The 185,178-nt window shown below is 67.3% G+C and carries 154 protein-coding genes, 2 tRNA genes, 1 other RNA gene and 1 riboswitch; of the genes, 60 read left to right on the forward strand and 97 right to left on the reverse strand.

Features of this window, described 5'->3' with window-relative positions; genetic code table 11:
• Nucleotides 1-75: 75 nt before the first annotated feature.
• The gene (locus G6035_RS01935; protein ID WP_176615392.1) at nt 76-1,083 is read right to left on the reverse strand and encodes a Gfo/Idh/MocA family protein; all 1,008 of its coding nucleotides are present in this window, start codon (nt 1,081-1,083) and stop codon (nt 76-78) included.
• A 68-nt stretch (nt 1,084-1,151) separates the two neighbouring features.
• Nucleotides 1,152-1,997, reverse strand: coding sequence for a sugar phosphate isomerase/epimerase (locus G6035_RS01940; protein ID WP_176615393.1), 846 nt, complete (start codon nt 1,995-1,997; stop codon nt 1,152-1,154).
• Nucleotides 1,998-2,287: 290 nt separating this feature from the next.
• On the opposite strand from G6035_RS01940, the gene G6035_RS01945 reads away from it, so the two are divergent.
• Entirely contained in the window at nt 2,288-3,313 is a 1,026-nt protein-coding gene (locus G6035_RS01945; RefSeq protein WP_176615394.1) for a LacI family DNA-binding transcriptional regulator, read from the forward strand.
• A gap of 30 nt (nt 3,314-3,343) precedes the next feature.
• Here G6035_RS01945 and G6035_RS01950 read toward each other — a convergent pair whose 3' ends face one another.
• Nucleotides 3,344-4,843 carry a GuaB1 family IMP dehydrogenase-related protein gene (locus G6035_RS01950; RefSeq protein WP_176615395.1) on the reverse strand — a complete coding sequence of 500 codons (1,500 nt, stop codon included), beginning with the start codon at nt 4,841-4,843 and terminating at the stop codon, nt 3,344-3,346.
• Nucleotides 4,844-5,175: 332 nt separating this feature from the next.
• Here G6035_RS01950 and G6035_RS01955 point away from each other — a divergent pair, with 332 nt between their 5' ends.
• The 5 genes from G6035_RS01955 to G6035_RS01970 all read left to right on the forward strand — a co-directional run bounded on the left by G6035_RS01955 (nt 5,176) and on the right by G6035_RS01970 (nt 11,093).
• Complete coding sequence (locus tag G6035_RS01955; protein WP_176615396.1) at nt 5,176-9,015, forward strand: multifunctional oxoglutarate decarboxylase/oxoglutarate dehydrogenase thiamine pyrophosphate-binding subunit/dihydrolipoyllysine-residue succinyltransferase subunit; 3,840 nt, start codon at nt 5,176-5,178, stop codon at nt 9,013-9,015.
• A gap of 72 nt (nt 9,016-9,087) precedes the next feature.
• Nucleotides 9,088-9,687 (forward strand): GDSL-type esterase/lipase family protein, encoded by a 600-nt coding sequence (locus G6035_RS01960; RefSeq protein WP_176615397.1) that lies wholly within the window; start codon nt 9,088-9,090, stop codon nt 9,685-9,687.
• Between the two features lie 140 nt (nt 9,688-9,827).
• Nucleotides 9,828-9,902 carry a 50S ribosomal protein bL37 gene (locus G6035_RS20430; protein WP_371130803.1) on the forward strand — a complete coding sequence of 25 codons (75 nt, stop codon included), beginning with the start codon at nt 9,828-9,830 and terminating at the stop codon, nt 9,900-9,902.
• A gap of 183 nt (nt 9,903-10,085) precedes the next feature.
• Complete coding sequence (locus G6035_RS01965) at nt 10,086-10,553, forward strand: hypothetical protein (protein ID WP_176615398.1); 468 nt, start codon at nt 10,086-10,088, stop codon at nt 10,551-10,553.
• A gap of 6 nt (nt 10,554-10,559) precedes the next feature.
• Complete coding sequence (locus tag G6035_RS01970) at nt 10,560-11,093, forward strand: group III truncated hemoglobin (protein WP_218062898.1); 534 nt, start codon at nt 10,560-10,562, stop codon at nt 11,091-11,093.
• Between the two features lie 28 nt (nt 11,094-11,121).
• Here G6035_RS01970 and rsrA read toward each other — a convergent pair whose 3' ends face one another.
• Both rsrA and G6035_RS01980 read right to left on the reverse strand, forming a co-directional pair.
• A complete protein-coding gene (rsrA, locus tag G6035_RS01975; RefSeq protein ID WP_176615399.1) occupies nt 11,122-11,382 on the reverse strand; it encodes a mycothiol system anti-sigma-R factor in 261 nt (86 codons plus the stop codon).
• A gap of 2 nt (nt 11,383-11,384) precedes the next feature.
• Nucleotides 11,385-12,131: a sigma-70 family RNA polymerase sigma factor gene (locus tag G6035_RS01980; RefSeq protein WP_256127674.1), complete on the reverse strand. Its 747-nt coding sequence runs from the start codon at nt 12,129-12,131 to the stop codon at nt 11,385-11,387.
• A 174-nt stretch (nt 12,132-12,305) separates the two neighbouring features.
• On the opposite strand from G6035_RS01980, the gene G6035_RS01985 reads away from it, so the two are divergent.
• The 8 genes from G6035_RS01985 (at nt 12,306) to G6035_RS02020 (ending at nt 21,059) form a co-directional block, all read left to right on the forward strand.
• Nucleotides 12,306-12,821 (forward strand): DoxX family protein, encoded by a 516-nt coding sequence (locus G6035_RS01985; protein ID WP_176615400.1) that lies wholly within the window; start codon nt 12,306-12,308, stop codon nt 12,819-12,821.
• 6 nt (nt 12,822-12,827) lie between these two features.
• The gene (aroA, locus tag G6035_RS01990; RefSeq protein ID WP_176615401.1) at nt 12,828-14,144 is read left to right on the forward strand and encodes a 3-phosphoshikimate 1-carboxyvinyltransferase; all 1,317 of its coding nucleotides are present in this window, start codon (nt 12,828-12,830) and stop codon (nt 14,142-14,144) included.
• On the forward strand, nt 14,137-15,267 hold the full coding sequence (locus G6035_RS01995) for a ribosome small subunit-dependent GTPase A (protein WP_176615402.1): 1,131 nt from the start codon (nt 14,137-14,139) through the stop codon (nt 15,265-15,267). The genes aroA and G6035_RS01995 overlap by 8 nt, the downstream gene beginning before the upstream one ends.
• Before the next feature lie 63 nt (nt 15,268-15,330).
• Nucleotides 15,331-16,146: a histidinol-phosphatase gene (gene hisN, locus G6035_RS02000; RefSeq protein WP_176615403.1), complete on the forward strand. Its 816-nt coding sequence runs from the start codon at nt 15,331-15,333 to the stop codon at nt 16,144-16,146.
• 347 nt (nt 16,147-16,493) lie between these two features.
• A riboswitch (SAM riboswitch) is annotated at nt 16,494-16,607 on the forward strand.
• A gap of 59 nt (nt 16,608-16,666) precedes the next feature.
• A complete protein-coding gene (locus G6035_RS02005; RefSeq protein WP_176615404.1) occupies nt 16,667-18,079 on the forward strand; it encodes an aminotransferase class V-fold PLP-dependent enzyme in 1,413 nt (470 codons plus the stop codon).
• A 72-nt stretch (nt 18,080-18,151) separates the two neighbouring features.
• The gene (locus G6035_RS02010; protein ID WP_176615405.1) at nt 18,152-18,961 is read left to right on the forward strand and encodes a class I SAM-dependent methyltransferase; all 810 of its coding nucleotides are present in this window, start codon (nt 18,152-18,154) and stop codon (nt 18,959-18,961) included.
• Between the two features lie 50 nt (nt 18,962-19,011).
• On the forward strand, nt 19,012-20,268 hold the full coding sequence (locus G6035_RS02015) for an Nramp family divalent metal transporter (RefSeq protein ID WP_371130796.1): 1,257 nt from the start codon (nt 19,012-19,014) through the stop codon (nt 20,266-20,268).
• 17 nt (nt 20,269-20,285) lie between these two features.
• Nucleotides 20,286-21,059, forward strand: a complete 774-nt coding sequence (locus G6035_RS02020) for a metal-dependent transcriptional regulator (RefSeq protein ID WP_176615406.1) — start codon at nt 20,286-20,288, stop codon at nt 21,057-21,059.
• A gap of 217 nt (nt 21,060-21,276) precedes the next feature.
• On the opposite strand, the gene G6035_RS02025 is transcribed toward G6035_RS02020, so the two are convergent.
• The 3 genes from G6035_RS02025 to G6035_RS02035 are packed head-to-tail and all read right to left on the reverse strand — an operon-like array spanning nt 21,277 to nt 23,643.
• Entirely contained in the window at nt 21,277-21,663 is a 387-nt protein-coding gene (locus tag G6035_RS02025) for a YrdB family protein (RefSeq protein ID WP_176615407.1), read from the reverse strand.
• Nucleotides 21,664-21,677: 14 nt separating this feature from the next.
• Nucleotides 21,678-23,336: an AMP-binding protein gene (locus G6035_RS02030; protein WP_176615408.1), complete on the reverse strand. Its 1,659-nt coding sequence runs from the start codon at nt 23,334-23,336 to the stop codon at nt 21,678-21,680.
• Between the two features lie 7 nt (nt 23,337-23,343).
• Complete coding sequence (locus G6035_RS02035) at nt 23,344-23,643, reverse strand: DUF4193 domain-containing protein (RefSeq protein WP_176615409.1); 300 nt, start codon at nt 23,641-23,643, stop codon at nt 23,344-23,346.
• A gap of 414 nt (nt 23,644-24,057) precedes the next feature.
• Here G6035_RS02035 and G6035_RS02040 point away from each other — a divergent pair, with 414 nt between their 5' ends.
• The 3 genes from G6035_RS02040 to G6035_RS02050 all read left to right on the forward strand — a co-directional run bounded on the left by G6035_RS02040 (nt 24,058) and on the right by G6035_RS02050 (nt 25,872).
• Nucleotides 24,058-24,378, forward strand: a complete 321-nt coding sequence (locus G6035_RS02040; protein WP_256127675.1) for a hypothetical protein — start codon at nt 24,058-24,060, stop codon at nt 24,376-24,378.
• A gap of 67 nt (nt 24,379-24,445) precedes the next feature.
• Nucleotides 24,446-25,180 carry a hypothetical protein gene (locus G6035_RS02045; protein ID WP_176615411.1) on the forward strand — a complete coding sequence of 245 codons (735 nt, stop codon included), beginning with the start codon at nt 24,446-24,448 and terminating at the stop codon, nt 25,178-25,180.
• Nucleotides 25,177-25,872 carry a hypothetical protein gene (locus G6035_RS02050; RefSeq protein WP_176615412.1) on the forward strand — a complete coding sequence of 232 codons (696 nt, stop codon included), beginning with the start codon at nt 25,177-25,179 and terminating at the stop codon, nt 25,870-25,872. Before G6035_RS02045 ends, G6035_RS02050 begins: the two co-directional genes overlap by 4 nt.
• A 303-nt stretch (nt 25,873-26,175) precedes the next feature.
• Here G6035_RS02050 and ssrA read toward each other — a convergent pair.
• The 15 genes from ssrA to G6035_RS02125 form a co-directional block, all read right to left on the reverse strand.
• Nucleotides 26,176-26,542: a transfer-messenger RNA gene (ssrA, locus tag G6035_RS02055) on the reverse strand.
• Nucleotides 26,543-26,616: 74 nt separating this feature from the next.
• On the reverse strand, nt 26,617-27,936 hold the full coding sequence (locus G6035_RS02060; RefSeq protein ID WP_256127676.1) for a glycoside hydrolase family 3 N-terminal domain-containing protein: 1,320 nt from the start codon (nt 27,934-27,936) through the stop codon (nt 26,617-26,619).
• 4 nt (nt 27,937-27,940) lie between these two features.
• Nucleotides 27,941-28,822, reverse strand: coding sequence for a cytochrome c oxidase assembly protein (locus tag G6035_RS02065; protein WP_256127677.1), 882 nt, complete (start codon nt 28,820-28,822; stop codon nt 27,941-27,943).
• 3 nt (nt 28,823-28,825) lie between these two features.
• Nucleotides 28,826-29,296: an SsrA-binding protein SmpB gene (smpB, locus tag G6035_RS02070; protein ID WP_176615413.1), complete on the reverse strand. Its 471-nt coding sequence runs from the start codon at nt 29,294-29,296 to the stop codon at nt 28,826-28,828.
• Between the two features lie 119 nt (nt 29,297-29,415).
• Entirely contained in the window at nt 29,416-30,858 is a 1,443-nt protein-coding gene (locus G6035_RS02075; protein ID WP_176615414.1) for a M23 family metallopeptidase, read from the reverse strand.
• 76 nt (nt 30,859-30,934) lie between these two features.
• On the reverse strand, nt 30,935-31,849 hold the full coding sequence (ftsX, locus tag G6035_RS02080; RefSeq protein ID WP_176615415.1) for a permease-like cell division protein FtsX: 915 nt from the start codon (nt 31,847-31,849) through the stop codon (nt 30,935-30,937).
• On the reverse strand, nt 31,846-32,760 hold the full coding sequence (ftsE, locus tag G6035_RS02085) for a cell division ATP-binding protein FtsE (protein WP_176615416.1): 915 nt from the start codon (nt 32,758-32,760) through the stop codon (nt 31,846-31,848). Before ftsE ends, ftsX begins: the two co-directional genes overlap by 4 nt.
• 174 nt (nt 32,761-32,934) lie before the next feature.
• Nucleotides 32,935-34,053 carry a peptide chain release factor 2 gene (gene prfB, locus G6035_RS02090; RefSeq protein WP_176615417.1) on the reverse strand — a complete coding sequence of 373 codons (1,119 nt, stop codon included), beginning with the start codon at nt 34,051-34,053 and terminating at the stop codon, nt 32,935-32,937.
• A gap of 56 nt (nt 34,054-34,109) precedes the next feature.
• Nucleotides 34,110-34,607, reverse strand: coding sequence for a pilus assembly protein TadG-related protein (locus tag G6035_RS02095; RefSeq protein WP_256882425.1), 498 nt, complete (start codon nt 34,605-34,607; stop codon nt 34,110-34,112).
• Complete coding sequence (locus G6035_RS02100) at nt 34,604-35,056, reverse strand: hypothetical protein (RefSeq protein ID WP_256127678.1); 453 nt, start codon at nt 35,054-35,056, stop codon at nt 34,604-34,606. The genes G6035_RS02095 and G6035_RS02100 overlap by 4 nt, the downstream gene beginning before the upstream one ends.
• The gene (locus tag G6035_RS02105) at nt 35,037-35,354 is read right to left on the reverse strand and encodes a TadE/TadG family type IV pilus assembly protein (RefSeq protein ID WP_371130797.1); all 318 of its coding nucleotides are present in this window, start codon (nt 35,352-35,354) and stop codon (nt 35,037-35,039) included. The genes G6035_RS02100 and G6035_RS02105 overlap by 20 nt, the downstream gene beginning before the upstream one ends.
• Before the next feature lie 80 nt (nt 35,355-35,434).
• Complete coding sequence (locus G6035_RS02110) at nt 35,435-35,698, reverse strand: hypothetical protein (protein WP_176615419.1); 264 nt, start codon at nt 35,696-35,698, stop codon at nt 35,435-35,437.
• A 159-nt stretch (nt 35,699-35,857) separates the two neighbouring features.
• Nucleotides 35,858-36,796, reverse strand: coding sequence for a type II secretion system F family protein (locus G6035_RS02115; RefSeq protein ID WP_176615420.1), 939 nt, complete (start codon nt 36,794-36,796; stop codon nt 35,858-35,860).
• A complete protein-coding gene (locus tag G6035_RS02120; RefSeq protein ID WP_176615421.1) occupies nt 36,793-37,647 on the reverse strand; it encodes a type II secretion system F family protein in 855 nt (284 codons plus the stop codon). Before G6035_RS02120 ends, G6035_RS02115 begins: the two co-directional genes overlap by 4 nt.
• Nucleotides 37,647-38,870: a CpaF family protein gene (locus tag G6035_RS02125; protein ID WP_176615422.1), complete on the reverse strand. Its 1,224-nt coding sequence runs from the start codon at nt 38,868-38,870 to the stop codon at nt 37,647-37,649. Before G6035_RS02125 ends, G6035_RS02120 begins: the two co-directional genes overlap by 1 nt.
• Before the next feature lie 180 nt (nt 38,871-39,050).
• On the opposite strand from G6035_RS02125, the gene G6035_RS20435 reads away from it, so the two are divergent.
• Complete coding sequence (locus G6035_RS20435) at nt 39,051-40,367, forward strand: alpha/beta hydrolase family protein (RefSeq protein WP_176615423.1); 1,317 nt, start codon at nt 39,051-39,053, stop codon at nt 40,365-40,367.
• Nucleotides 40,368-40,451: 84 nt separating this feature from the next.
• Entirely contained in the window at nt 40,452-42,455 is a 2,004-nt protein-coding gene (locus G6035_RS02135; protein WP_371130798.1) for a DUF6541 family protein, read from the forward strand.
• Nucleotides 42,456-42,547: 92 nt separating this feature from the next.
• Here the strand turns inward: G6035_RS02135 and galE are convergent, their stop codons facing one another.
• Entirely contained in the window at nt 42,548-43,561 is a 1,014-nt protein-coding gene (gene galE, locus G6035_RS02140) for a UDP-glucose 4-epimerase GalE (RefSeq protein ID WP_176615425.1), read from the reverse strand.
• Between the two features lie 191 nt (nt 43,562-43,752).
• Between galE and G6035_RS02145 the strand changes: the two genes are divergently transcribed.
• Complete coding sequence (locus tag G6035_RS02145) at nt 43,753-44,625, forward strand: glycosyltransferase family A protein (protein WP_176615426.1); 873 nt, start codon at nt 43,753-43,755, stop codon at nt 44,623-44,625.
• A gap of 163 nt (nt 44,626-44,788) precedes the next feature.
• Here the strand turns inward: G6035_RS02145 and G6035_RS02150 are convergent, their stop codons facing one another.
• A complete protein-coding gene (locus G6035_RS02150; protein WP_176615427.1) occupies nt 44,789-45,187 on the reverse strand; it encodes a hypothetical protein in 399 nt (132 codons plus the stop codon).
• On the opposite strand from G6035_RS02150, the gene G6035_RS02155 reads away from it, so the two are divergent.
• On the forward strand, nt 45,165-48,248 hold the full coding sequence (locus G6035_RS02155; RefSeq protein WP_176615428.1) for a GH25 family lysozyme: 3,084 nt from the start codon (nt 45,165-45,167) through the stop codon (nt 48,246-48,248). The two genes, G6035_RS02150 and G6035_RS02155, sit on opposite strands and share 23 nt — an antisense overlap.
• Nucleotides 48,249-48,277: 29 nt before the next feature.
• Here G6035_RS02155 and G6035_RS02160 read toward each other — a convergent pair whose 3' ends face one another.
• The 7 genes from G6035_RS02160 to G6035_RS02190 all read right to left on the reverse strand — a co-directional run bounded on the left by G6035_RS02160 (nt 48,278) and on the right by G6035_RS02190 (nt 54,505).
• Nucleotides 48,278-49,408: a glycosyltransferase family 1 protein gene (locus G6035_RS02160; protein WP_176615429.1), complete on the reverse strand. Its 1,131-nt coding sequence runs from the start codon at nt 49,406-49,408 to the stop codon at nt 48,278-48,280.
• A 57-nt stretch (nt 49,409-49,465) separates the two neighbouring features.
• Nucleotides 49,466-50,575, reverse strand: coding sequence for an acyltransferase (locus tag G6035_RS02165; protein ID WP_176615430.1), 1,110 nt, complete (start codon nt 50,573-50,575; stop codon nt 49,466-49,468).
• The gene (locus G6035_RS02170; protein ID WP_176615431.1) at nt 50,572-50,988 is read right to left on the reverse strand and encodes a DUF2304 domain-containing protein; all 417 of its coding nucleotides are present in this window, start codon (nt 50,986-50,988) and stop codon (nt 50,572-50,574) included. Before G6035_RS02170 ends, G6035_RS02165 begins: the two co-directional genes overlap by 4 nt.
• A 4-nt stretch (nt 50,989-50,992) precedes the next feature.
• On the reverse strand, nt 50,993-51,631 hold the full coding sequence (locus tag G6035_RS02175) for a glycosyltransferase family 2 protein (protein ID WP_176615432.1): 639 nt from the start codon (nt 51,629-51,631) through the stop codon (nt 50,993-50,995).
• 83 nt (nt 51,632-51,714) lie between these two features.
• A complete protein-coding gene (locus G6035_RS02180; protein ID WP_176615433.1) occupies nt 51,715-52,053 on the reverse strand; it encodes a hypothetical protein in 339 nt (112 codons plus the stop codon).
• Nucleotides 52,054-52,199: 146 nt separating this feature from the next.
• Nucleotides 52,200-53,543, reverse strand: a complete 1,344-nt coding sequence (locus tag G6035_RS02185; RefSeq protein WP_176615434.1) for a glycosyltransferase — start codon at nt 53,541-53,543, stop codon at nt 52,200-52,202.
• Nucleotides 53,540-54,505, reverse strand: coding sequence for a hypothetical protein (locus G6035_RS02190; protein WP_176615435.1), 966 nt, complete (start codon nt 54,503-54,505; stop codon nt 53,540-53,542). The genes G6035_RS02185 and G6035_RS02190 overlap by 4 nt, the downstream gene beginning before the upstream one ends.
• Nucleotides 54,506-54,670: 165 nt before the next feature.
• Here G6035_RS02190 and G6035_RS02195 point away from each other — a divergent pair, with 165 nt between their 5' ends.
• Nucleotides 54,671-56,494, forward strand: a complete 1,824-nt coding sequence (locus G6035_RS02195) for an ABC transporter ATP-binding protein (protein ID WP_176615436.1) — start codon at nt 54,671-54,673, stop codon at nt 56,492-56,494.
• A 12-nt stretch (nt 56,495-56,506) separates the two neighbouring features.
• Here the strand turns inward: G6035_RS02195 and G6035_RS02200 are convergent, their stop codons facing one another.
• The 3 genes from G6035_RS02200 to G6035_RS02210 form a co-directional block, all read right to left on the reverse strand.
• Complete coding sequence (locus tag G6035_RS02200) at nt 56,507-57,730, reverse strand: glycosyltransferase (protein ID WP_256127686.1); 1,224 nt, start codon at nt 57,728-57,730, stop codon at nt 56,507-56,509.
• Between the two features lie 72 nt (nt 57,731-57,802).
• A complete protein-coding gene (locus G6035_RS02205; RefSeq protein ID WP_176615438.1) occupies nt 57,803-58,924 on the reverse strand; it encodes a glycosyltransferase in 1,122 nt (373 codons plus the stop codon).
• A gap of 46 nt (nt 58,925-58,970) precedes the next feature.
• A complete protein-coding gene (locus G6035_RS02210; protein WP_176615439.1) occupies nt 58,971-60,080 on the reverse strand; it encodes a glycosyltransferase family 2 protein in 1,110 nt (369 codons plus the stop codon).
• A 55-nt stretch (nt 60,081-60,135) separates the two neighbouring features.
• Between G6035_RS02210 and G6035_RS02215 the strand changes: the two genes are divergently transcribed.
• Together G6035_RS02215 and wecB are read left to right on the forward strand one after the other, a co-directional pair.
• The gene (locus tag G6035_RS02215) at nt 60,136-61,272 is read left to right on the forward strand and encodes a glycosyltransferase family 2 protein (RefSeq protein WP_176615440.1); all 1,137 of its coding nucleotides are present in this window, start codon (nt 60,136-60,138) and stop codon (nt 61,270-61,272) included.
• A gap of 9 nt (nt 61,273-61,281) precedes the next feature.
• Nucleotides 61,282-62,346: a non-hydrolyzing UDP-N-acetylglucosamine 2-epimerase gene (wecB, locus tag G6035_RS02220; RefSeq protein ID WP_176615441.1), complete on the forward strand. Its 1,065-nt coding sequence runs from the start codon at nt 61,282-61,284 to the stop codon at nt 62,344-62,346.
• 97 nt (nt 62,347-62,443) lie between these two features.
• On the opposite strand, the gene G6035_RS02225 is transcribed toward wecB, so the two are convergent.
• The 11 genes from G6035_RS02225 to glf all read right to left on the reverse strand — a co-directional run bounded on the left by G6035_RS02225 (nt 62,444) and on the right by glf (nt 75,777).
• Nucleotides 62,444-63,487: a D-glucuronyl C5-epimerase family protein gene (locus G6035_RS02225; RefSeq protein ID WP_176615442.1), complete on the reverse strand. Its 1,044-nt coding sequence runs from the start codon at nt 63,485-63,487 to the stop codon at nt 62,444-62,446.
• A 1-nt stretch (nt 63,488) separates the two neighbouring features.
• Nucleotides 63,489-64,655 (reverse strand): glycosyltransferase family 4 protein, encoded by a 1,167-nt coding sequence (locus tag G6035_RS02230; protein ID WP_176615443.1) that lies wholly within the window; start codon nt 64,653-64,655, stop codon nt 63,489-63,491.
• Entirely contained in the window at nt 64,655-65,647 is a 993-nt protein-coding gene (locus tag G6035_RS02235; RefSeq protein WP_176615444.1) for a Gfo/Idh/MocA family protein, read from the reverse strand. Before G6035_RS02235 ends, G6035_RS02230 begins: the two co-directional genes overlap by 1 nt.
• A gap of 3 nt (nt 65,648-65,650) precedes the next feature.
• The gene (locus G6035_RS02240) at nt 65,651-66,742 is read right to left on the reverse strand and encodes a DegT/DnrJ/EryC1/StrS aminotransferase family protein (protein WP_176615445.1); all 1,092 of its coding nucleotides are present in this window, start codon (nt 66,740-66,742) and stop codon (nt 65,651-65,653) included.
• Nucleotides 66,739-67,335, reverse strand: coding sequence for an acyltransferase (locus G6035_RS02245; RefSeq protein ID WP_176615446.1), 597 nt, complete (start codon nt 67,333-67,335; stop codon nt 66,739-66,741). The genes G6035_RS02240 and G6035_RS02245 overlap by 4 nt, the downstream gene beginning before the upstream one ends.
• Before the next feature lie 45 nt (nt 67,336-67,380).
• Nucleotides 67,381-68,670, reverse strand: a complete 1,290-nt coding sequence (locus tag G6035_RS02250) for a nucleotide sugar dehydrogenase (protein WP_176615447.1) — start codon at nt 68,668-68,670, stop codon at nt 67,381-67,383.
• A 152-nt stretch (nt 68,671-68,822) separates the two neighbouring features.
• The gene (locus G6035_RS02255; protein ID WP_176615448.1) at nt 68,823-70,922 is read right to left on the reverse strand and encodes an acyltransferase family protein; all 2,100 of its coding nucleotides are present in this window, start codon (nt 70,920-70,922) and stop codon (nt 68,823-68,825) included.
• A gap of 9 nt (nt 70,923-70,931) precedes the next feature.
• Entirely contained in the window at nt 70,932-71,660 is a 729-nt protein-coding gene (locus G6035_RS02260) for an ABC transporter ATP-binding protein (RefSeq protein ID WP_176615449.1), read from the reverse strand.
• A gap of 1 nt (nt 71,661) precedes the next feature.
• Complete coding sequence (locus G6035_RS02265) at nt 71,662-72,540, reverse strand: ABC transporter permease (protein ID WP_176615450.1); 879 nt, start codon at nt 72,538-72,540, stop codon at nt 71,662-71,664.
• A gap of 4 nt (nt 72,541-72,544) precedes the next feature.
• The gene (locus G6035_RS02270; protein WP_176615451.1) at nt 72,545-74,557 is read right to left on the reverse strand and encodes a glycosyltransferase; all 2,013 of its coding nucleotides are present in this window, start codon (nt 74,555-74,557) and stop codon (nt 72,545-72,547) included.
• Nucleotides 74,554-75,777 (reverse strand): UDP-galactopyranose mutase, encoded by a 1,224-nt coding sequence (glf, locus tag G6035_RS02275; RefSeq protein ID WP_256882526.1) that lies wholly within the window; start codon nt 75,775-75,777, stop codon nt 74,554-74,556. Before glf ends, G6035_RS02270 begins: the two co-directional genes overlap by 4 nt.
• A 226-nt stretch (nt 75,778-76,003) precedes the next feature.
• Between glf and G6035_RS02280 the strand changes: the two genes are divergently transcribed.
• A complete protein-coding gene (locus G6035_RS02280; RefSeq protein WP_176615453.1) occupies nt 76,004-80,527 on the forward strand; it encodes an FtsK/SpoIIIE domain-containing protein in 4,524 nt (1,507 codons plus the stop codon).
• Between the two features lie 8 nt (nt 80,528-80,535).
• Here G6035_RS02280 and G6035_RS02285 read toward each other — a convergent pair whose 3' ends face one another.
• On the reverse strand, nt 80,536-81,015 hold the full coding sequence (locus tag G6035_RS02285; protein WP_176615454.1) for a hypothetical protein: 480 nt from the start codon (nt 81,013-81,015) through the stop codon (nt 80,536-80,538).
• A 244-nt stretch (nt 81,016-81,259) separates the two neighbouring features.
• On the opposite strand from G6035_RS02285, the gene G6035_RS02290 reads away from it, so the two are divergent.
• Complete coding sequence (locus tag G6035_RS02290; RefSeq protein ID WP_038469266.1) at nt 81,260-81,508, forward strand: WhiB family transcriptional regulator; 249 nt, start codon at nt 81,260-81,262, stop codon at nt 81,506-81,508.
• A 223-nt stretch (nt 81,509-81,731) separates the two neighbouring features.
• On the opposite strand, the gene G6035_RS02295 is transcribed toward G6035_RS02290, so the two are convergent.
• The 4 genes from G6035_RS02295 to G6035_RS02310 all read right to left on the reverse strand — a co-directional run bounded on the left by G6035_RS02295 (nt 81,732) and on the right by G6035_RS02310 (nt 90,687).
• The gene (locus tag G6035_RS02295) at nt 81,732-83,207 is read right to left on the reverse strand and encodes a sensor histidine kinase (RefSeq protein WP_176615455.1); all 1,476 of its coding nucleotides are present in this window, start codon (nt 83,205-83,207) and stop codon (nt 81,732-81,734) included.
• Nucleotides 83,208-83,276: 69 nt separating this feature from the next.
• Nucleotides 83,277-88,157: an NAD-glutamate dehydrogenase gene (locus G6035_RS02300; protein ID WP_176615456.1), complete on the reverse strand. Its 4,881-nt coding sequence runs from the start codon at nt 88,155-88,157 to the stop codon at nt 83,277-83,279.
• A gap of 59 nt (nt 88,158-88,216) precedes the next feature.
• Nucleotides 88,217-90,049, reverse strand: a complete 1,833-nt coding sequence (locus G6035_RS20440; RefSeq protein ID WP_371130799.1) for a CpaE family protein — start codon at nt 90,047-90,049, stop codon at nt 88,217-88,219.
• A complete protein-coding gene (locus tag G6035_RS02310) occupies nt 90,046-90,687 on the reverse strand; it encodes a hypothetical protein (protein ID WP_176615457.1) in 642 nt (213 codons plus the stop codon). Before G6035_RS02310 ends, G6035_RS20440 begins: the two co-directional genes overlap by 4 nt.
• 198 nt (nt 90,688-90,885) lie before the next feature.
• On the opposite strand from G6035_RS02310, the gene G6035_RS02315 reads away from it, so the two are divergent.
• Complete coding sequence (locus G6035_RS02315) at nt 90,886-91,122, forward strand: helix-turn-helix domain-containing protein (protein ID WP_176615458.1); 237 nt, start codon at nt 90,886-90,888, stop codon at nt 91,120-91,122.
• Here the strand turns inward: G6035_RS02315 and G6035_RS02320 are convergent.
• On the reverse strand, nt 91,119-91,679 hold the full coding sequence (locus G6035_RS02320; RefSeq protein ID WP_176615459.1) for a hypothetical protein: 561 nt from the start codon (nt 91,677-91,679) through the stop codon (nt 91,119-91,121). The two genes, G6035_RS02315 and G6035_RS02320, sit on opposite strands and share 4 nt — an antisense overlap.
• 241 nt (nt 91,680-91,920) lie before the next feature.
• Here G6035_RS02320 and G6035_RS02325 point away from each other — a divergent pair, with 241 nt between their 5' ends.
• On the forward strand, nt 91,921-92,724 hold the full coding sequence (locus G6035_RS02325; RefSeq protein ID WP_176615460.1) for a LysM peptidoglycan-binding domain-containing protein: 804 nt from the start codon (nt 91,921-91,923) through the stop codon (nt 92,722-92,724).
• A gap of 71 nt (nt 92,725-92,795) precedes the next feature.
• On the forward strand, nt 92,796-93,395 hold the full coding sequence (locus G6035_RS02330; protein WP_176615461.1) for an Rv3235 family protein: 600 nt from the start codon (nt 92,796-92,798) through the stop codon (nt 93,393-93,395).
• Here G6035_RS02330 and secA read toward each other — a convergent pair.
• The 8 genes from secA to mtrA form a co-directional block, all read right to left on the reverse strand.
• The gene (secA, locus tag G6035_RS02335) at nt 93,392-96,232 is read right to left on the reverse strand and encodes a preprotein translocase subunit SecA (RefSeq protein ID WP_176615462.1); all 2,841 of its coding nucleotides are present in this window, start codon (nt 96,230-96,232) and stop codon (nt 93,392-93,394) included. The genes G6035_RS02330 and secA overlap by 4 nt on opposite strands.
• Nucleotides 96,233-96,362: 130 nt before the next feature.
• Nucleotides 96,363-97,613: a winged helix-turn-helix domain-containing protein gene (locus G6035_RS02340; RefSeq protein WP_176615463.1), complete on the reverse strand. Its 1,251-nt coding sequence runs from the start codon at nt 97,611-97,613 to the stop codon at nt 96,363-96,365.
• Nucleotides 97,614-97,681: 68 nt separating this feature from the next.
• Nucleotides 97,682-98,386: a ribosome hibernation-promoting factor, HPF/YfiA family gene (gene hpf, locus G6035_RS02345; protein WP_176615464.1), complete on the reverse strand. Its 705-nt coding sequence runs from the start codon at nt 98,384-98,386 to the stop codon at nt 97,682-97,684.
• A 154-nt stretch (nt 98,387-98,540) separates the two neighbouring features.
• On the reverse strand, nt 98,541-99,410 hold the full coding sequence (locus G6035_RS02350; protein WP_176615465.1) for a ComF family protein: 870 nt from the start codon (nt 99,408-99,410) through the stop codon (nt 98,541-98,543).
• A 96-nt stretch (nt 99,411-99,506) separates the two neighbouring features.
• Nucleotides 99,507-101,261 (reverse strand): LpqB family beta-propeller domain-containing protein, encoded by a 1,755-nt coding sequence (locus G6035_RS02355; protein WP_176615466.1) that lies wholly within the window; start codon nt 101,259-101,261, stop codon nt 99,507-99,509.
• Nucleotides 101,258-102,370: an MtrAB system histidine kinase MtrB gene (mtrB, locus tag G6035_RS20445; RefSeq protein WP_371130804.1), complete on the reverse strand. Its 1,113-nt coding sequence runs from the start codon at nt 102,368-102,370 to the stop codon at nt 101,258-101,260. The genes G6035_RS02355 and mtrB overlap by 4 nt, the downstream gene beginning before the upstream one ends.
• On the reverse strand, nt 102,255-103,268 hold the full coding sequence (locus G6035_RS20450) for a hypothetical protein (protein ID WP_371130800.1): 1,014 nt from the start codon (nt 103,266-103,268) through the stop codon (nt 102,255-102,257). Before G6035_RS20450 ends, mtrB begins: the two co-directional genes overlap by 116 nt.
• A 37-nt stretch (nt 103,269-103,305) precedes the next feature.
• On the reverse strand, nt 103,306-103,980 hold the full coding sequence (mtrA, locus tag G6035_RS02365; protein WP_176615467.1) for an MtrAB system response regulator MtrA: 675 nt from the start codon (nt 103,978-103,980) through the stop codon (nt 103,306-103,308).
• A 300-nt stretch (nt 103,981-104,280) separates the two neighbouring features.
• Between mtrA and G6035_RS02370 the strand changes: the two genes are divergently transcribed.
• Genes G6035_RS02370 through G6035_RS02390 form a run of 5 tightly spaced genes read left to right on the forward strand, consistent with a single transcriptional unit; the run spans nt 104,281 to nt 110,119 of the window.
• Nucleotides 104,281-105,738, forward strand: a complete 1,458-nt coding sequence (locus G6035_RS02370) for a hypothetical protein (RefSeq protein WP_176615468.1) — start codon at nt 104,281-104,283, stop codon at nt 105,736-105,738.
• A 15-nt stretch (nt 105,739-105,753) separates the two neighbouring features.
• Nucleotides 105,754-106,464: a DUF4129 domain-containing protein gene (locus tag G6035_RS02375; RefSeq protein ID WP_176615469.1), complete on the forward strand. Its 711-nt coding sequence runs from the start codon at nt 105,754-105,756 to the stop codon at nt 106,462-106,464.
• Nucleotides 106,461-107,735 carry a DUF4350 domain-containing protein gene (locus tag G6035_RS02380; RefSeq protein WP_176615470.1) on the forward strand — a complete coding sequence of 425 codons (1,275 nt, stop codon included), beginning with the start codon at nt 106,461-106,463 and terminating at the stop codon, nt 107,733-107,735. Before G6035_RS02375 ends, G6035_RS02380 begins: the two co-directional genes overlap by 4 nt.
• Entirely contained in the window at nt 107,732-108,814 is a 1,083-nt protein-coding gene (locus tag G6035_RS02385; protein WP_176615471.1) for a MoxR family ATPase, read from the forward strand. Before G6035_RS02380 ends, G6035_RS02385 begins: the two co-directional genes overlap by 4 nt.
• Before the next feature lie 12 nt (nt 108,815-108,826).
• Complete coding sequence (locus G6035_RS02390; RefSeq protein ID WP_176615472.1) at nt 108,827-110,119, forward strand: DUF58 domain-containing protein; 1,293 nt, start codon at nt 108,827-108,829, stop codon at nt 110,117-110,119.
• A gap of 316 nt (nt 110,120-110,435) precedes the next feature.
• Here the strand turns inward: G6035_RS02390 and G6035_RS02395 are convergent, their stop codons facing one another.
• From G6035_RS02395 to G6035_RS02435, 9 genes are all read right to left on the reverse strand, one after another.
• Nucleotides 110,436-111,494 (reverse strand): hypothetical protein, encoded by a 1,059-nt coding sequence (locus G6035_RS02395; RefSeq protein WP_176615473.1) that lies wholly within the window; start codon nt 111,492-111,494, stop codon nt 110,436-110,438.
• 122 nt (nt 111,495-111,616) lie between these two features.
• Complete coding sequence (locus G6035_RS02400) at nt 111,617-112,105, reverse strand: chorismate mutase (protein ID WP_176615474.1); 489 nt, start codon at nt 112,103-112,105, stop codon at nt 111,617-111,619.
• Between the two features lie 77 nt (nt 112,106-112,182).
• Nucleotides 112,183-113,892, reverse strand: coding sequence for an ABC transporter ATP-binding protein (locus tag G6035_RS02405; protein WP_176615475.1), 1,710 nt, complete (start codon nt 113,890-113,892; stop codon nt 112,183-112,185).
• Nucleotides 113,889-114,845: an ABC transporter permease gene (locus G6035_RS02410; protein ID WP_176615476.1), complete on the reverse strand. Its 957-nt coding sequence runs from the start codon at nt 114,843-114,845 to the stop codon at nt 113,889-113,891. The genes G6035_RS02405 and G6035_RS02410 overlap by 4 nt, the downstream gene beginning before the upstream one ends.
• A 3-nt stretch (nt 114,846-114,848) precedes the next feature.
• A complete protein-coding gene (locus G6035_RS02415) occupies nt 114,849-115,931 on the reverse strand; it encodes an ABC transporter permease (protein ID WP_371130805.1) in 1,083 nt (360 codons plus the stop codon).
• Nucleotides 115,932-116,067: 136 nt separating this feature from the next.
• Nucleotides 116,068-117,711, reverse strand: a complete 1,644-nt coding sequence (locus G6035_RS02420; RefSeq protein ID WP_176615478.1) for an ABC transporter substrate-binding protein — start codon at nt 117,709-117,711, stop codon at nt 116,068-116,070.
• A 136-nt stretch (nt 117,712-117,847) separates the two neighbouring features.
• Nucleotides 117,848-118,465 carry a TIGR03086 family metal-binding protein gene (locus tag G6035_RS02425; protein ID WP_176615479.1) on the reverse strand — a complete coding sequence of 206 codons (618 nt, stop codon included), beginning with the start codon at nt 118,463-118,465 and terminating at the stop codon, nt 117,848-117,850.
• Nucleotides 118,466-118,534: 69 nt separating this feature from the next.
• Nucleotides 118,535-119,674 carry a tRNA 2-thiouridine(34) synthase MnmA gene (mnmA, locus tag G6035_RS02430; RefSeq protein WP_176615480.1) on the reverse strand — a complete coding sequence of 380 codons (1,140 nt, stop codon included), beginning with the start codon at nt 119,672-119,674 and terminating at the stop codon, nt 118,535-118,537.
• Between the two features lie 96 nt (nt 119,675-119,770).
• Nucleotides 119,771-120,994 carry a cysteine desulfurase family protein gene (locus G6035_RS02435; protein WP_176615481.1) on the reverse strand — a complete coding sequence of 408 codons (1,224 nt, stop codon included), beginning with the start codon at nt 120,992-120,994 and terminating at the stop codon, nt 119,771-119,773.
• 156 nt (nt 120,995-121,150) lie between these two features.
• Here G6035_RS02435 and G6035_RS02440 point away from each other — a divergent pair, with 156 nt between their 5' ends.
• Nucleotides 121,151-122,662 carry a S8 family serine peptidase gene (locus G6035_RS02440; RefSeq protein WP_176615482.1) on the forward strand — a complete coding sequence of 504 codons (1,512 nt, stop codon included), beginning with the start codon at nt 121,151-121,153 and terminating at the stop codon, nt 122,660-122,662.
• 42 nt (nt 122,663-122,704) lie between these two features.
• Here G6035_RS02440 and G6035_RS02445 read toward each other — a convergent pair whose 3' ends face one another.
• Nucleotides 122,705-123,391 carry a metalloregulator ArsR/SmtB family transcription factor gene (locus tag G6035_RS02445; RefSeq protein WP_176615483.1) on the reverse strand — a complete coding sequence of 229 codons (687 nt, stop codon included), beginning with the start codon at nt 123,389-123,391 and terminating at the stop codon, nt 122,705-122,707.
• Between the two features lie 115 nt (nt 123,392-123,506).
• Between G6035_RS02445 and folE the strand changes: the two genes are divergently transcribed.
• From folE to G6035_RS02465, 4 genes are read left to right on the forward strand one after another with little or no spacing between them, the layout of a single operon-like run.
• Nucleotides 123,507-124,127, forward strand: a complete 621-nt coding sequence (gene folE / locus G6035_RS02450) for a GTP cyclohydrolase I (RefSeq protein WP_176615484.1) — start codon at nt 123,507-123,509, stop codon at nt 124,125-124,127.
• Nucleotides 124,128-124,187: 60 nt separating this feature from the next.
• The gene (locus G6035_RS02455; protein ID WP_256127679.1) at nt 124,188-125,438 is read left to right on the forward strand and encodes an NAD(P)/FAD-dependent oxidoreductase; all 1,251 of its coding nucleotides are present in this window, start codon (nt 124,188-124,190) and stop codon (nt 125,436-125,438) included.
• Between the two features lie 8 nt (nt 125,439-125,446).
• Entirely contained in the window at nt 125,447-126,436 is a 990-nt protein-coding gene (gene folP / locus G6035_RS02460; RefSeq protein WP_176615485.1) for a dihydropteroate synthase, read from the forward strand.
• A complete protein-coding gene (locus G6035_RS02465; RefSeq protein ID WP_218062900.1) occupies nt 126,429-127,193 on the forward strand; it encodes a pyrimidine reductase family protein in 765 nt (254 codons plus the stop codon). The genes folP and G6035_RS02465 overlap by 8 nt, the downstream gene beginning before the upstream one ends.
• 83 nt (nt 127,194-127,276) lie before the next feature.
• Here the strand turns inward: G6035_RS02465 and G6035_RS02470 are convergent, their stop codons facing one another.
• Entirely contained in the window at nt 127,277-127,999 is a 723-nt protein-coding gene (locus G6035_RS02470; RefSeq protein WP_176615486.1) for a hypothetical protein, read from the reverse strand.
• Between the two features lie 123 nt (nt 128,000-128,122).
• Here G6035_RS02470 and G6035_RS02475 point away from each other — a divergent pair, with 123 nt between their 5' ends.
• From G6035_RS02475 to G6035_RS02490, 4 genes are all read left to right on the forward strand, one after another.
• Nucleotides 128,123-129,127: a J domain-containing protein gene (locus G6035_RS02475; RefSeq protein ID WP_176615487.1), complete on the forward strand. Its 1,005-nt coding sequence runs from the start codon at nt 128,123-128,125 to the stop codon at nt 129,125-129,127.
• 17 nt (nt 129,128-129,144) lie between these two features.
• Entirely contained in the window at nt 129,145-129,612 is a 468-nt protein-coding gene (locus tag G6035_RS02480; RefSeq protein WP_176615488.1) for a tRNA (cytidine(34)-2'-O)-methyltransferase, read from the forward strand.
• Nucleotides 129,613-129,664: 52 nt separating this feature from the next.
• Nucleotides 129,665-130,468 carry a class I SAM-dependent methyltransferase gene (locus G6035_RS02485; RefSeq protein WP_176615489.1) on the forward strand — a complete coding sequence of 268 codons (804 nt, stop codon included), beginning with the start codon at nt 129,665-129,667 and terminating at the stop codon, nt 130,466-130,468.
• Nucleotides 130,469-130,628: 160 nt separating this feature from the next.
• Nucleotides 130,629-131,825, forward strand: coding sequence for a peptidase S8 (locus G6035_RS02490; RefSeq protein WP_176615490.1), 1,197 nt, complete (start codon nt 130,629-130,631; stop codon nt 131,823-131,825).
• A 62-nt stretch (nt 131,826-131,887) separates the two neighbouring features.
• Here the strand turns inward: G6035_RS02490 and G6035_RS02495 are convergent, their stop codons facing one another.
• From G6035_RS02495 to G6035_RS02505, 3 genes are all read right to left on the reverse strand, one after another.
• A complete protein-coding gene (locus G6035_RS02495; protein ID WP_176615491.1) occupies nt 131,888-132,856 on the reverse strand; it encodes an electron transfer flavoprotein subunit alpha/FixB family protein in 969 nt (322 codons plus the stop codon).
• A 10-nt stretch (nt 132,857-132,866) separates the two neighbouring features.
• Nucleotides 132,867-133,658, reverse strand: coding sequence for an electron transfer flavoprotein subunit beta/FixA family protein (locus tag G6035_RS02500; RefSeq protein ID WP_176615532.1), 792 nt, complete (start codon nt 133,656-133,658; stop codon nt 132,867-132,869).
• Nucleotides 133,659-133,919: 261 nt separating this feature from the next.
• Nucleotides 133,920-135,668: a S1C family serine protease gene (locus G6035_RS02505; protein WP_256127680.1), complete on the reverse strand. Its 1,749-nt coding sequence runs from the start codon at nt 135,666-135,668 to the stop codon at nt 133,920-133,922.
• A gap of 315 nt (nt 135,669-135,983) precedes the next feature.
• On the opposite strand from G6035_RS02505, the gene G6035_RS02510 reads away from it, so the two are divergent.
• Nucleotides 135,984-138,095 carry a TPM domain-containing protein gene (locus tag G6035_RS02510; RefSeq protein WP_256882552.1) on the forward strand — a complete coding sequence of 704 codons (2,112 nt, stop codon included), beginning with the start codon at nt 135,984-135,986 and terminating at the stop codon, nt 138,093-138,095.
• Between the two features lie 156 nt (nt 138,096-138,251).
• Nucleotides 138,252-139,049: a PspA/IM30 family protein gene (locus tag G6035_RS02515; protein WP_176615492.1), complete on the forward strand. Its 798-nt coding sequence runs from the start codon at nt 138,252-138,254 to the stop codon at nt 139,047-139,049.
• A 40-nt stretch (nt 139,050-139,089) separates the two neighbouring features.
• Here G6035_RS02515 and G6035_RS02520 read toward each other — a convergent pair whose 3' ends face one another.
• Nucleotides 139,090-139,941, reverse strand: coding sequence for an aldo/keto reductase (locus G6035_RS02520; RefSeq protein WP_176615493.1), 852 nt, complete (start codon nt 139,939-139,941; stop codon nt 139,090-139,092).
• Nucleotides 139,942-140,169: 228 nt separating this feature from the next.
• On the opposite strand from G6035_RS02520, the gene G6035_RS02525 reads away from it, so the two are divergent.
• The 6 genes from G6035_RS02525 to G6035_RS02550 all read left to right on the forward strand — a co-directional run bounded on the left by G6035_RS02525 (nt 140,170) and on the right by G6035_RS02550 (nt 145,421).
• Complete coding sequence (locus G6035_RS02525) at nt 140,170-141,141, forward strand: aldo/keto reductase (RefSeq protein ID WP_176615494.1); 972 nt, start codon at nt 140,170-140,172, stop codon at nt 141,139-141,141.
• A 26-nt stretch (nt 141,142-141,167) separates the two neighbouring features.
• Nucleotides 141,168-142,187: an NAD-dependent epimerase/dehydratase family protein gene (locus tag G6035_RS02530; RefSeq protein WP_371130806.1), complete on the forward strand. Its 1,020-nt coding sequence runs from the start codon at nt 141,168-141,170 to the stop codon at nt 142,185-142,187.
• Nucleotides 142,188-142,272: 85 nt separating this feature from the next.
• On the forward strand, nt 142,273-142,680 hold the full coding sequence (locus G6035_RS02535; RefSeq protein ID WP_176615495.1) for a molybdopterin-binding protein: 408 nt from the start codon (nt 142,273-142,275) through the stop codon (nt 142,678-142,680).
• Complete coding sequence (gene modA / locus G6035_RS02540; protein WP_176615496.1) at nt 142,677-143,477, forward strand: molybdate ABC transporter substrate-binding protein; 801 nt, start codon at nt 142,677-142,679, stop codon at nt 143,475-143,477. The genes G6035_RS02535 and modA overlap by 4 nt, the downstream gene beginning before the upstream one ends.
• Entirely contained in the window at nt 143,455-144,300 is an 846-nt protein-coding gene (locus G6035_RS02545; protein WP_176615497.1) for an ABC transporter permease, read from the forward strand. The genes modA and G6035_RS02545 overlap by 23 nt, the downstream gene beginning before the upstream one ends.
• Nucleotides 144,297-145,421 (forward strand): sulfate/molybdate ABC transporter ATP-binding protein, encoded by a 1,125-nt coding sequence (locus G6035_RS02550; RefSeq protein ID WP_176615498.1) that lies wholly within the window; start codon nt 144,297-144,299, stop codon nt 145,419-145,421. The genes G6035_RS02545 and G6035_RS02550 overlap by 4 nt, the downstream gene beginning before the upstream one ends.
• 76 nt (nt 145,422-145,497) lie before the next feature.
• Here the strand turns inward: G6035_RS02550 and G6035_RS02555 are convergent.
• From G6035_RS02555 to G6035_RS02590, 8 genes are all read right to left on the reverse strand, one after another.
• A tRNA-Met gene (locus G6035_RS02555) sits at nt 145,498-145,574 on the reverse strand.
• A 127-nt stretch (nt 145,575-145,701) separates the two neighbouring features.
• Nucleotides 145,702-146,478: an enoyl-CoA hydratase gene (locus tag G6035_RS02560; RefSeq protein ID WP_176615499.1), complete on the reverse strand. Its 777-nt coding sequence runs from the start codon at nt 146,476-146,478 to the stop codon at nt 145,702-145,704.
• A 42-nt stretch (nt 146,479-146,520) separates the two neighbouring features.
• A complete protein-coding gene (gene mmsB / locus G6035_RS02565; protein WP_176615500.1) occupies nt 146,521-147,468 on the reverse strand; it encodes a 3-hydroxyisobutyrate dehydrogenase in 948 nt (315 codons plus the stop codon).
• Entirely contained in the window at nt 147,465-148,547 is a 1,083-nt protein-coding gene (locus G6035_RS02570; protein WP_176615501.1) for an enoyl-CoA hydratase/isomerase family protein, read from the reverse strand. Before G6035_RS02570 ends, mmsB begins: the two co-directional genes overlap by 4 nt.
• A 17-nt stretch (nt 148,548-148,564) precedes the next feature.
• Nucleotides 148,565-149,701: an acyl-CoA dehydrogenase family protein gene (locus G6035_RS02575; protein ID WP_176615502.1), complete on the reverse strand. Its 1,137-nt coding sequence runs from the start codon at nt 149,699-149,701 to the stop codon at nt 148,565-148,567.
• 81 nt (nt 149,702-149,782) lie between these two features.
• A complete protein-coding gene (locus G6035_RS02580) occupies nt 149,783-150,709 on the reverse strand; it encodes a cytochrome b/b6 domain-containing protein (protein ID WP_176615503.1) in 927 nt (308 codons plus the stop codon).
• A 130-nt stretch (nt 150,710-150,839) separates the two neighbouring features.
• Nucleotides 150,840-151,805 carry an electron transfer flavoprotein subunit alpha/FixB family protein gene (locus tag G6035_RS02585; RefSeq protein WP_176615504.1) on the reverse strand — a complete coding sequence of 322 codons (966 nt, stop codon included), beginning with the start codon at nt 151,803-151,805 and terminating at the stop codon, nt 150,840-150,842.
• A 12-nt stretch (nt 151,806-151,817) separates the two neighbouring features.
• The gene (locus G6035_RS02590) at nt 151,818-152,585 is read right to left on the reverse strand and encodes an electron transfer flavoprotein subunit beta/FixA family protein (protein ID WP_176615505.1); all 768 of its coding nucleotides are present in this window, start codon (nt 152,583-152,585) and stop codon (nt 151,818-151,820) included.
• Between the two features lie 132 nt (nt 152,586-152,717).
• Between G6035_RS02590 and G6035_RS02595 the strand changes: the two genes are divergently transcribed.
• Nucleotides 152,718-153,254, forward strand: coding sequence for a MarR family winged helix-turn-helix transcriptional regulator (locus tag G6035_RS02595; RefSeq protein ID WP_176615506.1), 537 nt, complete (start codon nt 152,718-152,720; stop codon nt 153,252-153,254).
• 19 nt (nt 153,255-153,273) lie between these two features.
• Here G6035_RS02595 and G6035_RS02600 read toward each other — a convergent pair whose 3' ends face one another.
• The 3 genes from G6035_RS02600 to G6035_RS02610 are packed head-to-tail and all read right to left on the reverse strand — an operon-like array spanning nt 153,274 to nt 157,533.
• Nucleotides 153,274-154,137 (reverse strand): crotonase/enoyl-CoA hydratase family protein, encoded by an 864-nt coding sequence (locus G6035_RS02600; RefSeq protein WP_176615507.1) that lies wholly within the window; start codon nt 154,135-154,137, stop codon nt 153,274-153,276.
• On the reverse strand, nt 154,137-156,305 hold the full coding sequence (locus G6035_RS02605) for a 3-hydroxyacyl-CoA dehydrogenase NAD-binding domain-containing protein (protein WP_176615508.1): 2,169 nt from the start codon (nt 156,303-156,305) through the stop codon (nt 154,137-154,139). The genes G6035_RS02600 and G6035_RS02605 overlap by 1 nt, the downstream gene beginning before the upstream one ends.
• Before the next feature lie 4 nt (nt 156,306-156,309).
• Nucleotides 156,310-157,533 (reverse strand): acetyl-CoA C-acetyltransferase, encoded by a 1,224-nt coding sequence (locus G6035_RS02610; protein ID WP_176615509.1) that lies wholly within the window; start codon nt 157,531-157,533, stop codon nt 156,310-156,312.
• Between the two features lie 226 nt (nt 157,534-157,759).
• Here G6035_RS02610 and G6035_RS02615 point away from each other — a divergent pair, with 226 nt between their 5' ends.
• Nucleotides 157,760-158,446 (forward strand): TetR/AcrR family transcriptional regulator, encoded by a 687-nt coding sequence (locus G6035_RS02615; RefSeq protein ID WP_176615510.1) that lies wholly within the window; start codon nt 157,760-157,762, stop codon nt 158,444-158,446.
• Nucleotides 158,447-158,488: 42 nt separating this feature from the next.
• On the opposite strand, the gene G6035_RS02620 is transcribed toward G6035_RS02615, so the two are convergent.
• The 4 genes from G6035_RS02620 to G6035_RS02635 form a co-directional block, all read right to left on the reverse strand.
• On the reverse strand, nt 158,489-159,346 hold the full coding sequence (locus tag G6035_RS02620; RefSeq protein ID WP_176615511.1) for an NAD(P)-dependent oxidoreductase: 858 nt from the start codon (nt 159,344-159,346) through the stop codon (nt 158,489-158,491).
• A 150-nt stretch (nt 159,347-159,496) separates the two neighbouring features.
• Nucleotides 159,497-159,570: transfer RNA gene (locus tag G6035_RS02625), tRNA-Met, on the reverse strand.
• A gap of 81 nt (nt 159,571-159,651) precedes the next feature.
• Nucleotides 159,652-162,654 (reverse strand): UPF0182 family protein, encoded by a 3,003-nt coding sequence (locus tag G6035_RS02630; RefSeq protein ID WP_371130801.1) that lies wholly within the window; start codon nt 162,652-162,654, stop codon nt 159,652-159,654.
• Between the two features lie 127 nt (nt 162,655-162,781).
• Nucleotides 162,782-163,885, reverse strand: coding sequence for a PDZ domain-containing protein (locus G6035_RS02635; protein WP_256127682.1), 1,104 nt, complete (start codon nt 163,883-163,885; stop codon nt 162,782-162,784).
• A gap of 272 nt (nt 163,886-164,157) precedes the next feature.
• Between G6035_RS02635 and G6035_RS02640 the strand changes: the two genes are divergently transcribed.
• Entirely contained in the window at nt 164,158-165,639 is a 1,482-nt protein-coding gene (locus G6035_RS02640; protein WP_176615512.1) for a zinc-dependent metalloprotease, read from the forward strand.
• A gap of 49 nt (nt 165,640-165,688) precedes the next feature.
• Here the strand turns inward: G6035_RS02640 and G6035_RS02645 are convergent, their stop codons facing one another.
• On the reverse strand, nt 165,689-166,405 hold the full coding sequence (locus G6035_RS02645; protein WP_176615513.1) for a M48 family metallopeptidase: 717 nt from the start codon (nt 166,403-166,405) through the stop codon (nt 165,689-165,691).
• A gap of 168 nt (nt 166,406-166,573) precedes the next feature.
• Between G6035_RS02645 and G6035_RS02650 the strand changes: the two genes are divergently transcribed.
• Nucleotides 166,574-167,674: a TOMM precursor leader peptide-binding protein gene (locus G6035_RS02650; protein WP_176615514.1), complete on the forward strand. Its 1,101-nt coding sequence runs from the start codon at nt 166,574-166,576 to the stop codon at nt 167,672-167,674.
• On the opposite strand, the gene G6035_RS02655 is transcribed toward G6035_RS02650, so the two are convergent.
• The gene (locus G6035_RS02655) at nt 167,635-169,746 is read right to left on the reverse strand and encodes an ATP-dependent DNA helicase UvrD2 (RefSeq protein ID WP_176615538.1); all 2,112 of its coding nucleotides are present in this window, start codon (nt 169,744-169,746) and stop codon (nt 167,635-167,637) included. The genes G6035_RS02650 and G6035_RS02655 overlap by 40 nt on opposite strands.
• A gap of 32 nt (nt 169,747-169,778) precedes the next feature.
• The gene (gene nudC / locus G6035_RS02660) at nt 169,779-170,771 is read right to left on the reverse strand and encodes an NAD(+) diphosphatase (RefSeq protein WP_176615515.1); all 993 of its coding nucleotides are present in this window, start codon (nt 170,769-170,771) and stop codon (nt 169,779-169,781) included.
• A 143-nt stretch (nt 170,772-170,914) separates the two neighbouring features.
• Between nudC and G6035_RS02665 the strand changes: the two genes are divergently transcribed.
• A complete protein-coding gene (locus tag G6035_RS02665; RefSeq protein ID WP_176615516.1) occupies nt 170,915-172,234 on the forward strand; it encodes a macrolide 2'-phosphotransferase in 1,320 nt (439 codons plus the stop codon).
• 341 nt (nt 172,235-172,575) lie between these two features.
• On the opposite strand, the gene G6035_RS02670 is transcribed toward G6035_RS02665, so the two are convergent.
• The 3 genes from G6035_RS02670 to G6035_RS02680 are packed head-to-tail and all read right to left on the reverse strand — an operon-like array spanning nt 172,576 to nt 179,821.
• Nucleotides 172,576-176,076 carry an ATP-dependent DNA helicase gene (locus tag G6035_RS02670; RefSeq protein WP_176615517.1) on the reverse strand — a complete coding sequence of 1,167 codons (3,501 nt, stop codon included), beginning with the start codon at nt 176,074-176,076 and terminating at the stop codon, nt 172,576-172,578.
• Nucleotides 176,073-179,399 (reverse strand): ATP-dependent DNA helicase, encoded by a 3,327-nt coding sequence (locus tag G6035_RS02675; protein ID WP_176615518.1) that lies wholly within the window; start codon nt 179,397-179,399, stop codon nt 176,073-176,075. The genes G6035_RS02670 and G6035_RS02675 overlap by 4 nt, the downstream gene beginning before the upstream one ends.
• Nucleotides 179,396-179,821, reverse strand: coding sequence for an MGMT family protein (locus G6035_RS02680; RefSeq protein ID WP_176615519.1), 426 nt, complete (start codon nt 179,819-179,821; stop codon nt 179,396-179,398). The genes G6035_RS02675 and G6035_RS02680 overlap by 4 nt, the downstream gene beginning before the upstream one ends.
• 84 nt (nt 179,822-179,905) lie before the next feature.
• Between G6035_RS02680 and G6035_RS02685 the strand changes: the two genes are divergently transcribed.
• The 4 genes from G6035_RS02685 to G6035_RS02700 all read left to right on the forward strand — a co-directional run bounded on the left by G6035_RS02685 (nt 179,906) and on the right by G6035_RS02700 (nt 183,392).
• The gene (locus G6035_RS02685) at nt 179,906-180,628 is read left to right on the forward strand and encodes a 3'-5' exonuclease (protein WP_176615520.1); all 723 of its coding nucleotides are present in this window, start codon (nt 179,906-179,908) and stop codon (nt 180,626-180,628) included.
• A gap of 319 nt (nt 180,629-180,947) precedes the next feature.
• On the forward strand, nt 180,948-181,880 hold the full coding sequence (locus tag G6035_RS02690) for an ABC transporter substrate-binding protein (protein WP_176615539.1): 933 nt from the start codon (nt 180,948-180,950) through the stop codon (nt 181,878-181,880).
• 11 nt (nt 181,881-181,891) lie between these two features.
• Nucleotides 181,892-182,650, forward strand: a complete 759-nt coding sequence (locus G6035_RS02695) for an amino acid ABC transporter permease (protein WP_371130802.1) — start codon at nt 181,892-181,894, stop codon at nt 182,648-182,650.
• Nucleotides 182,651-182,654: 4 nt separating this feature from the next.
• Nucleotides 182,655-183,392: an amino acid ABC transporter ATP-binding protein gene (locus G6035_RS02700; RefSeq protein WP_176615521.1), complete on the forward strand. Its 738-nt coding sequence runs from the start codon at nt 182,655-182,657 to the stop codon at nt 183,390-183,392.
• A 43-nt stretch (nt 183,393-183,435) separates the two neighbouring features.
• On the opposite strand, the gene G6035_RS02705 is transcribed toward G6035_RS02700, so the two are convergent.
• Entirely contained in the window at nt 183,436-185,061 is a 1,626-nt protein-coding gene (locus G6035_RS02705; protein ID WP_176615522.1) for a molybdopterin-dependent oxidoreductase, read from the reverse strand.
• Nucleotides 185,062-185,178 lie beyond the last annotated feature (117 nt).

Genomic DNA, 185,178 nt, shown 5'->3' on the forward strand with positions numbered 1-185,178 from the left:
GGCTGGGTGGCTGGGTGGTACTGGGCGGGGGGCCCTGCCGCGCGGCAGGGCCCGCCACAACAGGGAACCGCGGGGTCAGGCGACCTCTGCCGGCCGGTCCGGATAGCTCTGCGCGTACACATCCTTGATGATGCGCAGGGTCTTCAACGCTTCCTGCGGGTCGATCCAAAAGGGCCCGTCCTGGCCCAGTTGCGCGTAAAAGTCGGCAATGTAGAGCTGGTGTGAGACGCCCCAGTAGTCCCGGCCGCCGGATGCTGCCCGGCGTTCCCGGACAACCTCCACCCGGCCGTCGCCATGCGTGATGGTCAGGTCCCCGCGGAGGTGGAAGTCCGCCTTCTCGGTAACAATGTCCACCGTGACGGGGGCGTTGACCGTGTTGGCCAGGGTCGCGTAGAAAACGCTGCGTGCCCCGCCCGTGTGGGTCAGGACCAGCTCGGCCGTGTCCTCCACCTCGATGGCGTCCGCGAGGGCATGGGTGGCCGCGTGCCCGGCGACGCCCGCCACTTCCCCCATCAGCCACTGCAGGAGGTCCAGCGTGTGGATGGCCTGGTTCATCAGCAGCCCCCCGCCGCCACCGGCCCAGGTGCCGCGCCAGGGCCGGCTGGCGTAGTAGGCGGCGTCACGGTGCCACATCACCGTCCCCGAACCGCCGAGGACGGCGCCAAACTCTCCGCTGGAGAGCCGCCCGTGCAGGGCCTGGACGGCCGCGTTGTAGCGGTTTTGGAAACAGATGCCGATCCGCGCCGGGCTGGCGGCCGCCGCGGCTGCCAGCCGCAAGGCATCCGCCAGGGTGCTGGCCAGCGGCTTCTCACTGATCACGTTGATCCCGCGCCCCAGCGCCGCAATGGCCGGGTCGGCGTGCTGGTGGTGGGGCGTGCAGACGTGCACGACGTCGGGACGCACCTCCTCGAGCATGCGCACGTGGTCGCTGTAGCCGGGCACCCCGTGCGCACCTTCGGCCAGGGCGAGCCGCTCCGGATCGCTGTCACACACGGCCACCAGCTCCGCGTCCCCCAGCGCGGCAATCGCCTCGAAGTGGACGGTTGCTACGTCCCCGCAACCAATGACGGCAACTCTTGGCATGGTGTGGCTCCTTTGACGGGTGATGCGGGGCTGGTGATCCGGTGCTGGTGGTGCGGGGCGGGCGGGGGCTAGGCCAGCGTCACGCCGATGGCGTCGGTGGCCGAGCGGAAGGCCCGCGCCGCCTCGCCAAACGCGGTGGGGCCCGAGAAGCCGCCAAGTTCATGCTGGGCGGCCAGGTGCGGTTCCAGCGAGGCGAAGCCGGCGTAGCCGTCATCGCGCAGCGCCGTCAGTGTTTCCACGAGCTGTCCGTCGCCCTTGCCGGTGGGCACCACCTCGCCGCTTCCTGCGATGGCGTCCTTGACCTGCAGGTATTCCAGGTACGGGCGCAGCATGGCGTAGGCGTCGGTGTGGGGCTTCACGCCCACCTGGACAAAGTTGGCGTTGTCCCATGCCGCACGCAGGGCCGGGGAGTTGACGGTCTGCAGGATGTCCAGGACCCGTTCGGGGGTGTCGCCGTAGATGTCCTTTTCGTTTTCATGGATCAGGACCACGCCGGCCTGCTCGGCCTCGGCAGCCAACAGCGCGAGCCGCTCCATGACGGCGTCGCGGATTTCTTCAGGGGTCTGCTCCGGGGCACGGAAGAAGGAGAACATGCGGATGTACTTCGTCTCCAGCGCCTTGGCCACCTCAATGATGCGGCGCAGCCGTTCCACCTCGAGGGTGGCCGGAAGGCTGATGTCCACCTTGCCGATGGGGCTTGCCACGGCGGACACCTTCAGCCCGGCGCCGTCAAGGATGGACTTGAGCTCAGCGACCTGGGCATCATCCAGTTCCACCACGTTGGTCCCCCACGCGCTGCGCACCTCAATGTACTGCGCGCCCAGGGCCAGCATGACGGCCGCCTGGATCTTGGGGTCCGGGTCGATTTCATCGCCGAACCCGGAAAGGGTCCACGTCGGGTTGATGGTGGGCATTGGTCCTCCAGAATAGGCACTACGGGGTGGTTCGGCACCGAACCCGGCCGCCCCGGGGGACCCGCGTTCGGTGACCTGATTCACAGGTCATCTCTCACTACAGAAGCCTAACGCCAATGCAAACTCTTGACAACCGATTGCCAAAATTCTCCGCAGACCGTAGTCTGGCATCGACGGACAGTGTTGTCAGTCACAAACATGCCCCTGCCCGCAGGCGCGTCTCCGCGCCGAACTGCCCGCAGCCCCAGCCATCGGCCCGACGGGCCAGTTTCCCACAAGGATGTGTCCGAATGACGGCTCCCCCAGGCGTTTCGCCACAGCGTCCAGCAACAATCCACGACGTCGCAGCACTCTCGGGCGTTGCCGCGTCAACGGTCTCACGGGCCTTGTCCACGCCCGGCCGCGTCAACTTCCGCACCCGTGCCCGCATCGAGGCGGCCGCAGCGCAACTGAAATACATTCCCAATGCCCAGGCGAAGGCGCTCAGCTCGGGGCGCACCAAGGCCGTGGCCGTGCTCGTTGCGGACATCACCAACCCGTTTTACTTTGACATCATCCGCGGCACGCAGCTTCAGTTGAAGGCGGCCGGATACACCCAGCTGCTGGTGGACACCGAGGAATCCGACGAAGTCGAGGTCAACACGGTGGAGCAGTTGCGCCAGACGGCCGACGGCGTCATCCTGACCGCGTCCCGCCTCAGCGACGCCGCCCTTGCCGCCGTGGCGGCGAAGATGCCCGTGGTCACCATCAACCGCGACATTGACGGCGTGCCGTCCGTCCTGCTGGACACCCCGACGGCCACCAACCAGGCCCTTGACCACCTCATCTCCCTGGGCCACTCCCACGTTGCCTACCTGGGGGGTCCGGAGACGTCGAGTTCAAACACGCGCCGTTGGGCTGCGCTGTCCGAGGCCGCGAAGGAACGCGGCGTGAAGGTGGTGCGGCTTGGCCCGTTTGCCCCGCGCACCCACTCCGGTGCCGCGGCCGCCGATGCGCTGGTCCATTCCGGCGCCACGGCCGGAATCGCGTTCAACGACTTGGTGGCGATCGGCATGTTGCAGCGTCTCCGGGAGCGCGGGGTCCGGGTGCCCGAGGACGTCAGCATCGTCGGCTGCGACGACATTTTTGGGGCCGACTTCTGCAGCCCCCCGCTGACCACGGTGACGGCGCCGGTGGAACAGGCAGGCCGGGTGGCCGTTGCCATGCTCCTGGGCAAGCTCGATGCCGCCCAGGGAAACCTCCCGCGCACCCAGACCATCCTCCCCACCTACCTGACCATCCGCGGTTCCACCGGGCCGGCCCCCGCGGCCCGGTAGCCGGCCAGGAACCGCCCGCCGGCCCTGCGGCTACCAGCTGTGCGCCAGCGGGCGCCCTTCCTCGTAGCCGGCGGCGGACTGCACGCCCACCACGGTGCGTTCCCGGAACTCGGCCAGGGAGGCTGCGCCGGCGTAGGTGAACGAGCTGCGCAGGCCGGCCGTGATCATGTCCAGCAGGTCCTCCACGCCCGGCCGGGCCGGGTCCAGGTACATCTTGGAGGTGGAAATGCCCTCCTCAAACAGGCCCTTGCGGGCACGCTCAAAGGCGAGGTCGCCGGAGGTGCGGTTTTGCACGGCACGCGCCGAGGCCATGCCAAAGCTTTCCTTGTAGCGGCGCCCGCCCGCGTCCACCTGCAGGTCCCCCGGGCTCTCGTAGGTGCCGGCGAACCAGGAGCCGATCATGACCTGGCTCGCACCGGCGGCCAGTGCCAGGGCAACGTCGCGCGGGTACCGCACCCCGCCGTCGGCCCAGACGTGGGCACCCACGGCCGCGGCCGCCGTCGCGCATTCCAGCACGGCGGAGAACTGCGGGCGCCCCACGGCGGTCATCATGCGGGTGGTGCACATGGCTCCCGGGCCCACACCCACCTTGAGGATGTCGGCGCCGGCCTCCACCAGGTCGCGGACGCCGTCGGCGCTCACCACGTTGCCGGCCGCCACGGGCACGGAGGGGGAAAGTGCACGGACGGCCCGCAGCGCCTCGAGCATCTTGTTCTGGTGGCCGTGGGCGGTGTCCACCACCAGGGCGTCCACCCCGTAGTCCAGCAGCGCCTGCGCCTTGCCCGCCACATCGCCGTTGATGCCCACGGCCACCCCGACGCGCAGGCGGCCCGAGGTGTCGACGGCAGGCCGGTAGATGGTGGAGCGCAGGGCGCCGGTGCGGGTCAGGGCACCCACCACGACGCCGGACCTCAGCACGGGGGCAAAGTCCGTCCCGGCCGCATCGAGGACGGCGAAGGCCTCGCGCAGCGCCGCCACCGTGGCCTCGCGGGCGTCGGCGGCGGACAGTGTGCCATCGTCGGCCCGGGCGCGGATGTCGTCAAAGGGCTCCGCGTCAAGGGTGAGGACGTTGCTGCGCATCACCGAGGCCAGCGAGGCAAAGCGGTCCACGCCCTCGCAGTCCGAGCCGCGCACCACACCGGCAAAGCGGCCGTCGGCCACCACCACCACGGCATTGTGGGCCCGTTTGGGCAGCAGGTGCACGGCGTCCACCACAATGTCCGCCGGCCCCATGATGAGCGGGGTCTCAAACAGCGTGTCGCGCATCTTGACCCACCCGGTGACGGCGCCCAGGACCTCCAGGGGAACATCCTGGGGCAGGATGGCCAGGCCGCCGCGCCGGGCCACGGTTTCCGCCATGCGCTTGCCGGAGACGGCAGTCATGTTGGAAACCACCAGCGGGATGGTGGTCCCCGTGCCGTCACCGCTGGAGAGGTCCACATCCAACCGGGAGGTGACGGTGGAGTGCGAAGGAACCAGGAAAACGTCGGAATAAGTCAGGTCGGTGGTGGGCTGGGTGAGAAAACGCACGGGCACTCCCAATATGAAGGAAACTGTCGGGCAGAACGGCTGTCCGGGTCTAGGTTCGGGCCGCCACGGAGCAGTCTAGCCAGCCAAACGATGCGCCCGCGCCATAAACGTTCCCAAAATCACATCCCGGACCGGGCGCGCCGCCGCACAGATTGGCCTGCATGCAGATTTGATCACTAGACTTACAGGCGGCAAGGGTTTGAAGAAACCCATCCATCGATCAAATAGGTCTTGCGGTCCGTGCACCGTTCGCACCCGTCCAGGCGGGTGGAAACGCACCGTGCGGCCTATGCACAGCGGGCAATCAAACTCATGGAAGAGGCGTATTACACGTGCCAGAGCAATCCATCCACCGTCTACCCGAGGAATTTGGCGGAAACGAGTGGCTCGTCGATGAACTCTACGAGCGGTACCAGGCCGACAAGAACTCAGTGGACACAAAGTGGTGGCCGCTCTTCAAGTCGTTCGACGCCGAAGAATCCGCCGCCACCAACGGACGCCACACAGCCCCCAACGCCAGCCCGGTAACGGCGCAGATCCCCGTGGTTCCGGTCCCCGCCGCTCGCCCGGCGGCACCCGCCGCAGCCGCCCCGGCCGCACCTGCGCCGGCCCCCAGCGCAGCCCCCGCCCCCAGCGCAGCGGCCCCGGCTGCAGCCGCCCCTGCCGCGGCACCCGCCAAGGCACCTGCCGCCCCGCCGCGCCCGCCGGCCCCCGCCAAGGACGCCGCCCGCACCGGCACCACGCCCATCCCGGCGCAGCTGCCCAAGACCGCCAAGGACACCTCGATCCCCGACGAGGCCGTGAACACGATCCTGCGCGGACCGGCCAAGGCCATCGCCACGAACATGATCACCAGCCTCGAGGTGCCCACCGCCACCAGCGTGCGCGCCATCCCGGCCAAGCTGCTCATTGACAACCGAGTGGTCATCAACTCCAACCTTGCCCGCGCCCGCGGCGGCAAGGTCTCCTTCACGCACCTGATTGGCTACGCCGTCATCCGTGCGCTGAGCCAGTTCCCTTCCATGAACGTCTACTACGACGTGGTGGACGGCAAGCCCGTTGCCGTCCAGCCCCCGCACGTGAACTTCGGCATCGCGATCGACATGCCCAAGCCGGACGGCAGCCGCCTGCTCATGGTGCCGAACATCAAGAAGGCCGAGACCCTCAGCTTTGCCGAGTTCTGGCACACCTACGAGGACCTGATCAAGCGTGCCCGCGCCGGCAAGCTCACCGCCGACGACCACGCCGGCACCACCGTCTCCCTGACCAACCCCGGCGGCATCGGCACCGTGCACTCCGTGCCCCGCCTGTCCAAGGGCCAGGCGGCCATCATCGGCGTCGGCGCGCTGGACTACCCGGCCGAGTTCCAGGGCGCCAGCGCCAAGATCATCGCCAAGAACGCCGTGTCCAAGATCCTGACGCTGACCTCCACCTATGACCACCGCGTCATCCAGGGTGCCGGGTCCGGGGAGTTCCTGAAGAAGGTCCACCAGCTGCTGCTCGGCGCCGAGAACTTCTATGACGACATCTTCGAAGACCTGCGCATCCCCTACGAGCCCATCCGCTGGAGCCTGGACCTCCAGGTGGACCCGGCCGATGAGATCAACAAGGTCGCCCGGATCCAGCAGCTGATCCACTCCTACCGTGTGCGCGGCCACCTCATGGCCGACACCGACCCGCTGGAATTCCGCCAGCGCAAGCACCCCGACCTGGACGTGCTCACCTACGGCCTGACCCTGTGGGACCTGGACCGCGAGTGGCCCACCGGCGGCTTCGGCGGCAAGCCCAAGCTGCTGCTGCGTGACATCCTCGGCGTACTGCGTGACGCCTACTGCCGCACCACCGGCATCGAATACATGCACATCCAGGAACCCGAGCAGCGCAAGTGGTTCCAGGACGAGCTGGAGCACCCCTATTCCAAGCCGAGCCGGGAAGAGCAGATCCGCATCGTCTCCAAGCTGAACTCTGCCGAGGCGTTTGAGACGTTCCTGCAGACCAAGTTCGTTGGCCAGAAGCGCTTCTCCCTGGAAGGCGGCGAGTCCCTGATCCCGCTGCTGGACTCCATCATCTCCGACGCCGCCGACGACGGCCTGGACGAAGTGGCCATCGGCATGGCCCACCGCGGCCGCCTGAACGTGCTGACCAACATCGCCGGCAAGACCTACGCCCAGGTGTTCCGTGAGTTCGAGGGCACGCTGGATTCCCGCAGCGTGCAGGGCTCCGGCGACGTGAAGTACCACCTCGGCACAGAGGGCACCTTCACCTCCGACGCCGGCAACGAGACGAAGGTCTACCTGGCCGCCAACCCCTCGCACCTGGAAGCCGTCGACGCCGTGCTTGAGGGAATTGTCCGGGCCAAGCAGGACCGCCTCGACCAGGGCGAGAACTTCCCCGTGCTGCCCATCATGGTCCACGGCGACGCCGCCTTTGCCGGCCAGGGCGTGGTGGCGGAAACGCTGAACCTGTCCCAGCTGCGTGGCTACCGCACCGGCGGCACCATCCACGTGGTGGTCAACAACCAGGTCGGCTTCACGACGGCGCCGTCCTCCTCGCGCTCTTCGGTGTACTCCACCGACGTGGCCAAGATGATCCAGGCACCGGTCTTCCATGTCAACGGCGACGACCCCGAAGCCGTGGTGCGTGTGGCCCAGCTGGCCTACCAGTTCCAGCAGCGCTTCCGCAAGGACGTAGTCATCGACATGGTCTGCTACCGCCGCCGCGGGCACAACGAGGGCGACGACCCCTCGATGACCCAGCCGCTGATGTACAACCTGATCGAGGCCAAGCGTTCCGTGCGCCGCCTGTACACCGAGGCCCTGATCGGCCGCGGGGACATCACCGAGGATGAGGCCTCGCAGCTGCTGCGCGACTACCAGGAACGCCTGGAGCGCGTCTTCGCCGAGACCCACGCGGCCCAGACCTCGCCCATCCCGATCATCACCAAGGACACGCACGCCGTCTCCGACCTGGAACGCCCCATGGCGCAGCAGGCCGATTCCGGCGTCAACGACCCCAAGAACACGGCCATCACCGCGGACACGCTGGCACGCATCGGCGCCATCCACACCGCGGTCCCGGAAGGCTTTACGGTCCACCAGAAGCTGAAGTCCCTGCTGGAAAAGCGCGAGGCCATGTCCCGCAACGGCGGCATCGACTGGGGCTTTGGCGAACTCGCCGCGTTTGGTTCGCTCCTGCTGGAAGGCGTCCCGATCCGCATGGCCGGACAGGACTCGCGCCGCGGCACGTTCGTCCAGCGCCACGCCGTGTTCCACGACCGTGCCACGGGCAAGGTCTGGACCCCCATCGCGGGCCTCAGCGAGGACCAGGCCAAGCTGTGGATCTATGATTCCCTGCTGAGCGAATACGCGGCCATGGGATTTGAGTACGGCTACTCGGTGGAACGCCCGGACGCGCTGGTCATCTGGGAAGCCCAATTTGGTGACTTCGCCAACGGCGCCCAGACAGTCATGGATGAGTTCATCTCCTCCGCCGAGCAGAAGTGGGGCCAGCGTTCCTCGCTGGTGCTGATGCTGCCGCACGGCTACGAGGGCCAGGGCCCGGACCATTCCTCGGCCCGGATCGAACGCTACCTGCAGATGTGCGCGGAACAGAACATGGTGGTGGCCAACCCGACCACGCCGGCGTCGCACTTCCACCTGCTGCGCCGCCAGGCATACAGTCGCCCACGCAAGCCACTGATCATCTTCACGCCCAAGCAGCTGCTGCGCCTGAAGGCCGCCGCGTCCGCCGTGGAGGACTTCACCACGGGCGGCTTCCGCCCGGTCATCGGTGAGCATGCCGCCCAGGACGCCAACGCCGTCGACCGCGTGCTGCTGGTCTCCGGCCGGCTGTACTACGACCTCCTCGCCGCCCGCGACAAGGCCGGGGACTCCAGGACCGCCATCGTGCGCGTCGAGCAGCTGTACCCGCTGCCTGAGGCGGAAATCAAGGCGGAACTGGCCAAGTACCCGAACGCGGAAGTCATCTGGGCGCAGGACGAGCCGGCCAACCAGGGTCCGTGGCCGTTCATGGCCCTGAACCTGGCACCGGTGCTGGAGAAGCGGCTGGGCCGGGTGTCGCGCCCCGCCTCCGCGGCAACGTCCACCGGTTCGGCGAAGATCCACGCCGTGGAGCAGACACTGCTCGTCAAGCAAGCCTTCGAACGCAACTAAGGCGCCTTGGATGCCCGGCCTGCCCAACAGGCCGGGCATCCTTCATTTGATGTGAGAAACGAAAGGGGCACCGTGGACAAGCGGGAGCTGCGAATTGTGGCCATCGGGGACGAACTGGTGGCGGGGGTCGGTGATCCCCGCGCGCTGGGCTGGCTGGGCCGCGTACTGGCCAGGACCCCCCAGGAGAACGTCTCGGTGGCGCCGTTTGTGCTCGCCACGCCCCACGAGGGCACCGAGGCACTGGCGGGGCGGTGGCTGCAGGAGGCGGGCCGGCGCTTTGACGACTTCCACGAAAACCGGCTGGTGGTGGGCCTGTCCGGACGGGACATCGAGTTTGGCCTGACCACGGCGCGCAGCCGGCTCAACCTGGCCAACATCCTCGACGGCGCCACCCAGCTGAACATTCCGGTGTTCGTGGTGGGCCCTCCGCCGTCGCTGGACCCGGCCCTGAACCGCAAGCTGGCGGAACTGAACACTGCCTTCGCCGACGTCACCACGCGCCGCAAGCACCACTACGTTGACACGTTCTCGCCGCTGCAAAACCATGAGCAGTGGCGCAACGACGTCGCGGCGAATGCCGGCTCCCCGGGCCAGGCCGGCTACGGGCTGATGGCCTGGCTGGTGCTGCACCGCGGCTGGTACCAGTGGCTGGACCTTCCCGAGGCTGCCTGACCCCGGGCCGGCGGCCGTGCTGCCGCCGCTTCCGCCACGGGCGGCGGCCTGCCCGCCGCCCGGTTAGGTTCGCAAGTGCCGTTTATGGGAGACTAGAGGGCAGATCTTATTCGGATCTTTGTGAAAGATTGGAGGCAGCTATGTCAAAGCGTTCACGCAAGCGTCGGGACCGCAAGAATGGCGGCGCAAACCACGGTAAGCGCCCCAACACCTGAGTCTTGACCGACCCACGCACGGACCCGTCCCACCTCCATGGTGGGGCGGGTCCTTGCGTTGTGGCGCCGGTCCCTGCAGCCACGGACATTAAGCACGGAAAGAGTTGTGTTTATTGATATGCTGGAGGCGCTCCCCGCACCGGACCGTTGTGACAAGAAAAGTCGTGACAAGAAAGCCGTTCCATGCCCGCCGTCGTTTTACTCACCATGCTTCCCTTCACCTGGTTTGGCATGGTGGCCGCCATTTCCTTCCTGGAGACCCCGTTGAAGTTCCGGGCCCCCGGCATGACCCACGCCCTGGGAGTAGGGATCGGCCGGCTGGTCTTCAAGGCCCTGAACTCGATTGAGGCGGTGCTCGCGCTGGCGGTCCTGGCCGCATGGCTGCTGTCCCCCGCCACGGTCACCCCGGCGGCGGGCGTGCTGCTCGTGGTCGCCATGGCCGCCCTGGCCCTGCAGCTGCTGGTCCTGCGCCCCGCCATGGCCAAGCGCACCGCGGCCCTGTCCCGCACGGCCCTCACGCACGACGGCGGCACGGCCGTCAAGGCGAAGGTCGGTACGTCCACGCACATCGCCTACATCAGCTCGGAGGCGGTCAAGGTGCTGGCCCTGCCGGTTGCCGGCATCCTCATCGTCCTCGGCGTGGCAGGGTAGGCACCGGTGGACACCCCGCGACCCGTGCGCCGGCACGCGAACTCCGGCAGGACGGCGTCGAACCTGGATGCCTACACGCCCATGGCCCCCGGCAACGGGGAGCTGGCGGACATTGCGGGCCGGGAGGACATCCTGCACCTGGTCCGCACCTTTTACACCCGGGCCTTTGCGGACCGGCTGATCGGGCCGATCTTCACCGAGGTGGTGCACATGGACCTGGCACGGCACATGCCCATCATGGCTGACTTCTGGCAGACCGTGTTGTTCAAGGCCAGCCTCTACAGCCGCAACGCCCTGGCGATCCACTTTGACATCCATGCCAAGGCACCCCTCGGGCTGGAGCACTTCAACCGGTGGCTGCAGCTGTGGACCAACACGGTGGACGAGCTGTTCGCCGGAGAGAAGGCGGAGATGGCCAAGGTGCAGGCGCACCTGATTGCCGGTTCGCTGCACCGGCGCGTGACGGGCCGCCCGGCCAGCCAATACAGCACCATTTCGATGCGTCCGCCGGAATCCGGCACCGCAGCGGGGCGGGGCTAGACTTCGGCGGGACTGAACTTCGCCGGGACTAGACCCCGGCGGGACGGCCTTCATGCAGGCGGGCCAGGATCGCGCTTTTAAGCGTCTCGGGGGCGGCTTCCTTGCAGGAGCGCTTCACCACCGAGCGGATCACGCACTCAAGGTCGTACTCATGGGCGCAGTCGGTGCACCCGTCCAGGTGGGCCTTGATCTCCACGAGGTCCTCGCGGGACAGCGCGCCGTCGAGGTACTCGTAAATACGGGCAATCCGTTTGTCGTCGCAGTCACCCAGGCTCTGGCAATCGCCCATGGTCAGTTCTCCGTTTCCTTAAGTTCATTCCCGGCTTCCTTGAGGTAGCCGCGGTCCACTGCATAGTCCGAGAGCATGTCCCGGAGCAGCTTTCTCCCCCGGTGCAGCCGTGACATCACGGTGCCGATGGGGGTGTTCATGATTTCTGATATTTCCTTGTACGCAAAGCCTTCAACGTCGGCGAAGTACACCGCCAGCCGGAACTCCTCCGGAATGGCCTGCAACGCGCTCTTCACATCCGAGTCCGGCAGGTGGTCCAGCGCGTCGGCCTCGGCCGAGCGCAGACCGCGGGAAGTGTGCGATTCCGCCCGGGCCAGCTGCCAATCCTCAATCACATCCGCATTGGACTGCAGGGGTTCGCGCTGGCGCTTGCGGTACAGGTTGATGTAGGTGTTCGTCAGGATCCGGTACAGCCACGCCTTCAGGTTGGTGCCGGGCTTGTACTGGTGGAACGCCGAAAACGCCTTGGTGTACGCCTCCTGGACCAGGTCCTCGGCATCGCTGGGATTGCGTGCCATGCGCATGGCCGCCGAGTACAGCTGGTCCACGTATTGCATGGCGTCCCGCTCAAACCGGGCACGGCGTGCCTCGACACTTTCCGTGGCGACGTCAACCGTGGCGACGTCGGTGTTTTCCACCGCCGCCTTGCGCTCCGCCGTCACAGCGGTGGAGGGCCGTGCAGCGGTGTCATGGGCTTGCTCAGGCTCGGAAATGTTCATCACAGACGAGTCTACTGTCAGTGCCTGCATTGCCGCCTTTCCGAGGGTGTGCCAGTCCGTTCCATACCAATGCAAACCCGGCCCCGCCGCGGTATATTCCGCAATGCTGCGCCAAAGTGCGAGACTTGTTGAAAGCAGGAACACCCCCGTCCGCGGCCTGCGCTGCGGGAAGGGACGTTTACGGCACAAAATCAGGAGGCCTCCTTGACCATCGTTCGCGCACTCGCCCGCCCCATGCTCGCCTCGTCCTTCATCCTTTCCGGCCTGGACAGCCTGCGGAATGTGGACCGGACCACCCGGCAGTTGGACCCCGTCCTTGACCGCGTCTCGGCGGCACTGCCCTTTGACGCCAGCGAAAAGACGCTGGCACGCGCCATCGCCGGGGCCCAGGTGGGTGCCGGCGTCCTGCTGGCCACCGGCAAGTTCGCCCGCCCGGCCGCGCTGCTGCTGACCGCCACCGCTGCCGTCACCACCTTTGTCGAGTACCGCAGCTCCGCCACGGACACCAAGGAGGCCAAGGCCCACCGCCGCAGCCAGCTGGCCAGGAACATCGGCCTCCTCGGAGGGGCCCTCCTGGCCAGCGTTGACACGGCCGGCCGCCCCGGCCTGGCCTGGCGGGCCGGGAAACTGATCGAATCCGGCAGGAAGGGCACCAACCGGCGCATCAAGGCCGCCGACAGGAACGCCCGGGCCCTCGCCCACGACGTGACGGGACAATAAGCACCGATGACCGCCGCCTCCTGGCCCGCACCGTTTGCCGCAACACCCCTTGACGCCACCGTCACCATCCCCGCCTCCAAGTCGCTGACCAACCGGTATCTGGTCCTGGCCGCCCTGGCCGCGGGCCCCTCCCGGCTCCGGGCGCCGCTGCAGTCCCGCGACTCCGACCTCATGGTCGGTGCGCTGCGCGCCCTGGGCTCCGGCATCGAGGAGGTGCCCGGCACAGGGTCCGTGCCGGACCTGGCGGTCACCCCGATCCCCGCCGGACACGCCGTCCACACCGCCGTTGATTGCGGCCTGGCCGGCACCGTCATGCGTTTTGTGCCGCCGATCGCCGCGCTCCTGCGGGGTGCCGTGGCGTTCGACGGCGACCCCGCCGCCCGCGTGCGGCCAATGGCGCCGGTCCTGGCAGCCCTCCGGGGCCTCGGCGTCCGCGTCGAGGGCGGCACGGACGGCTTCATGCCGTTCACGGTCCACGGCACCGGCACCGTGGCCGGCGGACACGTGGCCATCGACGCCGGCGGCTCCTCGCAGTTCATCTCGGCACTCCTGCTGGCCGCCGCCCGCTTCGAGGGCGGACTGCACCTGGAACACACCGGCACGTCGGTGCCCAGCATCGACCACATTTCGATGACGGTCAAGGTCCTGCGCTCCCTGGGCGTCAGGGTGGACGATTCCACCCCCAACCACTGGATCGTGGAACCCGGACCCATCACCGCGTTTGACGTGCAGCTGGAACAGGACCTCTCCAACGCCGGGCCGTTCCTGGCGGCAGCCCTGGCCACCCGCGGCACGGTGCGCATCCCCCACTGGCCGGCGGACACCACCCAGGTGGGTGACAAGTGGCGGACCATCCTCCCGCAACTGGGCGCCACCGTCACGCTGGAGGACGGCGTGCTCACCGTGACCGGCGGGCCGCAGATCCTTGGTGCCGAGCTTTCCGACACCAGCGAGCTGGCACCGTCGGTGGCCGCCCTGTGCGCACTGGCGTCCACGCCGTCGCGCCTGCGCGGGATCGCCCACCTGCGCGGCCACGAGACCGACCGGCTCGCCGCCCTGGTGGCCGAGATCAACGCCCTCGGCGGGGACGCCGTCGAAACGGAGGACGGGCTCATCATCAACCCGGCCCCGCTGCACGGCGGGCTGTTCCACAGTTACGAGGACCACCGCATGGCCACTGCCGGCGCCATCATCGGGCTGGCCGTGCCCGGCGTCGAGGTTGAAAACATCGCCACCACGGCCAAGACCATGCCAGACTTCCCGCACATGTGGGCGGACATGCTTGCCCAGACGGCCGCGGTGGGGACTGCCGGGCGTGGCTAGGGACTACAGCAACTGGGACGAATCCGATGTGCGCGTCCGCGCCAACAAAAAGGGCAGCCGGCCGCGCACCAAGGACCGGCCCGCCCACGAGGACGCCGTGATCGGGCGCATCACCACCGTGGACCGCGGCCGGTACACGGCCATCGTGGACGAGGACACGCCGGCCGAACGGGTGGTCATTGCCGCACGCGCCCGCGAGCTGCGCCGCTCCCCCGTGGTGGCCGGGGACTTTGTGGCGCTGGTGGGCGACACCACGGGCACGCCGGACACCCTGGCCCGCCTGGTGCGCGTGGAGAAACGCCGCACCCTGTTGCGCCGCAGCGCGGACGACACCGACCCCGTGGAGCGCGTGGTGGTGGCCAACGCCGACCAGCTGGTCATCGTCGTGGCGGCGGCGAACCCGGAACCTCGCACTGGCTTCATCGACCGCGCCCTGGTGGCCGCCTACGACGCCGGCATTGCCCCCATCCTGCTGATCACCAAGGCGGACATCAAGGACCCGTCCGGGCTGCTCGCCAATTATGACAACCTGGACATGACGGTCATCATCAGCCGCACGGCCTCCGCCGGTGCGCCCGACGCCGCCTCCGCCATTGACGCCCGCAGCGACGACGGCGACTCCGCCCTCCTGGCGGGGGGTGCCGTCGAACAACTGCGCGGGCACCTGGACGGCAGGGTCAGCGTGCTGGTGGGCCACTCCGGCGTCGGCAAATCCACCATGGTCAACGCCCTGACCGGTTCGCAACGGGCCACGGGGGGCGTCAACGCGGTCACGGGGCGCGGCCGGCACACTTCTTCCTCCGCCCTGGCGCTGCGGCTGCAGGACGGCGAGGCCGGCTCGTGGATCATCGACACCCCCGGCATCCGCTCCTTCGGGCTGGCCCACGTGGACGCGGACCGGATCCTGCATGCCTTCCCGGACCTGGAGCCCGGCACCGACGACTGCGAACGCGGCTGCAAGCACGACGACGCCGCCGTCAACTGCGGGCTGGACGCCTGGGTGGCCGGCGGCCATGCCGGGGATGCGGGCCCGGCCCGGCTCGCGTCCCTCCGCCGTCTGCTGGGCACCAGCACCCGCACCGAGGGCCGCGCCGAGGCCAAGGAGCTTGGCACCCTGGCGTAGCGCACATGCGGGTGGAGGGCGTCATCCCGCACTTTGGCCCCATCTACCGATAGCGTGTTGCCTATGACTGTCCAACCCCAGACGTACAATGACGACCTCCGCCTGGCCCACGTCCTGGCTGACACCGTCGACTCCCTGACGATGTCACGCTTCAAGGCCCTTGACCTGAAGATTGAAACCAAGCCGGACCTGACCCCGGTCACGGACGCGGACAAGGCGGCCGAGGAATCCATCCGCAGCCAGCTGTCCCGGGTGCGCCCGCGCGATGCCGTGCTGGGCGAGGAGTTTGGCAGCAGCGGCCACGGCTCGCGCCGGTGGATCATCGACCCGATCGACGGGACCAAGAACTTTGTGCGCGGCGTGCCGGTCTGGGCCACGCTGATTGCGCTGGTGGACGAGGGCCGGCCCGTGGTGGGCGTGGTCAGCGCCCCCGCCCTGGGCAAGCGCTGGTGGGCGGCCGAGGGCACGGGCGCGTATACGGGCAAGTCGCTCGCGTCCGCCACGCGCATCCGCGTCTCCAACGTCTCCGAGCTGGCCGACGCGTCCCTGTCCTACTCCTCGCTGACCGGCTGGGCGGCCCGCGGCAACCGGGAGGAGTTCCTGGGCCTGACCGACGACGTCTGGCGAACCCGGGCCTACGGCGATTTCTGGTCCTACTGCCTCGTCGCGGAAGGGTCCGTGGACATTGCCTGCGAGCCCGAACTGAACCTGTACGACATGGCCGCCCTGGTGCCCATCGTGACCGAAGCCGGCGGCCGCTTCACCTCCCTGGACGGAGTGGACGGCCCCTTCGGTGGCAACGCCCTGGCCACCAACTCCATCCTGCACACCGAGGTGCTGCGCCGGTTAAACCCCGGCTGGGACGACCTCCTCTCCTAAGCGGCCCGGCACCCGCGCAGGTTGTTGCACAGCGGCCGGTCGCGGGCCCGGCCCGAACCGGTGGTGCAGCAAATGCGGGTTGGAACCCAGGCGCCAAACCGGTGGTGCAGCAAATGCGGGTTGCAGCCGGGCTTGCCCGCATGTGCTGCACCGCCGAATGCCCCGACGGGGCACAAGTCGCCCCATCTGCACCGCCGAATTCCATGGCTGGGAAAATGAGGGCTGGAACCCGCCGGCCCGAACCGGTGGTGCAGCAAATGCGGGTTGCAGCCCCGCCCCAACGAGCCGCAGCAATGTGTCGTAACAAATGCGCACGCTGCCGCGGCTGGGCTAGCCTTTTGGGCATAGGTCACGAGTGCCAGCGCTAAACCCCGGTTTGCTGGCCGGCAACCCTCCTTTCGCGGCGGGGTGCCCCGGGTGACGACCTGGCCAGGCCGGAACGGTCTTGGCAAGCGCGGACATTTTTTCGTTCCCGGCGGCTTCGCCGCGACGGAATGGTCCCTTCCTTTTGGGAGCCCCCATGAGTTCTGCAACCCTTGAAACAGCCCGCCTTTCCGACGCACCCCTGCTGCCCGTGGCGGGCCGCGACCTGGCAGCGCCGTTGATCCACGGCGGCACCGCCAGGTATGCCAACCTGGACTACGCGGCGTCGGCGCCGGCCGTGGACGAGGTGGCCGCGCACCTGGCCGAGGTGCTGCCGTACTACGCCAGCGTGCACCGGGGCGCCGGCTTTGCCTCCCAGGTCAGCACCTCACTATACGAAAACGCCCGGCGCACGGTGGCCGACTTCGTCGGTGCACGCCCCGGGGACACCGTCATTTTCACCCGCAACACGACCGATTCGCTGAACCTGCTCGCAGCTTGCGTGGAGTCGCTCCTGGCGGGGCAGGGGCGCACCGGGGGCCCTTCCAACGACCATGGCGAGGTGCTGTACCTGGACATCGAGCACCACGCCAACCTGCTGCCGTGGCAGGGGCTGCCGCACCGCTCCGTGGTGGCCGGACACACCCTCGAGTCCACCCTGGGCCGGGTCGCGACGCAGTTGCGTGCCGGCAACGTGGTGCTGCTGGCCGTCACGGGCGCCTCCAACGTCACCGGCGAGGTGCTGCCGATCGCCGAGCTCGCGGCCCTGGCCCACCGGCACGGTGCGCGGATCGTGGTCGATGCCGCCCAGCTGGCCCCGCACCGGCGCCTCGACCTGGCCCGCGACGGAATCGACTACGTGGCCTTTTCCGGCCACAAGCTCTATGCCCCGTTTGGTGCGGGCGTGCTGGTGGGCCGTCCCGACTGGCTCGACACCGGCCGCCCGCACCTGGCCGGCGGCGGCGCCGTGAAGGACGTGCGGCTGGAGTCCGTGCTCTGGACCGACGGCCCGGCCCGCCACGAAGCCGGTTCGCCCAATGTGCTCGGCGCCGCCACGCTGGCGAAGGCCGCCGAGGTGCTGGCCGCCCTGGATGCCGAAACGTGGCACGCCCATGAGCAGGAACTGCGCTCGCACCTGGTGGCCGGGCTGGAGGCGCTCGACGGCGTCACCGTCCACCAACTGTTCGCCGACTCCGGCTCGTACCCCGGCAGCGGCACCATCGGCGTCGTCAACTTTTCCGTGGAGGGGTACGACGCCGGCCTGGCCGCGGCCTACCTGTCCGCCGAGCACGGCGTGGGCGTGCGGGACGGCAGGTTCTGCGCCCACCCCCTGCTGCGCCGGGTGGGCCTGGCCTCGGGCTCGCTGCGCGCCAGCTTCGGGGTGGGTTCCCGCCGCACCGACGCCGACCGGCTCATTGACGGCGTGGCCGCCCTGCTCCGCGACGGCCTGGGCTGGGACTACGTCGTGGACGCCGGACGCTGGGTGCCCGCCAACGACACCCGCAGCTTCCCCTCCTGGGCGCCCAACACGCCCGGCACGGCCGGTGCCGCCCCCTGCTCCACCCGCTGAGCCCGCCGTCGAACGCTTCCGCCGCGGTAGAGTGGAGCGGCGGAATCGGCACAAGCAAACAGGCGGAGGACAATGGCAGGCGCGGGCGGACCGGTTTTTGACGACGTGCGGCGGCTCGAGTTGGCCGGCGCCTTCCAGGAGGGCGGGGAGCACTATGACAAGGTGCGCCCGGGCTACCCCGTCGAGTCGCTGGCGTGGCTGGCCGCCGGCCTCGACGTCCGCGACGCCCTGGACGTAGGCGCGGGGACCGGCAAGTACACCCACCTGCTGGCCGCACGCGGCTGGCGGGTCAGCGCCGTCGACCCGTCCGGTGACATGCTCGTCCAGCTGCGCCGCAACCTGCCCGGCGTCGCGGTGCGGCAGGGCACGGCCGAGGACACCGGCCTGGGCGCGGCGTCCATCGACCTGGCGGTGGCCGCCCAGGCCTGGCACTGGTGCGATCCCCTGGCGGCGAGCACGGAAATGGCACGGGTCCTGCGCCCCGGCGGCGTCCTGGGACTGGTCTGGAACCAGCTGGACGTCAGCGTGCCCTGGGTGCACCGGCTGTCGCGGATCATGCATGCCGGCGACGTCCACAAGCCCGGTTTCCGTCCGCATGTCGGTCCCGAATTCCACGGCCTCAGCGTGCACGGGACCCGGTGGGAGCAGGCCGTCACCCCGGAAGAACTGCTGGAGCTGGCCAAGTCGCGCAGCTACTACCTCAAGGCTGACGCCGCCATCCGCGCCAAGGTGCTGGGCAACCTGCGCTGGTACCTGTTCGAGCACCTGGGCCACACCCCCGGCCAGGAGCTGGCGCTCCCGTACTTCTGCCAGACCTGGCGCGCCCACACCCAGCAGCGCCTGCGTGACGTCCCCTCGACACCCGGCCCCTGGCCGCGCTAGAATTTCGGCATACCTAAACTTGGGGTTTAGGGCTAGCGAAGGGGCGGAAATTGCTGGAGACCGGCACTGCCAGGAAGCGCCTGCCGCGGCGCGACCGCGGCAGGGGGCTTTTTCTTCTGGGCCCTGCCTTCGTGGCGGCAATCGCCTACGTGGACCCCGGGAATGTCGCCGCAAACCTGACCTCCGGCGCCCGCTACGGCTACCTGCTCGTGTGGGTGCTGGTAGCGGCCAACCTCATGGCCATGCTGGTGCAGTACCAGTCCGCCAAGCTTGGGGTGGTGACCGGCCGGTCGCTGCCGGAACTGCTCGGAAAGCGGTTCGGCACCGCCGGGCGCCGGCTGTACTGGGCACAGGCGGAACTGGTGGCCATGGCCACGGACCTGGCCGAGGTCGTGGGCGGCGCCATAGCCCTGAACCTGCTCTTCCACGTGCCGCTGCCCGTCGGCGGGGTGATCGTGGGCGTCGCCTCCATGGCGCTGCTGGCCGTGCAAAACCGCCATGGGCAGCGCCACTTTGAAACCATCATCATTTTCCTGCTGGTCGTCATCACCGTGGGGTTCCTGGCCGGGCTGGTGCTCAGCCCGCCGGATCCGGCCGGCGTCGTCTCCGGCCTGGTGCCACGGTTCGAGGGCAGCAACAGCCTCCTGCTGGCCGCCGGGATGCTCGGCGCCACCGTGATGCCCCACGCCATCTACCTGCACTCCCAGCTGGCCAAGGACCGGCACACCGGGGCCCGCCGCACGCCGGAGTCCCTGCGCCGCATTGTCCGGGCCACGCGCTGGGACGTGGTCTCAGCCCTGCTCCTGGCCGGGGCCGTCAACATCGGCATGCTGCTGCTCGCCGCGTCCACGCTGGGAGGGGTCCCCGGCACCGACACCATTGAGGGCGCCCATGCGGCCATTGCCGCCACCCTGGGCCCGGTGGTCGGCGTGGTGTTCGCCGTCGGGCTGCTGGCCTCCGGCCTGGCCTCCACCTCCGTGGGCGCGTACGCCGGCGCCGCCATCATGCACGGCCTGCTCCACGTCCACATCCCGCTCATGGCACGGCGCGTGGTCAGCCTGGTCCCGGCCATCGTCCTGCTGACCATCGGCACCGACCCCACGTGGGCGCTGATCGTCAGCCAGGTGGTGCTGAGCTTCGGCATCCCCTTTGCGCTGGTTCCGCTGCTGCGCCTGACCGCCAACAAGGCGCTGATGGGCGAACACCGGGACGGGCTGCCGCTGCGGATTCCCGCCCTGGCCAGTGCCGCGCTGATCGTTGCGCTGAACGCGGTCCTGCTGTGGCTGACCGCCACCGGGGTTGCGTAGCCGGTAGGCTGGTGCACGTGAAAGCCACCCCCACCTCCTCCAGCATTGAGGACTACGTCAAGGTCATTTACTCTTTCACGGAGTGGCAGGACAAGCCCATCACGTCCACCCAGCTGGCCGTGCGGCTGGGCGTGGCCAACTCCTCCGTCTCGGAGATGGTCCGCAAGCTCAAGGACCAGGACCTGGTGGAGCACGAACCCTACAGCCCCATCCGCCTCACCGAATCCGGCCTGGCCCTGGCACTGTCCATGGTCCGCCGCCACCGGCTGCTGGAGACGTACCTGGTCCGCGAACTCGGCTACACCTGGGACGAGGTCCATGAGGAGGCCGAACGGCTCGAACACGCCGTCTCGGAAACGTTCATCGGGCGCATGTCCGCGAAACTGGGCAACCCCACGCGCGACCCCCACGGCGATCCCATCCCGGATGCCGGCGGCCACATCACCATGCCGCCCTCGCACCGTCTCGACGAGCTTGACGCCGGCCACCACGGCCGCGTCAGCCGCATCAGCGACCACGACCCCGAACTGCTGCGCTATCTTGAACAGCACGGCATCGGCGTGGACACCGAGCTGGAAGTCGTGGGCAGGCGCCCCTTTGGCGGCACCCTGGAGGTGGCCCGGCTCCCCTCCCCCAATGCCCCTGCAGGCACGGACGACGCCGGCCGCCTCGACCTGGGCGACGAGGCGGCGGTTTCGCTGTGGCTGGTCACCGTCGGCACCCACCCGGGCTGCACCGTCCAGGAACCCGCCGGAGGATCCCTCATGGGCCCCCACACGGCCGATGGTTGAGCCGGTCCGACCCACCCGGCCGCCGCGACCACGTCACGCCCGCGGAGCCGGCATTTTTTGTAGTCCGGCGTCAGGGAGGCCCGGACGATGGGGCAGGGCGCTCCGACCAGCGGCAGGTCCGGTGTTTCCGTAGCCCGCGTAAAGGAGACGCCAAAGGCCGCTTGCGGCCGTGGTGTCGGATGGCCGCCGGAAAAATGCCGGACCGCCGGCATCGGAATTAGGCCGGCTGCACCACACGGGACGCGGCGAACCAGGCGGCGGCGAACACCATCAGGGCAATGCCCGGGGCTGTGGCCCCGGCGGCCAGCAGGGCGCCGCCTGCGAGCAGGAACAGCGCCAAGGACGCCAGGGACACCACGTTCAACGGCAGCCGTCGGGCACATTTCGGGGCCAGGAAGATGCCCCACAGGACCACCACCGCGGCCGGAATGCCAAGGCCGAGAATGAAGTTCCAGGGGCCGGCCTGGCGGAACCCCCAGTAGACGAAGGACGCCAGCATGGCCACCTCCAGGGCAAAGCCGACGGCCGGAAGGACCATGCCTTCCGTGGCGGCCTGGAGGCCGGCAAGCCGGCTGGCCGTGTTTTTGGCGGTGCGACGTCCCATGGTTCCTTGTCCGTTCAGTCGCCCGGTGCCGCGGCAGCCAGGTCGCGGCGCAGCACGAAGCGCTGCACCTTCCCGCTGGGCGTCTTGGGCAGTTCAGCCATGAAATGCACGCGCCGCGGGTATGCGTGCGCGGCAAACTTCTCCTTCACCAGCTGCTGCAGTTCGGCGGCCAGCGCCGGCGTACCGTCATGGCCGGCGTTGAGGACCACACAGGCCTCGAGCACCTCGCCGCGCAGGCTGTCCGGCACGCCCACCACGGCGGATTCGGCCACGGCGGGGTGGGCGGCCAGGACGGATTCGACGTCGAACGGGCCGATGCGGTAGCCGGCCATGATGATGACGTCGTCGTCGCGGGAGGTGAAGTAAAGGTTCCCGTCGGCGTCGCGGCGGCCGGCGTCGCCGGTCAGGTACCACGCGCCGTCGGCCGTGAATCGTTCCGCAGTTTTCTCCGGGGCACCCGCATAACCGGTGAACCAGAAGAAGGGGCTGCCCGCGACATTGACGGCCACGCGCCCGGATTCGCCGTCGGCGGCCCGGGTGTCGGCGGCATCGGCCAGCACGTCCACGCTCCAGCCCGGCAGCGCGGCCCCCATGGAGCCGGGCTGCAGCGGCCGGCGCAGCCCGTCGTGCCACGCGTTGCCGGCCACCATGCCAAGCTCCGTCTGGCCGTACTGGTCGCGCACCTCCTGGCCGAAGGCGCCGCGACCCCATTCAACGACGTCGGGTGTGAGCGGTTCGCCGGCACTGGAGGCCCGGCGCAGGGCGTGGTGCCGGCCGGCGGCGGAGCCGGCGCGCAAGGCACGGTACACGGTGGGGGCGGCGGCAAAATTGGAGACCTGGAACTTGTCCATGACGGCCCAGGAAAGTTCGGGGCTGAAGCCGGCGGAGAGCAGCAGCGTGCGGGTGCCGGTGGCCAGGGGCGCCATCAGGGCAAAGTAGAGCCCGTAGGCCCAGCCGGGATCGGCCATGTTCCAGAAAACATCGTCGGGGCGCACATCCAGCCCGAACTCCTGGTAGCCCACAAAGGAGGCCACGGCACCCAGGGTGACGGGCACGCCCTTGGGGCTGCCGGTCGTCCCCGAGGTGAACAACTGCACCAGGGTGCCGTTGCCGCCCACGGCGACCGGTCCGGCGTCGTCCGCCGACAGATCGGCAAAGGCGCCGGTGCCGGCCGTCATTTCGGAAAATGCCACGTCGTAGCCGAAGGCCTCGCCGCGGGCCACGACCACCAGGGGCGAGGCGTCGTTGGGCACCCCGCCCGGCGGGACCAGCTTGCGGCGCTGGTCGGCGTCGCAGATGACCAGCTTCGCGCCGGTGGCCTGAAGGCGGAAGGCGATGGCGTCGTGGGCGAAGGCCGTGAACAGCGGCACGTCGACGGCCCCGAGCCGCCACAGGCCCAGCAGCGCCACCGCCAGTTCGGCGGACTTGCCCATCAGGGTAGCCACGTGGTCTCCGCGGCGCACCCCCATGGATCCCAGGGCGGAGGCGAACCGCGTGGACTGCTCACGCAGTTCGCCGTACGTCACGTCCCTAAAGCCTAAATCGGACCCCACCACGGTGAATGCGGTGCGGTCCGCCGGATGCCTGTCGCAGAACAGCTCCGCGGCATTGGCCCCGGGCACCGCGAAGGCATCCAGGAGCTCCTGGACCCTTTCCCGTGCCGTGAATGTCATTGCAGGATCAGCCTTCGCAGTCCTTGCAGTACAGCAGGCCGTTCTTTTCACGGGCCACCTGGCTGCGGTGCCGGACCAGGAAGCAGGAGGCACAGGTGAATTCGTCTTCCTGCGCCGGGATGACCTGGATGATCAGTTCTTCGTTGGAGAGGTCCGCGCCCGGCAGGTCCGCGCCTTCGGCCGTGTCCGAGTCCTCGACGTCAATGTGCGCCGTCTGGGCACCGCCGCGCTGGACCTGGAGAGCCTGGAGCGACTCTGTCTCGTGGTCTTCGTCCTTGTTGCGGGGTGCGTCGTAGTCGGTTGCCATGCGGTTTTCAAGCTCCTGGTGTTCGTGGTTTTGGCGGGGTATTTCAGCGCCCCATCCTAGCCCCTGAAAGCAGGATTAGTGCCCTTAAATTCCCAATGTTTTCCCACAGCATAGGGTATGGTGGCCCAATTTCCATGCCGGAAGGCCATTTAACCCGGATTTTGCCTGCATAAAACATTCGATTGTGCCATTTGTCACCTTGGGAGCGGCCCGTGGCGGCCTGAACCGTGTGCGCTGCGTTGTGCCGGACGGGGTGCCGGACCGGGTGCCCCGCCGGGCGCCGGACCGGGGCACGGCGTCGCCGGCGCCCGCGGAACGCCCTATCCTTGTAGGGATATGGTAAACAACTCCGCTGCTGCAAATCCGTCCCTCAACCGCCGGCAAGTGGCCCAGGCTTTGAACATTCCCCCGGAAATGGCCGCGCGGAACGGCATCCCGTCGCGCATGCTGGCGTCCGCCGTCGCTGAAATCGATGCCAATCCGCCCGCCTGGCTGGCCCAGTCCCGGGCCAACTCGACCGGAAAGCGGCCCGTCTGGGTTGAACTGCGCTGCTACGTTTGCGATTTCCACGAACTGGCGCGGCCCAAGAAGTGGTGGCCGGAATTCAGCTACGTGATGTGCGACTTCCACAGCGACCGGGACCTCCCTGCCCCCGCGGCGGGAGTGCGCCGCAGCCAGTTCGACGGCGTGGGCAGCCGGTTCCGCGGTTTCACCGACACGCGGGACGACGCCTAGCGCCCCCGCTTCTTCATCCACCGCACCCGGCCCCACGCCGGGGGCACGAACCAAGGAGAGCCGCGCCGTGACCGTTCCGGCAAAGGTCTTTTTACGCTGGCTTGACGGGGTGGCCGGCGGCGCCAGCCACGCCGCCGTGTGCCGCGCCGCCGGGATCAAGCGTTCCACGCTGGGCCAGCAGCTGGTGCGTGGGCGGGTCACCCTGGCCACCGTGGCTGCTGTCAGCCGTTCCCTGCGGCTTCCCGTCGTCGAGTCCCTTTCCACCTTCGCCCCGTACCAGGGCCTGGCCGCCGGCGTGGCACAGCCCACCGATGCCGAACTGCTCAGCCAGGTCTCCGACATGGACCTCCTGCGCGAAATCCTGTACCGCTCCGCCCGGGCGGAGAACGGCTCGGCACCCCCGCCGGCGGGACTCTCCCCCATCCCCCACCGGGCCTCCGTGCGCGCCTGGCTGGACGCCGTCGACCCTTCCGAGCTGCGCCAGAGCGTGGCAAGGGACGCGGGGATTGCCCCGCAAAACCTGTCCGCCCAAATCACAGCCAACCGGTTGACGCCCGAACTGGCCATCAGGTCCGCGGAACTGGCGGGCGTGGGGCTGGCCAACGGCCTGGTCGCCACCGGATTCCTGACTGCCGCGGAGGCCGGCTGGCGGCCGGGCTCCCGCAGCGCAGCACTTCGCCGGACGCCCAGCAGCATGCTGGTTTCGCTGACCGCCGAACGGCTCGATGCCCTGGGCCGCACCCTGCGGCGCACAGAGCAGGATTCTGCCGCTGCACAAACGATCTGGGAGAACCTCGCATGACAACAGGTCTCCAATGGGCGGTCCTGGCTGTATGTGTCGGCTGCTCCCTGTGGCGGCTTCCCGCAGCCGCCAAGGGCCGCAACCGGGGCCTCTTCTGGTCATTCCTGCTGGTCTCCCTGGCCGTGGCGCTGAGCATTCCGGCCATCTACGTTCAGGTCGACGGAGTCCTTGGCCGGGAGAACCTTGCCAATGTGGTGCTGCGATTGAGTCTTTTTGCCGTGCTCTTTCTGCTCGCGGCCAAGATCGCCGCCGCCTACAAGGCGCCCGTAGCGCGGCGGCTTATTCGCGGCCCGGTGGGCCTGGCCGTAGTGTCGGCCAGTTCGGCCGGGATCCTGGCCATGTACTTCCTGTCCGAGCTGCACGGCTCAAGCCCCGGGCTGGCCGCGTTTTTCGACCAGCCGACGGTCGTGGCCTACATGTGGATCGGACGCGGGTACCAGGCGTACGTGGCGGCCTGCCTGGTGCCTGCCACGGGCCGCGCCGCGTTTTCGCGGCTCCCCGCCCTGGACCGTGCTGCAGCCCTGTCCATGTGCCTGGGCTTTGCCGGCGTCTGCCTCACCCTGGTGGTCCAGGCCACCGGGTGGCACGGCGCCGCCCTGATGACGGCACTCTCCTTCGGCTCCATCCTGCTCGTGGCAGCCGGACTGGTCCTTGTCTGGGTGTCGTATATGCGCCGGCCCGTGAAACATTGAGAAGCCCATGTACACATTTCCATTAGCGTCTGGCATACTAATGATTGTGTGAACGCCACAGCGGCTGGGTTCGACACAATTCCTTTGGGGGTAAGTGGTGGCTGGACGCTGTTCCGGCCACCACTTAGCATTTTAAGTCCACCGTTTGGACAAGCCCTCCGCCACTCCGGTTCCTGGCGGCCCCTTTGCCGGGCAGGACGTTGCGGGGCATATGTTGCGGCGCATATGTTGTTGGGCAGACGTTGTTGGGCAAAACGAAGGGCCCGCCCCCGCCGCGATGGCTGGAAACGGGCCCCAACAGGGGTGTGGAGATGGGGAGAATTGAACTCCCGTCCGATGTTGTTTCATCAGGGCTTCTCCGGGTGCAGTTTGCGTCGGTTTTTCTCGGCCCCAGCTGTCTTGCAAACAAGCAGCTGCCAGGCCCAGTTGCATAAGAGTCCCCCAAACGCCTGCAACGGGCGTTTAGGGCAGTGGCCCTCTAAATGACGCCAGGATCCGGGACGAGAGCATTCCCGGGCTGACGGACTGTCTTACTGCTTAGGCAGCAAGAGCGAAGTCAGTGCGATTTGATTCAGCACTTATTGTTTTACAGAGATCGTTTACGAGATAACCCTGTATCCTCGACCCGCTTCACCTGTCTCGACAAACACCGTCGAAACCGATCATCCCCTATTGTGTTTTCAAACCCACGCCATGCCGGCCGTGGACTACCCATCATAGCGCATGCACGGGCCCAAATATTCCCTAGCGGGCCACCATGCCCCTGGCCGCCTTGGCCTCCAGCACCAGCAGTGCGGCAGCGTCAATCTTGCGGGCAAACGCAGGGTCCGCCTGCGCGGCGTCCACCATGCCCTGGTACATGGCCGGCGCCACGGCCTGGTCGGTGCACAGGACCATGGTGCCGCCGGCGTTGATGAAGTCCACGCCGCGCCGGGACACCGGCACGGCGGCCACCTGGCGGGCGTCGCAGATGTCGTCGCTGACGATGATGCCGTTGAAGCCAAGGTCACCGCGGACCATGCCCTGGACAACCACGTGGGAAAACGGGCCCAGGTCCTGCGTGTCAATTTTCGGGTAGTAGGCGTTGGAGACCATCAGCCACGGCACGCCGGCGTCCACGGCATCGCGGAAGGGGGCCACATACGGGTCGTTGCGGACCGTGACGTTGTCCGTGACGCCCGCGGTCACGTCGGTGTTTCCGGTGACGCGCCCCAGGCCCGGGAAATGCTTCACCGTGGGGTCCACCCCGGCGGCCAGCATGCCACGGGCGAACGCAACGCCGTGGCTGGAGACGGTGCCGGGCGTGTACCCGTATTCGCGGCCAAATGCGCCAATCGGGGCGTTCTGCGGCGCGAACGCGGGCGACGGCACGGTGTCCAGGACAGGGGCCAGGTTGACATTGACGCCGGCGGCGGCCAGCTGGCGCCCCCAGCGTGTGGCATCCGCCTGCAGCGTGGCCGGTGCGAGCTGTCCCTGTTCGATGGCCTGCGGGATGGCGTCGAAGCCGGGCCCCTGCATGATCTGCACAAACCCGCCTTCCTGGTCGGTCGCCACAAAGGGGCGGACCCCCAGCTCGAGCCCGTGCCCCGCGGCGGTGGCGACCACCGACGCGATGGCGTCCACACCGGCGGTGCTGCGTCCCTTCATGAACACATTGCCCACGTGCAGCGACTCGAGCACGTAGGTGGACTGCGGATCGGCACCGGTCACGGGCGTGGACACCATGAACGCCTGGCCCACTCGCTGGCCGAGTGTCATCGCGGCCAGTTTTTGCCGGGCCAGGTCCTTCGCCGGGGCGGACGACGGCGGCGCCTGTGTTGCGCTGGCAGGCGGCGGCGCCGCCGTGGCCGGCACGGAGGCGGTTGCGGTTCCTCCGCGACCGGCTGTGGAGGGGCCGGCCGTGGGCGTTGCGGAAGGCGGGGCGGTTGTCGGTGACGCGGAGGACGGCGCGGGTGCCGGCGTCGTGCGTGGCGGGGAGGAGAAGGTCAGGACCATGACAACAACGACTCCCAGGACGGCGGCGGACACGCCGATCCCCCACCAGTGGCGCGCCCCCAGAGCCATGGCGTCAGTCCCTCAGGTGGAGGTGGGCGGCGTTCAGCTCATCCATTTGCTCATCGGTGAGCTCGTCGAGAATTTTGCGTTCACCCTTGTCCGACTTTGAAAACCGGACAAAGAGCAGGATCATGACCGGCAGGTCCATGATTTCGGCAATGAACCACAGGAAGTCCCCGCCCAGCTGCTGGTCGCGAAGGGCACCGGGGAACCAGGCGGGCACCGGCCCGGACAGGGCGCCGGCACCGTCGAAGATGGTAGGCACCAGGCGCATGATGAGCCCCGGGGCTGCGTCCCCCAGCAGCTCGATGAAGGCAAACACAAACTCGAGCATGATCAGGGCCGTGCTGACCCGGGTTTTCTCCTCGACCATGGGCAGCACCATGAGCAGCCCCAGCAACGGCATGGCGAGGGTCAGCAGGCCTTCCAGCAGGGGGCTCACCCGGGAAATGCCGGCCAGCGGGGTCAGCATCATGGACAGGACCACCAGGCCCGCCACCGGTGCCACGGCACTGTTGCCGAACAGTTTCATGGGGCCGCGGGACACGGTGGCGAGGAAGGTCCGCAGGCGTCCCGGGCGGACCGTCTGGCGGGCCAGGCCCACCGGAAGGCCGAGTGCCAGGCCCGCCGGGACCACAAAGACCATCATGGCGATGCGGACGGAAAACGCCCAGCGCAGCTGGGGCGAATACGTGCCCAGGAAGCCAAAGTTGACGAACGCGTACAGGCCCAGGCCCAGCACATAGAAGCACGCCGCACGCCAGGTCGGCCAGCGGACGCCGGCGGCGGCTGCGCGCGCCAGTCCCCAGGCGTAGAGGCCGCCGGCGGCAACGATCAGGGCCAGGGCCCACAGGTCCAGGCTCCAGGTGCCAAGGAAAACGCCCCACGGTGGCATCGGCTAGCCGCGGTTCTTCTCGCGCATGGCCCGCAGCGCCTCGCGGTTGTCCTGCTTTTCGCGCAGTGACTGGCGTTTGTCGTAGTCCTTCTTGCCCCGGGCAATGGCAATTTCCACCTTGGCCCGGCTGTCCAGGAAGTACAGCTGGAGCGGCACAATGGTGAATCCGGATTCCCGGGTCTTGTGTGCGATCTTCTCCAGTTCCTCGCGGTGCAGCAGGAGCTTGCGGCGGCGCCGGGCCGTATGGTTGGTCCAGCTGCCGTTGAGGTACTCGGGGATGTAGACGGCCTCCAGCCAGAGTTCGTCGTTGTAGAAGGTGGCAAAGCCGTCCACGAGGGAGGCCCGGCCTTCCCGCAGCGACTTGACCTCGGTGCCCATCAGGACCAGCCCTGCCTCATAGGTGTCCAGGATGTGGTAGTCGTGCCGGGCCTTGCGATTGGTGGCCACAACCTTCAGGCCACTTTCCTTGGGCACTGTACGGCTCCTTCACGGGTGGTTCGGCACTGCCTGTGCGGTGCGCCCTCTAGTCTAGCAACTTTGGCCGTGCGAAAATTTGACGCCGTGCACACTCGCCCGGCACCGGCGTCCTTGCACTACAGCAGCGTCATGGGGTCCACGGCAACGCCGTTGAGCCACGTTTCAAAGTGGGCGTGGCAGCCGGTGGAGTTTCCGGTCCCGCCGGAGATGGCGATGAGCTGTCCGCGGTTCACGTGCTGGCCGGCGGAAACCTGCACCGAGGTGTTGTGGTAGTAGGCGGTCAGCAGGGCATTGCCTTGGATGACGCCGTGGGAGATCTTCACGCCGTTGCCGCCTCCCCACACGTCCCAGCCGGCGAAGACAACGGTTCCGGCCGCCGCCGCGTAGACGGGCGTGCCGCAGGGGGCGCCGAAGTCGATGCCGGTGTGGACGTACCCGCCGGTGCCGTAAAAGTCGATGGTCCCCGGCGGGGTCTGGCGCCAGCCGAAGCCGGAGGTAATGGGGACGGAGCTGGCGAAGGGGTGCTGCAGGCCAAAGGCCGACGGGTTGCCCGGTGCCGGCGGCACGTAGGGCGGAGGGACAAAGTTGTTGTCGCCCGCAGCCTTCGCCGCGGCCGCCTGCTGGCGGGCAAGGCGCTCGGCTGCCGCCTTGGCGGCCGCCGCGGCAGCCTCGCGTTCCTTGCGCTGGCGTTCGGCGATCTGGGCAGCCACCGTGTCCTGCTGCTTCTTCACCGCCGCAACCTTCGCCTGGATCTGCGGCTTCTGCTTTTCCAGCCTGGCGTTGATGGCCGCCGAATCGCTGATCAGCTTGTCCACCGCGGACTTCTTCGCCGCAGCCTCGTCGCGGGCGGCCTGCTCGGCCACAAGGGCCGCATCCGCCCGCACCTTCAGGTCCTTGATCTCGGCCTCGACGGCCGCCAGCCGGGCCTGCGCGTTTTGGTTCGTGGCCCTTTGGCTGGTCAGCTGTGCCAGCGCCGCATTCTGGCTGCGCATGGCCTGCTCGGCCAGGTCGATCGAGTTGGCCAGATCCTCGGAGGTGCCCGCGCCAAGGACCAGTGCCAGGTTGGCGGGGATGCCGCCAGCCTTGTAGGACTGCGCGGCGATCTGCCCGATCATGCTCTTGGCTTCCGCCTGTTTCTTCGAATCCAGAGCGATCTGGGCGGTGATCCTGTCCTTGCCGGCCTGTGCCAGTTCTATGCGTGCCGCGAGGGAGCCGACCAGCTCGGTGGCCGCACCCACGCGGTTTTGGGCGTCCATGAGGGCTGCCTGCGCACCGGGCAGCCGGCCCTGGTACATGACAAGGTCCGAGGCGGACTTTGCCAGCCCTGCGTCAACGAATTCGAGGGCGGAGGCGGCATCGGCGGCCTGCTGCTTCAGCGCGGCTGCCTGGTCGTCGAGCTTGTCTGCGTGCGCGGCCGGAACCACGCCCAGCAGCCCGGCCACCAGCACGGCCGCCAGCCCCGCGCCGAGGCAGCGGGCGACGGCGCGCCCCGTTGTCCGGCGTCGCAGCGGCCCGGCCGGGCCTGCTGCCACGCTTCCCCCGGAAGACAACGAATCCATGCTCAAACAGCTCCTTGCATCGTGGCGCTTGGGACGTGGGGCCGGACGGGCAGTGATGGGACCCGTCGGGCGTGAATCAAACCTTGAGGTTCTTTCGCAGTGAGACCGCCGACGCGATGCCGGCCAGCACCACGCCCAGCACAATCAGGACAGGGTAGATCACCAGGGCCTGGGTGGTGGAAATGATGGGCGTGCCGCTGTTTCCGCCGGCCAGGTAGCGACCCAGGAAGAATTCCACGATCGACCACACCGCCCCGGAGGCAAGCAGTGCCCCGATCGTGGCGGCGATCACCCCCTCAAGCACAAACGGCAGCTGAATCACCGTCTTGGACGCGCCCACCAGCCTCATGATGTCGATTTCCTTGGCGCGCGACTGGGCGGAGAGCCTGATGGTGGTGGCAATGAGCAGGGCCGCGCAGACAATCATCAGCACCGCAACGCCCACCGCAACGATCGTCGCAATGTTCATCCACGAAAACAGCGATTCGAGCACCTTGCGCTGGTCCACCACCGAATCCACCCCGGGCGTGGCGGAGAAGGACTCGTTGATGATCTGGTACTTTTCGGGGTCCGTCAGCTTGATCCGGAACGAGGACGGCAGGTTGCCGGCCTCCACCGAGTCCACCATGGGTGAGTTGGCGAACTGCTCCTTGAAGTGGACCAGGGCCTCCGCCTGGCTTTCAAACGTCCACTTTTCCACGTATGGCTTGACGGCGGGCGAGTCCAGCATGGCCTCGATGGTCTTCTTCTGGCCGTCGGTAACGGGGCCGGAGACACAGTTGGCATTGGTGGGCACGTCGTTGCACAGGTAGATGGTGACCTGGACCTTGTCATACCAATACCCCTTCAGCTGGCCGATCTGCAGCTGCAGGACCCCGGCCGCGCCAACGAAGGTCAGGGACACGAAGGTCACCAAAATGACGGAGATGACCATGGTCAGGTTGCGGCGCAGCCCGCTGCCGAGCTCGCTGAGGATGAAGGCAAGTCTCATGGCTGGACCCCGTTCCGGGTGGATTCTTCGGCGTTTCCGGCCGGGTACACGCGGCCCCTGTTGCGCTCAAGCCGGGGCGGCATCGCTTCGTCCGCAGCGTCGCCGGCTGCCGCCGCGGCACTCACGGCGCGCTGGCGGCGGGTCTGGGGTGCGTCGTCGTCCACGGCGGGCACGACGCCGGACGCGTCGCCGGACGCTTCCGGCGCGGCGGCGGGAATGATCGGGAGCATGGACGTGTACTGGGCGCGGGCCTCGTCACGCACCACCCTGCCGAGGCGCAGTTCGATGACGCGCTTGCGCATCGAGTTGACGATGTCGTCATCGTGGGTGGCCATGACCACGGTGGTGCCGTTTTGGTTGATCTTGTCCAGGATTTCCATGATGCCGGCGCTTGTCGTGGGGTCAAGGTTGCCGGTGGGTTCGTCCGCCAGCAGGATGCCGGGCTGGTTGACGATAGCACGGGCGATGGCCACGCGCTGCTGCTCGCCGCCGGAAAGTTCGGTGGGCAGGCGCCGCTCCTTGCCTTCGAGCCCGACGAGTTCGAGGACGCGGGGAACCTCGGTGCGGATGGCGGCGCGGGACTTGCCGATCACCTGCATGGCGTAGGCGACGTTGGCGAAAACGGTCTTGGTGTTGATGAGGCGGAAGTCCTGGAACACGATGCCGATGCCCCGGCGGAACTTGGGCACGCGCCAGCTGGGCACGTTGGCCACATTTTGGCCTGCCACGTACACCTGGCCCTGCCCGGTCTTGTATTCACGCAGGACCAGGCGCAGGAACGTTGACTTCCCGGAGCCGGAGGAACCGACCAGGAACACAAACTCGCCGCGGTTGACCTCCAGCGAGACGTCATCAAGGGCGGGTTTGCTTTTTCGGTCGTAAGCTATGCTCACATTTTCAAAACGAATCATGGTTTTACGTTGCCCTTCCAGCGAACGGTACTGGCATGCCGGTGCCTGGGCTTGGGGTTGGGGAGGAAACCACCAGCGTATCGACTATAGGCGCCATTCCGCGCCTTTTTGCGCTCCTGCACGGTGTGTCGGGCAGGGGCCTGGCTGTGAAAGCCGGCGCCGGCCGTGGTTCCCCTACTGGTTTTCGGCGTTGCGGTTGTCCGCGCGCCAGCGGATGCCGGCGTCGATGAAGTCGTCAATTTCGCCGTCCAGGACCGCGGCGGTGTTGCCAACCTCGTGCTCGGTGCGCAGGTCCTTGACCATCTGGTACGGGTTGAGCACGTAGGAGCGCATCTGGTCTCCCCAGGACGCCTTGACGTCGCCGGCCATGGCCTTCTTGGTGGCATCCTCCTCCGCCTTTTTCAGCAGCAGCAGGCGGGACTGGAGCACGCGCATGGCCGCGGCCCGGTTTTGGATCTGCGACTTTTCGTTTTGCATCGACACCACGGTGCCGGTGGGCAGGTGGGTCAGGCGGACGGCGGAGTCGGTGGTGTTGACCGACTGCCCGCCGGGGCCGGAGGAGCGGAACACGTCCACGCGGATCTCGTTGTCGGGAATCTCGATGCTGTCGGTCTGTTCGATCAGCGGGATGACCTCGACGGCGGCAAAGGAGGTCTGGCGGCGGCCCTGGTTGTCGAACGGGCTGATGCGCACCAGCCGGTGCGTGCCGGCCTCCACGCTGAGCGTGCCGAAGGCGTAGGGCGCCTTGACCTCGAAGGTGGCGGACTTCAGCCCGGCCTCTTCCGCGTAGGAGGTGTCCAGGACCGCTGTGGGGTAGCCGTGGCGTTCGGCCCAGCGCAGGTACATGCGCAGCAGCATCTCGGCAAAGTCGGCCGCGTCCACGCCGCCGGCGCCGGAACGGATGGTCACCACGGCCTCGCGCTCGTCGTACTCCCCGGCCAGGAGCGTGACGATTTCCAGGTCCTTGAGCGACTTTTGCAGGGTGGGAAGTTCCTTGGCCGCCTCGGCGAGGGAATCGGCGTCGCCCTCTTCCTGGGCCAGTTCCACCAGGACTTCCAGGTCGTCGATGCGGGCCTCAAGCGTGCGCAGCTTCTCCAGCTTGGACTGGGCGTGGCTGAGCCGCGAGGTCACCTTTTGGGCCGCTGCCGGGTCGTCCCAGAGGTTGGGCAAACCTGCCTGGTCCGATAAATCCTCGATGTCCTCCAGCAGCTTGTCCACCTCGGACACCTGTTCGATGGAGACGTAGGTGGCGCGCAGCGCCTTGATTTCTGCGGAAAAGTCGATCTCAGCCATGATGTTCAAGCCTACGGCATGCCCGGGGCTCCCCCGTCGGGCACCCCGCCCGGCCGTTACAGGACCAGGTGTGCCCGTGCCGTTCCGGTCACCGTCAGCCTGATCCCGTCCGGGACCAGGAAGTTGATGAACATCGGGTGCACGATGCCGGTCACGCGGACTTCGGCGGTCCGGCCGTCCGGCGTTCCAGTGCCCGCGGCCAGCTGTACGCCGGAGAGTGCACGGGGAACGTCGGCGCCGGAAAGGTATTCAACGGCCGCTGCATTGATGCCGCGTCCCGTCAGCACCGTGCCGGGGGCGTTTTCCGCCGAGCCTCCGGCCAGGGTGAAGGTGTCTGCGGCCGCAAGTGCGGCGCCGTCAGCCAGGGAGAGCAGCCTTTTGTGGCCGATGTACAGGCTGGAGCCCGCCGCCACGACCGTCATGAGGAGCAGGGCAATCAGCACGTAGCCGATCATGAGCACCATGACATGGCCGTCCTGCTGCGGTGTGGCCCGGTCCCGGCGGTGCGGCCGGTGTTGGTCGGCAGGCCTGTCGTGAAGATTTGCCGGGGTCACTTGAAGCGGCCCACCTTCTGCGCGGCCGAGGACTCCACCTCGGCGGCGGACAGCCGCGTTCCGGGGATGCCGCCCACCAGGGGAAGCTCCACACGCAGGGTCACGTGCGCGCGCACCATGGTGCCCGGGGTGAGACAGCCGGCGTCACAGGAGATGGTGAGGGAGGCGTCGGCGGGGTCAAAGCCCATGTCGGTGACGGCCAGCGCCACCGCCGCTTCGGCGGCCTGCCGGGCGGCACCGGCGTCGGGCTGGAGGACAAACACCTTCGCGGCCTGGTCGGCGGCACCCACCACAGCGTACGAACCGCCCTGCAGGGAACCCACGGTGAGGATCAGGTACGCCACCGGCACCATCAGCAGCACGGCCAGGAAGACGAACTCGACGACAGCGCTGCCCTGCTCCGCCGCTGCGCCCGTCGCGGACGGGCACTTATTTGTCGACGACGGCATGGCCGCTCATTTCCAGTGTGCGTCCCGGCCCCCACAGTCCCATCAGCGGCAGCGGTGCCGTGACGGAAACCGTCAGGATGCGGACCCCGTTGGACGACGTCACGCCCGCGCTCACCTCACGGCTGTAGCCGTCGCCCAGGGCGGAACCGATCAGGAGGTCGGCGCGGTCCCGGGCATCCTGGGCGGTGCGGTCGGCGAGCGCGCCGTACCGTGCCGCGGACGATGCCGCATCGGCCACCGTGTTGCGCACATGCAGCACCAGTGCCAGCTGGAGCAGCGCCAGAAAAATGACTGTCACGATGGCGGAAACCAGCACAAAGTCGACCACCGCGGCACCGCGCTCCCCCGGGTGCCCGGTCGGCCCGGTCGGCCTGTGTGTCAGGGATGGACCTGGTCCATGGCTTCGTTGAACATCTTGGCCAAGGCCGGTCCGGCGATGGCGAGGAGCCCGGCGACGAGCACCGCCGACATCAAGGTGATCAGGACCCAGCCGGGAACGTCGCCGCGGGTCCTGCCGGCGGCCGGCCGGAGCCTGAAGTGCCGCGGCCCGGCCAGCCAGCCTGACAGCCAACGGGCCAGAAGGCGTTGCCCTGCCACCATGAGGGTGAGCGCTTGTCCGGCCAAAGGATGGATCTTTTCCATGGTGAGTCCCCTCGTTCTTGATTTCCCCATGCGGGTTTTCGTGCCGTATGTGTTCAAACCGGGTTTGTTCCTCATGTGCCGGTCCGTCGCAGCCCCGTCCGCCCCGCTCGCGCGGACGGACCGTGCGCGGCGGGTGCTGTGGCGGCTGGCCGGCAGGCATCAGAAGCCGAACTGCAACAGGGCCAGGCCGGGAAAGACGGCAAAGATGACAGTCAGCGGAAGCACGCCGAAGACCAGGGGAACCATCATGGCAATTTCCTTGCGCCCGGCGGCTTCCATGAGTTCGCGCTTGGCCACGTCGCGCACGTCCTGGGCCTGGGAGCGCAGCACATCGGCCAGGGGCGTGCCCCGGTTGACCGCCACGCTGATGCCGTCGACAAAGCGGGCCAGGGCGGGGATGGCCAGTCGGTCGGAAAAGCTGCCCAGCGCCTCCACCAACGGCGTCCCCGCCCGGGTTTGGGCCACGATCCGGGAAAACTCGCCGGATAGCTCCCCGTGGGACTGCCGGGCCACCCGGTCCAGGGCGCTGCCGGCACTTTCGCCGGCGCCCACGGCCAGGGCCATGAGTTCGGCCAGGGCGGGAAATTCCGCCATGATCAGGGCCTGCCGGCGCTTGATCCGTGCTCCGAGCAGGTAGTCGCAGCCCAGGTAGCCGCCCAGCATGAGCACGCCGGTCAGCGCCAGCCCGCCCATGGCGTTGGTGCGGCCCTGCCACACGAGGGCCAGCGAGAGGGCCAGTCCGGCGACCATGCCCGCACCCGTCCACAGCAGCTGGACGGCACGGAACTCCAGCGGCGATTCGCTCCGTCCTGCGCGTTCCAGCCGTGCGGCCAGGCCCTTGACACTGATGTTGAAACGGCCCAGCCGGGTGACGGCGTCGGAAACCATCAGGCGCAGGATCCTTTCCAGCGGGCCGAAGAGCGCGCCGGCGTCCTCCTGGATGAGCAGTCCCGAGCGGCTGGCAACGCTGCGCAGCTGCGGTTCCACACGTTCGGCAAAAGTGGGGCGGCGCATGGCGGGCAGGCGGACAAACACCAGCCACAGGCCAAGGCCCAGGCCCACCCCGGCCGCCAGGGTTGCCGCGGCATGGCCGTTCATTGCAGCACCCGCCGTTCCCCCGGCAGCTTTCCAATCCGCAACATGAGGCGGTAGCAGACCACCGAGACCAGCAGCCCGCCGCCCAACACCAGCCAGCCGGCGGCGGAATTGTAGGCGGCGATGGCCTCGGGCCGGGTGGCCATGAGCACCAGCACGATCCAGGGCGCGGCGACGGCGAGCCGGGCGGCGTTGACCGTCCAGGACTGGCGCGCTTCCAGCTCGCTGCGGGTGCGGGCATGGTCGCGGAGGAATTCCGACAAGGTGCCCAGGAGCCGCCCCAGGTCGGTGCCGCCCACATCGCGGGTCAGGCGCAGCGCCTCCATGATACGGTCCGCGACGGGGTCCGCCAGCCGGTCCTTGAGTCTTTCCAGTGCCGCCTCGAACTGGCCGGAGGAACGGTAGTCGGCCCCAAATCCGGCAAACTCGCCACGCAGTTCCATGGGGCCCTTGCTGCCCAGCTGGATAAGGGCCTCGGGCAAGGGCAGCCCCGCCCGGATGGCCGAGCGCAGGTGGTCCACGACGTCGGGCCAGAGTTCACGCAGGACGGCCGAGCGGCGTCGTGCCCGCCAACGCAGCAGGGCCAGGGGGACATAGCCGGCAAACAGGCCCAGGCACAAGGCGATGGGCGCCGCCCCGGTCACGACCATCACCAGCAGCGCGGCCAGGACGGCGAACCCCAGGGTGCTGGCGATCAGCGACGCCGGGGTCACCTGGGCCACGCCTGCCTGTTGAAGCAGGTCCTCGAGCCTGCTGTGCCGCGCCGGCCGGGCGGCCTGTTCGGGCGTGTCCCAACAGGCCGTCCAGACAAGGAACAGTCCCAGCCCGGCCAGCAGTCCCACGAGCGCGGACATCAGGATTCCGCCATCAGGGCGGCCACGCTGTACCCGGCGGCGGCGAACTTTTCCGGCGACGGCATGGCGGAGGCGGAGGGTGTGAGGCGTCCGTCGACGGTGTCGAACGCCATGCCGGACTCGATGACGCCGTTTTCCACGCGGCGGCCCAGGGAGAGGATCTGGCCAACCCGCCGTTTGCCGTTGGGCAGCCTGACGCAGTGCACCACCAGGTCAATGCAGGCAGCCACGGTGGGCACCACGAAGGCGGCACTGATGTTTTCCCCGGCCAGCAGGGGCAGCGTGCAAATCTTGACGACGGCGTCGTGGGCCGAGTTCGCATGGACGCTGGCCATGCCGGGCAGCCCGCTATTCAAGGCAATCAACATGTCCAGGCTTTCGGCTTCGCGGACCTCGCCCACGATGAGCCGTTCTGGGCGCATGCGCAGGGCCTCCTTGACCAGTCGCCGCAGCGGGATTTCGCCCACGCCTTCCAGGTTCGGCTGGCGGCACTGCAGTCCCACCACGTCACGCAGTGGCAGCTTCAGCTCGAAAATCTCCTCAACCGTCACCACTCGCTCACGGGAACCGATGCCGGCCGCGAGGCAGTTGAGCAGCGTGGTCTTGCCGGCCTGCGTGGCACCGGACACCAGGATGTTCAGGCCGCTGCTGACGGCGGCGCCCAGGAAGCGGGCCGCCTGCGGCGTCAGCGAGCCAAGCTCCACCAGGTGCTCGAGGCGGCTGGCGCGGGCGGTGAACTTGCGGATGTTCACGGCCCAGTGCCGCGCCGTGATGTCCGGGATGACAACATGCAGCCGGGACCCGTCCGGCAGGGCGGCGTCAACGAAGGGGCTGCTCAGGTCCAGCCGGCGGCCCGAACTTTTCAACATGCGCTCGACGAGGTCGCGCACCTGCTGCTGGGTGAACGCCAGCGGGGTCAGCTCGGATTCGCCGTTGCGGGCCACGAAAACCTCATCCGGGGCGTTGAGCCAGATTTCCTCAATGTCGGGATCGTCCAGGAAGGGCTGCAGGGCGCCAAAGCCGGCGACGGCGTCGTACACATGCTGCATGGCGTCACCGGCGTGGGCCAGCGGCGGCACGGCACCCACCAGGGACCGCTCCCCATAGTCATTGACCGCCGCTTCCACCAGCGTGCGGACCTCGCTGCCCTGGCGCAAGGGGTCAAGGCCCTTCCGACGGATGAGTTCCCGAACCTCATCCTCCACCAAAGCAAGTGCATCCATAGTGCGTCTCCGCCCCCGCGGTCCGGCTATTTTCCCCTTGTCAGTGGAGCCTAGCCCGGCACATGGAGAACGCGCTAGAGGCATTTGCGCACCTGTGGACAATGGCGGGCGGCAACGGCCGGGCCATTTTCACTGGAATTCCCCAGCAAACGGCCACGGAACGGACATTATTCTTGTGACGTGAATCAGTTCTTCCAGATGCCAATCATCAACGGTGCAATTCCGGCCATCCTCATCGCTGCCGGACTGCTCGCGCTGCTGTGGCTCCTTTGGGGGAACAAGCGTCATCTGACCCTCTGGGCTCCCGCGGCATTGGTCATTTCCATTGCTGCCGGCACCGCCTTCTGGTACTTGGCGGAAAAGGTGTGGAACCTGTGGGGCGAGCCGTTGCCCGGACAGCTGTACGTCTATGCCGGCCTGGCGCTTTTCGCAGTACTGCTGGTCGTGCCGAAGATCCTCGCCCTGCGGCGCCTCTGGGCCAGATTGCTCGTGCTCCCTGTCGCCGCCATCGTGCTGGTATCGGCAGCAGGGCTGACGAATCAGAACTTCGAGTACTACCCCACCGTCGGGTCCCTTTTTGGTGACACGGGGACAATCGTCAAATCGCTTGCCCAATTCGAAGCCAGCAACGGACGGATGAAGCTCACTGCTCCCGGACGGCCCACCACGGAAGCGACATGGCAGCCACCCGCCGACATGCCGTCCCATGGCGACGTGCTCACAGTGCACATACCCGGGACCCTCTCCCATGAGATCTCATCCAACGCCTACGTTTACCTGCCGCCGGCCTACCTGGCGACGCCGCGGGCCAACCTCCCAGTGCTGGTGTTGATCCACGGTGTTCCCGGGGGCACCATCGACTGGCTCCGCGGCGGGCAGATCAACAAGTTCATGGACAACTACGCAGCCGCCCACAAGGGACTCGCGCCAGTGGTGGTGATGCCCGACGCCGGTGCGTGGTGGTCGTACTACCCGCCGGTCTGCATGAACAGCCGGGCCGGCCAGGCCGCCACCTACCTCACGCAGGACGTACCAAACTGGGTCAAGAAGACCTTCGGCGCAGGCACCTACTCCTCCCGTCAATGGGCCATCGGTGGCTTTTCCTATGGCGGTACATGTGCCATGACCCTCGCCGTCAACCATCCCGGGGTGTATCCGACATTCATTGACAGTTCGGGCGAATCGGAGCCCACCATCGACCAGGGCCATGCCGTGCTGATCAAGAAGTACTTCGGTGGCAACACCGCCGCCTTTGCAAAGCAAAACGCGCTCGACATCCTCAAGACCCGGCACTTCCATGGGGTTGCCGGGGTGGTCACAGTGGGGGCCAGCGACAACCAATACAGGCCCCAGGGCATTGAGGTCTACAAGGCCATGAAGCATGCCGGCATGGATGTCCGCCTCCAGGAAGCCCCTGGCGGGCACGCATGGCCCGCCTGGAAGTATGGCGTCTACCACAACATGGCATGGCTGATGGGCCGTCTGGGCCTCAGCTAGGGCAGGTCAACCACTGCGCACAATTGGCAACCACGTTGGATTGTTAGACTCGGGGCGGACTTCTAACGATTGGCGGATAGTGGCATGACTTGGTGGCAAGCGGTACCGGCAATATGTACAGCCGCTGCTTTGCTGTTCGTACCCGGATACATCTTGGCGCGCGGGTTGGGGGCAAGGGGCTTCGGCGGCGCCGCAATGGCTCCACTGGCGTCGTGCGGGCTGGTGGGGGTTGCAGGCATTCTCGGCGGGCTGGCGCACATTTCATGGTCGGTCTGGCTGCTCGCCGGTTTCACGATCGCTTGCACGGCGGCTGCCTGGGTGCTGCGACGGATTGCCTACCGTAAGGCCACACCCTTGAGGGAGACCAAGGGACCGGTCTGGCTGAACTGGATCGTCATGGTTGCGTCACTGGCGATCGCAGCCAAAGTGATTACCGGCCGCCTGCTTCCGGCGATGGGGGGTCCGGACTCGTTCGGGCAGGTTTTTGACAATATTTTTCACCTGAACGCCATCAAGTACATTCTTGAAACGGGCAACGCATCGACCCTCAATTTGGGAAACTTGGCATCCGGAGGCCACGGAGTATCGCTCTACCCATCTGTATGGCACTCGATTGCCGCCCTCGTAGCCCAACTCGCCTCAGTCAATGTCTTTGTTGCCGAAAATACACTCACGGTGGCCGTTGCCGCACTTCTGTGGCCCTTTGCCTGCATCTGCCTGGTGCGGGGCATCCTTGGGCCGCGTGTCCTCCCCACCGTCGTGGCCGGGATCCTGTCCGCCGGATTCTGGATCTTCCCCTACCAGCTGCTGCAGTGGGGACCGTTGTTTCCCAACACGCTGTCCTACAGCATCCTGCCTTTGGCATTGTTGGTGGTGGCCGGCCTGTGTGGGCGGCTAAGGGAACCGGTGGCCGATACATTTACCCTGTCCATGATGCTGCTGGTGGGCATTGCTGCGCTTTTCCTGACCCAGCCCAACGGTTTCAGTGCACTGCTGGCCTTTTCGGTGCCCATTCTGGCCGGCTCCTGGTTGCGCGTATTCGCGGCTGGAATTCGCGCCCGCAAGGGCACCCGGTACGCACTCTTCACGGTGTTGTGGGGCCTGGCAGCCATCGTCGCCCTGCTGGTCATCTGGACTGCGCTGGTTCTCGGCTTCGATACCTGGAAGCCTTCCAGGTCCTTGCCCACGGCGGTCAAGGACGTCTTAACGGGCGGGCTGCTCGGTGGGCGGTTTACGTGGCTGGCGTCCTTGCTGGCCGCCGCAGGACTGCTGGTCATCCTCGCCAAACGCCGCGGCTGGTGGATGATCGGCTCCATGGCGGTGGCCGGCGGGCTGTACGTCGTCGCAGCTTACCTGCCCACCGGACCGGTCCGACAATTCTTGATTGGCAGCTGGTACCAAGATCCCTACCGGCTTGCCGGACTGGTTCCCCTCTTTACCATTGTCCTGGCGTGCGTTGGCGTGGACGGCGCGGCGTCAGCCCTCACCGCCGCCATCCGCTGGCTGGCGGCGAGGACCTCGCACCGCTTCCAGGAAGCGCTGGTGCATCCGGCCACCACCGTTCGGGCGGCCGGCGGCCTCCTGGCCCTGGTGGTGGTTGCCTCAGTCCTTGTCCCCCTCTCGATGCAGGCAAACCACAAGGGCTTGGACGAAGTCAGCGCCAAGATCAGGACCTCGTGGTCCTGGACCCCTGGCTGGGTCGTCTCGGCGGACGAATACAAACTGATGCAGCGCCTCGACAAGGACGTTCCGGCGGATGCCGTGATCGGTGTTGACCCCTTCAATGGCGGCTCACTGGCGTATGCGGTATCGGGCCGGAAAGTGTCCCAGTACCATCTGACTCCCGCCCCGTCCGCGTCCGTGTCCTTGGTCGCCAAGGATTTGGCCACGGCCGCCCCGGGCTCGGCAACGTGCAGGGCAGCCGCGAAGGCGAACATCAGGTACGTCCTCGACTTCGGCTCGTTCTACATGCTCCAGTTCCCGCAAGCCAGGATGTATCCGTCCTTCGTCAATATCAAGGACTCGTCCACCTTGAAACTGGTGGACCAGCAAGGCGCCGCGAAGCTCTACAAGGTAGTCGGTTGCTAGGCTGCCGGCCCGCCAGCAGCCAGGCGCCCGGCGTCCGCTAGCTTGACGCGGCCGGGCCCGACGCCGGAAGGCCCGTCGGACCCGGCGCAGTCCTACGCGTCGTACCCCTGTGGGTTCTCGCGCTGCCAGCGCCAGTGGTCCTGGCACATCTGCGCCAGGTTCCGGTGGGCGGACCAGCCCAGGTCAGCCAGCGCGGCCGAGGGATCGGCATAGCTGACCGCGGCGTCGCCGGGGCGGCGGGGCGCGAACTCAAAGGGCACCGGCTTTCCGGCCGCCTCGCCGAAGGCCTGGATGACTTCCAGGACCGAAGAACCGTTGCCGGTGCCCAGGTTCCAGCGGAACACGCCGGGGTGGGCGGGGAGGTAGTCGAGCGCCGCCAGGTGCCCGGCGGCCAGGTCCATCACGTGGATGTAGTCGCGCACCCCGGTGCCGTCCGGCGTCGGATAGTCATTGCCGAACACCATGACCTTTTCGCGGCGCCCCACGGCCACCTGGGCCACGAACGGCAGAAGGTTGTTGGGGATCCCGCTGGGGTCCTCGCCAATCCGTCCGGATTCGTGCGCGCCGACGGGGTTGAAGTAGCGCAGGAGCGCCACGCGCCAGGTGGGATCGGCTGCACCAAGGTCGGTGAGGATGTCCTCGATCTGCTCCTTGGTGCGCCCATAAGGATTGGTGGCGTCCAGCGGCATCTTCTCAATCAGCGGAACCTCTTCGCTGGCGCCATACACGGTGGCCGAAGAGCTGAAAACGATGGTGCGCACGCCGTGCTTGTCCATGGAGGCCAGCAGGTTCAGTGTGCCGACAATGTTGTTTTGGTAGTACATGAGCGGCTTGGCCACCGACTCCCCCACGGCCTTCAGCCCGGCGAAGTGGATGACGGCGTCGAAGCCGCCGCTGTCAAAGAGTTTGTCGACGCCGGCAGCATCGAGGAGGTCCAGTTCAACAAAGTCCGGGTGCCCTCCGGTGAGTTCCTCGACGCGGCGCAGTGACTCGGCGGAGGAGTTGGCCAGGTTGTCGAGCACGACGACGCCGTGCCCGGCCTCAAGCAGGCAAAGGACAGTATGTGAACCTATGTAGCCGGCACCGCCGGTAACCAAAACTTTCATGGTTTCCAGCCTATAGTGCCCGAACGGAAGGTGTGCCCGTGCAGACGGGCCAGGACGCTGTTCCTTGGTTGTCGAAGTGGCGGCACTTCCCGGCATTCAGCTAAAGTCGGATGGGCTGCTTCCGAATGCACGATGGTTAAAGTCGCTCGTCGCCTGACCCCAGTAACTAAAATGGAATGCCGAGGTAGCCCGTGCCGCAGTTGAGCGTGATGATTCCCGTCAAGAACGGGATGCCGTATTTGAAATCCACCATCGCAAGCACCTTGTTCGCCATGCCACGGGACTCGGAGCTGTTGGTCATGGACGATGGCAGCACGGACGGCACTGGCGGATTCCTTGCCACCGTGAAGGACAGGCGCCTGAAGGTCTTCCGGAATGAGGAGTCCATCGGCGTTGCCGCCGCTGGCACTGCCTTGCTGGGACAAGCGACCGGCGAGCACGTTGCGCGAATGGACGGAGACGACATCTGCCTCCCGTGGCGCTTCTCCGTGGAGCGCAGGGCCCTGAGGGGCGTGGACATCGTTTTTTCCCCCATGTTGCTGATCAGTGCACGCAATTTGCCTTTCAGGCCGCATTTGGAGCGCGGCTTGTCGGTGGATGCGGTGCCCCTGCACCTATTGCTCGGCAATGTGCTCGCGAACCCAACGATGTACGGCACCCGCGCCGCGCTGGAGTCGTTGGACGGTTACCAAAAGACACACGCCGAGGACTACGACATGTGGCTTCGGGCCGCGACATTGGGGATCCGCATGCGCCGAATTGACGCATTGCCCACCGTTCTCTACCGCCGCCATTCAAGCCAGTTAAGCCGTTCCCGCCCATGGGACCGCAAAAGCGCCGACGTAGTCCTGGAAGCTTCATTCCAGGCATTGGCTGGGGCCGCCATCGGGTTCGAGGGTTCGGCATCAACCGTCCTCTACAACCGTCCCCGTTCAAACCAGCCTTACCCGACGGATCCGGACATTCAGGCCTTTGCGGACGGTATGCTCAGTGCGTGTGCCCGCCTCAAGAAGGACGACCGGCGGATACTGGAAACGCGGCTTCGATCCATATACCGACTTTAATGCCTGCAACACGTAACAGGAACCCGCTGCGCTGAAACGGGCATGTCCTTGCCCTGTGCGGCGACAGCTTCGCAGCAGCGTACAACATTTGTAACATAAGAAACATTGTTCACTCCAGTATCACCGGAGTACTCTATGTAGCAAGTTGCTCTGGGGGCGTACTTCAGGCACAAGCCTGCGCTTCGCCGTCTTCAGGCCACAATTTGTTGACCCATCGAACCGGAGAAGATTCCATGTTTTCACCTAGGAACCGGCTGGCGCGTTTTTCGACCCGAGCACTGTTGCTTGGCGCCGCCAAGGTTGCGGGTACCGGGCTGATTGCCGTCTCCGTTGCCATTACGATGGGAACATTGCCTGCCACGGCCGCCCCGTCGGATCCAGTTCCTGCAGCTTCTTCCACCGCGTCGCCCACGGCAACAGCTCCGGGTACAGACCCGGCTTCAGTTGCTACTGCGCCTGCAACTCCCCAGCCGTCGCCGAGCGCCAGCCCAACACCAAGTCCTGCCTCGACGCCAGGGTCCTCCCCTTCGGCAGCCGAAATGGCGAAGTACGGCGCATACATGGGGATAGGTCTCGTCAAAGAGGGGGCCGGCCAGCAACAATCGCACAGTGGAACAGGAACAAAATCATCCCTCTCGGCCTCGGTTGCCCAACCACTTTCCTCCGTTTCACCGGGCGGGGTGCTGGGCATGGACGTCAGCGGCTGGCAGACCTCCGACGCGGCGCACTCCATAAGTGACGTCAACTGGACTGATCAATGGAGAATGGGAGCGCGGTTTGTCTACATAAAGGCTACGGAGGGGACCTCTTTCCGCGACGCCTCGTTTTCCTCCCAGTACGTGGGTGCCTCCAGCGTGGGCATGTTGCGCGGAGGCTACCATTTTGCCCGCCCTGACCAGTCCGACGGTGCCACGCAGGCCGACTTCTTCACCAGCAACGGGGGTGGTTGGAGTGCGGACGGCAAAACCATGCCCCCACTTCTGGACATTGAAAACAACCCATATGGAGCTGAATGCTACGGCCTGAGCGCGTCGCAGATAGTTTCGTGGATCAGCGCGTTTTCCAAGGAGGTCCAGGCGCGCACAGGTCGATTGCCCATGATCTACACCAACTACTACTGGTGGCAGGACTGTACGGGAAACTCGGCCGCGTTCACCAACCAGCCGCTCCACATTGCCGCCTATGGCACATCCAGTCCCTGGATTCCGGGGGGCTGGCCAAACTACAGCGTATGGCAGTACAGCTCCAGTGGTCCTTTTGCCGGCGATTCAAACACGTGGAACGGGACGCAAACCAGTCTGAATACTTTTGCCACCAATGCTGATTCCCCTGCACCGCCGCCCGCGTCTCCGCTAGTCAACCCGTCCATTGTCTCCACTGCGGATATGGTTGCCGCCGACAGCACCGGCGCGCTTTGGGACTACCCCTCCAACGGAGCAGGCGGGTTGGAACCACGAAAGCAAATCGGCCAGGGCTGGACAGGCATGCGTTCCATCACCGTCATCGATTGGAATTCCGACGGCGTCTTGGATCTGCTTGCCCAAAAGACCACGGGCTCGTTATCGGTCTACCCTGGTTTGCCAGGTGGAGGATTCGGCGCCCCCCAAACGTTGGCCTCCTCCGGCTGGGGCGGCTACCAGCTGACGGTGGGCTACTGGCTCAATTCTGCCCCATACCCACAAATACTGACGCGCTCCGACTCGGGCGTCCTCACGCTGTGGAAAAACCCGTCCGGTGGCGGAATTGACGCCGGAACACAGATCGGCCAGGGCTGGAACTCGCTTAACCTGACGATGGTCGATTTCGACGGGGACGGCAACCAGGACTTGCTGGCCCAGGACACTACGGGTACGGTCCGGCTATACCGTTCCAACGGGGCTGGCGGCTTCATGGCCGAGACCCGAAAGACGGTTGCCACTGGCTGGAATGCCTTCACGAGCGTCACGGTGTACAGCGGTTTCGCTTTTCCCGGTTCCACCGGCTTGATCCAGAGGAATACGTCCGGCGGGATTCGTTACGTGCCTGTTCCCGGCAATTCGAGCTTCGGTACGCCATCAGCGCTCGGTAGCGGATGGAATCCGTATCTGATTGCCGGCGGCGAAAACATCAACACCAGCCTCCCCGCCACACCTGACCCGTCCATCAAGTCCGTCTCGGATGTTGTGACGGTGGATGCTGCCGGGAACCTCTGGCGCTACCCCGTCGCGAATGCCGGGCTCGGCGCGGGCACACAGATCGGATACGGGTTCACCGGCATCAAATCGATACACGTGACCGACTGGAATGCTGACGGCACCCTGGACCTGCTTGTCCAGCGCACGGACGGCCGGCTGCTGCTGTATCCTGGTGCATCCGGAGGGGGATTTACCGGGGTCCTCACCCTTGCCGGTTCCGGCTGGGCCGGCTATGACATGACCGTGGGCCAATGGATCCGCGGAGGAAGGTTCCCTTCGATTGTCGCGCAGGCCGCCAACGGATCGCTCACATCGTTCACCACCACCAACGGAACATCCCTGAGCGCCGGAACCGCAGTTGCTCAAGGCATGACCCGGATGCACCCCGTCATGACCGACTTCGACGGCGACGGCAACGCCGACATCGTGGCTGTCGACAACATCGGCCGCCTGATACTCTACAGGTCAAACGGTGCGGGGCAGCTCATTGCGGAGACACGCCCCGTTATTGGGACAGGGTGGAACGGCATGACCAGCGTTGGCCCCGCCAATGGATTCACGTCATCGGGATCGACAGGACTGCTGGCCAAGACCGGCAGCGGGAACATGATGTACTACCCGACGTCCTCTTCCCACTTTGGTGCGGCATCAACCATCGCCACCGGATGGGGAGCAAACGCTGTTGCCGGAAGCCAGGCGCTGGCGGGCCAACAAGCCCTCACCAGCCCGAACGACGTCATTTCTGCCGATGCCAACGGCATACTTTGGAATTCCGCAGCGACCGGAACTGGGCAACTTCAGCCACCATACCCAATCGGTAGGGGCTGGACGGGCCTGAAAAGCCTGCATGTGATCGATTGGAACCAGGACGGCATCCCGGACATCCTGGCCCAGTGGTCCTCAGGCACCATGACCGTCTATGCGGGTACCACAGGCCCGGGCTTTGCAGCCCCCATCACGGTGGGCACCGCAGGATGGGGCAATATCCGCATAACGACAGGGAAATGGGTGTCGGGCGCGCCGTATCCGGGGGTCCTCGGAATCAATGCCGCGGGCCAAATGTTCTATTGGGCCAACCAATCGGGAGGTACGCTTTCGGCCGGAAACCAAATCGGGACCGGCTGGGGGCCGCTGCGCATCATCATGGTCGACTTCGATTTGGATAGTCGAGCGGACCTGCTCGCCGTTGACGGGCAGGGCCTCATGCGCCTGTACCGTTCCAACGGAAGCGGCAACTTTGTGGCTGAGACCCGCCCGGTGGTGGGTTCCGGCTGGGCTGCCTTCCAGCAGTTTTCCGGAGTAACCGGCTTCACCGGCCCCGGCAGCACCGGAGTTCTCGCGGATTCCTCGGACGGATCCGTGCGGTACTACCCCATTACGGCACCACGCAGTTGGGGCGCGCCAAGCATCCTGGAACAGACGGTCTCAGGGACAACGATCAGTTATTAGACTGTGTACGTCCCGCTCCCGCGCCGCGACTACCGCGTGCCCGCAATTTCCTTGACGGCAGTTTCCCAAACCGCCATCTGCGATTCAGCTGACAACGGCCTGGCTGCAGTCTCGGCCGCACGCTTCCAGCCGTCGATGGCTTCGGGAGTCAGCGACCAGAGAGTCTTTCGCAGCGACTCCGCAGAGAAATCCTCTGTGATGGCACCGAGCCCATATTTCTCCACCAGCCCCGCCATGGCCGGCGACGGCCCCACAATGAGGCCGATGCGGGCCTGGACCGCCTCGAAAAACTTGTTGGGCAGGGCGTTCTTCAAATTAAAGTTGGTGGGCGGCAGGAACACCAAGGAGACGTCGTACTTGCTCAGGGTGGCGACCAGTTCCTTGTACGGTACAGGTTCGCGGAAAGTGATGGAAGGAACGGATTCGGCCATGGCCTTGAGCTCCGCCACATAGTCTGGTTCGTTGGGCATGACGATCATGTCCAGGGAGAGCCAGTCCGGGGCGCCCTTCATGGCCTCAATGAAATTCTCCAGTTTCCGGTACCGTTGCCCGGCGGCGCTGTGGATGAGGCGCACCTTCTCCGGTGTTGGTTCAACCCTGCCTTCAACGTACGGAGCCGCATTCGTAACAACGCCCGTCGGTGTTCCGTAGTCTTTGAAATATTCATCTGCGATGCCCTGGGACACTGAGGTTACCGATGAGGCTCCCGCAAGGTATCGGGAGCACAGCCACCGCATGAACGGCGCGATAAACAGCCGCCATTTAAGGTTGTCTTCCTTTTCGCGTGGTGCAAACTCGTGCAGGTCCGAGTGGACTCCCAGGCGCGGTTCAAGGTCCAGGGCCAGCGGCAGGGTGTTGAGGTCATTAGCCAGAATGATGTCAAAACGGCCCTTGGGCAAGAGGGCGCGGGCCGATTTCACGGCTGGGAGTCCGTTGTAAACCTTGGCATACTGGCGGCTGACCAGCCCAAGCTTGTCAGACGGCCATCCCCGGGAGTCTTCAGGGAGGGGATAATGCTCCTCCACGCCGTCAGGGGCCCCACCATAGGCGCAGGTGCTCACGCGGTACTTTTCCTTGAACAACTCCACCTGCTTCAGCACCCGGGGGTCCGATCGAATGGGGGAAAATGTCAGGATAAGCAAGGAAGGAAGCTCAGTCATGTCCTCCATTATTCCCGATGGCGCGTTGTGCCAGGACCCACGCGACGACTGACGCGGCTAAAAGACCCTGCGGAGAAGCGGCACCTTCGAGGCCAGCCACGAAATGGCAAAGCTTGCCACCAACGTGACGACATAGGCCACCGCTACTGCCGTGAGTGACCTGGCATGAAGGACGGCCGGTACATTGAGCCGAATGGCCTCGAAAATGACCAAATGAACCAGGAACACCCCAAAGGATGCATTGGAGAGCGCCACAAGCAATGCACCGGCCGTTCGCGGAATCTTGATAAATTCCACCAGGGAAAGCCCGACGACGAACACGCCAAGCGCGGCCAGGGCAACGCCCGCACCCAAATATGAAACGGAAACCAAACGGTCTGCCAGCGGCAAGACGCCCCGGTGCCCGTAATGCCAGACAGTGAAGGCGATGAGCCCCACCGTCACCATTGCTGCACCTGCAAGCGGCAGACCCCTTAACCGGACCTGGCGAAGCGCATACCCCGCCGCAAAATATCCGACATAGGGTATCCAGTACGTAAAGACATTCATCGGTATCGGCCGGGATACCCCGAAAATTCCCAAAACGCCAGGCACCATGAAGGCCACCACAGTGACGGCAAGAAGTGTACCTGCGGTTATGAGGGAGCGCCGGCGGCCGTTGGCAGTGATGAACACTGCCAACAAGGGTGCAATGGCATACAGGCCCAGGATAAGCCACAGGAAGTACATCTGCGTAAAGACCGAACTGTCATAAAGCAGTTGCAGGACCCGCGCGGTGGTTAGGTGCTCGTGCCGCATCCAGAGGCGCACGCCCACCAAGTAGACCGCATTCCAGACGATTAGTGCCGGAACCAGCCGGGCCGCACGCTTGCGGTAAAACGTGCCTGGTGATTCGCGCACCTGCCGTGAGCCGAGCAAGAGTGCACCGGATATCATGACGAAAACGGGAACAACCCAGATGAAGCCGATGTCGATGGCAGCTGCGCTCCACCAGCCACGGCCGCTCTTTGGGGCCACCCCTACACGAAGTCCAAAAACGTGGATGGCGACCACACCGCAGATGCTGAGGACCCGCAGTACGTCAAGCCCGTAGTTGCGCTGCGCGCCTGCCTGCTCCGCACGAACGACCGTGACCGTTGGTTTTCCTGATCCGGCGTCACAGCTCATCCGGCGGCAGCTCCGTTGCTTTCAGAGGTCGACGGAGCCTCTTTCACCGACATGGACAAGGCGGCAACGGCTGGCGCCTGGGTCCGGTTGACTTCGTCCAACGCCACCCTTCGAGACAATTTGGTCATAGTGGTTTCCATGTGACGAAACCGCTGGTATGTGGTTGCCATGAACACAAGGAAACTGACGATCAGCCCGTAGAGAACCAAATCGGTTCCGCGGCCTATGCCAAAGAACCTGGCAATATGCGTCAGCATCTCCGGAAAGAAAATCGACAAGGCTGCGATGCAGGCAAAAAGCACCAGCATCATGCGTCGGATGGCCAAGTGTCGCGCATTGGAGCCACCACGCATAAGGGCGAGTGAAACGATCACAACAGCGAGGACAAGGACGATTTGAACAACAATTTGCACTATGTCACCTAAACAAAAGGTCGGCGAGGATGTTTACCGAATTCAGAAGGGACTGGCCCTTGCCCTTTGAATAGTCGGTATAGATGATTTCCACCGGTTGCTCCACCCATTTGGGCTTCATTTCAGCAACCTGGTGAACCAGCTCCGAGGCATGCGCCATACGGTTCTGCGTCAAGTGGATGCCCCGGGCCACCTTGGGGCTCAAAGCACGGAGCCCGTTGTGGGCGTCCGTCAGGGCCAATCCGGTGGCCATGCGCGACTGCACGGCCGCCGTCCGGAGCACAAGTCGCTTGGCTGGCGAGAGTTTGGTCCGCTTGTCCAGGAAACGCGAACCAAGCACAATCTCGGCCTCGCCGGACTTGATGCGCTCTGCCATCGCTTGCGCATCAACCACGCGGTGCTGTCCGTCCGCGTCGAAGGTGATGATGCAATCCAACTCGGGATCGTTAAGGGCATACTCGATACCAGTCTGAAGTGACGCCCCTTGACCAAGGTTGACCGGGTGCTGCACTACCACTGCCCCGGCGTCACGGGCCGCCGTCTGGGAGCCGTCAGTGCTGCCGTCGTCGACACAAACGACGTACGGGAACACCTTTCGGAGCCCCGTGATGACGGCGCCGACAACCGAGGCCTCGTTATACATGGGGATGACTATCCAAGTTCGACTCACCGCTCAAGTATCCCATATGCCCCAGCCACGGCGTGGCCGGCGCTTCCCGTGCTGCCTCAACCGCGGGCAGCCTCTGACAGTGCGTTGGCCATGGCGAAGGGGCCGTGCATCAGGCGGGCATCGGTGCGTCGCCGCAGCTTCCACACAGCCCTGTCGGCCTCCGGATCCGCCGAAACGATCACATCGGCGCGGCAAAAAATATTCGTCAGTTCCCGGTTCGCCTTCAGCGCACGCGCCACCCGACGGGAAGCAAGATTGTACTTCGCCAAGCGGGCCGCGATGCCCAGCGGCCCGGGCCTGGCAGCCAAGGATTCCACGAGGGCACCGAGCCGGCCCGCGGCAGGGACGCCAAGTCCGACGACGACCACTTCGTCGTGGCTGACAGGTTCCCTCACGGAGGGCCCCTGCACATAACCTGCAACACAATGGACGGCAATACCAAAGTCTGACACAGCCTCCCTTGCTTGACGTACCAGCTCATCAATTGCCATGTCCGGCCGCTCGGCGCGGCCCAGCAGGATGGCGAGTTGAAGGGGTTCCCTCACTGTTTGCTCCTCTCCGAGGGTTGCGCAGGCTGCCCGGCCCGTTCGTCAAGTTCCGAGCGGAGTTCGGCGATTGCCGGTCGGAGCGTGGCGGACCGTTCAAACTGCTGCCCGAATTCCCATGCCGCTTCCCACTTGGCCGGGTCGGGTGCGGCGAGTTCCTTGGCGCAGGCTAGCAGCGCAGCTGCGATGCCTTCTGGTGTCAGGTCCCTGGCCTCAAACCAAAGCGGGTAGTTGCGAAGAATTGTCGACGCGGCGCTGTCTGCTGCGTGGACAGACACAATGGGCAGGCCCGTTGCAATGTACTCCGCCGTTTTTCCGCCCGTCACATACTTTCCCGGAGGGAGTATTAGCAACAGCGCATCAACTCCTTGATAGAATGTGGCAACATCGCGCTTGGAGATGGGGCCTTCGTAGGCAAGGCCCCGGTGCATGCCGGAATTGAAAATTTCCAGGACGTTTGCCGGAACCAGTCCGGTAGGGCTCAGCTTTCCGCGGAAGACTGCATGCGCCATCTGCGCATCGTCCTTGCCGAAGGCCGCGTCCCATCCCGCCAGGAACTCGGCCAAGGGAACGGCTGTGTATTGAAGGGTGCCAAGGTAGCCAATACGTGGTTCCATGGTTTTTCTGGCCTCAGGACGGCGGTGACCCGGTTGGGGGTCAAATCCGTTCGGCACCACGCGCATGCTACGGATCGTGTCGGGATACCTGCGCGCGTATTCGTCGAGTATGGGCTGGTTCACAAACCACGTACGCAGCGCCCCTTTCAGATAGCCATGTTCAAGCCTGCCCCGCTCCGATACGGTCGCGAAAATCTCAGCACCGGTGAACGTACTGAATGACCAGGCGTCCCGGTAGTCCAGGACATAGGGAACATCAGGCAGCTCACGCGCTATTTTGTACGAAACATAGGGCGCCGCAGAGGCCATGACCAGGTCAACGGGGTGCTCCCGGTGAATTTGGTGCACGGCCTGGCTGGCGGGGCCAAACCAGGACGCGTGAAAGTCCTCGGGAAACCCCTTGTTGCTGCGCCGACGAAAAAGTTCCTTCCAGATATAGGGTGCCTCAATCCGGAGCCTCGAATAACGCCGAAGGTCACGCCGGTTCGGTTCCTCCGAACCGCCGTCGGATACGTGGACCACGTTGATCGTGGGGTCGATGGCATCCAGCAGCCGTCTGTCTGCTCCGGTCACCTCGGCCCAGATGTCCGCGTCAACAGTGAGGACCGTAACATCCCAGCCAGCTTCTGCGAAGCCGTTTGCCACTGCCGTGCAACGGTATACCGAGGAAGCCGAGCTGGGCGGAAAGGCAAACGAAATATAAAGAAGATGGGGCCGGTTCACTTTGCCGTCTCCAACACTTTCTTGTAGCCGGCTTCGAGCCGTGGCAGCAGGGCCGCCGGGCCGTGGTTCTTGATGATGTAATTCACACTGTCGAGCCTGCAGGAGAGCGCAGGCGGGTCGGCCAGCGATTCACGCACGGCCGTGCCCACATCGACGCGAGCCACGGAAACCGTGGCAACGTCCGCCGGATACCCGGCATGCTGGTCGGCAAAGATCGTGGGAATGCCCATGCCCATGGCCTCCAACTCACTTGTGGCCAATATCCCAGCGATCTGTCCCACGGCAATGTGTGCGTGTGACATTTCCCGAAGGAAATCTGCCTTGGGCATCTTCGGCAGAAGTTCCACGCCCATTGCACCGACCTCCGCCGCACGGTCGCCCCAGTCCAGTCCGACGATGTCAACATCCATTCCGGCCAGGGCAGCCACAACGTCGGCGGCGGTCTGCACCCAGGCGTCGCCGCCCTTCGATGCGTCCCAGCGCGACGGGAAGAACACCCGGGGCCTGTCGGCCGGAGACCATTTGGGAAGCTCGGCGAGGTCTATCGGAATGGGCATGTATTCAGCATCGGACCGGGCACGCTCTGCTTTTTCTCGATTGTCCGGTGTGGCATACCAGACATGCCCGGCGCCATCCACGTCAGCCCGGATCGCCGCATGGTGCTGCTCTTGCCAGTAGTTTTCCCGAATGTCAGTGCCGTGCAGGGTCAGTGCATATGGCCGTGCAAACCTGCCACGAGCCCATTTTGCCCTTCCGCCCATGTTGACATGCCACAGTTGCGTACGCGGGTATGCCGAGGCCTGTTCCAGGAGGAACCGGTAGTAGGCAGCTTTAGTGCCCCCGCGGGTCCACGGTCCCTGAATGATCTTCCAGGGCTTACCTTGTCGTTGTCCCTCCGTGACAAAGGTTTTGCCAACATCGGCGCAGTCGAAGAGTTGCGTGACCCGGATTTCCTTGTTCATGCCATACATTCTCGCATTGAACCCGCTCCCACCGGTGTCAGGCAACGCGCCCGCTGGGCCTGGGTCGCGAACTTCATCGGTCCGCGAAAGCGCACGGGCAAGGCGCTCTTCAGGCAACCCCCGTAGTATAGGAAGGATTCTTCCACTGCAGTTCTGGAGTAAAACTTGAAAAACCTGCGACGCACTCTTGGCCAACTGCTGCCGCTTCTGCCGGCCAACGCGAGAAAATTCCTGTATCTGTTCGCGTCGTTGTCTTCGGTACTGGTCCTCGTTGACGCAGGGGCCTTGGGCGTTTTTGCCTTGGTGCTGAACCAAATCATGCAATCCCAAAGTTCCGGCCACCCAATGATGCTGCCGATTCTCGGAAGCATCTCAGACAATGTCGGCCTCTTGATTCTGGTGTGCTCGGCGGCACTGATGATCATCAAGTCGTTCCTGAACATCTGGCTGCAGTGGGTCTCAACCCGTAAGTTCGCCGATTACGAGTTGGAGATCGGCACGGTCCTCTTCCAGAGCTACATCCGTGCCCCCTGGACGTCGCGCCAAAACAGGTCGACCACCGAACTAGTGCGCATGATCGATGTGGGCATAGCCAACACCATCGCCGGCGTGCTGTTTCCTGCGGTTGTCTTGCCGTCCCAGGCGTTGACGTTCGCATCCGTGCTGGTCATCCTTGTTGCTGCTTCATGGCAGACGGCGCTTATTACGGTCCTTTACCTGGGTCTTATTGCGGGTTTCCTGTATCTGTATTTGTCGAAAAAGTCCTACGAGGCGGGTAGGGTAAACCGCGATTCGGCCATGCGGATGTCAACACTGGTCTCGGAGATGCTGGCGGCACTAAAGGAAATCACGCTCCAGGACAAGGCCGACGAAGTCGGCGCAGTCGTCCTCTTGAGCCGCGAAAAGGCCGCAAGGTCCAGATCCAACATTCGTTTCCTGGCTGCTGTGCCGAAATTCGTCATTGACATGGCACTCATCGGGGGCTTCCTTCTCATTGGAACCGTTGGGTACTTCAACGGCGGCATCGCCGCCGCCATGACCTCGGTGGCGATTTTCGCTCTCGCCGGCTTCAAAATGGTCCCGGCTCTTACCACCATCCAGTCGCAGGTGACACTGGTGCAGTCGACGCTTCCCTACACGGAACTTGTCATGGCCGATATTCGGGACGCCGAGGACTTCCGCAACAATGCCGAAAAACTGGGCAGGACCCCCCTCGGCGGGGAACCGAAAATCCTTGAGTTGCGCAACGTCGAATTTACCTACCCTGGCGCCACCAGCCCCGCAGTAACCGATGTCAACCTGCGAATCCCGCTCGGAACATCGGTCGGTGTGGTCGGACAGTCCGGCGCCGGCAAGTCGACATTGATTGACATCTTCCTGGGCCTGCTGGTGCCCTCGAGCGGCACCATGACGCTCGATGACGTTCCCCTTGAAGAGGTCCTGGCAGCCTGGCGAAAGCGTGTGGGTTACGTACCCCAGGAAGTCGCAATTTTCGACGGCACCGTGGCCCAGAATGTTGCCCTCTCATGGGGTGGCGACGTCGACGAGGACCGAGTGCGCCTTTCATTGCGGCGCGCCCAATTACTTGAAACCATAGAGGCGCGCCCCAACGGCATTCATGGGCGGGTTGGCGAGCGCGGCGGCTCACTCTCCGGCGGCCAGCGTCAGCGCCTCGGTATCGCCAGGGCGCTCTACATGGACCCGCTTGTGCTTGTGTTGGATGAGGCCACCAGCGCCCTCGACACCGCCACGGAGGCTGCGGTGGCCGCGGCCATCCATGAACTGCAAGGCGATGTCACTGTTATTTCAGTGGCCCACCGGCTGTCCACCATCCGCGACAACGCGCAGGTTCTTTACATGAGCGGGGGCACGATTGAGGCCAGGGGGACTTTTGATGAAGTCGTTGCCGCAAACCCAAATTTCGCACGGCAGGCCGCTTTGGCGGGATTGACTCCCCTGGAGCCGGTGACCGAACCTGGTATGAAGTGACGGGGCGTGGCCTCAGCCGCCGGCAATGAGTGCAGCGGCAATCTCGGCGTTGGCTGACCCATCGTAGTCTCTGGCCCAAACTGCCCGTGGGTCATAACTTTGCGGTGCGGCGGCCATCACTTTGGCCAGCGCACAGTTTAAGTCTTCCCGCGTAAAACTGGCCGGAATAAGTTCACCGGTTTTAAGGTCGCGCCCAACTATTTCGGCTGTGCCGCCCACATCGGTCGCAACAACGGGAATGCCATAGGATATGGCTTCCATGATGCTTACTGGCAGGCCTTCCGACGCACTGACGTTCACGAAGGCTGTAATCCGGTGTGTCCGGTAGTACTCCATGATTTCCGGGTGCGGGGTCGCCCCGCGGATTTCGATGGACAGCCCGGGGCGGTCAACCAGGGCGGCTCGTTTGCGCAAGGCATCTTCCAACACCCCGCCGCCGAAATGGATCCAAGTCAGGGGGGAGTCGAGCTGCAGTTCCTCAAGCGACTCAAGAATCCGTTCGACGCGCTTGACTGCGATCAAATTCGAGCAGCTGACGATGGTTCGCCCGGATCCGTCAACCAGGGGACGATCTGCCTCGAGCGGCTTGGCGGTTCCGAGCCTGCTGGTAAATATCTTGCCCTCCAGGCGCTCCCCCGGGTACTTTTCCATGAGGTAGCCCCGTGCGGATTCGGAAATGGCCAGGATGCGATCAGACCTGGCAAACATGGAAGGCCGAAACGGCAGGTACCCGGATTCTTCTTCGTAGAGGTCGTATCGATGAAGCCTCAGGCTCACGTTTTTGACGTCTCGTGGCAACCATGGGACCAGCAGGCCTGCCCCCATGCCCCAAAAGGCATAGGCGCTCGTTTCGGCATTCGGCTTCGACAAGGACCGGCGAAGCCGAGGATCGCAAGCCAAGGACATTCCAACAGCCACCGCCGAGAGGAATCGGCCCACGTGTCCTGCCAGCCTCCCGGACCGAAATTCTCTCCTCACGATGCCGATTGAGCGGGCCAGCAGGGAAGGCGTGAGACAGGCCCGGACCTTGGCTGACCGGGCACTTCCATACAGATTTCCGCCGTAGACAACGTTTGGTGGCAAGTCCACCATCGGAGCAGAGGCACCCGGCGTGTAATTGAAGACTTCAATTTCATCAAAACGGGCCGCCAGGGCTGCAATTTCGCCGCCAACAAATACATGGTCGCCATGGGCGTAGGGATACTGGTTTGTCAGCAGAACAAGCCTGCGCATCATTGTCACGTTAGTCGTCCCTGAGTAGTTTGTCTCGGTTTCCGGGCCCCGACTGGTGCGAGGCATTCGTGTGCGCTAGGCGCGGGTGATCGCGGCCGCATAGGCGTCGTCGAATAGTTCACCAACGGCACCCGGTGCGAATCTGGCCCGGATGGGCGCAGCTATGGCTTCCGCCGGTTGGTTCCGGAACGCCGAGACGGCGGCCAGGACGGCCCGGCCAAGAACGTCCGGGGTGAATTCGTCGACGAGCCTGCTGTTGGCTGCGTCTGCATAGTCACTGAAGCCTCCCACCCGCGTGGCCACCACGGGGCGGCCGGCGGCAAGGGCCTCGGCCGCCGAGGTAAAGAAGTTTTCCTGGGCCGTGGGCAGGAAAAACAGGTCAGCCGCGGAGAGGTGCCCGGCCACTTCGGCCGGACGCACCGAGCCAGCCAACGTGACCTGGTCCGCCAGTCCCAACCTCGATATGAGGGACTCGCACTCCGCCCGCTGTGGACCGTCACCCACCCAGGTCAGCTGCGCCTCCGTTCCCTGGTCGCGCAGCCAGGCGACGGTTTCGATTGCGGCCAGGGGGCGCTTGCGTTCAATCAGGCCGCCGACTGCCACCAGCCGCAATGGGGAGCCGAAGGATGCGGGTGCAACGGGACCGCGGCCCTTCACCACGCAGGGAACCACCCGGGCGGCGCGGGGACGGGCGAAACGCTGCATTTCGGCCGCGAGTTGACCTGTTACACCTGTCACTACGTGGGGGAACCGGAGCACGCGGCGCACCCCCGACAATTTATCCCACAGGGACGAGACGCTGGCCGGGTTGACCACGCCGTTCCAGTGCTCAGTGTGCACCCAAGGCCGGCCGCGCCCTGCAACCGTGCGCGCCAACCAAGCCGGCAGGGCCACCAGCACTGAGGAGAACGCCATGGTGTGGACGACGTCGGCCCAGGCCATCTCCCCTGCGAGCAGGCGCTCGCAGGCGAGCACGGTTCCCGGGCGCTTGGGGTCCGCCAGTACGCGATGCACCGGCACCCCTTCCCACTCACCGTTGACGTGGCTGGGCATGGCCAGGGACGCCCCAAGCCGCACATGGACCACGCGCACGTCATGGCCCTGGCCGCGGATCGCTTCGACATGATCGGCGTTGAACGGCGCCTCGGTGGGGTTTTCATCATGCGGGTACCAAGTGGCGATGACCAGGATCTTCATGTGTTCCTTGAATGGGGTTGTTCTGGATTTCTGTGCGCTTGGAAGGTTAGGACACCAGTGCCGAGGCACTCATGAACCGTAGGGGGGCTTCCGGGTGCAGGAGCTGGGTGGCGTCCCTGGGCAGCCAGGTGCGCGGGTTCGTGAAAGTGCGCCGGAGGGTGGCCAGTGACTTCATCTCCACGGAGTCAGCTTCCCGCCGCGTCACGGCGTCGAGCAGGGCCCGGTCCGCCACCGACAGTGGACGGGCGGCCGTGGGGGCGGCGAACAACAAGGTCCGGGCGGCTGCGGCCATTTCGGCGGCGTCTGCAGCACCCCAGGTACCGGCCTCGGCACGCAGCAGCACGTGCCCGAACAGGTGGACGCGGATGAGCTTGGTCACGATCGAGGCACGTTGGGCGGGGGCCAAACCGGCAAACCAGTCCGATTCCACCAGGTCCGTGGCGAATGCCAGGTCTTCCGCCACGGGACGCGGCGTTGCCGTTACCCGGACTGCGGCGTCGTCGTGCACGAGGTACCGGGGAAGGCCCCGGCCATAGCTCACGCTCGCGCCCGAGAACCAGAGCTTGGCGGAGAAGGACTGGTCCTCGCCGGTGACGTACCGGGTGGGGAAGTCCAGGCCCAGCGAACGGACCAGTTGCAGGCGCATTATGCCCAGCGGTGCGGTGCGGTAGGTGAGGCGGTCGGCTACCGGGTCGAGCGCGGCGGTCCTGGTGCGGCGCACGACGGGCGTGTGGATCGCGGCCCCGCCGGCGTGCGCCATGGGCGCGATCAGCACGTCGGCGCCGTCCCGGCCGGCAGCCTCGACCCAGCGGGCCAGGGCGTCCGGCTCCAGTGAATCGTCGCTGCCCATGATGGACACCCAGGTGCCCGTGGCCAGCGACAGTCCATGGTTGAAGGGTCCCGCCGGGCTCTTGATCCCATCGGCATACGCCACAAAACGGACCAGGTTCCGGTGCCCGGGCGCCACGCGGGCGCGAATCGGCTCCACGTCGGTGTTGTGGCATACCACCGTGACACGCAACCGCCCGGCCGCGCCGGCGTCCGTCGGCAAACCCGAGGCCATGAGCGAGGCGACGGTGCGCTCAATGGGCCTGTCAGGGGTGTGCACGGCCACCACCACGTCGACCAGCACGGAATCCTGAGAATTGTTGTCCACCCAGTAAGGTTATCGCGGAACCAAAGGAACCAAGCGGGAACGGGAGGGCGCGGCCATGAGCCAGTGCATTGAAGTGGTCATACCGGTGCATGAGACGGCCCGGCCACTGGAAAGGGGGCTGGAATCCGTCCTGGCCCAGCGGTCCGAACTTGCCGCCCTCGGTGTGAAAATCGCGGCCACTGTGGTCTGCCACAACATCGCCACCGAGGCCATCAAGGGCAGCCTCACCCCTTCCCTGGCTTCGGACGACGCCGTCACCTGGCTGGGGCACAATGACGGCACCCGGTCCCCCGCAGGGCCGCGCAACGCGGCCTTGGACCGCAGTGCCGCCACCTACATGAGCTTCCTGGATTCCGACGACTATCTTGAACCCGGTTCCCTCGGGGCTTGGTGGAAGGTGGCCGAGGCCTTGGACGCCGCAGCCGTCATTGCCCCTCTTCGGACACCGGAGGGCACGATCCTCCGTTCCCCGCGCATCCGTCCGTCAAAACCGGCCGTGCTGGACGCGGTCAAGGACGGGCTCGCCTACCGTAGCGTGCCCTACGGACTTCTGCGCCGTTCCGCTTTGCTCGCGTGCGGTTTCCGCTACGCTGAGGGCATTACGATCGGTGAGGACCTGGAAGCCGCCCTAAAGCTCTGGTTCCGGGGTGGCCGGATCGTTTATCCGTATTCCACGCCCGCGTACCACCAAACCGACGCATCGGGCACCACCAGGGTTACGAGCGCCATCCGCCCGCTCGCGGAGGAATTCCTGTGGCTTGACGCCCTGGTCCAGGCCCCGTGGATACTGTCCGCTTCGGTTGTCGAACGCCGGACCATCGCCCTGAAACTGTTCCGCATCCACGGCATTGGTGCGCTGCTGCGCCGCGGCTCCCCGCAATTCAGTTCCGGAGCGCCAGTTTGGTCAGAAGATGATCGTGCGGCCTGGGCCCAAGCCCGCTCGCACCTCCTCCGCTTGGCCGGCGGCGCCCTGCCGGCACTGTCGCGCCGCGATGCAGCCCTTGGCCGTGCCGCCGCCGAAGCCGGGGACGACGAGCAGTTGCGTGCCGCCGTCGTCCGATACGCTCGCGCCGGCAGGCTGGGGGAAATGGCAACGGACCGGCCGGCGGCCATGTTTTCAGCGGACTCCGTGCTCAGGCACTACGCTGCCGAGAGGCTACGAACGCGGTCCGGAGTGTTCGCCCTCGGTTAGGCTGGGACCATGCGAATTTTGAGTGTGGTGGGCGCACGCCCCCAGTTTGTCAAGCTTGCCCCGATTGCCAAGGCCATGGAGGGCCGCGCCGAACACGTCATTGTCCACACCGGGCAGCACTACGACGAACTCATGTCCGACGTCTTCTTCCAGGACCTTGGCATTCCGGCTCCGGACTACAACCTCGGCGTGGGCTCGGGAAAGCACGGTGAGCAGACGGGCGCCATGCTTGCAGGCCTGGAAAACGTCTTCGAGGAAGCCAAGCCCGACGTGGTGCTGGTCTACGGCGATACAAACTCCACGCTGGCCGCGGCCCTTGCCGCCGTCAAGATCCACATTCCCGTGGCGCACCTGGAAGCGGGTCTGCGATCCTTTAACCGGCGCATGCCTGAGGAACACAACCGGGTGCTGACCGACCATGCCTCGGACCTGCTGCTCTCCCCCACGCAGGTGGGCATGGACCACTTGGCGTCCGAGGGCCTGGCCGAGCGCTCACGCATGGTGGGCGACGTCATGACTGACGTCCTGTACAGCGTGCGGGACCAGCTCGCCGCCCAGGACCCGTCCCTGCCTGACGGCGTCACGGCCGGCAACTACTACGTCTGCACCATCCACCGGCCTGACAACACGGACGACCCGGCACGCCTGAAGGCCATTGTGGGGTCGCTGGCTGCCCTGGGCAAGCCGGTGCTGCTGCTGGCCCACCCCCGGCTGAAGGCCCTGGCCGAAAAGCACGGGATCGACCTGGCGGCGGGTTCCATAGTGATTCATGAGCCGTTGGCCTATCCGCAGCTGGTCAACGCCGTGGCCAACAGCTCCGGCGTGGTCACCGACTCGGGCGGGCTGCAGAAGGAGGCGTTCCTGCTGCGGGTGCCCTGCACCACCATCCGCCCGGAAACCGAATGGGTGGAAACGGTGGAGCTGGGCTGGAACGTACTAGTGAATGGCGACCTCGGCAAGTTGGCCGCAGCCGTGGAACGCCCTGCGCCGGCCGCTACCGACGCCGCGCCGTACGGCGACGGCCATGCCGCCCAACGGACGGTCGATGCACTGCTGGATATCTTTGCAAAATAAGCGCGTTTGCCCATGAGGGCCCCGGGCAGTTGGCCGGGGCCCTCCGCACGTCCATTATCGGTGCGCAGGCGAATGGTCATGCGCACCTGCCAGGCAATTATGCATCATGGTCCGCATGCAGAAGGTCAGCCTGCCGCGAAAACTCATCGTCACCTGTCATCCCGGCCATCGTGCGAAGCTGGCTGATGACGCCTTTATGATAGTTTGCCGGGTTGTCCCAAACTGTCCTGCCGTAGTAGGTCGGCGAATACCAGCTGGGTTTTCCCGGATTTCTATAGGCACCAAACGAGTCGCGAATACTGGATGCCCCAACATCGAACAGCCATTTGACGTGTCTGTCACCGGATATCCGGTAGTAATCATAAAGTCCGTACAACGCATAAATATGGCCGTTGACCACGTGGGCGTTCTGTTCGTCGGCAAGGGCGGGATATTCCTCATAGTAGAGAAACTTTTTGCCGTCCAGCAGCTTGACGTTTTGGAACCATGGACCGGCCTCCACCTTCGGCTGGTCATATGACTTGACAGTCGATGCCGCCATCTTCTTCCAGTGCTTGTCGCCGGTAGTCTCGTACAAGTTGACGAAAACCGACGTCATCATGCCTTGGGCCATGCCTGAATACCATGGCGTTCCAAGGCGCAGCGTCCTGACATCATGTGCAAAGCGGTACGGAAACCAAAGTGCCCCTTTGTCGTCAGTCACAGACCACTTGACCAAATAATTGGCAGTGGAGACTGCCCGGTCCAAATACTGTGGATTCTTGGATTCCTGGTACGAGGACAGCATCTGGCTGATGTACCAGGCTGAATTCACCGGGTGGTAGACGGCTTGCCCGTGCAGTTTTGTGACCAGGACGTTGTTTTCGTTGGTCTCGCCCCACCTGGTGTCCTCCAGTGGCACCACGAACCTGCCGATGTAGGGTGACGTCCCATCGCGGCTTAATTCGAAGCCTGAATGGTTGAATTTTGGGCCCCAAATGGCGTCCCTCAAGGAAAAAAGACCACCGGAAACTGCCAGAACCACCACCATGGCCACAATTCCGAGGGCAATGCGCCGACGGCGAATGATGCGGCGCCGCCTGAGCCTTCGGAATTGGGCATTGGACGCCACGGCAGTGGTCGCCGGCGTTTGAATTGTCATTTCACATTCCCAATTTCAGTACGGCCTGGGCGGCAACCCGCCCCGATGCCGCCAGTGACGCGTTCTGAAGGACCCACCGGACCCTGGCATCCGCCGACGGCGAGCCAGCCACGACAGCCTCGTGCAAGACGGCCGACATGGCCTGGGCAACCGCCTGGACGTCGTAGGCGGCAGCCGCGCCGAGCCGGCCGGACTCGACGACGGCGGCGCCGTCGCCCTGCCCCGCGAACACCACAGGGGTGCCGCAGGCGGCGGCAGCATAGATCTTCGTGGGCTTGGCAAAGTCGTAGCCCTGGCCCGGCTTGATGCTGACCAATGCCGCGGCGGCGCCCCGAATCCAGGCGGCGGCATCGGCCGGCGGCACGACCCCGCCAAAGTGGACCGCACCCGGGATGGCCTGGGCGGCCACGGCCTTGAGGTGCCCTTCATCCGCGCCCTGGCCGAAGAACCGCAGCTCCACGTCCGGGAACTTTTCGCGGACCAGGGCCAATGCCTCGATGAAAATGGCCGCGCCCTGCCACTCGCTCATCGTCCCGGTGTACACGAAGTAGGGGTGGCCGGCGGATGCAATGGGCCCATCCGGGCGGAACACGGCCGTGTCCACACCGTTGCCGACGACCTCGATCCGGTGTGCGGGCACGTTGAAGTGCACCACCTGGCCTGCCACCGGCTCGGAGACTGCGATGACCTTCGCGGCGCGCCGCAGCACAAACCCTTCCACGGCACCCATGAGCTTCTTGACCGCTGCGGGCACTTGCACGGCGGAAAGCGCCTCGGTCCACACGTCGGCCGCATAGTAGACGAACGGGCGGCCGCGCAACAGCGACGACAGTGCAACCACCAGCCCAGTGGTGGGCGGCGGCTCCGAAACCACCAGGTCCGCCTGGACGGACAGAAGCCGGAAAAAAGCGGGGATGTCAAAGCTCAGGTACTGCACATAGCCCCGGACGTTGCCGCCCCGATCCCGCAGAACGGGCCAGCGGCGCAGCCCGTACCGGGGCTTGAACACTCCCGATCCCTTGGGCGCCTTGGACGTGATCACTTCCACCTCGGCCCCCTGCTCCACCAGTCCGTCAACCAACGCCTTTAAACGGAAGGCCGCCGCCCCCACTTCCGGCGTATAGAGCCGGGTGGCGACGACGACCTTCAACGGTTTTTGTGCTGTCACTAAGACGGGATCCTGACGATGGCGCCGGTACGGGAGGATTCCAGCACGGCCTCGGCCACCACCAGCGTGTCCTGGCCTTCGGCCATGGTGACAACGTCGGTGCGCAGCCGCAGCACGGCGTCACGGAAGGCCTCGTGTTCGGTGCGCAGCGGCTCGGGCTTGGCGATGGCCAGCCGGGTCACGTTGCCCTCGGAGACGCCGCGGAACGCTGCCATGGAGTCCCACTGGGTGGCCACGGTTCCGTTTTCGTAGAAGGTGAGGTCGGCGGTGACGGTGTCCGCCACAAACGCGCCTTTTTCACCCGTGACGATGGTGAGGCGTTCCTTCATCGGGGACAGCCAGTTCACCAGGTGGTTGGTGATGATGCCATTCTCCAGCTTGCCGGTGGCGGCGACCATGTCCTCGTGCGGGCGTCCGCTGCGGGTGGTCGTCTGGGCGAAGATCGACTCGAAGCGGCTCTGGGCCAGCCAGGCGGTCAGGTCGATGTCGTGCGTGCCGAGGTCCTTCACGACGCCGACGTCGGCGATGCGGGACGGGAACGGCCCCTGCCGGCGGGTGGCGATCTGGTAGACCTCGCCGAGTTCGCCGTCGGCTATGCGCTTGCGCAGCGACTGCAGCGCAGGGTTGAAGCGCTCAATGTGCCCCACGGCCCCGACCAGGCCCTTGGCAGCAAAGGCCTCGACGAGACGCTGGCCGGCCGGTACGCTGGCCGCGATGGGCTTCTCCACCAGGGTGTGGATTCCCGCCTCGGCCAGGGCCAGACCCACTTCCTCGTGCATGCCGGTGGGCACGGCGGCGACGGCCATGTCCAGGCCGGCGGCAATGAGCTCTTCGACGCTGTGCAGAACGGGAAGGTCCTTGGCGACGCCGTGGGGGTCGCCGAAGGCATCCGCCACGGCCACCAGGTCCACGCCCTCCACTTCACGGATGACCCGAGCGTGGTGCCGTCCCATCATGCCCAGCCCGATGAGTCCTACGCGCAAGTTCGCCATGCTTTAGGCACCTGCCTTGACGAGCGTGTTCACGGCGGTGACGATGCGCTCAAGGTCGTTCTGGGTCAGTGACGGGTGGACCGGCAGGGAAAGGACTTCCTTGGCTGCGATCTCCGTGTTGGGCAGGTCCTCGGTCCTGTTGAAGGAGGGCAGGCGGTGGTTCGGCACCGGGTAGTAGACACCTGAGCCGATGTTGTACTCGGAACGCAGGCGCTCGTGCAGCTCGTCCCGGCCTTCCGGCACCCGGATGGTGTACTGGTGGTACACGTGCTCGGCGCCCTCGGCCACCTTCGGGGTCCCCACACCTTCGAGGTTGGCGCTGAGGAAGGCTGCGTTCTCCTGGCGCTGCTTGGTCCAGGCTTCCACCTTGGTGAGCTGGACGCGGCCGATGGCTGCGTGTAGGTCCGTCATGCGGTTGTTGAAGCCCACGAGTTCGTTTTCGTACTGCTTCTCCATGCCCTGGTTGCGCAGAAGGCGCAGGTTCCGCTCAACGGTGGCGTCCGACGTCGAGACCATGCCTCCCTCGCCCGAGGTCATGTTCTTGGTCGGGTACAGGCTGAACATGGCGAACTTGCCGAAGGTGCCCACCTTCTTGCCGTTAAGCGCAGCGCCGTGGGCCTGGGCCGCGTCCTCGTACAGGTCGATCCCGTGCTTCTCGGCCAGGGCAGCAAAGGCTTCGGCGGCGAAGGGGTGCCCGTAGAGGTGCACCGGCATGATGCCCTTGGCCTTGTCCGTGATGAGGGACTCGACGTGGGCCACGTCCAGCGCGTAGTGGTCCAGTTCAATGTCGGCGAAGACGGGCGTGGCGCCGGTCAGGGCCACGGAGTTGCCGGTGGCGGCAAAGGTGAAGGACGGGACGATGATCTCGTCGCCGGGGCCGACACCGGAGGCCAGCAGGCCCAGGTGCAGGCCCGAGGTCCCGGAGTTCACGGCAACGCTGGCACGTCCATCCAGGAGCACGTGGGAGAACTCGGATTCAAACTCGGCCACCTGCTTCCCCTGCGCCAGCATGCCGGTGGCCATGACGGCGTCGACCGCTGCCCGTTCCTCGGCTCCGATGATGGGTTTTGCTGCGGGAATGAAGTCCTGGCTCATGCGTTGTCCTCTGCCTCTTTCAGGGAAGTTCCATCTTCAATATATTTGGCCCCGGTTTCCGGGCACACCCAGAAGCCGCCGTCCGCCTTGAGGGGGAAGCCGGCCTTGCCGACCCATCCCAGGCGGCGGGCTGGTACGCCTGCCATGAGGGCAAACGCGGGGACGTCCTTGGTGACCACGGACCCGGCCGCGATGGTGGCCCACCGGCCGACGGTCAGCGGCGCAATGCACACGGCGCGGGCACCGACGGAGGCGCCGTCCTCGATGGTGACCCCCACGGGGGTCCAGTCGTGGGCGCTCTTGAGGGAGCCGTCCGGGCTGACGGAGCGCGGGTAGGTGTCGTTGGTGAGGACCACGGCTGGGCCGATGAAGACGCCCTTTCCGAGGACGGCCGGCTCATAGACCAGCGCGTAGTTTTGGATCTTGGTGTTCTCGCCAATTTTGACGCCGGTGCCGACGTATGCGCCGCGGCCGACTATGCAGTTCGCGCCGAGCTCGGCGTCCTCCCGGACCTGGGCCAAGTGCCAAATTTTGGTGCCTTCGCCAAGGACTGCCTGCTCGGCGACGTCGGCGCTGGGTGCTACATAAGTCATGCTGGTACTCCTGGTCACATACGGATGCGGACGGGCTGTGGTTACCTATGCCTTGCCAATGACACGGTAGGTGACGCCGTCCCACTGGTCGGCTGAACTTACCCGGCGGCCGTCGATGAACACCTTGACGCCGGGCAGGTCTGTCGGTGTGAGCTGACGGTACTCGGTGTGGTCGGCCTGGACGACGGCCGCATCAACCGGCTCGCCCAAATGGTAGGCGTCGAAGCCAAGCTTGTTCAGCTCCGCGTCCGTGTACATGGGGTCATGGACCAGTGCGGTCCCGCCTCTGGTCGCGATGGCCTCGACGGCGTCGAACACGCCGGAAAAGGCGGTTTCCTTCACCCCTCCGCGGTAGGCGGCACCCAGCACGACGACGCGTGCCCCGGCGAGGTCTCCATAGGCACCTTCGAGCAGGCCGATGGTGTAGTCGGGCATGTCCGCGTTGGCGGCACGCGCGGCACGGACCACGGTGGCTTCCGGGTCGTTCCACAGGTACAGGCGCGGGTAGACCGGGATGCAGTGGCCGCCGACGGCGATGCCCGGCTGGTGGATGTGGCTGAACGGCTGCGAGTTTGAGGCTTCGATGACCTGGTAGATGTCGATCCCCGTTGTCGCCGCGAAGCGGGCAAACTGGTTGGCCAGGCCGATGTTGACGTCCCGGTAGGTGGTTTCAGCGAGCTTGGCCAGTTCCGAGGCTTCCGCGGAGCCAAGGTCCCACACGCCGTTGGCGCGGTTCAGGTCAGGGCGGACGTCAAAGTCCAGCACGGAATTGTAGAATTCGACGGCCTTGGCGGCACCCGCATCGGACAGTCCACCCACCAGCTTGGGGTACTTGCGCAGGTCCTCGAAGACCCTGCCGGTCAGGACGCGCTCGGGGGAAAAGACCAGATGGAAGTCCTTTCCTTCGACCAGGCCGGATCCCGCTTCCAGGGCCGGCTTCCAGCGGCTGCGGGTGGTGCCGACAGGCAGGGTCGTCTCGTAGGACACGAGCGTGCCCGGTGTCAGGTGCTTGGCAAGCTCGGCCGTTGCGGCGTCCATCCAGCCAAAGTCCGGCTTGGCGTCCGAGTCGACGAAGAGCGGGACCACCAGGACCACCGCGTCGGCTCCAGGGACCGCCTGGCCGTAGTCCGTCGTGGCCCGCAACTTGCCGGCCGGCACCAGTTCGGAGAGCAATTCCGGCAGGTGGGCTTCTCCGGGGAAAGGTTCGGTGGCGGCATTGACGAGGTCCACCACGGCTTGGTTGACATCCACACCCACCACGTCGTGGCCCTTGGAAGCGAACTGGACGGCCAGTGGCAGGCCGATCTTACCGAGTGCAATGACAGCAATCTTCACGTTTTAGTAGCCTTTACTTTTCGATCTTGGCGGCATGGGGCGGTGCAGCCGTGGACCACGCATTGTTATTAGAATATCCGCAGTTTGCGGGCCGGACGCGCACCATGAGAGCCGGGCCACGTCGGGCCGTGCCCGGCTGCGCCTTCCCAACACTAGATCTGGCGTTCAATGTACGGCGCCAAAAGCTTCGAAAAATCACCGTTGAGGTGGTCCGCGTCGTAGTAGACGGCGACGTTCCCAACCACGGCATAACACCGGCTCGAATCGCAGAAGTGGTCGGTCAGGTCAATCAATTTCACCTTTGGCGATTTCATGGACCTTGCCGCGGAAACCAATGGGTCCGCCGGCTGGGCAACCGCACGCGGAACTGCACACTTGAGCGGCCGTGCCGGATTGAGCGCCACGCACTGCGGATCGCGGACGTAGCCGTTCAGCGGCGGATCGGCCATGACGTACACGGTGCTGCCGGCAGCGGCCCAGCGGCCCCAAAACTTCGGCAGCCCGGCGCGGTACTGTGCGTCCTGGCTCCGTCCCGAGCCGTCGTCGACCGTTTCTTTCCGGGCAAAGACGGAGTAAAAGACCTTGTCGGGCTTGTCGGCCGCAATCATGTTGGCGATGGACCGGGCACCGGCCATGCAGGCTGCGTTCCCGGCTGGATCACCTTTGCCGCGGTACCCGGCAAAAGTGACGTCGGCCACGGGGCACCCGCCCAACAACGAATACGTCAGCTTCCAGTGGTTCTTCCTTGCCAGCACCAGAAGTGCCGGCTTCCACTGCTCGGCGTGGGAGTCCCCGGTCAGCCAAACCGTGGTTGCGCCCTTCTTCCCGCCGGAGAAGTCACAGACGGCGACGGCCTTGATTCCCGCCCCCTTCCGGTTGGGGTCGGTGGCGCATTCGGGGGCCGAGGCGTAATACCGGTTCCCGGGGCCCATGACCGTGACGGCAGCCGGCCCGAGCGCGTCGGTGCACCCCTTCTGGGCAGGCAACGCCGCCGGGCCGAGGCAGGGGCGGCCCATTTGCTGTTCCTGCACCGCCTCTGCCCGGCTCTCCTGCAGGGCGCCGCCCCACGTCATGCCGCCGGCCAGGATGGCAAGCATGGCAAGGCCCGCCCCCATGCCAAGGAATGTGCCCCGCGGGCGCTGCCCCAGGATCTTCCAGGACTTGCCGCGGTCCTCCACCAGCACCTTGGTCAGCCAGGCAAGTGGCACACAGACGGCAATGATGCCAATTTTCACCCACGCGTTCAGGGGTGCCAGCAGGACGTAGGGTGCCACGACGATCATCGGCCAGTGCCACAGGTAAATCGAATAGGAAACATCGCCCACAAACTGCACCGGCTTCCATGCCACGAAAGGATGGAAGGGAACGCGGGTCCGGCCCGTCCCGCCGGCGATGACGGCGGTGGCCCCGATGACGGGAAGGAGCGCCGACCATCCGGGAAACTCGGTCTGGGGGCTGAAGGTCAGGGCGGAAGCTGCAATGGCAAGCCATCCAAGCACCGCCAACACGTCAGCGGCCAGCCGGGGCAGGGCAACCTTGGCCGCGGCAATGGCCAATATCCCGCCGGCCGCGAATTCCCATACCCTCACAGGGGTGACGAAATAGGCGGGGTTTGGATTGCCCGCGGTGAAGATGATCGAGTACACCAGGCTGGCCGCCCCCAGCAGGGTGATTCCCGTCAGAATCGTCCTGCGACGGGCACCCAGCCGGGCACCCAGGCGATACAGGCCAAAGAGCGCCAACGGCCAGAGGAAGTAGAACTGTTCTTCCACAGACAGGGACCAGTAGTGCTGGGCGATGGTTGCCTGGTTGTTGATCGCCGAGTAATCGATGGACTGCCCGGCCAGGGACCAGTTCTCAACGTAGAAGGCACTGGCCATCACTTCGCGTGCTGTGGGCTGCCATTCCGAATACGGCACCCAGATGGCGACGGCCACCGACCCGGCGGCAAGCACGATGAACGCGGCGGGCAGCAGCCTCTTGATCCGCCTGGCATAAAACCGGCCAAAGGACAGGGCTGACGTACCAAAGATCTCCTTGGCCAGGTGCGATGTAATCAGGAAGCCGGAGATGACAAAAAAGACATCGACGCCCACGTAGCCGCCGGTGAGCCGGTTGGGCCACAAATGCGTCAGGACCACCATCGTCACCGCCACGGCTCGAAGCGCCTGGATGTCAGGACGGAACCTGGCCCGTCTGGCTCCCGCGCGGGACTGCGGGCTGGATTGGGTTTCCCCTATGACGAGGTTCAAGCCTGGCGCCTACGCCCCGCGCAACTTCGCAACGGCGTCGTGGATGGATCCGTCGAAGGTGACATGGCCGTGGTCCAGGACCACACCGCGGCTGCAAATCCGTGACACCAAATCCAGGTCGTGGCTGACCACCACCAAGGTGCGCCCCTCGGCAGCCAGCTCCTGGATTTTGGCAATGCACTTCTGCTGGAACGGTTCGTCGCCGACAGCAAGGATTTCATCGACAAGGAAAACTTCGGGATTGGTGTGCACCGCCACGGAAAAGGCAAGGCGAAGGTACATGCCCGAGGAGTAGAACTTCACCTCGGTGTCGATGAACTGGCCGATCTCGGCAAAGTCGATAATCGACTGGAACCGTTCGTTGATCTGTTCCTCTGTCATGCCCAGGATGGCGCCGTTGAGATAGACGTTGTCCCTGCCGGAAAGGTCATGATGGAACCCCGCGCCCACCTCGATCAGGCCCGCAACCTTTCCCCGCGTGCGCACCGTTCCGCTATCAGGAATCATGACCCCGGAGATGTGCTTGAGCAGCGTTGACTTGCCTGACCCGTTGAATCCGAGCAGGGCAACGGTCTCCCCCTGCTCCACCACCAGGTCAACGTCCCGGAGGGCATGGAACTTCTCGGACAGGTCACCCTTGCGGCCCTTGATGAGCCAGATGAAGGCTTCCTTCAGGGACCGGGTGTGGCGGAGCACAAACTGCTTGCTTATGCCCGTGACTTCGATTGCCGTTGTCATGCTACAACTCCTGGGCGAAGCGGCCTTCAAGCCGCCGGAAGGTCAGCTGGCCCCATACCAGGACCGCGGCCGAGACCAGCAGTCCCACGGGTATCCAAAGCGATAGCAGGTGGGGCGGTATCCCGGCCGAGCCGTCCGTCGTCGGAAGCCAGAATGCATAGTGGAAGGTCTCCACGGCGATGGTGATGGGGTTGACCTGGTAGATGGAGTACCACGCTTCACCCAGCTTGTGCTGGACCATGGTCCACGAATACATGACGGGGGACGCCCACGTGGCGATCATCAGGAGCATGTCCACGAAGTTTTCGGAGTCCCGGAAGTAGACGTTGGCGGCACCAAACAACAGTCCAAGGCCCGTTGCCAACAGTGCGATGATGATGAACCCCGCCACCGCTGCGAGCAGTTGGAGAAACGAAGGGTGCCAATCGGAGAAAAGACAGGCCACCACCAGGATGAGCAGCTGCGGGAAGAAATGGACGGCAGAAACCCACACCGACGCGACCGGGAACAGCTGGCGCGGCAGATAGATCTTTTTGATCAGTCCGCCGTTGCCCACTATGGATCTGGAGGCGTTTCCCAGGGCTTCGGTGAAGAAGTTGATGAGGATGATGCCGGAGAACAGGTAGATGGCATAGTTGGGCAGCCCCGACTTGTTGGTGGAGCTTTGTTCGAGTCCAAGGAACACGCCCAATGCCACGTAAAACACAATGAACTGCACGCCCGGCTTCACGTAGGACCAGATGATGCCCAGCACCGAGCCGCGGTAGCGGACCTTGAGTTCCTTGCGTACCAGCAGTTTCAGCAGAAAACGCTGACGGTACACGTCCGCCAGTCCACCACTGGTCCCCGGACGGACCAAGCCATCCTTCGCTGTTTCCAAGAGTTTAGTTTTCACTGATTTCGCTATGTTCGGCGAAGGTCTTCTCCCAGGCTTCCACGGACGTGATGGCCGCGAGGGCGTCACGGTACTCTGCCTTCAGACGCGGCCACTGCCGCAGCACCTCGCCATGGACCTTGACGCTGTCCACGAGCAGCTTGCGGACCAGCTTGGGATCACGCTTGTACCACGACGCCGCGCTCCCCTCCGCATTGCTGACAATGGCACTGTCGAACTGGGACATGCGCCACCACTTGTTGTCCTGGTGCGCGACGACGGCCTCCGGATGCTGTTGCCGCTGGTCGGTGACGGGCGTGGCCACCTGGCGGATAACATTCTTGGCCAGCCAGGGCGCCAGCTTCACGAGCGAGGGGACGGAAAAGCCTTTGCCGCGGCGCGGGAGCCTGGCAACTTTGACGGCCGGGAATTCATCGACGTCGGGCTTGAACTGGGTTTCAGTGTAGCCTGCGGCCAACGCCCGGATCTCCGGCAGGCGCGTGGGCAGCATGCCGTGCAGTCCCGCGGGCCCCTTCATCAGGTCGCGCAGGGCATCGATGCGGCCCTGGACGGTGTAGTACTGCATGGAAATGTTGTGCTTGAGATCCAGCTTGAGCGAGTTCTCCACCAGTCCGCCGCCGTGCTCATAGGGGCTGTGCAGCAGGGCAAAAATAAACCGGTTGCGTGTGTGGAAGTAGGACTGCCAGCCCACCATGTCGTCCTTGTCGATCCAGGACACATGCCAAACGGCGGCACCGGGCAGTGACACTGTGGGGTACCCGGCGGCCTTGGCGCGGACACCGTATTCGGCGTCGTCCCACTTGATGAACACCGGCAGTGACAGGCCGATTTCCCGGATCACCTGGGTCGGGATCAGGCACATCCACCAGCCGTTGTAGTCCACGTCAACGCGCCGGTGCATCCATGCCGTGTCGCGCAAGGTTTCCTGGGAGAAGTTGTGGCGCATCTGCTGGTCCGGGTTGGGTTCGTCCGGGCCAATGATGTAGGGGTTGACCACCTCACCAAGGGTGTGGAGGACGTTGCGGTCGTGCAGGTCGAACATGTGCCCGCCCACGAGGGTCGGCTTTTTGCAGTAGTCGGCGAACACGGCCAGGCGGGTGATGCTCTCTGGTTCCACCACCACGTCATCGTCCAGGAGCAACACGTAGTCGCTGTCGTTCTTGACTGCTTCGTACATGCCACGGGCAAATCCGCCCGAGCCGCCCAGGTTGTCCTGGTTGATGATGCGCAATTTGCCGCCCAGCGCAGCGGCCACCTCGGCAAAGCCGTCCGCTTCGGCCACCTTCTGTGTTCCCTGGTCGACAACCAGGACTTCCTTGACGGACTGCAGTGCTTCCGGGTGCTCACCAAGAATGCGCAGGTTGTTGATGCAGAAATCGGTCTTGTTCAGCGTGGTGATCTCAACCGTGATGTCACCGTTGGTCCGTGGTTCCTCATCGGTGAGCCACTCCGCAGCCTGGATGGCAACGGCTTCCGCCCCGGCGGTGACGTCGAACCAGTACCAGCCGCCATCGCCGAAGGGGGCCAGCGAGAGGTCAAAGGTGCTTTCCGTAGCGCCCTTCACCCTGGTTGTCTCGACATGCTGGAGTGAGCCCCGGGCGTTTGACTTGTATACGGAAACAGTTCCCGCGCCCTTGGTCACAACACGAAGGCGAACGGTGCGCAGCGGCGTCCAGCGGCGCCAGTAGCTCGCCGGGAAGGCATTAAAATAGGTTGAAAAAGACAGCCTTTGGCCCGGGCGCGCGGACGTTGCCGTCCGCGAGACGACATCTTCGTAGCTTGCCGTATTGGCACCATCGGCCGCGCGGGCCCGTTTTGCCTGGCGTTCCCCACGGACAGTGGTCGGCGAGTCACCAAAGGCGCCCGCCGAAGTGCCCGCATCCAGGTAGAGCGGCAGCGTTTCCTGGTCGGCATCGCCGGGCAGGATGACCCGCTGGAGCGTGCGCCAGCTGCGCGAGTCCCCGTCCGCCGTCGTGCTTTCCGTCTTTGTTGCTACGCTCACGCGTCAACTCCTCCGCTTTGCAGCTTCGCCCCGCCGGTAAAGTGCGGCTTGATCTTGTTGTCGAACATGCTCAGGGCCGAACCAATGGCCATGTGCATGTCGAGGTACTTGTAGGTGCCCAGGCGGCCGCCAAACAGCACTGACTTTTCACCGTTGGCCAGGTCGCGGTAGGCCAGCAGCTTCTTGCGGTCCTCTGCCGTGTTGACCGGGTAGTAGGGTTCGTCGCCCTTCTCGGCGAAGCGCGAATATTCACGCATGATGACCGTGGCGTCCTTGGTGTAGTCCCGTTCCGGGTGGAAGTGGCGGAACTCGTGGATGCGCGTGTACTTCTGCTCTTCATCCGGGTAGTTCATGACCGCACAACCCTGGAAGTCCTCGATGGGCAGCACTTCCTGCTCGAGGTCGATGGTGCGCCAGGAGAGGTCGCCCTCGGCATGGTCGAAGTAGCGGTCCACGGGCCCGGTGTAAATGACCGGGACCTGGCCGAGCACTGCGTTGCGTGAGAATTCGCCGGCCTCAAAGAAGTCGGTGTTGAGCACCACTTCAATGTTGGGGTGATCGGCCATGCGCTCAATCCACGCCGTATAGCCGTCCACCGGCAGGCCCTCGTGCGTGTCGTTGAAGTAGCGGTTGTCATAGTTGTAGCGCACGGGCAGGCGGGAAATGATCGACGCCGGCAGGTCCTTCGGGTCGGTCTGCCACTGCTTGCCCGTGTAGTGCTTGATGAACGCCTCGTACAACGGGCGTCCGATCAGCTGGATGCCCTTGTCGTTCAGGTTGGCCGGGTCGGTCCCGGCCAGCTCGCCCGCCTGCTCCTGGATCAGGGCCCGAGCCTCGCCCGGGCCCATGGCGGAACGGAAGAATTGGTTGATGGTGCCCAGGTTGATGGGCATCTGGTAGACCTCACCCTTATGGGCGGTGTACACCTTGTGCTGGTAGCTGGTGAACTGGGTGAAGCGGTTCACGTACTCCCAGACGCGCTCGTTGGAGGTGTGGAAGAGGTGGGCGCCGTAGCGGTGGACCTCGATGCCCGTCTGCGCCTCGTTTTCGCTGTACGCGTTGCCGCCGATGTGGTGGCGGCGGTCCAGCACGGCCACCTTCAAGCCCAATTCAGTGGCGGCACGTTCTGCAATGGTCAGGCCAAAGAAACCCGAACCGACGACGATTAGGTCAGCGTTCACAAACTCTCCTGTGTTCCTTGCGCGGCGGTATACAGGCACAGCAGTGCCACGCCTACCGTCCTAGGTTACCTGACCGTTATCCAAACTCCGCCTGCCGGGCGTATGACCCATGGCACGTTGGGCCCGTTCATTCCTCCACACGGCGGCCTGCCGGCCGGGTTGTTGACAATGTTCGACGCCGGACCCCACGGACACTTCCCGCCAGCCTAGTCTCGGAGGACACGGCGGCCGCACGGCCGCGGGAAACGCGTGGAAGGAAAGGACTGTGCGTCTGGAAATCACCGCAGTGGCCGGCCCCGGCACCGATCCGTTTGACCCGGCCGAACTGAGCATTTTCCTGCCGGACGGCATGCTGGCCGAGGGCCACCTGTCCGCAGCGGACCTGTCCGGCGGGGCGGCTGTCGCCGGGGCACTGAACGGTCGCTGGCCCGGCGCCGCGTTCACGGTGGCCGGGCTGCCACTGGACCGGCTCCGCGCGGGACGCCCGCCCCTGACGGACGGCGCCGTCGTGGTGGTGCACGGGACCGCGCCGGCACCTGCTGGTGGTCGGCATCCGTCGGGACCTGACGCGCCTGCACAACTGGCCGTCTGCTCCGGTCCCGGCGCCGGCGCCATTTTCCCGCTGCACCGGGGCAGCTACGGCCTGGGCCGCGGGCGCTGCCGTATTTCCATCGCCGACCCCGCCTTGTCCAGGCGCCAGGGGACGCTAACTGTCGGCGAGCGCGCCATCGTCCTTGAGGCGGCCCCCGGCGCAACCGGCTTCAGCCTCCTCCGCGGCTGGCAGGCCAACCCCCTGGCCGCCGCCGTCGCCGTGAAGGGGCCGGCCATCATTGAAGTGGGCGACCTCATCCGCTGTGGCGCGACCGGGCTGCTCCTGCAACTCTCCACTCCTGTGTCCACGTCGACGGGCCGATGTGCGATGCCTGGTGGAAACGCTGCCCGGACGGGTGGCCGCAGCGGCACCGGCAACGTTGGCGCGACCTTGAACGAGGACGGTCAGGGCGATGCCGGCCGCTCGGGAGAAACGGGCAGCCTCGGGCACGGCGGGGCTGGCGCGCCTGGCCTAACCGGGGGAACGGACATGGACCGGCCAAGCGGAGTCAGCGGGCCCCTGTTGGGCGCCCGTGATTTTGCCGGTTTGCTGGATGCCGGTGCCCTCGCCGCGCTGTCCTTGCCCGCCAGGTCCGGACAGCTGCGGAACCGTTGGGGCACCTTGGCCACCGGCCTGCTGCCCCTGGCCGTGGGCGTGTTGCTGGCGTGGCTGACCGGTTCGTTGATGTTTCTGGCGTTCGCCGCCATGGGCGCCGTCGCCGTCATTTCGCCTCTCGTGGGTGGTGCCAGGGACCGGCGGGGATTCCGCGCGTCGGTGGCAATGGCTGCTGTGCAGAATGCTGCACGGCGTCTGGCCGCCTTTCCCGGGGCGGATGAGCTGTTTTCCGGCGCACTGCAGAAGACGCTGCCGGATCAACCCCTTGCCGGCCCGGGCGGATCTGGCCGCACAGGACTGCAGGCGCCGGATCCAGGCCAAGGAGCGCTGCCTTTTTCCGGCCGGCGGCTTGCCCTCCGTGTGGGCACGGCCCACCAGTGCGCGAACCTTGACACGGCATCCGCCGGTCCCGGCCTGAAGGTGCCTGTGTTGACCCATTCCCCGGTTACGGTGCCGTTGGGGCAGGGTCCGGTGCAGATTTGCGGTGCCGCCGGGCCGCTGCGGCTGTTGCTCCATTTTGTCCTGATGCAACTGGACGCGGCCGGCGTGCCCGTGGTTCTTTTGGCGTCCGCCGGCGACCAGCCCCTGGCGGCGAGGTTTTTGCCGGGCACAGTGCTCTCCAGTGGACGCCTGCCGACCCCGGCGGCACCTCCGGTCCCGCCGGGAGGCGTTGTGGTGACATTCGATGAGCCGCAGGAACTGGTCCGGGCGGCCTATCCGGGCACGGCCGCGGTCTTTTTCTTTACACGCGCGGTCGAACACGGCACTGCGGCCACCGGGGTGCGGCTGCACCTTCAGGGGGACACAGCCTGCGGCCTGCTGGACGGGCTTTCATTCGTTCCTGACGGTGTGCCCGCGGAAATCTTCGACCGCTACGCCCGTGCCAGGGCAGGCTCGGGACGCCACGAGGTGGCGGCGGATCCCTTGGCACCCTGCTCTGTTCCGCTGCCCGGACGGTGCCGGGCACACCAGGTCGTGGAGGGTTGGCGTGCCTCCGCAGGCGGTCCGCTCAGGCCGGTTCCGGTCGGGCGCTCGGCAGCAGGGCAGGAAATGTTCAGTTTCGCCCAGGACGGTCCACACCTCCTCGTGGGCGGCACAACGGGCTCCGGGAAGTCCGAGTTCCTGAGGACCCTGGCGGGCAGCCTGGCGCTGGAACATTCCCCCGCCGATCTTGAATTCATCCTGGTGGATTTCAAGGGCGGCGCCGGCCTGGGCGCGTTGCGGAAGTTTCCCCACACCTCCGCACTCGTCACGGACCTTGACGGACACGGGATGGACCGCGTCCTGGCTTCCCTGCGGACGGAAATCCACCGGCGCGAAACCCTGCTGGGTGCCGCCGAGGCTGCCAATGCAGACAGCTACCGTGCCAGGCGCGCTGCCGGCAGCATCTTCGGCCGGTCAGGCGGGGGAGGCATGGCCCACCTGGTCATAATGGTCGATGAGTTCCGGGTGTTGGTGGACCAGTATCCCGATGCCATGGGTGAGTTGATGCGCATCGCGGCCGTGGGACGTTCGCTCGGCATCCACCTGGTCTTGGCAACCCAACGGCCCCAGGGGGCGGTCAGCGCCGACATCCGCGCGAACGTCACCTCCTCCGTATGCCTTCGTGTACAGACCAGCCTTGATTCCCAGGACGTCATAGGGTCCGGCGCTGCATCATGCATTGCCGTGGACACCCCTGGAAGGGCCTTCATCAGCCGGGCCGGTGCCCGCCCCACCGAGTTCCAGAGCGCGACCTTGCGGCTGCCGGATGCCCGCGGGCCGCTGCACGCCGTCGTATCACCGGTGGCCGAGCTGCTGGCCGGCCCGCAGATGATGACAGCGCTGCCGTCCGCACCCCTGCCGCCGTCCCCCGGCTCCGCCGCGCCGGTGGGCGGAACGGCCAACGAGTCCGCCGCGGACAGCGACGTCGACTCCGTGGCGGGCCTGCTCATAGCCGCCTGGCAGATGCTGTCCTCCCCCGGCACTTCAGCCCCGCCTGCCAACGAAACGGCATGGCAGCGCGGCCTGGAAAATGGGGCGGCAACCACGCCCGGTCGGTCAGTTCCGGTTCGGCAGTCGCCGTGGCGGCCGGCCCCCGCCATCGTGGCGCCGGAGCTGCCATCCGGGATCGATCTGGACGCGCTGACATCCGACAATGGCGCCGTCACGGCCGCCACCAGCCGGCATGTTGCGGCCGGCTCCGGCACGGACGGGGGTGCCGTCCTGCTCGGGCTGGTGGATGTGCCCGAACGGCAGTCGTTGGAGCCGCTGGTGTGGTCTCCTTTGCGACATTCCCACGTGGCGTGCCTCGGCGCCCGGGACGAGTCCTCGGCCGGCGTGCAGCTGTTGGCCTCCAGGCTGCTCGCCCCCAACACCCGGCGGGATGGGAGCTTGCCGCATTATGCCTACCTGCTGGACGGCGACGGGTCCCTGCAGCACCTCAGGCGCCATCCCCGGGTGGGTGGTTATGTGACGCCCGCCAGCCTGCGCACCGCGGCCCGCCTGCTGCTGCGGCTGCAGGAGGTCGCCGAGCGCACAGAGTCCCGGATGGTGCTGTTTGCCACTGATTGGGGGCGCTGGGTGGCCGCCTTCCGGTCCGGAGCCTGGCCCTGGGCCGAGGATTGTGCCGCGGCCCTGGTCGGCCACAGCCGCCCAACCGTGGCCGTGGTGGTGGGCGGGGAGCGCGAACTGCTCACGGCTCCGTTCATGGCAGGCATGCCCAACCGCCTGTTCCTGCCCTTCGGTACCAGCACGGAATCCCGGCTGGCGTGGCCGGGCCTGCCGCGATTCACGCCTGTGCCCGGCCGCGCCGCAGTCTTCGGTCCCATCAACGCCGCCGCCTCACGGGGTGCCCCCGAGGAACCCCATGTGGCCCAGCTCGGCGCAGCCGCCCCACCCGGACGGGGCCTGTCCATGGTGGCGGAACGGGAAGGCGGGCACCCGCCGCTGGTTGTGCGTGACCTGCCGTCAACCCTCACACTGGCGGTGGCCAGCGCGGCCTTGGCCGGAGCATCGGCCGCGGCCGGCCCCGGCGCCACTGCCGGTGTCGGCAACACAGGCGCCGGCGCAGGAACAGCCAGGGACACGTTCACGGGTGTCCCACCAACCACGGCTCCCGGCCCAACCGCGGTCTGGGACGTGATGGTGGGCCTTGGAGGGGATTGCGGGACCCCCATCTGGCTGTCGGTTGCCCCCGGGACGGTCATTCCTGTGCTGGGGGCACCGGGATCGGGCCGCTCCAGCTTCCTGGCTGCGGTACGGGAGCTGAACGCCGGTCGGGGCAGGCTTCTTTGGGTGGACGACGCCACGCGGCTGACGCCGGAACAGTGCCACGCCATATCCCGCCAGGTGGCGGACGGAGGTTCAGCGCTGGTCGCCGTTCCCAACCATCTGCCCTCGTTGTCCAGGCTTCCCCCGGAATGGGGTGTGCGCACTGCCGAACAGGGGGTGGTCCTCAGACCGCGCCGGCAGCAGGACGGGGAACTGTTCGGGCTCCGACTCGACACGATGGGTTCGGAGCCGGCGGGCCGCGCAGTGTTGGTGGATCGCGGTCGGACTACTTGGTTCCAGTTCCCCGCGCCAAGGCAGGGCGCGCCGTGACAAACCGTCTAAAGGACCGGCTGCCCGCCACGCGGACGCAGGGAGAACTCAACCACCTTGGGTGTGAACAGGTAGAAAATCACGGCGAGCGCCGGCAGCAGCATCACCATGCCGGTCACGGCAGGGCCGTTGAGGAGGGCCGGCACGGCGAGGGCGACCATCAGCAGCTGCCAGACAAACGCAGCAGACCTGGTCCATCGGAAGCCCTTGAAGGCGTTGACCGCCACGGCCGCCAAAGCCGCTGCCAGTGCAAAGACCAGCACAATCAAAAAGACGGTGCCGGCAACGGAAAGTGACGGCTGGCTGAACGCACCAATGGTGGCGACGACGCCGAGCACGGCGAGGGCAACGGCCTGGAGGCCGACCACCACGGAGATCACGTAGACGCCGGCGGGCCGGTGCGCCGAAACGTCGTTGGGTCCGTGCGCGGCATGGTCCCGCTGCCCTGGATCCGGCTGTTCTGCGGGGTTCACTGGAGGTCTTGACACAACTGCACCTTACCGGAGATAGTCGGGTAACAACCACGCACGACTGCCGTTTGGCCGCAACCATTGTGATGCATCGCTCATGGTCCGGTGCCAATTAAAGCCTCACAACCCCTTGTTTACAAAGAGTTAACATGACACGCTTAACTCAATGACCGACAAGGGCCGATAGCGGCCCTTTTCTTATGTGGCCTAACGTGAAATTTTTCACAAACAGCCTCCCGTTCTAAAGGAGTGAGTGATCAGCATGGACTGGCGTAGTCGCGCAGCCTGCCTCGACAAGGACCCGGAATTGTTTTTCCCGGTGGGAAACACGGGACCGGCCTTGTTGCAGATCGAGGAAGCAAAGAGCGTGTGCCGTCGTTGCCCCGTGATCGACACTTGCCTGAAGTGGGCCATCGAGTCCGGCCAGGATGCCGGTGTCTGGGGTGGTCTGAGCGAAGACGAGCGGCGGGCCATGAAGCGCCGCGCAGCCAGGGCCCGCCGCGCCAGCTAGCACCCGTCAGGCAACCAACCCGCAGGGATGGATGCGCATTGCGTTTTCTACGCACATGCCGTCCGACCGTGCGGGTTTGCTCTTTAAGCGTCCGGCGAGGGCGCCCCCTGGTCGCGGCCCAAGATGCCCTGTGCCCGGGATTGGTTTACATCGTGGACACTTCGGCGCCGGTCCGGCCGTGATCATGGTGCCCGGCACCTTCCGGCGGGCTGTGCCGGAGCATTCAATGGCGGCGGATCAGCGCCATGTCCAGCACCACGGCGGTGCCGCCGCCTTCGCGGGGAATCCATTCTATGGTGCCACCCAACTCGCTGGTGACCAGGGTGCGCACAATCTGCAGCCCCAGCCCCTCGCCGATCTGGCCCTCGGGGAGCCCGACCCCGTCGTCGGCGATGGTCACGGCAAGGGCGTCGTCGCCGGCGTCGTTCTTGTAGCGGCGGGCGGCCAGGGACACTGTGCCTTCACGGTCCTGGAGTCCGTGCTCCACCGCGTTGGTGACCAGTTCATTGATGACCAGGGCCAGCGGCGTGGCAAAGTCGCTCGGCAGTTCGCCGAAGACGCCCTCCCGCTCGGTGTGGACCCGCTGGGAGGGTGAGGCGACCTCGGCGGACAGCCGGAACTGGCGGTCGATCAGTTCGTCAAAGTCAACGCTTTGGGCCAGCCCCTGAGAGAGCGTTTCATGCACCAGGGCGATGGTGGAGACCCGGCGCATGGCCTGCTCCAGGCCCTGCCGCCCCTCTTCGCTGTGCATGCGCCGGGACTGCATGCGCAGCAGCGCCGCCACGGTCTGCAGGTTGTTCTTCACCCGGTGGTGAATCTCGCGGATGGTGGCATCCTTGGTGACAAGTTCCTGCTCGCGCCGGCGCAGCTCGGACACGTCACGGCACAACACCAGCGCACCAAAGCGTTCCGTGGCGTCGCGCAGCGGTATGGCCCGCAGGGAAAGGCTCACCCCGCGGGACTCGATTTCGGTGCGCCACGGCATGCGCCCGGTGACCACCAGGGGAAGCGTTTCATCCACCATGCGCCGGTCCTTGAGCAGGCCGGTGGTCACCTCGGCCAGGGAGCGGCCCTCCAGGGACTCGCCGTCGCCCAGGCGCCGGAACGCGGATACGCCGTTGGGGCTGGCGTACTGGACGATCCCGTCCACATCCAGGCGCAGGACGCCGTCACCCACACGTGGGGCGCCGCGCCGGGAGCCGGTGGGCGAGGCGAAGTCGGGCCACAGTCCCAGGGTCCCCATTTTCAGCAGGTCGTAGGCGCACTGGCGGTAGGTCAGTTCCAGCCGCGAGGGCATCCGGGAGCTGGAGAGGTCCATGTGGGTGGTGATGACGGCCAGCGTGCGGCCGTTGCGCACCATCGGAATCGCCTCCACGCGCATGGCCAGGTCGGCGTTCCAGATGCCGGTTTCACTGGACCGCTCAATGTTTTGGCTCCGCCAGGCCGCGGCGACAAGTGGTTCGAGTTCCGGGCGGATGCCCTCGCCCACGAAGTCCGTGTGGAACATGGTGTGGCTGGTGGAGGGCCGGACATGTGCCAGGGCAACATAACCCTTGTCCTGGTGCGGGAACCACAGCGCCAGGTCGGCGAAGGAGAGGTCGGCAATCAGCTGCCAGTCCCCCACCAGCAGGTGCAGCCATTCCGCATCCCCGGGCCCAAAGTCTGCGCCTTCCTTGATCATGTCGGCGAAGATGGCCATGCACGGCTCCTTACAAATAGTGTGGGCGGCGGCCGGTCCCGCTGGGGAACCGACCGCCGCCCGGTTCGGCTAGCGCCGGACGATCGAACGCAAGAGCCTTAATGCTACAGACAACGACGCCATGTCGTCTTGTTCCAGCCCGTTGACCTCCGCGAACATCTTGGTGGCCCGGCCCAGTTGTTCCTTGTTCTGGGCCTCCCAGCCGGCGATGCGGTCTTCGGTCGGCAGGCCCTCGTCGGTGCTGTGCATGACATTGCGCGTCATGTCGGCGGTGGTGGCGTACAGGTCGTCACGCAGTGCGGCGCGGGCCAGCGCCTGCCAGCGGTCGTTGCGCGGCAGCGCCGTAATCCGTTCCAGGAGCGCGTCAATGCCGTAGCGGTTATACAGGCTGTAGTAGATGCGGGCCACGTCTTCCACGGGCTCGTCAATGTCCCGGCTGACCTTCGCCACGTCCAGCAGCGGAAAGGTCTCGAACAGTTCGGCCCACTGCCGCCCCAGCCGGTCAGGCATGTTGCACGCCTTCGCCCGGTCATACCAGGACCGGACGCGTTCGGCATCAACCCCCTGGACAAAGCTGGAGAGCCGGCCGCCCACCGATGCGACCACGGGCTTGAACTGGCCAATGACCTCCTCGATGCTGCGCTGGCCCGTGCCTTCGTTGACCAGCCAGCGCAGTGCGCGGTCCAGGAGCCGGCGCATGTCCAGCTGCACGGCGCACCACTGCACGGTGGGGAACGACGGCGGCAGCTCGCGCAGTGCCGCCGTCATGGATGCGAAGTCGAAGATCTCGTGCAGGGCCACAAAGGCCTTGGCGATGGCCAGCTCATCCGCATTGGACTCCTCCATGGCCCGGAAGGCGAAGGTGATGCCGCCCAGGTTGACCATGTCGTTGGCGACGACGGTGGCGATGATCTCGCGGCGCAGGGGGTGCGAATCGAGTTCCCCGTCAAAACGGGCGGCCACTTCCTGGGGGAAGTATCGGCGCAGGGTGCGCTGGAACCAGGGGTCGTCCGCCAGGGTGCTGGCGGACAGCGCGGTAGCCAGCTCCATCTTGGCGTAGGCGGCAAGCACTGCGAGTTCCGGGGAGGTCAGGCCCTGCCCGCCCTGCAGCCGTTCGTGCAGTTCGTCATTGGTGGGCAGCGCCTCGATGGCACGGTCAAGGTCTCCGTGTTCTTCCATCCAGTCCATGAACCGCTCATAGCTCGGGCTCCACTCCACCACGCGCTGCCGGTCGTTGAGCAGCAGGACGTTTTGGTCGATGTTGTCCTCGAGGACCAGGTGGCCGATCTCGTCCGTCATCGACATCAGGAAGCCGGCCCGCTCGGTTGGGTCGATGTTGCCGGCCGCCACCATGCGGTCCACGAAGATCTTGATGTTCACCTCGTGGTCGGAGCAGTCCACGCCGGCGGAGTTGTCGATGGCATCGGTGTTCAGGATGACCCCGTGCAGGGCGGCCTCGACGCGCCCGTGCTGGGTCATGCCCAGGTTTCCGCCTTCGCCGATGACCTTGACCCGCAGGTCCTTGCCGTCAACGCGGATGGCGTCGTTGGTTTTGTCCCCCACCTCGACGTGGCTCTCTGTGCTGGCCTTGATGTAGGTGCCGATCCCGCCGTTGTAGAGGAGGTCGGCCGGAGCCAGGAGGATGGCACGCAGCAGCTCCGGCGGGCTGAGCTTGACGGTGCCTTCCGGCAGGCCCAGTGCGGTGCGGACCGCGTCACTGATGGGGATCGACTTCCGCGTCCGCGGGTAGATCCCGCCGCCCTCGCTGATCAGCTCCTTGTTGTAGTCCTGCCAGGATGAACGGGGCAGGTCATACAGCCGCTGGCGTTCGTCAAAGGCGGCCCCGGGGTCGGGGTTGGGGTCCAGGAAAATGTCCCGGTGGTCAAAGGCGGCCACCAGCTTGACGTGGCGCGTGCGCAGAAGGCCGTTGCCGAAGACGTCCCCGGACATGTCCCCAATGCCAACTGCCGTGAACTCCTCGCTCTGGGTGTCGACGTCGAACTCGCTAAAGTGCCGCTTGACGGACTCCCAGGCACCACGGGCGGTGATGCCCATGGCCTTGTGGTCGTAACCGACGGAGCCGCCGGAGGCGAAGGCGTCGCCGAGCCAGAAGCCGTACTCGGCGGAGATGGCGTTGGCCGTGTCGGAGAACGACGCCGTGCCCTTGTCCGCGGCCACCACCAGGTAGGTGTCGTCGGCGTCGTGCCGAACCACGTTTTCCGGCGGGACCACCACCTCGCCGTCCGCCGTCGCCACCAGGTTGTCGGTGACGTCCAGCAGGCCCCGGATGAAGGTCTTGTAGCTTTCGCGGCCCTCGGCAATCCAGGCGCCGCGGTCGACGGCGGGGTTTGGCAGGGCCTTGGGGAAGAAGCCGCCCTTGGCCCCGGTGGGGACAATTACGGCGTTCTTGACGGTTTGGGCCTTCACCAGTCCCAGGACCTCGGTGCGGAAGTCTTCCCGGCGGTCCGACCAACGCAGGCCGCCGCGGGCCACCTTGCCAAAGCGCAGGTGCACGCCTTCAACCCGGGGCGAATAGACCCAGATTTCAAACATGGGGCGGGGGAACGGCAGGCCGGCGATCTGCGAAGGGTCCAGTTTCAGGCTCAGGAATTCCCGGCCCCGGTAGTAGTTGGTGCGCAGGGTGGCGTCGATCAGGTTGGCAATGGTGCGCAGCACCCTGTCGGCGTCCAGTGTGGGGACGCCGTCCAGCGCCTTGTCGAGGCGGCCATGGACTTCAGCGACACGTCCGGCCCGGCCTGCCTCATCACCGCTGGGGTCAAAACGGGTCTCAAAAAGCTCCACCAGCGACCGGGTCACGGTCACGTTGTGCAGCAGCGTGTCCGCAATGAAGCCAAAGGAGTTCGTGTTCCCCATCTGGCGCAGGTATTTGGCGTAGGCACGCAGGATGACGATCTGGCGCCATTGCATGCCTTCAGTCAGTACCAGGCGGTCAAAGAAGTCGGATTCGCTGGCACCCGTTGTGGCGGCACCGAACGCGTCCGTCAGGAGTGCGGCGGTTTCCAGCGGGTCCACGCCGGCGGGGTACTTCAGGCCGAGGTCGTAAAGGAAGAAGTCGCGCTTGTCAGCCGTTTCAATCTCGAAGGGACGTTCGTCAATGACCTCAATGCCGAGGTTGTGGAAGAACGGCAGGATCTTGCTGAGGCTTTGGGGGTGCGCCATGTACAGCTTGACCCGGGCATCACCCTGCTGGCCGTCGAGGGCCCCGCCGGGCAGGTAGACGTTCATCCCGGGGGCGCAGGCTTCCGGCGCCCCTCCGGCGTCGATGACCTGCTTGTACCGGGTGTCAAAGTCCTCGAACCGCTTGATGTCCGCCAGTGCGTCCTCAACTTCAAAGTCCACCCGGTAGCTTGCCGGGAATGCTTCGGACCACTTGGCGGCCAGATGTTCTGCCGTTTCGAGGGGCTGGGTGTTCCGAAGCACTTCGGTGATGCCCTCGGGCCAGGAACGGGCCGCCATGACCAGCCGCTGTTCCAGCTCGGCGGACTGGAGATCGGCGGGAATGCGGTAATCCTTGGAAAGGCGGATGCGGAAGAACAGGCGGGCCAGGGCCGACTCGCTCATCCTGGCCTCAAAGTCGATCGACACGGCCTCGAAGGTGCGGGTGAGCTCGTCCTCAATGCGGCGTCGCACGGCGGTGGTGTAGCGGTCACGGGGGATGAAGATCAGCGCCGACATGAAGCGCCCGTAAATGTCCGGACGGAGGAAAAGCCGCGTGCGGCGGCGCTCCTGCAGGCGCAGGATGCCCTCTGCGGTTTCAATGAGCTGGGAGGTTTCAATCTGGAACAGTTCATCGCGCGGGTACGTTTCCAGGAGGGCGAACAGGTCCTTGCCCGAGTGGGAATCGGGCGGGAAACCAAAGTGCCGCAGCACGGCGTCGACCTTTTCACGCACCACGGGGATGTTGCGGACCGAGCCGGTGTACACGGCCGAGGCGAACAGGCCGATAAAGCGCTGCTCGCCATTGACGTTGCCCTGCGAGTCAAAGGACTTGATGCCGATGTAGTCCAGGTACGAGGCCCTGTGCACCGTGGAGCGGGAATTGGCCTTGGTGATGACCAGCACCCGCTTCTCGCGGGCCTTCCGGCGCCCGGTGGTGGTCAGGTGCTGCACGGTGGGGTGGCTGGAACCGTCGCGGAGCAGTCCGAGCCCGCTGCCCTCACGGTTGACCAGCACGTCCTCGCCGTCCTGCTTGACGAGGTCATACTCGCGGTAGCCCAGGAAGGTGAAGTTTCCTGCGTCCATCCAGTGCAGCAGGTCCTCGGCCTCGCGGATGTCGGCGAGGTGCTCACCGGCCAGCTCGGTGGCAAGGACTTCGGCCCGGCTCAAAGCCTTTTCACGCATGGCGGGCCAGTCCTCGACTGCGGCGCGGACGTTGCCCAGGACCTTGGTGAGGCCTTCGACCAGCCGGGCCTTGGCGGCGTCGTCCGTCTTGTCGATTTCAACGGCGATCCAGGACTCAAGGTGCGAGGAACTGTCTCCGTCGGTGACGAGGTGGGCGATGCTGGGCATGGTCGCGGTGTCCCCGCTGGCCACCCCGGCATGCGAGGGCACCTTGTGGATGCCGGTCAGCACATGGCTTCCCCTGGCACGGGCGACGACAAACATCGGGTGGGTCACCAGGCGGATGGCCAGCTTTTGATGGACCAGCTCAGCACTGACGGAGTCGACCAGGAACGGCATGTCGTCCGTCACGATGTACACCACGCCGGCATCACGTTCATCGAGCACCTCGACCTTGACCGTGCCGGGTGCCCGGTCCGCGGCGAGTTCGCGGTGGGTCAGCGCCCGGGCGGTGAGGGTTGCCGGGTCGTAGGCCGCGGTGTCCTCGGCGGACAGCTGCGCATAGTAGTCGGTGATGAATTGTTGGTCATCGGCGCCCTGGCGGGCGGGATCCTGCACGGACCCGGTCTTGGGTGAGTTGGACGACATAAAAACAAACGCCTCCGCGAAATAGTAAAAGACCGCTTCTTTGCGGCCTCACCCCGAGCCTAGCCCGGATTCCCGGGCCCTGCTGTGGCGCTTACTACAGCAGTTTCAGGAGTCTGTTGGGCAGGTGCACAACAGATGCCGAGGATGGCCCGGCGCAGGGGCGACTCCGGTGCAATTTCCATCAGCAGCCGGCCTTCCGTCAGCGCCCGTGCCGGGAGGTCTGCATCCCACGGCAGCGCATGGCTGATGGCCAGCGCAGGGCCGAACCGCGCCCAGGCGTCCTCAAGTTCCTTGAGCGGCGATCCCCCTGCCGACCTTTTCCGGACCTTGTTCAGCACCACCTGAACCTCCGCACCGGCACAGGCCTCGGGCAGGGCAGCGAGTGCCCGGACAAGCCGGGGCACGCCGACGGCGTCCGCGCTGCCCACTGCGAAGACGGTGTCTGCCTGGCCCAGCACGGCGAGCGTTGCCGCGTTGCGCCGGGGCGCCACCGTGTCATAGCTCAGTTCCTCATCGGTTTCCAGGCAAAACCCGCAATCGACCACGACGGTGTCCACCAGGGACAGCGCCGCCTGGAGCACGCGTTCAACGGCGGCCGCACGCAGTTCCGGCCACCTGTCGGACCGAGTGAGGCCCGTCAGGAGTGAAAACGTGCCGCCGGCGCACACCACCTCGGAGCTGATCCGTGCCAGTTCACCCACGGTCAGGAGTCCCTGGTCGGCCACCCGGCAGGCCTGGGCAAAGGAAGCCGCCTCATCCAGCAGTCCCAGGCTGGCGGCCACGCTGGCCCCATAGCTGTCCGCATCAATCAGCATGACGCGGCGCCCCTGCTCAGCCAGTTCAGCCGCCATGTTTATGGCGACGAGGGTCCGTCCCGGGGATCCGATGGGACCCCAGACGGCCAGTGTCCTGGGCGGGCCGCCGCCGTGGTCCGGCCCATCCGCGGGGCCGCCCGGAATGCGGGCTGCGCCCGGTCCCACCCTGCTCCTGCCGTCCCGGTTCCGGAACAGGGTGCTGCCGGCGACCCCTGAAGCCATCCGTGCCGTCACCTGACGGAGGCCGCCCGCGTCCCTGGCCGGGCGGCCGACTGGCCGGACGCCGTCGGCCAGGCCACGGTTCGCTCTGACTCCGTGCGGGCCACGGCCCGCACCGTCTCCCTGGGGGCCGCCGGAGCCGCCCCCGGAGGCTCCACCTTCGGCGGCGTCCGGCAACATCCCGTGAAACGGGGCCTGTCCGGAACCGAATTCAACACCGATGTTGGCGTCCGCCGGTCCGCCCGGCCCGCCCGGCACCGGGCTGCCGGGAAGGCCTGGTGCCACCCCATCGATGGGCGCCGGCGCGCCGGACTTTTGTCTGCGGGCGGACTTGCGCCCCCGGACGGCGGCACCGCTGCGCCCCAGTCCCCCGGCGGCGGGCGGGGATTCATCGGGAGGGGTCCGTCCGGCGTCGTTCCGGGACGGGTCCGGGTGAAGCCCATCGGGGCGGGGGCAGGATTCGTGCTGTGCCGAGAGCGCGAACCCGAGGGATACGGACTGCGGGTGCCTGCGTGCGCTGACCACGGCCAGGATGGATTCGGTAATTTGTTCCGCCGTGACCCTTCCGGTGACGGGCCACGCGCCGATGCTGCGCAGCCGTGACGCCTCCGCCGGCGAATCCGCCACGGAGACGACACTGACGCCGACGGCAGTGAGCCGGTCGACCAGGGTGGCGGTCAGGCCGTCGGTTTCCGAGGCCACCACGGCGACCTGCGCCAGTCCGCTTTGGCAGGCGGCCAGCAGGCCGGCAAGCTCGGGGCAGCGGCGGACCACGGATACGGGGCCGCGACGGTGTTCGAGGGCGTCAATGGCGTTGCCGGCAGTGTCCCCCACCGTCACCACGGTCACCGGGCTCACCGGGACCCTCCCGGGTTCCAGACCACCGACACCTTGGCCTTGTTGGCGACGGCACCGAGGAATTTGGGCATCTGGACGTCGGTCACCAGCACCATCAGCTGGGTGGTTTTCGCCGATCCCAGCGTGGTCGAGGCGTCGGTCAGCGCCGCCACCTCGGCACCCGGCAGCATCAGCACCGGCTCACGGTAGCCGTTGCGGTCATCGGGCAGGGCAACCCACACGTCAACGTGCGAGCCTGCCACGACTTGTTTCGGCAGCGGTTCAGAAACTGTCACCGATGCGGTCTTGCGATCCAGTGCATCGGTTCCGCCGATGCTGCTGGCCGGCACGAGCTCGCCCTTGGGCACCATGCGTACGGCCACGGGGTGGCCGGGCAGCTCTGCCCCCGGGTCCAGGTACTTGCCTTCGAGATCACCCAGGCGCACCCGCACCACCGCAAAGGAGTCCTCAGTGATGCCCTGGCCCACCACCAGCCCGTCCTTGGCGACGAATGCCGGCACCGTCCTGTCCGCGCCGCCCACCAGCGCCACCACACCGGCCACGGAGGCCAGGACCAGCAGGATGCCAACGAATAGCCGCGGGTCCTTCCATGACGGCTTGGCCAGCCTTGGCGCCCTGCCCTGTGAGTCCATCCCCATGGCTCCTCCCCCGACACCGCCACGCCGTGGCTCCCCCGCCGCGTGGACTGCATTGTTGTCATTTCTACCGTCGTTCGGCCCGCGGTGAAAGCCCTTCCGGGAAAGTTGTGGATAAGTTACCGGGGCCCAACCACCACCAAAGACGACAAACGGTGGATAACCGGAACAAAGAGAACCAAATCGGAGGATAATGGAACCATGCCTAGATTCCTGACGCTGGCCGACGTAGCCGAAGAACTCCAAATCTCCGCGGCCGCGTGCTATTCACTGGTCCGCAGCGGTGAGCTTCCGGCCTTCCAGATCGGCGGCCGCGGGCAGTGGCGCGTCGATGCCGCCAAGTTTGACCAGTTCATCGAGGACCGCCATGCCGCCGCCCGCGCCATGCTGGCTGCAGGCAACGTGCCCGAGACGGAACCAACCGGCAGTGCCGGCTAAAACTCGTTTTCACCGGAGGACGTGACGGACATCAGCGCGTCCAGCGCGACCACCACGGCATCCTTCCGCCGGCCGCCGCCCCTCGCCACGCCGTCGGCCAGTGGCGTGACCACCACAAAGTCGGCACCCACCTGTTCCAGCACGCCGTGCACGCCGGCCGGCTGCGCCGCCTCCAGCCCCAGGACCACGGCGGCCCTGTTGCGGGCCAGAATCCGCAGGGCCGAGGCGAGCGTGTAGCCGACCCGTCCCTGCCGGGCCACCCTGGCCGGGCCGAGGCCGCGTACCTGCATCAGCTTGGCCAGGGGCAGCACCACTGACAGCCGGCCCGTGCCGAGCAGCAGCCATTGCTCTTCCACGCGCTGGAGCGTGCCGTGATGGACGACGCCGTCGCGCAAAACCGCGGCTATCCCGCCTCCCAGCGATCCGCGCAGGGCATCGGCCAGCGTGGCCTGGGACGCCTCGATGCGGGAAAGTTCATCGACTTCCCGCTCCAGCTCCTGCTGGGTGGCTGCATGCCACTGGGCATCAAGGTCACCAAACAGTGCGTCCCATCGCATGCCGCCACGCTAGGCCCTCCCCACGGCCGCGTCAACCACGGCCCGCCAGGGCATGCGGTCAGGCCACCGCCGCACAGGCAGGGTCCGCGCCGCCGCAAGCCCTACCGCCGTTGCCCTTTTCCACAGCCTTTGACAGGGGGTGGACATTGCGTCCATCCAGGCACAAGATGTACTAAAAGATAATAAAAACCATCAAACTACATCAAACTACATTAAAGACGTTCGAAAGGGAGGTTGGACCATGAAGAGACAGGCTGCGGCGGATGCCGCCATGACTGCGGCCGTTCTGCTCCTCGGTGCATCACTGGTCTTCGCCGGAGAGGCCCTGCTCCGCCGCCGGATCCGCGGTCAATTCCCTGCTGCGCCCTTGGCGCTCGACGAGGTGGTGGGCGCCGCGGCCGCAGGGATCGGCATTGCCGTCACAACGTGGTGGCTGGCCGCCCTGGCCTGCGCGTTTCTGGCCGGCCTGGCCAGGTTGCGCGGCCGTTCCCGCCTGGCCCAGGTGGCAGATGCGTGGTCGCCGGCCTTCATGCGGCGCCTGGTGGCAGTGGTCCTGGGCCTGAACCTCCTGGCGGCACCCATGGCCACGGCCGCTCCGGGCACCTATCCCGTCGACCCCCGGTGGCAGCCGGGGCCGGTGGCGGCAGCGCCCCTTCACGTTGCACCCGCAGGCCCCGCCACCCGTGTTGCGGCCGCAGGGAAACCGCCGGCCAACCGCGCCCCGGCTGTTGCGGCTGGCAAGGGCCCGCCGGTCAACCCCGCCTGGACACCGCAGGCGCCTGTTATGGATCCCGGACCCCTGGCCCGTGCCGAGACACGGCCTTCCCAGCGGCGCGAGTCCCCGGTTGCGGGAGCAGGCGGGAAGGTGGTGGTGCGTGGCGGTGACACCCTGTGGAGCATTGTCGCCGGGGCCTTGGGCCCCTATGCCACCGATCTCGAAGTGGCGCAGGCCTGGCCGGACTGGTACCGGGCCAACCGCAGCGTCATCGGCAACGACCCCAACGTCATCCTGCCCGGCCAGGTGCTGCACGCCCCGGCCGGCTAAGGCCGGGAAAGCACCTTTCAACATCACAGGCCGTCTTGCGGCATGACAGGCAAAACCGTTCAAAGGAGAACATGATGAACACCATGGCCATCGAGGAACCCACCCCCACGGTCCCAAAGCTGGTGACCCGTCCCGCTCCGGCGGCACAGGGCCAGGACTGCGGCAACACCCAGGGCATGCCGGGGGAAGTCGTGAAAATGACCCCGCGCCCCGCCCGGGCCATGGGACCGGGAGGGACAGGGACGCCACGCGTCGCCTCCGGGTCCGGCACCACCGTGCTTGATCCCGGCGCCCCGGAACGTGCCCTCGTGGCGGAGATGTCGCGCCGGATAGCCCAGGCGGCATTGGAGGTGCTCAGCGGGGTCCGCTCGGTCCAACAGCTGTCCCGCTGGCTGGACGCCCGGTGCTTCAGTGCGCTGACTACCCGGGCCAGGCTGCATGCCGCGGCCTGCCAGGCCGAAAACCGCCGTCAAAGCCAGCCGGGAGGCAACGGCAACGTCAGCCTGCTCCACCACCAGCCGCTGGTTCATTCAACCCACTGCTGTGCCGTGGCGCCCGGGATCTACGAATCATCCGTGGTGGTGGCGGACAAGTCGCGGTTCCGGGCCATCGCCATGCGTTTCGAGGAGACGCATGGCACCTGGAAGGTAACGGCGCTGCAGATCGGCTAGCGCTTTTTCTTCTTCTTGGCAGACTTTGCGTTCTTGTTCCCGGCACGCTTGGCCGACGGCGGGAGGCCGCTGCCGTTGGAGCGCCGCTCCACGTGCGTCTCTGCGTCGCCTTGCGCGTCGGGGGAAGTGAACTGGAGTTGGGCGGGGCGTTCCGGGGCCTCGAGCCCCGGAGCCAAGACCCGGACCGCGCCGTGCACGTGGTCACCGGACTCGTGCCCTCCCGCGGCGTGCGCCGCCACGCCCTCGGCAGCCTCGCCGCCGGCGGCGGCACCTGCCACCCGGCCCATGAGTCCGGCCGGAGCTTCAGCGACGGCACCAACAGCCGTTTCCGGCGCGTTCTCAACCTGGACCTCGAGGTTGAACAGGAAGCCGACACTCTCTTCGCGGATGGCTGCCATCATGGCCTGGAACATCTCGAAGCCTTCGCGCTGGTATTCGACGAGCGGATCGCGCTGGGCCATGGCCCGCAGGCCGATGCCTTCCTTGAGGTAGTCCATCTCATACAGGTGTTCCTGCCATTTGCGGCCCACGACGGAGAGCACCACGCGGCGTTCGAGTTCGCGCATGGTTTCCGAGCCCAGGGCTGCCTCGCGTTCGCGGTAGGCAACCTGGGCATCGGAGAGCAGCTCGGTCTTGAGCATTTCTGCCGTGATGCGTCCCTCGCCGCCGGCTTCCTCGGCGATCTCGTCAACGGAGACCGAGACGGGGTAGATGGTGCGCAGGTTGGTCCACAGCGAGTGGAAGTCCCAGTCGCCCGGGTGGCCCTCGTTGATGGTGGCGTCAATGATCTCGTTGACAGTGTCTTCAAGGAAGAACTGCACCTTTTCGTGCAGGTCGTCGCCCTCAAGGATCCGGCGGCGGTCCCCGTAGATTGCCTCGCGCTGCCGGTTCAGCACGTCGTCGTATTTCAGGACGTTCTTGCGCTGTTCGGCGTTGCGCCCCTCAACCTGGCCCTGCGCGGAGGCAATGGCCTTGGACACCAGTTTCGATTCCAGGGCGACGTCGTCCGGCATGGACGAGCGGGACATGAGGCGCTCTGCCGCACCGGAATTAAACAGCCGCATCAGGTCGTCCGTGAGTGAGAGGTAGAAGCGGGACTCGCCGGGGTCCCCCTGGCGTCCGGAACGGCCGCGCAGCTGGTTGTCGATGCGCCGCGACTCGTGGCGCTCGGTGCCCAGCACATACAGGCCGCCGGCGTCGAGCACGGCCTGGTGTTCGTCCTTGACAGCCAGTTTCGCGGCCTCGAAGGCGTCATGCCAGGCGGCCTCGTACTCTTCCGGCGTCTCTTCCGGGTCCAGTCCCTTCGCGGCCAGCGCAGCGACTGCGTTGAACTCGGCGTTGCCGCCGAGCATGATGTCGGTGCCACGGCCGGCCATGTTGGTGGCCACCGTAACGGCACCGCGGCGCCCTGCCTGGGCCACGATCGCGGCCTCTCGGGCATGGTTCTTGGCGTTGAGGACCTCGTGCTTGATGCCCCTTTCGCCCAGTTTCTTGGAGAGGTATTCACTCTTCTCCACGCTGGTGGTGCCCACGAGGACCGGCTGTCCGGTTTCGTGCCGCTTGGCAATGTCCTCCACGACGGCGTCGAACTTGACGATCTCGTTCTTGTACACCAGGTCGGGCTGGTCCACACGCTGCATGGGCATGTTGGTGGGGATCGGGACAACCCCCAACGAGTAGGTCCCCATGAACTCGGCCGCCTCGGTCTCGGCGGTGCCGGTCATGCCGGAAAGCTTGTCATAGAGGCGGAAGTAATTTTGCAAGGTCACGGTGGCCAGGGTCTGGTTTTCGGCCTTGATCTCCACCCCTTCCTTGGCCTCGATGGCCTGGTGCATGCCTTCGTTGTAGCGCCGGCCGGCGAGGATGCGCCCGGTGTGTTCGTCAACGATGAGGACCTCGCCGTCCATGATGACGTAGTCCTTGTCCCGCTTGAACAGTTCCTTGGCCTTGATGGCGTTGTTGAGGAAGCCGATCAGCGGGGTGTTGGCAGATTCGTAGAGGTTGGTGATGCCGAGGTAGTCCTCGACCTTTTCAATCCCGCTCTCCAGGACGCCGACGGTGCGTTTTTTCTCGTCGACCTCGTAGTCGTCCTCGTTGTCCAGGCGCAGCACCACCTTGGCGAATTCGCTGTACCAGCGGTTGGCGTCGCCGGACGCCGGCCCGGAGATGATCAGCGGCGTACGCGCCTCGTCAATGAGAATGGAGTCGACCTCGTCAACAATGGCAAAGTTGTGGCCACGCTGGACCAGCTCATCCTTGCTCCACGCCATGTTGTCACGCAGGTAGTCGAAGCCGAATTCGTTGTTCGTGCCGTAGGTGATGTCCGCCGCGTACTGGGCGCGCCGCACCGCAGGATCCTGGTTGGAGATGATGCAGCCGCTGCTCTGGCCCAGGAAGCGGAACACGCGGCCCATGAGATCGGACTGGTATTCGGCCAGGTAGTCGTTCACGGTGACCACGTGGACGCCCTTGCCCGTCAGCGAATTCAGGTAGGCCGGGGCCGTGGCCACCAGGGTTTTTCCTTCACCGGTCTTCATTTCGGCAATGTTGCCCAGGTGCAGTGCGGCCCCGCCCATGAGCTGGACGCGGAAGTGGCGCAGCCCCAGGGTGCGTGAGGATGCCTCGCGGACCGCTGCAAACGCCTCGGGCAGAAGGTCGTCGAGGGACTCCCCGTCCTGGTGGCGGAGCTTCAGCTTGTCCGTTTCTTCACGCAGCTCGGCATCGGTGAACGTCTGGAAGGAATCCTCCAGCGAATCGATGGCGTCAGCGAGCACGTTAAGTCGTTTGAGCGTCTTGCGATCGCCTGTTCGAAGAACCCGCTCAAGAAGTGATGGCACGAAATTGCTCCCAATCTATGGCTGCCTAAAAGTGGCGTAACCAGTCTACGTGAACGGGCACAGCCTCCGACCAGTCTGCCATGTCCGGCAGGGAAATCCCTGAACGCTGCCGCGGTTTGCCGCCCCGGACTTAGCCGTGCCGGGTTTCCATGGCCAGTTGGCGGGCCAGGTTCCCCCGGGGTTCAACGACGACGCAGTCCAGTCCCAGCCAGTGGGCCATGAGGGCCAGTTCGACAGCCAGCGCGGACGCCGTTTCGGCCGGGGCGTCCGGTTCGGCGAAGGCCCCCCGGACCAGCAGCCTGCCCTCCTGCCGGTCGGCCTTGAGGTCAACGCGGGCCGCCATGGTTTCGCCCACAAGGAACGGCAGCACGTAGTAGCCGTATTTTCGCTTGGCAGCAGGCGTATAGATTTCCAGCCGGTAATGGAAGTTGAACAGGTCCAGCAGCCTGCGCCGTTCGAAGACCAGTGAGTCAAAAGGACTCAGGAGCGCCCTGCCCTGTGCCTTGCGGGGGATGGTCGCTGACGTGTGCAGGTACGTCGGTGCGCTCCAGCCGTCAACCTCGACCCGTTCCAGGGTGCCATTGGCCAGCAGGCGCGCCACCGAGCCGGCCGCCTCCTTGGCCGGGAGGCGGAAGTAGTCGGCAAAACACCGCAGGGTGCCGATCCCATGGGCACGGGCACCAGCCGCCATGAGCCGGTCCATGGCTGCCTGTCGCCCGCCTTGCCCCTCGCCGCTGCCGTCCGGGGCTGCGCTGCCGTCCCCCGGATCCTGCCGCAGTGCCGGGGGCAGCACATTGCCAACAAGGGTGTAGCGGCGTTCAAACTGCTCATTGCGTGATGCGGCCCCCACCACCCCGCGCTCAAACAGCCCTTCCAGGGTCCTCTTGACGGAGCTCCAGTTCCAGCCCCACTCGTCGCGGGACTTTTCCTCCTCGTGGCCGATCCGCGTCTTCACCTCGCGGGCAGTCAGCGGCCGGCTGCTGGCCAGCAGTGCCAGGATTTCCCGTTCCAGCCCGTCGCGCAGCTGCGGGTCAAGGCTGGCGGAACCGGCCCACGTCCGGTTCTGCCAGAGGGTGAGGTCGTGGAAGTGTTCGGGCCGGATGTAACTGGCCTCGTGCGCCCAGTACTCCATCATCTTCCGCGGGGCCCGGCCGGAGAGCGTGGCAAGAATGGTCCGGTCGTAGTTGCCCAAGCGGGAGAAGAAGGGCAGGAAATGGCTGCGGGCAATGATGTTGACGGAATCAATTTGCACCAGTTGCAGCTGGGCAAAAGCCCGGCCCACCGCCCGTGCGTTCACGGGTTGGACGGGCCGGACTCCGGCGAGGCCCTGGGCGCTGAGTGCAATTCGCCGCGCCTGTGGCAGGCTCAGGCGTGCACCCATCCGTACCTTGGCTCCCTTTCCTGGTTGGCTGATGTTCGTTGTATCGGCGGCGGCGCCGGACCGGCCTGCTAGACCTTGGCCGGTACGTCCGGGGAGCGGTAGGCGGAAATTTCCTCCGCGCCCGTCCCTTCATCCGCGTTGGGGTCCAGGGAGATGACACCGTAGGTCCAGCCGCTGCGGCGGTAGACCACGGACGGGATGCCGGTGGCCGAGTCCATGAACAGGTAGAAGTCGTGTCCCACCAGTTCCATGTTGTCGACGGCGTCGTCAACACTCAGCGACGCAGCCGGGAAGACCTTCCGGCGGATCAACACCGGAGAGTCCCCTGCGGGGATGTCGTTTTCGATTTCATAGGGCGAACGTTCCGTGGCGGCTTCCGGCTCCGACTGTGCGTAGATCGGTTCCGAGCTGCTGACGGGGGTGAGGGCCCCGGTCGCCTCGTTGACGGCCACGGGGGCGTGGCGGCCGTGGTGGACCTTCTTCCTGTCCTTGGCCCGGCGCAGCCGCTCCAACAGCTTGCCGTAGGCCAGGTCAAACGCCGCGAACTTGTCCGATGCGGCTGCCTCGGCGCGGATCACCGGGCCGCGGCCGAGGACGGTCAGCTCGACTGTCAGCGGCGTCTCCGCCGACCTGGACTTGGACTCCTTGGAAATCTTCACATCGACACGCTGGACCTTGTTGGCCAGCTGCTCGATCTTCGTGAGCTTTTCGCCGGCGTATTCGCGGAAACGGTCTGAAACACTCAGGTTGCGACCGCTGATCATGAACTCCATGGTGCCCTCCAAATAACTTCGGTGACACGGCGGCCGGCAAGCAATCCAAGCTTCGCTCCTGGCCGCCGACGGGTGGTTTCCCCTCGTGAAAGGTACCCGTTTACTCACGTTAGTTCACGGATACCTTTTATTCATCTTTTGCCCAAAACTATTTTCAGGCGCGCCGTCCCAGGGTGGTTCCGCCGCCCCCTTGGCCGGGCGAACGGGCTGCCGCCAGCACCAGCGCACCGCATACAGTGGCGCCCGTTCCCGCCAGGGTCCGGGCTGCCTCGCCCACCGTTGAGCCGGTGGTCAGGACGTCGTCAACCACCACGACGTCGGCCCCGGCCAGAAGCGCGGCAGGCCTGGCGCCGCGGTGGAGCCTGCGGCGGATGCGCATGGAGTTGCGGACATTGGCGCGGCGGGCGGCGCGGCCCAGTGCTTTCTGCTTCCTGCGGTGCCAGGGCAGCCTGGGCCGGATGGCCAGCAGTGGCGCAACTGACATTCCCGGCGGCAGCCGGCGTTCCCGGGCGAGTGTGTGCAGCAGGAGGGCCACGGGGTCGTAGCCGCGGCGCCGCCAACCGCTGCCGGTGCTGGGCACCGGAACCAGCATCAGCTCCCGGCCGCCCGTTCCGGGCAGCAGCCGCGGCAGGGCCTCCACGCCGCGCCCCAGGGCGCGGCCCAGTTCGGTGGCCAGTTCAGTGCGGCCGTGGTTCTTGAAGGCCAGGATGGCGGCCGAGAGGATGTCCCGGTAGTCACCCACGGCAACCACCGGCAGCGTCGTCTGGCCAAAAACACTCATCAAGGCATCGGCCGCCTCCTCCGCCCGAAACGGGTCGCGTGCCTGCCGGCGCAGGGCCACGGCGCAGTCCGGGCACAGTGCCGCGTCGTCACGGCCACAGGCGACGCATTCGGCGGGCATCACCAGATAGTGGAAGTCGTGCCACGCCGCACCCCACCAGGACAGGGTCCGGGCCCACCAGTGCCGCGGCTTGTCCCGGTGCCTGGCGGCAGGCCTGCCGCTTGCAGTTCGGGGGACGTCCATCCCCCCAGCCTTGCGCCCGGCTGTCCCGGCCGCCAGTGCCCGGTGCGAAACTGTGGACAACACGCCTGCCATGTGCCTTGGGGAGGGCGGCATCCGTCAGCCCGCGTACGATGCCTGGCCCAGTCCCTTGACGGCGGGCTGCCAGGAGTTTCCCGCCTGCGAGTACATTTGCGACGGTGTCTGGGCGTGCACATCGTGCAGTCCTGCCCCGGCACTGAGCCAGGTGGCGCCCTTGAGCGGCGCCAGCGTTGAGGTCGGCCTGGCGAAGTCCAGGACCTGGATGGCCACCTCGGACGTCGTGGACGGTGCCATGGCGGCGACGCTGGTCTCGCCGGTCCACACGCCGATGGTCGGCGCGCCCTCGTGGGCCAGGTTGATGGGCTCTGTCAGTGCCTTGGGGACCTGGCCGGAAACGGAGATGCCGGTGATGGAGACCTGGCTTTCCCCGTGGGCGTTGGAGATGACGAGGGCGCGCGTGCCGTCACGGGAAATTCGGAAGGTGGTGACCTCCCGGCCGGTCAGCCACGGGACGGTGAGCACCACCGGCGCCGCTGCCTTGGCCCCGGGGTCGGCGTTGGCGGCGAAGACCATGCCGGAGCCATCCCCGGCGGCGGTCCACAGCCATCCGTTCGGGGCGAAGGACGGCGCGGTCAGGGCCACACCGGAGGCGACGTTGTCCGGCGGGTGGCCCGCCGAAACGGTGAAGGCGTGGTTGCCGTCGGCGGAGAGGAAGGCAAAGTTCTTCTCGTTGTAGGACATGGCCGGCTCGTTGGGGCCCAGCGCCGCCACGGAGCCCAGCCCTGCCACGCGGGCGACGGTGCCGCCGTCGTACATGGCAAGCTCGTTTTTCGAGATGCCCACCTGGGCGGACGGGACGGGGTTGTCGATGACCATGGCGGGCACGGCGTCGCCGGATCCGCCCATGTCCACCTCCCGGTCGTCGGCCAGGAACTGCACCTCCGTCACGTCGTTCACGGCCCCGCGCAGGGAGACGAGCAGCTGCGCATGCATGCGCTGGCGCTGTTGCACGCTCGATTCCAGCAGCGGCTGGGCGGTCAGGCCCACCTTGGCCAGGCCGTTGTTGACGGACACGGAATCCCGGGCCAGCGACATGCCCGCCGGAAAGGCGCTGAAAACGGCGCCCTTGAGGTAGGGGGCCGGCCCGGCCAGCATGTCCCGGACAATGGACGTGGCGGTGCGGGAGCCCGTTCCGGCCAGCCAACGGACATCGGGCACGCCGTAGGTGTAGGTGGAATCGTAGAAGTAGAGCGTGACCGGCTTGAAGAGCACGTTGAAGGTGTCCTGGCTGAGCACCACGCCGTCGGGCGTCTTCGCAATCCGCCATTCCCCGTCGACCTGGACCAGGTCCATTTCGATGGTGTCCGTCGACCCTGCCGGTGCGGGTGTCATCACGCCGGTCGAATCCACGGAGGAAACGGTGTCGAACTTGACCAGGTAGGAGTCCTTGGCCTTGCCAGGCGTGACTGAGACGGTATTGGTGTAAACCAGCGTGCGCTTGTCCGCAGCCCACGACTGGGCCAGCGGGGCAGTCAGGTACTGCCTGGCGGTCTGGAAGTCGTCACCAATGCCGGTCCCCGAGTCAATGAATCCGCGGATGATGCTTTCCGGCGACGCCCCGGCCACCGGGTTGTACTGCTGGTAGTCGACCTTGTTGGAGTTGCTGCGCGTGCTCACCGGGTCGCTGGTGCCGACCGGCCCGTCGGTGGGGATGGCCGCGCATCCCGCCATGAAGAGCACGACGGCGGCCATCGCCAGCAGCGCCGGAAACCCCTTGCGCCGTGGCTGGCGGTGGCGCGTGTCCAAGGCCCTGGCCGGCAGGGTATCCCTCATGATTCCGCCTTTCCCTGGTCACCGTGGGACGGCGTGCCGGTCTTGGCCACGCCGGGGCCGGCGGCACCGTTGTGTGTTGTGGAACCGGCAGGGCCGACGGCGCCCAACGCGCCGACCACGCCAAAGGAGCCGGTGTTGGTCATGATAGGGCCGGTGTTCAGGTGCAGCGACGCGGCCGCGGCACCGCCGTCGGGGGGAAGCGGTACCGGGGAGTGCTCCAGCTCGCCGCCGCGCTTGCGCGGGAGCGTGAGCCTGAAGCAGGCGCCCTCGCCAGGGGTGCCCCAGGCATCAAGCCAGCCGCCGTGCAGCCGCGCGTCCTCGGTGGCGATCGACAGGCCCAGGCCGCTGCCGCCGGTGGTGCGTGCACGGGCCGGATCGGCCCGCCAAAACCGGTCAAAGACGTGTTCCAGGGCGTCCGGGGACATGCCGATGCCGTAATCGCGCACGGCCACGGCCAAGGCACTTTCGTCGGCAGAGACGAAAATCTTCACCGGCCGGCCTTCACTGTGTTCCAGGGCGTTCAGGACCAGGTTGCGCAGGATCCGGTCGATGCGGCGGGCATCCATTTCCACGATGCATTTGTGGTTGCGCAGCCTCGTGACCACGGAAAGCTGGCTGTGGTTGGCCTCGGCGACGGGCTGTGCGGCGTCGATCACGGAGTCGATGACGGAGAAAATGTCCAGGGATTCAACATCGAGGTCAGCCACGCCGGCGTCAAACCGGGAAATCTCCAGCAGATCGGCGAGCAGCAGTTCAAAGCGCTCCACCTGGTGGAACAGCAGCTCCGAGGAACGCTTGTTGATCGGGTCAAAGTCGTCGCGGGCGTCGAACAACACCTCAGCGGCCATGCGCACGGTGGTCAAGGGTGTCCGCAGCTCATGGGAGACATCGGAGACGAAGCGCTGTTGCATCTCGGAAAGCGCGGCCAGGGCGTTGATCTGGTCCTGCAGGGACGTCGCCATTTTGTTGAACGACGTGGCCAGCCGCGCCATCTCATCCTCGCCCACCACCGGAATGCGCTCTTCGAGCCGGCCGGCGGCAAGTTTCTCGGACACCGCAGCGGCCAGGCTGACCGGCCGGACCACCATGCGCGTCACGTACCAGGTGATGGCGCCGATGAGCAGCAGCAGGATGCCACCGGCAAGCCACAGCACCGACTGGATGTAGTTCTAAGGTCAGCTGGGCGCTGTTGAGGTCATAAAACATGTACAACTCGTAGCCGGTGTTCAACAGTTCCACCTGGGAGCCGATCGCCACCGCCGGGTGGCCGCCGGAGGATCCGGTGGGCAGTTCCATCGACTGCCAGAACTGCCCCGTCTTGTTCGCCTGCACCACTTGGCGCAGTTCATCGGGGATGATGGCGGAGGTAACGCCGATGGACCCGACGGAGCTGACGGCCAAGGTGCTGTCCTGGTGCGGGATCTTCACCATCAGGTACTTGCGGTTGTCGTCTGAGCCGCCCACTTCCAGCAACTGCAGCTCGTCGCGGACAAAGGTGGAAACCCGTTGCTGGTCGCTGAGGCTGGCCCCGGAGAAGCTTTCCTGGACCTGGGTGGCACCACGGCTGGATTCCACCTGGGCCTGGGCCAGCCTTTCCTTGAACAGTCCGCTGGAGATCTGTCCGGCAAGGTAGCCGCCGACCCCAATGACGGCGATGGAGGCAATGACCAGCGTGGTCAGCACCGTGCGGAACTGCAGCGAAGTGCGCCAGCTGCGTCCAAGGGCCGCCTCGCCGGCCTTCAAGGCTCGCCAAATGCCCCGGCCGGCCGCCGCCAGGCCATGGCACAGCTGCGACCACGCGCGCGCCATGGCACCGCCGGGCTCGTCGGGGCCGGGCACGTCGGGGCCGGGCTCGTCGGGGCCGGGCTCGTCCGTGCCAAGCGGCGGGGCCGCAGCGGCCGCCGGCGACGGGGGCGCAAAGGATGTGCCGGCGTCGGGCCCGCCTGCGACGGCGCCGCCGGAACCGCTGTCCACCGGGTGTCCCGTCCCTTCCTGACTGGTTTTCATGGTGCTTCCGCCGCTGTGTCCGATGCCGTCGATGCCCTTACTGCCCGGCCTTGTAGCCCACGCCGCGCACAGTCAGGACCACTTCGGGGGCCTCAGGGTCACGTTCAATTTTAGAACGCAGGCGCTGGACGTGGACGTTGACGAGCCTGGTGTCGGCTGCGTGACGGTAGCCCCACACCTGTTCCAGCAGCAGTTCGCGGGTGAAGACCTGCCACGGCTTGCGTGCCAGCGCCACGAGCAGGTCAAATTCCAGCGGGGTCAGCAAAACCCGCTCGCCGGCGCGGCGAACGGCATGGCCGGCCACGTCGATGGTGATCTCGCCGATCGACAGGGTTTCCGGGGCCTTCACGTCGCCCGGGCGTAGGCGGGCACGGACGCGGGCCACCAGCTCCGCGGGCTTGAACGGCTTGGCCACGTAGTCGTCGGCACCTGATTCGAGGCCGCGGACCACATCGGAGGTGTCCGACTTCGCCGTCAGCATGACGATGGGCACGTCGGATTCGCCGCGGATGAGCCGGCACACTTCAATGCCGTCGATCCCGGGCAGCATGAGGTCCAGCAGCACCAGGTCCGGCTTGTTCGAACGGAAAGTCTCCAGCGCCTTGGCACCGTCGGCACAAAAGACGGGGTCGAATCCATCATTGCGCAGCACGATCCCGATCATCTCGGCCAGTGCTTCGTCGTCGTCTACCACTAAAATGCGTGCCTTCATGGTTCTATATTTGCCTATTCGGGGCCCAAAGTCCCCATCGCCCCTCCACGGCGGGGCGGAAACCGCGACGTTTCGCGTGCCCGGGGCGGTCCGCAGCTGCACGCCTGGCCTTTCCGGAGGGCCCGCGCCGGTATTTTCCGGCAGGTCACGGGGCAATTTCAGCTCTTGCGGATAGGGTAGAACCTGGAAGCTGCATCTTCTTCCGGATGCTCCCGAGCGCCCCGCCAACGGGCCCTCACCAGGACCCGCCGGGGCGGGCGCAGCGGACATTTTGACGGGGGACCAAGACACGGGAGCATCATGACGCAGGAACCACAACAACCGCCGGCCGGCCCGGGCCAGGGCGGTTCCGTTCCGCCGCCGGGACCGCCGCCTGCCCAGCAGCCCGCGCAACCGCAGTGGGTGCCGCCGCATTACGAACCTTCCCAGTGGACGCCGCCGCAGCAGCCTGCGCAGCCCCAGTGGGGGCAATACGCGCCGCAGCCGCCGCAGTGGGGACGGCCGCAGCAGCCCGGACCGAATCCCTACGGCTACAACCAGTACGCCGCCCCGCCCAAGCCCGGCGTCATCCCGCTGCGCCCGCTGCGCCTGGGCGAGGTGCTCGACGGCGCGTTCCAGGCGGCCCGGCGCAACGGCAAGGCCGTCTTTGGCTCCACCTTGATCTTCCAGGTCCTCACGGCCGTCCTCACGCTCGCCGTGAGCCTGCCGTTCCTCAACGGCATGTCCACCAGTATTTTTGCCGACTCGCTCTCGCAGACGGCGCCCACCGAGGCGCAGCTGAACAATTTGGCCGGGTCCGTGCTCCAGTTCTCCATCGGCACTGTCGGCATCGCCATCATTACCGGCCTGCTCGAGATGGTGTTGCAGGGAGCCTTGGTGGTCCCGGTCCTGCGCGCCACCCTGAACCATAAAACCGGCTTTGGGCAGATGTGGCGGCTGGTCAGGCCCCGCATCGGAACGCTGCTGTTGCTGGCACTGGTCTACGGCGTGGCCACCATTCTTGCCGTCCCCGTCTACATGGCCGTCCTCATCGGGATTCTGTTTGCCACAGGCAGCATCGGCTCAAGCTCCGGCGGCCTTGCCGCCGTGGGCTTTGGCCTGCTGCTGGTCCTGCCGTTCCTGGCGGCGGGCGTGTGGGCCGGCGTCAAGGTCATGCTGGCCCCCGCCGCGATCGTGGTGGAGAACACCGGCGTGTTTGCCGGGATCAAACGGTCCTGGCAGCTCACGCGGCAAAATTGGTGGCGCACCTTCGGCATTGCTGCGCTGGCCGCCATCATTGCCAGCGCCATCGGCGCCATCATCAGCACCCCCGTGAGCCTGTTCATGGGCCTCCTGCTGCCGGTGATGGCGCCGGGCCCCGACCAGCTGGCCGGCACCACGGCGATCGCCTCCATCGCCACCTCCCTCATCGGCGCCCTGGTCGGTGCCGTGACAGTCGCCTTCCAAACCGGCGTCATGGCGCTGCTCTATGTTGACCTGCGCATGCGCCGCGACGGATTCGACGTCACCCTCCTAAAGGAGTCCGAATCGGGGAAGGACGACGGCGGCATCCCCGGCCGGGGTGCCCCGGTCCCGGCCGCGGCAGGATCCACGCAGGCCGCCCCGTATCCGCACCAGCCCCCACCCGCCTACCCGCCTGCCTGGTATCCGGGGCAGGACGGGCCTTCGCCCCACCCGGGCCAGATCCCGCCCGGCCAGCAGCCCCCTTCCGCATACCCACCCAACGGGTACCCGCCCAACCAGCAACCCGGCCAGTAGGCGCCCCTGCTGCCCATGAACCCCTTGACCTTGGCCGGAGCCGCGCAGTTTGACGTCCCCGTTGTTCCCGGGGCCGGTGAGGCGCGCCGCTGGGCGGCGGAGGAACTGGCCAAAAAGGTCTACCAGGACGCCAGGCCGGGACTGGGCGCCCAAATTCTTGCCTGGCTGCGGAAGGCCTTCGCCGATTTCCTCCAAGGAATGGGCTCGCTGGGCGGCAACACCGGCATGCTGGTGGCCCTGGGCGTGGTGGTCCTGGCCATTGTCGCGGCGGCCATCGTGGTCCGCCCCCGGCTCAACCGCAGGGCTGCCGGAAAAATGGCAGTCTTCGACGGCACGGCCGCCCTCAGTTCCGGCCAACACCGCAGCTTGGCCCGCTCCGCCGTCGAACGCGGTGACCTGGCCACGGCGGTCAGCGAACAATTCAGGGCGATGGTGCGCTCCGGCGAGGAGCGCGACGCCACCTCGGCGGGGCCCGGCCGGACGGCGGCCGAGATCGCCGGCGGGCTCGGGCAGGCGTTCCCCGCCCACGGAACTGCGCTGCGGCATGCCGCGGAGCTTTTCAATGCCGTGCGATACGGCCACGCAGTCCCGGACCGCGGCATGTATGACGAACTCGTCGCCACCGATCTCGCGGTGTCGTCGGCCCGGCCCGTCCATGCCGGCGACACCTTCGACACTTTCGGCGGTGCCGCCGGCGGGCCGGCCGGCAAGGTGGGGGTACCATGAACGCGCCTGTCCGCACGTCTGGCGGTGCGGCTGCCGCCGAAGCCGGCGTCTTCAGGGCCGGCGGGGGCACCGGTCCGGAACGCGCCGGTGCGTGGTGGCGGAAGCACGGCCTGTGGGTCGTTGCCGGCGCCGCGCTGGCGGCCGTGACGGTGGCCGGGCTGCTGGCCGCCTCCCTGGGCGGGCGAAGCACGCAACCGCTGTCCATCACCAATCCCGCGCCCGACGGCGCGCAGGCCGCGGCCAGCGTCCTGCGCGGCCAGGGCGTCACGGTCACGGCCACGGACTCGCTCGAGTCCACCCTGAAGGCCCTCTCGGCGAACGGGACCGGCGCCACCACGGTGTTGGTCTACGACCCGATGTCCCTGCTGCAGCCAGGCCAGGCCGCCCGGCTGGCCGGGTCGGCGCAGAAGTCAGGGGCCGCACTCGTTGCACTGGCCCCGGGCCCGCTGGCCGTGCAAAAGCTCAGCCCCGAAATCTCCGCTGCCGGAACCGCGCCCGCTGCCGCCGCCGGCAGCCCAGTGGCGGCCGGCTGCTCCAACCCCGACGCCGTGGCGGCCGGTGCCCTCGACGTGCGCAGGGTGGACGGGATCGGCGCGGCCGGCAACCCGTCGCCGTTGCTGTACCGCGGCGCCGTGACCTGCTTCGCCCCCGCAGGGGGGACCGCCGGTTTCATGGCGGCCGACAGCAGCGGCGGGGTGACAGTGGTGGGGACCCCCGCCGTCGTCAGCAATGAACGGCTGGCAAGCCAGGGCAACGCGGCACTGGCCTTCCGCCTGCTCGGCAGCCGGCCGCACCTGCTCTGGTACACGGCGTCGCTGAAGGATGTGCCTGCGGCAAGCCATCCGCCCACCCTGGCCGAACTGACGCCGAGGTGGATTTTCCCGGCGTCGGCCTGGCTGCTGCTGGTGGCCGTCATCGGCATGCTGTGGCGGGGGCGGCGGCACGGGCCGCTGGTCGCGGAACCGCTGCCGGTGGTCGTCAAGGCCTCGGAGACCGTGGCCGGGCGCGCCCGCATGTACCAGGACGCCCATGCCCAGGACACGGCCGCCGCGGCCCTGCAACGTGCCACGCTGACCAGGCTGGCGCAGCGGCTGCGGCTGGGATCGAACGCAGATCCCTCCGCCGTGGTGGAGGCTGCTGCCGCCCACACCGGACGCCCCGAGCAGCAGCTCGAGGCGCTGCTGCTCACGGACATCCCGTTCAACGACAAACAGCTGCTAACCATGGCCGCACAATTGGCTGCCCTAGAGGAAGAAGTCGCCCCACGATGACGGCACAACACCCCGAAACCCAGCAACCGCACCTGCAGCCGGCACCCCAGCTGCAGCCGGGCCGGCTTCCCGGCCAGCCGGCCGCCGCCAGCCCGGCCGGCCTTGACGGGGCCGCGGGTCCGGCCAGTCCTGCGGGTCCGGCCGCGGCCCTGCTGCAGGTCCGCGCTGAGGTGGCCAAGGCGGTGGTGGGCCAGGACGCCACCGTGACAGGGCTGCTCGTGGCACTGCTGGCCGGCGGGCACGTGCTGCTGGAAGGAGTTCCCGGCGTGGCGAAGACGCTGCTGGTCCGGGCCCTCTCCACCGCCCTGGACCTGGATATGAAACGTGTGCAGTTCACGCCGGACCTGATGCCCGGCGACATCACCGGATCGCTCGTGTATGACGCCCACACGGCCGGGTTCACCTTCCGCGAGGGGCCCGTTTTCACCAACATCCTGCTGGCCGATGAAATCAACCGCACCCCGCCCAAGACGCAGGCGGCACTGCTGGAGGCCATGGAGGAACACCAGGTCTCGGTGGACGGCGTGTCCCGGAAACTGCCCGCCCCGTTCCTGGTGGCCGCCACCCAGAACCCGGTGGAGTACGAGGGGACCTATCCACTGCCGGAGGCCCAGCTTGACCGCTTCCTGCTCAAGCTGACCATGGAGCTGCCGGAGCGCGAGGAGGAAATTGAGGTGATCCGCCGCCACAGCCTCGGCTTTGACCCGCAGGACCTGCACGCCGCCGGCGTGCGTGCCGTGGCCGGCGCCGCGGACCTCGCCCAGGCTCGTGAAGCCGCCGCCCGGGTCAGCGTGGCCGCCGAAGTCCTCGCCTACGTGGTGGACCTGGCCCGCGCCACCCGCACGGCGCCGTCGTTCCAGCTGGGCGTTTCGCCCCGCGGCGCCACGGCCCTGCTCAAGTGCGCCCGCGCGTACGCCTGGCTGTGCGGGCGCAGTTTCGTCACCCCCGACGACGTCAAGGCCCTCGCCCTCCCGGCCCTTCGCCACCGCGTTTCACTGCGCCCCGAGGCGGAGATGGACGGGGTCTCGGCGGACGGGGTCCTGCTTTCCATCCTGGGCACCGTCCCGGTCCCCCGCTAGCGCGCCGCCGGGATGGCCATTTCGGGCAGGTTCTTCCTCCTGGCACTGCTGGCGGTGGTGCCGGTCATTGCCGCGCCCAACGCCGCCACGTGGCTGGTTGCGTTGGCCGTACTGCTCGCGGTGCTGGCCGTGGACCTTGCGCTGGCGGCGTCCCCACGCCGTGTTGCCGTCCGCCGCACAGTTCCCACAGGCGTGCGCCTGACGGAAAGCACGACGGCGGTGCTCCGGCTCGCGAACGAGTCGTCCCGCCCGTTGCGCGGCCAGGTGCGCGACGGCTGGCAGCCCTCCGCCGGGGCGGTCAACGCGTTGCAGGCGCTGCGCATCCCGGCCGGGGAACGCGCCGTCGTCCGGGTGGCGCTGGAGCCGGTGCGCCGCGGGGATTTGCGCACGGAGCACGTGACCATCCGGTCGTTCGGGCCGCTGGGCATGGCCGCGCGGCAAAAAACCATCACGGCGCCGGGCACGCTGCGGGTGCTGCCGCCGTTCCATGCCAAGCGCCACCTGCCCTCCAAGCTGCGCAAGCTCCGGGAACTGGACGGTCGGGCGGCCGTGCAGATCCGCGGGGCCGGCACCGAATTTGACTCGCTGCGCGACTACGTCCGCGGTGACGACGTCCGCTCCATCGACTGGCGGGCCACGGCCCGGCGGCGCGAAGTGGTGGTGCGCACCTGGCGGCCGGAGCGCGACCGCCGCGTGGTCATTGTCCTGGACACGTCCCGGACCTCCGCGGCCCGGATCGGGGACGAACCACGGCTGGACACTGGCATTGAGGCTTCGCTGCTGCTGGCGGTGCTCGCCGAACGCGGCGGCGACCGCGTCAGCCTCATCGCCTATGACCGCCGGGTGCGGGCGCGGGTGTCGTCCGCGGGGAAGGGCAACATGCTTGGCGCCATGGTGCAGGGGCTCGCACCGCTGCAGCCGGAACTCATTGAGCTGGACACGGCCGGGGTGCCGGGCCAGGTCCGGGCCGTGACAGCGCACCGGGCGCTGGTGGTGCTGGTGACCTCGCTCGACGCCGGCGCCCCCGAGGAGGGGTTGATACCGCTCGTGGCCCGGCTGGCCCAAAAGCATGTGGTGGTCGTGGCTTCCGTCCGGGACCCGGCCCTGGATGAGGACCGGTTGGAACGTTCGACGGCGGCCCTCGCCTACCGTGCAGCCGCCGCCGAGCACGCCCTGAACCGGCGCGCGGCCATCACGGCCGTCCTGAAGCAGCTGGGCGCCGAGGTGGTCGATGCCCCGCCGCACGGCCTTCCCCCTGAACTGGCCGACACCTACATCCGGCTAAAGGCCGCCGGCCGCCTCTGACCACCCCCAACCCTCGGTTGCAACCGGGGCGTTTTCCACCGACCGTCGGTTGCAACCGGGGGTGTTTACGTCAACGCTCACGCGCAATCCGGGCATCCATCGTCGATCCTCCCGCAGGCCCCGCTTGGGCGCAGGCCTGCGGGAGCGAGCGTCGGGGAGAAACGCCCCAATCGGGAGCGAGCGTTTGGGAGAAACGCCCCAATCGGGAGCGAGCGTCGGGGAGAAAGGCCCCAATCGGGAGCGAGCGTCGGGGAGAAACGCCCCAATTGGGAGCGAGCGTCGGGGAGAAACGCCCCAATCGGGAGCGAGCGTCGGATTAGGCGTGGCGGAGTTCGGTGAGTGCCCGCGCCACTTCCAGCGTCCTGTCCACGACGGCGCGCGCCTCAGCCGGGGAAACGCCCGCCAGGCCGGATTCAGGGGTCACCCGCAACAGCCCGAGCGAGGATTCGGCCAGGCCAAGCCCGCGCCACGGCCTCATGATGCGCTCCACCAGGACCGAGTACGACGGCGGCACCTGGCCCGGGCGGGCGGGTACGGTGCCTGCCCACACGCCAAAACCGGACTCGACGGCGCCGGCCAGCTGTTCCCAATGGCCGGTGTCCAGCCGGTCCAAGGGAACGGCAACGGCGTCAACGCCCGATTCCAGGGCGAGTTCCAAGGCCTTCCGCCAGGCATCGGATTCTGCCCGCCGGGTCCAGGCAGGCGCGGCCTCCGGCCCACCCTCGTCGAGCGCCGGGGCCAGGTTGAGTGCCACCTGGGCAAATCCCGCGTCGCGGGCGGCGGAAACAAACGTGGTCCATGTTTGCCGCAGCTCGGATGCCGAAATGGCACGCAGGGTCCGGTAGCCGGACGCCGTGGCGATGGTGCCGGCCAGCGCGGCGGCAACAGCGGGTTCGTCAATCTGCAGGGTCAATCCGGCGCCCGGAACGGCGGCGGCCACTTTTTCAGCATGCACGGCGAGCCCTGCGGACAGCGACTGGGCTATGTCCCGGCGGGCACCGTAGTCACGCAGCGCACGTTCGCCGTAGTGCAGGTGAACGGCCGCCGCCAGTGACAGGGGCCCCACCGCCTGCACCTTCAGTTCCGGCAGTGCAAGCTCCGATGCGCCCGCGACGTCGGCCAGCACGTTGATGTCCGTGGACAAGGCGGAAACGGCGCGCCGGTGGTCGTTCCCGGGCCGGTCCACCAACCGCCAGCCGTATGGTTGGACGTCCACGGGCAGTTCCACGAGCAGGCTGGCGGTGCGGCCCACGGCGTCGGACCCGATGCCGCGGGACGGGAGCTGCGGCAGGGAGGGCAGCTGCGGCGGCGTGAACAGGCCCAGGGAAACCTTGGCGGCCTCCACCGGGTCCGTGCCGGGCCAGGGCCCCGGCATGGTGGCCGTGACATGGGTCCCGCTCCCCCGGCTCCCGACGGCCGGACGGGTCCCGAAAGGCTCCACCGACGGCCCACGCCCGGCCACCGGGGCCTGGTCACGCCGGTTCGTGGGGGTGCCCACTAAAGGTTCGCGCCGCCGTCGCCCGGATGCCCTTCGGCGGGCTGTGCGGCGGCGTCCGGCCCGCCCACAAAGCCGCGGCCGTCCTCGCTGACCACGGGCACGACGCCGGTCGCGGCCACCGCGGAGTGGCTTTCGGAGATCGCCTGGTGGTGGTGGATGACCTCGCTGATGATGAAGTTCAGGAACTTCTCCGCAAATGCCGGGTCCAGGTGGGCGGACTCGGCCAGGGCACGCAGCCGGTGGATCTGCTCCTTTTCACGGGTGGGATCGGCCGCGGGAAGACTGTGTGCGGCCTTCAGGATGCCCACGCGCTGGGTGGCCTTGAACCGTTCGGCCAGCAGGTACACCAGGGTCGCGTCAAAGTTGTCGATGCTGGAGCGGATGGAAAGCAGCTCCGCCATGACGGCCGGGTCCACGGTGCCTGTGAGGGAACTGGCGGCCGGGTCAAAGTCTTCAACGGACAGGTGGGCGTGGCTCGGGTCGGTCATGAAAACAGTTTAGGTGGTGCACCGGGGGCGACAAAAGCTGTGTCCACGCCGGTGCACCACCCAAGGCTGCGAAGGTCCTACCGCCGGGCCAGCAAGGCCTGGTGGGCGGCGCGCCGCCTGGCCTGCTCCGCCGGGTCCGGCACCGGCAGCGAGGCCAGCAGCCGCTTGGTGTAGTCCTCCTGCGGGTCGCCCATGATCCGGTTTCCGATGCCCTGCTCCACCATCCTGCCCTTGAGCAGCACGCCCACCCACTCGGCAAGGATGTCCACCACGGCCAGGTCGTGGCTGATGAACAGGGCGGCAAAGCCCATCTCCACCTGGATGTCCCGGAACAGCTCAAGGACCTTGGCCTGGACGGAGACATCCAGGGCCGACGTCGGCTCATCGGCAATCAGCAGCTTCGGCTTCAGCGCCAATCCCCTGGCGAGGGAGGCACGCTGGCGCTGCCCGCCGGAGAGCTCATGCGGGAAGCGCTTGGCGTAGGCACGGGGCAGCTGCACGGATTCCAGCAGTTCCTCCACCTTCTTCGTCACGGCCCCGTTGGACAGGTCGGTGTGGATCAACAGCGGCTCGGCCACGCACTCGCCGATGGTCAGGTGCGGGTTGAAGGACGCGGCCGGGTCCTGGAACACAAAGCCGATGTCCTTGCGGTACGGCCGGAAGGTGCGCTCCTTGTAGTTGCGCATCTCGTAGCCGAGCACCTCCAGCGAGCCTCCCGTGGTCCGGTTGAGGCCGGCAATGGCCCGGCCAATGGTGGTCTTGCCGGAGCCGGACTCCCCCACCAGGCCAAACACCTCCCCGGCACTGATCGTGAAGGACACCTGGTCCACCGCCCGGAAGGCCGGGCTGCCGAGGCGGCCGGGATATTCAATTTCCAGGTCCGTGGCCCGCACCAGCACTTCCTTGTCCTGGAACGCCCGCTCCGTGAAGCCCGCCGAAGCGGAGTTGCGGCCCAGGTGAGGCACGGCGGCCAGCAGCTTTTGCGTGTACTCCTCCCGGGGTTGGGCAAAGAGCACCGCCGAATCGGCCTGTTCCACCACGTCACCCTGGAACATGACCACCACCCGGTCGGCCAGGTCCGCCACGACGCCCATGTTGTGCGTGATGAGCACTATGGAGGTGCCGTACTGGTCGCGCAGGTCCCGGAGCAGTTCCAGGATCTCCGCCTGGACGGTCACGTCCAGGGCGGTGGTGGGTTCATCTGCCACAATCAGGCCAGGGTTCAGCGCCAGCGCCGCGGCAATGACCACGCGCTGCTTTTGCCCGCCGGAGAACTGGTGGGGGTAGTAGTCAACGCGCTTTTCCGGATCGGGGATGCCCACCTTGCGCAACGCGTCAATGGCCAGCCGGCGGGCTTCCTTGCGGCCCACCCGCCTGCCTTCGGGCCGGTGGGCGCGCAGGCCCTCGGCGATCTGCCAGCCCACCGTGTAGACCGGGTTCAGGGCCGTGGACGGCTCCTGGAACACCATGGCCACGTCCCGTCCGCGGATCTGGCGCAGCTGGTGCGGGCTGACACTGATGACATCGTTGCCGCTGACCACCACAGCCCCGCTTCCCTGGGCCGTTTCCGGCAGCAGCCCCAGGATGGCCTTGGCCGTGACGGTCTTGCCGGAGCCCGACTCGCCCACAATGGCCACGATCTCCCCCGGCGCCACCGTGAAGGAGACATCCTTCACGGCATGGACGTCCCCGGAGTCCGTGGCAAAGGTGACCTTGAGGTCTTCTATGTCCAGCACGGGCCGCAGCCCCGACGGTTCAACGGGTGTTTGCTTGTCAGTGCGGCTCATGCGTCTACCATCTCCCCCGGTTTGACGGGCGCGTTCTTAATCTTTCCGGCCCGTTTGCGGCCGCGGAGCCGGGGGTCGTTGAGGTCGTTCATGGACTCTCCGAGCAGGGTCAGCCCCAGCACGGTGATGACGATCGCGGCACCCGGGAACACGCCGGTCCACCAAATGCCGGAGGCGGCGTCGGTCTGGGCGTGGTTGAGGTCGTAGCCCCATTCCGCCGCCGAGGAGGGTTCAATGCCGAACCCCAGGAAGCCCAGGCCCGCCAGCGTCAGGATCGCCTCGGAGGCGTTGAGCGTGAAGATCAGCGGCAACGTCCGGGTGGCGTTCTTGTAGATGTGCCGGGCCATGATGCGCACGCTCGAGGCGCCCACCACAATCGCGGACTCCACAAACGGCTCGGCCTTCAGCCGGATGGTCTCGGCCCGGATCACCCGGAAATACTGGGGAATGAACACCACTGTGATGGAAATCGCCGCCGAGAAAATGCCCGACCACAGGTTGGACTGGCCCTTGCTGATGGCGATGGACATGACCATGGCCAGCAGCAGTGTGGGGAACGCATAGATCGCGTCCGCCACCACCACCAGGATCCGGTCCAGCCAGCCGCCAATGTATCCGGAGAGCAGGCCCAGGATCACGCCAATGAAGATGGACAACGCCACGGCCACCACAATCACCAGCACGGCGGTCTGGGTGCCCCAGATGGTGCGGGCAAAGACGTCGTAACCGCCCGCCGTCGTACCCCAAATGTGGGCGGACGACGGCGGCGCCTGGGTTTCGTTGAAGCGCTGGGTTGCGCCGTAGGGGGAAATCAATGGCGCCAGCGCAGCCGTCAGCAGGAAGGCGGCGGTCAGGACGATGCCGGCGATGAGCATGCCGCGCTGCAGTCCAACGCTCTTCTTCAGCTGGGACACGATGGGAAGGCGGCTGAACAGGGATTTCTTGGTCTCCATGGCCTAATACCTCACCCTCGGGTCGATCAGCGCGGCAACCACGTCCACGATGAAGTTGGTGATGGCCACAATCACGGCGAGCAGCGCCACGATGCCCTGGACGGCCACGAAGTCGCGGGCCGTGAGGTAGTGGGCCAGCTGGAAGCCCAGGCCCTTCCACTCGAAGGTGGTCTCCGTCAGGACCGCGCCGCCCAGGAGCAGGGCGATCTGCAGGCCCATGACGGTGATGATCGGGATCAGTGCCGGCTTGTAGGCGTGCTTGGTGAGGAGGCGGTATTCGCTGACTCCGCGGGAACGCCCGGCCTCGACATAGTCCTTGCCGAGCGTGCCGATCACATTGGTGCGCACCAGGCGCAGGAAGATGCCGGCCGTGAGCAGGCCCAGTGCGACGGCGGGGAGCACGGAGTGCTGGACGACGTCCCAGAAGGCGTCGAGGTTGCCGCTGCGCAGGGCATCGAGCCAGTAGATGCCGGTCGGAGCGGCCAGTGATGCCATGGCAATTTCGGTGGAGGTGCCGGCACGGCCGGCCACCGGGAACCAGCCCAGCCAGATCGAGAAGACCAGCTTCAGCAGCAGCCCGGCGAAAAACACCGGGGTGGCGTAGAAGGAAATGGCGAGGACGCGCAAGATGGCGTCGTGGTATTTGTCGCGCTTGTACGCGGCGAGCATGCCGAAGGGGATGCCGATGGCCAGGGCCACGATGAGGGAATTGATGGCCAGTTCCAGGGTGGCCGTCCCATAGGTGGCGAGCATGTCCGAGATGGCCAGGTTGTCCGAGATGGTCCGGCCAAAGTTTCCGGTGGCCATTTGGCCCAGGTAGTCAAAGTATTGGATGAAGATGGGGCGGTCGTAGCCTGCCTCGTGGACGCGCAGCGCCAGCTGGTCCGGTGCGAGCCGCCCGCCCAGGGCTGCCGTGATGGGGTCGCCGGTCAGGCGCATCAGGAAGAAGACCATGGTGACGAGGATGAGGATGGTGGGAAAGATCAGCAGGAAGCGGATGAGCAGATATTTGCCCAGGCTGCCGCCGGCCTTCCTTTTCCGTTGGGGTGCCTGCGCGGCGGGTTCCACCGCTGGCAGGTCGATCATTGCGGTCATGGGTGCCTATTTCTGTGGTGCCAAAAAGGGTGCGGCATGGTGCCGCACGGGAAAGTGCCGTGCGGAAGGCGGGGCGTCCCAGGGAGGCCCCGCCTTCTGTCTATCTCTCGTTTTGCAGGCCACAGGCCTACTTGGAAAGAACGCCCAAACGGAACTTGAACGATGCGTCAAGGGTGTCCTTGGTGCCCTTGACCTTGACGTTGGAAACCGCCACCTGCGCGCCCTGAAGCAGCGGCAGCGTGGAGAGGTCCTTGGCCTCGTCCGCCTGGATCTGCTCAATGATCGAGGTGCGCTTGGCCTTGTCGTTGGTGACCAGCTGTTCGCTGATCAGCTTCTGGATGGCGTCGTTGCTGTAGTGGTTCTGCAGGAAGTTGTCCTTGCTGAAGAACGGCGTCAGGTAGTTGTCCGCGTCCGAGTAGTCCGGGAACCAGCCCAACTGGTACAGCGGGTACGCTCCGCCATTTGCCGTGCGCTGCTTCGAGTAGGAGACCCACTCGGTGGACTGCAGGTTGACCTTGAACAGGCCGGTGGCCTCCAGCTGCGACTTGATGGCCGCGTATTCGTCGCCGGAGGAGGAACCGTAGTGGTCGGGGTTGTACTGCAGGTCCAGGGTCACGGGGCCGGTCACGCCGGCGTCCGCCAGCACCTTCTTCGCCTTCGCCACGTCCGGGGCGCCGTTGCCGTCGCCGTAGTCCTTCTTCAGCGGTTCGGTGGCACCGGTGAAGCCCTGCGGAACGAAGGAGTACAGGGGCAGGTAGGTGCCCTTGTAGACCTGGTCGGCGATGGCCTTGCGGTCAATCGTGTCCGCCATCGCCTGGCGGACGGCCAGCGCCTTCGCGGCATCCGGCGTCGCCGTCTTGGCACCGAACGGCATGGTGTCGAAGTTGAAGACGATGTAGCGGATTTCGCCGCCGGGCCCGATGTCCACCCGGACGTTCTTGTCCGTCTTGAGGCTGTCGATGTCGGTGGCCGTCAGGCTGCGCCAGGCCACGTCGATGTTGCCCTTTTGCACGTCGAGCTTCATGTTGGTGGAGTCCGCGTAGTACTTCAGGGTCACCGCGTCCGACTTGGCGGGGCCCAGCAGGCCCTGGTAGTTGGGGTTTTTCTTGAAGGCGATGAGCTCGTTCTTCTTGTACGTGTCAATGGAGTACTGGCCCGCGAAGGACTTGCCCTTGATGATGGTGTCGTCGTCGGTGACCTTGGTGGGGCTGAACACGGTGTCGTCGACGATCGGCCCGGCCGGGCTGGTCAGCACCTGCGGGAAGGTCTGGTCGTTGCCGAGCTTGAGCTTGAACACCACGGTGGTGGGGTCAGGGGCGCTGACGCTGGCCAGGTTGCCCAGCAGCGTTGCCGGCCCGTTGGCGTCATTGATCTTCAGCATCCGGTCGAAGGAGAACTTCACGTCCTTGGAGTCAAGGGCCGTGCCGTTGGCCCACTTCAGACCGGGCTTGAGCTTGACCGTGTATTCGGTGGGGGAGGTGAAGGACGCCGAGACGGCGATGTCCGGCTTGGGATCCGCACTGCCCGGGGCCGAATTGAGGAGGAACGGGTAGATCTGGTTCATGACCATGAACGAGCCGTTGTCGTAGGAACCGGCCGGGTCAAGGAAGGTGACCTTGTCCGTGGTTCCCACCACGATCGGACCGCCCGCGGTGCCGCCACCCTGGGAGCTGCCGCCCCCGCCGGCGGGGCCGGTGCATGCTGTCAACGCAAGCAGTGAGACGCCGGCTACGGCGACCACCGACCGCAGTCCAAACTTAGTCTTAGCCATCAGCAAACTTTCTGTAGTGCCTGCACATGAAACAGGCCACACTACGAAGTGTGACCTGGCCCACGCGCCTTATGTTTACTTTCTACCAGACTTATGCCGCGGACCTTGCATGGAGCAGGAAGTTGCAACCAGACGGTTACTTAAGCGACTCGGCCCGGGGCCCCGGCACGAACTGCGGGTCCCGGCCAAACCAGCCGGCCAGGCGCGCATATTTGTCGGCATTCAGCGGCACGCGCACCTCGTGGCCAAACGCCTTGTCCGGGCCGCGGTAGTCGGTTTTCATCACCCGCTGCGACCAGGCCAGCGACTGGTCGGCCAGCGCCGGATCCAGCGTGACGTGCACGCCGGTGGCCTTGGCAAGGTCCCAGGAATGCACCGTGAACTCGGCAATCTGCAGGCCGATCCGGCTGCGCAGCGGCGCCTCTCCGCCACCGGGCAGGGCCACCTGGGTGCTGAGGTCGGCCACCGCCCAGGCACGCATGAGCATCGCGGCGCCGTCCGCAAAGCGGGTGGACCAGTCGGCACCGACGGTGGCAGTGGCGGCCAGCGGGTCAATGTTGTTGCCCCGGGCCATCACGGTGTAGTTGTGCAGGTCCTGGACCACCAGGTGGTGCAGGAGGTCCTGCACGGTCCATTCGGTGCATGGGGTTGGCCAGACCGCCTGGCCGGCGGAAATCGCCTGGATCACCTCGCCGCACTGGTCCAGGGCCCGTTCGAGCAGTTGGAGCGGGTTCGGTATTAAATGCGGGGGCATGATGGCTACCTTCCGTGATCAAAGTCACCTTGTACGGAAGTTTACGCCAGCTTGCAGTTTGCCGTGCGGCTACGGCAGCTCGGGGCGCGCCAGCGAGCGGGCCGAGTCGATGGTGGCCTGGCCCAAAACGCGGGTGCCCTGATACAGGACCACGGTCTGGCCGGGCGCCACGCCGCGCAGCGGCTCGCGCAGGGTGACGGTCAGCGCCTGGCGGGTGCCGGCGTCGTCCGCCACCTCGGTGACGAAGGCGCGGGCCGGCACGGGGTCCCCGTGCGCGCGCACCTGGGCGTGGCAGTCGAACTCCCCGCCGGTGGCAACCTCGGCGATGGGCAGCCCGGCCCAGGAGACCTTGATGCCCTTGAGTTCGTCGATGGCCAGCAGCGCGTGGGGGCCCACCACGACCTTGTTTTCCTTGGGCCGGATCTCCAGCACAAAGCGCGGCTTGCCGTCGGCAGCAGGCGTACCCAGCTTCAGGCCGCGGCGCTGGCCCACCGTGAACCGGTTGGCGCCGTCGTGGCCGCCCACCTTGGTGCCGGTTTCGTCGACGATGTCCCCCGGGGTCATCTGGATCTTCTCGGCCAGCCAGCCGGCGGTGTCGCCGTCGGAAATGAAGCAGATGTCGTGGCTGTCCGGCTTCTTGGCCACGGACAGGCCGCGGCGTTCGGCCTCGGCACGGACCTCGGCCTTGGACGGGGTGTCCGCAAGCGGGAACATGGAGTGTCGCAGCTGCTCGTGGGTCAGCACGCCGAGCACGTAGCTCTGGTCCTTGGCCCAGTCTGCGGCGCGGTGCAGTTCCGGGTTGCCGTCGGCGTCGGTGATGACCTTGGCGTAGTGGCCGGTGCAGACCGCGTCGAAGCCCAGCGCGATGGCCTTTTCCAGCAGGGCGGCGAACTTGATGCGCTCGTTGCAGCGCATGCACGGGTTGGGTGTGCGTCCGGCGGCGTATTCGTCAATGAAGTCCTGGACCACATCCTCCTTGAACCGCTCGGAGAAGTCCCACACGTAGTACGGGATGCCGAGCAGGTCGCAGGCGCGCCAGGCGTCGTTGGAGTCCTCCACGGTGCAGCAGCCGCGGCTGCCGGTGCGCAGGGTGCCCGGCATCCGGGAGAGTGCCAGGTGGACGCCGACGACGTCGTGCCCCGCCTCAACGGCGCGGGCGGCGGCGACGGCGGAATCCACCCCGCCGCTCATGGCGGCCAATACTCGCATTACGTGCCTTTCACTTGCAGGTTGTTGCTCTATGGTGCGCTGACCTTGGTCTCGGCAGCCTTGATCTCGACAAGCTCCATCAGCGGTTTTCCCCGGTCAGCGGTGCGTGCTCGCCGTTTGGATGGACGACTGGTGGCCGGCCATGCCCGCCTGTTTTGCGCGCGCGTAGGCCTGCGGCAGGGCCGCCACAAAGGCGTCAACGTCCGCGGGGGTCGATGTATGCCCCAGGCTGAAGCGTTGTGCGCCACGTGCGGTGTCCTCGTCCAGGCCCATGGCCAGCAATACATGGGACGGGCGGGGCACGCCGGCCGTGCAGGCCGAACCGGTGGAGGATTCGATGCCCGCCACGTCCAGCAGGAACAGCAGCGAATCGCCCTCGCAGCCCGGGAAGGTGAAGTGGGCGTTGCCTGGCAGCCGGCCGGCCGGCCTGGCGGCCGGGTCCGTGCCGCGCAGCACCGCCTCCGGGACCAGCTCGCGGACGGCGGCAATGAGCGCATCCCGCAGCCCCGCGATCCGGGCGCTTTCCGCGGCCAGGTTCGCGGTGACGTCCTGTGCGGCGGCGGCAAAGGCCGCGATGCCCGCGGAGTCCAGCGTGCCGGAGCGGACGCTGCGCTCCTGGCCGCCGCCGTGCTGGACGGGCGTCAGCGTCACGTCGCGGCCCAGCAGCAGCGCGCCGACGCCCACCGGCCCGCCGATCTTGTGCCCGCTGATGGACACCGCGGCCAGCCCGGAGTCCTTGAAGTTCAGCGGCACGGCGCCGAAGGCCTGCACGGCGTCCGAGTGGACGGGGATGCCGTGTGCTGCGGCGAGCGCAACGACGCCGGCAATGGGCTGGATGGTGCCCACCTCGTTGTTGGCCCACATGCAGGTGACCAGCGCCACGGAGTCGGCGCCGCCGTCGTCCAGTTCCCTTTTTAGCGCGGCCAGGTCCAGGGTCCCGGTCTCGTCAACGGGCAGCCACACCGCTTCCGCGCCCTCGCTCCTTTCCAGCCACTCGACGGTGTCCTGGACAGCGGCGTGTTCAACCGTGGAGACCAGGATCCGCGTGCGGCGGGGGTCGGCGTCGCGGCGGGACCAGAACAGCCCCTTGACAGCCAGGTTGTCCGCCTCGGTGCCGCCGGAGGTGAAGATGACTTCGGTGGGGTGGGCTCCGGCGGCCCGGGCTATGGTTTCGCGGGACGCCTCCACCGTGGCGCGGGCGCGGCGGCCTGCGCCGTGCAGCGAGGACGGGTTGCCGCTGCGGCTGATGGTGTTGGTGAGTGCGGCGAGGGCCGGGGCCGAAATGGGCGTGGTCGCCGCGTGGTCTAGATACACGGGCACCGCTCAATTCTACGGCATCCGGCAGCCATGCACTGATCGGAACCCTCCGCACGACGTCAACAGCAGGCGGCTTTTGTCAATCTTGTCAATCCGTGCGACTGATGGCAGGATCGCTGGTGTCTCGCATCACACAACAATCCTTGGGGGATTAAATCCATGAAGACAGCACTTTTCCGTCGAACGACGGCGGCCGCCGCATGCGCCGTTGCGGTGTCCGCTTCCACCCTGCTCAGCGGCAGCGCCCTGGCGGCGCCGGCGAATCCGCAGTCCACGCCCATTGCCTTTCCTGCGGCCGACGGCCAGCTCATGAGCTATGTGGTCAATGCCAAGGCTGCGAACGCCAACAAGGCCAGGGAGGCCGTGCAGGCGGTGGAGGCCGCCGGCGGCGTCGCGGTCCAGGAGTGGCCGGAGATCGGCGTCGTGGTTGCCCAGTCCGAGCTCGCCGGCTTCCGCACCGACGTCCTCAAGTACGGGAATTCCTCGGTGGAATCCGTCGGCGCAACCCGCACCATCACGGTCGCGGAGGGCACACCGGAGGGCATTGCCACCCCCTGGCAGCAGGCCCCGCAGCCAGCGCCTCAGCTGCGCAGCAGGCAGCTGGCCAACGCCGGCCTGCTGTACGGCGACGCAACGTTCGACGGCGCGGCCCTGGACCCGAGGGAAGGCGAGCAGTGGAACCTGGCGCAGGTGAAGGCGGACCAGGCCCACCAGCTCACCGACGGTTCACGCGACGTCCTGGTCGGGGTCCTGGACAGCGGGATCGACCCGGACCACCCGGACCTCAAGGCCAACATCGACGTGGCCAACTCCGTGAACTGCACCAATGCCGGGCGTCCGGACACTTCGCCGACGGGCTGGAACCCCACCACCTCCTACCACGGGACCCATGTGGCGGGCATCATCGGCGCCGCCCGCAACGGCGTGGGCATCGTGGGCGTGGCACCCAACGTGCGCATGGCCTCCGTCAAGGTGGTCAACGACGCCGGCTCCATCTATCCCGAATACGCCATCTGCGGCTTCATGTGGGCCGGCCTGAAGGGCATGGACGTCACCAACAACAGCTACTACATTGACCCGGTGCAGTTCTGGTGTGGCGACCAGCCCGACCAACTGGCCGTGCGCGTAGCCGTGGAACGCGCTGTGGACTGGTCCACGGACCAGGGCACGGTGCATGCGGCAGCCGCCGGCAATGCCTCCTACGACCTGGCCAACAAGACCACCGACAACGTCAGCCCGAACGACGCCGCCGGCATCCAGCGCCAGATCAACAACGGGTGCAAGGACATGCCCACCGAGCTGGACGGGGTGGTCACCGTGGCCTCCACCGACCAGGCCGGCAAGCTCTCATCCTTCTCCAACCGCGGGCTGAACGTCATTGACGTGGCGGCACCCGGATCACGGATCCTCTCCACCCTGCCGAACAACAGCTACGGCCTGCTCAGCGGCACCTCCATGGCCTCGCCCCACGTCGCGGGCGTGCTCGCGCTGATGAAGTCCGAACACCCCGGCTGGAAACCGAACCAGCTGGTTTCGCAACTGCGCAAGCAGGCGCAGGACCACCTCTGCATGCCCTCAGCGACACCGGCCGGATCCGCCTGCACGGGCACGCTGCGCAACAACAGCTACTACGGCGAAGGCATCATCGACGCCCTGCAGGCCGTCCTCTAGGACCGTCCTGGACCGCCTTCGGCAACAACCACCCCGCGGGCCTTAAGCGCCCCGGGGCACGATCCTGGCGCAGCAGTGGGACAGCTCTGCGTCCGGTTCTATGCTGTGGGTCGCGTCGGCACACCCCTCCAGGACGCCGTTGAGCAGCGAGCCGTTGAGCTGGCACACCACGCCGGTGTGCTCCCGGGACAGCCTGTGGAACGGGCAGTTCGCCATGATGGTGCCACCCTGGCCGTCGGGCCGGGGATCGTAGCCGGTGTCGGCCAGCAGGTTGTGGATGGTGCCGGCCCCGGCGCCCAGCCGCTTCCCGGCCTCGAACGCCACCTGGGCCAGCGCGTCCCCCACATCCTCGGAGGAGTCGATGGAGCGCTGGATCGCCGCTGCGAGCAGTTCGGCGGCGAGGTCGTAGTGGCGGGCGGGGACGGAGGCCGCCACCTCCCCCACGGCCACGGTGTAGAGCTTGGTGGGGCGCCCGGAGCCGGGCCCCGTGCGCTCCCCCACCTTGCGGAACTCCACCAGCAGCAGGCCGTCCGCCGCCAGCCGGTCCAGCTGGGCCCTGATGGTGCTCTTGGGCAGTCCCAGCGCCTGCGCACAGTCGTCCCGGCTGAGGGCGTGCGGGCTTTCGCGGAGCAGCTCGAACAGCCTTTTGCGGACGGGATCGCCCAGGGACGCCACGGCGTTGAGCCGCTCCGCCTCACTCAGGGACGCGTGCTGCCGGGTTGGGTTCATGACTGCTTGCCTTCAGTGTTGGAGGGACGGGAAAGTTGCTTTGTTTCATTCCTGCTTGACGCTTTGAGTCTGCGCTTCTAAAGTCAAGAATACAAGCTTTAGAAAGGAAGAGCACATGTCGATCTCAAGTGCCGCCCTCCCGGACCTCCTCGCCTTCGATGACCCGGCGCTGGACGATGCCGCGCTGGGCCGCCCGGGACCGGTGGACCTGCCGGCGGCGCAGGCGGCCATTGCCGACTTCCTGCGCGCGCTGGGCCGGGACGCCAGCGACCCCCACCTGCTGGACACCCCGCGCCGGGTGGCGGCCGCCTATGCGGAAATGCTCACGCCGCGCGAAACGAACTGGACCACCTTCCCCAACGACGAGGGCTATGCGGGCCTGGTGATCGTGAAGGACATTCCGTTCCATTCGCTGTGCCAGCACCACCTGCTGCCCTTCCGCGGCGTGGCCCACGTGGGCTACCTGCCCGGCGAGCGCCTGTTTGGCCTCTCCAAGCTGGCCCGCGGCGTGGAATTGTTTGCCCGGGACCTCCAGGTCCAGGAACGCCTGACCCAACAAGTGGCAGACTGGTTGGAAGAGACGCTGTCCCCGCGGGGCGTCGGAGTCGTTTTGGAGGCCGAGCACATGTGCATGTCCCTGCGCGGCGTCCATACGGCCGGCACCCTGACCCGCACCTCCGTCTTTACGGGCGGGCTGGCCGACGCCGGTCCCCTGCGCAGCCAGTTCCCCCAGTAGGGCCGCCCCGCACCTTTTTGCTTCACACAAATCCACTTCCACGGAAAAGAGTTTTGTCCCATGAGTGAATCAAGCAGTCCCGCAGCCCAGGACGCCGGCATGGTCATCATCGGCGGCGGCCTCACCGGCGCCACCGCCGCCCACACCCTGCGTGAGGAAGGCTGGACGGGACCGGTCACCATTGTGGCCGACGAGCAGGAAACCCCGTACCAGCGCCCGCCGCTGTCAAAAGGATTTTTGGCCGGCAAGGAAGGTGAGGACGCCCTCCTGCCCTACCCCGCCAACTGGTACCCCGAAAACAATGTGACGGTCCTGGAAGGGACCGCAGCCACCGCCGTCGACCCCGCCGGACACACCGCCACCCTGGCCGACGGCACCGTGCTGCCCTACGCCAAGCTCCTGCTCGCCACCGGCGCCACGCCGCGCGTCATCCCCTTCCCCGGCGTCGACCTCGACGGCGTGCACTACTTCCGCACCAAGGCCGACAGCGTGGCCATGAAGGCACTGCTCTCCGCCGGCGGGCACAACCTGGTCATGATTGGTTCCGGCTGGATCGGCATGGAAATCGCCGCCACCGCCACGGAACTGGGCAACAAGGTGACCCTGCTGGGCCTGGAGGACGTACCGCTGTCCGTGGCCATCGGCAACGAACTGGGTCGGGTGTTCGCCTCCCGGCATGAGGAGGCGGGAGTGAAGTTTGTGCTGCCCTCCAGTGCCAAGGAAATCCAGGGCACCGGCGGGAAGGTCACCTCCGTGCTGACCACCACCGGGGAGGTGCTGCCGGCCGACCTGGTCATTGTCGCCGTCGGCGTGGTTCCCAACACCGGCCTGGCCAAGGATGCCGGGCTCACCATCAGCAACGGCATCCAGGTCTCGGCCAGCCTGCAGACCTCCGACCCGGACATCCTTGCCGCCGGGGACGTCGCCAACGCCCTGCACCCCGTGACCGGAGCCTACGCCCGCTCCGAACACTGGGCCAACGCCATTGCCAGCGGCAAGGTGGCCGCCAGGACCATGCTGGGCAAGGACGACGTGCTCGATGACATCCCCTACTTCTACACCGACCAGTTCGACCTCGGCATGGAGTACTCCGGCTTCGGCGCGCTCACCAAGGACGCCGAACTGGTGGTCCGCGGCAGCCTGGAAAAGCGTGAATTCATCGCCTTCTGGGTGCTGGAGGGCCGCGTCGTGGCGGGCATGAACGTGAACATCTGGGACGTCCAGGACGCCATCAAGGACCTCATCAGCTCGCAGCGCACGGTCGACACGGCGAAGCTGGCTGACCCGCAAACGCCGCTGGGGGATATTTGATGGAGGGGATGACAACTCTCAGGCCGCCTGCCGAAACCACCGCCACCGCCCCGGGCTCCGGGACGGCGGCGCCGTTTTACACCCCGCCGCTGCGCCACCCCGTGCGCCGCTTCGGCTCCCGCACCCTGGACTTCAGCCGGCACGTGGCCCTCATGGCCATCGTGAACCGGACCCCGGATTCCTTTTACGACGGCGGGGCCACCTTCGCCCTGGATGCGGCCGTGGCGGCATCCCTGAAGGCCGTGGACGACGGCGCCGACTGGGTTGACATCGGCGGTGTCCCCTTTGCGCCGGGGCCGGCGCTGGGCGCCCGGGAAGAGGGCGACCGGGTGGTTCCGGTGGTGGAGGCCGTCTCCGCGGCCAGCGACGTGATCATCTCCGTGGACACCTTCCTGCCGGAGGTGGCCGCCCGCAGCATTGCCGCCGGGGCCCACGTCATCAACGACACCACCGGCCTGGCCAATCCGGAGCTGGCCTCCGTGGTTGCGGAGGCGGGCGCCCACCTGGTCATCACGCATTCACTGGCCCGGCCGCGCACGGTTCACCCCCGCCCCAGCTATGATGACGTGGTCACCGAGGTGGCGGCATTCCTGCGCTCAAAGGTGGAGCTGGCACTCTCCCTCGGCGTCCCGGCCGAGAAGATCATCATCGACCCCGGGCACGACCTCAACAAGAACACGCTCCACACCTTGGAGCTCACGCGCCGCTTCAACGAGATCGCGGAGCTGGGGTTCCCGGCACTTGCGGCCGTCTCCAACAAGGACTTCATCGGCGAGACCCTCAACCAGGACAAGGCCGACCGGCTGGAAGGCTCGCTGGCCTCGGGCGTCATCGCCATCCTGGGCGGCGCCCGCATCCTGCGCATGCACAATGTCGGATCGGCGGCCTCCGCCATCCGCATGGCCGAGGCCGTGCTTGGCTGGCGACAGCCCGCCTACCTGTTGCACAACATGGGCGACGTCAACCGGCCCGCCCACCCGAAGGATCCCCATGATTGAGCGGATCTTCCCTGCCTCGCCCGCCCTTTCCGGCGGGGCACTCGATGCGGAACTGCTGCGGGAGGCGTCCGCCGTTCCATCCGGGCGCAGCCGGGTCAGCTTCAACTTCGTGGCCAGCGTTGACGGCGCAGCCACGGTGGAGGGCCGCTCCGGCAAGCTCGGCAATCCCGACGACCAGCACTTGTTCCAGTTGATGCGCCGCACGGCGGACGTGATCCTGGTGGGCGCCCAGACCGTCCGGACCGAAGGCTACGGCGGTGAACTGCTCAGCGCGGAGGCCCGGCAGTGGCGCCTGGGCCACGGCCTGCCCGAACGCCCGCCGCTGGCGGTCGTCTCCGGCAGCCTGAACCTGGACCCCGCCCTGGAGGTGTTCACCAACGCGCCCGTCCGTCCGTTGGTGGTCACCCTGGCCTCGGCCCCCGCGGACCGCAGGGAGGCACTTGGCCGGATGGCCGACGTCGTGCTGGCCGGCGAGCGGACGCTGGACGTTGGCACCCTGGTTGCGGAGCTGGGCCGCAGGGGGCTGCACCGCATTCATTCCGAGGGCGGACCGACCCTGCTGGGCACGTTCCACGCTGCAGGGCAGGTGGACGAACTCTCCGTCACGGTGTCGCCGCTGCTGGTGGGCGGCCTGGCCAAGCGCATCGCGGACGTGCTGCCAGGCACCCCGGCCGTGTCGCCGCAGGGGCTGGAGCTGGCACACATCCTCAAGTCCGGCTCCATGCTGTTCCTGCGCTACCTCCGCCCCCTCAACTAGGTCGCAGTTGTTGCAGCTTCCGGCCCGAAACAACCGGTTGCCATCGCAACAACTGCGACCCAGTTGGACAGTTGCGGGTGGGGTCAGTTGGCGGGCGGGGCCACTGAGAGCTTGTCCATGACCCGCGGCGTGGTCGAGGCCAGCAGCGCATCGGTGGGGCAGGCCAGCGAGACCACCAGGCCCGTGCCGGCCGTACCCAGCAGGCGCCCCCAGACGGTGCTGGCGGGCACACCCTTGGACGCCTTCGTGCCGTACGACAGGAAGGAAATGGTCCGATTTCCCTTTCCGGCCTCCGCGGACCACGGCAGCTCGGCCGGTTTGAGGGATTCGGGCACGACGGACGGGATCAGGTACGCCATCAATTTCCGGGTGGAGGCAAGATCGTCGCCCGGGGTGATGAGGGGCCCCTGGTTCGACGTGGCCCAGTACGCCAGCTGGCACCCTGCCGTGTTGGAGTACAGCGTCTGCCCGGCCACATTGTTCTTCAGCAGCTTCCATTCCGGCGGCGCCGGGGCGCCGGATCCGGAGTAGCCGCCCTGGCCCAGGATGTCGTTGTAGCCGACGGGGACGTTGCGCGAGAGCGTGGTGCCGGCCGGGAAGGTCATGTTTTTGGCCGCCACGGCCGCGGCATCGTGGCCGGCCTGGATGGTGGGCGCGGCAAAGGTCGACGGCGGCGCCACGGTGGCTGTGGGCCCCGGGACCGGAACCGCAATGGTGCACCCGCCCAGCGCCAGGGCCCCTGCTGCGGACGCCACGGCAGCCAGGAACCGGACCCGGGCCGGAGCGGCCACCCCCACAATTTTCACGGACACCACCTTACCGACCCGCCGACGGTTCCGGCTGCGGCACCCTGCCCGGGCACCGGGCTTGCTGTCAGGGTGCCCCACTAGACTGGGAGCTGATTCGACCCTGCAGGCGAAAGGCCCCCAGTGAGCGAAAAGTTCCTCACGCACTACCAAGTCCTTGGTGTGCCCAGCACCGCGACGGATCGGGAAATCAAGATCGCCTACCGCAAGGCGGCGCGGCTTTCACACCCCGACCACGGCGGCGATCCGGCCCTGTTCCGTAAGGTCACGGCCGCGTACGAGGTGCTTGGCAACCCGGAGCAGCGGTTGCGTTACGACAGGTCCTACGCGCCAACGGCCCGCAACGGCTCCGCTCCCGGATACGGCACGGGCTACGGCACGGCAGGGCGCGCGGCCGGGCAGGCCTCCGGTACGGGGCGGCCCGGCGGCTTCCCTGGCACAGGCTTCAACGGCACGTTTTCCACCCGGCGGCCGCAGCCCGCCCGGAACACCGCCGGCGATCCGGCCGCCTATGTACCCGCCTATGAATCGCCCGACGCCGGGGAAGTGCCCATCCTGCCGCGGGCCACGGCCGCCCAGCCCGTCCATGGCGCGCCCCGGAAGCGTGGCGTTTTCGGTGCTGCCTCGCGCCTGGCGCGCGAGGCCCGCACCGCCCAGCTCATCATGCAGCAGGTACTGCCGGGCATTCCCGCAGCCCGCCTCATCAACGGCCTGGCAGCCCCCGCCAACAGCGGCTACATCGACCACATCCTGGTCTCCGGCTACCGGATCGCCGTGATCGGTTCCATGCTGGTGCCCAACGGCGCGTTCCGCTGGGACGGCAGCATGCTGGTGCACGGCAGCAAGGCGGCCGCCCCGCCGCTGCTGGTGCCGGCCTCCCGCCGGCTGCAGGAGCTCTTTCCCGAATGCAACGTGACGGCATGGGTCTGCGTCCACAGCAGCACCGGCAACCTCTTCGAGCCGGTCATCGACTACGCCCGCGGCACCGAACCGGACGGCTCCAGCACGCTCAACGTGGCCAACGCCGCCCGCTTTGTCCGGGAAGTCAAGCACTTCCTGGCCTCGGGCCCCCTGCCCAACGTGGTGGACCTGCAGGTGCTGGGGCGCCTGCTGGGCGGCATGTATTGACACGGTAAGCTGAAACGGTGTTTCGAATCCTCTTTGTCACCCCCGAAATCCCCGGCAACACCGGCAACGCCATCCGCCTGGCCGCCATCACCGGGGCCGAACTGCACCTCGTGGAGCCGCTCGGCTTTGACTTCGGGGACGCAAAGCTGCGCCGTGCCGGGCTGGACTACCACGACCTTGCCGTGGTCACCGTCCACGCCACGCTCGAGGCGGCATGGGAGGCCCTCGCACCGGAACGCGTCTTTGCCTTCACCTCGGACGGGGAGACCAGCTACACGGACATTGCCTACCGGCCCGGGGACGTGCTCATGTTCGGCCGCGAATCCGTGGGCCTGCCGGAGGACGTCAAGCATGATGCCCACGTGACCAGCCGTGTCCGGCTGCCCATGCTCCCGTCCCTGAGGTCGCTCAACCTGGCCAACTCGGCCTCAATCGCCGTCTACGAGGCCTGGCGCCAAAACGGCTTTTCCGGGGCCCGGCTCTAACCGCCACCGCCCGCCCACCGTTTACAACCCACCACCCCCACTGGAGGCATGCATGTCCGCTCGCGATCCCGGCCTGGCTTTCACCGACGGCGCCCTGCAATTTGAACTGTGGGCGGACAAGCTCTGGGATCCCATGGGCCGCGACGTGGCCGCGGCCGCCGTGCTCCAGCCCGGCGAAAAGGTGCTCGACGCCTGCTGCGGCACCGGTGCCGCCACGCTGCCGGCCGCCCTGGCCGTGGGCCCCCAGGGGACGGTCGACGGCGTCGACCTCTCCACCGGGCTGTTGCGGATCGCCGCGGCCAACCTCGCCGAGCGGGGCATCCTGAACACGACGCTGACCGAGGCCGATGTCACCCAATGGCGCGGCCACCGCACCTTTGACGCCGTGCTGTGCTCCTACAGCATGTTTTTCTTCGCCGACATGGAAGCCGGCGTGGAACACCTCGCCTCCATGCTGCGCCCGGGCGGACGTTTCGTCACCAGCACCTGGGTGGAGGGGGCACTGGAACCCTTCGCCGGCCGCATCCTGGACGCTGCCATCAAGGAACGCCCCCGGCTGGCCGGGGTGGTGCCGGTGGCGAACCAGAACATGGCGAAGATCGCTTCGGCCCGGTCGCTGGCCGACTGGCTCACGGCCCGCGGACTCCAGGACGTTGCCGTGTCCACCCACCCGCTCACCCTGTCCGTGGACGACGACATGGCGTGGAACCTGGTCATGGGCAGCGGCTGGCGCACCCTGCTCCCCCGCGACCCCGAGGCCATCGCACGCGTGCGCAAGGACTTCATCCAGTCCGTGGGTCCGCGGGTTGAGATGAATTCCGACGCGCTGATCGGAATCGGCTCGGTCCCGGCGTAGCCAGCTGGAAGCTGGGAATATCCTGGCAATTTCCCACTGCCCCTTGCCGGGGCGGCGCCGTTCTGAAAGTCTCCGACGAGATCGCATTGACCGTAAATGACGGTCTGCTTGACAAGACCTGTCAAGCGGGCGGCGATCGTTCCCGAAGGAGTTTTCATCGATGAAAAGAATCCTCGCCCTGGCAGGCTCCGGCCTGCTCGTGCTGGCAGCCCTCGTTGCAGGGTCCGCGCCGGCACAGGCCGCGCCGTCGCACCGCTCCATCCAGGTTTGCGCGACGCCCCGGCATGGCGACGCCGCGTGCACCGCCCGCCAGGCGGCAGATCCCGCCGGCCGGCCCGTCACCAACGCCGGCGCCCCGCCGTCCACGGCCCTCACCCCGACCCAGCTCAAGAGCGCGTACAACCTCACGGGCCTCGCTTCCGGCGGGCGCACCGTGGCCATCGTGGACGCCTACGGCTACCCGAACCTTGAGCGTGACCTTGGCGTCTACCGCTCACAGTTCGGCCTGCCCCCGTGCACCACGGCCAATGGGTGCCTGCGCATCGTCAACCAGACGGGCGGGAGCAAACTGCCACGCATGAACACCGGCTGGGCGCAGGAACAGGCACTCGACGTCGACGCCGTCTCGGCCGCCTGCCCCGACTGCAGGATCACGGTCCTGCAGGCCAGCACCGCCTCCTTTGCCAACCTCGGCACGGCCGTCCAGACGGCGGCGAAGATGCCCGGCGTCGTCGCCATCTCCAACAGTTACGGCGGCTCCGACGCGTCCGACTCAAGCTACGGGCAGTACTACAACTTCCCGGGCATCGCGGTCACGGCCAGTGCCGGCGACAACGGCTACCAAGGCGCGTCCTATCCGGCGTCCTCACGCTACGTGGTCGCCGTGGGCGGCACGTCCCTCGCGCCCGCGTCCAACACGCGCGGCTGGAGCGAGTCGGTGTGGAGCGGGACCGGCTCGGGCTGTTCCGGCCTCAACGCGGCCCTGCCCGCGGCATCGTCGTCGAACACGGGCTGCGCAGGACGGGCCATGAACGACGTCTCCGCCGCCTCCGACCCCAACGTCGGCGGGCTCGCCGTCTACTACCCGACCTCAAGCTCGTCCTCGACCTGGGGCCAGTTCGGCGGGACCAGCGAGGCCTCGCCGATTATCGCCTCGGTGTACGCCCTGAGCGGCAACACCGGCTCCGCCGCGACCGGCAGCTACGCCAACGCCATCCCGTATGGCCACGCCGGCAGCCTGTTCGACGTCACGTCCGGCTCAAACGGCACGTGCCCGACGGCGCAGTGGTGCACCGCGGGGACGGCCTGGGACGGTCCCACCGGTCTGGGCACCCCGAACGGTGTGGCCGGCTTCTAGCGGAAGCGGCCGGCGAAAGCTCCCGGCAGGCCCGCTGTTCGGGCCTGCCGGGACCTCTCTGGCTACGCCCGGCGGCGCTTGATCTCCTCCACCGCCTGCGGCAGCACCTTGAACAAGTCGCCCACAATGCCAAAGTCGGCGATTTCAAAGATCGGCGATTCCGGGTCCTTGTTCACGGCCACGATGACCTTGGACGTCTGCATGCCGGCCTTTTGCTGGATGGCGCCGGAGATGCCCACGGAAACATAGAGCTGCGGGGAGACCTTTTTGCCGGTCTGGCCCACCTGCGCGGTGTGCGCAATCCAGCCGGCGTCCGTTGCAGCGCGGGACGCGCCCACGGCCGCACCGAGCACGTCTGCCAGTTCCTCCACCGGGCCAAAATCGCCGTCCACGCCGCGACCGCCCGCCACCACGATCCGCGCGTCCTCCAGCTCCGGCCGGCCCGAAGCGGCCCGGGGGGTGCGCTGGACAACCCTGGCACCCAGGCTGGCCGGGGCGAAGGCCACCTCAACGCTCTCGACGGCGGGCGCAGCGGCTGCCGCAGCCGGGGCGGCCTCCACGCTGTGGGACTTGACCGTGATGACGGCAACGGCGGAGGTGGCCCGCGCCACCACGGTGTAGGACCCCGCCAGGACGGACTTTTGCGCCACGAGCGCGCCGTCAACTGCCTCGACGGCCACGGCGTCGGTGACGACGCCGGCGTTGAGGGCCACACCCACACGCGCGGCGATTTCCTTGCCCTGGGGACCGTTGTCCAGCAGCACCGCCGTGGCGGACACCGAGGCAGCGGCCTGCGCCACCAGGTCCGCCTTGGGCGCCACAAGGTAGTCGGCGAGCTCGGCCTGCGTGGAGTGGAGGATGCGGGCAACACCGTAGGCACCGAGCTCCGCGGCCAGTTCGGCGCCGACGGGCCCGGCCACCACGGCTACGGGCTCGCCCGCGGCACGGGCCAGCGTCAGCAGCTGGAGGGCGGTGGGGTGCAGCCGGCCGGGAGTGTCGACCTGGTCGATAAAAACAACAATGGTTCCCATGTGCGAATCCTTAGATGAGTTTCTGCGCGGCCAGGAAGTCGGCCAGGGCAATGCCTGCCTCGCCCGAGTCGGTGATGATGGTGCCGGCCGTGCGGGCCGGGCGTTCGGCGGCGGCATCCACGCGGGTCAGCGACCCTGCGGGCCCGACGGCGTCCGCGGCCAGCCCCAGCTCGGCGAGGGTGACGGTGGTGACCTTCTTTTTCTTGGCCGCGAGGATGCCCTTGAAGTTCGGGTAGCGGGGCTCGTTGGCCTGGTCCGTGACGGACACCAGCACGGGCAGGGCGGCCTGGATTTCCTCGCTGAAGTCGTCGCTGTCCCGCCGGGCCGTCACGGTGCTGCCCTCCACCTGAAGCGATGAGGCGAAGGTCAGCTGCGGCAGGCCCAGCCGGGCGGACAGCTGCGCGGGGACGAGCGAGGTTTCGCCGTCGGTGGAGGCCATGCCGGTGATGACCAGGTCCACGGCGCCCAGGGACTTGATGGCGGCGGCCAGCGCCAGCGAGGTGGCGGAGGCGTCGGAGCCGGCCAGGGCGTCATCGCTGACGTGAAGGCCCTCGGTGGCACCGATCTGCAGGGATTTCTTGACCGCTGCCGCTGCGGCGGCCGGGCCCAATGTCAGGGCTGTGACCCTGTTGCCTGCCTTCGCGCCGCCGCGGGCGTCGGTGAGCGCCAGGGCGGCCTCCAGCGCGTATTCATCCAGTTCGCTCAGGATGCTTTCGTTGCGGTCCATGCGGTGGCCATCGCCTGTGAGGTGCCGGTCAAATTGCGTGTCTGGCACGTATTTGACCAGTACCACAATGTTCAGTGCTGAGTTTTCCACTACTGTCCTTTGTGTCAGGGACGCATCGTTCCCGCCCCGTTCCCAGTGCTGGGCCGGAAGCGGCGGAGTGTCCTGAAGCCTGTCCCCAACAGCTTAGTTCGTACCGGTCCGGAGCCGGAATTTCCCGGGTCGCTTCTTTACCAACGGCGAAATTGTCCGTCGGCCGCGGCTGCCGCACCCCGCACACGCGGAAGGCGCCGGGACATTGCGTCCCGGCGCCTTCCGCGTGTGCGGTCCCGGATCCGGTCAGCTGCTGGCCTGCAGCGTGTCCAGGGTGACATCGGCCTGCATGGTCTTGCCGTTGCGGATGAAGGTGACCTTGACGGTGGCCCCTCCGGCCTGCTCACGGACCGCGGCCGTCAGGCCCGACGCGTCGGAGATGGTGCGGTTGCCGAACTGGGTGATCACATCGCCCTTTTGCAGGCCCGCCTTCGCCGCCGCGCTGCCGGAGGACACCCGGGCCACCGTGGCCCCGGAGGAGAACTGGCTGTTCTGTCCGAGGGCGGAAGTGCCGCTGACTTCGACGCCCAGCTGGCCGTGTGTGGCCTTGCCCGTCGCGATGATCTCCTGCGCGACGCGCTTGGCGTGGTCGATCGGGATGGAGAAGCCCACGCCGATGTTCCCGCTCTGGCTGGTGGAACTCGAGGAACTGCCGGTGGAGGCAATGGCGACGTTGACGCCAATGATCTGGCCGTTGGTGTTGACCAGCGCGCCACCGGAGTTGCCGGGGTTGATGGCGGCGTCGGTCTGGATCACATTCAGGTTCACGGAGCCGGTGGCCGCCGCATTGTTCTGCCCGCCCCCGGGAGGGGAGAACTGGAAGCCGCCGTTGCCCCCGCCGTCCTGGCCCTGCGGGGATCCGTCGCCGGGCGTGGACGGAACGGCCGAGGAGGCCACCTGGATGGTCCGGTTCAGCGTCGAGACGATGCCGTCGGTGACTGTGCCGTCCAGGCCCAGCGGCGAACCGATCGCGATGACCGTGTCGCCGACATTGATCTTGTTTGAATCCCCCAGCGTGGCCGGCACCAGGTTCGGGGCATCAATCTTCACGACGGCGAGGTCGGAGAGCGGGTCGGTGCCGACCACCTTGGCCGCGTACACCTTGCCGTCGCTGGTCTGCACCTGGATCGTGGCGTGGGCCGCCTGGCCGTCCAGCGTCACGACGTGGGTGTTGGTCAGGATGTGCCCCGCCGTGTCCAGGACGATCCCGGATCCCGTGCCGCCGGAGTTGCCGCTGGTGGCGGAAATGGTCACCACGGACGGCATGGCCTTGGCTGCGGCCGCCGACACGGCGTTGACCGAAGTGGGGTTGTTGACCACCAGGGGCGCGGCCGGCTGGTTGGACGCCGCCACGACGCCCGAGTTCTGGCCCGCCACCAGGAACGACGTCCCGGCCGCCACGCCGCCGCCAATGAGTGCCGCGGCCACCACGCTCGCCGCGAACAGCCCCATGCCCACCTTCCGGCGCTGCTTGGAGGGCGCATTCACCGCCGGGGCGAGCGTGTGCGGATAGGCGTTCGACGCCGGGTATCCGGCACCTGCATGCGTGCCGGCACCGGCCTGTTGTTCCGGGGTGCCTGCCATCTGTCCGTAGGCCGGTTGGCCCTGCTGTGCATCCTGCGGGGCATGCCGGCCGTACGCGGGGGCGGCATGGACGTCGGGGCCGGACTGGGGCCCCGTCGACGGCGCGGCCGCCGGGGGCTGCGGGTAGGAGTGGCCGGCCCCGCCGTACGGCCGGGCGTCGTCAGCGGCCGCCTGGGGTTCCTGCTGCTGCGGCGTGCCGGATTGGGGCGCCTGCCACTGTTGGGTGGTCTCCGGCACGGGCCGCTGGATCGGCGCGGTCGGGCTGTTGTTTTCCTGCTGTGCCGGTTCCTGCTGTGCCGGTTCCTGCTGTGCCGATGTGTCGAGCGAAGGCGCCACGGCCGGCTGCTCCCGGCGGGCTGCCTCCGGGCCGTCGCTGTTTCGGTTGCTTTCCCCGCCAATGTTCTCGCTCATGAGCTTTCCCTTCATTCAACAAATCTCGTGATGAACCCTTGATTGATATCCATCATGGTCGGCAGGGCTGATGCCTTTGGGAACGTTCGCTGGAAGGTAGCTGTGAAGAGCTCCCAGCTTCCATTATGTCGTGGAGTCCGTGCCCGGTCACCGTTGGGACTCCTGGACGCGGGGTCCACACAGTGCGGACACGGGCGCCGTGGATAATTCCTGCCTAGAATCATTGAGGAAGCACCAGCAATGCTCCTGCCCGTCCAGCGCACATGAAGGTGAGCGATGTTCTCAAGGTCCAGGCCATTTTCCCGACTCCTCGCGGTGCTGGGATTCGCAGCCCTCATGCTGTGCCCCGCAGCCATCGCCCAGGCCGGAACCCAGGGTGCGCTACAGCCAGGCACTGCGGCATCCCTCACGTCCCCGTCCCATGGACTGCCGGCCCGCGCCGTGCAGGCCGGCACCTTAAGGGCCGAGCCTCCCGTGACCATTCCGGCAGGCAGCTACATTGTGGACGACGCCCATGTCCTGGGCGGCCGGAAGGCGGACGTCAGCTCCGCCATTGACAAGCTGGCCAAGGACCATGGCCTGACCTTCTTTGTGGTCTACGTCAATTCATTCGACGGCATGACGGGCGATGCCTGGGGCACCGAGGTGGCAAACAGCAAGCAGCTGGGCGCCAACGACGCCCTGCTGGTCGTCGCAGTCAAGGACAGGAAATACGCACTCCTGGCCGACACCGGCGTGATTCCGGCCGCCAAGAACCAGAACATCCAGGTCAAGGCCATCAAGCCCCAGCTGGCCGCCGGGAACTGGGCACAGGCCGCGATCGACGCCGCCGCGGCCCTTGGCGACGCCGCCGGCGGCGGCGCGGGCAACGTGCCCAACCCCACGGGCGGGTACGTGGCGCTGGGCGTGGGCGCCGTCGTCGTACTGGGCGGTGCGGGAACTGCGCTGGCCATCCGCAGCCGGCGCAAAAAGGCTGCCGCCGACGCCACCGCCCAGGGCTACGGCCCCGACGGCAAGCCCCTCGACGCCAACGCGGGGATGACCGTGGAGCAACTGCGCAGCAAGGCCGGTTCGCTGTTGATTGCCGCGGACGACGCCATCAAGAACAGCGAACACGACATCGGCTTTGCCCAGGCGTCGTATGGGGACGGGGCGGTCAAGCCCTACCAGGCCGCCCTGGCCCGGGCGAAGGAGCACCTGACCGAGTCCTTCAAGCTGCAGCAGCAACTCGACGACGAAATTCCGGACACGATTGACGAACAACGCCGGTGGCTGGGCGAGATCATCCAGCGCAGCGAAGACGCAAATGCTGCGCTGGATGCGGAAAAGGCGTCGTTCGACGAACTGCGCGAGCTGGAACGCACGGCCCCGCAGGTGCTGGCGAAGGTCAAGGCCGACGCGGCCCAGGCAGCCACGGCCGTGGCCTCCTCGGATCAGGCGCTCACCGCGCTGGCCGGCAAATACGCTGATTCAGCCCTTGCCACGGTGCGCGACAACGTCGCGCAGGCGCGGGAGCGGCTGGCCTTCGTGGACACGGCCGCGGACGACGCCGACGCCAAGCTGGGTGCCGCGGACACCGCGAACGCCGCCCTGTCCGTCAAGGCCGCCGAGGAGGCGCTGCTGCAGTGCAACGTCCTGCTGGCGGCCATCGGCAAGACCGAGAAGGCCATCAACGACGCCGCCACAACGCTGGGCACCGCACTGCCGGAGGCGCTGACCGACCTGGAACGGGCCAAGTCCATGGTCGACTCCCCCGAATTTGCCCGCTTCGCGCCCACCGTGGCCGCGGCAGCGTCGGTCCTGCAGGATGCCAAGGCGCAGGGAGCGGCCGGGCGGACCGATCCCGTTGCACTCCTGGGCGCCGTGCAGGGCGCCCACATCCAGCTGGACGAACTGCTCACCGGCATCCGGGACCAGCAGCAGCAGGCCCTGCGGGCGCAGGCATCCCTGCAGCAGACCATTGCCGCGGCGCAGGCACACATCTCCGCGGCCCAGGACTTCATTGCGGCCCGGCGCGGCGGCGTGGGCACGGAAGCGCGCACCCGGCTCTCGGAGGCCCAACGCAACCTCGAGTACGCCATGGCGATTGCTGACAAGGACCCGGCCAACGCGCTCACCTACGCCCAGCAGGCCCAATCCCTGGCCCAGCAGGCCATCCAGTACGCCCAGCAGGACGTGGACAGGTTTGGCGGCGGCGGCTTTGGCGGCGGCTACGGAGGGCGCGGCGGCTCGGGCATGGGCGGTGCCATCCTCGGCGGCATCATCGGCGGCCTGCTCGGCAGCGGCGGCGGCTTCGGAGGAGGCTTCGGCGGAGGTGGCTTTGGTGGCGGATTTGGCGGGGGCGGCGGCGGATTTGGCGGGGGCGGCGGCGGCGGATTTGGCGGGGGCGGCGGCGGCGGATTTGGCGGCAGCGGCGGCAACTTCTAGGGCGCCGATTTTGCCCTCCGCCAAGTTCCCCGCCCCACGCCGTGCGCGCCGCGCCACGGTCACCTAGACTCAAAACGAGGTACCAGGAAGTTCCGCAAATCAGGCACAAAGAGACAAGCACGGACGATGTTCAACAGTAAAAATAAGGGGAAGAGAATGGCAAAGCAGTCAATTTTCGGCCGGATTGCGCAGTTGGCAAAGGCCAACATCAACTCACTATTGGACCAGGCCGAGGATCCGGAGAAGATGCTGGACCAGATGGTGCGCGACTACAAGGCGAACATCACCGAGGCTGAGGGCGCGGTGGCACAGACCATCGGCAACCTGCGCATGCTCGAGGACGACTACAACGAGGACGTCAAGGCGGCCCAGGACTGGGGCTCAAAGGCACTGGCCGCCAGCCGCAAGGCCGACGAGTTCCGGGCGGCCGGCAATCCCGCCGACGCGCAAAAGTTCGACAACCTGGCCAAGGTGGCCCTGCAGCGCCAGATCTCCTCGGAAAACGAAGCCAAGTCCGCCCAGCCGAACATTGCCGCCCAGACCGACGTCGTGGAGAAGCTCAAGACGGGCCTGCAGCAGATGCATGTCAAGCTCGGCGAGCTCTCCAGCAAGCGCAATGAACTCATTGCCCGTTCCAAGACCGCGGAGGCACAGACCCAGGTCCACGATGCCCTCAAGAGCATCGACATCATGGACCCGACCAGCGAGGTCAGCCGCTTCGAGGAGAAGATCCGCCGCGAGGAAGCCAAGGTGCGCGGCCAGAACGAACTCGCCGCCTCCAGCCTGGACGCGCAGTTCAACAGCCTCGAGGACCTGGGCGAGCAGACCGAGGTGGAAGCCCGTCTGGCAGCACTGAAGTCCGGCGGCACGGCGGCAGCGCAGCCGGCCATCTCGCAGTCGGCGGGGACCCCGGGCGCCGACACTGTCGACGAGGCAGACTTCGACAAGCTCTGACCACCCACTGCACAGCTGTGGCGGGGTGCGGGGCGCCGTCCTACATCTGCGTGAACGCCGCCACGGCCGGGTCCGCGCCAATGCGGTCGCCGGTTTCCAGCGCCGAGATCCGGGCCAGCTCCTCCGGCGTGAGCGTCAGGGCGGCGGCAGCGAGGTTTTCGCGGATGCGCGCCGGCGTGGCCGACTTGGGAATCACAATGTTCCCGGTCCCCAAATGCCAGGCGAGCACCACCTGGGCCGGCGTCGCGGCGTATTTCGCGGCCAGTTCCGTCACCACGGGGCTGGCCAGGTCCCGGCCCTGTCCCAGCGGGCTGTAGGCCTCCACGGCGATGCCATGGCTGCGCGACTTCTCCGCCAAGTCCGCCTGGTGGAACGTCGGGTGGGCCTCGATCTGGTTCACGGCGGGCACCACGGAGGCGCCGGCCAGCAGCGTGTCCAGGTGCCCGGACAGGAAGTTGGAGACGCCGATGGCACGGACCAGGCCTTCCGAATACAGCGCCTCGAGTTCCTTCCAAGCCTGCGTGTACAAGCCGAGGGACGGCACCGGCCAGTGGATGAGGTACAGGTCAATGACGTCCAGGCCCAGGGCCTTCCGGCTGGCCTCGAAGGCCGCCCGCGGACTGCCCTGCTCGCCGTTGCGCAGCTTGGTGGTCACAAACACCTCGTCGCGCGGAATGCCGGACTCGGCGAGCGCCGCCCCGACGCCGGCCTCGTTGCGGTAGGCCGCGGCCGTGTCGATGTGGCGGTAGCCGGCGGCGAGGGCCTCCCCCACGGCCACGCGGGTCTCCTCCGGCGGGATCTGGAAGACGCCGAAGCCCAGTTGCGGGATTTCCACGCCGTTGTTCAGGGCCAGCACCGGAACTGCAGCGCTGTTGGGGGTCGAATCGCTCATGTCCAACTCTTTCCTTTCGTGCCGTCCGCCCCGGACGGCGTTTTCCTCCAGCCTAAGCCCCGCCCCGCGGGCAGGCAGCCCACCACGCAGGCCCGGGCCCGTCGCGGGCATTGCAGTCGCGGGCACTGTGTCGCGGGCATTGCAGTCGCGGGCATTGTGTCGCGGCCCTTGCATTGCGGCCAGGCAGTGGATTGCACCGGCGCCCCGGGGCACAATGGTGCCATGGGCATGAAATACACGCATCTGGGCCGCAGCGGCCTGACCGTTTCCCGCCTCTGCCTGGGCACCATGAACTTCGGTCCGCACACCGCGGAGGCCGACGCCCACCTCATCATGGACCAGGCCCACGACGCCGGGCTGAACTTCCTTGACACAGCGAACGTCTACGGCGGCGCCGCGAACCGGGGCTGGACCGAGGAAATTGTGGGGCGCTGGATGGCGCGGGGCGGCGGGCGCCGGGAACGGACGGTACTGGCCACGAAGGTCTACGGCGCCATGGGCGACTGGCCCAATGACGGGAAGCTGTCCGCACGCAGCATCCGCATGGCCCTGGATGCGAGCCTGAAGCGGCTGCAGACGGACCACGTTGACCTGTACCAGTTCCACCACGTGGACCGGGACACGCCGTGGGACGAGATCTGGCAGGCCGTCGACACGGCCGTGCAGCAGGGCAAGATCCTCTATGCGGGCAGCTCCAACTTTGCCGGCTGGCACATCGCCGCCGCCCAGGAGGCGGCGGCCCGGCGCCCCGTCATGGGCCTGGTCAGCGAACAGTCCATCTACAACCTCATGGAGCGCAGCATTGAGCGGGAGGCCATCCCGGCTGCGCAGCACTACGGGCTTGGCATCCTCCCGTGGTCGCCCCTCCACGGCGGCCTGCTGGGCGGCGTCCTGGCCAAGGAGAACGACGGCGTGCGCCGCACCGGGGGCCGCGCCGCCAAGGCGCTGGAAGAACACCGCGACGCCATTGGCGCGTTTGAGGACCTTGCCGCCGGGCTGGGCCATGCACCGGCCGATGTGGCGCTGGCCTGGCTGCTGCACCAGCCGGCCGTGACGGCGCCGATCATCGGCCCGCGAACGTCCGCGCAGCTGGATGCCGGGCTGCGGGCCCTGGACGTCGCCTTGGATGGGGACGCACTGGCCCGCCTGGATGAGATCTTCCCCGGCCCGAAGACGGCACCGGAAGACTACGCCTGGTGAGCGGCTTCAACGACGAGCTGCGGTGGCTGGCCCAATCCAAGGCCGGGTCGGGCACCGCTCCCCCGGCCGGGCTGCGCGTGCTGTTCCTGGGCGGCTCGGGGGTCATCAGCGCCGGCTCCGTGGCCCGTGCCGCGGCCCTGGGTTTTAACGTGACTGTGCTCAATCGCGGGGTCAGCGCCCGGCGTCCCGTTCCGGCCGGCGTCGAGCACCTCGTGGCGGATGTCCGGGACCCCGGCGCCGTGCGGCACGTCCTGGGCCGGCGGACCTTTGACGTGGTGGCCGACTTCCTGACGTTCACGGCCACGCAGGCCGCCTCGGCCGTGGAGCTGTTTGCGGGGCGTTGCCGGCAGTATATTTTCATCAGCTCGGCATCGGCCTACCAAAAGCCGCCCGCCAGTCTGCCCATCACGGAGTCCACGCCGCTGCGCAACCCGTTCTGGCAGTATGCGCGGGACAAGATTGCGTGCGAGGACGTGTTCACGGCGGCGTACCGGGAACTTGGTTTTCCCGTGGCCGTGGTGCGCCCGTCGCACACCTACGACGCCACGCGGCTGCCGCTGCTCTTTGGCTGGACCGATGTCCACCGCATGCGGGCGGGGCTGCCGGTGGTGGTCCACGGGGACGGGACGTCGCTGTGGACGCTGACCCACACGGCCGACTTCGCCGTCGGCTTCGTGGGGCTGTTCGCGCTGGACGCCGCGGTGGGCGGGAGCTTCACGATCACCTCCGACGAGGTGCTGCCGTGGGATGCCGTGTACCGGACCGTGGCCGCGGCGGCCGGTGTCGACGACGTGCGGCTGGTGCACGTGGCCAGCGACACCATCGCCGCGCAGGCGCCGGAGCTGGGCCCCGGGCTGCTGGGCGACAAGTCCCATTCGGTCATTTTCGACAATTCGAAAATCAAGGGGCTGGTGCCGGGCTTCCGAGCCCGCATCCCATATTCCGAGGGCGCCCGGCAGATCATGGCCTGGCACATCGGCCACCCGGAGGCGCGCGTGGTGGACCCGGTGCACATGGCACTTTCGGACAGGCTCGGCGCCTTGTAAGGGCGCCCCGGCAGGGAACGCAAAGGCACGCACATGCGAACGTAATGCCATATATTTTCCGCAAATGAGGATATAGACTCGCAGGATGGCACTTATCCGCGTTTCCGAGGCCGCCCGGTTCCTTGGTGTCAGTGACGACACCGTCCGGCGCTGGCTGGACAACGGCACCCTCCATGGCCAAAAGGACGGGCAGGGCCGCATCGTGATCGACGGGGTGGAACTGGCCGCTGCGGCCAAGTCGGCCTCACAGCTGCCCGATGACCCCACCGGCGTCGGCAGTTCCGCCCGGAACAGGTTCGTCGGCCTGGTCACCAACGTGACCCAGGACCTGGTCATGGCCCAGGTGGAACTGCAATGCGGCCCCTTCCGGGTGGTGTCCCTCATGAGCAGCGAGGCCGTCCGCGACCTCGGCCTGGAACCGGGCTCCGTGGCCACCGCCGTCGTCAAGTCCACCAATGTGATCATCGAGATTCCGCAAGGGGCCAAGCCATGACAAGAATTTTCCGCAAGCCTGCCGCCGCGGCCGCCCTCCTTTTGACGGTGTCCCTGGCCGCCTGTTCCGGGGGTGCCGCCGGGACGGGAACCACCGCCGCGCCGGGCAGCACGCCCGGACTCTCCGGCACCCTGACCGTCTTCGCCGCCGCATCGCTGAAGTCTACGTTCACCGACCTGGCCACCATCTTCGAAAAGGACAACCCCCGTGCCAAGGTTGCCCTGAGCTTTGACGGCTCCTCCACCCTGGTCAGCCAAATCACGCAGGGCGCCCCGGCAGACGTCTTCGCCTCGGCAGACCAGGCCAACATGGCCAAGCTCAGTGATGCCCGGCTGGTCGAAGGCACGCCGGCCATCTTCGCCACGAACATCCTGACCATGGTGGTGCCGCCCGACAACCCCGCCCACATCAAGACCTTTGCCGACCTCGCCAGGCCGGGTGTGAAGGTGGTGGTCTGCGCGGCACAGGTCCCCTGCGGTGCCGCCGCCAAGACGGACGAGGCGGCGGCCGGCGTCGTCGTGAAGCCGGTGAGCGAGGAACTGAACGTGACCAGCGTCCTGGGCAAGGTCACCTCGGGGGAGGCCGACGCCGGCCTGGTCTACGTCACCGACGCCGCCACGGCCGGTGACAAGGTCAAGGCCATCCCCTTGAAACTGGCCCGCCCCACCGTCAACAAATACCCGATCGCCGCGGTTGCCACATCGCAGAAGCAGGCCCTCGCCAAGGCCTTCCTGACCCTGGTCACGGGGCCGGCGGGTCGGAAGGTCCTCAGGGATGCCGGCTTTGGCACCCCGTAACCGCCCCTGGCAGTACCAGGCGGTGCCGCGGTGGGTATACGTTGTGGCGGCGGCCGGGGCGCTGTTCGTTCTGGTGCCGCTGGTGGGCATGGTGGCGAAGGTCAATTGGGGCAAGTTCATCCCACTCATCACCTCCCCATCCTCGCTGGACGCGCTGCTGCTGAGCCTGAAGACGGCATCGGCCAGCACGGCCCTGTGCATCATCTTCGGCGTTCCGCTGGCGCTGGTGCTGGCCCGGGCACAATTTCCCGGGCAGCGTATCCTGCGCGCACTGATCCTGCTGCCCCTGGTGGTGCCGCCCGTGGTGGGCGGGCTGGCGCTGCTGTACACCTTCGGCCGCGAGGGGCTGGTGGGCAGGTCGCTGACGGTCCTGGGCATTGACATCGCGTTTTCCACCACGGCCGTGGTCATGGCACAGGCGTTTGTGGCGCTGCCGTTTCTGGTGCTGAGCCTGGAGGGGACGCTGCGCACCGCCGGACAGAAGTACGAGGCCGTCGCCGCCACCCTCGGCGCCCGCCCCTCCACGGTGCTGCGCCGGATCACCGTGCCCCTGGTGCTTCCGGGCCTGCTCTCCGGCGCTGTGCTTTCCTTCGCCCGCAGCCTGGGCGAATTCGGCGCCACGCTCACCTTCGCCGGCAGCCTGCAGGGCGTCACCCGCACCCTGCCGCTGGAGATCTACCTCCAGCGCGAAACCGACCCCGACGCCGCGGTGGCGCTGTCCTTCCTGCTCATTGCCGTCGCCGTGGTGGTGGTGGCCCTCACGTACCGCGCGCCGCAGCAGCCCGCGCGCGTGCCCGAACCGACGGAAGCTGCTGCGCCATGACCCTGGAGGTGGACGCCACCGTCGCCGGGCGCCGCCTGGACATCTCGCTGCGCGTTGGTGCGGCCGAGACCGTCGCCGTCATGGGCCCCAATGGTGCGGGCAAGTCCTCCGTGGTGCAGCTCCTCGCCGGCCTCCTGCGGCCCGACGCCGGCCACGCCACCTTGGGCGGGCGCACCCTCTTCCGCACCGGCAGCCCGGGCCAATGGCTGCCGCCGCATGCCCGTGGCGTGGGGCTGCTGGCCCAGGAGCCGCTTCTCTTCCCGCACCTGAGCGTCCTGGACAACGTCGCCTTCGGGCCGCGCAGCCAAGGCGGCAGCCGGGCGGCGGCCGCAGCGGCGGCCCGGCACTGGCTCGGCGCGGTCGACGCCCTCCAGCTCGCCGGCCGCAAGCCCGGGCAGCTTTCCGGCGGCCAGGCCCAGCGCGTGGCCCTGGCCAGGTCGCTCGCCACCGAGCCCGAGCTGCTGCTGCTGGATGAGCCCATGGCCGCCCTGGACATCGACACGGCCCCGTTCCTGCGCAGCCTGCTCAAGCGAGTCCTGGCCGGCCGCAGTGCCGTCATAGTCACCCACCACGTGCTGGACGCGCTGATGCTCGCGGACCGGATCATCGTCATGGACCGCGGGCGCATCGTGGAGGAAGGCCCTACCGCCGCCATCCTGGCCCACCCGCGCAGTGGATTCGCCGCGTCGCTGGCCGGACTGAACGTCCTCACCGGTTCGCTCTCCGGGACCGGCGTGGTGACGCCCGACGCCGGACTGGTTGCCGGCCGCCTGGCCGGCGCCTTTGCGGACGGTGCGGCGGGCGGCGGCGTGGCAGCGGTGGGACGGGCGCAGGGTTTGGGGCCGTCCTACGCCGCCCCGGGGCCGGGCGGGGCCGATGGCATGGCCGCCTTCCCCCCGTCGGCCGTGTCGGTGTTCCTGGCGCCGCCCCAGGGAAGCCCGCGCAACTGCTTCCCGGTCACCGTGACGGAGCTGGAACCGCTCGGGGACCACATCCGGGTCCGCGCCGGGCGCCTGGCCGCGGACATCTCCCCCGCCGCGACCGCAGAGCTGCGGCTGGCGCCGGGCGCGCGGGTGTTCTTTGTGGTGAAGGCCGCCGAGGTGGCCATCTACCCGGCCTGACCGGCCGGCAGCCGCCCGAAACGGGTGCTCCAAGGAGGAAAGCCCCGGCCGTTCCCGGCCGGGGCTTTCCTCATCATGGTTGCGGGGACAGGATTTGAACCTGTGACCTCCGGGTTATGAGCCCGGCGAGCTACCGAACTGCTCCACCCCGCGTTGCGTCCTCAACAGTACATGTGAACGGGCGGATTCACCAACTCGGGCGGAAACCGGCCGGCCGGCGGGGTCCCGGCAGGCTCGACCAGCGGGGGTCTCGACCAGCGGGGTCCCGGCCGTCGGGGAACTACCGGTGCTTGAACCCGGCGGCACGCTTCTGGGTGAACGCGGCCATGCCTTCCTTCTGGTCCTCGGTGGCGAAGCAGGAGAAGATGAGGCGCCGCTCCAGGCGCACGCCTTCGGCCAGGGTCACCTCATAGGCGGCATTGACTGCCTCCTTCGCGGTCATGGCAACCGGCTTGGACATGGAGGCAATCAGTGCGGCCGTGGCCAGCGCATCCCCGAGCAGGGAGTCCACGGGAACCACGCGGGCCACGAGGCCGGCCTGCTCGGCCTCCACGGCGCCCATGACCCGCCCGGTCAGCACCATCTCCATGGCCTTGGCCTTGCCGATGGCACGGGTCAGCCGCTGTGAGCCGCCCATGCCCGGGATGACGCCAAGCTTGATTTCCGGCTGGCCGAACTTGGCGTTGTCTGCGGCGATGATGAAATCGGCAATCATGGCCAGTTCGCAGCCGCCGCCCAGGGCGTGCCCGGCGACGGCGGCCACCATCGGCGTGCGCACCCGGGCCAGCGCATCCCACGCGGAGAACCAGTCCAGCTGGTACATCTCCACGGAGGACTTTTCCGCCATTTCCTTGATGTCCGCACCGGCGGCGAAGGCCCGGGAGGAGCCGGTGATGACAATGGCGCCCACGCCGGGATCGGCGTCGAACGCCTGCGCGGCGGCCAGGATTTCCCGGCCCATGGCGTCGCTGAGGGCGTTGAGGGCCTCGGGCCGGTTGAGCGTGATCAGGCCGACCCGGCCGCGTTGTTCGGCCAGGATCAGGGTGTAGTCCGTCATATTAAAGATTTCCGTCCAGGTCAGGGTCCAAAAGGGGGTGGGTCAGGCGTCGGGGTCCAGCGCGGCCAGCCCCTCCGAGGCCTCCCGGATCGTGTTGATGATGCCGGAGAAGTCGGTGCCGGCGCCGCCGTTGAGCGAGAAGTGCCGGTAGATTTCCTCGGCGGCGCGGCCCATCGACGCGGCGGTGCCCGTGGCGTTGAGTGCCTCCACGGCCAGTCCCAGGTCCTTGGCCATGAGGGCGCCGGCAAATCCGGGCTGGTAGTCGCGGTTGGCGGGGCTGGTGGGCACCGGCCCGGGGACGGGGCAGTTGGTGGTCAGGGCCCAGCACTGCCCGGACGCGTTCGCGGCGACGTCGAACAGCGCCTGGTGTGTGAGCCCCAGCTTTTCGCCCAGGACAAACGCCTCACTGACGGCGATCATGGATACGCCCAGGATCATGTTGTTGCACACCTTGGCGGCCTGTCCGGCGCCGGCCCCGCCGCAGTGCACAATACGCTTGCCCATGACCTCGAAGATCTCCGCGGCATCGGCAAAGTCCCCCTCGGTTCCGCCCACCATGAACGTCAGCGTGCCCGCCTCGGCGCCCATGACCCCGCCGGACACCGGGGCGTCCAGGCTGTGGTGGCCGGCGTCCAGGGCCATCTTGTGCGCGGTGCGGGCGTCCTCGACCGCGATGGTGGAGCACTCCAGGAACAGCGAGCCCGGTTTGGCGGCCGCCAGCAGGCCGCCGCCGGGGCCGTCGCCCTCATAGGCGGCAAAGACGTGCCTGCCGGCGGGCAGCATGGTGATGACGACATCCGCCCCGGCGGCCGCCTCCGCGGACGATCCCGCCACCGCCACGCCTGCGGCTTGGGCGGCCTCCAGGGCGGCCGGGACGACGTCGAAGCCCGTCACCGAATACCCGGCCTTGACCAGGTTGGCCGCCATGGGCCCGCCCATGTGGCCCAGGCCGATGAAACCGATTGTCCTGCGTGCTGCCTCGCTGCTCATTGCACTGCCACCGATCCATTCCGTGCGTTTGCCAGGCCCAGTTCGTCCGGGCCCAGGTCCTCGAATATCGATTCCACCACTGCGGCCGGCACGTCCGCCAGGGCGGCCGGCTGCCAGGCGGGGTTGCGGTCCTTGTCCACCAGCTGTGCCCTGATCCCCTCGGCGAAGTCGGGCCAGCGCAGGGCCCGCAGCGACACCCGAAGTTCCTGGTCCAGCACCTCCTCCAGCGATCCCAGCGCCCGGGCCCGGCGCAGTGCCTCCAGCGTGACCGTCACCGCGGTGGGCGACTTGGCGAGGATGGTTGCCGCCGCCTTCTCAGCTTCCGGAACGCCCGAGCCGGCCAACCGCTTGACGATGGCGCCGGCGTCGGCCGCGGAATAGGCCGCGTCAATCCAGTCGCGGGCGTTGATCAGCGCGGATTCCGGCGGTTCCTGCCCATGGCGTGCGACGGCGGAGCTTGCGTTGCGCTCGGCCAGCTCGGCCGCCAGCGTGGGCAGCAGGGAGGAGTCAAGGAAGTAGTCGGCCAGGCCCATGGCAATGGCGTCCGCGCCGCTGACCATGCTTCCGGTGAGCCCGGCGTGCGTGCCAAGTTCCCCCGGGGCGCGGGAGAGCAGGTACGTCCCGCCAACGTCCGGGACAAAGCCGATGCCCGTTTCCGGCATGCCGATCCGGGACCGTTCGGTGACCACCCGGTGCGAGGCGTGCGCGGAAATGCCCACACCGCCGCCAAGCACCACGCCGTCCATGAACGCCACCACCGGTTTGGGATAGCGCTTGATGCGGGCGTTGAGGTGGTATTCATCGCGCCAGAACTGCTCGCTCTGGTGCCCGCCGGTGCGCGCGTCGTGGTAGATCGAGACGATGTCGCCGCCGGCACACAGGCCCCGCCCGCCGGCACCCGAGATGAGCACGGTGGCCACGGCGTCGTCCTTTTCCCAGGCGTCCAGCGCGGCCGCCACGGCCAGGACCATGCCGTGGTTGAGGGCATTCATGGCCTGCGGCCGGTTCAGCACCAGGTGGCCCAAGTGCCCTGTGCGCTGGACCAGGACGTCGTTGTCGTTCATCTGGGGGTCCTCCATGTTCCAGTCTCCATTACCTAGTCCTCGACCGCCAGCCGGCCCACTATCAGCCGCATGATCTCATTGCTGCCCTCCAGGATCTGGTGGACGCGCAGGTCGCGGACAATCTTTTCCAGCCCGTACTCGGAGAGGTAGCCGTAGCCTCCGTGGAGTTGCAGGGCCTGGTTGGCGACGTGGAATCCGGCGTCGGTGGCCACCCGTTTGGCCATGGCGCACAGCTTCACGGTGTCCGGGTCGCCGGTTTCCAAGGCCGCCGCGGCGCGCAGCAGCATGGTGCGGGCGGTTTCCAGTTCCGTGTCCATGTCCGCCAGTTCAAAGAGCAGGTGCTGCTGCTTGATGAGCGGGCCGCCAAAGGCCTGCCGTTCCTTGAGGTACGCCACCGACTTGTCGAAGGCGGCCCGTCCGCCGCCCAGCGAGCAGGCACCTATGTTCACCCGGCCCCCGTTGAGGCCCTTCATGGCAATCGTGAAGCCGTCGCCTTCCCTGCCCAGCCGGTTCGTGACGGGCACCCTGACGTCTTCGAAGACCACCTGACGGGTGGGCTGGGCACGCCAGCCCATCTTCTTTTCCTCGGCGCCGAAGGACAGGCCCGGCGTGCCGTCCGGGACGACGATGGCCGTAATGCCGTGGCTGCCGTTGTCCTGGGTGCGGGCCATGACAATGTAGAGGGCCGAGGAGCCGGCTCCCGAGATGAACTGCTTGGTGCCGTTGATGACGTAATGGTCGCCGTCGCGCACGGCCCGCGTGGACAGGGCGGCTGCGTCGGAGCCGACCCCGGGCTCGGTCAGGCAGTAGCTGCCCAGGTCGGTCATGGCGGTCAGCCCGGGCAGCCAGGCGGCCCGCTGGGTGTCGTTGCCGAAGGCGTCCACCATCCAGGCCACCATGTTGTGGATGGAGATGTAGGCGGCGATGGACGGGTCTGCGGCGGCCAGTTCCTCAAAGATCAGCACGGCGTCGGTGCGGGTCATCCCGGAGCCGCCATAGTCCTCCGCCACGTAGATGCCGCCCATGCCCAGCGTGCCCGCCTCGGCCAGCACGTCCACGGGGAAGTGCTTGGCCTCGTCCCATTCGCCGGCGTGCGGTGCCAGCGCCGTGGTGGCGAAGTCACGCACCATCGCCACGATGGACTGCTGGTCTTCGGTGAGGTTTTCCATGGCGTCTCCCTTGACTTTCCCGGGCCGGCAGGCCGGCCCGTCCTCGTGTCCTGCCCGGCGCGGGTGGGCCGGGCGGGCAGCTTACTTGGTGACCTTCCCGGTCAGTGAGGCGATGGGCCGCAGGAACAGGGGCCGGGCGGCGAACCACGCCCCGGCGGTGACGAGCAGGGACAGGGCAAAGATGCCAAAGCCCCACCAGTTGACCACGTCGCTGGAGCCGTACATGTGGTTGAGGTTGCGCAGTGCGCCGGTGGCCAGCACCAGCGTCACGTGCACAATGATGAACAGGACAAAGTAGATCATGACGGGGAAGTGCACCTTCCGGGCCAGCTCGATGGGGTAGAACTTGTTCAGCGTGCGGGCGTTTTTGGGCCAGGCCCCGGACATGCGGATGCCGGTGAGGATGGCCAGCGGGGCCGCGATGAACACGGTGGCGAAGTAGGTCAGCAGCTGCAGGGAGTTGTAGTTCACCCAGCCGTCCTCCATGGGCCAGTCCAGCGAGAGGTATTGCAGTCCGGCGGAAATGGCGTTGGGGAACACGTCCCAGGTGGTGGGCACAATGCGCAGCCACTGTCCGGTGGCAAAAATGACGATGATGAAGATCAGGCCGTTAAGCACCCACAGTGCGTCCAGGCTCAGGTGGAACCACAGGTCCAGGCTGATCTTCGTCGGCGCGTTCTTCGTCCTGATGAAGCCCTTGTTGTTGCGGATCCAGTGCGCGGGCGGCCGCTTGGAGGTGCGCACCTGCCAGCCGGAGCGGATGATCAGCACAATGAAGAACATGTTCAAAAAGTGCTGCCAGCCCAGCCACGCCGGGAAACCGACCGGGGTGGTGGCCGGCAGTTCCGACTGCCCCGGGTAGGCTGTCATCCACGTCTTCACGGCGTCCAGGCCGGTGAACCAGCGGGCGGCCAGCACCAGGACCAACAGTCCGATCACAATGGCGCCGGCAACTATGGCGGGTGTGGCCCACTTGTTCCCGGCCAGCTTCTTCGTGGGGGTCGACATGGATCCTCATACCTCTTTCAAGAACGTTCCTGCTGCCACACTAACCCGCAAACGGCCGGTGGCATTCACCGTCCCTTTGTAACAGGCGGGAGGGCGAACCCGGCAGCCGGCCGTAACAGGCGTTTGCGTGCTACTGCGGGCGGGCCGCCAGCGCATCGATCAACTGCGGCACCACCTTGAACACGTCGCCCACAATGCCGAAGTCGGCCACATCGAAGATGGGGCTTTCCCCGTCCTTGTTGATGGCCACGATGGTCTTGGCGGTCTGCATGCCGGCCCGGTGCTGGATGGCGCCGGAGATGCCCAGCGCAATGTAGAGCTGGGGCGAGACGCTCACGCCGGTCTGCCCCACCTGGGCCGTCTGCTCCACGTAGCCGGCGTCGACGGCGGCCCGCGAGGCGCCGACCGCCGCGCCGAGGGCGTCGGCCAGCTGCTCCACGAGCACGAAGTTCTCCTTCGAGCCGAGTCCGCGTCCACCGGAAACCACTGTCTTGGCGCCGCGCAGCTCGGGCCGGCCGGCCGCGGCGGGGGCGTCGTTGACGGCGTCGACCCGGGCGCCGGCGGCGGGGCCCAGCTCCACGGTGGCAACTTCCGGTGTTGCTGCCGGTGCGGTGCCCTCGATGGCGCCCTGGCGCAGCGTGATGACGGGCAGCCCGCCCTCCACCGCCGATTCGACGTCGTAGCTGCCGCCAAACACGGAGTGTCCGGCCACGACGCGGTCCCCGTCGAGGCGCACGGAGACGGCGTCGGCCAACAGCGCCCCGCCGGTCCGCACGGCGAGCCGGGCGGCAGCCTCGCGGCCGTCCACGGAGTTGGCGGCCAGCACGGCGCCGGGTGCCAGCGCAGCCACCGCCTGCCCCAGGGCGTCCACGGCCGGGGTGCCAAGCACGGAGGCCGCGTCCGGGCCCACGGCCTGGTACACGACGGCCGCGCCCAGCCCGCCCAGGTGGGCGACGACGTCGTCCGCCAGGTTGGCGGGGGCCGCCACCACGGCCACGGGCGTGCCGAGCGACGCGGCGGCCGCCAGCAGCCCCCGGGCCGATCCGGCCACGGCGCCCTGGTGGGTCAGTTCAATCAATGCCAGTATGTTCGCCATGCCCAGCCTTTCCTAGACCAAACGGTTTTCAACGAGGTAGTCCGCCAGCAGCGTGCCGGCATTGCCTTCATCCACAATCTTGGTTCCGGCGGTGCGCGCCGGGCGCTCGCTGTGGGAGACGATGACGGTGTGCGCCGGGGTGGCCGGCACGTCCAGGTCCGACAGCGAGAGCGTGGCGACGGGCTTGCGCTTGGCCGTCAGGATGCCCTTGAAGTTCGGGAAGCGTGCCTCGGCACTGCGTTCGGTGACCGTCACGACGGCGGGCAGCGCGGCACTGACGCTCAGCGTGCCCGATTCCCCCTGCCGCTCCCCGGAGACCTTGCCGGGAGCCAGTTCCAGGGAGGCGAGGGAGCCCACCAGAGGCAGGCCCAGGTGCTCGGCCACCATGGCCGGGACCACGCCGCCGCGGCCGTCGGTGGATTCATTTCCGGCGACGATGACATCCGCCCCGGCGCCCTTGAGCGCTGCGGCGAGCACGGCGGCCGTGCGGGCGGCATCGGCCCCGGCCAGGGAGCCGTCCAGGATGTGGATGCCGGAATCGGCCCCCATGGACAGCGCCTTGCGGATCGCCTTGGCGGCCTCTTCGGGGCCCATGGCCAGCACCACGACCTCGGTGGACTTGTCGCCGTCCTTCACGCGGAGGGCGGTTTCCAGGGCCCGTTCGTTGATTTCATCGACAATGTTGTCCCCCGCGTCGCGGTTGAGCCACCCGGTGGCGGGGTCAAGCGTGCGTTCGTCCGCCGTGTCCGGCACCTGTTTGATCAGGACGACGATCTTCATGGACAGCCCCTTCGCGTAGAAAGTGTTCTGCGGCCAGATTACTAGGAACTGCTAGCATTTACTAGGTACCCCGAGTAAATTGTTGCTGGGGCGCCAAGGCCCCGGAAGTGCCGCCGCGAGGAAGGACATGCCATGCCAGCCGCAGCCCCGCTGCCCATGGATCCGATCGCGGAGGCCCGGCGGCAATGGATAGCCCACGGCTGGGCCGACGCTGCCGACGGAATGGCAGCGTTCTCATCCGTGATGCGGGCCCACCAGCTCATGTACAGCAGGGTCGACGCCGTGCTCAAGCCGCTGGGACTGTCCTATGCACGGCTGGAGTTGTTGCGGCTGCTGTCCTTCACCCGCGGCGGCGCCCTGCCGATGGCCAGTGCCAGCGCGCGCCTGCAGGTGCACCCCACGAGCATCACCAACGTGGTGGACCGGCTCGAGCGCGACGGCTTTGTGCGCCGGGAAGCACACCCCACCGACGGCCGGGCCACGCTGGTGGTGCTGACCCCCGCCGGCCGGATGCTGGTGGAGCAGGCCACCGGGGTGCTCAACGAACAAGTCTTTGAACAACCCGGCATCCCGGCGGAGGAACTGCGCAGCATGACGGGGATCCTGGCCCGCTTCCGCCGCGCCGCCGGCGACTTCACCGATCCCGCGCCGCCCCCGGACCCCCTGTAGGCGCCCCTGCCGCCGGATGCTAACGGCCCTTGAATTCCGCCGGGCGGCGCTCCCCCAGCGCCGCGACGGCCTCCACCAGGTCCCCGCTGTGCAGGAAGGCGGAGTTCCACAGGGCCACGTGCCGCAGGCCGCGGGCGATGCGTTCCTCGCGGTCCTCGTTCAAAACGGCCTTGGTACCGGCAACGGCCAGCGGCGAATTGGCAGCCATCTGCCCGGCGAGGTCCAAGGCGGCGGCCAGGAGCGAATCCGCATTCGGGTGGACGTCATTGACGAGGCCGATTTTTTCCGCGCGGTCCGCTGCAATGTCCTTCCCGGTCAGGGCCAGCTCACGCAGATGGCCCTCGCCGATGACGCCCCGGAGCCGCTGCAGGCTGCCGACGTCGGCCACGATGGCCAGCCTGGCCTCCCGGATGCTGAACTTTGCCTCCGCAGAGGCCAGCCGGACGTCGGCTGCGCTGATGAGGTCCACGCCACCGCCGATGCACCAGCCGGAAACGGCGGCAATGACCGGCTTGCGGCACGCCGCGACGGCCGTGACGCCGTCCTGCAGCCGGCCGATCTGCCGCAGCAGCGCGCTGCGGGCTGCTGCGGTGGGACCGCCCGCGGCGCCGAGTTCCGCGAGCCAGGGGCCGAGGACCTCCTGCACGTCCAGTCCCACGCTGAAGTGGTTCCCCGTGCCGGTGAGGACTACGGCGCGGACGGCTTCGTCGGCGTCGAGCGCGGCAAAAAGGCGCGGCAGCTCCTCCCAAAAGTCCAGGCCCATCATGTTGCCGCGGCCCGGACCGGCCAGCCGGACGACGGCGGTCCCCGGCACGGGGGCCTGCTCCGCCGTAAACGCCTTCCAGGCCGTGGTGAAGGCCGTGCCTGCAGGAGCGCCGGCCATCAGTACGCTTCCCCCTTCTCCGCCTTCGCCACCAGCGACGCCGGCGGCAGGAAGCGGTCCCCGTACCGGGCCGCCAGCTCACGGGACCTGGCCACAAAACCCGGCAGGCCGCCGCGGTACCCGTTCATGTACTGGATGACGCCGCCGGTCCAGCCGGGGAAGCCGATGCCCAGGATGGAACCGATGTTGGCGTCCTCCACGCTGCGCAGCACGCCCTCATCCAGGCATTTGACGGTTTCCAGGGACTCCGCAAAGAGCATGCGTTCCATCATGTCCACGAACGGGATCTCCCTGGTGCCGCCCCAGGTTGCCGCCAGGCCCTCCCAGAGGCCGGTCCGGTGGCCGCCTTCGTAGTTGTGGAATCCTGCGCCGCCCAGCTTGCCCGTGCGCCCGAACTCCCCGACCATCCGGTCCACGAGTCCGTAGGCGGGGTGGGGCTGGTACTTTTGCCGGCCGTCGTCGTGCTCCAGGCCCGCCTTGGTCTCCTGGTGGATCTTGGACAGCAGGGTCAGGTTCAGCTCGTCGGCCAGCTGCAGCGGCGGGGCCGGGTAGCCCGCCTGGGCACCGGCCTGCTCCACGGAGACCGCACTGATGCCTTCGCCGACCATGCCGATGGCCTCGTTCAGGAACGTGCCGATGACGCGGCTGGTGAAGAAGCCGCGGGAATCGTTGACCACGATGGGGGTCTTGCCGATCTGCCGGGCGATGTCGAAGGCACGGGCCAGGGTCTCGCCGGAGGTGCTATTGCCGGCGATGATTTCCAGCAGCGGCATCTTTTCCACCGGGGAGAAGAAGTGCAGGCCAATGAAGTTCGCCTGGTCCTCCACCCCCGCGGCCAGCTCGGTGATGGGCAGCGAGGAGGTGTTGGTGCCCAGGACGGCGCCGTCCGCCACCAGGCCTTCAATCTCCTGGAACGCCTGCTGCTTGACGCCCACGTCTTCAAACACGGCCTCGATGACCAGGTCGGCGCCGGCCACGTCCGCAGCGGTTGCCGTGGGCGTGATCCTGGCCAGCAGGGCCTCCGCCTCCGCCTGGGAGGTCTTGCCGCGGGCCACGGCCTTCCCGGCGAGCGTGCGCGAATGGGCCTTGCCGCGTTCGGCCGCCTCCAGCGTGACATCCTTGAGCACCACGTCCATGCCACCGCGGGCACACACGTAGGCGATGCCGGCGCCCATCATGCCGGCACCGAGCACGGCCACCTTCCTGGCGGTGTGTTTTTCAAAACCCGCCGGGCGGCTGCCGCCGGCGTTGATGTGGGCCATGTCGAAGAAAAACGCCTTGATCATGTTGGTGGAGACCTGCCCGGCCGCGACTTCCACGAAGTAGCGCGATTCCATCTCCAGGGCCGTGTCGATGTCCACCTGCGTGCTTTCGACGGCGGCCGCCAGGATGGCGCGCGGGGCCGGGTAGTTCGCGCCCATCAACTGCTTGCGCAGGTTGGCCGGGAAGCTTGGGAGGTTCGCGGCAAAGGCGGGGGTGGCCGGGGTGCCGCCGGGAATCCGGTAGCCGGGCACGTCGTAGGGCTGGACGGCCTCCGGGTGGGCGGCGATCCAAGCCTTGGCGGCCGGTATGAGCTCGTCCACGGTGTCCACCACCTCGTCCAGCAGGCCGAGGTCCAGGGCCTCGCGCGGCGTGTGGCGCCGGCCCTGCAGCAGCACCTTGGTGAGGGCTCCGGCCACGCCCATGAGGCGCACGGTGCGCACGATCCCGCCGCCGCCGGGCAGCAGTCCCAGGGTGACCTCGGGCAGGCCGATCACGGAGCCGCGGGTGTCCGCGGCGATCCGGTGGTGGGCGGCCAGTGCAATTTCCAGCCCGCCGCCCAGCGCTGCTCCGTTGAGGGCCGCCACGACGGGCCGGCCCAGCGTTTCCAGCTGCCGCAGCGGGGCCTTGATGGCCTGTCCGAGGGCGAAGACCCTTTCGGCGTCGCCGGGCCCTGCCTTGACGAGGTCGTTCAGGTCGCCGCCGGCGAAGAACGTCTTTTTGGCGGAGGTGAGGATGACGCCGGTGATGGACTCCCTTTCGGCCGCCAGCCGAGCCACGGCGGCCTGCATGGAGGCGCTGTAGGCCTCGTTCATGGTGTTGGCCGACTGCCCGGGATCGTCGATGGTGAGGATGACGACGCCGTCGGCGTCCTGGTCCCAGCGGATGGTGTTCTTGGTGTCAGTCACTTCGTCAAACCCTCTCGATCAAGGTGGCCACGCCCATGCCGCCGCCAATGCAAAGCGTGATGACCGCGCGCCGGGCACTGCGGCGTTCCAGTTCGTCCATGACGGTGCCCAGGATCATGGCGCCGGTGGCGCCCAGCGGATGGCCCATGGCGATGGCGCCGCCGTTCACGTTGAGTTTTTCCTCCGGTATGCCCAGGTCCTTTTGGAACTTCAGCACGACGGCGGCGAACGCCTCGTTGATCTCGAACAAGTCAATGTCGTCCACCGCCAGGCCGGCCGTTTTGAGGAGCTTTTCGGTGGCCGGGGTGGGTCCGGTGAGCATGATGGTGGGGTCCGCCCCGGAGGTGGCCGTCGCGACAATCCTGGCGCGCGGCGCCAGGCCCAGCCGCTCCCCCATCGCCGCGCTGCCCACCAGCACCAGGGCCGCGCCGTCGACAATGCCGGACGAGTTGGCGGCTGTGTGGACGTGGTTGATGCGCTCCACGTTGTGGAACTTTTGCAGGGCGACGGCGTCAAAGCCGCCGGCATCGCCCATGGCCGCAAACGACGGCTTGAGGGCCGCCAGGGATTCCACCGTGGAATCGGGGCGCATGTGCTCGTCCCGGTCCAGGACCACCAGGCCGTTGCGGTCGCGGACGGGGATCACCGAGTGGGCAAAGCGGCCCTCCCGCCACGCCTGGGCGGCCAGTTCCTGCGAGCGCACGGCGTAGCTGTCCACGTCGGTGCGGCTGAAGCCCTCAATCGTGGCAATCAGGTCCGCGCCCACGCCCTGCGGCACAAAGTAGGTGTCGTAGTTGGTGGCCGGGTCCATGGCCCAGGCGCCGCCGTCCGAGCCGATGGGCACCCGGGACATGGACTCCACGCCGCCGGCGATGATCAGCTGGTCCCAGCCGGAGAGCACCTTTTGGGCGGCCGTGTTGACGGCCTCCAGGCCGGAGGCACAGAACCTGTTGAGCTGCAGGCCGGCGACGGTGTTGGGCATGCCGGCGGCCAGGGCGGCTGTGCGGGCAATGTCGGCGCCCTGGTCCCCGATGGGCGAGACGACGCCCAGGATGAGGTCGTCAATGAGGTTCTCATCGAGTCCGGGGTGGCGTTTTCGCAGTTCGTGGATCAGGCCCACCACGAGGTCGATCGGCTTGGTCCCATGCAAGGACCCCTTCTTGCCGCGGCCCCGCGGGGTCCTGATGGCGTCATAGAGGTACGCTTCCGGTGCAGCTTGTTCGTGCACGTTTTTTCCTTCCCTGGTGGCGCCGGCCGGTGGAAAACGCACCGGTTGACATAAGGCCAATGCTTCAGAACTATTGACAGCGTGTCAATAGTTCCGCAGGATTTCAGGATGAGGAGGTCCCCATGAGCAGTTGCACGGCCATCAGCACTGCGGTGCCGGACGGCATTGCCACCATTGCAGTCCCCCGTACCTGCCGAGAGGCCTGGCGGGGGAAGGACCCTGCGCCGTGAACCGCCCCGACCCGGCCCGGCCGCCGGCCCGGACCGCCCGGGACGGTGAGGTTCCCGGCGTCGGCCCCTCCCCTGCCGGGACCCGGCCGACGCGGCAGCGGCTCAGCCCGGACGAGCGCCGCAGGCAAATCTTCGCCTGCGCCCAGCGGCTGTTTAGTGAGCGCCGGTACGAGGACGTTTCGACCACGGACATCGCTGCCGCAGCCGGCGTGGCGCGGGGCCTGGTGAACCACTATTTTGGCAACAAGCGCGGGCTGTACCTGGAAGTCGTCCGGCTGAACTCGACCGTGCCCGCGCTGGCAGTCGCCACCCTTCCGGCCGGGACGCTGCAGGAGCGGATCGACGCGTCCGTCACGTGGTTCCTGGACACCCTGCAAGCCAACGGCGGGACATGGCTGGCCCTTGGTTCCGGGGGCATGGGCCGCGACGCCGATGTGGAGCGCATCCTGGTCAAGGCCGAGGACGACTCGGTGGAACGGCTCATGGAGGCCATGGGCCTGGACCGGGGCGGCGCGGGGCAGGACCAGGCCCGTGCACTGCTGCGCGTGTACGCCCAGCTGGCACGCAGCGGCGCGCGGGAATGGCTGCTGCGCAAATCCCTGGGACGGGGGCAGGTCCATGCGCTGCTGGCCGGGACGCTGATGGTGGTGGTCCGCGAAGCCGTGCCGGCCGTCGGGGTGTGACCGGGCACCTGCACGGCGGGCGAGCCGGTCCCGGACAGGTGGTCAGCGGTCCAGGTAGAAGTCCGGCATCAGCTCCGCGGACGCCTCCACGGCGTAGGGGGAAAAGTCGGTGGTGCCGCGGGACCGCAGCAGGTCCTCGTCGATGATGACCTGCCCCGTCAGTTCGCGGCTGGGTGTGGTGAGAATGGCGTGGGCGGCATCGGCCACGATTTCCGGCCTGCGCGAGCGCCGCTCCATGTCAGGCCCGCCCAGGATGTTCGCCACGGCCGCCGTGGCAATGGTGGTGCGAGGCCACAACGCGTTCGAGGCGACGCCGGCTTCGGCAAATTCGGCGGCAAAGGACAGCGCACAGAGCGTCATGCCGTACTTGGACAACGTGTAGGCGGGATGGCTGCCCAGCCACTTGGGGTCCAGGTTCAGCGGCGGGCTGAGGGTCAGGATGTGCGGGTTGTCCGCGTGGAGCAGGTGCGGCAGGGCGGCCCGCGTGAGCAGGTACGTGCCCCGGGTGTTGACGTCCTGCATCAGGTCGTAGCGCTTGGGTGTCAGCTCCAGGGTGCCGGCCAAGGTGAGCACGCTGGCGTTGTTGAGCACCATGTCGATGCCGCCGAACGCCGTCACGGCACCTTCGACGGCGCGCGAGATGGCCTCGTCGCTGCGCACATCCCCGACGATGGGCAACACACGTCCGCCGGCCGCCTCGATGGCAGCTGCCGCCGTGTGGATGGTGCCTTCCAGGCGGGGGTTTGGCTTGTCCGTCTTGGCAATCAGCACCACGTTGGCACCGTCGCGGGCGGCCCGCAGGGCGATCGCCAGGCCGATTCCGCGGGAACCACCGGACATGAGCAGGGTCCTGCCGGCCAGGCTGCCGGGATGCTGCGTGGGGGATGCTTCGGATGCCATGGTGCCAGGTCCTTCCGTCACGGCCGTTTCCGCCCACTGTACTCCGCCGGGGACGCCGGGCCCCGGGAGTCAGGACGCCACTTCTTCAACCCGGATGCGCGTTAATGCAGTGAAGTCCCCGGTCCGAGGACCGGGGACTTCACTTTGGAGTTGCGGGGACAGGATTTGAACCTGTGACCTCCGGGTTATGAGCCCGGCGAGCTACCGAACTGCTCCACCCCGCGATGTGTCCTTAACATTACCCCGGGGCCGGCAGGGCGCAAAATCCGGGGCACGTGACGTTCGTCGCGTGCCCCGGACCCCCGCTACGGCTTGGCCGTGGGTGACGGCTTCGCAGTGGCCGACGGCGTTGCCCCCGCCTTCGGGGCGGCGCCCTCGGCCGCGATGGCGGCGTTGAGCGCGGACTGCAGCGCCTTCTGCGCCACGCCGTAGGCGGCAAAGTCGCCCTTGGTCAGCGCGGCCTGGCTGTCCTTCATGGCCTGGCTGGCATCGTTGAGTGCCTTGGCCAGCGCCGGGTTGGTGCTGCCCACCGCGCCTTCCGTGGAGCTGCCCGCCGTGCCGGCTTCCTTCTGGACGTTGGCGTCACCGGCCGAGGCGCCGGAGTTGCCGCCAAAGAGCTGGTCCAGGGCATCGTTCAGCGTGGCCGCGTAGCCGATCTTGTTGCCAAAGGCGACCAGGACGCGCTGCAGGGTGGGGTACGACGTCGAACCCGTCGACTGCACGTACACGGGCTGGACGTAGAGCAGGCCGCCGCCCATGGGAAGTGTCAACAGGTTGCCGTTGATGACGTCGGACTGGCCCAGCTTCAGCACGTTCAACTGCTCGGAGACCGTGGGGTCGGACTGGAAGGTGTTTTGGACCTGCCCGGGACCGGGCACCTGCGTGTCCACAGGCAGCTCCAGAAGTTGCAGCTTGCCGTAGTCGGGGCTCTTGACGCCCTTCACATCACCGGCGTCGCCGTTGGCGGCCATGAAGCCGTAGAGGATGTTGCGTGATTCGGTGCCTTGGATCTCCTGCGGGATGAAATCGGTGGTCAGGGAGAAGGCCGTCTTGTCCTGGCCCGGCATTTGCAGCGACAGGTAGTATGGCGGCTGCTTGTCCACGGTCTTGGTGGTGGGATCATCCGGCACGCTCCAGGCTTCCTGGTTTGCGTAGAACTTTCCGGCGTCCGTCACGTGGTAGCGGCCCAACAGTTCGCGCTGGACCTTGAACAGGTCCTCCGGGTAGCGCACGTGGGACATCAGGGCCCCGGACATTTCCGTGTACGGCTTGACCGTGGCCGGGAAGACCTTCTCCCAGGCCTTCAGGATCGGATCCTGCGTGTCCCACGCATACAGGTCAACGGATCCGTCATAGGCGTCAACCGTCGCCTTGACCGAATTCCGGATGTAGTTGATGGAGGCGTTGGGCAGCGCCGCCACCCCGCCGTTGTTGGTGAGGGAGTCCGTGGTGGCCTCCTGCAGCTGCTGCTGCTGCGAGTACGGGTAGTACGAGCTGGTGGTGTAGCCGTCCACAATCCACTTGACCCGCCCGTCGATGATGGCAGGGTAGGGGTTGCCGTCAATGGTCAGGTACGGTGCCACCTGGGCCACGCGGCTGGCCGGGTCCCGGTTGTACAGGATCTGCGACTGGTTGTTGACGCCGTTGGTCAGCAGCAGGTCCGAGGACTGGAACTTCATGGCATACATCAACCGGTTGAACCAGTTGCCCAGCGACGGGCCGCCGTTTCCGGCGAACGTCGTCATGGATTCCCCGGAGGTGTCGGCGGCATCCTTCGACGTCGGGGTGGACCCTTGCGGCCGGTCCAGCTCCACCGGGGTGGCGCCCTTCGGGGCCCCGACGATGGAATAGTCGGTCATCGACGGGCTGAAGTAGATGCGCGGCTGGTAGCTGGTGTCGGTGCCCAGCACGCCCGTGGAGGGCACGCCGGACTGCATGAACACGGGCTTGCCGTCCGAGGTCACGGTGTTGCCGTAGGCTGCCACCACGCCGTAGCCGTGCGTGTAGACGAGGTGCTGGTTGTACCAGCTCTGCTGACCCGGATTGATGCCGTTCGGGTTCAGTTCGCGCACGGCAATCACGGCGTCCTGGACCTTGCCGTCAATCGTGTAGCGGTCAACGTTGAGGGTCTTGGGGAACTCGTAATAGGGGCGGTACTGTTCCAGCTGGGCGAACGTGGAGGAAATCAGGTTCGGGTCCAGCAGGCGGATGCTGGCCACCGTGGAAGCGTCCTTGCGCAGGGCGCCGGGCGTCGCCGTCGTCGTGGCGTTGTACGGGGTGACTTCCATGCCGGAGAGCCCGTAGGCCTGCCGGGTGAAATCAATGTTGCGCGTAATGTAGGGCGCCTCCACGGTGCCTTCGGTGGGCCGGACCTGCGTGTACTGGATGGCCCAGGGGTAGATGCCGCCCGCGACGATGGCGGTGATGATCAGCATGCCGGTGCCGATCAGGGGCAGCTTCCAGCGGCCGATGAAGGCGGCCACCACAAAGAGGACGGCCACGATCACGGCGGCCACGGCCAGGATGGCCTTGGTGGGGATGACGGCGTTGACGTCCGTGTACATGGCCCCGGCCCGGTAGCCGCCGTTGTTTTGCAGCGTGCCGTAGGTGTCGAGCCAGAAGTTGATGCCCAGCAGGACCAGGAACACCGCGGCGAGGACCGCCATGTGGATCTGTGCGGCCCGGGAGGTGAAGACGCCGTGCTCGGCCAGGCGGACGGCGCCATACAGGTAATGGGTCAGCAGGCCGGCGATGAAGGCGACGACGGTGACGCTGATCAGCAGGCCCGTGACGAAGCCGAGGAACGGCAGCGTGTTGGTATAGAAGCTGATGTCCAGACCAAACTGGGGGTCCTTCTCGCCAAACGGAAACCGGTACAGGAACAGCATCACCTTGTCCCACTGGGCCATGGCCGCGGTGCCGGCAAACAGCCCGAAGACCACGGGTACGCCCACCATCACCACGCGGCGGACAGGCTCCAGCTGTGCCTGGTACCGGTTGAGGTTGTCATCGCGCTGGTTGTCCGGCGCGTAGACGGGCCTGGCCCGGTAGGCCGCCCTGATGGAGAAGTACACGCCGGCGCCCATAATGACGAACCCCGCAGCGAAGATCAGCAGCTTGGCAAGCTTTTCACGCCAAAAGACCGTGGAGAAGCCAAGCTGGCCGAACCAGAGCATGTCGGTGTAGAGGCCGGCAAAAATCACCAGCGCAATGACCAGGACCACCACGATGATGATGGTGGGCAGCAGCGCGCTGCGGCGTCTTGGCCTGACGGTATTGTGCGGCGAAGGGGCTGGGCGGGATGTCACTCGTACCTCTATTTGCTGTTTATTGGTTTTTGGGTGTTGCCGGTGCGGTGCTGCTCCCGGCACTGCTGCCAGGTCCTATTGCTGCCACGAACGGCCCCACGGCGAAGTTCCCCCCGAGTCCCAATCGTTATTTACACGTGGGCAGGGTGGAACTTTCCGTACCGGTCCCAATGGCGGACACGGCGGCGTACGCTTCCTTCAGCGTAGCGACTTTGACGACGTGAAGCCCGTTGGGGACGTGTCCGACCACGTCTGAACAGTTCGCTGCCGGCGCCAGGAAGTAGTCGGCGCCGGCATTGCGGGCCCCGACCATCTTTTGGGCGATGCCGCCAATGGCACCCACATTGCCTTCCGGGTCAATGGTGCCGGTGCCGGCGAAATGCTTCCCGCCGGTCATCTCGCCCTTGGTGAGCGTGTCAATGGTGCCCAGGGCAAACATCATGCCCGCGCTCGGCCCGCCAATGTTGCTCAGCGTGATGTTCACCGTAAAGGGGAAGGTGAACCTGTTCTGCAGGGCGATCCCCAGCAGGTACTTGCCGTCCTTGTTGGCGCGCGGGGTGACCGCGACGGTCTTCTCCGCCCCGTTGCGCAGCACCTTGACAGCCACTGGCGTGCCTTTCCCGGCGGCCAGCACATCCTGGATCACGGGCAGCCCGGTGACGGCCTTGCCGCCGATGGTGAGCAGGACGTCGTCGGGCTTGAGGATTCCGGCAGACGCGCCGTCAGCCGGGACCGAGGCGATGGCCAGGGTGGTCTTGTAGGGGATGCCCAGGAGCGTGAACGCGGCGGCGGTGGCGTTTTCCTGGGATCCGGTCATGGCCGCGGTATTTTCGCTGTTGACGGCTGCCTGGCTGGTGCCGGGCGCGTAAATGAGCTCGGACGGGTAGATGGAGTCCGACGGCGACATCCACGCCTGGAGTGTCTGGAAAATGTTGACTTCGCTGTCCGGCAGGCCGCCGCTCATGTGGACCGTGGTCAGGTCGAGGGTGCCTGAACGGGCGGGGAAGCTGTCATGGCCGGTGACACTGATGACCGGCTGGCCGTTGACCGTGCCGATCGTGTTGATGGCCGGGCCGGGCGACTCAATGACGTAGGGCACGGGGATGGCCATGGCGGCGACCGCCAGGACCGCGGCAATGACGCCGGAGACCACCATCAGGGAAACCCGGCTGTCCCGGGCCGTCGTCTTCGCCGCCGGCTGCGGGGCCGCTGCCTGGTACTCCTGGCTCAATAACTTGACCTTTCCAAGGTTCTTCCGGCAAGTGCCGCGGTGCCGCGCCGCACCCTGCAATGGCTGCCCGGGATTGCGCACCAAGGTCCACCCTACTGTGTGTGCCCGGGTTCCCGCTGTGAATCGGCAGGGCCCGCGCCGGGGCGCCAAAACCGGCGGAAATCCGGCTCCTTTGCCGGTAGCGAACAGCGGTGTCCCATGGGGCGACAACGGTTGGCGGCGGCGGTAACGTGAAGATATTCGGTACATCTTCCTGCAACGATCGGGCCACCATGTCTTCCACCCCAGCCAACAACAACGACGACGACACGCCGAAGGACCCGCTGTCTGAAATGCTGGCGAACCTCCTGGGCGGGAAGGGCATGGAAGGCTTTGACCCGGCCGAGCTGGCCAAGGCCGCCGGCCTGCCGGACGACCCCAAGGTGCTGGCGCAAATGTTTTCCCAGGTGCAGTCCATGATGAACAGCTCCTCGGACACCCCGGTGAACTGGGAGCTGGCCCACGACGCCGCCCGCAAGTCCGCGGCCGGGGACGACCCTTCCGTGTCACCGGCACAGTCCCGGGACATCGACGAGGCGCTGCGCCTGGCCGAGATGTGGCTGGACCCGTTCACGGACCTGGCCGCCACGGCGATCATTGGCAAGGCGTGGTCGCGGGCGGAATGGGTTGAGGAAACCCTGGGCACCTGGCAGCGGCTCACCGAGCCGGTGGCGAACAGCATCGCCCTGGCCATCTCCACGGCCATGAATGAGCAGCTGCCCGAGGAAATGAAGTCCATGATGGGCGGTGCCGCCTCCATGATGCAGAACATGGGCGGTGCACTGTTCGGGCTGCAGCTGGGACAGGCCGTCGGCGCACTGTCCAAGGAAGTGGTGGGCTCCACGGACATCGGCATCCCCCTGGCAGACCTGCAGATGGCCCTGTTGCCGGCCAACGTCAAGGCGTTTGGCGAGGGACTGGAGGTGCCGGAGCAGGAAATCCGCCTGTTCCTGGCCCTGCGGGAAGCGGCCCACGCCCGCCTGTTCGTCCAGGTCCCCTGGCTGCGCGGTCACCTGCTGGGCGCCATCGAGTCATACGCCCGCGGCATCCACATTGACATGTCCCGCATCGAGGACCTGGCCCACAACCTGGATCCCAGCAACCCGGAGGCGATGCAGGCAGCCCTGTCCGAGGGCGTCTTCATGCCGGCCCGTACTCCCGCCCAGGACGCCGCCCTGTCCAAGCTGGAGACCGCCCTGGCCCTGGTGGAGGGATGGGTCGACGAAGTGACGTTCTCCGCGGCCGCCAACCTGCCCTCCGCAGCGGCCATCCGCGAGACCATCCGCCGCCGCCGCGCCACGGGCGGTCCGGCCGAACACGCGTTTGGTTCCCTCGTGGGCCTGGAGCTGCGCCCGCGGCGCCTGCGTGAGGCCGCGGCCCTGTGGGCGAACCTGTTGGAGCAGCGCGGCATTGCCGGCCGCGACGCCATCTGGGCCCACCCGGACCTGTTGCCGACCTCCGCCGACCTCGACGACGCCGCAGGGTTCAGTGCGCGCCGTTCCGCCGCGGACGCCTCCGATTCGGAGGTGGATGCCGCCCTGGCGAAGCTGCTCGACGGCGGTTTCGACGACGCGCCGGCCGCCGGCCAGTCCGGTGAAAAGGCTCCCGGCGGACCTTCCGGCGATGCCTCCCCGGGTCCGGCAGACGGCACGTCCGACGGCGGTTCGCCCAACGGAGGCACGGCCGGCACCGACGGGACGCCAACGGACAAGTAGCCGGCGGTCCCTTCGGGCTTCTGAACCTGGCCCGGCGGGGCCCGCCAGGTCAGAACAGTTGCCCGGGCGGCGCCCCGCCTGCGGTTTCCGGCGCCGCCGTGCCGGGACCGTCGTCGTCCATGTCACTGCCCATGCCCTGGATGTTGCGGGCCGACGCGAAGGACGCCCCCTCCAGGAACGCCTTGGCACGCTCCTGCAGGGCATAGCCGTCCAGCTCGGCCCAGAATTGGGCGCTGTGGTTGGGGTGGATCAAGTGGGCCAGTTCGTGCAGCAGCACATAGTCCAGCACCCACTCCGGCATGCCCTTGACGTGGTGGGAGATCCGGATGGTCCTGTGGGCGTGGGTGCACGAGCCCCAGCGCCCGTTTTGGTTGGTCACCCACCGCACGGATGCCGGCACCGCCCGCGACCCCAGATACCTTGCGGACAGGTCCAGGCACCGGCGCATGAGGGCGCCATCGCTTTCAAACGTCCGGCGGCCCCCGGCGGCCTTGGCACGCGTGTCCCCTTCCAACCGGGAAACCATGTGCGGGACCCAATATTGTTCGTCCTCCAGGGTCAGGCGCGAGGGCACGGCAACCACGGCGCGCCCCGCCTCCCAAAACGCGGAGATGCCGTTTTTCCGCCGCCGCGTGCGGCGCACCACCACCGGCGCACCGTTGGCGGCGCGGTGCCCCGAGACGGAGTCGCCCAGGGGCCCGGGCGTGCCGCTGCCGATGGGCGTCCGGCGGGGGTCCTTGGCTGGCGGGGATAGCTGCTTTGACATGGTTCGACGGTACATCGGGGCGGGGAACGAAATCGACTTGGCCGGACCCGGATGTGGACAACCCCGGCCTGTGGATAACTTCGGGCGCACCTCGCCGGGCCGTGCCAAGATCGAAAGGAACGGCCCGGGCGGAAAGGTCCCCGGCCCCGTACCCGTTGGGAGTCGGCCATGACCATCATCAACCCCGGGCTGCGCATGGTTGCCAGAGGCCCGGGCAGCATCCAGATCGGCGTTGGGCCTGGCGGCACCATCATCGACGGCCTCCAACCGGCAGACCTGCTCTTCATCCAGGAATTGCGCAGGGGGATCCCCGACGGCCAGGCCATGGCCGCAGCCAAGGCCTGTGCGCTCGAGGCGGCACGGGCCGCGGAAATTTGTGCCAGCCTGCGCGGAATCCTGGTCAGTGACGGCGAACTGCGCATGCAGGGGTTCCGGGCTGAACGGTTGCGGCCCGAGCACTCCGCGCTGCTGGGCCTCCACCACGGACAGTCCCGGGACTACATGGACCGTCGCGAACACGGCCTCGTGCACGTCATGGGGCTCGGCCGGACAGGGGCGGCATTGGCGCTGGTGCTGGCGAGCGCAGGCGTGGGGACCTTGCTGCTGGAAGATGACAGGACGGTCACCGCCGCCGATGTCAGCCCGGGGTCGTTCAGGCTGGCCGACATCGGGCTGCCCAGGTCGGCCGCAGTCCGCAGGCACCTGCTGTCACTGGACCCCCGCTGCCATGCGCATGTCCTGCACACGGGCGGCCTGGGCTCCCCGGACATGCGCTGCCTGGACCTTGCCGTGGTGGTGGCCCACGACGCCGTTGGCTCGGAGACGGCCGCCCGTTTCATGTCCACCGACAGGCCGCACCTGTTGGTGCTGGTCCGCGAACAGGACGGCACGGTGGGTCCGCTGGTCCTGCCGGGCGAGACGGCCTGCGCGGAGTGCGTTGAACGGCACCGCGGTGCCGGTGACCCGCAATGGCTCCAGGTGCGCGAGCAGCTTGCGGCGGGCAGCGGTCCCGAAGCCGCACGACCGGGGCAGGAGCCTCCTCCGGGCCTCGAGGACGCGGCCCTGTCCACGGCCCTCGCCGGCACCGCTGCCGCCCAGGCGCTGCTTTTCCTCGACGCCGTCAACAGGCCGAGCACATGGTCCGCCGTCCTGACGTTCCACCATGACAACGGACGCTGGAGCAGGGAGGAATTCGCGGTCCACCCGGAGTGCAGCTGCCAGCTGCAGCGTCAGGCGCTGGAAACGATTTCCAACACCGCCTCGCCATAGCGTTCCAGCTTGGACGGGCCCACCCCGGGCAGGGCGGCCAGCCCCTCCAGGTCCCGGGGCGCGGCCTCGGCAATGGCCATGAGCGTGGCATCGGTGAACACCACGAACGCCGGCACCTCGGTCGAGGTGGCCTCCTTCAGCCGCCAGGCCCTCAACTCTTCAAAAACTGCCTCGTCATAGCCCGCCGGGCAGGTGGAACAGCGGCCGATCTTGCGCTCGGCGCCGGTGGTCAGCACCTTCCCGCACACCCGGCAGGTGGACGGGGCCGCCGTCTTGCGGGGCTTGCGTGCCGCGGTTTGGCGCGGGCCAGTGGGGGCGCCCCCGACGGAACTGGGCCGCAGCCCGTCCAGGAAGCGCGACGGCCGGCGGTTGGCGCGCCCGCCCGGGGTGCGGGCGGTGGACCAGGAGAAGTTCAAAAATTCCCGGGCCCTCGTGATTCCCACGTACAGCAGCCGGCGTTCCTCATCCACGGTTTCCGGGGTGTCGGCGAAGGAGATCGGCATCAGCCCTTCGCTCAGGCCGACCAGGAACACCGCATCCCACTCCAGCCCCTTGGCCGAGTGCAGCGACGCCAGGGTCACGCCCTGCACCGTGGGGGCGTGCTGGGCCGAGGCCCGCTCCGTCAGTTCTGCCACGAAGTCCACGAGCGAGAACGCATGCTCGGGCGTGCTGCGGGAAACCGCCAGCTCGTCCGCCAGTGCCACCAGCGCAGACAGCGATTCCCACCGCTCGCGCACTGCTCCCCCGCTGGTGGGCGCTTCCGCCTGCCAGCCCAGGTTGCCCAGGATGTCCCGGACCAGCTGCCCCAGCGGCTCGTCTTCGGCCGCGCGGGAGCCCGCCCGCAGCTGCAGGATGCCGTCGCGGACTTCCTTTCGGGCAAAAAACCGCTCCCCGCCGCGCAGCTGGTAGCCCACCCCGGCCGCGGACAGGGCCTGCTCGTAGGCTTCGGACTGGCCGTTCGTGCGGAACAGCACGGCAATTTCGCTGGCCCGGGTGCCGTGCTCAATGAGGATCTTGATGCGGGCGGCCACCGCGGCGGCCTCGGCCTCGTCGTCGCTGCATTCAAGGAACTCCGGGGACGGCCCGTTGGGGCGCTGTGCCAGCAGTTCCAGCGGGGCCGACCACAACGCGTCGGCGGTAAGCCCGCCGCTGCGCCGGTTGGCCAGCAGCGCGTTGGCCAGCCCCACCACCTGCGGGGTGGACCGGTAGTCGCGGACCAGCTTCACCACGTTGGCTGCAGGGTAGCGGGCCGGAAAATCCAGCAGGTGGCGCGGGGTGGCCCCCGTGAAGGAATAGATGGTCTGGCTGGCGTCGCCCACCACGCACAGTTCCTCACGTCCGCCCAGCCACAGGTCAAGCATGCGCTGCTGCAGCGGGGAAACGTCCTGGTATTCGTCGACCACAAAGTGCCGGTACTGTTCACGGACTGTCGCGGCCACCCGGGCGTCTTCCTGCAGGATCCCCACCGTGATGAGCAGGACATCCTCAAAGTCGATCAGGTTCCGGTCGGCCTTGACGTCCTCATAGGACTGGAAGAGGCGTCCGACGGCGAGCTTGTCCAAGCCGCCCGGCTCGCCCCTGTCCTGGGCCCGGGTCATGTAGGTTTCCGGCGTGAGCATGGAGACCTTGGCCCATTCCACCTCCGCGGCCAGGTCGCGGATGGCGGCCCGGTCCGTGGGCAGGCGCAGCCTGCGTGCGGCCTCGGCAATGATCTGGGCCTTGTGCTCGAGCAGCCCCGGGAGCTGGCCGCCGACGGCGTGGGGCCAGAAATACTGCAGCTGGCGCAGCGCCGCGGCGTGGAAGGTGCGGGCCTGCACGGTGCCGACACCGAGGTCGCGCAGGCGGGTGCGCATTTCGGCGGCGGCCCGCGCGGTGAAGGTGACGGCCAGGAGGCGGTTCGGGTTGTAGACGCCGGTGTGCACGCCGTAGGCGATCCGGTGCGTGATGGCCCGGGTCTTGCCGGTGCCTGCCCCGGCCAGGACGCACAGCGGCCCTGTCAGCGTGGTTGCCACGGCCCGTTGTTCGTCGTCGAGCCCGGCCAGGATGCGTTCCTCGGCGGTGCGTTCGTCCATGACGGGCAGGCCCGCCTGGCGTGGATCGTAGCTCAAGCCCGCCCGCCCGGTGTGGCATGTCCGGCGGCTTCTTCGTGGTCCAGTGCTTCCCCTGGCTCCAGGATGGCGCTGCCGTACCAGTGCTCGATCAGTGCCCGGGCAATGGAGAGCCGGCGGGAAATGACGGCTTCGCCGTTGAGCACCGCGGCCTGCAGTTCGCCGCGGCTGAACCAGCGCGCCTCCCTGACCTCCGTTCCGTCCGGCACGGCCACCGTGTCATGGGTGTAGGCGAGGAAGCCGAGCATGAGGGACCGGGGGAACGGCCAGGCCTGTGAACCGACGTAATGGGTGGCGTGCAGGTGGACGCCGACCTCCTCGGCGATCTCGCGGATGGCGCCCTGCTCGGCGTTTTCCCCGGCCTCAATGAAGCCGGCCACCGTGGAGTAGCGGTTCGCGTCCCACGCGAAATTGCTGGCCAGCAGGATCCTGTCGTCGCCGCCCACCACGGCCACGATGGCGGCGGGGTCGGTCCGCGGGAAGTGCTCGGAGCCGTCCACCGTGCAGCGGCGCATCCAGCCGGAATGCTCCGGCACCGTGCGCGCGCCACAGCGCGGGCAGAAGCGGTGGCTCACGTGCCAGTTCGCCACGGCCTGCGCCTCGATGAAGACGGCGGCATCCGTTGCGCCCAGCGTGTCCCCGACGTCCCGGTACCCGGAGAACGAGGCGTCCCGGGGCACCCAGGGCAGGTCCCCGGCGTCGTCCGCCAACACCTTCAGGACAAGGTCCGTACCGTCCGGCACCTGCGGGTGGGTGCCGGGAAGGGTGCGGCCGAGGTAGACGGTGACCGCGTCCGACGGCAGGTGGGGGCCGGCCGCCGCGGGGTCCAGGTAGGCGAGGCCGGTGCCGTCCAGGAGCGCACGGCCGCCGCGGAAGAGCACGATCCGGTGCCCGGGGCTGCCCTGCACCTTGTCCAGGTACCCGGTTTCGCTGCGCTGTTCACAGTTTCTCTCGAGCACGGCGGCGGGGGTCGGCAAGGCTTGAATCATGGTTCTACCGTACGCAGTCCGGCACGGTTTTTACATTCCGCACCGCAGATCTGTGGACAGCGTGTGGCACGACATCTTACGACTCGCCGCCGCAACCACACTGAGTTGCCAGCTTGGCGCTCTACGGTGGAGGGGTGAGACGAATGACTGCAATCGAATTGGCCGCCATTGCCAGCGCCGCCGTGCCCGGACTGAACGTGACGGCGTTTGGGCCCGAACCCGACGATGCAGCCGATTTCAGCTCCGCGTTGCTGGTGGACGCCGAAAACCGGCGATGGCGGGTGCGCTCCCCCCGGCATGCCGAGGCAAGTGCCCGGCTGGAGACCGAACGCCAGGTTTTACGCGCATTCTCACCAGCCATCCGTGCCGAGCTGCCGTTCCTGCTGCCCACCGTGGCCGGGACCGTCCGGCAGGGCGAGCTGATCACCTTTGTGTATTCGCACATCATCGGCAAGCCGGAATCCGTGGAGGCTTTGGCCTCGGGCGGCGCGGCCCTGGCCCTGGAAATCGGCGCCGCCATTGCCGCGATCCACGACCTGCCGCAGGAACTGGTGACCCGGGCCGACCTCCCCAGCTACTCGGCCAATGAATTCCGCCAGCGCAAGCTCAACGAGCTGGACCAGGCCGCCACCACCGGGAAGATCCCACCGTCGCTGTTGCGCCGGTGGGAACATGCCATGGAGGATGTGGCGCTGTGGCGCTTCAACGCCTCCGTGGTCCACGGCGACCTGCACGAGGACAACATCCTGCTCGATGGCCCGCGGGTGACGGCGGTCATGGGCTGGACCGACCTGCGGGTTGGCGACCCGGCAGACGACTTCGCCTGGCTCGTGGCCATCAACGACCCCAAGTTCGTGGACGCCGTCCTGCAGGCCTACACGGCCGCGCGCCACGAGACCCCGGACCCGCACCTGCTGCGCCGGGCGGCCCTGAGTGCGGAATTTGCGCTGGCCCAGTGGCTGGTCAAGGGCGTTGCCGCGGATTCGGCCCGCATGGTGGCCGATGCCCAGGAAATGCTGGCGACGCTCAAGGCCGACATCGACGAACATGGCGGCCAGCCCATCAGTACCGAGCCGGCTCCGGGGGCCGTGGCCCCGACGGCGGCCCCGATGGCCGGGGCCGATGCGGCCGAAGCCGGCGAGGCCCCTGCGTCCGACGCCCCGGCCGGGCCCGACGAGGCCGCCACGGGAAGCATCCCGGTCATCGCCACTCCGGCGGCCACGGACGACGCCGGTGACGCCACAGGCACCATCCCGGTCGTCACGAAACCGGCGGCCACGGACGACGCCGGTGATTCGCCAGATGGTGAGCCGGAGACCGCCGTCGAACCGGCGCCCGACGGCGAACCGAAGGCCGGCGCAGCGGCCAATCCTGGGGACGACGATCCTGCTGCCGGTTCCCCCGAGGACGTCGACACAACGGCACTTAAGGTCATTCCGCTCAGGACTCCCCCGGCGGGCTGATCCCGGGGTTCCCCCGGGAGCCTGCGTAGGGTGTGCGCATGGGGATGACACACCGCATGGTGGCGGTCGCGGAGCCCTTACCCTCCGCGCCGGATGCGGCCATCGTCTTCGAAGTCCAGAAATCCATGGTGGAACACTGGGCAAACCCTGGCACAGTGCTGAAACAGTACAGCGGAAAAGGTCCGGCCGTACTCCATGTTCCGCCCCTTGCAGCAGGTCAGAAGCGACTCGGGTTCACTGTTTTCTGCAGCGGTTCCGGCCAATGGACGGTGATTTGGCCTGCCGAAATCAAGGTCTCGACAGGCTCGACCGGCGGGGTCCCGACCGGAGGGGCCGGCCCCTCACTGCGCGTAGGCGTTGGTGACGATCGCCTCCAGCTCCTCCTCCCCGGCCAGGTCGACGGGCCGGACCAGCTTGTCCTGCCCCACGTAGTAAAACGCGGCCCGCACCTGCTCCAGCGGGACGCCCTTCAGCCGGGACCACGCGAGCCGGTACACCGCCAGCTGTACACCGCGCACCGCCAGCTGCGCCTTGGAGGGGACTTTTCCGGTCTTCCAGTCGATCAGGTCCCAGCTGCCGTCGTCGTCCCGGAAAATGGCGTCGATGCGTCCGCGGACCACGACGTCGGCCACCCGTGTTTCGATGGGCACCTCCAGTTCCGCCGGGATCCGGCCGGCCCAGGTGGAATTCCTGAAGGTCTCCTGCATGTCCGCCAGCCCGTAGGCCTCGTCAACATGGGCGTCCGCGCCCGGGGCCTCGTCGAGGTCCAGCTGGCCGGTGCTGCCGAAAAACTCCTCGATCCAGGCGTGGAACGCGGTGCCCCTCCGGGCGGCCATGCCGGGCTTGGCCGGCACGGGCCGGCGCATGGCACGCGTGACCTTCCCGGCGTCTTCGCCCAGCGCCACGAGGCGGGAGGCGGAGATGTGCGGCGGCAGTTCGACCCGCAGCTGGTCCGACTCCACCTTTTCCTGCGCGAGCAAAATGGCGGTCTCCCGGCCCCAACGCGGATTGGCGGCAAAAAACGCCGGCGCGCCAGGCAGCGCATCGGAGTCGGCATCCCGAACCTCTGCGGCGGCGGCAAGGACGGCCCGGGCGGATGCCTCGACGTTCTCCCGCCGCCCCGCCCGGGCCGCGACGCCGGTGCGGCCGATGATGACGGGGCCGTTCAGCGGATCGTAGGGCCAGCCCGCCGTCTCCTCCCCCGCGGTGACAGGGTTCCCGGCGCCCTCTTTGGGGTCGTCGGCCCACGGTCCCAGACTCGCGGACTGGACGGCGCCGGAGGCAAGCGGCAGCAGTTCCGCCAAAAACAGCGACGGTTCCAGGGGCGCCTTGGCACTGCCCCACACCGTGGCGCTGCACATCAGGTAGTCCCGGGCCCGGGTGAACGCCACATAGGCCAGCCGGCGTTCCTCCTCCTCAGCGTGCAGCTTCACGTCGTCGGCGAACAGCTTCTCATTGTCCAGCAGGCCCTTCATGTCCGGCACGTTCGTGTCCCACGCCGGCAGGTCCTCCCGGTCCCCGCGCAGCGGCCACGGCAGCGACTTGGCACCCGTGGTCCACCGGTCGGCCTTGGCGCTGGGGAACGACCCGGAGTTCATGCCGGGCACAAACACCACGTCCCATTCCAGCCCCTTGGAGGCGTGCACGGTGAGCAGCTGCACGGCGTCCGGATTGGCCTCCACGGCAGCCATTTCCAGGCCGCCTTCCTCCGAGTCCGCCGTTTCCAGCCACCCCAAAAACGCTGTCAGGTCCGCGCGTTCGGCAGCCTGCATGAAGGATGCGGCCGCGTCGGCAAACGCATCGAGGTTGCGCCGGGCGTGGTGGATGCTGGAGCCGGGCCTGGCCGCCAGCTCGATGTCCAGCAGCATGGTCCGCTCCACCACCCCCAACAGCGTGCTGAGGTCGTCGCCCACAAAGGTCCGCAGCACGCGCAGCTCGTCGCGCAGGGCCAGCAGCCGCGCCCGGGCGGCGTCCGAAAGCGGCCGGACGGATTCGGGCCAAAAGTCCGCGCTGAGGTAGTCAAGGGCCTCCACCAGTGAGGCGGAATCGACTGCGTCGGACGCCACCACCGCCTCCTCCGGCGCCGCAGCCGCGTCCCCGGCCCCTGCACGGGGCTCACCCGGCCCGCCATCCCCGGGCACCCCGTCCGCAGCCTGCCCGCCCTCGATCACCGCCGCGTCAAAGTCGAGGCGGTTTTTCGCCGCCCAGTCACGGCGCCGGGCCAGGTACCGCGACCAGTCGGCGAACGCCATGAGGTCCGCCGGGCCGATCCGCCACCGGGCGCCGGCCAGCAGCCGCATCAGGGCATCCGAGCGCCCCGGATCGGCAATGACGCGCAGGGTGGCCACGAGGTCCACGATTTCCGGCGTGGACAGCAGCCCGCCCAGGCCCACGATCTCGTACGGGATGCCGTGGGCTTCAAAAACAGACTGGAAGGTGGCGAACTGGGCCCGCCGGCGGCACAGCACGGACACCGTCATGGACCCCTGGGCGCCGCGCCGGCTGCTGAAGTCGCCCTTGCGGTCCAGGATTTCCGCCGCCACGGCTTCCGCCTCCGCCAGTGACGTGTCAAAGCGTGCCAGCACCACTTCCCCATCAGGGGCGTTGGGTTTTTCCCGCAGCGGCGACACCACCACGCGCGGCCCGGCGGCGGCGCGCTCCGCGGCGGTCAGGCCTGCGGCCAGCCGGGCGTTGGCCTTGCGGTCCTGCGCCGCCGTGAGTTCGGCGGACATGACGTTGGCGGCCGCCAGGATGTGTGCGGAGTTGCGCCACGCAATGGTGAGTTCGGCTGTCGGAGCCCCGGCGCCGTCGTGCTTGCGGAAAATTTCCGGAAAGCGGAACAGCTGCCCGGCGGAGGCGCCGCGGAAGCCGTAGATCGACTGGTGGGGGTCGCCCACGGCCGTGACGGGGTGCCCGCCGCCGAAGAGCTGGGCGAAGAGCTGGAGCTGGGCGTGGGAGGTGTCCTGGAATTCGTCCAGCAGCACCACCTTGTAGCGTTGGCGTTCCATCTCGCCGGCGTGCGGGACATCCTGCGCGATGCGGGCTGCGAGGGCCACCATGTCGCCGTAGTCCAGGGCGTTGCGGCGGCGCTTGGCCTCGGTGTAGCGCTGGACCAGGTCCACCACGGTGCCGCGCGTGCGCAGGACGTCCAACAGCCGTTCAGCTGCCTGGGTCCGCGGCTTGGCGGTCCCGTCGACGTAGGGCAGGGCCTCAAAGCCGGCCACCCAGGCGTCGAGTTCGGCACGCACGTCCGCTGGCTCCCGGAGGTGCTCGGCGCATTCGCCGGCCAGCTCCGTCACGGACCGGATGAGCGTGGACTTGGCGGCCGTGAAGTGCCGGTGGCCGCCGTCGTGGGCCTCGACGACGTCGCTGGCCAGCTGCCAGGCCTCGGCGGCGCCGAGGATGATGGCGTCACGCTCCACGCCCAGGCGCAGCCCGTAGTCGGTGACAATGCCCCCGGCGTAGGAATGGTAGGTGGAGACCTTAGGTTCCAGCGCATCCCGGGCCGTGGCGGCCGGCGCCAGTTCCACGACGCCGGAACGGGCCAGGACGCCCAGCTTGGCGAGCTGGCCCCGGATGCGCGCGGCCAGCTCGCCGGCCGCCTTGCGCGTGAACGTGACGCCGAGGATTTCCTCCGGCCGCACCAGCCCGTTGGCCACCAGCCACACCACACGGTCCGCCATGGTGGTGGTTTTCCCGGAGCCGGCACCGGCAATGACCAGCAGCGGTTCCAGCGGCGAGGCGATGATGGCGGCCTGTTCCTCCGTGGGCGGGGACTGGCCCAGGAGCCCGGCCAGCTCATAGGGCGTCAGGAGTGTTTCCAGGACCGTGTCAACGCTCATTCGGTGACCTGCTTTCCTTCGCGGCACAGCGGGCAGAGGGTGGGCAGAGGGCAGCCGCTGCGTTCGGTCCAGTCGGCGCCGTGCCGGGCCGGGAACGCCGCCTGCGCCATGAGGTGGGCGGCGTGCAGGACCTCGGGGGTGGCCCAGTCGTCCGGCCCCGGGGCAAGGGCAGGCTGGTCCTGGGTCTTGGCAGCCTTGGTGCCGTCGCCCAGCGGCAGCAGCGCGGCGCCGCCGGGCCGTGGCTCCGGGAGGCCCGCCGCGGCGGCCTCCGCGCGGAACGCACCGGCCAGCACGGCCGCCTGGTACGCACCCAGCTGCAGGTGGGTGGCCAGTTCGGCCTTCGTGGGCTTGTTGCGTCCGGTTTTCAGGTCCACCACCACCAGCCGGCCGGCGGCGTCCGCTTCCAGCCGGTCCACCTGGCCGCGGAGGCGCACTGTGCGCCCTTCCGTGGGGATTTCCACGTCAAAATCCAGTTCGACGCCGAGCAGGGTGCGGCCCTGCTGGCGGGCGTCGACCACGTACTGTGCCAGCTTGCCCAGCATCTCCTGGGCGCGTTCATAGTCCTTCTCCGCCTCCCAGCTTTCGCCCATGCCCAGCGAGGGCCAGCGCAGTTCCAGTTCCTCGAGGTATTCGTGCCCGGCGCCTTGGGGGAGGTGTTCGGCGATGGAGTGGATGAGCGTGCCCAGGCTGCGGGCAAAGTCCGTGGCCGCCTCTCCCCCGGCGGCCTTGACAAACCAGTTCAGCGGCGATTTCAGCACGGCCTCCACCTTCGACGGCGAGACGGTGACGGCGTCGCCGTCGGCCACGATGGGCGCCTCCGTGCTCAGCGGCAGCAGCCCCCACCACTGCGACGGGCCGGCTCCGGGGACGGATTCGGCGGCCAGTGCGGCCAGCATCCGGGCCGCTTCGGGGTCCGCGTGCATTTCCGATTCCTGGCGCAGTTCCGCCACGAGCGAGCGCAGCGTCATGGGCCGGGGCACCTGCTCCACGGGGCGGACTGGGTATTGGGACTCGCCGCCGGAATCGGTCACCGGCACGTAGGGCGCCGCGAGATCCAGGAACTGCGAGGGCTGGAGGTCGTGGCCGGAGGCCCCGGTGAGGACGAGCAGCCGCGACGCCCGGGAGATGGCGGCGGCGAAGCTGCGCAGTTCGTCGTAGCGGACATCGCGCAGCCGCGTGGCAGGGTCCACCTGCCGTGCCGCCACGGGGCCGAGTTCGAGCACATCCACCAGGAACTGGCTGCCCAGCACCTCCCCGCGCAGGCGCGTGTTGGGCCAGACCCCTTCCTGCAGTCCGGCCACAATCACCACCGGCCACTCCCGGCCGGCCGCGCTGGCCGGGGTCAGGATTTCCACGGCGTCGGCACGCTGGGCCCTGGCCGCGAGGGTGTCCATGGGAAGTTCCTGGCTGAGCAGGTAGTCCAGGAACTGGCGCGGGGTGGAGCCGGGCAGCTGGTCCACGTACCGCTCGGCGGTCTGGAACAACGCCATGACAGCGTCCAGGTCGCGGTCCGCACGGATGCCGGTGGGCCCTCCGCGCAACGCCTGCGCCTCCCACGTGCCCGAGCAGTCCGAGGCCTCCCACAACGCCCACAGCACCGTTTCGGCGTTGGCGCCGGGCTCCGCCACGGCCACCCTGCCGGCGGCCAGCATGGCCGCGATCCGGCCCGCGTTTTGTGCCTCCCAGCCCTGCGGGGCCAGCTTTTCCGGGACCATGAGTGCCTCGACCAGCAGTTCATCGCTGGCGCGTCCGCCGCCGGCCCCCAACTCCTGCTGCCGCAGGGCCTGCCGGAGCCGGCGCAGGTGCAGCGCGGTGGACCGGCCCAGGCGGGAGGTCAGCAGCGACACCGCCAGCTCCGCATCCAGCACCCCGGGGTCCAGCGCCGCGCCATATGCCTCCAGCAGCGGACGCACCGCCGGCTCGTCGCGGACCGGGTTCTCCGCCACGGGCACCTTGACGGGAATCCCCTGCCCGCCCAGGTAGCGCTGCAGCCCGGCCAGCGCCGAGCCCGTGCGCACGATGACGGCGATCTCGCCCAGGCGGAACCCGGCCAGGTGCTGCAGGTGCAGGATGCGTTCGGCCACCAGCCGGAGTTCGTGGACCTCGGAGGCCACCACGTGCGCCGTGACGCTCGACGCCGGACCGCCGGCCCGGGTGCCTGCCGTGCCGGCTGCGGTTGCCGGCCCGTCTGCGGTTCCGGAACTGTCCGCGGTTCCGGAACCGACGGGCCAGGCCAGCACGCGGGCCCGCTGGCCGCCGCGGGCCTGGGAGATCCGCTCCGCCACGGACCGCCAGGCCCCCGCCACTTCCGGCGTCATGCGGTGCGAGGTGGACAGCGTGAATTCGGTGACGGGCGCCTGCCGGCCGGACAAGGATTCCCGCAGCGTCCCGACGAGGTCCGGGCGGGCGCCGCGAAAGCCCTGCACCACGGTGTCCGGGGACGCGGTGACCAGGATGTCCTTGCCGCAGCCCACCAGGGCGATGAGCTCGTGCACCGAACGGTTGGCCTCCTGGATGTCGTCCACCAGGACCAGCTGCAGGCGGGCGCGCTCCCGGGCCAGGAATTCGGCGTCGTTCTTTAGCAACGTGGCAGCGGCCGTGATGATCCCGGCCGGGTCAAAGGAGCCTGATTTGCCCCAATCCACCACGTCCCGGTATTCGGCATAGAGGGAGGCGGCGGCCACCCAGTCCGGCCTGCCGTTGTCCCGGCCCAGCCGTGCCAGCTCCTCCGGGGTGACGTCGTATTCAATGACACGGTCGAACAGCTGGCGGATTTCCTGGCGGAAGCCGCGTGTGTCCAGGGCCTCGGCCAGCTCGGCGGGCCAGTGTGGCGCCGTGCCGAGCCCCAGCCGGTGCCCGGTCAGCAGGTCCTTGATGATGAGGTCCTGCTCTGGGCCGCTCATCAGCCGCGGCGGTCCCTCGATGTGCGGCATGCGGCCCTCCACCTTCGCCCGGCGCAGCAGGTCAAAGGCGTACGAGGACCAGGTCCGTGCCGGGGAGGTGCTCAGGCTCCTGGTGAGGCGGGCGCTAAAGGCGTTGCGCAGCCGCGCGGCAGCCAGCCGCGACGGGGCCAGCAGGAGGGCGCCGGCGGGGTCGACGCCGTCGTGTTCCATCCGCTTGACGGCGGCCTCCACCAGCACGGTGGACTTGCCCGTGCCCGGCGCGCCCCAGATGAGAACCGGTCCGGATCCCCGGCCCAGCCCCACCACCGGCTCCTGGTCGGGACTCAGGACCGGTGCCGCCTGCAACGACGCCGTGGGCGCCACGAGGGTCAGGCGGGGCAGCTGGGGCCGGGGAGCACGGGACGGGACGGGTGAACTCATGCCCCCAGTCCATCACGGGGCTCCGACATTGCCCCTGCAGGGTCCGACGGCGGCCCTTCCGCGGCGTGCAGCCGCGCGGCCACGGCGTCGATCCTGTCAAGATCGTCGTTCCCCGGGTTCCAGCGGGCTGCCGCCATGTCCACCCGCCACGAGGGATGTTGGCCACGGGTCTCGCCGTGCAGCCGGGTTGATTCCTCGCGGTAGTGGACCAGTGCGGTGGCCTCATGGCACAGCGGCGGCTGCCCGGCGGCCCGGACCACCCGCCACCAGGGCACGGCCGAGCCGTGGGTCGACATGACGGCCCCCACCTGCCGGGGGCCGCCGCGTTCCAGCAGGGCGGCAATGTCGCCATAGGAGAGAACGTGCCCGGCGGGGATCAGTTCCACCACGTCCAGGACCGCTTCAACATACTCAGCTCGCATGGCTCAAGCGTAGTTCTCCACAGCCCCGCCCGGCGCGGCGCCTGCGTGGGCCTGGATGTCGGGGGCAGGCGGTAGCGTTGGGGCATGACTAGCTGGAACATGCACCCACGGGCCGCGTTTGACTTGGAGACAACCGGCAAGGACCCCCGCGAGGCCCGGATCGTGACCGCTTCCATCGTGGTGGTGGACGAATCCGGTGCCGTGGCGGACACCCACGAGTGGCTGGCGGACCCGGGGGTGGAGATCCCCGAGGAGGCCGCGGCCATCCACGGCGTCAGCACGGAGCAGGCCCGTGCCAACGGCAGGCCCGTGGATGAGGTCACGGCAGAGATCGGCGCCGTCCTGGCCACATTGTTCCAAAACAACATTCCCGTCATCGCCTTCAACGCCAGCTATGACTTCACGGTGCTGGCCAACGAGGCACGCCGCTACGGCCTGGCGGCCATCACGCCGGCACCGGTGATCGATCCCTTCATCTGCAACAAGCACGTGGACAGGTTCCGCAAGGGCAGCCGCACGCTGGTGGCCCTGTGTGAGGAGTACGGCATCACGCTCGACGACGCCCACACTTCCGCAGCCGATGCCGAGGCCACGCTCCGGCTGGCCGACGCACTGGCCGCCAAATACAGTGCCCTGCGGCTGGAACTGCCCGAGCTGCACGCCGCGCAGGTGGTCTGGGCCCGCGATCAGGCCGCCGACTTCCAGAAATACCTGCGCCGGGTCAAGGACCCGGCCGCTGTCATTGAGGGCGGCTGGCCCGTGCTGCCCGGGAACATGTCGGGCGGCGTTGCCGGCGGTGCCGCCTGAGCACCATGGCCTAAATCACACTGGAAGTGGGCGGCCGCCGCCGCCTTGCCTGCACGGCAATCCTGCGGCACGGGAACGGACAGCACCGGGCGGTGCCGCCCATCACGGCCGATGGTCCGCCACTTCTTCCGCCGCCGGCGCATTTATGACGCATTTGTTCGCACACGCCATAAATGCGCCCCGGATGACATAATTTAGTTTCGCGGGTTGAGCTCTGCTATGCCACTTGTGCGAGTCCCTGCAGGAGCTCCCCGCGACCCGTGAAACCCAGCCGCCGTCTTTCGTCGATGCTGGCAACTGCAATGAAAGTGAACGCTTGATGAAGAAATCAGCCCTGAAGTGGCTCACCACCGTGCCCGTGGCGGTAGCACTGGCCTTCTCGCTGGCCGCGTGCGGCGGCGGCACCGGTGCCACCAGCTCCGGCAAGCCCACGAACGCCCTGGCCGGCAGCGACCAGCAGTCCCTGGACAAGTACACCACCAAGGACGTCACCCCCCTGGACAAGATTGACACGTCCAAGCTGGGCCTGATCACCCCCGGCACCATCACCGTTGGCACGCTCTCCGACGCCCCGCCGAACATCTTCATTGACAAGAGCGGCAAGTTCACCGGCTACGACAACGAGCTGCTGCGCGCCATGGCGGCCAAGCTCAAGCTGAAGGTCGAGTTCAAGTCCACCGACTTCTCCGCCCTTCTCTCCCAGGTTGCCAACAAGCAGTTCGACGTCGGATCCTCCTCGATCTCCACCACCGACCTGCGCCGCAAGACCGTGGGATTCACGAACGGCTACGACTTTGGCTACATGGCCGTCGTCGCCAAGAAGGACTCGGCCATCAAGGGCTTCAAGGACCTCAGCTCCAAGACACGCATCGCCGTGGTCCAGGGCACCGTCCAGGACGACTACGTCACCAACACGCTCAAGCTGGACCCGGTCCGCTTCTCGGACTACAACACCGCCTACGCCAACCTGAAGAACGGCCAGGTTGACGCCTGGGTGGCCCCCTCACAGCAGGCCACCGGCCAGGTCAAGGCCGGCGACGGCATCGCCATCGTGGAGTCCGTGGTCAACACCCAGAACTTCACCGCCTACGCCGTCAGCCCGAGCAACAAGCCGCTTATCAATGCCTTGAATTCGGCCTTGGATGCCGTGATCGACGACGGCACATGGGCCAAGCTGACCAAGCAGTGGTACCCGGACCGCACGACGCCCAAGAACTGGACGCCCGGTTCAAAGGCCGCCAAGCTCTCCTAAGGAGTCCATGAGTGGACGCATTCCAGCAGTTCCTTAAAACATTCTTCGACTGGCAGGCCATGGGGGACGTTGTCCCGCAGATGCTCACGGTCGGCCTGCCCAACACGCTGATCCTCGCGGCGGCCTCCGCCGTGCTCGGTTCCATCCTGGGGCTGGTGCTGGCGGTCATGGGAATATCCCGCAACGCTGCACCACGGTGGATCGCGCGAATCTATACGGATATTTTCCGCGGCCTGCCGGCCATCCTGGTCATCGTGGTCATCGGCATTGGTCTTGGACCGATCATCCGCCAGACAACGGGCATCACCAGCCCGTTCCCCCTGGCGATCTTTGCCCTGACCCTGATGGCGGCGGCCTACATCGGCGAGATTTTCCGTTCGGGCATCCAGAGTGTTGACAAGGGACAGCTGGAAGCTTCCCGGGCCTTGGGGTTCAGCTACACCTCGTCCATGGTCCTGGTGGTCATTCCGCAGGGCATCCGGCGCGTGTTGCCGGCCCTGGTGAACCAGTTGATCGCCCTGATCAAGGACTCGTCCCTGATCTACCTGCTCGGCGTGACCACAGGCCAGCGGGAGATCTACCGTGTGGCCAATGACTATGCCGCCAATTCCGGCAACATGTCACCCTTGATCGCCGCCGGCCTGCTGTACCTGTGCCTGACCATCCCGCTGACGCACCTGGTGAACTTCATGGACAAGCGGATGCGTGAGGGCAAGGCCGCCAAGGTCGAACCCGACGAAGCCGCAGCACTAGTTGGAAAGGGGGCCTGAGCCCATGAGTGAATTCCAGTCAGGGTCCCTGACCGCCAGGAACATCCACCTGGCCTTTGGCTCCAACAAGGTGCTGCGCGGGATTGACCTGCATGTCCCCCAGGGCACCACGTCCTCCGTGATTGGCCCCTCGGGGTCCGGCAAGTCCACCTTGCTGCGCGTCATGAACCGCCTGATCGAACCGGACCAGGGGGACATCCTGCTCGACGGCCGCTCAGTCCTGGCGGACAGCCCGGATGAACTCCGGCGTCGCATTGGCATGGTGTTCCAGCAGTTCAACCTGTTCCCGCACAAGACCGTGGCGGACAACGTTTCACTGGCATTGAACAAGCTGCGCCGGATGCCCAAGGACCAGGCGAGGGCCAAGGCGTTGGAGCAGCTGGACATGGTGGGCCTGAAACACAAGGCCGACGCCCGCCCGGGAAACCTGTCCGGCGGCCAGCAGCAGCGCGTGGCCATTGCCCGTGCATTGGCCATGGAGCCTGAGGTGATGTTCTTTGACGAGGCCACCTCCGCGCTGGACCCGGAACTGGTCAAGGGCGTCCTGGCGCTCATGACGGACCTGTCCAAGGCCGGCATGACCATGGTGGTGGTGACGCACGAGATGGGCTTCAGCCGCAACGTCTCCGACACCGTTACGTTCATGGACGGCGGCGTGGTGGTGGAGACCGGCTCCCCCGACGAGCTGTTCAGCGCACCCAAGACAGAGCGCCTGAAAGGCTTCCTCTCCGACGTCCTGTAGGCCCGCGGTGTGGGCAGCCCCAGGGCCCGCCCACACCGTGCCGCTACACGACCGTAAAGGTGATGGAGTGCCAGCCGGTGGAGCCGTCGGGTTCCGGCGGCGCCTGTTTTTCGGTCTGCAGCGTGCCGTCCATGTCGTAGGCGCGCACCCGCACATTGTGGAGGCCCTCCGTCGCACCGTGCCATTGGTAGGACCACTGGCGCCAGGTGTCCACCGAGGCCCCGGCCGCCAGGGTTGCCGCCCGCCACGCCCCGTTGTCCAGCTGGATCTCGACCTTGGAGATGCCGCGCCGCTGTGCCCAGGCGCTGCCGCCGATGCCCACCGTGCCGGCGGGCACGCGAGCCAAGGCGCGTGGCACCTCGACGCGGGATGCCGTCTTGATGGTTCCGTGCGAGGACCAGCCCCGCGAGGTCCAGTAGCCGGCCTTCCTGGCGAAGGTGGTCACTTCCAAATCCACCACCCACTTGGTCGCTGAGACAAAGCCGTACAGGCCGGGAACCACCATGCGCACTGGAAAGCCGTGTTCCAACGGCAGCGGTTCGCCGTTCATGCCGATGGCCAGCATGGCGTCCCGGTGGTCCTGGAGCACCGGCAGCGGCGTGGAGGCACTGAATCCGTCAGCGCTGGTGGAGAGCACCATGTCCGCCCCCGCCGTAGGCCTGGCACGGGCCATGACCTCACGCAGCGGGTAGCCGAGCCATTTGGCGTTGCCGGCCAGGTTGCCGCCCACCACATTGGACACACAGGTCAACGTCACGTAGCTTTCCACCAGCTCGGCGGCAAGGAGTTCGTCGAAGCCCATGGTGAATTCGTTTTCCACCATGCCGTGCACGCGCAGCCGCCAGGGGCCCGGATCCAGGCGGGGAACCACCAGCGCGGTGTCAATCCGGTAGAAGTCCGCATTCGGGGTGATGAATGGCGTCACGCCCGCAACGGGTGCCTGGACATCCGCGGGCAGGGCCGGCGCCGCCGTTTTTGGGCCGGGAAGCCGCAGTGCCTGGCGCACCTTGAGTGCGGTGTTGCGCGCCCCGGAGAGCGCGGCCCCGCCCAGTCCGAGGACGACGGCGGCACCCGCCACTGCGGCCGACCTCAGCAAAAAGGTCCTGCGGCTGGGCGCGGCGGGAAGGGCAGGGTCGGGGGCGGCCAGTGGTGGTGCGGCGTGTGCAGGCCCGCCGCCGGCCGGGGCTTGCTTCCGGAAGGGATGGGCTGTGGCCAGGTAGCGCAGGGCCCACAGTCCCGCAACCGTGCCGGCCAGCAACGGAACCAGATCGGGCACGGTGGCGCCGGCGCGGGTGATGATGCTCCCGGCCATGACGGTGGCGAACACGGCGACGAGGGCGCCTCCGGCCGCGAAGCGAATCCGTGAGAGCACCCCGGCTGCGGCCGAGAGGATGATGACGGCAACGGCCATGGAGAGCAGCAGCACCGTTTTGTCCTGGGTGCCGAAGGTGGCGACGGCAAAGTTCTTCATCCAGGCGGGCGTGAAGTCGATGAACGCGGCCCCCACGGATGTCAGGGGGGACGCCTGCGGACCAAAGAACGCCGCGAACAGTTCCGCCACGGAAAACAAGGCCCCGGCGCTCATGACGCCTCCCACCCCTCCGGCCAGCCTGCCCCGACTCCCGTCGGGCCTGGGGCCACGTGCGTTGCTGTTGTTGCGGTTTCCCATGGCGGGCTCCTCAAGACGTGGACATTGCCGTCAGCGGCTGGCGGCACCTGCCTGTACTTCGGAGCAGTCAGCCCGGCGGATTGGAACCGGCCGGGTCGATGGTTGGGGTTTGTTGTG

This window comes from Arthrobacter sp. SDTb3-6, assembly GCF_013376095.1.
Taxonomy (GTDB): Bacteria; Actinomycetota; Actinomycetes; order Actinomycetales; family Micrococcaceae; genus Specibacter.

Excerpts from the sequence above, each read along its gene's own strand:
- G6035_RS02155 (WP_176615428.1), top strand. The coding sequence starts at position 45,165 with ATGGCGAAGTACGGCGCATACATGGGGATAGGTCTCGTCAAAGAGGGG.
- G6035_RS02400 (WP_176615474.1), bottom strand. The coding sequence starts at position 112,105 with ATGACCGACCCGAGCCACGCCCACCTGTCCGTTGAAGACTTTGACCCG.
- G6035_RS02620 (WP_176615511.1), bottom strand. The coding sequence starts at position 159,346 with ATGGCATCCGAAGCATCCCCCACGCAGCATCCCGGCAGCCTGGCCGGC.
- nudC (WP_176615515.1), bottom strand. The coding sequence starts at position 170,771 with ATGATTCAAGCCTTGCCGACCCCCGCCGCCGTGCTCGAGAGAAACTGT.
- folP (WP_176615485.1), top strand. The coding sequence starts at position 125,447 with ATGACAACTCTCAGGCCGCCTGCCGAAACCACCGCCACCGCCCCGGGC.
- G6035_RS02290 (WP_038469266.1), top strand. The coding sequence starts at position 81,260 with ATGGACTGGCGTAGTCGCGCAGCCTGCCTCGACAAGGACCCGGAATTG.
- G6035_RS02685 (WP_176615520.1), top strand. The coding sequence starts at position 179,906 with ATGACTAGCTGGAACATGCACCCACGGGCCGCGTTTGACTTGGAGACA.
- G6035_RS02670 (WP_176615517.1), bottom strand. The coding sequence starts at position 176,076 with ATGAGCGTTGACACGGTCCTGGAAACACTCCTGACGCCCTATGAGCTG.
- G6035_RS02300 (WP_176615456.1), bottom strand. The coding sequence starts at position 88,157 with ATGTCGTCCAACTCACCCAAGACCGGGTCCGTGCAGGATCCCGCCCGC.
- G6035_RS02420 (WP_176615478.1), bottom strand. The coding sequence starts at position 117,711 with ATGGCTAAGACTAAGTTTGGACTGCGGTCGGTGGTCGCCGTAGCCGGC.
- G6035_RS02455 (WP_256127679.1), top strand. The coding sequence starts at position 124,188 with ATGAGTGAATCAAGCAGTCCCGCAGCCCAGGACGCCGGCATGGTCATC.
- G6035_RS02205 (WP_176615438.1), bottom strand. The coding sequence starts at position 58,924 with ATGAAGATCCTGGTCATCGCCACTTGGTACCCGCATGATGAAAACCCC.
- G6035_RS02645 (WP_176615513.1), bottom strand. The coding sequence starts at position 166,405 with ATGTCAAAGCAGCTATCCCCGCCAGCCAAGGACCCCCGCCGGACGCCC.
- G6035_RS02640 (WP_176615512.1), top strand. The coding sequence starts at position 164,158 with ATGTCTTCCACCCCAGCCAACAACAACGACGACGACACGCCGAAGGAC.
- G6035_RS02100 (WP_256127678.1), bottom strand. The coding sequence starts at position 35,056 with ATGCCGTCGTCGACAAATAAGTGCCCGTCCGCGACGGGCGCAGCGGCG.
- G6035_RS02600 (WP_176615507.1), bottom strand. The coding sequence starts at position 154,137 with ATGGCCGGCGCTCCTGCAGGCACGGCCTTCACCACGGCCTGGAAGGCG.
- G6035_RS02570 (WP_176615501.1), bottom strand. The coding sequence starts at position 148,547 with ATGGAGGACCCCCAGATGAACGACAACGACGTCCTGGTCCAGCGCACA.
- hisN (WP_176615403.1), top strand. The coding sequence starts at position 15,331 with ATGACTGTCCAACCCCAGACGTACAATGACGACCTCCGCCTGGCCCAC.
- G6035_RS02225 (WP_176615442.1), bottom strand. The coding sequence starts at position 63,487 with ATGACAATTCAAACGCCGGCGACCACTGCCGTGGCGTCCAATGCCCAA.
- G6035_RS02390 (WP_176615472.1), top strand. The coding sequence starts at position 108,827 with ATGGCCATTTCGGGCAGGTTCTTCCTCCTGGCACTGCTGGCGGTGGTG.
- mnmA (WP_176615480.1), bottom strand. The coding sequence starts at position 119,674 with ATGCGAGTATTGGCCGCCATGAGCGGCGGGGTGGATTCCGCCGTCGCC.
- G6035_RS02050 (WP_176615412.1), top strand. The coding sequence starts at position 25,177 with ATGACAACAGGTCTCCAATGGGCGGTCCTGGCTGTATGTGTCGGCTGC.
- G6035_RS02575 (WP_176615502.1), bottom strand. The coding sequence starts at position 149,701 with ATGGAAAACCTCACCGAAGACCAGCAGTCCATCGTGGCGATGGTGCGT.
- G6035_RS01980 (WP_256127674.1), bottom strand. The coding sequence starts at position 12,131 with ATGCAGGCACTGACAGTAGACTCGTCTGTGATGAACATTTCCGAGCCT.
- wecB (WP_176615441.1), top strand. The coding sequence starts at position 61,282 with ATGCGAATTTTGAGTGTGGTGGGCGCACGCCCCCAGTTTGTCAAGCTT.
- G6035_RS01940 (WP_176615393.1), bottom strand. The coding sequence starts at position 1,997 with ATGCCCACCATCAACCCGACGTGGACCCTTTCCGGGTTCGGCGATGAA.
- G6035_RS02595 (WP_176615506.1), top strand. The coding sequence starts at position 152,718 with ATGCCAGCCGCAGCCCCGCTGCCCATGGATCCGATCGCGGAGGCCCGG.
- G6035_RS02380 (WP_176615470.1), top strand. The coding sequence starts at position 106,461 with ATGAACGCGCCTGTCCGCACGTCTGGCGGTGCGGCTGCCGCCGAAGCC.
- G6035_RS02035 (WP_176615409.1), bottom strand. The coding sequence starts at position 23,643 with ATGGCAACCGACTACGACGCACCCCGCAACAAGGACGAAGACCACGAG.
- galE (WP_176615425.1), bottom strand. The coding sequence starts at position 43,561 with ATGAAAGTTTTGGTTACCGGCGGTGCCGGCTACATAGGTTCACATACT.
- G6035_RS02350 (WP_176615465.1), bottom strand. The coding sequence starts at position 99,410 with ATGGACGTCCCCCGAACTGCAAGCGGCAGGCCTGCCGCCAGGCACCGG.
- G6035_RS02520 (WP_176615493.1), bottom strand. The coding sequence starts at position 139,941 with ATGAGCGATTCGACCCCCAACAGCGCTGCAGTTCCGGTGCTGGCCCTG.
- G6035_RS02005 (WP_176615404.1), top strand. The coding sequence starts at position 16,667 with ATGAGTTCTGCAACCCTTGAAACAGCCCGCCTTTCCGACGCACCCCTG.
- G6035_RS02190 (WP_176615435.1), bottom strand. The coding sequence starts at position 54,505 with ATGAACAAGGAAATCCGGGTCACGCAACTCTTCGACTGCGCCGATGTT.
- G6035_RS02030 (WP_176615408.1), bottom strand. The coding sequence starts at position 23,336 with ATGACATTCACGGCACGGGAAAGGGTCCAGGAGCTCCTGGATGCCTTC.
- G6035_RS02215 (WP_176615440.1), top strand. The coding sequence starts at position 60,136 with ATGAGCCAGTGCATTGAAGTGGTCATACCGGTGCATGAGACGGCCCGG.
- G6035_RS02705 (WP_176615522.1), bottom strand. The coding sequence starts at position 185,061 with ATGGGAAACCGCAACAACAGCAACGCACGTGGCCCCAGGCCCGACGGG.
- G6035_RS02355 (WP_176615466.1), bottom strand. The coding sequence starts at position 101,261 with ATGAGGGATACCCTGCCGGCCAGGGCCTTGGACACGCGCCACCGCCAG.
- folE (WP_176615484.1), top strand. The coding sequence starts at position 123,507 with ATGTCGATCTCAAGTGCCGCCCTCCCGGACCTCCTCGCCTTCGATGAC.
- G6035_RS02310 (WP_176615457.1), bottom strand. The coding sequence starts at position 90,687 with ATGGGGATGGACTCACAGGGCAGGGCGCCAAGGCTGGCCAAGCCGTCA.
- G6035_RS02260 (WP_176615449.1), bottom strand. The coding sequence starts at position 71,660 with ATGACAACGGCAATCGAAGTCACGGGCATAAGCAAGCAGTTTGTGCTC.
- G6035_RS02515 (WP_176615492.1), top strand. The coding sequence starts at position 138,252 with ATGGCAAAGCAGTCAATTTTCGGCCGGATTGCGCAGTTGGCAAAGGCC.
- aroA (WP_176615401.1), top strand. The coding sequence starts at position 12,828 with ATGACCGCCGCCTCCTGGCCCGCACCGTTTGCCGCAACACCCCTTGAC.
- G6035_RS02425 (WP_176615479.1), bottom strand. The coding sequence starts at position 118,465 with ATGCCCCCGCATTTAATACCGAACCCGCTCCAACTGCTCGAACGGGCC.
- G6035_RS20450 (WP_371130800.1), bottom strand. The coding sequence starts at position 103,268 with ATGAAAACCAGTCAGGAAGGGACGGGACACCCGGTGGACAGCGGTTCC.
- prfB (WP_176615417.1), bottom strand. The coding sequence starts at position 34,053 with ATGGCTGAGATCGACTTTTCCGCAGAAATCAAGGCGCTGCGCGCCACC.
- G6035_RS02065 (WP_256127677.1), bottom strand. The coding sequence starts at position 28,822 with ATGCCACCGTGGGGCGTTTTCCTTGGCACCTGGAGCCTGGACCTGTGG.
- G6035_RS01965 (WP_176615398.1), top strand. The coding sequence starts at position 10,086 with ATGCCCGCCGTCGTTTTACTCACCATGCTTCCCTTCACCTGGTTTGGC.
- G6035_RS02060 (WP_256127676.1), bottom strand. The coding sequence starts at position 27,936 with ATGGCTCTGGGGGCGCGCCACTGGTGGGGGATCGGCGTGTCCGCCGCC.
- G6035_RS02410 (WP_176615476.1), bottom strand. The coding sequence starts at position 114,845 with ATGGAGACCAAGAAATCCCTGTTCAGCCGCCTTCCCATCGTGTCCCAG.
- G6035_RS02405 (WP_176615475.1), bottom strand. The coding sequence starts at position 113,892 with ATGAGCCGCACTGACAAGCAAACACCCGTTGAACCGTCGGGGCTGCGG.
- G6035_RS02445 (WP_176615483.1), bottom strand. The coding sequence starts at position 123,391 with ATGAACCCAACCCGGCAGCACGCGTCCCTGAGTGAGGCGGAGCGGCTC.
- G6035_RS02550 (WP_176615498.1), top strand. The coding sequence starts at position 144,297 with ATGACCCTGGAGGTGGACGCCACCGTCGCCGGGCGCCGCCTGGACATC.
- G6035_RS02490 (WP_176615490.1), top strand. The coding sequence starts at position 130,629 with ATGAAAAGAATCCTCGCCCTGGCAGGCTCCGGCCTGCTCGTGCTGGCA.
- G6035_RS02025 (WP_176615407.1), bottom strand. The coding sequence starts at position 21,663 with ATGGGACGTCGCACCGCCAAAAACACGGCCAGCCGGCTTGCCGGCCTC.
- G6035_RS02315 (WP_176615458.1), top strand. The coding sequence starts at position 90,886 with ATGCCTAGATTCCTGACGCTGGCCGACGTAGCCGAAGAACTCCAAATC.
- G6035_RS02385 (WP_176615471.1), top strand. The coding sequence starts at position 107,732 with ATGACGGCACAACACCCCGAAACCCAGCAACCGCACCTGCAGCCGGCA.
- G6035_RS02655 (WP_176615538.1), bottom strand. The coding sequence starts at position 169,746 with ATGGACGAACGCACCGCCGAGGAACGCATCCTGGCCGGGCTCGACGAC.
- G6035_RS02370 (WP_176615468.1), top strand. The coding sequence starts at position 104,281 with ATGACGCAGGAACCACAACAACCGCCGGCCGGCCCGGGCCAGGGCGGT.
- G6035_RS02200 (WP_256127686.1), bottom strand. The coding sequence starts at position 57,730 with ATGATGCGCAGGCTTGTTCTGCTGACAAACCAGTATCCCTACGCCCAT.
- G6035_RS02330 (WP_176615461.1), top strand. The coding sequence starts at position 92,796 with ATGATGAACACCATGGCCATCGAGGAACCCACCCCCACGGTCCCAAAG.
- G6035_RS02150 (WP_176615427.1), bottom strand. The coding sequence starts at position 45,187 with ATGTATGCGCCGTACTTCGCCATTTCGGCTGCCGAAGGGGAGGACCCT.
- ftsE (WP_176615416.1), bottom strand. The coding sequence starts at position 32,760 with ATGATTCGTTTTGAAAATGTGAGCATAGCTTACGACCGAAAAAGCAAA.
- G6035_RS02505 (WP_256127680.1), bottom strand. The coding sequence starts at position 135,668 with ATGAGCGAGAACATTGGCGGGGAAAGCAACCGAAACAGCGACGGCCCG.
- G6035_RS02340 (WP_176615463.1), bottom strand. The coding sequence starts at position 97,613 with ATGGGTGCACGCCTGAGCCTGCCACAGGCGCGGCGAATTGCACTCAGC.
- G6035_RS02465 (WP_218062900.1), top strand. The coding sequence starts at position 126,429 with ATGATTGAGCGGATCTTCCCTGCCTCGCCCGCCCTTTCCGGCGGGGCA.
- G6035_RS02545 (WP_176615497.1), top strand. The coding sequence starts at position 143,455 with ATGCCGGCTTTGGCACCCCGTAACCGCCCCTGGCAGTACCAGGCGGTG.
- G6035_RS02075 (WP_176615414.1), bottom strand. The coding sequence starts at position 30,858 with ATGGATTCGTTGTCTTCCGGGGGAAGCGTGGCAGCAGGCCCGGCCGGG.
- G6035_RS02165 (WP_176615430.1), bottom strand. The coding sequence starts at position 50,575 with ATGAGCTGTGACGCCGGATCAGGAAAACCAACGGTCACGGTCGTTCGT.
- G6035_RS02535 (WP_176615495.1), top strand. The coding sequence starts at position 142,273 with ATGGCACTTATCCGCGTTTCCGAGGCCGCCCGGTTCCTTGGTGTCAGT.
- G6035_RS02560 (WP_176615499.1), bottom strand. The coding sequence starts at position 146,478 with ATGACGGACTACACCCTGATCCTGGCCGAACAACGCGGCCGGGTCGGC.
- G6035_RS02040 (WP_256127675.1), top strand. The coding sequence starts at position 24,058 with ATGGCCGCGCGGAACGGCATCCCGTCGCGCATGCTGGCGTCCGCCGTC.
- G6035_RS01935 (WP_176615392.1), bottom strand. The coding sequence starts at position 1,083 with ATGCCAAGAGTTGCCGTCATTGGTTGCGGGGACGTAGCAACCGTCCAC.
- modA (WP_176615496.1), top strand. The coding sequence starts at position 142,677 with ATGACAAGAATTTTCCGCAAGCCTGCCGCCGCGGCCGCCCTCCTTTTG.
- G6035_RS02175 (WP_176615432.1), bottom strand. The coding sequence starts at position 51,631 with ATGTATAACGAGGCCTCGGTTGTCGGCGCCGTCATCACGGGGCTCCGA.
- G6035_RS02440 (WP_176615482.1), top strand. The coding sequence starts at position 121,151 with ATGAAGACAGCACTTTTCCGTCGAACGACGGCGGCCGCCGCATGCGCC.
- G6035_RS02160 (WP_176615429.1), bottom strand. The coding sequence starts at position 49,408 with ATGACTGAGCTTCCTTCCTTGCTTATCCTGACATTTTCCCCCATTCGA.
- rsrA (WP_176615399.1), bottom strand. The coding sequence starts at position 11,382 with ATGGGCGATTGCCAGAGCCTGGGTGACTGCGACGACAAACGGATTGCC.
- G6035_RS02585 (WP_176615504.1), bottom strand. The coding sequence starts at position 151,805 with ATGGCGAACATACTGGCATTGATTGAACTGACCCACCAGGGCGCCGTG.
- G6035_RS02590 (WP_176615505.1), bottom strand. The coding sequence starts at position 152,585 with ATGAAGATCGTCGTCCTGATCAAACAGGTGCCGGACACGGCGGACGAA.
- G6035_RS02375 (WP_176615469.1), top strand. The coding sequence starts at position 105,754 with ATGAACCCCTTGACCTTGGCCGGAGCCGCGCAGTTTGACGTCCCCGTT.
- G6035_RS02010 (WP_176615405.1), top strand. The coding sequence starts at position 18,152 with ATGGCAGGCGCGGGCGGACCGGTTTTTGACGACGTGCGGCGGCTCGAG.
- G6035_RS02325 (WP_176615460.1), top strand. The coding sequence starts at position 91,921 with ATGAAGAGACAGGCTGCGGCGGATGCCGCCATGACTGCGGCCGTTCTG.
- G6035_RS01945 (WP_176615394.1), top strand. The coding sequence starts at position 2,288 with ATGACGGCTCCCCCAGGCGTTTCGCCACAGCGTCCAGCAACAATCCAC.
- G6035_RS02675 (WP_176615518.1), bottom strand. The coding sequence starts at position 179,399 with ATGAGTTCACCCGTCCCGTCCCGTGCTCCCCGGCCCCAGCTGCCCCGC.
- G6035_RS02665 (WP_176615516.1), top strand. The coding sequence starts at position 170,915 with ATGACTGCAATCGAATTGGCCGCCATTGCCAGCGCCGCCGTGCCCGGA.
- hpf (WP_176615464.1), bottom strand. The coding sequence starts at position 98,386 with ATGGAGTTCATGATCAGCGGTCGCAACCTGAGTGTTTCAGACCGTTTC.
- G6035_RS02115 (WP_176615420.1), bottom strand. The coding sequence starts at position 36,796 with ATGAACGGCCATGCCGCGGCAACCCTGGCGGCCGGGGTGGGCCTGGGC.
- G6035_RS02120 (WP_176615421.1), bottom strand. The coding sequence starts at position 37,647 with ATGTCCGCGCTCGTGGGACTGCTGGCCGGGCTGGGACTGTTCCTTGTC.
- G6035_RS02495 (WP_176615491.1), bottom strand. The coding sequence starts at position 132,856 with ATGGGAACCATTGTTGTTTTTATCGACCAGGTCGACACTCCCGGCCGG.
- G6035_RS02580 (WP_176615503.1), bottom strand. The coding sequence starts at position 150,709 with ATGTCGACCCCCACGAAGAAGCTGGCCGGGAACAAGTGGGCCACACCC.
- G6035_RS02240 (WP_176615445.1), bottom strand. The coding sequence starts at position 66,742 with ATGAGCCAGGACTTCATTCCCGCAGCAAAACCCATCATCGGAGCCGAG.
- G6035_RS02125 (WP_176615422.1), bottom strand. The coding sequence starts at position 38,870 with ATGGATGCACTTGCTTTGGTGGAGGATGAGGTTCGGGAACTCATCCGT.
- G6035_RS02135 (WP_371130798.1), top strand. The coding sequence starts at position 40,452 with ATGACTTGGTGGCAAGCGGTACCGGCAATATGTACAGCCGCTGCTTTG.
- mmsB (WP_176615500.1), bottom strand. The coding sequence starts at position 147,468 with ATGAGCAGCGAGGCAGCACGCAGGACAATCGGTTTCATCGGCCTGGGC.
- mtrA (WP_176615467.1), bottom strand. The coding sequence starts at position 103,980 with ATGAAGGCACGCATTTTAGTGGTAGACGACGACGAAGCACTGGCCGAG.
- G6035_RS02235 (WP_176615444.1), bottom strand. The coding sequence starts at position 65,647 with ATGGCGAACTTGCGCGTAGGACTCATCGGGCTGGGCATGATGGGACGG.
- G6035_RS02415 (WP_371130805.1), bottom strand. The coding sequence starts at position 115,931 with ATGATCGACCTGCCAGCGGTGGAACCCGCCGCGCAGGCACCCCAACGG.
- G6035_RS02110 (WP_176615419.1), bottom strand. The coding sequence starts at position 35,698 with ATGGAAAAGATCCATCCTTTGGCCGGACAAGCGCTCACCCTCATGGTG.
- G6035_RS02395 (WP_176615473.1), bottom strand. The coding sequence starts at position 111,494 with ATGCCGGGGCCCTGGCCCGGCACGGACCCGGTGGAGGCCGCCAAGGTT.
- G6035_RS02700 (WP_176615521.1), top strand. The coding sequence starts at position 182,655 with ATGAGTGAATTCCAGTCAGGGTCCCTGACCGCCAGGAACATCCACCTG.
- G6035_RS02690 (WP_176615539.1), top strand. The coding sequence starts at position 180,948 with ATGAAGAAATCAGCCCTGAAGTGGCTCACCACCGTGCCCGTGGCGGTA.
- G6035_RS02320 (WP_176615459.1), bottom strand. The coding sequence starts at position 91,679 with ATGCGATGGGACGCACTGTTTGGTGACCTTGATGCCCAGTGGCATGCA.
- G6035_RS02525 (WP_176615494.1), top strand. The coding sequence starts at position 140,170 with ATGAAATACACGCATCTGGGCCGCAGCGGCCTGACCGTTTCCCGCCTC.
- G6035_RS02245 (WP_176615446.1), bottom strand. The coding sequence starts at position 67,335 with ATGACTTATGTAGCACCCAGCGCCGACGTCGCCGAGCAGGCAGTCCTT.
- ftsX (WP_176615415.1), bottom strand. The coding sequence starts at position 31,849 with ATGAGACTTGCCTTCATCCTCAGCGAGCTCGGCAGCGGGCTGCGCCGC.
- G6035_RS02295 (WP_176615455.1), bottom strand. The coding sequence starts at position 83,207 with ATGGCCATCTTCGCCGACATGATCAAGGAAGGCGCAGACTTTGGGCCC.
- G6035_RS02680 (WP_176615519.1), bottom strand. The coding sequence starts at position 179,821 with ATGCGAGCTGAGTATGTTGAAGCGGTCCTGGACGTGGTGGAACTGATC.
- G6035_RS02485 (WP_176615489.1), top strand. The coding sequence starts at position 129,665 with ATGTCCGCTCGCGATCCCGGCCTGGCTTTCACCGACGGCGCCCTGCAA.
- G6035_RS02650 (WP_176615514.1), top strand. The coding sequence starts at position 166,574 with ATGACCATCATCAACCCCGGGCTGCGCATGGTTGCCAGAGGCCCGGGC.